Raw genomic sequence first — 230,686 nt, forward strand, 5'->3', positions numbered from 1 at the left:
TGGCAAACGACATATCGACGCAGTCTCCGGCCAGATCCGGCACCGCCTCTCGCAGCTCCTGGACGGTGATCCTGTGCTGGATCACCGTCCTGCTGGAGGGCTACGACCTCGTAGTCCTCGGCGCCATCATCCCCACGCTCCTCAAGACCCGCCATCTCGGCATGACCGCGGGCGACGCGACCACCATCGCGACGCTCTCGCTCGTCGGCGTGGCCATCGGCGCGGTCTGCGTCGGGCCGCTGGCCGACCGTTTTGGCCGGCGTCTCCTGCTGATCGGGTCGGTGGTGCTGTTCTCGGTCTTCACCATCCTCGTCCCGCTGGCCGACTCCGTCGCCATGTTCGCCGGGCTGCGGCTCATCGCCGGCCTCGGCCTCGGCGCCTGCATGCCGGTCTCGCTCACGATGATGTCCGAGCACATGCCCGCGCACCGGCGGGCGCGGGCCTCCACCCTGACGATGACCGGCTACCACACCGGTGCCGTGATCACTTCACTGCTGGCCCTGCAGGTCACCGACAACTGGCAGGTCCTCTTCTACGCCCTGGGCGTCGCCGGCCTCGGCGTCGCCGTGATCCAGTGGTTCCGCCTGCCGGAGTCGGATGTCTTCGTGCAGGCGAAGGAGGCGCCCAAGGCTCAGCGCGTGGCGTTCACCGAACTGCTCAAGCCCAACTTCCTGCGCGCGAGCATCGGGATCTGGGTCGCCTCGTTCATGGGGCTGCTTCTGGTCTACGGCCTCAACACGTGGCTGCCCAAGCTCATGAACGACGCCGGCTACCCGGTGCCCACGGCCGTCACCCAGCTCCTCGTGCTCAACGTCGGCGGAGTCGTCGGCCTGGTCGTCGGCGGATACGTCGCCGACCGGCGCGGTATCAAGGGCACGACGCTCGGCTGGTTCGGAGTCTCCGTGCTCATGCTGGCCTGCCTGAGCATCAAGATCAGCAGCGATCTCCTGCTCAACACCATCATCTTCTTCACCGGTGTGTTCGTCTTCTCGGCGCAGGTGCTCGTCTACGCCTACGTGACGAACTACTACCCGGCGTCCGTCCGCGGCACCGCACTCGGTTCGGCTTCCGGTATCGGCCGCATCGGCTCGATCGTCGGCCCGTCGATCACCGGCGCCCTGGTCACTGCCGGCATCGGCCACCCGTGGGGCTTCTACTTCTTCGCAGCCGTCGCGGTGTTCGGCTTCCTGGCCGTGCTGACGCTGCCACGAGGAACCGCCGACGCGCAGCCGGAAGTCGCCGTTTCCACAGCCTGAGCACACCAGGCGGTACGCATTGGTGCGGCAACTGCGGCAACTGCGGCAACTGCGGCAACTGCGGCAACTGCGGCAACTGCCGCACCCTGCCGAGGGCATGGGTCCGTCCTCCCGGGCGGGCCCATGCCCTTGGTCTGTCCAGGCCGGCCGTTCTCGCGCTCCCACGCTCCCACGCTCCCGCGCCGGGTCCGTCGGCGCGCTGCGGAAGCGATCGGCGGGTAGGTGGGAAGCGATCAGCGGGTTGCTCCTTGACCACCTCGTTCGTCCAGCCGACCGACTTCGCGTGCCCGGCGCGGTCCAGGACGCAGTCGAGGTCCTCGCGGGAGCCGACGTTCATGTCGCCTGCCACGGTGACCTGTTCGGACGCGGGGATGTTCTTGACGTCGAGGAAGGCGTGCCCCGTGCGCCGCGAACCGCACTCCGCAATCCCATTTATAACGATCCGATCTCGGACGTCCGGGGAGGGCTTGTTTTTGGTCATGTAATCGATTCCAATCATCTGTGTAATCGATTCCACGGCTCTGGGCCGCTGGTTTCGAGGCTCACGGAAGCCACAAGGAGGTGGTCCGGGAATGGCGAGCATCAAGGATGTCGCGGCCCAGGCGGGAGTGTCCGTCGCCACGGTCTCCCGCGTACTCAACAGCCATCCCTCCGTCAGCCCCGACGCGCGCGCTCGCGTCCTCGCCGCCGTCGACGTGCTCGGCTACCGGCCCAACGCCGTCGCCCGTTCGCTGCGCACCGATCGGACACGCACCCTCGGCCTGGTCATCAGCGACGTACTCAACCCGTACTTCACCGAACTGGCCCGCTTCGTCGAGGAAGAGGCTCGCGCCCTCGGGTACAGCGTCATCATCGGAAACGCCGACGAGCGGCCGGACCTGCAGGAACACCACGTACGTACGCTCCTCGACCGCCGGATCGACGGACTCCTCGTCTCCCCGGCCGACGGAAGCTCCCCGCTCATGCCGGGTTCCGCGGGCAGCGGCACGCCGATGGTCTTCGTGGACCGCTGGATCCAGGGTGTGGACGTCCCCGTGGTGCGTGCCGACGGCCGTGACGCCATCCGGGACCTGGTCGCCCACCTGCACCGCCTCGGCCACCGCAGGCTCGCGATCATCGCGGGACCGGCGGCCACCACCACGGGCAACGAGCGCGTCGAAGCCTTCCGCGAGGCGCTGCGCGCGTACGGACTCGCCCTGCCCGACGCCTACATCGGCCGGGGCGACTTCCAGGCGGACAGCGGGCGCCGCGTCACCGAGCGCTTCCTGGCCCTTCCCGAACCGCCCGGGATCGTATTCGCCGCCGACAATCTGATGGCGCTCGGCGCGTTGGACGCGATCCGCGCACGCGGGCTTCGCGTGCCGCGGGACATCGGGCTCGCGGCCTTCGACGACATCCCGTGGTTCCTGCACACCGATCCGCCGATCACAGCGATCGCCCAGCCGACGGGAGAACTCGGCCGCGCCGCCGTACGCGCGCTGGTCGACATCGTCGAGGGGCGGTCCCCGCAGTCCGTGACCCTTCCCGCCCGCCTTGTCGCACGCAGTTCCTGCGGCGAGCACGATCCGAACCGCAAGAGCGAACCGTGAGTACCCAGGGCGAGTTGCTGCGCATTGAAGGCGTACGCAAGGCCAAGGCGCGCGAACTGGGCATCGCCCGGCCGCAGATGGCGGAGATCGGCCAGGGCGCTCGGCCTCGACGGGCGCTTCCGATGGTGCCTCCTGCAACTTCGGCCCGCCCGGCGGCGCCACGAAGAAGGACAAGTCGCTGTCCGTGCTCAACGACCCCTTCTTCGTACAGCTGAAGGCGGGCGCCCAGGCGTAGGCGAAGGCGTCCGGAGTCGCAGCCGAAGGGAATGTGCAAGATCACCGTGCGGAAAGCGGTGCGGACAACAGAGGACAAGAAGGTCGATAGCATGGTGAAGGCGCTGGTTCAAGGTAGTTACCGAGAAGAATGTCGCCCACTTCTCCCGAACAGCGCCTGAGCGGCGTCCGACCTCGGAAAGCAGGAACAATGCACGTCAACAACCACTACCAGTACGACCTGCTGGTTGTGGGCTCGGCCAACGCCGACCTGGTCATCGGTGTGGAACGCCGGCCAGCGCCCGGTGAGACCGTGCTCGGTTCCGATCTTGCCGTTCACCCGGGCGGCAAGGGAGGGAACCAGGCGGTGGCCGCCGCCCGCCTCGGGGCCGTCACTGCGCTGCTGGCACGGGTCGGCGACGACGCCCACGGCCGGCTGCTGCTCGAATCGCAGCGGGCGGCCGGGGTGGACACCGAGGGCGTGCTCGTGGGCGGGGCACCGACCGGAGTCGCGCTGATCACCGTGGACCCCTCCGGCGACAACAGCATCGTGGTGTCGCCGGGGGCCAATGGCCGGCTGACCCCGGAGGACATCCGGGCGGCCGGACCCCTCTTCGAGGCGGCGCGGGTCGTGTCCGTACAGCTGGAGATTCCGCTGGAGACGGTTGCCGAGGTGGCCGGTGCCTTGTCACCCGGCACCCGGCTGGTACTGAACCCGTCCCCGCCCGCACCCCTGCCCGATCATGTACTGGCCGCCTGCGACCCCTTGGTCGTCAACGAGCACGAGGCGCGCTACATGCTGGGGGAAGCCGCCGGCGCCACGCCCCAGGAGTGGGCGCGAGCACTGCTGAAGCTCGGCCCGCAGTCCGTCGTGGTCACGCTGGGTGCGGCGGGCGCGCTCGTCGCCGACGGCCGTACGGGTGACGTCGTATCCGTACCGAGCCCCAAGGTCGAGGCTGTGGACACGACGGGGGCGGGCGACGCGTTCACCGCGGCCCTGGCCTGGCGGCTCGGCCTGGGAGAGCAACTCGCCGAGGCCGCCGCGTTCGCCGTCAGGGTCGGTGCGGTGGCCGTCACCCGGCAGGGCGCGCAGGAGTCCTACCCGAGCGCAGAGGAAGTCTCCGCACTGTGAAGAAGGCAGGAATCCTCAACCGTCATTTCGTGGGGCGCCGGCCGAGTCGGGCCATGGTGACGGGGCACTGACCTGCGACGTGGGCATGCCCATCCCGACCCGGCCCCTGTGAAAGTCCGGGGCGGCAACCGGTCACGACGTACGGCCGCCGCCCCGGAGCTCATCCGGAGACTGCGGCGACCAGCGGTGCCAAGAACGGGCTCGGCGTCCCGTGCCAGAAGATGTCCAGGCTGTCACGGGCACGGGTGGTGGCGACGAACGCGACTCGGAGTCCACGACCGTCGGCTTGATCACTTTCACGGCGGCCGGTTCGCCGCCCTGCGATTCGCCGAGGAAGACCTGCCCCATACCTCCGTGGCCGATCCGGCCCAGCAGCTCGAACCCGCCGAGCTCCGTAGGGTCCTCGGGGCTGAGGGGTGTGGTCTGCACGTCGGTCCTCGGTCCTCGTCGTCAGTCGGCCCGTGTCATCGTCATGGCGGGCCTGATCAGGCGGATTGTCCGTATGTCCGCATGGATACGGTAATGGATCAGCGGGCACGGGGAGCCTGATTCCTCAGGATGAAGCTGTTCATAGGCTCTGTGGATCACGGCGTCGATTGTGAACTTAGTCAATCCGTGCGATGCGATTGATTTCAATGTCCGGCAGGGGGCTGTGATCGATGACGCCCGCGATCCTGGTGCTCCAGCTCTTGGCGCAGGGCCCGCTGCCTGGTCTTGTGTACCGCGGGCACCACGGGTGATCCGCAACGAGGTCCGCGGACGGTGCGCGGGTTGGCGGCGCGCAGCCGGGGTGCAGCCGTGGACCAGCGGGGGACCGGGCGGGGAGGTGCGTGGAGTCGGTGACCGGTCATGACGCGCGAGGCACGTTGCCCGAAGGGCTCGGCGACGCGATACGTGCCACCGCTGAGAAGATCGCCGCGCTGTTGCGCGGAGTTGCCGACATGAGCGGTCCCGGTGTCCGGCTCGGAGTGGACCGTAGGGCAGGCGGCAGCGCACCTGGCTCAGGCGAATGTCCGGGGCGGCAACCGGTCAGCCCCGGCCTCCGGCCGCGGTCATGACGCCGGGTTCCCGGCAGGCTCCCGGGCCCGCGCCGGGTCGGCGCCGGGTGCGGCGTCGGCCGGTCCGGTGCAGTCCGTCGTGCTGGAGCCGCGGACGATGAGTTCCGGACCGAGTCGTACCGTGCGGCTCGGGCCTGCCTTCTCTCCGGCCAGTCGCCGGTCCAGCAACCGGGCGGCCTCCGCGGCCAGTTCGGCGACGGGTTGGCGCACGGTGGTCACGCCCGGGTCGGTGAGGCTCGCCATGGGGATGTCGTCGAAGCCGGTGACGGCGATCTCGCCCGGGACGTCCACTCCCAGCTGTCGCAGTCGTTGCAGCACACCGATGGCGATGAGGTCGTTGGCGCAGACAATGGCGTCCGGGCGGTGCGCGCGGACCCGGTCCACCGCGGCCCGCCCCCACTCGACGGAGAATTCACCGAGTTCGACACGTCCGGGCGCCTGCGGATCCAGTGCGCCGGCGCCGGACTCGTACGCGGTGCGGCGTTCGACCGCCGCCGAGGCGGTGCCCGCAGCCCCGACGAAGCATGGACGGCGACGCCCCGTGGCCGCGAGATGGTCCAGCACGAGCTGTATGCCGGCGGCGTTGTCGACGACCACGGAGTCGGCGACGCCGGGGCCGCAGCCTCGGTCCAGCAGTACCAGCGGCACCCGGGCCGCCGCGTCGGTCACCGCGGCCACGCTGCGTTTCTCGTCGACCGGGACGACCAGCAGGGCGTCGACCTGCCGGGCCAGCAGGGCGTCGATCCGGGCCGCTTCGGTCATCGGGTCGTCGTCGCAGTCGGCGAGGATCACGGCACGGTCGTGGACGTGCAGCGCGCGCGTCAACTCCCGCACGAGAGTGGGGTAGAACGGGTTGGTGATCTGCGGCAGGACGAGGCCGATGGTGCCTGTCGAGCGGCTGCGCAGGGCACGGGCCACATGGTTGGGCCGGTAGCCCAGACTGTCGGCAGCCGCGCGTACGCGCCGGGCGGTTTCCGCGCCGACCGGGCGGTTGCCGACGAGCACCCGGGACACCGTCGCGATGGAACAGCCCGCCAGGTGGGCCACGTCTCGCAGTGTTACTTCCGCCACTTCGGATCGCCCGCCCTGTTCGTCTGGTCCAGTCGCGAAGCGGGCGGATGCCCGCGGGGAGTTGGCAAACGTTATCACCGGCCCTTACCCGTGCCCAGACCCCGATCCCCTGTCCCAAACAGGTCACAACGTGAGATATGACTTCACCCATTGACATCATGGGCGACGGTGCGCAAAGTTCTCGGAGAACGATTTCCCGAAACGTTTTCTCAACGTTTCCCCACCGCGTGATCAAGGAAGAGTGCGCGGTACCCGTCTGTCTCGCTGCCCGCTCGCGGGTCGGCGCCGCATGCCGGCGCGGACCGTAACGGCGGTCGGGGACGGTACCGGTGCACTCTGTGCAGTAGCCCTGTTGCGGCGCTGGCCGAGATCCATCTCAAACTGTTCAGCTGAGCGAAGGGGCTCTTCCGATGGCCAGAAAGATCATCCTCGACTGCGACCCCGGGCATGACGACGCCATCGCCATGCTCCTGGCGTACGGGAACCCGGACGTGGATCTGGTCGCCGTGACCACCGTGGTCGGCAACCAGACGCTGGAGAAGGTGACGCGCAACGCGTTGTCCGTGGCGCGTATCGCCGGCATCACCGGGATCCCCTTCGCCGCGGGTTGTCCGCGGCCGCTGGTGCGGACCATCGAGACGGCGCCGGAGATCCACGGCGAGTCGGGACTCGACGGCCCGGTGCTGCCCGAGCCGACCCTGGAGCTGGACCGCCGCCACGCCGTGGACCTCATCATCGACACGGTGATGTCCCATGAGCCGGGCGAGATCACCATCGTCCCCACGGCCGGCCTGACCAACATCGCGCTCGCCGTACGCAAGGAGCCGCGCATCGCCTCCCGCGTCCGCGAGGTCGTGCTGATGGGCGGCGGATACCACGAGGGCAACTGGAGCGCCGTCGCCGAGTTCAACATCATCATCGACCCGGAGGCCGCGCACATCGTCTTCAACGAGAGCTGGCCGGTCACCATGGTGGGTCTCGACCTGACCCACCAGGCGCTCGCGACCCCGGAGGTGCGGGAGAAGATCGCCGCGGTCGGCACGAAGCCGGCCGCGTTCGTGGGCGAGCTGCTCGACTTCTTCGGTGCCACCTACCTGGAGTCGCAGGGCTTCGAGCACCCTCCGGTGCATGACCCGTGCGCGGTCGCCTACGTCATCGATCCGACCGTCATGACGGTGCGTAAGGCCCCGGTGGACATCGAGCTCACCGGCGGGTTGACCCTCGGCATGACCGTGACCGACTTCCGGGCCCCCGCCCCGCCCGACTGCCACACCCAGGTCGCCGTCAAGCTCGACCACGAGCGCTTCTGGGACCTCGTCGTGGATGCCCTGACGCGGATCGGTGACGTCGCGGAATGAACGTCTCCACCGATACCCGAGCCCTCCCGGACGGGCCGCCGCCGGTCACCGACCGGCGTCCGGTCCGGGTGGGCGTGCTGGTCGCCGCGCTCCTCATGGCGTGCTTCGCCTTCCAGCTGAACGCCAGCATGCTCAGCCCGGCCCTGAAGAACATCGAGGACAGCCTGGGCGCTACTTCGGCCGAGATCGGGCTCACCCAGACCGCGTTCTTTACCTCGGCGGCCCTGTTCTCGCTGTTCCTGCCGAGGCTGGGCGACATCATCGGCCGCCGTCGGGTGCTGGCCGCGATGATGGCGCTCATGGTCGTCGGCTGCGTGGTCGCCGCGCTGGCACAGAACGTGCCGATGCTGTTCGTCGGCCGCATCATCCAGGGCGTGTCCGGTCCCACGGTGCCGCTGTGCCTGATCATGCTGCGGGTCGAGGTCCCCGAGCCGAAGAAGTACGGCACCCTGCTGGGCGTGATCACCGCCGTCAACGGTGGCATCGCCGGGGTCGACTCCCTCGCCGGCGGGTTCCTCGCCGACAAGCACGGCTTCGCCTCGGTGTTCTGGGTGATGGCTGTGGTGGCGGCGATCGCCACGGTTCTGGTCGCCACCATGACGCCGGAGTCCAAGGCGGCCGTCGCGTCCCGGATGGACTGGCCCGGCGTCGCACTCCTGGTCGTCTCGGTCGGAGCACTGCTGATCGCGCTGAACGAGGCCGGAAAGCTCGCCGCGGCCAACTGGCCACTCGTCGCCGTCCTTGTCGTCGTCGCCGCTGCCGCCTTCGCCCTGTTCTGGCGGACCGAGGGCAGGAGCGGGCACCCGCTGGTCGCGACCCGGCACCTGCGGCAGCGCTCGACCTGGTCGCTCCTGCTGACCACGGTGCTCACCATGACCGGCGTGTTCGCCGTCATGAACGGGCTGATCCCGGCATTCGCCCAGGACGCGCACGCCGGGCTCGGCATGTCCGCCGAACAGTCCGCGTGGTGGACGCTCACGCCGTACGCGCTGGCCGGGTTGGCCATGGGGCCCATCGCCGGCCGGCTTGCCGCAGGTTTCGGCTACCGCCGCATCCTGCGTCTGGGCCTGATCGGCGCGGCCGCATCCATCGTCCTGATGATCTTCACCCTGGACGGCCAGTCGCGTGCCATGTTGCTCGTGGCCTCGCTGCTGGTCGGCATCACCTACGCGGGTGTGGGCAACATCGTGCTCAACGGCCTCGGCATCGTGCTGTCCCCGCGCGAGAACCCCGGATTCCTGCCCGGGTTGAACGCCGGCGCGTTCAACCTCGGTGCCGGGCTCAGTTTCGCGGCGCTCTACGCGGTCCAGACGGCCGTCCAGCCCGCCGACCCGGCATCAACCGACGGCTACGTCGCCAGCATGATCGCGGGCGTGGTCCTGCTGGGCCTCGCCACCGCGACGTCCTTCCTGATTCCCAAGCCGGTGGCGGCGGAAGACGGAGCCTGACGGCTGCGGCTGCCCCGGCGCGACACTGTCGACGCCGGGGCAGCGGGATCAGCTGGGAACACGTGGGCGACGAACGGCTGGACGTGTTCACGGCAGCACACCGGCGCGTCGGGGTACCCCGACGCGCCGTCTTCTTCGCGTCGTGCGCCCGGCTGATCGGACCGGGAGGACACGGGGCGACGGTTCCCGGCGTCAACAGGCGTACCTCGATTTCTCGCATCCGGCGTAAAAAGGTGGAAAAGAGGGTAACCGCCGCGGCGCGTACGGCATCCTCCCAGGCGTGATGAGCCTGACGGGGACGCCTTTCTTCCTGGCCACGATCGCGCTGGTCGTGGTTACCGTGCTGCTTCCTCTGGTGCTGTGGGGCCGGGTACGGGGCCCTGCCGTGATGCGCGGCGCGGCGCGCCTGGTGATGGTCGTCCTCGCACAGGCGGCGGCCGTGCTGAGCGTCTTCGTCGTGGTCAACAACACCAACGGCCTGTACGACAACTGGGCCGACCTGCTCGGCACCGGACACCACATCGTTGCCGCACCAGACCTCGGTCGTGACGGACTCGGGGGCCACAACTACCGGGCGAACGAGCCGAAGGCCGTCCAGAAATTCAGCCCGGCGCGCGACGCCCGGATGGGCCGGGGCGTCCGCGTCACTCAGCTGAGCGGTCGGGTGTCGGGTGTCCGCGGCGAGGTGTACGTATGGCTGCCGCCCCAGTACAGCCAACCGGCCTTCCGCCACCGGAAGTTCCCCGTGGTCGAGCTCCTCGGCGGCTTCCCCGGGTCGGCGAAGGCGTGGTTCGGCAGCCTGCGGGTGCAGTCGCAGCTGGAGGCCGGGATGCGGAGGGGGAAGATCGCCCCGTTCATCCTCGTGGAGCCGCGGACCAATCTGCTGGCGGCCCAGGACACCGGGTGCGCCAACGTGCCGGGTGTTGTGGACGCCGAGTCCTGGCTGAGTGTGGACGTTCGGCAGATGGTGACCGATACCTTCCGCGCGCAGAGCCGAGCCAGGGGCTGGGCGGTTGCCGGGTACTCCGCCGGGGCACACTGCGCCGTGAAGATGGCACTCGCCCACCCCGACCGGTACCGGGCCGCCGTGGGCCTCTCCGGCTACAACGACCCGGCAGCCGAGCGGCTCTCTCTCACGGGTGTTGACCCGCAGCTACGGCGGGCCAACAACCCGCTGTGGATCCTGCGCCACGCCACTGTCCCGCCGCCGGTCGCGCTCTACCTCTCGGGCGGGCGCAACGACGGCTACCGCGACGGCCTCGCGCTGCGGCGGGCGGCAGCGCCTCCGACGCGTGTGGTGGTGACCGAGGTGAACGGGCCGCACACCATCGGGCTGTGGAAGTACCAGGTGCCGCAGGTCTTCCGCTGGCTCACGATCCAACTGTCGCCCTACATGGGCTGGGTCGCTCACGCGAAGGGCATCTGATCGATCGCCCGGACCCCGCCTACGACATCACCGCGCCGGTAGCGCACCGGATCGGTGGTGCGCCTCAGTCGCGCGCAACATCTTGCCAGTGCACGGGACGCAGTTCCTGTGCCTCGTCCACGACGATGTGCCGGTAGCGGTAGCGGTAACGGAGCCGGCCGCCCGAGCCCGCCTGCAGGTGGATGTTGTCCAGCCCGCCGGCTTCCTCCCGCTGCTGGTCGATCGCCAGGATGCGCTGCTCGCATCCGTACTCCGTGCCCCGTGGCGGACTCGGTCGGTGCAATGTCATCCACTCCGTGGCCGCTCCCGACGGAGATCTGTTTAGATGAGGCAACGCACCATCAGTAACACCCGGTGGCGGTTGCTTTGGGGTGAGCGTGACGTAGCGTTGCCCCTTTAGTGGTGTTCGGAAGAGCACTGCAAGGCACCGTTGTGCCCTCATCAGTCGTGAGGGCACCGAGGGGTATTGGGATGAAGCTCTGCTTCCTCGTCGAAGAGCTGTATCGGCATGACGGCATGCCGCTTGACGTGGTCCGACGACTGTCGTCGTGGGGACACCAGGTGGACGTGGTGCGCCCCGGCGGCTCACTGCTGCGGATCTCGGAAGAGGTGCGGGCGGGGACCCACGACGCGTGGGTGCTCAAGACCGTGTCCGGCGGCCCCGGGCTCACCCTGCTGGAGGCCGCGGCGGCCGTGGGCCTGACCACGGTGAACGATGCGCGGTCGATCCGCGCGGTGCGCGACAAGGTCCTCACATCGGTCATCGCGCGACAGCACGGGCTACCGGTTCCGATGACCTATTCGGCACCGAGGGCCACGCTGTTCGCGGATGTTCCCGACGCGCTCTTCCCCTTGGTGGTCAAGCCCGCCGACGGCAGCTCGGGGCGCGGGGTGCGGCTCGTGCCGGACCCCGGGCGGCTGGCGGAGGCGGAGCAGGCGGGGGAGGGCCAACTCATCGCACAGCCCTACGTGTCCAACTCGGGCTCCGATTTGAAGGTCTACTGTCTCGCGGGCGAGTTCCACGCGACCTTGCGCCGCTCCCCGCTCCACCCGGACGGGCCGGTCGACGAGGGAGCCGTCCCCCTGCCCGCCGAGGTGGCCGCAGTGGCGGCAAAGGTGGGAGCGGTCTTCGGCCTCGATCTGTACGGCATCGACGTGGTGCTCGGCCCCGACGGCCCGGTGATCGTCGACATCAATGACTTCCCGAGTTTCCGTCAGGTCCCCGACGCCGTATGCCGGTTGGCCGGAGCCGTCCTCGACCTGGCGAGGACGGGCGGCGCTGCCAGGACGGGAGTGCTCGCCCCTGCTCCGCGCATTCCCGCGCAGCCGCAGATCCCCCATGGACGGCCTCATCCGCACCCCGTCCCTGGCCTCGAAGCGGACATGCTGGCAGCCGTGCCGGGAGCCGCGCAGATATGAGGGTGTGTCTACTGACCGACAAGCCGGATCATCCGCTGCTCTCCGCAGCCTCTTCCGCGCTGATCGAGGCGCAGCACCGGGTGACGTTCCTGAACCCGGACACCGGAACCGGATCCCCGTCGGAACTGTTGACCCCGGACGATCTCGCCGACGTCTACCTCCTCAAGGCTCATACCCCCCGGGCACTGGTGCTGGCCCGTTTCCTCGAAGCACATGGCGCCCGGGTGGTGAACTCCGCTGCCGCGACTGAGCTGTGCCAGGACAGGAGCCGGATCGCCGCCGTGGCGGAAGGCGCAGGCCTGCCGATGCCCCGGACAAGGACCCTGGACGCGCTGTCCGAAGCCCTCCACGGAGCGGAGCGGCCGGAGAGCGGCTATCCGCTCATGGTCAAGAGCCGCCACAGCCGGCGCGCGGACCTGGTCGCCCGCGTGGACGGTCCGGCCGAGCTCCGGGACCTTGCCGCCAAGTGGTCCGACGAGCCCGTCGTCCTGCAGGAGTTCGTCGCGAACAGTGGTTGGGACCACAAGCTGTGGGTGATCGCGGGGGAGGTGTTCGCGGGGGTGCGCCCCGCACCGGTGGGCGCCCCGCCGGACGGTGCGCAGTCCGCGCCACTGGTCCGTGACCTGCCGCAGGCCTGGACCGGGCTCGCCCTCCACACGGGAGAGGTCTTCGGCCTGGATGTCTACGGTGTCGACCTGCTGGACCGCGAGGGCGCGCCCGTCGTCGTCGACATCAACGCCTTCCCCGGCATCCGCGGGCCGAAGGGCGCCCCTGCCGCGCTGGCGGCCCTGGCACTGCGACGCCCCTGGCCCGGCCCTCCCGCCTACGAGGCCTGACAGACCCCGGCCTCCACCAGGAACTCGCTGGGGGCGCCCGACCACGACACGTGCAGCCCGTCCCGGGCGCGCGTGCACGCGACGAACAACAGGCAGCGTTCCGCCAGCAGGTCCGACTCGTGCTGGAGCCGGTCGATGTCGGCCGGGGTCACCGCACGCGGGTACGGCAGCGCACTGTCGCTCACACCGATGACCGCGACGCACCGGAACTCCAGCCCTTTGAAGGAGTGCATCGTGCCGACCTGTACGGCGTCCGCGTCCGAAGGTGCATCGCCCCGCAGGCGTGTGACAGAGACGCCCGCGGCCTTGAGCCGCTGAACTGCCTTGTCGCAGTTCTTGTTGAACCGGGCGCTGATCCCGATCTCACCCGGGGCGATCCCACTGTCGAGCCAACCACGGACGCGTGCGACGAGCGCGTCCAGCTCGGCTTCCTCCGAGTCCGCCCCGTGCGCCTCGGGCCCGTTGCCGTGCAGGGCCGAGCGGTAGCCCAGCAGGGTCTCGTTCGCCGCGTCGTCCGCAAGCTGCTCGAAGGGCCGGCCGACGAGCAGCGCGGTGGACCAGGAGAGGATCTCGTGCGTTGAACGGTAGTTCTTGCGCATCTTCGCCGATCGGCCGGCCACCTTGATCCCGACGGCCTTCAGCGACACCCTCGAGTCGTAAATACGCTGATGGGGGTCGCCCGCGATGAACAGGTCGTCGGGACGGGCCGGAGCCGCCGCACGCAACAGCCGCCACTGCGCGGGGTGCAGGTCCTGCGCCTCGTCGACGACCACATGCCGGTAACGCGGGCCATCGGCCTCCAGCAGATCCGCGGCCTCCACGCACGTGCCGAGGTAGGTGCGGAGCCCGTCGGCGCCGAGCCGATCGGTGAACTCCTCGATCGTGCGCCACACCAGCGCGCGGGCCGACGCGGGCAGCCCGCTGCCGCGTCCGCGCCGCTCGCAGTCCTCGTACTCCTTCAGGGTCCGCAGATTCTGCGCGACGACGACGTGCTTGTACTCCTGCCCGAGGAACTGCGTCGTGCCGGTGAACCCGGTGGCCTCCGCGGCCTGCGCCCACCGCGTCTCCTCCTCGCCGCCCCGGAGCGGCCGACGCGAGGTGGACACGACGCGGCCCGCGAACGCGTCGACGGTCATGATGTCCACCCGGTCCCGTAGCGTCTCGTCCTCCACCAGGGTGGCGAGCCCGGCCCGCAGGGCGCCCACCAGGGCGTTGGTGTACGTGGTCAGCAGAATGCGGTCGCCGTCACGCAGATACCCCAGCAGATGGCGCACCCGGTGCAGCGCGACGACGGTCTTGCCGGTCCCGGGACCGCCGGTGACCTGTGCGGGCCCGGAGTACGAGGCCCGGTAGGCGACCTTGTGCTGGGAGGGATGCAGAAAGACCCGCCAGGCCGCGAACGGCTTGTCGAGGATGTCGCGCAGTTCCTCGGTCCCGGTGACGAGTGCGATCCGGGTCCTGGTGCGGTGGATGGCGGTCGCGAAGTCGCCGGTGTCCACGGGCGTGGTGTCAGCGGGTGCGGCGGAGAGACTGACGGACACCACGTCCCGCCACACCTCCTCCACGGTGAAGCCCGCGGCGAGATATTCGAGGACTTCACGCTGGTCCTGCGGGAAGTACGGCGCGAAGACCTCCAGCTGTTCGAGGTCGGTGAGGGCACGGGCCTGGCACAGGGTGGTTTCGTCGATGCCGAGCGCCGTCAGGTCCCCGTCGGAAACCTTCGCGAACAGCCGCCGGTCGGGAGCGGGCGCCATGCGCTCATAGGCGGGTGTGAGCTCGTCGAGCATCGCGATGTCGCGGATCTCGACGGCCCGGGTCACCGTGTTGATGCTGGCCTTCTGCTTGACGGCCCAGTCGATCGCCTTGTCGTGCGGCATCACGCGCAGCAGTACATAGGTGTCGCCGCTGTCGGGTGCGAGGACGATACCCCGCGTCCCCTGGTCGATCCGGATGGTCCGGATGTGAGGATCACGGGCGCGCTTCAAGCTCTCCAGCTTCAGCCCGGGATCCTTGAACAGCTGGTCCAGAGTGAGGCGTTCGAACTTCTCCCACGCGTCGAAGACCCCCTGCTTGACGCTGCCCTGGAGCTTGCCGAGCTGGGCGCAGAAACCGATGTCGAACGCGAGGTGGGGCATGGGGCGGACTCTCCGGGAAAGCGGACGAAACGGCGGACGGAACGGCGGACGGAACGGTGGAGACGGGGGTCAGGTGGCCGGACCATCGAGATCGAGGCCGATCAGCGCCAGCGCCTCGCCGACCTCCTGGGTCATCTCGTCGCCGGGACCGAAGACCAGACACAGGTCGTCGTGCAACGGCCGAAGAATCCGATGGGCCTCGACCGCCTGCCCCTGGGCGAGCAGCAGCATCCCGATGTCGCGGCGCAGCTCGACGGCTTCCTCGCTGAGATCGCCGTCGACGGTCCGCACGACGTCGAGGAGGCCACGCAGCGCGGCGAGCGCGTCGGTGACCTGGCCGAGCTCGGCGCGGCAGCGCGCGGCCTGGGCGCGGCAGGCGCGTGCCGGCTCGCCGGTGGGGCCGTCGGTGCGCGCGTACGCGTCCGCCAGCGCGTCGAACTCGGGCAGAGCGGCCCGGTAGTCCCCGCCGAGCAGCTGGATCGCGGCCCGGCGGGTCCGCAGCTCCAGAACCTTCCGGCTCTCCGCGCCGAGCGCACGGCCGGCGGGCTCGATGATCTCACCGAGCACCTCGGCGGCCTGGGCGAACCGCTCCTCGTCGAGGAGCGCGTCGGAGTGCGCGTACGCCTCGTCGATCTCCGCACGCAACTGCGCGGGTACAGGAACAGGGGCGGCCTGTCCGGCAGCCGGATCGGCGGCCACGGGCGCGGACCGGCCCGCACCCGCGCGGGCGCGAGGCGCGTACGGATTGCGGAAGACCCCGGTCGGGTCCGGCGCCCCCGCCGGTCCGGCTTCGCCGGGCCCGGGCATCCGGCCGGGCGGCGGCAGGAAGGGCCGCAGCCGCTCGTACACCTCCTGCACATCGGCGGGCCGTGCCTCGGGCGCCTTGAGCAGCAGATGCAGGACGAGGTCCTCCAGCTCCTGCGGCACCTCGGGACGCAGTACCCGCAGCGGGGTGGGAGCGGCGTTGACGTGCTGGTGCATCACCATGTACTCGCTGTCCGCCGTGAACAGCAGCCGCCCGCTGAGTAGTTCGTGCAGCACACAGCCGAGCGCGTACAGGTCGGTCTGCGGAGTGGTCCGCCCGCCGCGCACCTGCTCGGGCGCCATGTACTGGTAGGTGCCGATGGGGGTGCCGGTCGCGGTCAGCTTGGTGACATCGGTCCGCAGGATCGCCGCGATCCCGAAGTCGAGGACCTTCACCGTCCCGTCGCGGGCGATCAGGACGTTGCTGGGTTTGAGGTCGCGGTGGATGACCGGTACCTCGTGCGCGTACGACAGCACGGTGGTGACCTGCGCCGCGACCGCCACCGCCCAACTGACCGGGAGCAGCCGCTCCGGGCGGATGTACGCGGACAGGGACACACCGTCCACCAGCTCCATGACCAGGAACAGCCGCTCGTACGTGTCGTCGAGCACCGCGTCGTACACCTGCGGCACGCCGGGGTGCTGGATCCGCGCGGTGATACGGGCCTCACGGCGGAATCGCTTGGCGAACTCCTCCGCCAACTGCGCGGAGCCGCCGACGGCCTGCTGCCGGATCAGCTTCACGGCGACGGGCCGGTCGAGCACGGCGTCGTAGCCGCGCCACACGTCCCCCATGCCGCCGTTGTCGAGCGGCTCCAGAAGCTCGTACCGACCCGCGATCGGCTGCTGCTGCGGCACATTGCCCCCGTGTGTGCGTGTGCTGGCCGGTGTGCACGGCTGGACCGGCTGTCGGCATGGTGGAGGGCAAGTGTCCCTGGTGGGGCGATCTTCAGTCCAGTGGCGGCGGTACGGAGGCGCGCGGGGCGCCTCTTTCCGGTCACGGCCGGTTGCTCTGCGCCCGCGATCACCACAAACCTCCATCCACCTTTAAGCTGAGCCCAGTTGTTCAAATTCGTCTCGGGGATGGACAGAGTGACCACTGCTTTAGGCACGAGCACCATTACCCTTGCTCTCGTCGCCGGATATGCCGGTTCGGGCAAGTCCGAGGCCGGCAAGCTGCTGGCGGCGGCGACTGGGTGGGCCATGCTCGACAAGGACACCATCAGCCGTCCGATGACCGAGCGGCTGCTGCAAGCGCTGGGCGGTGACCCGGACGACCGCCACAGCCCCACCTACCTGGAGCACGCCAGGCCGCTGGAGTACGCGTGCCTCATGAAGGCCGTCTGGGAGAACCTCGAGTGCGGTACGTCCGTGGTCGCCGTCGCGCCCTTCCTGGCCGAGGCTTCCGACGCACAGTGGACGTCCCGGGTGGCACGCCGTTGCGGCAGGACGGGGGCGCGCTTCGAGACGCTGTGGGTGGACAGCGACCTGGAGTCGATGCGTGACCGGCTGATCTCGCGGAATGCCTCACGCGACACGTGGAAGCTGACGCACTGGCCGGCGTACACGAGCGGCATCGACGTGGGCCTGAGACCGGTGACATCTCACCACGTGATCGACAACCGCATTGGCGCCTCACGTCCTCTGGCCGAGCAGGTCGAGACCATCGCGCAACGGCTTGTGGGGGACTCGTGAGCGCGGTCGTCCTGTACGGGCCGCCCACCGCCGGTAAGGACACGGTGACGGCAGCCCTCTGCTCCGCCGACCCACGGTTCCAGTTGGTCACCAAGCTCAAGCACGGCACGGGCCGGTCAGCCGGATACCGGTTCGTCACCGCCGAGGAACTCGACGACCTGCGCCGCCGAGACAGAATCGTCGTGGAGACCCCCCGCTACGGCAACATCTACGCCGTCGACCACCTCTCCCTCACCCAGCCGCAAGAGCAGGGGCTGGTTCCGGTCACGCACATCGGCAACGTCACCGACATGCGCACCATGCTGAACCGGACTCGGGCGACCTCATGGCTGCGCGTCCTCCTCTGGGTGCCGAGGAACGTGTGCAAGGAACGGTCCGGCGAGCGGGGAGACACCGACACGCCGAAGCGGCTCGCCGCTTGGGACGAGACAGCACAGGACGTACTCGGCTCTGATGTACGTGATCTGTTCGATGTGGTGGTACGCACGGACCGTACAGATCCGGCGACGGCGGCCAAGCAGATCGCTCATGCGCTCGTCGAGTCACCGGACGTTGTCAGTAGGAAAGACCTGCTCGCGGCTCTTGGACTTGATCCGGGCGGACACGGCTCCCGCCAGAGCGCGAGTGCATGCCGGGGTTGAGTACGTTGGCGCACACGCATAGCAACATCAACGGCCACAAGCAGCAGGGGGATGCCGGTGGGAGTGGTCCGGACACTCGAGGACCTGGCAAGAATTGGTCGCCAGCGCACGGTCAGCGACCGCAGTGTGCATCTGCGCCAGGACGAGGTCACCGCCGACCTTCTGCTTGACACCGTCTCTGCCGACCGCGTCTCGCTCGACCGTGTCAGTATCGACGGGGCGCTGACCGTGCGGTCCTGCCATATCGACGAACTGGTCGTCGACCACGTGGAAGCGGACGCGCTCCTGGTGGTCAATTCCCGGATCGGCCGCCTGACGATCCGTAACGCATCGATGGGCTGCGAGATCACGATTATCGACACCTCGCTGGACTTCCTCGCCCTGCACTCATGCGCCACCGCCCGGCTGGAGCGCCTTCGGGTGGAGGAGCTCGTACAGATCAACGCCCTGCGTGGGTCGGTCCAGATCAGTAACACGCGCGTGTCCTCGCTTGTGGTTCGCAGCCAGGCCACAGGTGGCCGCCGAGGACGGCCGAGCTTGGTGGTCCGGGGGCTGCGCGCCCGTGAGGACATCACGTTCGATGACCTCTGGCTTTCCACACTCGATCTCGACGAGGTCGAGACACCCGAACTCACCCTGCAGCGCGTGCGACTGGATGAACCGTTGCGAGCGAACGGGCTGCGGTGCAGCGAGACGGTGCGAGTGAACGGACTGGTAATTCCTTCCGGGGACAGCACGATCAGCAACAGCAGAGTCCGAGGGCCCGTGGAGGTACGCAACCTCGGTCTGTCCGAGAGCGCGCGCAGCGAGCAGAACGCCCCGACCGCCCGTCTCGCCTTTCACAACACTGATGTGATGTCCTTGAGTTCGGAGTCTCAGGATTCCTCGGTGATCAGCCTGCACGGCTCCTCGGTGACGGGCACACTCGGTATTCCGTCCGGCAGCTCCCGATACAGCCTCGACGAATCCTCCAGCGTCGGTGACATGGAGCTCGCCGGCCAGGTCTTCCGTAACGGCCGCCAGATCACCTTGTTTCTGGAGCGTTCCTTCACCGAAGTGACCGCCGTGGCGCTGGAGTCCGTACGGTCGGCGCTGGTCAGAAGGAACCGGAACAGGGAGGTCGACGAGCTCTACTACCTGGCGCGGCAACGCGAGGCGACCGCTCTGCCGCCTCTGCGGCGGGCCATCGGGTGGGGCATCCTCGGCGGCATCCTCGGCTGGGGAGTGCGTGCGCGGAACCCGGCGCGTGTACTGGCGGTGGGGGTTTTCCTGACGGGTGTCGTGCTCCATCTGGCGGGCGCGGTGCGCGAACCGAGCCGGGGGCTGTTGGATGTGACCGTTGCGGGAAAGTCCTTCGTTCTCGCCCTCGCGCTGTGGCTGAATGTCGGTACCGGCGTGCCATCGGAGCTCAAGTCGGCCGGATGGTCTGCACTGGCGGTTTCGTTCACGGCCGCGGGAATGCTGTTCACCACACTCATCGTAGGCATCGTCATCCGCAAGTTGGTGCGCTGAGCGTCTGTTGGCGACAGGCTGGCACAGTGGCGTCCATGGAAGAGCGTGAAGAGGCCGAAGAACAAGTGACGGCGGCACCGGCTGTTACGTACGGACTGAGGGGCAAGTCGTTCCTGGTGACTGGCGGTAGCAGGGGACTGGGGTACGCGGTCACCCGCCGCCTCGCAGCCGAGGGGGCGTCCATCGCGATGTGCGGCCGCGATGCCGACACCCTTGCCCGGGCTTCGTGCGAACTGCGGAGGGACTTTGATGCCCAAGTCTTCACGGGGGCTGTGGACATCCTGGCCCCGGACGAACTGGAGGACTTCACGCGGCAGGCCGGACGCGAACTCGGCGGTCTCGACGGCCTGGTCGCCAACATCGGCGGCAAGCGTGGCGGCGGGCTCCTCGACTCGACCCGCGAGGACTGGCAGGAGACCTGGGAGCTGAACGGCGGTCACGCCGTGCGTACCGTACGAGCGGCGCTGGACAGCCTGTGTCCCGGAAGCTCGGTGGTGATCGTCGCCTCCATCTCCGGCTGGAAGCCCCGCTTTCCCGCCCAGTACGGGGCGGCCAAGGCGTCCGAGATCTACCTGGCCGGTGCCCTGTGCCAGGAACTCGCCCCCTACGGGATCCGGGTCAACACAGTCAGCCCCGGCTCGATCCTCCTTCCGGGCAAGAGCTGGGACCGCCTGCGTCGGCGAGACCCAGCGACGTACAAGGCCTATGCGGAACGCAACCCCAACGGACGCCTGCTGAATGCCGATGAAGTCGCCCGGGTCATCGCCTTCCTCCTCTCCCCGGCCTCAGTAGCCGTGAACGGCGCCCACATCCCGGTCGACGGCGGCCAGCCACAGGCGGGGCTCGGGAGGGCTTAGCCAAGTGAAGCGGCCAGCTGCCGCGCCGGGCCTATGGCATTCCCACCTCCAGCACGGCCCAGACCGTCTTGCCGGGGCCGTCCGCGCACGGGTACCAGCCCCAGCGGTCCGTGAGTGCGGCCACGAGGAGCAGGCCGCGTCCGTCTTCCTGGTCGGCCGATGCCGGTTCGGCGAGGGTGGGGATCCTCTCGTCTCGGGTGTCGGTGACCTCGACGCGCAGGGTGGTGCCCTCGGCGGACAGGCGCAGGCGGAAGTCGCGGCCGGGCACGAGGCCGTGGCTTACGGCGTTGGCGCTCAGCTCGGCGACGACCAGCGTCACCGTGTCGTGCGTGTCGCTGCCGTACGGGACGCCCCACGCGTCGAGCCGCTCGCCGGCCAGGCGCCGGGCGAGGCGGGCACCACGTGGCGTGGAGCTGAAGCGCATCGAGAAGTGGTGCCAGGGGAGCTGGGGTTGATTGGTGCGGAGGGGCCGCACGGGGAGTGGTGGATTGCTGGTCATGGCTCCACGGTGTCGTTCGGTGGCGTAGCGTGACCAGGGGTGACGCGCCGTCGCGGACTGCTTGTACGCGGAGGCGGTCTGCGTGTACGTACGTGGGTGCGTGAGACAGGCGGTGGCGATGACGGTGACACGGGGCGACGCGGACGAGGATACGGACGTGGAGTCGGGCTCGGGTGTGTCGGGTGCGGAAGCCGGGAAGCGGCCGGAGGGCGAGCCGGGGTCCGGAGTGATGACCGCGTTCGGGCGGCAGCTGAAGCTGCTACGTCTGCGGGCAGGGCTGGACCGGACGGAGTTCGGGAAGCAGGTGGGCTACGCGGCCCAGTCCGTCGCGTCGTTCGAGCAGGGGCGGCGGATTCCGCAGCCCGAGTTCATCGACAAGGCGGACGCGGTGCTGGAGGCCGGGGGCTTGTTGCTGGCGTTGAAGGAGGAGGTTGCGCGGGCGCAGTATCCGCCGTTCTTCCGGGACGCGGCACGGTTGGAGGCCAAGGCGCTGGAGCTGTTTCTGTACGCAGTTAGCGCCGTGCCCGGACTTCTCCAGACTGAGGAGTACACCCGCGCTCTGCTCGCGATGCGGCGGCCACTTCTGGATGAGGACACGATCGAGCAGCGTGTGTCAGCTCGTGTCGCTCGACAGGAGATTCTCAATCGGTGGCCGGCCCCCTTGATGAGCTTCGTGATCGAGGAGGCCGTTCTGCGGCGGCCGTTCGGCGGAAAGTCAGTGCTGCGTGGCGTCCTTGAGCAGATTCTGCTTGTTGGTCATCAGCGCAGCGTCGAGATTCAGGTCATGCCGACCGACCGCGAGGACAACGCCGGACTGGATGGGCCATTCACCCTGATTACTCGCAACGGCGGAGACCAGATTGCGTACCTGGAGGTGCAGGGGCGCAGCATCCTGCTGACCGACAGGGATGAGGTGCGCTCCGTAGCGGCGCGCTATGGGATCATCCGGTCGCAGGCTCTCACTCCGCGGGAGTCGTTGGGATTCATCGAGAAGTTGCTGGGAGAACTATGAACACCATCGATACTCCTGCCATGCGGGAGCTGGCTTGGTTCAAGAGCAGCTACAGCGGGGCCGAAGGCGGCGAGTGCGTAGAGGTCGCCTGGCGCAAGAGCAGCTACAGCAGTGGCGAAGGCGGCGAATGCGTGGAGTTCGCCGCTGCGGCCACGCACGTGCACATCCGCGACTCGAAGCAGCTCAGCGGCCCCATGCTGACCGTTGGGCCGGGCGCGTGGGTCGGATTCATCGGCCTCGTCGCTGGCTGAGGCACACAACGCCAAGAGGGTCCCGCCGCGCGCCGCACAGGCGCAACGGCGGGACCCTCCCGTGTGTGTTGCGGGACTACTCGTCCACGCCCTCCTCGCGGCGGATCATCCGCCACGCCGCCCGGCGCGCGCTGCGGTCAAGGTTGGAGCGGAAGCTCTTGTCGGGGCCGAAGTACTGGCGGCCCATGCCGGCGGTGGCCTCGATGTGGTCGGCCATGTTGTCGGCGAAGGCCCGGTCCCAGACCTTGCCGAAGTTGGCCTCGTCGTTGACGACGGCTGCCGCCCGGACCTTGGGGTCTTCCGTGGTCTTGTTGAACGGCTTGCGGACGTCCTCCTCGGTGAAGTCCGTGCCGAACTTGGCGTTGAACGCCTTGATCAGCTCCGACAGCAGCGACTTCTCCGCCTCCGCCGCGCCGCCTGATCCGTCACCGAAACCCGGGAGCTCGGTCGAGCCCTCGGGGGTGAGTGAGACGTCGTGCTCACCCGTCTTCTCGATGCGCAGGTGACTGAGGTCGATCTCGCCTATGTCGACGCCACCGTCGGCACGGCGGGGGAGCCGGTTGAGGAGGTAACGGCCGTAGAGGTGGAGGCGTTCCAGCTCGGCGTCGCGGTACGGGACGATCTGGGCGAGGAAACCGTACTTACGCACATAGTCGTTGAGGTCCGCACGGAAGGCCTCCGCCGTCTCCACGTCGTCCTCCTCCTCGCTCTCCAGGAGTGGCGTGAAGCGGGCGACGGCGGGGGAGAGGAGCCGGTACAGCTCCGCGTGGAGCTTCTCCCACTTTGCCTGCGAACCGGCCGCCTTCTCCTTCGCCGCGAAGTACGCCGTAGCGAACTCGTCCATCTCCGACTCGGAGATGATCGGCGCCGACATCACCCGACTCTGCGCGGTGTAGAGGAGATTGGGCTCGGACGGGAGGGTGTTGGCCTCCTCGAAATACGGGCGGAACGCCTCCTGGATGTCCTCGGCGTCGTTCACGAAATCCAGGACCGCCAGGTCCGACTGGGTCTTGCGGTCGGCGGTGCGGTTGAGCCGGGAGAGGGTCTGCACGGCGGAGATACCGGTCAGCGTCTTGTTGACGTACATGGTCGTCAACAGCGGCTGGTCGAAGCCGGTCTGGTACTTCTCCGCGACCACCAGGATCTTGTACTCCTGCTGGCCCCGGCCGCCCATGCCGACCGCCTTGTCGTCGGCGCGCGTGTACGCGAATGCCTTCGGCAGCGCGCTCTCCGCGATCCCGCCGTTCTCCTTCGGCTCGGTCGTCTCCTCGCCGTCGATCGTGAGCGAGCCGGAGAACGCCACCAGGACACCCAGGTCCGGGTACTTGGTGTCGTACTCCCGGTCCTTGATGTAGCTCTTGATCGCCCGCGCCATCTGTACGGCGGACTGCCGCGAGGCCGTCACCACCATGGACTTGGCGCGCCCGCCGAGCCGGCCGCGGGAGTGCGTCAGGAAGTGCTCGACGATCACCTGCGCGTGCTGGGAGACGGTGTGCTCGTGGGTGAGGGCGTACCGGGCGAGCAGGCTGTTGGCCTTCGAGGGGTCCACCTCGCGCTCGTCCTGATTCTGGTTCACCAGCTTCCAGTACGTGTTGTACGTGACGTAGTTCCGCAGCGGGTCGAGGATGAAGCCTTCCTCGATGGCCTGATGCATGGAGTAGGTGTGGAAGGGGCGGTAGGCCGCCTTGCCGTCCACGGTGTCTTCCGTGCCGAAGAGTTCGAGGGTCTTCGCCTTCGGGGTGGCGGTGAATGCGAAGTAGGAGAGATTCGCGGCCCGGGAACGCTCCGCGGCCTTCTGCTTCAGCTTCTCGTAGACGGTGACAGCGCTTGCGCCCTGGTCCTCCGAGTCGGCGTCCAGACCGAGGTCACGCAGGGCGGCCTTGACGGCGGTGGAGGCGTCGCCGGACTGGGAGGAGTGCGCCTCGTCGATGACGATGGCGAAATTCGTGCCCTTGATCTCCGTCGGGTTGCGCTCGATGTAGTCGATGAGCGCGGGGAACGAGTGAAGGGTGACGGTCACGATCTTGCCCGTGTCGCGGGAGAGCGCGCGGGCGAGCTGCTCGCTCTTCGAGCCGTGCTTCTCGTCCACCTTCACGACCAGGCCATCGGTCTGCGAGAAACTGCCGACCGTTTCCCGGAGTTGGGCATCGAGGTTTCGGCGGTCCGTGATGACGATGACCTTGTCGAAGACCGGCGCACCCGGCTTGATCCGGCCAGCCGACAACGCCTCCGGGTCGAGCGTGCGGGGGTCGGAGTCGGCGTGGAGGTCGCTCAGGCGGTGAGCCAGCCAGCCGATGGTGTTCGACTTGCCGGAACCGGCCGAGGCCATGACGAGGTAGTTCTGGCCCACGCCGTGGGTCGCGGCATGGGTGGTGAGCTTCTTGACGACGTCCCACTGGTGGAAGCGCGGGAAGATCGTCGACTTGGTGGTCCCACCGCCGGGGGTCCGGGTCTTCTGCTGGTGCACGTAACGCTGAAGCAGTTCCAGCCAGTTGTCCCGCGCCCAGACCTGCTCCCACAGGTAGGAGGTGGAATACGCGCCGTACGCGGTGGGGTCCGGGTTCCCTGCGCCACCGGGCAGGCCCGCGCCGTTGGAACCGGTGTTGAAGGGCAGGAAGCGGGTGTTCTTGCCCCGGAGCTGCGTCGCCACGAAGACGAGATCCGGGTCCACGGCGAAGTTCGCGATGACGCGGCGGGTGAAGATCAGTTCGGTGGGATCACGGTCGGTACGGTACTGCTCCTTGGCCTGCTCGACGCCCTGCCGGGTGAGCGGGTTCTTCAACTCGGCGGTGGCGATGGGGATGCCGTTGAGGAACAAGGTCAGATCGAGCTTGTTGCCCCAGTCGGCCTGCTTGGTGGCGTAGACGAGTTCGCGTACGACGGTGAGGCGGTTGGCGCGGTAGCCGTCGAGGACGGAGTCGTCGGCGACCAAATTCGGCTTGAAGTAGGCCACGCGGAGGCGGACGCCCCGGTCCTTGACGCCGTTGCGGAGGACGTTGAGCAGGCCGTCCTCGCTGATGGCCTTGTCCAGGCGCCGGGCGAAGCCGTGCTGGGTGTCGTTGACGTTGTTGCCGTAGACGGCGAGCAGTTCGTTCCACTCGTTGATCTGTGTCTCGCCGAGGAAGGTGAACAGCTCGTTAGTGTCCAGCCCGAGGTCGGCCTGATAGTCCTCGGGCCGCGCCTCACGCCAGCCGCGCTCGGTCATCGCGGCGACGATGGCGTCCCCGAAGGCGGACTCGTTGTGGATGGGGCTCATGGGTGCACTCCGTCCGTTACGTTGCGGCCACTGGCGGTGGAGACGTCGAACTGGCCGGTTACGGCAGCGGTGATGAGGGCTTGGCGACGTTCGGCGAGCAATTTTTCCTGGCGGCGCACCTTGTCCGCGAGGACATCAATTTCATGGTTCTGGCCTCTGATGGTCTCGACGATTTCTGTCTGTTCGGCCAGAGGCGGCAGAGGGATGCGGAGCATCTGGAGGTCTGGAACGTAGATAGTCTTGTGGGTGGAGCCCATGGCGAGGCGTCCGAGCAAGTCGGGCCGCATCGCGCGCAGGCACCAGAGGAGAAAGTACGGGTTGAGAAGTGGACCGCATGTCCACGTGACAAAGTCCTGGCTAGTGGCCATGTTGTCACCCATAACGCCGGAATACCCTGCCGAGGCAGTGCGGCATAGAAACACTGTGCCCTTGGGGCACAATTCGGCGGAAGAGTTGGCCAAACCGAGGTCGCTGATCTTCTCCCGCGTGAGGTGCAAGTCCTCGATGCGGTCGTCGCGGACTTGTTTGACCTCGCCAGTCGTGATCCAAGGGATGGTGCAATTCACCCACCACTCCGGGTGTGCTCTGCTAGGGGTATGGCCGCTGCCCATCCGGGCGACGAGGCCTACTCGCACTTCCTGCCAGTGCAGAGGGAGTGATTGCAGCCACGGGAGTTTGGCGGTTTGTCGGGCTGAGCAAGCTCCGCCGGACACTGCGGCAACTACGCCAGCTGTTCTTCGTTGAGACAGAAGGCCCAAGAGTCGTTGCTGCGAGCCAAGCAGCCCGTCGATGCGGGCGGTTTCGGCGTCGAGGAAGTCGGCGATGCGGCGCTGCTCTTCCGCTGGAGGTAGCAGTAGAGGAAGCTTACGCAAGGTCTCCCACGGTGTATCAAACTGTGACGGAGGCATCCACTTTGAAATGCGAGTCAGCTCAGCCTGGATCCACCGGCTTGACGTCTGTGGATGACTCTCACGGAAACGAGGAAGTGCCTTGTGACCTGCGATGATGGGGTTTCTCTAGGACCACATCAGGCACGATCGACAAGGCACTTCCGAGATGCAATCTTCCCATGCCGCCGCGATGGTCTCCGCACGGTTCGATGACCCGAATCTCGTCGCGTACGGCGGGCTTGAGCCGGTGGCGCGTCTGGCCGAGCGGTGCGGACTGCCCGCGCTGGTCGAGGGCCTGGTGAAGCTGCCGGTCTCGAGGGACGGCACGGGTTCTTTCCCGGCGGCGAAGGTGATGTCGCTGGTCGGCGGCATGGTCGCGGGTGCGGACAGCTTCGATGACATGGACCGGTTGCGGCACGGCGGACTGTCCCGGCTGTTCACCGGGGTGCGGGCGCCGTCCACGCTGGGCTCGTTCCTGCGTTCCTTCACCCACGGTCATGTGAAGCAACTGCATGCCGTGGCCCGGCGGTTCCTACCCGCCCTGGCCGCGCACACCGGGCTGCTGCCCGGCGCGCAGGCGGTGGCTTATGTGGACATTGACGACACGATCCGCCGTACCTACGGCTATGCCAAGCAGGGTGCCGGTTACGGATACAGCAAGGTCAAGGGCCTGAACGCGCTGCTCGGGATCATCTCCACCCCGCTCGCCGCACCGGTGATCGCTGCCACCCGCCTGCGCAAGGGGCCCACGAACTCGGCACGCGGTGCGGCCGGGTTCGTTGCCGAGACCATCCGCGCCGCCCGCACCTGCGGGGCCGGCGGCCTGCTGATCGTGCGTGCCGACTCCGCGTTCTACGGCGCTGACGTGGTGAACGCCTGCCGGGCCGCGGACGCCCGGTTCTCCGTCACGGCGCGGATGAACGCCTCGGTCAAGACCGCCATCGCGGCCATCGGCGAGAGCGCGTGGACGGCGATCAAGTACCCCAAGGCGGTCTGGGACGAGGAGGGACAGTGCTGGATCTCGGACGCGGAGATAGCCGAGACCACCTACACCGCCTTCACCTCCAAGCCAAAGAAACAGCAGGTCACCGCCCGATTGATCGTGCGCAGGGTGAAGCGGCTCAACCCCGCGGCCCTGCCCGAGGGACAGGGCACGCTCTTCGATACCTGGCGCTACCACGCCGCGTTCACCGACTCCCCGCTCACCCTGATCGACGCCGAGCGTGATCACCGACGGCACGCCGTGGTGGAGCAGGTGATCGCGGACGTCAAGAACAGCGCCTTCGCGCACGCCCCCTCCGGGCACTTCCAGGCGAACGCCGCCTGGCTCACGCTCGCCGCCCTCGCCCACAACCTGACCCGCGCCGCCGGGGCCCTGGCCTGCGCGTTCCATGCCCGCGCGACCACCGCGACGATCCGCGACCACCTGATCAACGTCCCCGCACGTCTGGCCCGCTCAGCACGCCACCTCACCCTCCACCTGCCCCAACACTGGCCCTGGGAAAGCGAGTTCATCCAGCTGTTCACCGCCACGCACGCGCCACCACCAGTCGGCTGACGCTCCCTGAAACGACCCGCCCGAGAGGGCCCGATACCTGCAGACACGTGGAAAAGCTGGGCAGACCAGCGGACACCCGACACCCGAAACCACCGGTCAACTCCGCGAGGACCAAAAATCCGCCGAAACCCTCACCCCGAAATCCACCCGGTGGATCCAGGCTCAGTCAGGTACGGCTGGGAGCGCAGGAGATAGTGGAGGAAGCGTGAATCCGACGTGATGTCAGGTCGGCATACGAAGTAGGCAGGGCTGACGATTCCGTGGTACTTCGAGACCCCTAGGCCACCTTGCCAAGTGCGGAGCTTGTTGAAGACGATGTCATCGGGACGCACGACGAGATATCGTGAGAGGTCTTCGCCGAGCTGATTGTGATTGTCGGCCCGAGAGTCACGTGGAACTACACCGCTATCCAGGTAAACGGACAGGGGGGTGAGGTCTTGCCCGTTGATCTCCTTGATTCGCGGCATGGTGGCCCACAGCGCCTGCCACTTCCAGCCAGCGGGAGCGGCGATTCCTGAGAGTGTGCCAGTAGTCATTCGGTAACCTCTCCCAGCAGTGCCTGGATCTCCGCCTCAAGCGCCTTCAGCTCCGCGTCGATCTCCGCCAACGGCCGCGGCGGCTCGTACACGTAGAAGTGCCGCGTGAACGGGATCTCGTACCCCACCTTCGTCTTCGTGTGGTCGATCCATGCGTCCGGCACGTGCGGGTGCACCTCCCGCTTCAGGTACTCCTCCACGTCCTCGCCGAGCGGCACATTCTCGTAGTCCCGCAGCTCGCTGTCCGGTTCCGTCTCGCCCTTGAGGATCTGCACCTCGCCCTCCGGGCCCCGTACGCCCACCGTGTCCCGCAGTGCCTTCGTGAACGGTGCGCCCGTCGGGCCCTGGACGCCGGCTTCCGCCATGGCGTTCCGTACCGCGACCTGCGCCTCGGACTTGGTCGCCCACTCCGTACCCAGCAGCGGGGCCAGCGCGTCCCCGAGTACCTGCGCCTCGGCCTCCGCCAGCTTCCGGAACTGCGCCTCTTCCTCGTCCGTCAGCTTCCGGCGGGCCTTCACCTTCGCCGCTAGTTTCGGTTCGTGCGGCAGGAAGCGCTCCTCCGCCCACTTCTGCACCGGCTTCGATGCCAGCAGCGCCGCCAGCGTGTCGTCCGTCAGCTCGAAGCGCAGCTTCAGCGGCCGTTCGACCGTGATCCGCTGGTAGCCGAAGGCCGTGTTGTCGAAGACCTTCACCTTGGCGTGCATCGGGTGTTCCGGGTCCGCCGCGGCTGCCACCGCGTCCCCGTACAGGCGGGTGATGTCGCCGATGTGGTTCGGCTTGCCGCCCGTGCCGTCGCCCAGCTCCTTGCGCTTGTCGCCGAGCGACTTGCGCATCTTCACCCACTGGTCGCGGGCGTCCAACAGGACGACCTTGCCCTTGTGTTCGGCGTCCTTACGGTTCGTCAGAATCCAGAAGTAAGTCGAGATCCCTGTGTTGTAGAAGAGCTGGTCCGGCAGGGCGACGATCGCCTCCAGCCAGTCGTTCTCCAGGATCCAGCGGCGGATCTCCGACTCACCCGAGCCGGCCGCGCCCGAGAAGAGCGGGGAGCCGTTGAAGACGACGGCGATGCGTGAACCGCCCCCGCCCTTCACGTCCACCGGCTTCATCTTCGAGACCATGTGCTGGAGGAAGAGCAGCGAGCCGTCGCTGATACGGGGCAGGCCCGCGCCGAAGCGGCCGGAGTCGCCGAGGTTCCTGTGCTCGTACTCGACCTCCTCCTGGACCTTCTTCCACGCCACGCCGAACGGCGGGTTGGCCAGCAGGTAGTCGAACTTCTCCCGCGCGTGGCCGTCGTCGGAGAAGGAGTTGCCGGAGGCGATGTTCTCCGGGTCCTGGCCCTTGATCATCAGGTCGGACCGGCAGATCGCCCAGGACTCCGGGTTGAGCTCCTGGCCGTACACCTCCACCGTGGCGTCCTTGTTGTACGCCCTAATGTGTTCCTCGGCCGCGCTGAGCATGCCGCCCGTGCCGCAGGCCGGGTCCAGGACCGTGCGGACGACGCCGGGGATACTGAGCGCGTCGCCGTCCGGGGCGATCAGCAGGTTGACCATCAGCTTGATGACTTCGCGCGGGGTGAAGTGCTCACCTGCGGTCTCGTTGGACTGCTCGGAGAAGCGGCGGATCAGCTCCTCGAAGATGTAGCCCATGTTGTGGTTGGACACGACCTCGGGGCGCAGGTCCAGGTCCGTGAACCTGCCGATGACCTGGTAGAGCAGGTTCGCGCCGTCGAGCTTGCGGATCTGCTGGGCGAACTCGTACTTCTCCAGGACCTCACGGGCGTTGGGCGAGAAGCCCGCGATGTACACCTGAAGGTTGGCGGCGGCGTTGTCCGGGTCGCCGGCGATCTTCTTCAGGGTCAGGCCGCTCGTGTTGTAGAAGGAGTGGCCCGACGCCCGCGGAAGGAAGTAGTCAGGGTCGAGGTCCTGCTGCTCGCACCGGGCGGCCTCCTCCACGACCTTGTCGCGCGTCGGCTCCAACACGCACTCCAGGCGGCGCAGCACCGTGAACGGAAGGATGACCTTTCCGTAGTCCGACTGCTTGTAATCGCCGCGCAGAAGGTCGGCGACGGACCAGGCGTGGTTCGCCAGCTCCGTGTGCTTGCTGCTGTTCAAGGGATTCCCCGGTTTCCTTTCGGACCCGCCCACCCCAACCGGAGTGGGTTCGGATAAGTGTGATGGATGCGTGAAGGCCGTGGTGTCGTTCAGGCCGAATCGACGGAGGCATGCCCGGGCGACGACGGGACCAGCCCGCCCCCCGTCAGCCCGCCCGCCAACAGCCGTGCCGTCCGCTCGGCCAGCTCCGTCGCGCGCCGCGCCTCCGCCCGTAGCTCGTGGACGCGGCGGAACGCCTCCCCGTACCGGCGCTGGTCCTCCAACGGCAGGAGGGGTACGCGCAGTCGGCCCGGGCTGACGTGCAGGACCGTGCTCCCGGTCGATGCGCCGGCGAGGTTCTCCTCCGCGCCCAGGAAGCCCGCGAGGAACCACGGGTCGAGCCGCGCGGGATCAGGCCGGAAGAGGTGGACCTGCCGACCGAGGAGTGCCCCCTCGTCCGCCTCGCCCGCCACCCGCACCATCGGCCCGCTGCCGCCCGCGACCGACCGGACGAGCACATCGCCCGCAATGATCACCGGGGTGGAGTCCGCTCGCAGTCCGGACGGGTCGCCGGTCGGGCCCGTGCCGCGCGCGATGTCCGCGCCGGTCAGGACGGCGGTGGCTGTTGGTACGGAGGGCGCGTCCTGCGGTTCTTTGGGCTCCTTCGCGTCGGGGGCCGTGCGCAGCAGGGCGAGCGCGCCGCCCCGTGCCAGGTCGGACGCCGTTGCCGTACGCCACTCCCGCGCTGCCGGTCCGGCCGCCTGCCAGTCGACGTGACCCGCGGCCCTGCCCAGGGACTCGGCGGAGGCGATGAGCCGTCGGCGGCTGTCGTCCGTTTCCCGGGCGAGTTCCGCCGGTTCGATGTCGGTACGGGAGACACGTACATACCGGGCGGGGGAGAGGTCGACGAGATCTCCGATGAGGTCGACCACCGGGACCGCACGCGCGATGCCGGGTTCGTCGGTGAACTCGTCCGGGGCGTCCGTGAAGGCTGCCCACGCGGTGAGTACCCGGTCCGTCAGGGCCGTCCAGTCCAGGGAAGCCCGGCCGCCGCCCCGTGTGCCCGACCGAGGCCCGCTCCCGCGAGAGTCGGCCTCCACGCCGCCCCCGGCCCGTACCGTGCCGCGCTCCTCGGACGTATCGACGAAGAGCACGGACTTCCGCTCCGGGCCGCTCGGTTCCGGCCGTTGCAGAACCCAGATCTGCAGCCCCACATGCAGTGGGGCCGCTGCTCCGGCCGGCAGGGCGACGACCGCGCGCAGGGCTCCGCTGCGTACCAGCTCCATCCGTACGCGGCGGCCCGACGCACGGGAAGCGGTGGCGGGCGGAAGGATCAGGACGGCATGGCCGCCGGCTACGAGATGAGCGAGTGCGTGCTGGACCCAGGCCAGTTCGGACTCGGCGCGCGCGGGCACGCCGTATGCCCAGCGGGGGTCGTAGGCCAGCTCGTCGTGGCCCCAGTCCCGGTCGCCGTAGGGCGGGTTGCACAGTACGGCGTCGACGGCGAGCCCGCCGAAGGCGTCGGCGCGGAGGCTGTCGCCGGTGCGGACGGTCACCGTCGCGTCCGGGGCGGCCAGCATCAGGGCCACCGCGCTGCGCCGGGCCTGGACCGGCACGCTGTCCTGGCCGTACAGCTCCGTCGCGCCCCGCCGGGCGGCCGCCGTGAGCAGTGTTCCGCTGCCACAGGCCGGGTCGAGAACGCGGGACAGCGGACCCGGTACCAGCCGGGCCACGAGATCCGCGAGCGGGGCGGGGGTTCGGTAGGTACCGCTGGTGGCACTGTCCTCCAGCTCCCGCTCCGCCAGCGCACTCAGCGCCGCTTCGCCGCCCTCGTCACGCACGCACCGGACCAAAGCCCGCAGCACCGGGGCGTCACCGGACGAGAAGCGGGAGGCCTCCGCACCGGGGACGGTCTCCGCGAGCGTCGAGACCGCGCCGTTCGCGCGGGCGGCGAGATCGGCGTCCGGCAACTCGGTCAGGGCCGTCAGCTCGTCCGGCGTGCGACGGGCGGTGGTGAGGACGAGGGGGAGGAGGCGCGCTGCCGTGCCACTGCCCTGCGGGTGCAGCCGCAGCGAGGTGCGCAATTCCTCCAGCGGGCTGACCGCCGCGGTGTGACCTCGGGTGTCCAGCCAGGCGCGCACGGCCGGCAGGTCGTACAGGGGGCTGCTCTCGGTGCCTCCCGAAGGGGCGGGGAAGTCGTCGTGACGTCGGCGCCAGTTGCTGACAGTGGCGCGTGTGACCCCCGCGATGCGCGAGATCTCGGCGGCTGTCACCTGTGCGGATGGCTGGGGCATGGCGCGAGTCCTGAGCCTCTCGGTAGGGAGCTGTTAACAAACTACACCAGCCGTCAAATCTCGCAAGCTGTTTGACAGTGCTTTCACGGTAGTGCTTATCTGTCGTTGCTTCCGGATGGTGACCGCCATCCGAACGACAAGCGATCCCTGCGGCCTGCCTGTCCGCCGCCTCACCGATCCTTTGGGGGAACTGCCATGCGCCTCACCATGCCGACCGCCGTCGTCGAGGGAACCCAGCTCACCGTCATGCCGTTCCGTGCGGACGCCGTGATCGGGACCATGTCCGTACCGACGCTCGTCCAGCTCGTCCCCTCGCCCCGCCGTGAGGAGGACACGAAGACGCTCAAGGCTGCGTCCGGCGCTGTGCGCCGCCATGCCGAACTGCGATCGCTGGTGCAGCGGGCGCTGAAATCCACACAGAAGGGCAAGAACGTCGGCTCGTACGCCGAGTACATCGCCGACGGAGTAAAAGGCGAGCTGGGCGCCGGCTGGTCCACCCCGCCGATCACCTTCTGGCACGCCGGACCGCTCGCCGCGCTCAGCGACGAGCTGCTGCCCGGCACCGGGCTGCGGACCCTGACCATCACGCCGGGCACGTCCGTGGTCGCCATCGACGGCGAGACACAGGCGACCGCATGGCACGAGCTGTACGACGACCCCGAGCGGTACGGGCTGACGTACGCCGAACTCGCCCAGGTGCGCGTGCCGTTCGAGCTGTATGTGGACCTGACCGTGGCCGACGCGCGGCAGATCTTCTACGACCGCAACGTGCAGGGCGTCGCCGTCGCGAAGAACCTGGCCATGTCCATGGACCAGCGGGACTTCGCCACCCGCCTCGCGCACCGCGTCGCCGAAGCCGTCAAGGTCGACGTCGACGGCAAGGTCGTACCGTTCACCAAGCTCGTCAACGCCAGCAAGCGGCAGGTGGGGAAGACCGACGCCGAAGTCATCACCCTGTCCGCGCTCAGGGCACTCGTGATCACGGCGATCTACGGACGCGGCGGGCTGTCCCGCTCGGCGGAGACGGTCCAAGAGGACGAACTGCCCGCCGGGTCGAGCCCCGCGCAGGTCGAGCAGAGCGTCGTGCCGCTGCTGGCCCGCCTGATCGCCGACCGCAGCGAGCACTTCGTCTCGCGCAGCGCCCTCACCGCACCGGCGGTGCTCGCCGGGCTCGGCATCGCCGTGCACCACACCGCGCCGTGGGCCGACCCGGTGAACGCCCTGGGCGCCGACGAACTGCACCGGCTGCTCTCCGGCATCCGGTGGGAGCGCGAGGCCCGCTACTGGGACGGCGTGGCAGCGAAGTCGGGTGCCTCGGGGCGCCTCAACTTCAGCGGCGGCGTGAAGGACTCCGGCGGCCGAGTCGCCGACGCGATCCTCTACCCCGGTACCGAAGCCGGGCGCCGGATTCGCGGCCAGTAGACGCGGACCGCGCCCGCCCGCTCCCTCCGGGGCCGCCGACTCGCCGTGGTGGCCCCGTACATCGAATCAAACCCTACCCGAACCACTCGCGCCCAGCGCCGACTTGGAGCACAACACCATGAGCACTCCGCAGCACCAGGGTCCCAGCCCCTACCACGCACCCCAGTACACCGTCCCGGTCCCGCCCGCCCTCCCGCCGCGCAAGCCCTCCCGCGGCAAGGCGTGGCTCACGCACGGCGCCGTCGGCCTCGTCGCCCTGCTCATCGGAACGGGGATCGGATCGAGCGGGGAAGCCGACGCGGACGCCAAAGCGAGCGGATCGGCGAAGCCGGGGCCGACCGTGACGGTGACCGAGACCGCGAAGGCCCGTCCTGCGCCGACCGTGACCAAGACGGTGACCGCGAAGCCGAAAGCGCCGAAGAAGACGGCACCGGCCGGCCCGGCCACGAGCTTCAACGGGGACGGGGAGTACCTGGTCGGGGAGGACATCGCAGCAGGGACGTACAGGACCACAGGGCCGGACAGTTCGTTCGGCTGCTACTGGGAGCGTGCCAAGGACGCGAGCGGGGAGTTCGGCTCGATCATCGCCAACAACAATCTGAACGGCCCCGGTCGCGTGACGCTCAACAAGGGCGAGTACTTCAAGACGAACCGCTGCGCGGAATGGAAGAGGGTCGGCTGAGCGGCCGACGCGTGGCGGAACACCTTCCAGCTGCTGACTGTCTTGTGTGTGGCATGTTGCGCCACGTGAATCGAGATCCCCGTGAATGGAGCAGGTCAGGACAATTGTCGGTGCGTACCGTTACTCTGCTCGGGTGTATGACATGACTGACCCTGTGGCGGCCTACCAGGCTGCCGTCGAGGCTGAGAACCGGCGGCTGGCCGAGCAGGAAACACGGCAGCAACTGCGGGACGCCGGATCAAGCCACCGGCCGAATGGTTTCACTCTCCGCAAGTGGCGATGGGTCGGGGTGAACGGCGCCGACGCCGTGATTGCCGTACGAGACGTATTCGAGGAGCTACTCTCATCCACGCGGCTTGGCGAGGGCTGCGAGGGCCTGCATGCGCAGCAACTACGCAAGGCGTTGGACGGGTTCCCCGATGCCGACGGCCTACTCCCGGCAGTTGGTGCCGCACTGAGGCAAAGCACCCCTGACGAGGTCTTGGGTCACCTCCGGACGCTTCACGCCGCCGAAGTGCAGTGGCTCACCCCCGAGGGCACGGATCGTCAGGACATTCTGTGTTCCACGGCACCAAGCCTGCGACTTGCCCAGTTGAGGCGGCGCCCCACAGGCGGCGCCGCCTACACCTTGTTCACGTCGGTGGCAATGGGCGGAGCCGTGGCATTCCCCAAGGACCTGCTGCCCGAGGTACTCCCCTGGATGCCGGAGTCCATCGTCGACGACCTCATCGACCGCTCCACCATCACGGCACATGACGCCCCCTGGAAGCACCGACCGGAGGGCGAGGGCCTCTACCTTCGTGCACGGCTGACACCGGAACGGCTGACTCGTGGTGAGGCCCAGGCACTTGGCTGGACTGCCTACATGCGCCGGGAGGCGTTCGTTGCTGGCGAGGAGTTGGAGATGGCCGGGGCGCAGCCAGATATCTTTGATCTATTGACGGAAGTCGCCGACGGTGACCTCAGCCGGATAGATGAGCTCGACGCTGCCCTGCCCGCGGAGCAACGGACACGGCTGCGCAACATCAAGGCCGGTTCTTACACCGGGAGTTGGTCGCAGTTGTTCCTCGCAGACCCTGGTGTATGGGCGCTGATGGTTGCGCTATGGGACCCCCAAGCCGTCGTCAGTCCTCGGCTCAGCGACTTTCACGCTTGGGTAGCCATCCGGCGGGCGTACGACCTCGTATTGGAGGGGCGCCTCGTAGAAGCGGGAGAACAGGCCGAGGTCTTTGACCGTGTGGCGAAGAACGAGAAGAACGGGACAGTCCTGCCGCCCTTGGGGCGGTCCCTTCTGGCCGAGGCGCTCAACTTCATGGCGTACGCCGCTCTCGCCGAAGACGATCTGAAGAGTGCCGAGGACCTGCTTGCGCGTGCGGAACCAATGGATGGGCTTGTCGCCCACAATCTTCGTCTGGTACGTGGATGGCGAGCCACTCCCAAGAACGACCGTGATCCGCTGATGAATCCGTTCCTGGAGATCTGTTTGCCTCATGGGTTCGATAATTGGGAGGATCGGTATCGCGACTTGGTACGCGAATCACAGGACGATGTCGTCGAATACGCGCGACTGAATCGGATACGAAATCGCATCGAAGAGGCCCGACGGTATGAGGCCGGAGACGACGTGTTCTTTCGGCTGCCTCTCGACTCTGCGAGGTACGAGACGCCGCGAGATGTCCCGCAGTCCATCGTGCCTCCGCTTGTGCCCTTGCCGCGCCGTACGGCAACCACTGGTGGAGCAGAGATTGAGGCAGTTCGGGCCATGGCCGCCGTTGAACTCCTTGAGGATTTCAGGGTCACGCCTCCGCACCTCGACCGGCACCGGTAGTCCAGCCACCTCTGAGTAGAGCCCGTATTTGCACCCCGTCGACGAGGAAAGCCACCTGACCGTGACTGTCAAGCAGAACAAGATCACCATCAAGAAGAGTCAGCAGAAGCGGGTCAAGCCCGAAAAGCGACAGCGGGCATCGCATAAGGTTTGCCATCATTGCGGGCAGGTGCGGACGAATGCCACCACGAAGCGTCCGAAAGTGACCGGTCTGGCGGCCCGTCGGGCAGCGAAGGCCGTTCAGCCGATCGTGATGAAGCCCCTCGATGCTGCTCAGGTGATCAAGGGTATCGTCGCGGCGCTACCTGGTGTGCTGGACGGACTTGAGGTGGACAAGGGATCGGGAGCCTCAAGTTTCATCGCAGGTGCTGTCCGCACAGCAGTTCTCGCGGAGTTCCGAACCCGTGCTCAGTTCGTCGGGCGACTTAGTGAGATCGATGCGCTGCTGCATGCGCAGTCAGTGCCGTCGGAGGTGCGGGGAGCGATGGCCGAGCACCTTTCTGACCTCCAGGTGAGTCGGATTACCGATTGCACACGGGCGGAATTGTTCGTAGTGACGGAGGGGGAGGGCGAGTGCCTCGAGGTGCTTCGACCGGCCTATGTCGATGAAGCCACTGGAAAACTCGCACTTTCCGGGCAAGCGCGGCGATTTGATCGCCCCGCGGCAACGCTGGACGGTACTGAAGGTGGAGGCGCCCAGTGAGCGCGACAGGTATCGACTTCGGCACCACCAACTCCGTAGCAGCGCAGTGGAACGGGGAGTATGTAGAGGTCCTGGAGCTTGGCGGCTATGGGCTCGACGCGGACTGGCGGAGGCCTGGCTTCGAACAGCTCTTTCCGTCAGTCGTGGGAACGAGTTCCACACGCCCCGGAACGCTCTTCGGCTGGGAGGCGAAGCTGCGTTCGGAGAGCGCGGTTGAGGCATGCAAGCGCATGCTCCGCGACGAGCAGCTCGTAATAATCGGCAACCGACGCTTCGCTGCCACAACTGCCGCTGCCGGAGTCTTTCGCTCCTTGGGCAGAGCCGCGCAGGAGGAAGCTGCAACTGACATCGACCGCGCGGTTATCACGGTGCCGGCCAATGCCACGGGAGCTGCGCGGTATCGCACACGTGAGGCCGCCCGGTTCGCGGGCATCACTGTCCAGGCTCTTCTGAACGAGCCCACCGCCGCTGCCATTTCCTACGCCCACGCCATGGAGAAGGACGGCTCGTTCCTCGTCTTCGACTGGGGCGGGGGCACAATGGACGCAACGCTGCTGCTTCACCGGGACGGTTTCTTCGACGAGAAGGCATCGCGCGGTGTCAACAAGCTCGGCGGCATGGAAATCGACGCCCGGCTGCGGCAAATGGTTCTGGACGAGGAGCCCAAGCGGCGCGTCTGGTCGCCTACAGAAGAGCGCGAGTTTAGCCTGGAGATCGAGCGTTCCAAGATCCTCTTGTCGCAGCAGGAGAGTGTCTTTGTGGCCACACCCGACGGGAAAAGGGTCGAGGTCACGCAGCACGATTTCTCAGTGGCGATCCAAGACCTCATCAACCGGGCACTGGACCCGGTGGAAGCGTGTCTGAATGACCTCCGCATGGACCCGGGTGAGTTGACCGCTGTCCTCATGATCGGCGGCAGCAGTCAGATCCCGGCGGTCAGGACAGCAGTTGCTGAAGCCCTCGACGTCGTCCCGGTTGCCCCGGAGCTGTGCGACCCGATGACTGCGGTAGCAAAGGGCGCTGCGATCGCGTCCGCCGCGCTCAATCGTGAGTTGGACAGTATTGTGCAAGTGGTCAACTCCCACGCGCTCGGAACCGTGACGACTCAACCTGGTGGCCGACGTAGTTTCAGCACGGTCATTCCCCGAAATCAGACCCTGCCGCAAATCCGGAAGAAGACGTACACACCCACGAAGGACAATCTCGCGTCGCTCGAGGTGGAGGTTTGGGAGGGTGATCCCGACAAGCGCGTCGACCATCCGGACAATGTGTGTCTGACCGTCCTCACTCTGGAGTACAAGCGGCGCTGTTCAGCGAAGGACGGCATCTTCGAGCTGGACTACACCTACACGCAGGAGGGCCTGCTGGAGGTCAAGGCCACGTTGGTGAAGACTGGCGAGGTTGTTCTGGACGAGCTGGTGACGAACTTCGGCACCGCAGGGGCGTCGTCGGAGATCGAGAGGGAGCTCAATGACCTGCTGACCTTGCGCGACGCACCCGGACACACAATTCCACGGCCTACCCATCCGCAGCGCGTGGAGGCCGAGCCCACAGCTGAACCCGTATCTGCCGTCTCGTTGCCCACGCAGGCCCCGACAATGACCGACGACGGCAAGCGGCCGCTGGTCGTGGATGGATCGAACCTTGCCTGGGTCTCCAGCCCCAGCAGAGGCGCCGGTGGCAGGCCGAGCTTTGCGACGTTGGAGGCCGGAGTGCTGGCACTGCGGCGCCAATTCCCGGAGCGTGACATCCATGTCGTGGTGGACGCGACCCTCCGGCACGATGTCGTCGAATCGGAACGAGGCGCTGTGCAAGCGGCGATCGATGCCCGCCAGGTGGTGCAACCGCCGGCGGGCACGGAGGGGCGTGGTGACGGCCTCGTCGTTGACATTGCCAGCGCGGTCGAGGGCGTCATCGTCTCCAACGACAACTTCGCGCCGCTCCAGGAGGCCAATCCTTGGTTGCGGACCTCCGGCCGCATGCTGGGGGCGACTGTTTCTCGTGGAGTATGGGTGTTCAGGCAGCGGGTTCCGCCTGCTTCCTTGCGTGGGCGCCTTCGACGCTGAGGAATCACCTCCCCCTGACTGTCCATAATGTTCCCAGCGCCTCACAAGCTCCTCGTCCAGTAGTTGTGAAGTACTGCGCAACTCTGATGAGGTACAGCAGGGTTGACAGCTCCTGGCTGTAGGCCGGTTAGGACGCCAGCTGGTCCTCGCGTGTGTACCCAATGAAGCGGCGCAGGGCGTCCGTGCTGTGGAACACGCGGTAGTCGCCGGCTTCCAGCGCAGCCTGCTCCAGGGGCGTGGTGTCAGGGGCGAGGACCACGGGTACGCCGACCTCTCCGTGGAGGCCCTGGGGCCAGTAGGCGGCGGCGACGGTGATGGCGGCTCCCGTACGGGGGTCGCTCACCTCGCTGTCCAGCTCCGGTGCCGCCAGGTCCGCCTCCGCGAGTTCCGACAGCAGGGCGGCCAGGCCCGGGATGTCCTCGTCATCGTCCGAGCCGGCCACCGACACAGCCGTTCGCGTGGTGGCGAGAGCGGTCGGCACCTGGAGCTCCACCGGCGAGGGGCCGTCGTGGAGGGCCTGGAGAAAGTCGTTGGCGGCATCGGCCAGCAGTGCGCGGCGGGCGGCCTGGAAGTCCGGATAGTTCTCGATCTGCCAGAGTGCCCGATCCATGGGGATCCATTGCGTCGCCAGGGCGCCCGGCATGCGGGTCTCGATCTCTTCCAGGTATTCCGCAGGATTCTTCGCCCCGATGCGCAGATTCGTGTCCTGGGTCAGGAAGCAGAAGTTGGCCACGGCGTTCACTTCGGCGCGGCTGTATCCGTGCTCGTACAAGCGGGCCTTGGGGAAGATGTGGTGCACCTGGAGAGAGCTGAGGCGGCCCAGCATGCCGTCCCGCAGAGGCACACCGCTGACGAAGTCCTGGGCCCCGTGCACCCGCGTCAGCAGGTAGAGAAGGGGATAGAAGCGGGAGCCCATGCTGGAGCCGACGAAGTCGTCGGGACGGACCGTGAGCAGACCGCCCCGGCTGCGGCGCAGTACGTCGATCAGCCGATCGACGCCACCGTCGTCGAGCGCCTGCAGGTCCTGGTTGAGAGCGGTCTCGGTGGCTCCGGTGTGACGGCCCCACAGGAAGCTGTGGACGTACCAGTGGAAGAGACGGTCGCGGGTCATGGCATTCGGGAACCGGCCGCCGTGATGGTGGAGCAGACGGCTCATGACGGGAAACGCGGCCCGGCCGTTCAGGACCCGTCCGTGATCGAGCCCGAGACGTCCGCCGAGCGCGTTCAGAAGGTACGAGACGGAGTCGACGGTTTCCTTCAGACCGGTGCGGAACAGCGCCACATCGACATCCGCGAGCTTCGAGAACTGTGCCTCGCCCGTGAGTACGGCGTTGACGTTGCGCAGCAGCCAGTCGAGCTTGAAATCGAAACCGGCGTCCGACCAGTTGTCCAACGCCTCGTTCATGGTGGGCCGCGCGGCCGGCCAGGTCGCACAGATGGCGGCCAGTGCCAAGTCGCCCTTGGAGAGCTTGGTCCCACCCGAGTTCACGCGGTTGAAGATGTCCACGACGACGTCGATGCTCTTATCCGCACCGGTGACCTCGTCCACATGGACGGTGCGGTCCTTGATCTGCGTGATCCGGTTGAGCCGCTCGATGAAAGTCCCTAGCAACGCCGCGTCCTGGCCCGCGAGTTGAGTGACAGCGAGCCACTGGCTGCTCATGCCGCCCTGGAACAGTGCCGACACATCGACCCAGACGGGGTTGCCCTTCATCTTCCCTGGCGCGTAGAACTCGAAGGACTCCGTCTGAAGATTGAAGTGCAGCCCGGTCAGTGTCGAGGAGTTGCCTTCGAAGAAGCGGGGCGGCCGGCCGCGGGTCACGCCGTACAGGGTCGTCACCCGCTGCTGGCCGTCGAGCAGGAGCTGAATGGTGCCGTCCTTGCCGGTCGTTCCGCCGCGTGTGTCGGCCGTCTCGGCCTTGGTGCTCCAGGTGAGGAAGCCGCCGATCGGGTAGCCGCGGTACAACGACTGGAAGAAGCCGCGTACTTGGTCGCGGGTCCACACATAGCCGCGCTGGAACTCCGGCAGAGCGATGTCGCCCGCGTCGACCTTGTCCAGGATCTGGGAGATCTGCATATCCGTAGCCCGTCTTCCGAACCCGGCGGATTCCCCCCACCGAGAACTGCACCTGATCTTTTGGTAAAACTAGCAGTCGGTGGGCTTGCACGGGCCTGCTCCGGGTGTCCTGGGGGACGCCCTGCGCCGATGTGAGGTCATCGCCAGTACGGTTCCTCGACGCCGTCGTCAGCTCCGGTTCGCGTACACGATGAGGTTGTCCACCGGGTGGCCCTGGGCGTCGAAGGCGCCGTCGCAGGTGATGAGACGCAGGGTGCGTGCATTGGTGGTGCCGTAGACCTTCTCGGTCGGGAATGCCTTCTTGCTGACGGTCTCCGTGCCGGTGACCCTGAAGTGGATCTCGGCTCCCTGGTCGTTGCGGATCGCGATGTCCGCCCCCTTGCCGATCTTCCTGAGATCGTGGAAGACGGCCTTGCCGAGGCGGGTGTCGTTGTGACCGATGAGGACCGCGGCGCCACGTTCTCCGGGGACCGCGCCCCCGGTGTACCAGCCGACCGTCATGCCCTTCTCGGCGGGCGGGACCTCGACCGTGCCGTCCTCGTTCAGACCGAGCCGCATCAGCGAGCTGTTCACCCCGATCGACGGGATGCTGACATGGGTGGGGCTCGCGGCAGACTCCGGTGAGCCGGGCTCGTTCGCCGCCCTGGAACCCGATTCCTTCGGGGAGCTGAGAGCGTCCGGGACGCCGGACGAACCGCCACTGCCGTGTGGTGCGGCGGACGAACCGTCCACGGCGTCGGAGGGGGAGGGGGAGGAGCAGCCTGCGAGGGCGAGGCAGGCGAGCGCCGGGAGGAGAGCGCGCCAAGGCGATGGAGGTTTACGGGACATGGTGGGGGCTCCAGGAAGATGCGGAGAAGGGGAGTGGCGCCGCCCGGGCGGGGCGGCGCCACGTGGAAGATCGACTGTTGTGCGCTGTCGACTGCCGTGCTCGGTCACGTGCCGAGTGATATCACTTGCCGAGTGATGTCACGTGTCGTGATGTCACGTGTTCGTGCGATGTCACATGTCGTGCACGGTCACGCACTGTGCAACGTCACATGTCGGACACGGCTACTTCCGTGCGATGTCACATGTTGTGACGTGATGTGACATGTCGTCGACTCAGCTGCCCTGCTGTGCCGCGGAGCGACGGCGCAGCACGACCGTTCCCGCTCCCGCGATCAGCAGAGCGGTGGCGGCCGACCCGGCAAGGGCGGTGGTGCGGTCGCCCGAGGTGCCGGCCGGTCGCTCACCCGCGTCGACTCCGCCACGCGGAGCCGGGGCAGCCGAACCCTTGGTGGTACCCGCTCGCTCTACCGCGGCAGCTCGCTCGGAAAGTACCGGAGCGGGAGTGTCGCCGGCGGCGACCCCGCCCCGGGGCGTCACCGAGGGCTGCGCTCCCCGCGCGGCTGCGGCGGACGGCTCGACGGACGGGGCCGAAGGCGCGGGCGTGGGCGTGCTGTCGGCGAACGCCGCTGCTGACGGGACAAGTACCGCGCCGGCCGCGACAGCGGCAAGGACGGCGGTACGGAGGGACAGACGGAGGGGCATGGACATGGCTCCATTCCAGGTCGGCCTCGCTGGTGCCCGGATGCCGGTTCGCACCGGGCGCAAGGCATGCCGACAGGCTGGCGTGAAGTTATGAAGAAGCTGTCAGATCGCTGTGGTCATCGCATCAGACCCGCCCCGCATCGTGTTCTCCGTTGTCCGCACCGCTCCCGCCGCCGGAACCGTTCCCCGACATGACAGCCGAGGTCCCTCCCGACTCACCCGAGCCATGCCCCTCACCCGGCCTCAGCTGCGGAACCGGCCCCGTCCCCGTCCCCATCCCCGTTCCCGCCGCGTCCATGGGCAGTCGGCAGTCGGAGGGTGAACACCGAGCCCTGCCCCTCGACGCTCGTCACGCTCACCGATCCGCCGTGCGCCTCGACGAGTTTCCGTACGATCGCCAGTCCCAGTCCGCTGCCTCCGGTGCGGCGACTACGGGACTTCTCGGCGCGCCAGAAGCGGTCGAAGACATGCGGCAGATCGTCGGCCGAGATGCCGCTGCCGGTATCGGCGACGTCCACGACCACCTCGTCCGCGGACTCGGAGCCGTCCGCACGCAATGAGCCGTACGCGCGCAAGGTGACATTTCCACCCGCCAGGGTGTGACGCACCGCGTTGGAGACAAGATTGCCGATGGCCTGACGCAGCCGGACCGGGTCGGCCGTCAGCTCGGGAGAGGGGGCGTCGACCGGCGCCGTGAGAACCGCCAGCGTGACTCCCGCAGTCTCGGCCCGCCCCTGGTGGGCCGCGGCGACCTGATCCAGCACCTCTGAGATCCGTACCGGCTCCGGGTGCAGTCGCAACACACCCGCGTCGGCGGCGGCCAGATCCTGAAGGTCGTCGATGATGTGCTGCAGTTGCACGGCCTCCGTGTGGAGCGAGGAGATGAACGCCGGATCGGGCTCCGCGAGACCGTCCTGCGCCGCCTCCAGCCAGCCGCGGATATTGCTCAGCGGGGTGCGCAGTTCATGGGCGACATCGCTGACCATGTCCTTGCGCTGTCCTTCGAGGCGGGCACGGTGGGCGGCCATGTCGTTGAAGGCCGCGGCGAGGCGCCCGATCTCGTTGTCGTCGGTGACCAGTACGGGCGCCGAGTCCTCCCCGTCCCGCATCCGCTGCGCCGCACCGGTGAGGGCGTGCAGCGGACGTACGAGCCGTGCCCCGGCCAGGACCGTGGCGCCGACGGTGAGTGCCAGGACGAGCGCCGCGGCGCCCGCGATCTTCGCGGTGTTCGCCGGGGAGAGAGCGAAGCCGGGAACGGTCGTGCTGCCCTCGTCGCCGATGAACAGCAGTGCGGGCGAGGCGACATAGGCACTGAGCTGCTCGCGCCGGGCCGTACCCACACAGGAGGCGGTGGCCCGGTCGTCGTCGCCGGTGCGGACGCTGGGTACGGGGACGGCCGTCCGGACTCCGGCAACCGCCCTCGGTACCGGTTCCAGACGGCTGCCCCAGGACAGGTCCAGATTGAGCTCCACGCCCGCGCGGCCCTGACGCTTCAGGCACGCATTGGCCAACTGGCTGAGCTCCCCCAGCGCCTTGCGCTCGGTCGCTGTCGGGTAGGACAGGTCGTCGGACGCGCACCGGGTGTCCTCCACCCGGCCGGGATCGTTGCCGACGACCTCTATGTGCGGCCGGCCACTCGGCTCCTGGACCGCGTCCGCCGCGACCCCGGACCGGCTCAGGCAGGCCACACTCCGCTCGGCGGCACGTTGCAGGGCCGCACGTTCGGCTTTCGGGAGCCGGAACGGACCGACCGCGCGCGGGTCCACGCGGTCGGACGTGGCACCCGCCGCCAGGCCCACCGTCCGGGACAGCGCCGTGTCCACGGACAGCGGATCGACGATCGCCGACGCCTGGGGCGGCAGCGCGGGCGGTGACGGCAGGGTGACGGAATCGGCGAGGGGCCGGCGCTGTTCGGTCGTGAGGGTGATCCGCCGGCCGGACTGCTGCGCCAGGTCACGCACGGTGTTCTCGACGCCGTCCCAGGTGGAATGGGCCGCCGCATATCCGAGCAGGGTGTTGTAGATCCGGGCGTCGGCGGTGAGATTCTGCCCCTGCTCCCGCTTGATGGCGCCGGACGTGGTCTGGACGGCGAGCCAGGCGGTTGCGGCCACCGAACACGCCGCCACCAGCGCGGATACCGCGAGCAGGCGGCCGAACAGACTCTTGCGGAGTGGCAGTCGGGCCTGCCGCTCAGGACGAACGGACACGTCACCCACCCCGCTACGACCCGCTCTACGACCCGCGCTACGACGACGCACGCGACGCGTTCCTAACCGGATCCGTCAGCTTGTACCCCACACCGAATACGGTGAGCAGCCGCGCCGGCCGACGCGGTGCGGGCTCGATCTTCTTCCGCAGGTTCATGATGTGCACGTCGACCGTGCGAAAGCTGATGTACCGGTCGAAGCCGTGCAGCTCCTCCAGAAGCCGCTGCCGGGTGAAGACCCGCTCCGGCTCGGTCGCCATGGCGGCGAGAATCCGGAACTCGCCGGGCGTGCACTCCACGAACCGGCCGTCGACCGACACCTCGTGCCGGACCGGATCGACGATCAGTGCACCCACCGTCAGTATCTGGTCCGCGGTGGGGTCGGCATCCGTCGCAACCCGACGGGCGCGACGCAGCAGCGTCCGTACACGCGCCATCAACTCACGTGGGCTGTACGGCTTCGTCACGTAGTCGTCCGCGCCGAGATCCAGGCCCAGCAGCAGATCGTCCTCGGTGCTGCGGGCCGTGAGCATCAGCACCGGCACCTCCCGGCGCTCGGCGCGCAGCACACGTACGACGTCCAGACCGTCGGCCCGCGGCATCATCACGTCGAGCACCAGCAGATCGGGCTCCCGGTGCCGGACCTCGGCGAGGGCCGCGAGGCCGTCCCCGACGACTCTGACCGCGTGCCCCTCGTGTTCGAGGTAGCGGCGTACGAGTTCGGCCTGCTTCTCGTCGTCTTCGGCGACTATGACGTTTGCGCACACGCGTACGATCGTAGATGAGCCCGCGCGGGCACCTGGTGGCACCGCGGACGCCGAGCGGGCCGACCTCCTACCATGGGTCGTCTTTCCCGTTGGGTCTGCGTGTTGAAGCGGACCGTGGGCTGTTATCCGCCAGGAGTACGTCAGTGGGTTCTGCCACCGTGGGGCGGAGCGTTCATCCAGCGGGCAGTGGGAAACCGCTCGACGGATCTGTCCGGCGCGGGGCATGCTCCGCACTCGTGACGACGCCGAAGCAGCTCCTGGTCCAGACCGCCGCCCGCAACAACGCCGACTGGTGCGCGGCGATGAGCCGATCGCACGACGTGGCGGGCGAGTTCGGGACACAGGCCTGGGCGGCCCCGACCCGCACACCCCTGTACTACCCCGACGCGGTGACGCTGGTGCCCGGTGCCGACCCGGCCGCGCTGGCAGAGCGGATCGACATCACCGCGCCCGGCGCCTCGGTCAAGGACAGTTTCGCCGATCTCGACCTGACGGAGGCCGGTTTCCAGGTGCTGTTCGAGGCGCAGTGGATCCACCGCCCGGCGGGTGCGCCTGCCATCTCTTCGGATCTTGCCTGGGACGTGGCGGGTGACCCGGACATGTTGCGTGCCTGGGCGCTCGCCTGGGACGACGGGGAGGGCGACGCGGGCCTCTTCCGGCCCGAGCTGCTCGACGACCCGGCCACCTTCGTGCTCGCCGGACAGTCACCTGACGGCCGGGTGATTGCCGGAGCGGTGGCGAGCCGCAGCGACCATGTGGTCGGAATTTCCAACGTCTTCGCCCTGGAAGGCGGCCCTGACGCGGCCTGGCCGGTCGTGCTGGACGCGGTGCACCGACTGTTTCCCGGCCTGCCCGTGGTCGGCTATGAGCACGGGCAGGATCTGGCGGTCGCCGTCCGCCACGGCTTCCAGCCGGTCGCTCCGCTGCGGATCTGGCTGCAGGGCTGAACCGGGGCGCCGCACGGTCCGTCAGGCGCTTGAATCGGCGGTGCCGCCGCCTTGGAAGGAGCCCGGCCGCGGGTGACAGTGCTGGATCCGGCCAAGAACTGGATCGACACGGTGCTGCGGGAGGACCTGACCGCGCCGCGCAAGCACATGGCCCTCCGGCTGATCGAGGTTCTGCTGTCAGTGGGCCGGCCATCGACTGCCGCCGTTCGCGGGTGCCGTATCCCCGTGGGCTTCGCGTTCGCATCATCACGCCGCATGCCATGCCACAAGATCTTGATCGGCGAATCGTCCGACAAGCTCGCCGGCCGCCCGACATATGCTTGGTGCCATCCCGACTTCAGCACGCTGAACTTGACAGGGAAGCGATCCGTGATGAGGTCCGCGGAGGAGTGCACGGACACGGACGAGCGGGCAGACGCGGGCGAGTACACGGCAGCGGTCGAGGCGGGAAGAACTGTGGAACCAGGAACCGGATACGACGCACACGACGTACCGGGCGTGCTGCCCGAAGGGCTCGGCGAGGCGATACGTGCCACCGCCGAGGAGATCGCCGAAGTGCTGCACGGAGTTGCGGACACGAGTGTCCCGGTGCCCGGCTCGGAGTGGACCGTAGGGCAGGCGGCGGCGCACCTGACGCAGGCCAACGAGCTGATGGCCGGCATCGCCGCAGGCCAGGAACGCACCTACGGGGACGGAACGCCGCAGAGCCTGGCCGCGGCCAACGAGCGCGCGCTCGCCGCCTTCGAGGAACGGGGCGCCGAACCGCTGGCCGGGATGATCGTGGCGCACGCGGAGGCGTACCTCACGGCGGTGGACCGGTACAGGATGGACGAGAACGCGACCGTGGTCACGCCGTTGGGGCCGATGAGCCAGGTGGTGCTGGGCTCGTACCTGCTGACGCACATGCTCGGCCACGGCTACGACCTGGCCCGCGCGCTGGGCCGCCCGCACATGATCGACCGCACCCGCGTCGAACTGTCGCTGCCCTTCCTGACCACGGTGATGCCCCGGGTGACCGACGCCGACGCCACCGCCCGGCTGACGGCCCGCTACACGATCCGCCTGCCGGGCGGCGCCCGCTTCGGCGTCACATTCACCGACGGCGCCGCATCCGTCACCCCGCAGCCGCCCACCCGCCCCGACTGCGTCATCCTCATCGAACCGGTCACTTTCTTCCTCATAGCACTCGGCCGCTGCAACCCATGGGGCGCCATGGCCCGCGGCCGCGTCCTCACCTGGGGCCGCAAACCCTGGCTCGCTCCCCGGTTCCCCAGGCTGTTCACGGCACCCTGAGCGGCGGCGGATCTTCCCGCGTCGAGCCAGGACGATCACCATCGCCATGTCCAAGAGATGCCGCCCCGTCTGACGCTAACGTTGATCCGCACGGTGGCAGCGGCGGTGCCGGGGAGGGCGCATCGCGCGGAACACCGGGAACGAGGAGTGCGCGACATGCTGGATCCCACTTCGGTGGCGGCGATTTCGGCGGTACTCGGCGCGGTTGGATCGGGGATGGCCAACGAGGCCGGCAAATGGGCCTGGGAGTCGACCGGCGGCTTCGTACGCAGAATCGTCGGGCGGGAGGTCCCCGCGCCCGTCGCCCCGGGCGACCGGGACGACGTGGCCCGCATGGTCCACGAACAGATCCGCGCGAACCCACAACTCGCGGCCTCCTGGAGCGCGTTCGCGACAAGGGTGCAGGACAACCCCACTCCCGTCGGAGCAGCAGCGCGGTCACACCTCCCCGCCTCCATCAGGTTCTTCACCGACCGCAAGGAAGCGATGAAGCGACTCCAGCGCGAGGCGTCCCGGCGCGCGGACGGACGGCCCCGCCTCGCCCTGGTGCACGGCCCGGACGGCATGGGGTCCAGCACGCTCGCCGTGCACTTCGGATCCCGGCCGACCCGGCTCTTCCCGGACGGCCAGATCTACGCCGACCTCGGTGGCGGGGGCGCCGGGAGTGCACGCGACGTCGGAACCGTACTGCGCACGCTGCTGCGCCAGTTGGGCGTGCGGGACGAAGAGATGCCACCCGCGACCGGCCGGCTCGGTGAGTTCTTCCGGCACTGTGTGGCGGACCGCAGGCTCCTGGTCGTGCTCGACCACGCGCACTCGGCGGCCCAGGTCCGGCCGTTCCTCACGTCGGCGCCCGGGGTGTTCACGATCGTGGTCGCCCGGACCCCGTTCCCCGGGATCGACGCCGTACGGGTCCCCGTCGGTCCGCTCACCGACCGGGACGCCGTGCGTCTGCTCACCGATATCACCGGCAAATCCGCCGTCGCCGCGGCTCGTGCCACGTTGCCGTCGCTGCTCGACCGGTGCGGCGGATCGCCGTACGCCCTGCGTGCAGCGGCGGACCGGCTCTCCGCCCCCACCCTTCCGCCGCGCAGCGCCGCGGTGAACGGTGACCCGGTCCAAGGGGCGGCAGAGGACAACTACCAGCTCCTGACGCCGGAAGCCGGCACGCTGTACCGGCTGATGGCGCTGCGCGGTTGGCCTGCCTTCGATGCCGCGGCGGCGGGACGGACCACCGGTCTGGACCCGGCGGTCACGGCCGGACTCCTGGAAAATCTTGCCGACAGGATGCTCCTGGAGCGCAGCCGGAGCGGACGCGACAACGGGCGCTACCACTACCGCCCCGGAGTCCGTGCACACGCCGAGGCGACAGCGATCCGCGTGGACGGAATCGCGGCCTGCTCGGCAGCCCTGGCCCGCACGCTCCTCGCCTACGCGGACCTGGCGGCATCGGCGGCCCACCAGGCACTCCCGGAGAGCTGGCGCGTCCCGGCACCCTCCGACGAGCGGTCCGGGCAGGTATACGAGGACCGGGGCGCCGCCCTCGACGTGCTGCTCGCGGAGTCGGGCAATCTGGTCGAGGCCGTTCGCTGCGCCGAGGAGTCCGGCCAACCGGACACCGCCGTACACCTGTGCCGTTCCCTGTGGCCACTGCAGCTCAAGGCCGGGCATCACGAGATGCTGCTGCCCGCGCTGCGCATCGGAGCGCGGCTCGTCGACTCCCATCTCCCGGGAAGCCTCGACGCCGGAGCGCTCCACGCCCAACTGGCGCACAGTCTCACCGAATTGGGACGTTGGGAGGAAGCGGAGGCGGAGTCGCTGGCTGCGGCTCGGGCCGAGGAATCGGCAGGCCACAAGCGAGGCCACGCCTCGGCCGTGGAGTTCTTGGGGCTGCTGAGACTGCGTCAGTGGCGTTACCAGGAGGCGTACGAGTGCTTCGAGGAAGCGGACGGCATCCTGAGCACGCTGGGAGCGCACGATGAAGGAGCAGCTGATCTGCCACGTGCCGAGGCCCTGTTGGAGCGCCACCGCGGACGAGCTCTGCGCGGGCTCGGGCGGGGAGCGGAGGCCCGGGAGAGGCTGGAGTCCGCACTGCGCCGCTTCCGGGTGAGCGGCGATACGTACAACACGGCCCGGACGCTCACCGATCTGGCCGAGACCTGGCTGGACGGAGAGGACACCGAAGCGGCACTGCCCCTGATCGACGAGGCGATCGCCACACTCGACGGCCAGCGCGCGGAGTACCACCTGACACATCTGCGACGCATGCGAGAACGCTGCACGACCGTCACCCCGTAGGCGCTCTTCCCGGCTCCGGCACCTCCGTCATCCCAGAGGTGCCAGAGGCTCGATGCGTACGTGGTGCAGCCGAGCACCTGTCCGCACGGAGAGGCCGTCGGCAGCGGCTCGCGCGAGCCGCTTGTCGGGGGCGCCCGCATCGTGGTCGCTCGTCGCCAGCCAGGCGTACAGGGCTGAGGCGTACACGGCGGGATCCACACCGCGGACGCCCTCCGTGGCGGGCGCGGGCGCCGCCACCACCCACAGCGGCTCTTCGCCACGCATCCGGACCACACACGCGGACGGCCCGGTCACATAGGCCGCGAGTGAACAGCACTGATAGCGGCGGAGCACCTCGGCGGTCCAGATCGACGGGGACCCGAAGCGCGGATCGCCCGGTGCCCCGTCCCGGAAGATGACATCGGCGAGATCCAACTGGTCCACGTCACGGGTGTCTTCGTGCACGGCGACGTGCATTTCACCGTAACCGTAGCCGTCATCGTCGCCATCACCATCGCCGCCGCTGTCCGCACGCGTCCACGGGGGCGGCCCCGCCCAGCGACTGACCGCGATCTCGCCCGTCCCGCGTACCTGCGAGAGAACGCGCAGGGGCACAGTGACCGTTCCGGCCTCGTAATCGGGCAGCGGGAGCGGCTCCAAGGAGGCCGGCCGGGCGGGCTCCGGCGCTCCCATCATCGAGTAGAAGAGCCTGCGCAGGCGCTCCGCGGATTCGCCCGGCACGGAGGTGGTGAATTCGGCGGGCCCCGGCAACGGCCGGTGACGGGCGATGAGTCTCTCGATCTGTGCCGCCAGCGATGCTTCGGGGTCCAGTTGTGGCGCCTCCCGCATGAACGCGGAGATCGGCGCATCGGGATCCAGGGCGTCGAGCGGTGCGGCGCCCAGCAGCACAGGAGTGCCGAGGGCGGCCGCGTAATACGTGACGGAACCGTGGTCCCCGATCACCGCATCGGCGGCCAGCAGAGCCTGCCGCCACCCCTTCAGCGGATCGATCAGCGCCAGCCCGCCGCGCCGCGCGCGATCGAGCCAGGAACGGATCTGACCGGGTCCGTGGCCGTGCCAGACGTTGGGGTGCAGTATGGCCGCGAACCGGTACTCGTCCACGGGAAACTCCGTGGCGACCCGATCCAGCAGCGCAGCGATGACGTCACCACCGCCCTCTTCGCCGTCACCGACCAGTGAATCGGAGTTCCAGGTCGAATTGAGCAGCACGAGCCGCTGCCCAGGCCGCACCCCCAACGCGCGGCGGAAGCGCTCGCGATGGGGCCGGGCGGCGAGCATCCGGTCGAAGCAGGGGTCCCCGGCGAGAACGGCGGTCGGCGCCGCCTCGGGGCAGGCGATGCGCAATCGTTCGTACTGCTCGGGGTGGGAGAGGACGAGCGCGTCAGCGACGGGCACGCCCCGCGACAGAAGCCACTCCGGCGCGAGCCCGAAGACGGGCACGGGCACTGCCCCCGACCCCGACCCGGTGTCCGGTGTCCGGTGTCCGGTGTTGCCAGCCTCTTAGTGTAGCCAACCCCGTGCGAAAGAATGGCCAACTTCCCCGTGACAAAGTCGAGTTGACCGCCAAAACTGGCGGAGATGATCAGATCCGCCTCCGTCTCGGCCGCCTGCTCGTACGGCACGACCGGCACCCCGGTATCGGCTAGCAACTCTGCCGTGCCCGCCGCGAATGCCGAAGAGCCCGTACAGGTCACCAGCAGCTGGACACGCCAGTCGTCGTCGAACAGGGGGAGTACGTCGAGCAGCCGGGTCGCGGCGGTCACGTTGTGTACGACGACGAGCACGCGCAAGCACTTGCCCCGGGTCGTCCACCGCGCCGCGTCGTCACCCACCGGCACCCGCACCCGCTCGGCCCGCCCGTTCTCCATCCGTACGCCCCTCATCCGCCCCGGCCCACCCCGTGGGACCCATGCCGCCCGCGCGACCGGCCACGATAGTCGACCAGCGCGACCACCGCGCCGACCAAGGGGGCGGAGCAGAGCCGACAGGGGGCGACGGAGCGACGCGCATCCGACGGTACGCCCCGGGCGCCACCCCTCACGCAGCCATCGCCACCGCAGCCTTGCTCAACGAGTCATCGCGCGACTGGGTCTGCTTCCGGTCGCCGAAGACGACGACCCGCAGCAGCGCGAACCGTCCGATCCCCGCCAGAGCGGACGCCGACAGATAGACCGTCTGCTCGACCAGAGCCGAGGGCTCGGACCGCACGGCGTACAGACAGAACAGCGCCCCCGTCGTGAACGCATAGCTCACGGCGACCGTCACCCCGGACTGGAGATGGACCCCCCACCCCTTGCGCTCGCTCCGGAAGGAGACCCGCCGGTGCAGCTCGGTCGCGATCACCGTGGAAACGACGGTGACCAGCGCGTTGGCAACAACCATCGGTATCCGGTCGCTGAGCAGGACGAGCGCCCCGCTCGCCGCCAGCCCGACACCACCACCGCACACGACGAACCGCACGAAGGCCGCGACGAGCGGGTGAGAGATGCGCGTCTGCCGACGCGATGGGGCGGTCACTGGTGGGCCTCCGTGGGCTGTGGCGTGGAGCGGTGTGTCGATTCCACCGCAGAACCTACGGAGCCGGCGTCGTCCGGGCGACTGGATCAACCCCCGGCATCCCGTGGGTGAGAACCCCGAGAGATCCCTGGGGCCGACGCCCTGACACCCCGTCACCCGGCACCTCGGAACCCCGATTCGGAGCCGGGCGTCCTGAAGCCCGGGTGCGGCCCCTTGGTTTGTCTGTTGCTTCACGCTTCGTCGCGGTGGGTGAGGTGGCCGTCGGTGAGTCGCCAGTAGTGCTGGTGAGGGGTCAGTTGCCAGGTCTCGTCGGCAGCGATCGCCTGCGTGATCCACTCGTGGAGTTGTGGGAGGGCCTGCGCCCGTAGAACAGCGCGGGTGGCAGCACGCTCGATGGCCTCGACCGGATGGACGTCTATACGTACGCCCACCATGTCGGGGTGGATGCCGCGACCGTAGTTGAAGGGGTGCGGAGCGACCCATTCGGCGCCCAGAACGATGGTCCCGCTGTCATGTCCGGTGAGAAACCGCAGGTCTGTGACGCGGGTCATGCAGGTGCCGAGACACCCGTTGATGTCGGTGGTGGTCAGTGGCCAGGCGCAGTGCCTGGGCAGTCTTCGATTTCGTGCGGACATGGAAAGAAGAATCGCAGGAGATCGCTGCCGATGCTCAGGGGATTTCTCTTCGGCGACGGTTCAAGGGCCTCATCCTTGCCGAGTACGACCGTGTGGCCGTCGGGCTTACCCTGGAAAACCCCTGGTCGACGGCGAGAACTACACCTGCGCCCTCACCCCGCCCCACCGCATCCGCCCGGAGTACGTCATGCTCCTGTCCGTCGATGAAGAGGACACCCGCAAAGTCCAGACGGCAGTATCGGGTTCTCCCGGGGCGGACTCGCCGGTCTATCTGCCGATGGACGTGGTGGAGTACGACAGGTTCATCCGCCTCCATCCGCAGAAGGACTTCTACTGCGGCAGGCTTCTCGGCGGCTGCGGCAAGAAGCTGGCCGCGCGCAAGTACCGCGACAAGAAGTGCCACTTTGCCCACATCGCCTCAGCGCACTGCCGGCGAAGCGCGACGAACGAGGCCAGCGAGGATCACCTCTACATGGGGCGCGCACTCGCCACTTGGCTGAAGCAGCAGAACTTCAAAGGTGTCCAGCCCCGCTACAAGCAGAAGGGCCAAGCGCTGCGTGAGCGGGTCGATGTGTTGTACACCCTTGGCCGACAGCCACGGCTGCTCCGCGTTCAGCTCGCCGTCAAGTCCAAGGCGTTGTGGGAGGCGGACGACTCCCGCCTCCGGAGCGAATGGGCAGGCATCGAGTGGCTCTTCGGTCCGGACAGCATGCTGGCCAACTGGCAGGTGGACCGGCAGGGGCACGCCCTTCGCATCCGATGCCGACCGTCCGGAGCCACACGCATTGTGGAGATCGGAACCCAGTATCCCGACACCCCGGTCGAATGGGTTCCCCTTCCGCCTGCCGTCTGACCTCGTTCGGCATCCAGACTCCGGGTCTCGCTCTCACCCCCGGTGGCCTCGTCCAGCGGGGCAAGGAACCCCGTGGTTCCGCCGCCCCGCGCGGGCGGACCGGCGCCCGCGTGCCGACCGATCCGCTGATACCCGAGAGACAGCAGGCAGGATCCACGGAATCGGCAGGCCGGAGAGGACCGGGGCGCGACCTGCTTCTCGAGCCCGCCCGGGATGGCAGCCAGGACGGAGAATCGCTCTCGGCGTCCAGCCGACGGCACCGCGCTCGAACGGTCTTCGGTGATGGAGCTGCGGCGGCCCCGTGCCAAACCGTGGAGCCGACGGCACCGGTCCTCGCCGCTCCCCACCCCCACCTCACAGCCGTCACGCCGGCGCAGCTGCTTTCCCGGGACGACGAGCGGACCGGCAGGCGGTTGGTGCGGCTCCTCGACCACCTCGATCTCGTGGGCGACCACCTCCACCTGGATCAGCTCCAGTCGGTGCTCTGCGAGGCAGGGACCTGTGTGTCGGCGATGTGGAGCCCACCGACCTCCGACCTCACATCACGTATGGCCCGCTGGCGGGCCCATGCGAATCTGCTCATCGCGCGGCCGAGCTTCCGCGAGATCCAGGCGTGTGCCGACCTGATCAGACCTACCTTTCGCATGGCAGCACGCGTTTCCCGACCGCTCACATGGATGGATCTCGGCAGTCGGCTCGACGACCGTCTGCCCGGGCTCCACCCGGATGACAAAGTGTCCGTCCTGGTCGAGACAGACCGCATGACTCCGCACAGCAGGCCGCCTCTCTCGGCTCTTGTCGCGGCCCGGGCGAATCGTGTCCACCCTCTGTACGCCCACGTCTTGGACCACTTGGACCGCCCGGTGCCGTCCGCGCAGGCGGCCCAGGCCCGGTGGCTCGTTGATGTACGGAGCCACAGGCTTTCCGCGAGCGGCGACTTTCTGGTCACGCGCGTCTGATCCGGGACTTCGCCGTACTGAAGAGCCGTGCACGTGCCTGGGGCCGGAGTCGGGGTACTGACCCCGGCCCGGCCCCGCAGCAACGATCGCGCGGGTCAGTCGTGAGCGACGGAACTCACGAACCTCGCCCATTCGTCATGCCCGACGGAGAAGTGTGGGCGTGCTACATCCTTGGAGTCACGTACGCAGACTGCCTGTTCGGCTACTGCGATCTCGATGCAGTTGTCGCCCTCGGTTCCGCTGTAGCTGGACTTGTACCAGGCCAGCTCGCTGCTGTCAGTCATAGCGCTCCTCTGATCTGCTTCAGCAGGCCCAGGGAGTCCAGTGGGGTCAGGGCCTGTGAGCGGAGTGTTGCATATCGCTGGTGCAGAACGGCGGCCTCGGTCGGGTCCGCGATCAAGCGCCCGTTCTTCTGCCCCTCGGAGTAAGCGAGGCGCCTGCCGTCCGATGTCTCCGCGAGAGCCAACGGACCGTCCAGACCCGCATGGCACACGCTGTTGATCGGCATGATTTGCACCGATACGTTTCGGAGCTCGGCGAAGTCAAGGATGATGTCGAGTTGCCCTTGAGTGACCTCTGTTCCGCCGAGACGACGCCTGACGATGTGCTCCTCCATTACGAAACTGAACGATGTGTTGGGGCGCTCGCGGATGAGTTGCTGACGCTCCATGCGAGCTGTCACTTGGGCTTCCATCTGCTCGTCCGACTGCGGCGGAATGCTGTTGTCGAATGCAGCCCGCGCATACCCCTCCGATTGCAACAATCCCGGCACCAGCCTGCACTCGTACGTGCACAGGCTCACCGCCACCTTCTCCAGCCGCGCCCACCTGCGGAACCACGCAGCCAACCCCGGCTCGCCCCGAGTCAGATGGGTCGACGCCTTCCGCAGCGCGCCCGTGTTCCCCAGTGCCTGTTCCGCGCGCTCCACGAAAGCGTCGTCCGGCATGCGGCGCCCCAACTCCACCGACTCCACGGTGTGTTTGGAGAACCTGACCTGCTCGCCGAAGTCGGACCGGCTGAGTCCCGCGTGTACACGCAGAGCCTGGACGACGGCCCCGAAGGTGCGCAGGCTGTCCGAGGGGTCGGGTTCCCGCTCGTATTCGCCCAGCGTCACGTCTGCTTCGTCGGTCGTCATACGCGGCCACCTCCAGGTGCATGCACGTGATCTCTCCGCGCTCAACTCGCCCATAGTGAGACATCAAGTCGCGCGTCGTCCGCTGAGCGTGTCCGTACGCTCACTGACCGTACGTGCCCCGGCGGCTTGCGTGCAGTCCGGGGCGGACGGCGAACATGCCCAGGATTCGCGGTCTCAGACGATCAGCGAACTCGCTGCCCGGACACCTCCCCGAGCGGGAACCGTCCGGTACCGGCGAAATGGACCCGGCCCGGCCCGACGTGACGTTCGTCCGTACAACGTTCCGCGCTGTGCCCCCGCTCTCCGTACTCCTGTCTGCCGTACGGGAAAAGTGCCTGGTCGGAGTCGCCTTACGGGGAAATCATGACGGGGTGAATCCATCGAACCAACTGGCGGAACCATCCCGTCCGGCAACCGAGTTCACGCTGCGGCTCAGCAGCACCCGCCGCGGTGCACGACTCGCCCGTACACTCGCCGTTCAGCAACTGACCGAGTGGCGCGGAGTCCCACACGATTCGGCCGCCGCGCAGGCCGTCGCTCTTGTCACGGCAGAGCTCGCGTCCAACGCGATCACCCATGGGCGTCTGCAGGGACGCGACTTCCGGCTGACGCTGCGGTTGTTGCCCGAGGCCGTCCGTATCGAGGTGACCGACACCCGTCCCGAACGCCTCCTCCCGGCTACAGCTCCGAAGCCCTGCGATCCGGTTGACGAGACCGGGCGCGGTCTGCTGCTCGTCGAGGCGTACGCGAGCCGCTGGGGATGCGCGGTTCTCGATGCCTGTACCAAGTGCGTGTGGGCCGAAGTGCTCTGCTGAGGGCGCATGCAGGGGGCCGTGCTTGCCCACATCCGGCCGGTTCAGGGGGACTTGAGCATGCCGCGGAGCTCGGCGACGAGACCGCGTACATCACGTTCGGCGACGGGTGTGGTGACGTGGCCGGTCATCGCGGCCGGGGGCGTGTCCGGCCCCGAAGCTGGTCGGCGGCAGGCGCGGCAGAGGCCGTCGGGGAGTGCTTCCGGGCGGCCGGGGACACCGCACTGGGTGCACTCCATCATCACGCGGGGGGTATGAGCGGCGGGGGCGGCAGTGGCGGGCAGGCGAGGTGGCATCTTGTCGCGGAGCCTGCGGCGGACGAAGCCCAGCGGTGAGTTGACCTCGTCAGGCAGTCCGGCGACGAGGGACCGGACGAGGTAGTCCGGGGTCACGCCCCGCGCCAGCCAGTCCGCGGCCAGCTCCTCCAACACCGTGCAGTCGGCTGCGGAGAGGGCCAGGCGCGGTTCTGTGCGGCCGAGTTGGGCCAGTGCCAGATAGGCGGGGGAGGGGCGCTCCGGGCTCAGGGCCGAGGAGGGCGCCGGGGACGGTGTGGGTGTCGGCTGTGTCTGCGGGGGAGTGGCACTCCGTTGCTGCGGTACGACGGCCGGGACGCGGACGGGCTGGAGAGATGCGGCCGGGACGGGCGACGGGGGCGGGGGCGGAGCATCGACGGCGGTCGGCGGTGCGGGCTGCGGCGCGTCGCTTCGTACGGGCTCCGAAGCAGGTTTCGGAGGTGGGGTCTCGTCCGGGGCCCAGGGCGGCGGTGGGGGCGTGGCCGCTGCCTCGGCCGCGAGCTCCTGGATCTCCGCCGGGACGATGTCCTGGCCCGCTTCGGCCGCGAGGTAGGCGGCCCACCACTCGTTGTCGTGTGCGGCGCGGGTCCAGAAGGCCCGGAAGACCCAGCGGACCTGCTTGTTCTTCCCGACCCGGCGCCGTACGCGACGCAGATGACCGGCCACCGACAGGGCGGTCAGGGCGGTGCCGACAGCCTGCTGACCGTAGAGCGGGAGCTGCTTCGCGAGCGTCTTCACGCTCATCGCGGCGCCTTCGGGCAGGCGGTCGATGAATCCGGCGATGTGGCCCTCCCGAGCGGGCAGCAGCGCGAAGTCATCGGCGCAGGGAGGGCGTTGGTCCGGCACGGATCGCTTGCCGTAGCCGAGCTTGGCCATCGGGTACGGGGGCGAGGATGCGGGCGTGGGCAGGGCGGCGCTAAGGTTCTCGGTAGCCACGAGATCGCTTCTTTCGATCTTGGGGTGAGACCCCGGCATGGTGCTTGTTACACCGCGTCGGGGTCGTTTTGTTGTGTCGGCACCGTAAGCAGGTGTGACGACGCGTCGCAAGCTGGTCACGATTAGTCGTACTTGCTCGCCGTTACGGGGCGGGGAGGTCAGGGGGGTTTCCCACCCCCCTATGACCCGCTGGTCAAAGAAGGCGCTCGGATCCCGGCGCCCGGGTCTCGCCGCTCGTGTCCCGGCGCCCGGATCCCGAAGCTCAGGACTCGGCCGAAGACCCTGGTGCGTACCCACGAAAGAGTGAGGAGGGCGGTGCGGTAACTCGGTCTCGACACCCGGGTTTCGAGCCCCGAGTTTCGAGCCCCGGCACATGGCGGCACGACACACCCCTCCGCCCCGTACCTATGGCTGTTCACCCCATGGGAAGGTTCCCCGCGCCGCTCTACCGTGGCGGACTCGAACCACCGAGCCTGCCCAACCCCCGGACGGGAGAGCCGCGATGCGCAGAGCAACGAGCACCTTGCTCGGCATGCTCCTCACACTGCTGAGCCTTGGAGCAGCCACCACACCGGCCCACGCCGCCCCACCCGGCTACCTCACCCTCGAAGCCACCTACACCACCGTCGCCAACGGCTGGGACCGCGTCGACCGCTACCTCGACACCACCAGCGGTTTCCATTCCGAGCAGTACCCCCCGGACGGCCGTGGCGACCAGGACGGTCAGCGACGTACCTTCTTCGGCGGCGTCAAGCAGCCCTATTCCGGCCGCTTCCTCCTCTACTCCGCCCCCGGCTGGAACAGCGGAAGTCACCAGACTCCGGTCCTCCTCGTCCACGGCGCCAACGACAACGCCGACCGCGCCTGGGCCAACCCCGGCGAAGCCGGTGGTTACGGCTGCGGGGCCCTGTCCTGCCCCAGCACCGGACTCATGCAGTACCTCGCCGCCCGCGGCTACCGCGTCTTCGCTGTCAACTTCGCCCACAAGCAGGGCGACAACCTGATGCAGGCCCAGCAGGTCGGCGACGCCATCGCCGTCATCAAGGACCGGCTCGGCGTCAGCCAGGTGGACCTCGTCGGCTGGAGCAAGGGGGAGATGTCCACCCGGGCCTACGTCTCCTCGGTGCGTCCCACCTGGGGACGCCCCTACGCCGGAGACGTACGCCGCCTCCTCACCCTCGGCGGCCCCAACGGCGGCTACGACTACCCCTACGCCCACGGCTGGGCCCACGACTTCAGTATCTGGCCCCAGTGCGGCGGCAGCGTCAACGCCCCCTCGCCCCACCTCTACATGACCTGCTACGGCACCTACACCGCCCATCCCGAATTCGCCTTCGCCCCCACCAACGGCTATGACGTCTATCCCGGACAACGCCAGATGCTCGCCCGCTGGGACGCCACCTACGGCATCGACATGACCCAACAGGACTGGTACACCACCTACCACGGTGGCCAGGGGTTCTACACCTCCGGCAGCGGCATCCAGACCGCAATCGACGCCGGCTCCCTGATCACCCCCCTCCACAAGGCAGGCATCCCCGGCTCCGTCGCCACCTACCTCCTCGCCGGAGGATCCCCCGGTGTCCTCGGCATCTACAACGAGAACCGCGGCCCCAGCGACGGCGTGGTCTTCGTCGACAGTGCCCTCGACCGCACCGGCATCGCCAACGTTGCCGACACCGCCCTCATCACCACCGCCAACCACCTCCAACTCGGCTGGCACTCCTCCGCAAGCGCCCAGATCGCCGCCTGGCTCGGCTGACCCTGCCACTCCCAAGGACGGACCATGACCTCGCCCGCACTCCTCCCCGGCATCCACGCTCGACGGATCACCACCCCCCGGCTGACCCTCAACCTCCTCGAACTCCCCGACCGGACCGGCGAACCCGTCCTCTTCGTCCACGGCAACGTCTCCGCCGCCACCTTCTGGCAGCAGGCCATGCTCGACCTTCCCCACGCCTACCGCCCCCTCGCCGTCGACCTCCGCGGTTTCGGCGACACCGACTCCCTCCCCGTCGACGCCACCCGCGGCGTCCGGGACTACAGCGACGACCTCACCGCCCTTTGCGACACCCTCGCCCTCGACCGCGTCCACCTCGTCGGCTGGAGCATGGGCGGCGGCATCGCCCTCCAGCACCTCCGCGATCACCCCGCTGCCGTCCGCAGCCTCACCCTCGTCAACCCCGTTTCCCCGTACGGCTTCGGTGGCACCCACGGCCCCGACGGCCGACTCAACCACCCCGACGGCGCCGGCTCCGGCGCAGGCACCGTCAACCCCGAATTCGTCCAGCGCCTCAAAGACGGCGACCACAGCGAGGACTCACCACTCTCCCCCCGCGCCGTCCTCGCCTCCAGCTACGTCAAACCGCCGCTCCGCCCCGCACTTGAGGACGCCTTCGTCGACGCGATGCTCTCCACCCGCACGGGAGAAGAGCACTACCCCGGCGACACCCGCCCCAGCGACCACTGGCCCGGCACCGCACCCGGCCCCCGAGGCGTCCTCAACGCCATGGCTCCCACCCACTTCCGCATCGACGACCTGCACCGGATCGACCCCAAACCGCCCATCGGCTGGATCCGCGGCACCGACGACGTCATCGTCTCCGACACCTCGCTCTTCGACCTCGCCCACCTCGGTGCACTCGGCGCCGTCCCCGGCTGGTCCGGCGCCACGCGCTGCCCCGCCCAGCCCATGGTCGCCCAGACCCGTCACGCACTCGATCACTACGCCGCCACGGGCGGCCCCGTCCGCGAAACCGCCATCCCGGACGCCGGCCACGCCGTCCACATCGACAAACCCAAGGAGTTCACCGCGGCCCTCCTCGACACCCTCACCGCGGGTCGGTGAAGCCACAGACCGTGGTTGACGCTCCCCGTCGTCGACCGAACCCACTGACGCCCGCGGCCCCGGCCGGCGACTGACCGCAACCTCACCCTGTCCGAGGACCCGCGACAGGATGTGCAGGGGGACGGTGGTTGTCCCGGCCTCGTGATCGGGCAGTGGGAGCGGCGTCACCGAAGAGCGACTCGGAGTTCCAGGTCGAATTGAGCAGGATCAGTTGCTGACCGGTCCGCACACCCAGTGCACGGCGGAAGCGCTCGCGACAGGGCCGGGCGGCGAGTATCCGGTCGAAGCAGGGGTCCCCGGCGAGTACGGCGGTAGGTGCCGTCCAGGGACAGGCGATGCGCGACCGTTCGTACTGCTCGGGATGGGAGAGGACGAGCGCGTCCGCCGCTGCTGTCGCCGGTGGACCGATTACGGTTCAATAGTGATCGCCCGGTCCCGTGGAACCGCGATCTCCACCGGGCCCGAAGGCCGCCGGCATGCTCCGCGACCGCGGCCGTACGACAGGACAGGCAGGGCCGGTGTGATGCGGATGTTCTTCGCGCCCGAGGAAACCGAGGAATACGAGGCTGCGCGTTCGCTGCTGATCCACCGCATGGGGCAGTGGGCCCGCGAGCGGGGCGAGAGCATGGACCCCTTCGTCGTCGAGACAGCGCTCGATTATCGCCATCGAGGTACCTGCGACGGGCGGCTCGGCCTGTGGGAACCCCGGCACATCGAGGAGTATCTGCTGGACTGGCTGCCGCGCACGGTCACCGTGTTGCCCGGCGAAGAGCCGGCGGATGCGCCCGGCACGCTCGCGGTCCTGCTGCGCTACCTCGACGCGATGGGCCTCAGCGACCCGCGCGGGGCCTCGCAGGCCGAAAACCTTGCTGCGATCGAGAACCTCGTACCGCGGTACGTCCCCGCCATGGCTGACCGCGGTCGCTGGGGAATGGCGAAGTTCTGGGCGGTCACCGCAGCCGAGCAAGGCGTCGACATCCAGGATCCGGCGGCGCTCGAGCACTTCGTGGAGCAAGCTCAGCGAGACAAGGTGCCGTACGACCGGGACGTACTGGACCAGGTGATGCGGAACCATCTGACGCGCGGCCCGGCAGCCGTGACACGCGCCGAACCGCAGCTGCCGGTCCTGCTGCCCGGGGAGAAGGAGCTGCGCGCACGCGCCGACACGTCCCGCGCGCTGCGGTGGATGCGGGGGATCGCCGACTGGGCGGGCCGTGAGGGGCGCGTGCTCACCGCGACGGGCAGCCTGCGCATGGCAGACGCGCGAGCCCTCGTCGCCGAGCTGGGGACAGGCGACGCGGTGGAAACGGTGCGCTCCTCCACGCAGCTGCCGCGCCTGGCGCTTGCGGTCGAGTGGGCGAAGAAGGCGCGGCTGGTACGGGTGGCCAAGGGGCGCCTGTACGCGGTCGCCAAGGCGCAGCCCCTGATGAAAGACCCGCTCGGGCTGTGGCGGCATGCCTTCGAGACCTTCTCCGAGCTGCGCGGGCCGCTCCTGGGCGCCCGTAGCGGCCGACACGTCGAGTCGATGCTCTTCGACAGCTTCGAGGATGCCGTGAAGGATGTCCTCAATGCCCTCTACAGCCTGCCGCACGCCATGCCCTGGCCCCGGCTGCGCGACTCGCTGCACCTGCGCTATCGCGCCGAGTACGACCTGACCGGGCGCTATGCCTGGCAGATGGAGCTCGGACACGCGGACCGTGATCTGCGCACCGTGCTGGACGCGCTGGAGGACCTGGGTGCGATCAGGCGGTACGAGGGCATGGCCGACCCGGTCTTCCTCGACATACCGCTCGAGGAGCACGCGCTGCCGCCCGCCGGGATGCCGCCGGAGCTCGCCGAGCTCTTCGGTGCCGTCGCCGGTGGACAGGGGGAGAGCGAGGAGGCCGAAGAGAGGCGTGAGAAACAGCGGGCGGAACTGGTCGGCGGACCCGTCGAGTTGATCCGTCTCACCGCCCTCGGCCACGACTCCGTACGCCGTCGGCTGCTTGCCGAGGGGCGTGATGCCCCGCTCATCGGTGAACTCGCCCACGCCCCCGCCGCCGGTCTCCTCGGCGTCATCGCCGAGCACTACGACCCGGACGCCGCCCGCACCGAACTCGCTGCCTGGACCGCCGCCCAGGAGAGCCCTGCCGAGGCGCTGGAGAAGCTGACCGACGCGGTGCGCACCTGCCCGTTCCGCACCCGCGCCGAAGCCATGCTCGACGCTCTCGTCGAGGCGTACCCGGATGGCGAGGCCGTGCTGCGCGGCCTGCGCGGCGACCCGCTCCTCGCCCCCACCGTCCTGAGTGTCCTGGTACGCCGGGAGGTCCTCGGTGCCGAGGACCTCACCGAGCCCGAGAGCCTCCTCATGGTCGCCGAGAGTCTGCTCCAGCTTCTGGAGACGGCGGGCCCCGAAGGCTTCCTCAGCATCCTGGGAGGCCAGGAGCTCTCTGTCCATAAGGCTCTTGAGGCCGCTCTCGGATCCGGTCACCCCGACCGGGCGGGCCTGGCAGACCTGAGGACGGTCGCCGAGCAGGCCCGGCGGCAGCCGGTCGTGCGTCTCGGCCGCAGCCATCAGCGGCGCCGGCCGGGCGCCGGCGGCAAGGGCAGGGGCAGGGGCGGCAAGCGGCGGCGGTGACGCCGCACGCGGTCAGGGCCGCCGCGGTCCGGGTGACGCCGCCCTCGGCGAAGCCGCCGAACGCGCCGGCGGACATCGCGCGAGGGGCTTGTCAATGCACCTGGCACCGGGCCGACGGTCTCGAAGAAGCATCGCGGAGGCGGGCAGCGGAAGGGCAGGGTGACGGCTCGCGCCCGCTCGCGGGACCGTCCTGTTCGGGTAATCGGTCTTCGGAGATCGTCCGGCAGTCGCCCTTCTCAAGCGGTAATCCTCAAGTTACTTCGGGTATAGGTGAGTTGGGTGTGCGCCATGTCGCAGCATCACCGCATCGGGGGTTGCAGTGAGGGAACCGAGAACAGTTGAGGTTGTCGGCGTGGGGGCGCTAAACGTGGACTACATCGCCTCCGCGTCCCGGTTGTCGCAGCTCATGGCGGAACAGGTGCAGGAGTCGGTGGCCCGCTTCGAATGGAACACCGAGGGGCCGGTGGACCAGGCGTCCGTCGCCAAGGCCATCGAGCGCCTCGGAGGGACCTCGCTCGATGCCTCGCTCGGCGGCTCCGCATGGCTGACCATCTTCACGCTCGCGCAGCTGCGTCTCGACGTGCGGCTGGGATATATAGGTGTGGTGGGCCGGATCGAGACACCTGGGCTGTCCTTTCTGGGGCAGATGGACCGGCTCGGCATCGACCGCACCATGGTCACCCGTCGCCCTGATCTTCTTTGCGGTGTCTGTCTGTCCTACCTGGACGATGTGGAACGGGTCCTGCTCACACACCCTGGAGCGAACTTTGCGATGGCCGACCATCTGCGCTCCCGGGCCGACGCGATCGCCGCCTACGTTTCGGCTGCCCGCATCGTGCACGTCACCTCGTTCCTGGACGAGGAGACGCCACCGATTCTCTTGGATGTCCTGCGCGACGCGAAAGAACGCAATCCAGCTCTGTTGGTGAGCTTCGACCCGGGCTTCGACTGGGCCAAGCACCCCACCCGCGCCATTGAGGGCATCCTTGCCCTGTCGGACCTCATCTTCGTCAATCACCGTGAGTTCAAGGCACTCGCCGACTACACCGTGGGGGAGCCGGACGAGGTCCTGGCCGCCCGGCTCGTGGAACGGATCGTCCCGACTGCCACGGTGTTCGTGACCAAGCGCTACGACGCGGTGGATGTTTTCCGCGCATCGGCCACCGGGGTACGGGCACGCCGCTTCCAGCTGCGCCGACCGCTCCGCGAGATCAGCGTGGAGGACGCGACCGGAGCCGGTGATGTGTTCTCGGCGTCTGTGCTGGCAGCCCGCGTCTCCCGACCCCTTCAGGTGGAACTGGGGGCCAGGCTCGGCCTCGGAGTCGTGAGACGCCGCACCGGGCGGGAAGCTGCGACCAGCGCGCCCGCGGAGGCGTCCCTGGTCCCGGCCCCGGAAGACCTGACCGGGCCCGGAAGCCGCCCGAGTGCGGTGCTGGTCGCCCATGAGGGCGAGAGCGGATGGACGAAGTTGGACAGGTTCCTGACCGAGGACCTGGATCTTCCCGTACGCGGGATAGATCTGTCCGCGCCTTCCGCGGCAGAACCGGGGGAGACCCGTCCCCGCAGACGTGGCCCCGTGACGGAGGCGCAACTCGCGAGCTGCGGGTTCGCCGTATGCGTACTGGGGGCCACCCGCACCATGGCAGGCGGGTCGCGCCGCGCCGGGGAGACCGTCGTCCATCAGGTGGGAATCTTCCAGGGTTTTTACGGATTCGGCCGGGTCGCGATTCTGGCCGAGGAGGGGTGTGAGGCACCCTCGAACATCGCCGGCCTGATCCGGCTGGACTTTCCTTCCGGACGAATCGAGTCCGTCTTCTGGGAGTTGGAGCGCATGCTGGAGAGGGAAGGGTTTCTGCATGGGAGAAGACCAGGTGAGCAGTGACTCGCACCGTCAGGCCCCGCGCACCGGCTTCGCCCGGGACGTGGTCGGCATCGGCGCCCTCAACCTCGACTACATCATCCCCGCCGACCATCGCCCCCGCGGCGACCGTCAGCGTCTCAGCACCCGCATCGGGGACCTTCTGGATCCCGGACAGGTGGTGCCGGAATGGGGCACCGAGGCCGCGGTGGACGAGCAGACCGTGTACGCCGCCCTCGAAGCCGCCGATGCCGAGGTACTGCAGACGTCACTCGGCGGCTCAGCCTACAATGCGCTCCATACGCTCGCCGGGCTCCAACTCGACCTGCGTCTGGGATACATCGGTGTCGCAGGGCGCGTACCGGGCCCGGGACTCACGGCGGCGCAGCAGCTGAGCGCCGACGCAATCGACAGCCGGTACGTCTTCCAGAATCCGGACCGGCTGTGCGGCGTCTGCTTCTCCTTCACCGAGGACGGCGAACGGACGCTGCTGACCCACCCGGGCGCGAACACGGGCATGGGCGACTACCTGGCACGCCACTTCGATGAGCTGGTGGCGTATTTGGCAGATACCCACGTCGTCCACGTCACCAGCTTCTTCGATCCCGACACTCCGGGCCGGCTGCTCGCCCTGCTTGCCGAGGTGAAGCGCGTCAACCCGGCCACGCTCATCTGCGTCGACCCCGGTCACGTATGGAGTCAGAAGGCCTCAGGGGCCGTAGGTGGCATCATCGCCCTGGCGGACTATCTGCTCCTCAACCACCGCGAGTTCCAGGAACTCGGAGGCGCGCACCGCACCATCGACCCCTCGGGGCCTCCTGGTACCGCCGATTCAGACGATCGGTCCCAATCCGCCCCTGCGGGCGATTTCGACGAGCAGAACGCAGCCCGAGTGCTGGACCTGCTCGCCAACGACCGGTCCCAGCTTGTCGTCAAGCGCCGCTCCGGCATTCATGCATGGCAGCGCGACGGAAGCAAGATTCTCGGCGACTTCTACCCCCAGCTCGTACTGACGGACAATCAGATCGAGGACGACACCGGAGCCGGTGACGTCTTCGCCGCCGGCCTGCTCGCCGTGATGACGGGTGAACGGCTCCAGACCGAGCTCGGCTGTCTGCTGGGCATGACGCTGGCCAGGCACAAGCTCCGCTACGTCGGCAGTCACGGCCACGCCCAACTTGCACAGGTCACCAAGGACTTCATTCGGTCCCTCGACCATGCGCGGCGATCCACGGCAGCACCGGAGGGTGTCTTCATCGCCCACGGCCGCAATCCTGACTGGCTAGCGGTCAAGGCTTTCGTGGAACAGCGCTTCGGCCTGCCCGTCTACTCCTTCGAGTCCAACTCCTGGGGCAGCCGTCCGGTGACCGAGGCCCTTCAGGACTACCTGCAGCGCTGCACCTTCGCGATCTGTGTGCTCACCGCCGAGGACACCACCGATGAAGGCCACCGAGTTGCTCGCCAGAACGTCATTCATGAGATCGGCCTTTTCCAGGGGCGCCACGGATTCGATCGCGTCCTCGTTCTGGCCGAAGACGGCTGCGCCACCCTTCCCGAAACCGCCGACGCACGTACCGCGACCTTTCCACGCCACGCCATCGACAAGGCATTCTGGTCAGTGGACCAGGCCCTGCGCCGCTCCGGATTCTCGCGCCCCTGACGTCCGAACGGTCTCAGGATTCAGTGGGACAGAGAGAATACGGCCGGGCGGGGCGGAATATGGCCGGACCGGGCTTCTGCGTATAGCCGTCGGCGACCTCCAGCGCGTCCAGGGTGTGACGTTCGCCCCGGTTGGCGTTGTGCAGACAGCAGTCGGCGTCGCCGGGTTCGAGGCCGTACACCGGCGGCATGAACGGCTTGCCGACGTAGCAGGGCTGGGAGTTGTTGTAGCCGCCCTCGTTCCAGTCGGTGTTGTTGGCGACGTACACCGCTGTCCTCCTGCCAGGTCCGGCTCCGGATATCGGTTCTGTAGAGGCCGAGGCGCAGCGGCTTCCATCGCTCAGGTGAATGTCAACAGACTGAAGCTCCGAAGGAGTTCACCCCCTCTTGTGATCAAACATGCGCCACTGTCCGCCTCTTGTTGTCATAAAAGTGGCAGGTGAGGTCGTGATTGGCAGCTAAAGCTTCACGGAACATCCCTATAGTGGTCCCGCGTTGACCGTGGGTCCGTAACACCAAACCGCCGCCACAGGAGTCAGTTCGATGACGCGCCCCTCTTCCGCCGTGCCTGCGCCGCCCGAGCCCGACGCAACTCCCGGCGGGGGATGCGCCCTGGGGCACGGCCCGGCCGCAGTGCCGCTCAGCGGTCCCGAGTTCCACACCGACCCCCAGATCCTCTACCGCACCATGCGGCGCGACCACGGACCCGTGGTGCCCGTCGAGCTGCCCGGAGGGTTTCCGGCCTGGCTGGTCATTGGCTACCGGGAACTCCACCAGGTCACCAGCGACGGCCAGTTGTTCCCCCGGGACGTCGGGCTGTGGAACCAATGGGAGCACATTCCCGAGGACTGGCCGCTGCTCCCGATGGTCGGGCGACCCATGCCGTCGATCTACTTCACCGCGGGCGCCGAGCACCGCCGCCATGCCGAGATGGTGGGGCCGGCCCTGGAAGGTGCGGATCCGTTCGAAATCCGCCGCCACTGCGAGGAGTTGGCCGACCGGCTCATCGATGATCTCTGCACACGCGGAAGCGCCGAACTGGTCGCCGAGTTCGCCGAGCCACTGCCCGTGCTGGTCCTCGCCAGGCTCATCGGCTTCCCGGACGCGGAAGGCGCGGACATCGCCCGGGTGCTGAAGGAGCTGGCCGACGGCGGTCCCGGGGCGCAGAGCGCGTATGCGCGGTTCGGGGAGCACATGCAGCGGCTGGTGGCGGCCAAGCGGGCGGTGCCCGGGGACGACGTGACCACGCGGATGATGGCCCATCACGAGCCGTTCACCGATGAGGAGTACGCCCTCGACCTGATGGCCGTCACGGCTGCCGGGCATCTGCCCACAGCCGACTGGATCAGTAACTCCCTGCGGCTGATGCTCACCGACGACCAGTTCGCCGACTCCCTCTTCGGCGGCCGGCACAGCATCGGCGAGGCGATGAACGAGGTTCTCTGGGAGGAGAGTCCGACCTCGATCCTCGCCGGCCGCTGGGCGGCCCGGGACACCCGGCTCGCCGGCCGGGACATCAAGGCCGGAGACATGCTGCTTCTCGGCCTGGGAGCGGCCAACTCCGATCCGCATGTGCGCCAGCATCTCTCCACCGGCTACCCCTCCGGCCAGCGCGGCAACAGTGCGCACCTCGCGTTCAGCCACGGGGAGTACCGCTGCCCGTTCCCCGCTCAGGAAATCGCCGAGATCACCGCCCGTACCGGAATCGAGGTGCTCCTGGACCGGCTGCCCGATCTCGCCCTGGCGGTTCCCGAGGAGACGCTTGTGCGGCGGCAGTCCGCCTTCCTGCGGGGGATGGAATCACTGCCGGTCCTGTTCACCCCCGTACATACGACAGGAGATGTCTCTTGAACTGCCCTCACGCCGCTGCCCCGCAGGCCGATTCCGCCTCGGTCGGCGGGACCGTCGTCATCGACCCCATGGTGCAGGACCTGGACGGTGAGACGGCGCGGCTGCGCGACGCCGGACCGCTCGCCAGGATCGAGCTGCTCGGCGTACCGGCCTGGACCGTCACCCGGCACGCCGAAGCCCGCCAGCTGCTCGTCGACAACCGTCTGGTGAAGGACCTCGACGCCTGGGGGCTCTGGCAGAGCGGAGCGGTGACGCATGCCTGGCCGCTGATCGGCATGATCGACGCCGGGCGTTCGATGTTCACCGTGGACGGCGCGGAGCACCGGCGGCTGCGCACGAAGACCTCCCAGGCCCTCACGCCACGTCGGCTCGAAGCGATACGGCCGGACATCGAGAGGTTCACCGAGGAGCTGCTGGACGCTCTGGCCGAGCAGGGCAAGGACGGTGTGGTCGACCTCAAGTCCGTGTTCGCGCAGCCGCTGCCGATGCGCGTGGTCGGCATGCTGATGGGCGTGGACGAAGCCGAGCACGCCATGCTGACGAAGAGGTACAAGGCCTTCTTCTCGATGCTCACTCCGCACGACGAACGGATGTCGCTGCTGGCCGAGTTGGACGTCTTCTACGCCGCGCTCGTCCGGGAGAGGACGGCACGGCCGAAGGACGATCTCACCAGTGCGCTCATCCTCGCCGAGGAAGGCGGGGACCCGCTCACCGAAGAAGAGGTGATCGGCAATCTCAAGGCGATGGTTGCGGCCGGGCACGAGACCACCATCGGGCTGATCCTCAACGCGGTACGGGCCCTGCTCGCCCACCCCGATCAGCTGCGCAAGGTCCTCGACGGCGAGATCTCGTGGGAGACAGTGATCGAGGAGACGCTGCGCTGGGACACTCCCACCACCCATCTTCTGATGCGGTTCGCCACCGAGGACATCCAGGTCGGCGACGAGGTGATCGCCAAGGGGGAGGGCGTTGTCATCTCCTACCGGGTCATCGGCCGTGACGTCGAGCAGCACGGACCGGACGCCGACGCCTTCGACATCACCCGACCGGCCCCGATCCGGCACATGACCTTCGGGCACGGCCCGCACATCTGCCCCGGGGCAGCCCTATCGCGGGTGGAGGCGGGCATCGCCCTTCCCGCACTGTTCGGGCGCTTTCCCCGGCTGTTGCTCGCCGTGCCGGACAAGGAGCTCCGCAAGCTGCCGGTGATGACGCAGAACGACTTGGAGTGCTTCCCGGTTCTGCTGCACGGCTGACCGCCGACCGGGCCGCCGCCACCCCTGCGGCGGTGGCCCGGTGCCGGGGTGGCTGCGGCCGGCCCTTCGGCCCCGGCCACCGTTACCGCGCCCGGACCGTCGCCATCACCTCGCGGTCCGGTTGCAGCGTCAGTGTCGGTACGGGGTTGACGGTGCCCGGATCCACGTCCAGTTCGAACCGGCGTGCCAGCACGGCCAGGATCAGCACCGCCTCGACCATCGCGAACCGGGTGCCGAGGCAGACCCGGGGACCGCCGCCGAACGGGAACCAGGCGTACTCCTCGATGTCGTCGCCCTCCTCGGGATCCCAGCGCTCGGGGCGGAACTCCTCCGGCTCCGGAAACCACCGTTCGTCACGGTGCGTCGCCCACTGACTGGTCCACACCCTCGTGCCCTGCGGTATCGGGACACCGCCGATCCGCGCCCCCTCCTTGGCGACGCCGGTGACCAGCCAGATCGTCGGGTAGAGACGCAGGGTCTCCTTGACCACCGACTGGGTGTACGTCAGCCGGGCATAGTCCTCGAACTCCGGCTCCCGGTCACCGAGTACCTCGACCAGTTCCTCGGTCAGCGCGGCGCGCACCCGCGGATTGCGGGACAGCAGATACCAGGCCCACACCAGAGTGGAGCTCGTCGTCTCGTGCCCGCCGATGTACAACGTGACGGTCTCGTCGCGGATCTCCTGGTCCGTCAGGTGCGCGCCGGTCTCGTCGACCGCGGTCAGCAGCCGGCTCAGCAGGTCGGGACGATCGTCCCCGCCGTCGCGGTGACGGGCGACGACCCGGCCCACCTCGGCGTCGATGACCGCGGCGGCCCTCCTGATCCTGGCCCGGCCCGGTGTCGGCACCCGGTCCGGCAGCAGCGCGCCGATTCCGGCGAACTCCTTGCCGATCTCCTGCTGCGCCACATCCATGGCCCGGCCCATCGTATCCGCGTCGGCGGGGGTGTCGACGCCGAAGATCGTACGGACCGCGATCCGCTGCGTCAGCGCCGCCATCTCCCGCTTGATGTCGATGCGTTCGCCGCCGGACCAGGTGTCCGCCAGCTCCACCGCACTGCCCGCCATCGTCGCCGCGTACGACCGGACCTGCTTGGGGCGCACGGAAGGCTGCACCAGCGACCGCTTCCGACGCCAGTCCGCGCCCCGGGCGACCACCACGCCGTTGCCCATCACCGTGCGGAACGCGATGCCGAGCGCCGGCTGGTCGAAGGTGCGTTCCGTCTCGGTGAGCAGCTCGCCTATGCACTCCGGATCGGCTATGTACACGCATGAGTGGGGGCCGAATCGCCAGCCGACCATGTCGCCGTGTGCGCGCAGCCGCTCGAAGAAGGCGAGGGGGTTCTTCGCGAACTGGCGCATGTTTCCGAGGAACGGCAGCCCCTTCGGGCCGGGCACGATCCTGTGGCCGCGCGGCTCGGCGTCTACGTCCGCGCCGGTCTCCGTGGACATGAAAGTCTCCGCTCCCTTGTGGCGCACCGCATCGGTGCGCAGCGACCTCACGTCAGCTGTATCGCATGCCGTGGCAGGTGTCATCGGCCTTGTGCGGTACGTGAGTTGTCGAGGGTAGCGGCTGCCGAGCCGTAAGGCGCACGGCACCGCCGGACGGGTCCGGAACCCGTCCGGCGGTGTGGTGGGCCGTGGTCCGGAATCCGTCCGGCGGTGTGGTGGGCCGTGGTCCGGAACCCGCCCCGCGGTGTGCGGGTCAGACGCCGGGCGGGACCCGGGAGGGGCGGCCGGTGCCGCGCGTGAGGGAGTAGCCGAAGACGGCCGCGAATGCCCCCAGGACTCCGCCGCAGACCGTCCACAGCCAGCGGTCGGTCCACCAGCCCGATACCCAGCCGTCCTCGGGCTCGCTGCCGAGCGCCACCTTGGCCGGCGCCGTGTCGTCACTCGTGGCCGGGGCGTCCGAGGCGTCCGAGGCCTGCTCGACCGAGGACGCGCCGGGGACCAGCGGCTGGGCGAGCATGCCGTCGACGTCCGCGGAGCCGCCCTTGTCGACCGACGTGACTTCGACCTCGGTCCGTACCGGCAGACCGAGGTCCGCCGAGGGCAGGTCGACGACCGTGAGACGTACGTAATAGCTGCCCGGCAGCGGGTCGTTGGCCCACGGCTCGGACCAGGCGCGGACGGTCCTCAGTACGCAGGTCAGCTCGACCGCCGACGCGTCGGCGGTCGCCTTCCCGGTCTGGCGGCCGTACATGCAGGCCTGTCGGCGCCGCAGCCCGTCGTACACATCGACCTGCCAGGTCGACGCGCCGTGCCGGGTGGCGCTCTCCGGCAGCGTGATCTGCGCCTTGACGGTGGTGCGTTGGCCCGCGTCGGCGGGGAACACCCAGTACAGGTAGTCACCCGTGGACGCCCCGGCGGTGGCGCGCTGGTTCTGCTGGATCGCCGTCGCCGTACGGAAGGTGGTGCCGGCCTCGGTGGGGCCGGACGCGCCGTCGGAGGCGCTCGGGCTCGGGCTCGCCGACGGGTCGTCGGCCGCGGCGGCGCCCGCCGAGGTCAGCAGGGCGAGGCCGGTCAGCAGCGCACCCGCGAGTACACGTCTCGTACGCGTCATCAGTTGGTCCTCCAGACGGCGATGCGCCAGCGCGAGATCCAGCCGGTCAGCAGTCCCGCGACCAGTCCGGTGAGAACCAGTACGCCGAGCAGCCACCAGCCGCGGCCGAGACCGAACGCGGCGACATCGGCCGCGTCGTCCGGGGCGTCCACGAGGTCCACGGTCAGCTCGACGGGCATGCCCGGCGTGGTCTTCACCGAGGCGGGAGCCGAGAAGGAGTTGCTCACCTGGAGGCATACGGTCTCGGCGGCGGGCTGGTCGCCGTTGTCCGTGCCGTCCTGCTCGGCCTTCGGGTAGCGCAGGCCGGAGGAGATCGCGTCGGTGCGGCCGGTGCCCGACTCCGAGCCCCGGACGATTTCCCGGCCGTGTACGGTCACCGCTCGCAGCAGCACCCCGTAGTCGTTGTTCACGGCACGGTCGGCGAAGACACTGACGGAGGCGCGCAGCTCCTGGCCGGGCAGTACGTCCACCCGGTACCAGCGGTGCTCGCCGAACTTCTCGCGGTCGGTGTACAGGCCCGGCTTGAGCTGGGGAGCCGAGTCGCAGCGGTTCGCGCCCTCGGTCGCCACGGGCGTGACGACGGGCTCGGCGGCCCGGTCGACCAACTGCTTTACCCGGCCGGAGAGTTCATCGGCGTGCTGGATGGCCGTGTAGGTGCCGCCGGTGGCCTCGGCGATGCAGGTCAGCTGCTCGCGGATCTTCGCGTTCGGCACCAGACCCAGCGTGTCGATGACGAGATGGATACCGCGGGCAGCGATGTCACGTGCCACCTCGCACGGATCCAGCGGGCCGCAGGTGTCCTCGCCGTCGCTGATGAGCACGATCCGGCGGGTGGAGTCGCCGCCTTCGAGGTCGTCGGCGGCGCCCAGCAGGGCCGGGCCGATCGGGGTCCAGCCGGTGGGGGCCAGGGTGGCGACGGCGGTCTTCGCCTCGGTGCGGTCCAGCGGGCCGACCGGGTAGAGCTGCTTGGTGTCCTTGCAGCCGACCTTCCGGTCATCGCCCGGGTAGTCGGCGCCGAGCGTCCGGATGCCGAGCTCCACCTGCTCGGGCACCGCGTCCAGGACCTCGTTGAACGCCTGCTTCGCCGCGGTCATCCGGGACTGGCCGTCGATGTCGCGGGTCCGCATGGAACCACTGACGTCGAGCACGAGCTCGACCTTGGGGGAGGCTTTGGTGGGGGTTTCACCGGCTGCGGCGGGGAGCGCCGAGCCGAGCCCGGCGGTCAGGGTGGCGAGCAGAATGCCCACCCCGACCGTCAGCCTTCTTCTTATGATCATCGCCGGATACTAGTGAAGATCGCTTCGCTTCCCCAAACCGGTGAGGGGAGGTCAGGCACCGCCCAACAAGGGGCCCGCGGCCCGCTCCAGCACCGAGCCGACCCGCTCCCAGGTGACCGAGTCCCTTTCGACGGCGTGCAGTTGGACATCCTCCTCGGTCCTCCACCCGGTGGCGATCTCGACCGGATCCCCGCCCGTCGCCGCCGCGGCGGCCAGCGCGGCCGCGCCCAGGGCCACCAGTTCGCCGCCGCCGGGCACGATCACCGGCCGGCCGGAGAGCCGCCGTACCGTCTCCACCCAGGTGCGCCCCTGGGCGCCGCCGCCGACCAGGCGCAGCGGCCGGGCGGCCACCTCGGGGTCGGCCGGGTCGAGTCCGCAGGCCGACAGGAGTTCGTCGAGCGCGCGCAGCACGGTGACGACCGCGCCTTCGTAGGCGGCGCCCAGAAGTTGCTGCGGGGTGGTGTCGTGCCGCAGCCCGGTGAGGAAGCCGGAGGCGTGCGGGAGGTCGGGGGTGCGTTCGCCGTCGAGATAGGGGAGGAGCACCGCCTCGCCGCCGGGGGCCGCGTCGTCGCGGTCCAGGCCGAGCAGTGCGGCGACCTTGTCCACGGCGAGCGTGCAGTTGAGGGTGCAGGCCAGTGGGAGGTACGTACCGTCCGTCGCGGCGAAGCCGGACAGTGCCGTCGACGCAGGCCGGGTCCGGGACGCGGCGAAGACCGTTCCCGAGGTGCCGAGGCTGAGCACGGGGTGGTCCAGCAGTCCGGCGCCGCCCAGCCCGAGGCCGACGGCGGCGCTCATGTTGTCCCCGGTTCCCGCGGCCACGGCGATCGCGGCGTCCAGGCCGAGCGTGTCGGCCGCCTCGTCGGTGAGCCGGCCGATGCGCGTCGCCCCGGTCTCGGCCACCTCGGGCAGCAACGCGGCGTCCAGACCGAGGAGTTCGAGCAGCTCGGGGTCGTACGCACCGGTCGCCGTGGAGTACCAGCCGGTGCCCGAGGCGTCACCGGGGTCGGTCACGGCGGCGCCGGCGAGGCGTTCGGTCAGGAAGTCGTGGGGGAGGCGGACGGCCGCGGCCGCGGCGGTGTTCTCCGGTTCGTGTTCCCGCAGCCACTGCCACTTCGACGCGGTGATGGAGGCCACCGGCACCGACCCGGTCCGCGCGGTCCAGGCCGTGGCCCCGCCCAGTGCCCCGGTGAGGGCGGCGGCCTGCGGCGCGGAGCGGGTGTCGTTCCACAGCATCGCCGGGCGCAGCGGACGCCCCGTCCGGTCGAGGACGACCAGACCGTGCTGCTGCCCGGCGACCGCGATTCCGGCCACCGCGGAGGCGGCGACGCCGGACTCCTTCAGCCCGGCGGCGACGGCGTCGCGCAGCGCCCGCCACCACACGTCCGGGTCGCTCTCGCGGGCGCCCGCCTCGCCGGTGACGACATGCGGTGCGCGGCCGACGGCCAGCAACCGGCCGGTCGTGGTGTCGACGAAGGCGGCTTTGGTGGACTGGGTGGAGCTGTCCACCCCGATGACGACGGTACGCGGCGGCATGGGTGACCTCATTCCTGTGCGCCACATCGTTTTGATCGTACGGTAAACAAATTACGCGATCACGCCCGCCGGGAACAGGGATTGCCGCCAATTCCCCTCGACGGGGGGTTACGTGTCCGGGGTGCCCGCGTGCATGATTAGTCATGACAGTAAACAAATAGGGTTCGGCCACCTCGACCGGTCATGGAACCCCACAGCGCTGAAGGCGGCCAGACGATGACGGAACGCTTCACACCCACCCCCGAGGACAAGTTCACCTTCGGACTGTGGACGGTGGGCTGGCAGGGGCGCGACCCCTTCGGCGACGCGACCCGGACCGCGCTCGACCCTGTCGACTCCGTGCGGCGGCTCGCGGAGCTCGGTGCGTACGGTGTGACCTTCCACGACGACGACCTGATCCCGTTCGGCTCGACGGACACCGAGCGCGAAGGGATCGTGAAGCGGTTCCGGCAGGCGCTGGACGCGGCCGGACTCGTCGTCCCCATGGCGACGACGAACCTCTTCACCCACCCGGTGTTCAAGGACGGCGCGTTCACCGCCAACGACCGGGACGTGCGCCGCTACGCACTGCGCAAGACCCTGCGCAACATCGACCTCGCCGTCGAGCTCGGCGCCACCACCTATGTGGCCTGGGGCGGTCGCGAGGGCTCCGAGTCCGGCGCCGCGAAGGACATCCGGGTCGCCCTCGACCGCATGAAGGAAGCCTTCGACCTGCTGGGCGACTACGTCACGGAGCAGGGGTACGACCTGAAGTTCGCCATCGAGCCCAAGCCGAACGAGCCGCGCGGTGACATCCTGCTGCCGACCATCGGTCACGCCCTCGCCTTCATCGAGCGCCTCGAACGTCCGGAACTGGTCGGCGTCAACCCCGAGACGGGGCACGAGCAGATGGCCGGGCTCAACTTCCCGCACGGCATCGCGCAGGCGCTCTGGGCGGGCAAGCTCTTCCACATCGACCTGAACGGCCAGTCCGGCATCAAGTACGACCAGGACCTGCGCTTCGGCGCGGGTGACCTGCGCCAGGCGTTCTGGCTCGTCGACCTGCTGGAGACGGCCGGTTACGCGGGGCCGCGGCACTTCGACTTCAAGCCGCCGCGCACCGAGGACTACGACGGTGTCTGGGCCTCGGCCGCGGGCTGCATGCGCAACTACCTGATCCTCAAGGAGCGCGCCGCCGCCTTCCGCGCCGACCCCGCAGTGCAGGAGGCACTGCGCACGTCCCGGCTCGACGAGCTGGCCCGCCCGACCGCCGAGGACGGCGTGGCCGGACTGCTGGCCGACCGGTCGGCGTTCGAGGAGTTCGACGTGAACGCGGCGGCGGAACGAGGAATGGCTTTCGAGGTCCTGGACCAGCTGGCGATGGACCACCTGCTCGGGATCCGCTGACCCCGGCCCGCAGCGACGCAAGGCCAGGGACGCGGGCCGGACACCGGATCGGACCGGGCGTCCGGCCCGCACCCGGTCGCGTGGTTCGGCGGGCTTCCTGTCCGCCCGGCCGCCCGGCCGCGTGCGTGTGGGTGAGCAGGCTGCGTGGCCGCCCGCGTGCGTGTGGGTGAGCAGGCTGCGTGGCCGCCCGCGTTCGCGTGGATGAGCAGGCTGCGTGGCCGCCCGCGTGCGTGTGGATCAGTGGGGCGCCCGGTCGCCCGCGTACGCCACCGGGTCGGCCAGTACCGCCGTCATCACCAGCGCCGCGGCGCCCCGCGCGGCGTCACCCGCGACGGAGGAGGCGCGCAGCCGGCCACTCCCCGGGGACCAGAGCCCGGACACCACGCGGCCGGTCAGCTCCTCGTCGGCGGGCGGGGACAGCCACGGCATCAGGTTCCGGTAGATCCCGCCGAGCACCACCGCGTCCGGGTCGAGCAGATTCACCGTCCCGGACAGCACCCGCCCCAGCATTCGGCCGGCCTCCGCGACAGCGGCCACCGCCCGCTCGTCCCCGGCCCGGACGCGCCGCTCGAGCTCGGCCACCCCGGCACCGCTGCCGGGCTCCTCGATCCCGGCGGCCCGCAGGAGCGCCGCCTGTCCCGCGTACTGCTCCAGGCAGCCACGCGAGCCGCACCGGCACTCCCGTCCCTCCGAGTCGACCACCACGTGCCCGATCTCCCCGGCGAACCCGTGCGCTCCGCGCAGCAGTTCACCGTCGATGACCAGGGCGCCGCCGACGCCGATCTCCCCCGTCAGGTAGAGGAAACTGCGGATCGGGCCGAGTCCGCCGAACCAGAGCTCGGCCAGCGCCGCCAGATTGGCCTCGTTCTCCGAACTCACCGGCAGCGCCTTGCGACCGGGGCGTTCGGCGGCGAGTGAAGTGGCGAAGAGCTCCCCGGCGGGAACCTGGTTCCAGCCCAGGTTGGGTGCCTGGCGCACCGCGCCGCCGGAGACCAGACCGGGAAGCGCGAGCGTCACCCCGACCGGGAACAGTTCCTGCTCACGGGCCGATTCCAGGGTGCGCGCCGCGATCCCGGCCGCCCGCGCCAGCACCTCCGCGGGCGGTGCGCCGCGGTTGTCCAGGTGCTCGGTGAGCCGTACCCGGCCGGTGCCCGCCAGATCGACGACGCACACCGACACGTAGTCGATGTTGACCTCCACGCCGAGCCCGGCGGGCCCCGTGCGCGCCACCTTGAGCGCGGTCCCGGGACGGCCCGCCTGCCCGCTGAACGTCTTGCCCGACTCGGTGAGGAATCCGATGTCGAGGAGCTGCTCGACGAGCGAGGACACCGCGGCCCGGGTCAGTCCCACCCGCGCGGCAACCCCGGCCCTGGTCGCTTCGCCCTCTGCCTCGTCACGGACGGCCCGGAGCACGAGGCTGAGGTTGCTCCGGCGCACGGTGTCCTTGTCGGCCTTGGGCCCCAGCGGTGCGAGGTTGCTCTTCATATTGGATCCGAGCCTATGCGATCCCCTGTGTGACTCCCCGTGCGATCCCCGCCGCAATGCCGCCCGCCCGCTCAGCCTGAGAGCGCGCAGCGGAATCCGCCGTGACCTGTCGTGCTGTCGGGGGTGTTGGAGGTGCGGGCGGCGACGCGGTAGCGGGTGCAGTAGGAGCCCGACGGCGTCGTGCTGGAACCGGCGAGCGGCACGCTGAAGGTGCACGGAACCCGGGGCGCGGCCGCCAGGGTGACGGTGCGCGCCACCGCCCGGGCGGCGACCGGTGCGCAGCGGATCACGCTGGACTTCCGGCTGCCGGACGGGACCGCGCTGGTCTCTGCGCAGGTGGAGGTCGCCGTTTCAAGACCGGGGCCGGCCCGTTCGCGGGGGAGGAATCCGCCGCGAACGGGCCGCCTACGCGTCCGCGTAGCTCTGCACGGGCCGCCAACAGATGTCGTACGCGAGCCGGCGCGCCGCCACGTCCGACGTGCGGTCCCGCACGATGAACGACATCTCGACCGCCTGCTGATGGTGGATCGACATGTCGCGGGCGAACCCGGCATCGACCGATGTGTCCGAGGGCGCGCCCGCCGACACGGCGGCAGCCGCGGAGCCCGTCGAGGACGAAGGCCGCAGGACCATCAGCGCGACCGGGCCCGGCGCCGGCAGCCAGCACCACCCCGCCCGTGCAGGCCGCGCCCGGCTCCGGGGATGAGGGGCGGGAGCCACGGATGTACGGAACAGGACCTCCGTTGCCGGAGTGGCGGGATAGTGTGCCCCGGTGACAACGCACTCGAACGTATCTGCGGGCTGGTATCCGGATCCGCACGGCGCGCCCCAGCTGCTGCGCTACTGGGACGGTTCCCAGTGGACCGAGCACACCAACCCGGCCGCCGGGCAGCAGCCCCAGGCCGCGGCCCAGGCGAGCCCCGCGCAGGCCCAGGCACCCGCGCAGGTGCCGCCGCAGCAGGCCGCCCCGCACCATCAGCAGGCCGCCCACCAGCAGGCGGCGGTCCCCTCCCCGCAGGGTGGGGTTCCCGGGCAGGGCGGTGCTCCCGGCGCCGGTTCGCTCTTCACCCAGCAGGTCCTGGTCGTGAACCAGAAGGCCAAGCTGATCGAGGTGACGAACGAGTACAGCGTCTTCGACCAGCACGGCAACACCATCGGCTCGGTCGTCGAGGTCGGCCAGAGCGCCCTGCGCAAGGTGCTGCGTTTCCTCACCAGCATCGACCAGTACCTGACCCACCGCCTGGAGATCCGGGACGCCTACGGCCAGCCGCAGCTCCTGCTGACCCGCCCGGCGAAGTTCATCAAGTCCAAGGTCATCGTGCAGCGTCCCGACGGGCAGCCGGTCGGCGAGATCGTCCAGCAGAACGCCATCGGCAAGATCAACTTCGCGATCATGGCCGACGGCCGGCAGATCGGCGCGATCAAGGCGGAGAACTGGCGTGCCTGGAACTTCGCGATCGTCGACCACAACGACGCCGAGATAGCCCGGATCACCAAGACCTGGGAAGGCCTCGCGAAGACGCTGTTCACCACGGCGGACAACTATGTGCTGCAGATCCACTACCAGTTGCCCGAGCCGCTGCTGAGTCTCGTCGTGGCCACGGCCCTGACGGTGGACACCGCCCTCAAGCAGGACGCCCGCGGCCTCGGCTGACGGACGGGCGCGCGCCTGGTGGGGGCGGGCGGGTACGCGTCTGATGGGGACGGGCGGGTACGCGTCTGACAGGGGACGGGCTTGGGTACCCGACTGATGGGCGGGTGCGCCCGTACCTCGTCATGTGCGCTCTCCCTGGCACGATCTTCCGCGCAAGGGAGGCGGACGGGGCAGGCGGACGGACCTGAAAGGGGTCCGCCACCGTGCGATGATGCGCCCATGCCGTACCTGGTGCCGCCCCTGATCCCGCCGGGACGCCTCGCGGACTCCGCCCAACCGGCTCTTGCCGTCACCGACGACCTGCTTCTGCGGCCATGGCGGTGCGAGGACGCACCGACAATCGTCGCCGCCTTCTCCGATCCGGCGATCCAGCACTGGCATCTGCGCCGGGCCGAAACCGAGGACGAGGCGCGCGACTGGATCGAGCAGTGGCAGGACGCCTGGTACAGCGAGACCGGCGCCCATTGGGCCGTCGTACGTTCCGAGGGAGCGAGCGACGGGACCGGGGAGGTGCTCGGCCGGGTCTCGCTCCGTTCCCTGGTGCCGGCGATCGGCCTGGCGGAATGCTCCTATTGGGTACTGCCGGCCGCCCGCGGACGGGGCGTGGCGCCCCGGGCCGTGTCGGCGCTCACACGCTGGGCCTTCGACGAGATCGGGTTCGAGCGGCTCGAACTCGCGCACTCCGTGCGGAACGAGGCGTCCTGCCGGGTGGCGAGCAAGACGGGCTTCGCCCTGGAGGGCACCCGGCGCCACTCCCATCTGCACGCCGACGGCTGGCACGACATGCATCTGCACGCCAGGCTCCGCGGGGACGACGCGAACGGCTGACCACGACGGAGGCGGTGCCGGCCGTTCGCGTCGTCCCCGCGGAATGGCTTCGTTCAGTCCCGTTCGACGTCCACCTCGGTGGGCCATGAGCGAGCCCGGCACCGCCGAACTCATGGAGCAGGCCCTGTCCGAGGGGGCCGACGTCGTCGGCGGCCTCGACCCGATCGGCATCGACGACGACCTGGACGGCCAGTTGGACTTCGTGTTCGGGCGGCGCCTCCCTGCTCGGTCTGCCCGCCTCCCTGCTCGGTCTGCCCGCCTCCCGGCTGGAGACCAGGGGCCCGGCCGACTTCGTCCTGGCAGCCGCCGGTTCGCTGCCCGAGGCAGTCCTGGACCGCCCGATTCCGTCCATGGCCGTACGGGCCGGCCGCGTCATCGCCCGCGGGGGCCGGCTGATCCAGGGCCTCTCCATTGGATCAGGCCGGGCTCGCATGCCGAGGCACCGCGCCTCGCCGCGTTGTCGTCGGTCTTCCCCAAGCCCTCGGCTCCGCTCGAACAGGGAAGCCCCCCATCGGCGCCGCCATGACAGGGGCTACCGGGCCCGTCAGCCGCGGTCGAGCGCACGGTCGGTGAGGGAGCCTGCGCAGCCGGTGTAGCGGGCGGGATCGGCCAGTTCGGACAGATCGAGACCGGCGAGTTCGGGCTCCTCGTCCAGTACGTCGGCGAGGACGTCGGTCAGATCCGTGGTCTCCGCGCGGGCCCGGGCGGCGGCGTTCACCAGGACCTCCTTGGCACGCTTGCGGCCGATCCGCTCGGCGAACACGACGGCCAGCCGCTCCGCGACGATCAGCCCGTCGGTGAGCTGGAGATTCTCCCGCATGGCGTACGGGACGACCCGCAGCCCGTCGGTGAGTTCGGCCGCCGCGTACGCGGCCCCGCCGACGAGCCGCAGCAGCTCGCGCAGCGGCTCCCATTCCGCGTGCCACGCCCCGGCCGGCCGCTCGTCCTCGGCGACGAGCGAGCCGTACAGCGTCGCCGCCAGGCCCGGAGCGCGACGAGCGGCCGCCACGATGAGGGTGGCACGCACCGGGTTGGCCTTCTGCGGAATGGTGGACGAGCCACCGCCCTGCCCCTCGGTCACCTCGCCGATCTCGGTACGGGACAGGGTGAGCACGTCGGCCGCCAGCTTGCCGAGCGCACCGGCCGTGAAGGCGAGCGCGCCCGCCAGGTCCGCGATCGGGGTCCGCAGGCTGTGCCACGGCAACAGCGGTTCGGCCAGACCGAGTTCGTTCGCGAATGCCTGGAGCAGGGGCAGCCCAGGTCCGTCGTCCTCGGCGGCAACGGTGCCGGACGCGGCGGCGCCGGCATCGGCTGCGCCCACGGGCGTGAAGGCGCCGAAGACGGCCAACGTGCCTGCCGCGCCGCCGAGTTGTGCGGGAAGCGACTCCCGTACGGCGGACAGGCGGTCCCGTGCGTCGAGGATCAGCGCACGCCACCCTGCCGCCTTCAGCCCGAAGGTGGTCGGCACGGCGTGCTGGGTGAGCGTACGGCCGGCCATCGGGGTGTTGCGGTGGGCGACGGCCAGCCGGGCCACCGCGTCCGCGGCCCGCACCAGATCGTCGAGCACCGGGGCCAGGGTCCGCGCGGCGACCAGCATGGCGGCCGTATCGAGGATGTCCTGGCTGGTGGCGCCCCGGTGCACGTACGGGAGGACATCGGGCTCCACCGCGGCGGCCAGGTCGGCGACCAGCGGGATGACCGGATTGCCGTCCGTACGGGCGCGCAGCGCCAGGCTCCGTACCTCGAACCGGCTCGCGTCGGCCGCCGCCGCGGTCACCGCCCGCCCGGCCCCGGCGGGCGCGAGCCCGCAGCCGGCCTGGGCGCGGGTGAGCGCGGCCTCGGCGTCGAGCATCGCCTGCAGAAAGGCGCCGTCGCTGGTGGCCGCCTCGGCGGGGGAGCCGGCCCGCCCGGGGGCGAGCAGTCCGGCATCGCTCTCGTACATCAGCTGAACTCCATTAAGACCGTTCGCCGTTCCCGCCGACAGGCGGATGCCGAACCGATGGATACGCGGGGTCCGTGCGTGCCGGGCGGCGCGACGGGGCAAAGCTTGCCGGGAGGGGCGTAGGAGGGTGCTGAAGATCTCGGCCGGATCAGCGAGCGGCGTCCGGTGCGTGCAGCTGCAAGGCGCCGAAGCGGCCTCAGATGGGGCCTCCCCTGCTCGAACGCAGTTGAGAGCTTGGGGAAGGAGCTGTCAGGTCGTTTTGGCAACGCCGCAGGTGTGCGTGCCGGGCGTCGGGAGCCCGGCCAAGATCTTCAGCCCCCTCCTAGCCTTCGTCGCCCGCCCGGTGGATGCCGAACGCCGCGCCCTGCGGGTCCCGGACCACCGCGATCCGCGGACCGCCCGGAACGTCCGTGGGCGGCATCAGCAGCTCGCCGCCCGCCCCCTGCGCGGTGGCCGCCGCCGCGTCGACGTCCGGCACGGCGAAGTACGGCAGCCAGCTCGACTGTGCCTCCGGCGGGAACCTGTCGTCCATGACCAGCAGGCCGCCGAAGTCCTCGCCGGCCACGCCCCACTGCGGATACCTCCCGGAAGGGGCGTTCACCGTCCATCCGAAGACCGCGGGATAGAAAGCGAGCGCCGGGTCGGCCTGTCGGGTGACGAGTTCGACCCAGCCGAGCGCGCCCGGGGCGTTCAGTAGCTCGGCGCCGGCGAAGGCGCGCCCCTGCCACAACGAGAACACCGCGCCCGACGGATCCGCGACCACCGCGAACCTGCCCTGGTCGAACACGTCCATCGGGCCGACCAGCAGCGAGCCGCCCGCCGACCTCACCTTCTCGACCGTGGAGTCGGTGTCCTCGGTCGCGAACGCAATCGTCCAGGCGGGTGGCTGCCCCGGCTGGTAGAGGGGGCTGAGCGCAGCCACGCGCGCGTCCGCGAGGTGCGCCATGGTGTAGCCGCCCGCCTCCTCGCGCGGGTCGGTCTCGGGGCGCCACCCGAAGAGCGCCGCGTAGAACGACTTGGCCGCGGGGATGTCGGGGGTACTCAGCTCGACCCAGCAGGGACCGCCGGGCACCGGTGCGGTGAGCTTCATTCGGTTTCCTCCATGGACGGGCTGATGCGTGGACGGGCCGATGGGCGGACGGCCGGATACGTGGACGTACCGATGCGTGACTCTCTGTCCTTGTGCCTGAACGCTAGTGCTTCGCGGAGAGGTCAGCCATCGGTGTCGTGCGGCAGGGGCACCGGAAGGAGAAGGATATTTTACAGGTGTAATACCTGCTAAAGTGTTTGGGTGAGTGATACAACCATCCGGTCCCGTCGGCCCTCCGTCCGCAGACTCCCGCTGGCGGCCCCCCTGCGCCTCGCCCGGCCCTCGGACATGTGGTTCAAACCGGCGCTGAGCGTGGTCGTCGCCACCGCCGTACCGGATCTGGTGCTGTTCGCCATGGACCGACTGGACCTCGTGATGTACACGATGGCCGGTTCGCTCTGTGCGCTGTACGGCCACAACCTCCCGTACGCCCGCCGGGCCCGCGCCGTCGCCGGAGTCGTCGTATCCATGGTCATCGGCCTGGCGATATCCCTGGTCGCGGCCTCGCTCACCGGATCGACCGCCGTGCTGATCGCGGTGGGAGCACTCCTCGCGGCCGGACAGAAGGTGCTCTGCGACGCCACCCGCATCGGCCCGCCCGGACCATTGATCTTCACGTTCATCACCTCGGCCGCGCTCTTCGCCCCGCAGCACCTCGGGCAGGTCCCGGGCCACCTCGCGCTGACCCTGGCCGCGGGCGCGGTCTCCTGGCTGGTCGCGGTAGGCCCCGCGGCGATCCGCAGGGAGGGCCCCGAGCGCCGGGCGACCGCCCGCGCACTCGACGCGACCGCGGCATACGTCACTGCACCCGGCCACCGCACCCGGCACGCCGCGGTCGCCGCCGTGCACGCGGCCTGGCAGACCCTGCTCGCCGCCGGACGCCACACCCCCGTACGCCGGGCGCTCGAACGCCTCGTCGTCCACGCCGAAGCCGTCCTCGCCGACGGCGTCCTCGGCGACTTCCCGGGCGGCCCCCTCTCCGCCGCCGCCCCCACCACGGCCGTCGATCCGGACCGGCTGCGCGCCTGGGCCGGGCAGACCCGTGCCCGCGGACCCGTCCCCACCGCACCGGCCGCCCCGGGTGCGGCGGAGGAACTGTCCGGCATTGACGCCGAACGGGCCGCCCGGCGCACCGGAGGCCGCCGCGACGCCCGCCGCGCACTGCTGCGCAGCCTCGCCCCGGGCTCGCCGCTCCTGCCCATCGGCGCCCGCGCGCTCATCGGCTGCGCCCTCGCCGGATACGTCTCCCAGGCGGCCGGTGTCGGCCGCCCCTACTGGGCGATCGTCACCGCGGCCTCCCTCTACCAGGCCAATGTGACCCTGACCTGGAACCGGGCCCTCCAGCGGACCCTCGGAAATCTGCTCGGCGTCCTCGTCTTCGCCGCCGTCCTCCCGGTCAGCCGCACCGGCCCCCTGGCCCTCATCGGCTTCTGCCTGCTCTTCGGCTTCGCGGCCGAGGCCCTGATCACCCGCAACTACTGGCTCGGCTCCATCGCCGTCACCCCGATGGCCCTGTTGGTCCTGGAATTCGGCGGCACCCAACCGGCCGGTGAGCTCATCGGAGACCGGGTCCTGGACACCGTGATCGGCGCCGCGGTGGGCCTCCTTGCCGCCGTGCTGGTGACGAACCGCCGGGCCACCGGGCGCCTGGAGAAGGCCCTCACCGCCACCGATCGGGCGCGCGCCCACGCCGTGCACGCGCTGGCCGCCCCGCAGCCCACGCCCGCCGCCCTCGACGCCGCCCGTCGCAGGCTGACCGGTTCGCTCGTCGAGCTGCGCGAAGCCGATGACACCGCGGCGGGCGAATGGTGGCAGCGCGCCCTTCCCCAGGAGCAGGTCCTTGCGGCCGAGCAGGCCGGACACCGTACGCTCGCGGCGACAGCGAAGCGGCAGGGGCTGATCGCCCCCGCCCAGGAGAACGGAGCGGTGTGACCGACGACATCGTCGCCTCGGTGGTACGGCAGTGGCAGGCCGTCAACCCGGAGCTGGACACCGGACCGATGGAACTCATCGGCCGCATCAACCGCTGCGCGGCCCTGCTCCAGCAGGCGGAGGACGCCCCGTTGCGCGCCGCCGGCCTGACCCGCGCCGAGTTCGACCTGCTCGGCGCGGTACGCCGTACCGACCGCGAGCTCACCCCCGGCGAGCTGGCCAGGGAGACGTTCTCCTCCGGCGCCGCCGTCACCAAGCGCCTGCGGGTTCTTCAGGAACGGGGCCTCGTCGAGCGCCGCAGCGATGTCCGCGACCGGCGCGTCGCCCATGTCCGCCTCACCGAGGAGGGACGCGAGATGGTCGATCGGCTGCTGCCGCGCCAGCTGGCGTACGAACGCACGGTGCTGTCCGGTTTCGACGAGCAGGCCCGCAGCCGACTCAGCGCTCAGCTCAGCGAGCTGCTGGTGCAGTTGGAGGGGCGTATCGGCGGTGCCGGACGCTGAACCGGTGGCCGGCGCCGAACCGGGGGCCGGGCGGCCCCCGGCGAAAAATCCCGCGCGACATCGGTACGTCGCTGCTAACGTCCCCCGCATGAAGCGCGCTGCCATGACGACGACGCCGGAGAGTGTCCCGGCGCGCTGACAGCTGTTCAGTCCGAAGCCCCGGGGCGAGTGCCCCGGGGCTTCGCCCTGCGGTCACCCGCCCGACGACCGCGAGGAGACCGCCATGCACGACCACCGCAAGCTCGGCCGCGAGCTGGACCTGTTCGACACCGATCCGCTGATCGGCGCCGGGCTGCCGTACTGGCTGCCCGACGGCGCTGTCGTACGGCACACCCTGGAGGAGTACATCCGCACCGCCGAGCAGCGGGCGGGCTACCGGCACGTGTACTCACCGGTGGTCGGCAAGCGGGAGCTGTACGAGATCTCCGGGCACTGGTCGCACTACAGCGACGACATGTTCCCGCCGATGGAAGTGGGCGGGGAGCAGGTCGTGCTCCGGCCCAGTCTGTGTCCGCACCACGCGCTCATGTACCGCTCCCGCTCCCACAGCTATCGCGAACTGCCCTTGCGGATGGCCGAGTTGGGAGGCATGTACCGCTCCGAACTCTCCGGGGTGCTCGGCGGTCTGACCCGGGTGAGGGCCATCCAGCTGAATGACGCGCACATCTTCTGCACCCTGGACCAGGCCGCCGAGGAGGCACGGGACGCGCTGGAACTGATCCGCCGGGCGTACGGGGCACTGGGCATCGGCCCGGCCCGCTACCGGCTCTCCCTCCCGGGACCCGGCGGGAAGTATGTCGCCGCCCCCGAGCTGTGGCAGCGGTCCACCGCCCTGCTGACCGATGTCCTCGACCGCTCCGGACTGCCCTACGAGGCGGCCGAGGGGGAAGCCGCGTTCTACGGCCCCAAGATCGATGTCCAGCTCGTCGACAGCGCCGGCCGGGAGTTCACCCTCTCCACCATCCAGGTCGACTTCCACCAGCCGGCCCGGTTCGACCTGCACTACATCGGTGCGGACGGTGCGAAACACCGGCCGGTGATGATCCACCGCAGCGTCATCGGCAGCGTGGAGCGCGCCGTCGCCCACCTCATCGAGGAGCACGGCGGGGCCTTCCCTGCCTGGCTCGCCCCCACCCAGCTGGCGATTCTCCCGGTCTCCGAAGCCGAACTGCCGGACGCCGAGGCGTTCGCCAGGCGCTGCACCGCCCTCGGGCTGCGGGCCGAGATCGCCGGACCGGAACGCGGCACCCTGGGAGCCCGCATCCGGGAAGCCCGCCTGGTGCCCTACCAGGCCGTCATCGGTGCCAGGGAAGCCGCCGACGACCAGGTCGCCCTGCGCCTGCGGGACGGACGCCGACACGACCCGCGGCCCGCCGATGAGGTCCTCGCCCGCATCACCGCCCTCATCGACGCCCACAGCACCGACCTCTGGAACTAGTGCCCCTCCCGGCAAGCTGCGCGCACCGGACGCCGCTCGCTGATCCGGCCGACATCTTCAGCACCCTCTCAGGCCTTCCGTTCGGGCCCGGCCGGCATCAGGCCGGGCCGAACAAGGCGGCCGACCGGCGCAGTTCGCCGACCAGGCGGGCGAGCGCCGCGTCGTCGCCGCGGTCGGCGGGTGCCGAGGCCATCAGGGCGAGCCTGTCCCGGCGGCTCGACACGGCCGGCGCAACGGCCACGGCGTGCAGGCCCGGGACCGACTCCCCGCGGCTGAGGGCGTATCCGCGGGAGCGGATCGCGTCGAGCTCCGCGAACAGCGCGGACCGTGAGGTGAGGGTGTTCGGCGTGACCTCGGGAAGTTCCTCCTGTGGATAGAGGGCGTGGAGTTCTTCCGCTGCCATCCCGGAGAGCAGCATTTTGCCGCCGGCGGTGGCGTGGGCGGGGTGCGTACGGCCTCTCTCCGGCATCACCCGGACCGGGTGCGGCGACTCGCGGCCGTCGGTGACCAGGATCCGGTCGCCGATGAGCGCCGCGCTCTGCACCGTCTCGCCGGTGCGCCGTAGCGCGTCGTCCAGTACGGCTCCGAGCTGTTCGCGGACGGCTGTGCCGAAGCCCGCCGGACGCCCGAGCCGCTCCAGCTCCGGACCTGCCGAGTAGCCGCGCCCGGAGGATTCCCGGACCGCGAAGCCGCGTCCTTCGAGGGTGCTGAGTACCCGGTGGGCGGTGGACCGCCCGATGGAGAGCAGCCCGGCCGCCTCGGAAACGGTCAGCGTGTCATGCGTCAGGAACAGCCGCAGCAGGCGCAGTCCGGTGTCCAGCGACTCGATGGTGTAGCCGCGCGCCGGCCCCGTACCGCTCGCATCCTCCGTGCCTCCTGCACCGGCCCCATCTTCCGCACTGCCCACACCGTCGCCACCGCCCGCACCGCCCGTCGCTGTGGCGACCTTTCCGTACATCCGTCCTTCGGTCATCAATCCGCTCCTTTCGATCCGCTTCGATCACATGTGCGCGCGTCCCTCCTTGTGGGACGGCTGTCATGGCGCAGGGGTCAACTCTCGGAGTGGCCGCGAAAGCGTCCCGCACTGCGGGACGACAGGTGTCCCGGATTGCAGATTTCCCTTGACCGTCACTTTCTGTGCATGCGTGAAGGCGGTGCGTGTAAAAACTCGTGAGTGTATTACCGCGTGAGCGCTCGCGCAGAGGGTTGGGTGAATGTGCCGAAGCCCTGATTCGATCTGACTAAGCTCACGCGCAGCGAAGTCGAGTTGCGACGAATTCGAGCGCTTGTTCCTGGATGTCCTGCAAGCGCGTTTACCTCCCGAATCAACCGCCAGAGGTTCTAGATGGTTCGTGTTGAATCACCGCCGATCGAACGAGAAATCCCGGTCGTCCGCGTCATGTTGCTGCCCGTGCTTCTGATGGGCGGCGCAACGGCCGCCGGGGTGGCGCTGGTTTCCGCGGCCGCGCGGATACCAGTTGTCTGGTGCGGCGCGCTCGCCACCGTCGTGGTCACCGCACTCACCGTTCGACTCGCCCGCCGGGCACGCGATATGCGCGCCCAGCGCGCAGCGTACGAACGACGCTTCGCCGACCTGGAACGGCGCATCGCCACCCACGACGACGAGACCGTGCGGATCAGCAAGGAGCTCCTGCCGGCCGCCATTCACCGGCTACGGGTGGGCAATTCACCCGAAGAGGTGTTCCGGGACGTCCTCGACGCGGACGAGGCGTACCGCGACCTCCCCGACGCCCAACGCACCCTCGTCTACACGGTGCTGAACATCATCGACAACGAAGAGGCGATGCGCGACTCCGCGCAGCGCGCCTTCGTCAACGTCGCCCGGCGCGTCCAGGCGATCGTCCACCGCCAGGCGAGTGAACTGCGGGAGATGGAGGAGCACCACGGGCGCAACCCCGACGTCTTCGACGACCTGCTCCGCATCGACCACGGCACCGCGCTGATCGGCCGTCTCGCCGACTCCATCGCGGTTCTCGGCGGTGCCCGCCCCAGCCGCCAGTGGCCCAAGCCCGTACCGCTGTTCAGCGTGCTGCGCGGCGCCATGTCGCGAATCCTGGAGTACCCGCGGATCGATCTGCACTCGATCGCCAAGGTCGCCATCATCGGCACGGCCGTCGAGCCGCTCATCCACGCCTGTGCCGAACTCCTCGACAACGCCACGCGCTACTCGCCGCCGCAGACCCGGGTGCACGTCACCGCCGTCGAGGTGCAGACCGGCATCGCCATCGAGATCGAGGACGGCGGCGTCTCGCTCAGCGAGGAGGCCCGGTCACGGGCCGAGAACATGCTCGCCCGGGCCCAGGCCGGCTCCAACATGAACGACCTCGGCGAGTCCCCCCGGCTCGGCATGGCCGTCGTCGGACGGCTCGCGCGGATGTACGACCTCCAGGTCTCGCTGCGGCAGTCCGCCTACGGAGGTGTCCGCGCCGTGCTCATCGTGCCCCGCGCGATGATCACCACCGGCCCCGCTCCCGGTATCGCCCACGGCATCGGCGCCACGTCGAGGCCCACCAGCGACATCGACCAGGAGGCGATGAAGCACGTCGTGCCGCCCCGCCGCAAGCCCCGCCCCGTGGCCCAGCGCCCCGCCACCGGACCCGTCGCACCCGTCACCCGGCCTGTGCTCCCCGCGACCACCATGGAGGACGACGTCCCCGTGGTGACCGAGTGGACCGCCGGAGGGCTCCCGCAACGCCGCAGCCGCGGCCGCGCCCCCCTGGGCTCGCACAACCTCCCCGCACAGCCCGTCAATCCCACCGCAGGACAGGGCAACGGCCACGCCAACGGCCACGGCGGGACCGACAGCGGCAAGGAACAGCCCCCCGGACTCTGGCTGGAGGCCTTCACCAACGCCGTCAACGGTGTGCCGCAGGACCCGAAGACCGACGAAGACTCTGACGACGCCTGGGACAAGGGAGACCTGAAGTGATCCAGCAGCGGGGAAATATGGACTGGATGCTCAAGGAACTGGCCGACGACGTGCCGGACATTCACCAGATCGTGGTGCTCTCCGCCGACGGCCTGCGCATCGCCCGGCACGGCGGCGATCCCGATGTCGCCGACCGCCTCGCGGCGGCCTGCGCCGGACTGCAGAGCCTGGCCGCCGCCGTCGCCTCCGAAATCCCTTGCAGCGACGGCCTGATGCGCTTGGTCGTCATCGAAGTCACCGGCGGTTTCTTCTACTTGATGGCCGCCGGAACGGGCGCGTACCTGGCCGTGCTGGCCGGTGAGACGGTCGACGCGGGGCTCGTCGGGGCACGGATGCGCGACATGGTCGTCAGGATCGGCGCCCACCTGACGAGCCCTCCGCGCCATGACGGGCAGGCCGGATGAATTCTCCCCGACGAGAACGCCGAGAGGCCGATCCGGCACTGAGCGATCCGGAACGGCTGTACGTGATCACCGGCGATCCCGACGGCAGCGAGCGGGCGCCGCTCGACCTGGTCACGATGGTCGTCGCGAAGGCCCGGCCGACGCCGACGGTCCAGCCTGAGCAGGCCGTGATCCTGCGGCTCTGCCAGGCGCCCTTGTCCGTTGCCGAGATCTCGGCGTACCTGGGCCTGCCCTTCAGCGTGGTGACATCGCTCCTCACGGAACTCCTCGCGGCCGACCTCATCGAATCGCGCGCGCCCATCGTCCGCGCCACCCTCCCGGACAGGTCCCTTCTCGAAGCGGTGATGCATGGACTTCAGAAGCTCTGACACGATCACCGGCCCCCGGCGCGAGGACGTCCTTCCCACCACGGCGACCGCCGCGGTGAAGGTCGTGATCGTCGGCGGGTTCGGGGTCGGCAAGACGACCATGGTCGGATCCGTCAGCGAGATCCGGCCACTGACCACCGAAGAGACCATGACCCAGGCCGGTGTCGGCGTGGACGACAACTTCGGGGTGGAGAGCAAGACCGCCACCACCGTCGCCATGGACTTCGGCCGGATCTCCATCAGTGAGGAACTGATCCTCTATCTGTTCGGCACCCCGGGCCAGGAAAGGTTCTGGTTCCTGTGGAACGGCCTGTTCGAAGGCGCCCTCGGCGCGGTGGTCCTCATCGACACGCGCCGCCTCGAAGCCAGCTTCGACGTCATCGGACGGCTGGAGGAACGCGGCGTCCCGTTCGTCGTCGCCGTCAACACCTTTCCCAACGCCCCGAAACACCCGGTCGAGGCGCTGCGCAGCGCCCTCGACCTTCCCGAAGAGGTTCCGATGATCGACTGCGACGCCCGGCTGCGCGCCTCCAGCCGCGACGTACTGATGACGCTGATGCGCTATCTGCACAGTCTGGCCCTCCCGTTCGCCTGACCGCAGTACCCACCCCCCCGCGCGTCCCATCCGTCTGGTCCTTGGAATCCTGATCCCTGGAGCGATCGTGACAACCCCCTTCCACTACGAGCCCCGAGCGGCCCGGGGGCCGGTTCCGCCCCCCGAGTGCCCGGCCCACGGCCTCGGCATCGGCCCCGGCGGGCTACGCCGGATCTACGGCCCGGAGGCCGAGCGGGACCCGAACGGGCTGTACGACAAGCTGCGCGCCGAACACGGCAGCGTGGCCCCCGTCCTGCTGCACGGGGACGTGCCGGCCTGGCTGGTCCTCGGCCACAGCGAGAACCTGCACATGACCCGGACCCCCTCGCAGTTCTCCCGCGACTCGCGGCGGTGGCGGGCCCTGCAGGACGGCACCGTCGCCCCGGACCACCCGCTCGCCCCGATCTTCACCTGGCAGCCGATCTGTGCCTTCGCCGACGGCGCCACCCACGAGCGCCAACGCGGCGCGGTCACCGACAGCATCGGCCGCATCGACACCCGCGGGGCGCGCCGCCACGTCAACCGCTACAGCAACCGGCTCGTCAACGACTTCTGCCAGGAAGGCCGCGTCGACCTGGTCAGCCAGTTCGCCGAGCGGCTGCCGATGATGGTGATGTGTGCGATCCTCGGCATGCCCGAGGAGTACAACGACCGGATGGTCCAGGCCGCCCGCGACATGACCCGGGGCACGGCGACCGCTGTCGCGAGCAACGCATACGTCCTCGAAGCGCTGACCCGGCTCGTCCGGCGCCGCCGGCGCGAACCCGCGGACGACTTCGCCACCTGGCTCGTCGACCATCCGGCGGGGATGACCGACCAGGAGGTCAGCGAGCATCTGCGGCTGGTCCTCATCGCCTCGTACGAGGCGACCGTCAACCTGATCGCCAGCGTCCTGCGGATGGTGCTCACCGACCCCCGCTTCCGGGCCCGGCTCAGCGGCGGTCACATGACGGTGCCCGAAGCGGTCGAGCAGACGCTGTGGGACGAGCCGCCGTTCACCGCGGTCCTCGGCCGCTGGGCGGTCGGCGACACGGAACTGGGCGGTCAGCAGATCAAGGCGGGCGACGCCCTGATCGTCGGCATCGCACCGGCCAACACCGATCCCGTCGTACGGCCCGACCTCAAGGCCGACATGGAGGGCAACCGCGCCCACCTCGCGTTCAGCGGCGGCCCCCACGAATGCCCCGGGCAGGACATCGGACGCGCCATCGCCGACGTCGGCGTCGACGCCCTGCTGATGCGCCTCCCCGATCTCGAACTCGCCGTCGAAGAGAGCGAGCTGAGCTGGATCGGGAACTTCATGGGCAGGCATCTGGTGGAGCTCCCGGCGGACTTCGCCGCGCGTGCGCCGCAGGACGACAAGGAACCGCCGTCCATGGGAAGGCCGAACCCGCAGCGCCAGGACGGGGAGGTCCAGCCTACGGTCCGGCACACCGCCCCCACACCCGGCCGCGCCCCCGCTCCGGCCCCTGCCGTCACGGGCACGGGGGCGGGTGCGACGCCCGCGGCGTCGGCTGCCGACGAGCCCGGAGGCACCCCTGTCGGGGAGTCCGCCGGAATGTCCGCCGCGGGGCGCATTCCGCAGCAGCGGGGCGAGACCGCACCGGCGCGGCTGTGGCGTGCCGTTTCGCGCTGGTGGAGCGGCGACTGACCCCGATCCGTCCGCCGCGACGGAGACGGGACCGATCAACGGCCCGGTGGCCGGGAACCCGTGCACCCGCGGGTTCCCGGCCACCGGGCCGGTTGTCGTGCGTGCCGGGTGGCAGCCGCCGTCCGGAGTTGCCCGGGCCCCGTCCGGACCCGGCCCCGTACGATGCGGAAGCGTGAAGCTGACAATTCTGGGCGGCGGCGGATTCCGGGTTCCACTCGTGTACGGGGCGCTGCTCGCCGATCACGCCGAGGGCCGTGTCACCGCGGTCACCCTCTACGACACCGACGCCGGCCGGCTCACCGCCGTGGCCCGGGTGCTCGCCGACCAGGCCGCGACCGTCCCGGACGCCCCCGCCGTCAACGCCACCACCGACCTCGACGAGGCGCTGCGCGGCGCCGACTTCGTCTTCTCGGCGATCCGTGTCGGCGGCCTCGCAGGCCGGGCGGCCGACGAACGGGTCGCCCTCGACGAAGGCGTACTCGGCCAGGAGACGGTCGGCGCGGGCGGCATCGCGTACGGGCTGCGCACCGTGCCCGTCGCCGTCGACCTCGCGCAGCGCGTCGCGCGGCTCGCCCCGAACGCCTGGGTCATCAACTTCACCAACCCGGCGGGCCTGGTGACCGAGGCCATGTCCCGCCACCTGGGTGACCGGGTCATCGGCATCTGCGACTCCCCGGTGGGCCTCGGCCGCCGGATCGCCCGGGTGCTCGGCGCCGACCCCGACCGGGCCCGGATCGACTACGTCGGCCTCAACCATCTGGGCTGGGTCCGCGCACTGCGTGTCGACGGCCGCGACGAACTCCCGCGCCTGCTGGCGGACCCCGAACTTCTCGGCTCCTTCGAGGAGGGCCGGCTGTTCGGCGTCGACTGGCTGCGGTCGCTGGGTGCCGTCCCCAACGAGTATCTCCACTACTACTACTTCAACCGGGAGGCCGTGCGCGCCTACCAGGACGCCGAGCAGACCCGTGGCGCCTTCCTCCGCGAGCAGCAGGAGGGCTTCTACGCCCTGATGAAGGACCCCGCCGTCCCCGCGCTGCGGGCCTGGGACCGCACCCGCGCCGAACGCGAAGCCACCTACATGTCGGAGAACCGGGAGGTCGCCGGGGTCGGTGAGCGGGACGAGAGCGATCTGGAGTCCGGCGGCTACGAGAAGGTGGCGCTCGCCCTCATGCGGGCCGTCGCCCGCAACGAACGGACCTCGCTGATCCTCAACGTCCGCAACCGCACGACGCTTTCCGTGCTCGACGCGGACGCCGTCATCGAGGTGCCGTGCCTCGTCGACGCCAACGGTGCCCGTCCCGTCGCCGTCGACCCGCTTCCGTACCACGCCGTCGGTCTGGTCACCGCGGTCAAGGCCGTCGAACGTGCGGTGTTGGACGCGGCGGAGAGCGGCTCGCGGGCCGCCGCTGTGAAGGCCTTCGCGCTGCACCCGCTGGTCGACTCGGTGACGGTGGCCGGCCGTCTCCTCGACGGGTACCTGAAGGTCCATCCCGGACTGGCCTACCTGAACCGCCCTTAGGGGCCGGTCCGGCGACGAGAGCGGCCGGTCAACCGTTGTGCGCGAGCTCTTCCCTGTGCACGGCGCGAGTGAATCGCAGCCCCGAGACCAGCCGTTCCACCTCGTCCGGCACGCATGACGTCCATCTCGTCGCGGCGGGCGGCAGGTCGCCGCGGTCGACCGGCTGACGTTTCGCAAGTGAGAGAGGGGAGGGGGCGGGGTTTCCTGAAAGAACCCCGCCCCCTCTCTCCCTGACGCGGCCGGGAGCGGACCGGGCCGCGTCAGGGAGCGGAGACCGCGCGGGCACCACCGGACGGTGCCCACGACGGTGTGACGCCAGTGACCTGACAAGCCATCAGGAAAAGTGGGATCGGCGGCGTGTACGGCGTGCGGTTGTCGGGCTGGTGGATCAGCCTGGGCTGTACTGCCGCAACGAACGCCCCTTTCGCGTAGGCGACTTGCGGGGGCCAGCCCAGATCGAGGTCGGAACCCGAGGGCACGATCCACCACCAGCGGTCGGCGTCCGCGAACACGCAGCCGGTGCGCGGCAGATGAGACATCAGCCGGAAGCCGTACCGTGCCGGAACCCCCACCGCGTCGCAGCCCAGGCTCGCCGACAGCGCGGGCGGCAGCGGCAACTGCACCATGTCCGAGTCGATGGCGCGCCGGGGCTCGTGGGAGCGCCGCGCTCCGAGCAGATGGGACATCGCGTTCTTCAGCATGACTGCTCCGTGCCGTGCGGTAGTTCTGCCCAGACGATGCGTCCCGAGCCGTTGCCCGCGCCATGGGAACCCCAGGAACTGCTCATCGCGTCCACGAGCAGCAGGCCGCGTCCGTGCTCGTCGTCGGCGGTGCGGCACAGCTGTGGCCCGCCGGGCTGGTGCCCTTGGTCCTGTACGGCTATCCGCAGCCGTCCGTCCAGGCAGTGCAGCTCGCACACGACGCGCGCGCTCATCGTGTGGACCACAGCGTTGGTGAACAGCTCCGAGACGATCAGGACCGCCGCCTCGTGCGTGTCCTCGTCCAGCCGCCACTCGTCGAGTCTGGCCCGTGTCAACCGCCGTGCGCCGGCCACCGACTCCGGGTGCGCGGGCAGCGCGAAGCAGTACCGGAGCGCCTCCGTGCCGGGTCTGAGATCCATGAGCCGGGGGATGAGCGCACTGCCAGGTGCCACAACCGATTCCTCACAGTGGGGGCTGCGTCACATTCCGCCATCCCATGCGAATAGGGGCGGACGTGACTGCGTGAACTGGTTCACTCACCAACTCTCCCCCTGTCGGGAACACTTGGCAAGGGGCACTCTGAAAAATTCAGAGTGGTTGTGTCGTGGGCGGCCCGCGCATGGCACACTGCTGCCAAACAGCGCATCGGGAGGTCTGAAGTGAGCGAACCGCGGTCCGCCCCGACCGTGGGTCAGGTCGTTCTCGGCAAGCGCCTGCAGGATCTGCGGGAGCGCGCCGGCCTGAACCGTGACCAGGCTGCCAAGGTGCTGCGGGTCGCACCTGCGACGATACGCAGGATGGAGACCGCCGAGGTCGCTCTCAAGATCCCCTACGTCCAGCTCCTGCTGAAGGCGTACGGGATCGCCGACGCCGAGATCGACGCCTTCGTGGAACTTGCCGAGGAGGCCAACAGACCCGGCTGGTGGCAGCGCTACCACGATGTGCTGCCCGACTGGTTCAGCATGTACGTCAGCCTGGAGGGCGCCGCGAGCCTCCTGCGCATGTACGAGCCGCACTTCGTCCCCGGACTGTTGCAGACCGAGGACTACGCGCGCTCGGTGATGCGCACCGGAGCCGTCGGCCAGGCCAGACCCGAGGACATCGAACGCCATGTGGCGCTGCGGATGCAGCGTCAGTCCCTGCTGGCCGGGCCGGACTCCCCGAAGCTGTGGGTGGTGATGGACGAGACGGTGCTGCGCCGTCCCGTCGGCAGCGCCGACACCATGCGCGGACAGATCGACCGGCTGCTCGAAGCGACCGGGATGCCCCATGTGACGCTGCAGATCGCGGAATTCTCCACCGGTCACCACGCCGGCACCTACGGCCCCTTCGTCCTCTTCCGCTTCGGCGTCCCCGAACTCCCCGACATGGTCTACAGCGAGTACCTGACCGGAGCCGTCTACTTCGACGCGCGCCCCGAGGTGGCCTCCTACCTCGAAGTCATGGACCGCATGGCGGCTCAGGCCGCAACTGCACAACGCACGAAGGAAATCCTCCGGGACTTCCGCAAGGAGCTGTGATGGATCCCATATACAACGGCATGCCGGCGGCCGAACTCGGCTCCGAGGGCTGGTACAAGCCGTGGAGCGGTGGGAACGGAGGCAATTGCGTCGAAGCCATGAAGCTGTCCGACGGCAGGGTCGCCGTACGCCAGTCCGCCGATCCCGACGGCCCCGCCCTGATCTACTCCCCGCGTGAGATCGCCGCCTTCATCCAGGGCGCCAAGTCCGGCCAGGCGGACTTCCTGCTGACCTGAACCAGCTGCCCCTCGGCCGAATCCACGGCCTTCCGGCCCGAATCGACGGCTTTCTCACCCGAATCCGCTGCGCCGGAGCCCGTCCCGCCCCACACTCTTGTTGTTCGCCGGCCTATGAACCCATGGAGCGCGCTATGACCGGGCAAGACCCTCAAGCCATCGAGATCGACACCAGCAAGCCGCATCCCGCCCGGATGTACGACTGGTTCCTCGGCGGCAAGGACAACTACCCGGTCGACGAACAGATGGCCCGGCAACTGCTGGCCCTCGACGCCAGGGGAGGCGACATGGCCCGGGTCAACCGGGCCTTCATGCACCGGGCCACCCGGTGGCTGGCCGAGAACGGCATCCGCCAGTTCCTCGACATCGGCACCGGCATACCCACCGAGCCGAACCTCCACCAGATCGCCCAGCGGACCGCCCCGGACTCCCGCATCGTCTACTGCGACAACGACCCGATCGTCCTCGCCCACGCCGCGGCCCTGCTGCGCTCCACCCCACAGGGCGCCACCGAGTACATCCAGGCCGACGCCCGCAAGCCGGAAGCCATCCTGGAACAGGCCGGCAAGGTCCTCGACTTCGACAAGCCGATCGCGCTGTCGCTGCTGGCTCTGCTGCACTTCGTGGACGACGAGGACGGCGCGGCCGAACTCGTCGACCGCCTGGTCGAGCGGCTCGCCTCCGGCAGCTATCTGGTGCTCTCGCACACCACGGGGGACTTCGCGCCGGAGAGCGCGGCGGAGGCGTCCGCCCTGTACAGGTCCCGCGGGATGACGCTACGCCTGCGTTCCCACGCCGAATTCACCACGTTCTTCGACGGACTCGAACTCGTCGAGCCGGGCGTCTCGCTCTCCGCGGACTGGCACCCGGAACTCGGCGAGCCCGTCGACGTCGCCGGCGACGAGCCGATCCCGGGCTACGCCGGCGTGGCCCGCAAGGCCTGACCACCGCCGGCACCGCCACCGCACCCCGGTCCGCCGGGTCGGCCGGACCGCGGGTGACAATGGACGCATGTCACGACGCACCACACGACCGAAGCGCTCAGCCACCGCCGGAGCTCGGCCTTCCGCGATCACCGCGGAATCGCCGTGCCCGTGCGGCCTGCCCGCCGCCTACGCGGACTGCTGCGGCCGCCTGCACGCCGGGGCCCTCGCCGCGCCGACCTGCGAGGCGCTGATGCGCTCCCGGTACGCCGCGTTCGTCGTCCGGAACGAGGCGTACCTGCTCCGCACCTGGCACCCCGACACCCGGCCGCCCGCCGTCGACTTCGATCCCGGGACGCGGTGGGTGCGCCTGGAGATCCTGGAGACGACGGACGGCAGCGCGTTCCACACCACGGGCACGGTCACCTTCCGCGCGCACTGCACGGTCAACGGGCGGCCCGAATCGCTCCACGAGAAGAGCCGCTTCGTCCGGCACGACGGCGCCTGGGTGTATGCGACCGCGGTCTTCGCCGACTGACCCGGTACCTCTCGTGCGGATCGTGCCGGGCTCGCGAGCCCCGGCGCCGCGCCCCCGCTCCCCGATCCGGCCCGATCCGAACGAAAGACCCCAGCCGCGCGGTGGCGCCCGTTTCAGACGGCGGCCCCCGCTCGTGACTTCTCCGGCGAGAGCTCCTGCGCCAGGTCCTCCGCCAGCAGCTGCTTGGCGATCCGGTCCACCGCCGCCCGCAGCTGCCGGTCGTCCGGGCGGGCCCCGTGTTCGTCCAGCCGTTCATTGAGCCACCGCGCCCATGCGTCGTTGATCGCCGCGGCCTCCCGGCTCCCGGCGGCCGTATGCGTGAACATGTGACCGTCGCCGGTGAGATAGCCCTCCTCGATCATCCGGTCGAAGACGGGCACCAGCACCTCCGGCGGGATCCGGTGCCGGGCCGCGATGAGGCCGAGACCCGCATGGCCCACCATGCGGGTGAACAGCTCCACCTGCATCACCGCCCAGGCCCCCGCCATGTCCAGCCGGGTGTCCGAGGCCGCGACGATCCGCCGGGCCGTGTCGGGACCCGCTCCGTGCAGGATCCTGGCCACGGCGAATTCCAGAACGATGGCCGAGTCACCGGCGCCGGGCTGGGCGAAGCCCTCGCCCATGTCCGTCGATCCGGCCCGCGCCGTGTCCCGCAGTTCCACCTGCTTCAGGAAGAGCGCCACGACGAACCCCAGGATCGCGACCGGCACCGTCCACAGGAACACGGTGTGCAGCGTGTCGGCGTACGCCTGGGCCAGCGGCGCGGACTGCGCGGCGGGCAGGGCGTGCAGCCCCGCCGGGCTCTGCGCGGCCTTCGACAGCACCGCGGGGTCGCCGCCCGCGCGCGCCGCCGCGGCGATGCCGTCGGACAGGTTCGGCTTCAGCGCGTTGGCGTAGATCGTGCCGAAGACCGCGGTGCCGAAGGAACTGCCGAGCGTACGGAAGAACGTCACACCCGACGTCGCCGTACCCAGATCCGCGTAGTCGACCGTGTTCTGCACGGCGATCGTCAGCACCTGCATGGCCAGACCGATGCCGACACCGAGTACCAGCATGTAGAGGGACTCCAGCCCCACCCCGCTGTCCGGACCCATCCGGGAAAGCAGGAACAGCCCGACCGCCATGATCAGCGAGCCCACGATGGGGAACATCCGGTACTGCCCGGTCTTGGAGACGACGTTGCCACTGAAGATCGAGGCGACCAGCAGCCCGAAGACCATCGGCAGCGTCCGCACCCCCGACAGGGTCGCCGAGTCCCCGTCCACGTACTGCAGATACGTCGGCAGGAAGATCATCGCGCCGAGCATCGCGAAGCCCACGATGAAGCTCAGGATCGAGCAGACGGTGAACACCGGGTTCCGGAACAGCCGCATCGGCAGCATGGGTTCCGCTGCCCGGAACTCCACCAGGCAGAAGAGGGCCAGTGCCACGGCGCCGCCCGCGAAGAGACCGAGGATGACGGGCGACCCCCACGCGTACTCGTTGCCGCCCCAGCTGGTCGCCAGGATCAGGGCGCTCGCGCCGACCGTGACCATCGCGATGCCCAGGTAGTCGATCACCGGCCGCCCGGCGGCCTTCACCGACGGGATCGTCCGGGCGGCGGCGACGACCACCACGATCGCGATCGGCACGTTGACATAGAACGCCCAGCGCCAGCTCAGGTGGTCGGTGAAGAGCCCGCCGAGCAGTGGCCCGATCACCGTCGACACCCCGAAGACCGCGCCGATCGCACCCTGGTACTTGCCGCGCTCGCGCAACGGGATCACATCGGCGATCAACGCCATCGAGGTGACCATCAGCCCGCCCGCGCCGATGCCCTGCAGTCCGCGCCAGACGATCAGCAGCGTCATGTTGGTCGCGAAGCCGCACAGGAACGAGCCGGTGATGAAGATGACCGCCGACAGCTGGAAGATGATCTTCCGGCCGAACAGGTCGCCGAACTTGCCGACCAGGACCGTCGCCACCGTCTCGGCGAGCAGATACGCGGTGACCACCCACGACATGTGGGCGGCACCGCCGAGGTCCGAGACGATCGTCGGCAGCGCGGTGCCGACGATCGTCTGGTCCAGGGCGGCCAGCAGAATCCCCAGCACGATCGTCGCGAAGACGATGTTCCGGCGGCGCGGATCGAGCACGGGCGGCGCGGCAGCACTCTGCGCGGCGGGGGCGGTCTCGCTGGCAGTGGTCACGCTTGCACCCTCACACCGGCCCCGCGCCGGCGCATGTGGGGGACGGCCGGACGGGGCGTCAGGCCAGCAGATCCCGCACGGACGCCTTCATACGGGCCACGAACGCCTCCCGTACCGGCTCCGCCACGCGGTCCAGCGAGAGATACGGATTGAGGTCCTCCAGCTCCACGAGCAGCAGTTCGCCCCGAGCCGTCCGGCAGGCGTCGACCCGTTGGATGCCGTGGTCGAGGGTGTTCCACTCCACGAACTTCCGGGCGAACTCCAGATCCGCAGCGCTCGGCGCGTACGGCTCCAGCACCCACCGCTCGTCCGGGTGCGGCGCGTACAGCGCGTACTGGAAGTCACGGTCGATGAAGTAGAAGGACACCTCGTGGCGGAAGTCGATCCGGGGCTGGACGAGCAGCGTGCCGTCGGCACCTTCCGGCAGCGCGGGCTCCCGTACGAACCGCAGGCCGACCGAGTCCGCCCCCAGCTTCGGCTTGACCACATACTCCGGGGCCTCGGGCAGCAGCCCCAGGTCCGCGGCCCGGTCCACGGTGGGGATCACCGGAAAACCGGCCCGGCTCAGATCGACCAGATACTGCTTGCCCGCCATGTCGCCGCGGCCGTGCAGCGGGTTGTAGACCCGTGCGCCCAGCTCCCGCGCACGGGCGCGGAAGGCGTCGTACGCCTCCTGGTAGTGCAGCACCGGACCGCTGTTGCGTACGACGACCGCGTCGAACCCGTCAAGCAGCGCGGCGGCGTCCCGGGGGTGACAGAGCGCGACATCGAACTCCTCGCGCAGTCGGGACGTCAGATGGATGTCCTCGTCGCAGTAGCGGCGGCCGCGTGCCTCGTAAGCGAGGTCGGTGACGTAGAGAACGGACGGGCGCGGGCCGGCGGGCATGGTGTTCTCCCAGGGGCTGTGTAGGTGGGCGGCTGGTCAATAACCTTGACGGCGTTGCCCGTTCACGACCCTGGAGCGTCATGAAGTCTGCCCCGCACGAGTCGGCCGCATCGCAAGCGTCGCCACTGCCCGACATTCTCTCGCCCGCCTTCGCGGCCGATCCCTACGGGGCGTACCGGATCATGCGCGAGAGCGCCCCGCTGATCCGGCACGAGGCCACGAACAGTTACATCGTCTCCCGGTACGAGGACGTGGAGCGGATCTTCAAGGACAAGGCGGGGGAGTTCACCACCGACAACTACGACTGGCAGATCGAACCGGTCCACGGCAGGACGATCCTCCAGCTCAGCGGCCGGGAGCACGCCGTGCGCCGGGCGCTGGTCGCCCCCGCCTTCCGCGGCACGGACCTCCAGGAGAAGTTCCTGCCGGTCATCGAGCGCAACGCACGCGAACTGATCGACACCTTCCGGCACACCGGCGAGGCCGATCTCGTCGACGCGTTCGCGACCCGGTTCCCCGTCCTTGTCATCGCCGACATGCTCGGCCTGGACCGGGCCGGCCACGACCGCTTCCACGGCTGGTACACCACCGTCATCGCCTTCCTCGGCAACCTGGCCGGCGACCCCGAGGTGGCGGCGGCCGGTGAGCGGACCCGCCAGGAGTTCGCCGCGTACATGATCCCGATCATCCAGCAGCGCCGGAACGCGCCCGGCGACGACCTGCTCTCCGCGCTCTGCGCCGCCGAGGTCGACGGGGTGCGGATGAGCGACGAGGACATCAAGGCGTTCTGCAGTCTGCTCCTCGCGGCGGGCGGCGAGACCACCGACAAGGCCATCGCCTCCCTCTTCGCCAATCTGCTCACCCATCCCGAGCAGCTCGCGGCGGTGCGGGAGGACCGCGGTCTGATCGACCGGGCCTTCGCGGAGACCCTGCGCCACACTCCGCCGGTCCACATGATCATGCGCCAGACGGCGAACGAGGTGGAGCTCAGCGGCGGTACGGTCCCGGCCGGCGCCACCGTCACCTGCCTGATCGGCGCCGCCAACCGCGACGAATCGCGCTACAGCGAGCCCGACCGGTTCGACATCTTCCGCGCCGACCTGACCGGCACCACCGCGTTCTCGGCGGCGGCCGACCACCTGGCGTTCGCACTCGGCAGGCACTTCTGCGTCGGTGCGCTGCTCGCCAGGGCGGAGGTGGAGACGGGGGTGAACCAGCTGCTCGACGCGATGCCGGACCTGCGGCTCGCGGACGGCTTCACCCCATCGGAGCACGGTGTCTTCACCCGGGGCCCGCGGTCGCTGCCGGTGCGGTTCACCCCGGTCGCCGGCTGACCGGTCCGCTCCGTTCTTGATGGTGCGGCTCGCTTCGAGGCCTCGCTCCCTCGCAGGACGGGCGCCGGAGTCACCAGGAATTGCCGGGGCGCACCGTCAGCCGGGGGTGGTGGGCGGCCAGGATCTTGTTGGCGCGCGCCAGCTCGGAGAGTGCCTGCTCGCGATCGGCCTGGTCCTCGACGCAGAGCCGCGGGCCGCGGAAGCTGCGGACCTCGCGCGCGGCGCACTCGGCGTCGAACTCCGCCTCCATGATGTGCGGCGGGATGCAGGACCCGATCAGCGCGGCGACCCGGTCGGGGATCGGCACGGGGACGAGGAGGTGGGAGGCGGTCATGGGGGAGGGTCCCTCTCGGATGGTTGGCCAGGAGGTGGACGTCGGTACGGCCGCCGGGTGGGCGGCCGACTCCTCCATGTCTACGGGACGCGGTTCAGGGTTTCTCGTTGAGAACGTCTCCGTGTGGCAACCGTTTGGGAGTGATCGGGTATTTCCCCTTACCCGTAGGTAAGTTGACCCATCGTGACGTACGTGCTGTGGCTAGAGGGACGCGTCGGTGCTGCGCTCACGGAGCTGAAGTGCCCGTAGTACGGCCTCGGTCGAGAACCGGCTTTCGGGATCGACCAGTTGTTCACCGAAGATGGTCTCCAGATTGCGCATCCGGTAGCGGACGGTCTGAGGATGCACGTCGAGCAGCTCGCCCATATGGGCCGCGGTCCCTCGGGTTTCGAGCCAGACGCGGAGCGTTTCGGTCAGCCGCTCGCGCCGAGTGGTGCTGAGCCCGGCGATCGGAGCCAGCTCGCGCCGCGCGAGTTGATCGAGGAGGGCCGTATCGGACAGGAGCCACAGCGTGATGAGGTGGTCCTCGCACAGAACGAGCGGCGCGTCCGCGATGATCCCGGCTTCGACGAGTTCGAGGACCCGGCGGGCCCAGCGGATCGAGTCCGAGGCGAGCGCTGTGGGGACGGTCAGCCCGATGGCGGCCCGGGTGCCGAGAAGAGCGCGTTCGAGCATCTGTCTTCGCACCTCGTCGAGCGGGCCCGGAATGAGTAAGTGGGGCTGGGGGTCACTGAGATCGACCAGGACATCGCGGTCCAGGCCGGCCCGGTCCAGTCCGGCCGGGGCTCGGGCGGCGACCAGGGTCACCTCCTCCGGCAGCGCCCAGCCGGTCTGCTCGCAGAGCTCGGCGATGGCGCTGCGCGGCACCGGCCGGCCGGCGAGAACGAGATGCAGCAGACGCCGGCGCATGGCCTCGCTCTGCTCGCCGGACTGCGACTGCACCTCGAGGAAACCCTCACGGGACAGCGATTCCAGCTCGTCGATGTAGGTGAACAGCGCGTCGGCGAAGCTGAGCATCAGGGTGGGCGAGAAGCTGTAGCTCCGGCCGACCTTCTTGGCCCGCCGCAGCGCCACCCGGGCACCGAGCCGATAGGCGCCCTGCAGCGTTTCCATGGTGCGGCCCTCATAGGCCTCGAACCGTCCGAAACGACGGCACATGTCGTCGCGAAGTGTGGTGGACGTGGAGGGCTCGGCGACCAGATCGACGAACGAAGCGAGGCTTTGTTCCACGCCGACGCGAATGGCCTGACCGTTCGGTCCGTTGAGCAGACGCGCGTATTCCGGATAGGCCCGGGTGACCTCGACGCCGATTTCCTTGATCAGGCTCGGCAGTTCGGGCCGCATGATTGCGGCGAATTCCTGCGGTAGCGGGCCCAGCGGGTCTCCGGTGTCCGACGGCTGTATAAGTCCCTGCATGTCTGTCCCCTTGCTCTCCGGCGCCCGGTGGGGGTGAGTCGGTGGGGGGAAAGCGCTCCCATCAACCGGCAGATGCGTACCCAAGTTCGCGATGAAGATAGACCAAGTGAGCTGCGCTGCCCACCACTTGTACAAGATCGAAGTGTAGGGGGCATACATCTCGGCCGCATTGTGGACTTCGACGCAGGTGGGCGGCAGTGCTCACTTTCGGACAATGTATTTCGGCCGTTTGTTCCTCGACGACAAAAGGCCGACGCCGGTGAACCCGGGGCGGCGGACGGCTCTCGGTGAGCGGTGGACGGTGGGATCGGTGGTCGACAGGAGCCGTGGTCGACGGCTCCGCGTGTGTTCACGCCGTCCCGGGCCCGCCTCCCCGGTTCCCCGCGACCGGGCGCCGCCGCCGGTCGGGCTTCCCTCTGCGAGATGCCGTACCCCGCGAGCACACCCTTCGCGCCCCTGCATGCGCATTCGTTGACAAGCCCCCGGCATCCGTCTGCTCATTTCTGGATCAAAAACCGGGTATCGCAAAAGATCTTAACCGGCAGGATTGTGTCGCCGTGTTTCTCGCAAGTAACATCACGGCTCGGCCAATTAAGGCATGCAATTCGCCGGTAAATCACTGCTCGGTCTTCCGGCTTCGGATCCACCCGCGACGTACTACTGAAACCGGGCCGTCAGCGTTCAACCGACGCAGCCGTGCCCCAGAAAGTCCCGCACACAACGCATGCAGTCACTCTTGGCGCCGATGCCGCCTGCGTTGAAACCGGCCAACTTCATGTACGACGCCGCCCAGCGGGGCGGCAGTCAAGAGGGGACGACATGAGAATCGCTTCGACCGGAGCGCGCGTGGGGCTGCTGGCAGCCTGTACCGCGTTCGTCGCCGTGCTCTCCACCGGAACAGCCACCGCAGCCACTCAACTGAACGGGCACTGGGCGCCGTTCGACCGGTGCCCGGTGGACGCGCCCGCCATGCTGGCGGCCGACGGCGTGACGAACATCGCGACCTGCATCTCCTCGCACTCGGCCGGCGGGTCGATCAAACTCGGCAATACGCAGGTGTCGACCGGCAACACCGACCTGCAACTCGGAGTGATCCAGCACAGCGACGGCACCACGTCGCTGGTCGCCCCCGCGGAGGGTGCGCTCGTCGCCGACTCCGCGGATCTGCCGGGTGGTCTGCTCGGCCTCATGTGCCCGAGCGGAATCCCCGTCGTCTCGGGAATCTGCAACCAGATCACCAACAGCACTCTCAACAAGGTGACCGCTACGATCGAACCGGCCGGTGCCCCGAGGGACTTCAATATGGCCGCGAGCTTCGGCGTCGGCCAGCCGATCCTGTCGATTCCGGTCCGCGTCCATCTGCGGAATCCGTTCCTCGGCGACAAGTGCTACATCGGGACCACCTCGAACCCGATCGTGCTGAAGCCGCAGAACACGACGGTCCCCTCCCTCTCGCTCCAGCAGTTCGCCGGCGACGGGACGCCCAGTGACAGCGGTGAGATGGGGCGTTACACCTTCGGCGGCGCCGACCAGGGCGACTCCGGCTACGCGGTGCCGGGTGCCAGCGGTTGTGGCGCCGGCCTGCTGGACTGGGCGGTCAACCTGAAGACCAGCCTGCCTTCGGCGGCGGGCAAGAACAGCGTCGTGCTGAACGACACCGCGACGTACTTCGCGAGCCCGTACGACCCGGCGGGCCTGGCCCCGGACGAGGGCAAGGCGTTCTCGAGGTACTGGCACTCGGCCGCGCGGTAGAGCCCGGTTCTCCGCAGCCACGGCAGGCGCCGCGCTACCGGAATGAAGAGCGAAAGGAAGGGCGGAGCGAAAGAAAGGAGGGGGCGTATCTGATTTCCGGCGAATCAGCAACCCGCTCGCTACATCGGCGGGAGCACCTCGCCAAGAAAATTCTACGGTGGGTCGTGACTGTCCTTTCCTTCTGCGTCGCACCCCCACTGATTCAGCAACGGGACAGGAAAAGGGAGAAGTTCTATGCGTAAGAAGACGAGCATCCTGACAGCGGCTGCCGCCGCTGCAGCCGCGGTCGCCCTGACCGCCCCTTCGGCGATGGCCGGGCCCACCGCGGCCTGGAACATCACGCCGACGGGCAACTTCACGGGCGCCGCCGGCCAGACCATCCTCACCGACAATGTCGGCAACCAGATCAAGTGCGAAACCGCCTCGGCGAACGGCAACGCCCCTGCCTCGCCCGTCGCCGGTCCCGTGCTCGCCCAGATCACCACGGCCTCGTTCAACGCGCCGTGCACCGGTCCGTTCAGCAGTACGTGGACCGTCACCAGCGAGACCTCCGGAGCCAACGGTCCGTGGCGGATCAACGGCAATACGCCGGGCGGCTACACGGCGGGCGTCGGTGCCAACAAGACCGGTCTGACCAAGGGATACATCGACAACATCAAGGCCACGGTCTCCGGTTCCAGCGTTCTCGGCCCCTGCACCTTCGTGGTGAAGGGCTCGGTGGACAGTGAGTACAACAACCCGACCGCCGGGGGCGCCAACGGCACCCTCGTCGTCGCGCCCGCCGCGACCGGCCCGCGCACCCTGACCATCAGCAACAAGGTGGGCGGCGGCTGCGGGATCGTCGGTGCGACGGCGACCTTCAAGGGCACCTACACCGTCAAGAGCGGCAGCGTCTCGCCCGTCATCACCTACAGCTGACCGGCCCGCGCTCGATCTCCCGCTCGGAGCGGATGGCCCGGCCGCAGCAGTGACGGCCGGGCCATCCGGTGTGGCGCCGGTGCCCCGGGACGCGAGCGCGACACTCAAGAACTGACAGTTTCCCACTCATCGATTGTCACGGATCGCCAAGAAGGACAGCGGTCGTCGTGCCGCATGAATCGTTCAAGATTCACTGCTTCCCCTCGGTTGCGACGGCGCGTACCGTACCGTCCAGTAAGTCGGGCGGTGCTGCCGGTGGATCAAAAGTCCACGCGATGTTCTGAACGTGAGCCCCGGAGGTATCGAGACATGGCAAGCAGCGTGCGCTGGACAACTCGCCAGCCCGCACGAATTGTCGCAGGTGGCCTCCTGGTCGTCGCGGCCACCTTTCTTCCGGGCGCGGATTCGGCGGCCGATGCGCAACGGGCGGAGACATCCCTCGACTACAACTGCCAATTCCCGGAAGGTTCGTATGCGGTGACGGCCGTCGTCGCGGGACGATTTCCGGCAGGCGGCAGAGTGGGCCGACCGGTGGAGCCCCGCGATGTGACGGTCGAGGTCGACCTGCCGAAGGCCGCGCTGGACGAGCTGACGGGGCTCGATGCCACAGCGGTGTCTGCCGCCGTGCGACTGAAGGTCCTGCACGCCATGTCGAAGGAGTCCGCCACCGCCGACTGGTCCGGGCTCACGGCTCCCGCGCAGGACATCGCCGGGCAGGACGGTCTCAAGCTCGAAGCCGCGGGCGCGGTCCCGACGGCCACGTTCGGCTCGCCCGGCACCGCCATCCTGTCCGCCTCGGACCTGACGCTGGCCCTGAGCCCGTTGAAAGAGGACGGCTCGGCCGCCGTACCGGACGGCATCGACGTCGCCTGCCGGCTCGTGGACGGAGCGGACGGCACGCTCGCCTCCTTGACCATTGGCGGTTCAGCGGAGGAGAAACCCGCCGAGCCCACCCCCGACCTCCCCGACCTTCCCGACCTTGCCGGGAAACTCCCGCCCAGCCAGCGGGAGAAGCTGAACGACGCCCGCCACGCGGCCAGGGCGGAGGGGGACACCGACCCCGAACCGTGCCCGTTCCCGCCGTTTTCCCTTGCCACGCCGGCCGAGACCTATGTGGCGGGGTTCACGAACGTCAAGAAGCTCAACTCGGCGGCGCTGCTCGGGCCCGCACGTCTGAACGTCGTTCTGATGAAGACGTACATCGCCGATCCGTGCACGGACACCTTCACGGTGCTCAGCGAGGCGGACTTCGACTACAACGGGCGTCGGCAGCTGCCTCCGTCGCAGGGGACGTTCCTCACCTACGGATTCATGCCGACCACCGCGACCATGGTGTTGTCCCAGGTCGGCCCGCCCGCCCTCATCACGTCCGTCAGTCACAACTCCGACCCCAGGATCCCGGAGGACACGACTGTCACCGCCGATTTCGAACTCACCATCAGTGATGTCCGTGTCAATGGCGAACCCCTCGACGTGGGCCCCAACTGCCGGACGGTCAAACCGATCAAGCAGACCCTTTACGCGTTCGGTACGGGTAATCCGCCCTCGGGGTACACGGTCAATCGCGGCGGCACGATGAGTGGTGAGACCTATATCCCGGCATTCACCGGCTGCGGTGTCGACGAGGACCTGTCACCACTGATGACGGCGTCCATCTCCGGCGGCGCAAACTTCATCAAGATGACGCAGGCCCCGCTGTGCGTGGTCAGCAACCCCGACAGCCCGGACTGCCCCGCGAAGAAGCCCATTCCGGAACGCTGATCCCGTCCGACGGCCGCCGGCCCCGACCCTGCAAAGGGCCGGGGCCGGCGGCCGTTCTGTTATGCGGCCGGGCGTGCGCTTCTCCGTGGAAACCGCACCGTGCGGCAGGTGCCAATCCCCGAGCGGACGACCTCCCACGCCCTTCGGAATTCATCACTCCCGGACAACTTTCTCCTGTCGACCACTCACTCGATTACAAGTGATCGCCGCCCCTCGAGTACCGCGGAGAAAGTTCGGCGTCCAGTATTGCGAAGTCAGGTTACTCGGTCGTAGCGTCCCGTATGGCCAGCACGGAAATGCGTCAGTATCCGCTTGTCGGGGGCCCCGCGGCCCCGGCGCGTCGGGCCGTGGGCCCCAACCTCTCCACCCGAGTACTTGCGCATGTTTCGACAAAGCCGGGCGGCTGATTTGTCAACGAGTGACAAGTGATCCACTCCCCGCCCATGGTTCGTTGATTTCCGCTGTTCAACGGCTTGTCCTGGCGGTTTCGACGGACATACCGTGCGCCTCCTGGTGCACGGGTGACGAGCCGCCATTGGATTTCTCAGAGCCGGAGCGCTGACAGATGACTACGTTCACCACAACGTCGAGGGAGGGCCGATGGGAATCGAAGTAGTCGTCGAGGGCCTGACGAAGTCTTTCGGCAAACAGAACATCTGGCAGGACGTCAGCCTCACACTGCCCGCCGGTGAGGTGAGCGTGATGCTCGGCCCGTCCGGCACCGGAAAGACCGTCTTCCTGAAATCCATCATCGGCCTGCTCAAGCCCGAGCAGGGCCGCGTCCTCATCAACGGCGTCGACATGGTCAACAGCCCCGAGCGCGACATCATGGAGACCCGCAAACTCTTCGGCCTCATGTTCCAGGACGGCGCGCTCTTCGGCTCGATGTCGCTGTTCGACAACATCGCCTTTCCTCTGCGTGAGCACACCCGCAAGAAGGAATCGGAAATCCGCCGGATCGTCATGGAGCGGATCGACATCGTCGGTCTCCTCGGTGCCGAGGGCAAACTGCCCGGCGAGATATCCGGCGGCATGCGCAAGCGCGCCGGCCTGGCCCGAGCCCTCGTCCTGGACCCTCAGATCATTCTCTGTGACGAACCGGACTCCGGACTCGACCCGGTCCGCACCGCCTACATCTCCCAGCTGCTCATCGATCTCAACGCGCAGATCGACGCGACGATGCTCATCGTCACCCACAACCTCGACATCGCGGCCACCGTCCCCGACAACATGGGCATGCTGTTCTGCCGCAACCTCGTCACCTTCGGGCCGCGCGAGGTGTTGCTCACCAGCGATGTGCCGGTCGTCGCCCAATTCCTCGCGGGGCGCCGCGAGGGCCCCATCGGGATGGCCGAGGAGAAGGACGCCGCCACCCTCGCCGCCGAGGAGACGAACGGCTATGGCGCCGGCATCAGTTCCGCCAACGGCCCGCGCACCGTCGTACCGCAGCTGGAGCCGTCGCCCGGCATGCCCGTACGGCAGGCAGCGCTGCGCCGCCGGGAACGGGTCCTCTCGATGATGGGCCAGCTGCCGGAGGCCGCCCGTACCGCCATCATGAAGAGCTACACCCCGGCCGCGGGCGGTGGACGCCCGTGACGGCCCCCATGCCGGTGCGGCCCCCCGAGCCGCCCGCGGCCGGCGCGGCCGACGCCACCGGACCGAAGGCACCGGAGCAGCGGCCTCCCGCGCGGCTGCTCGCCCCGCTGCGCGAGACCGGGAAGCTGTTCTCCCTCGCCGGGACCGTGAGCCGCGACATCTTCCGCAGGCCTTTCCAGGTACGGGAGTTCATCGAACAGTTCTGGTTCGTCGCCAGCGTCACCATCCTGCCCGCCGCCCTCGTCTCCATCCCGTTCGGCGCGGTCATCGCCCTCCAGGTCGGCTCGCTGACCCAGCAGCTCGGCGCCCAGTCGTTCACCGGCGGCGCCAGTGTCCTCGCCGTGATCCAGCAGGCCAGCCCCATCATCGTGGCGTTGCTGATCTCCGGTGCGGCGGGCTCGGCAATCTGCGCGGACCTCGGCTCGCGGAAGATCCGCGAGGAACTCGACGCGATGGCGGTCATGGGCGTTTCGCCCATCCAGCGCCTCGTCGTCCCGCGCGTCCTCGCCACCATGCTCGTGGCCGTCCTGCTCAACGGGCTGGTCTCCGTCGTCGGCACGCTCGGCGGCTACTTCTTCAACGTGATCCTGCAACACGGCACCCCCGGGGCCTACCTCGCCAGCTTCTCCGCCCTCGCCCAGCTCCCCGACCTGTACATCAGCGAGGTCAAGGCGCTGATCTTCGGCTTCATCGCGGGCGTCGTCGCCGCCTACCGCGGACTCAACCCGCGCGGCGGCCCCAAGGGCGTCGGCGACGCGGTCAACCAGTCGGTCGTCATCACCTTCATGCTGCTGTTCTTCGTGAACATGATCCTCACGGCGATCTACCTCCAGATCGTCCCCGCGAAGGGGAGCTGACCGATGTCGATGCTCAGCTGGCTGGATCGATCCGGCGAACAACTCACCTTTTATGTAAGGGCGTTGATCTGGATCCCGCGGACTCTGCGCCGCTACCTGCGCGAGGTCCAGCGACTGCTGGCCGAAGTGGCGTTCGGCAGCGGAGGTCTCGGGGTCATCGGCGGCACCATCGGCGTGATGATCGCGATGACCCTCTTCACCGGCACGGTCGTCGGCCTCCAGGGGTACGCCGCCCTCAACCAGATCGGCACCTCCGCCTTCACCGGTTTCATCTCCGCCTACTTCAACACCCGGGAGATCGCCCCGCTCGTCGCCGGACTCGCGCTCTCCGCGACCGTCGGCGCCGGCTTCACCGCCCAGCTCGGCGCGATGCGGATCAACGAGGAGGTCGACGCCCTGGAGGCGATGGGCGTGCGGTCCATGCCGTACCTCGTCACCACCCGGATCATCGCCGGAGTCGTCGCGATCATCCCGCTGTACGCGATCGGGCTGCTCTCCTCGTACCTGGCGTCCCGCTACATCACGATCCTGTTCAACGGACAGTCCGCGGGCACCTACGACCACTACTTCAATCTCTTCCTCTCCCCGGACGACGTGCTGCTGTCGGTGCTCAAGGTGCTGATCTTCAGCGTGATGGTGATCCTCGCCCACTGCTACTACGGCTTCCACGCCACCGGCGGGCCCGCCGGAGTGGGAGTGGCCGTCGGCCGGTCGGTGCGCAACGCCATCGTGCTCATCAGCGTCACCGACTTCTTCCTCTCGCTCGCCATCTGGGGCGCCACGACGACGGTGAAGGTGGCCGGCTGATGAATGCCCACCGGGCGCAGACCGTGCGCCGCAGACTCGCCGGAATCACCTTCCTCCTCGTGCCCGCCGTGCTCGTATGGGTATCGGTCTCCGTGTACAACAAGGACTTCACCGACGACGCCACCGTGACCGTACGCACCGGCAGCGTCGGCAACGAGATGCACGACAACGCGGATGTGAAGTTGCGCGGCGTCGTCGTCGGCCAGGTCCGCACCATCTCGGCCGACGGGAACGGGGCCCGGCTCACCCTCGCGATCCAGCCCGACAAGCTCTCCCGCATCCCCGCCGACGTGACCGCGCAGATGCTGCCCACCACCCTCTTCGGGGAACGGTTCGTGGCGCTCGTACCGCCCGAGGTGCCGTCCGCGCAGTCCCTGCGGGCCGGGGCCGTCATCCCGCAGGACCGCTCCAGCAACGCCATCGAGCTGGAGGAGGTCCTCGGCAATGTCCTGCCGCTGCTGACCGCCGTCAAGCCGGAGAAGCTCGCCGCCACCCTCGGCGCGGTCTCCCAGGCACTCGAAGGACGGGGCGAGAAGCTCGGCGACACCCTCCTCACGCTCGACGCCCACCTGAAGAAGTTCAACCCGCAACTCCCCACGCTCAACGCCGACATCAAGGAACTCGTCAAGGTGAGCAAGGTGTACGAGGATGCCGCCCCCGATGTTCTGGACGCACTCACCGACTTCACCACCACCAGCGGCACCATCGCCGAACAACAGGCGGAACTCGCCGGCCTGTACGGGTCCACGACCGCCTCCGCGCAGGACATCACGTCCTTCCTCCGGGAGAACAAGGACAACCTGATCCGGCTCTCCGCCACGGGCCGGCCGACGCTCGAACTACTGGCACGGTACTCGGACGAATTCCCCTGCACCCTGCGGACCATGGCCGGCTTCGTCCCGGCCATGGACAAGGCGCTGGGCAAGGGCACGGACCGGCCCGGACTCCACGTCACCGTCAAGGCCGTGAAGTCCAAGGGCAAGTACGTGCCTGGCAAGGACACCCCGGTCTACGACGCGACCGGCGGCCCGCACTGCTATTCCGTGCCGTACGTCGGCCGGACCGTACCGACCGCGGACGCCCGTACGGCCGAGGCGGTCGCACCGGCCGGCCGGCCACGCGCCGACGAGCCGGCCGGCACCGCGCCCCGGGACACGAAATCCGCCCTCGGCATGCCCAATTCCCCGCAGGAGAGCCGGCTCGTCAACGAACTGGTCGCTCCCTCACTGAAAGTCCAGCCGCAGACCCTGCCCGACTGGAGCAGCGTGCTCATCGGTCCGGCCTTCCGCGGTGCGGAGGTGAAGCTCAAGTGAAGCGCCGCTCTCTCGCCGGGCCGCTCGCGAAGTCGGTCGTCTTCATCCTGGTGACCGTTCTCGCCACCACCGTCCTGGCCCTGTCCATCGCCAATACGGGCGTCGGCGACACCACCTCGTACAAGGCCAGGTTCACCGACGTCACCGGACTGGTCGTCGGTGACAGCGTCCGGATCGCCGGGGTGAAGGTCGGGCAGGTCGAGTCCATCGAGGTGGCCGACAAGCGGCTCGCCGAGGTCGGCTTCGCCGTCCGCAAGGGGCGCAAGCTGCCCGCCTCGGTGACCGCCTCGGTCAAATACCTCAACATGGTCGGCCAGCGGTACATCGACCTCGGCCAGGGCGCCGGACCGGTCGGCCGCAGCTTCGCCGCCGGGGCGACCATCCCGCTCTCCCGCACCACTCCGGCGCTCGATCTCACCCAGCTCTTCAACGGCTTCCAGCCGCTCTTCGAAGGGCTCTCCCCGCCGGACGTGAACCAGCTCGCGGGCTCCATCGTCCAGGTGCTCCAGGGTGAGGGCGGCACCGTCGACAGCATCCTCCAGCACGTCGGCTCACTGACCGGAACGGTCGCCGCGAAGGACAAGGTGATCGGCGAGGTGATCAAGAACCTCAATACGGTCCTGAAGACCGTCAACGACCGCGAGGCCGGCTTCAACGACCTCGTCGTCACCCTCCAGGAACTCGTCACCGGCTTCTCCGGCGACCGCAAACCGCTCGGCCGGGCGGTCACCGCGATGGGCGCGCTCACCACCGTCACCGCGGACCTCCTCGACGACGGCCGTAAACCCCTCAAGGACGACATCCGACAACTCGGCCGTCTCTCGGACCAGCTGGGCAAGGGCACCCCGCAGATCGAGAACTTCCTGCACAAGACCCCGGCCAAGATGGAAGCGATCAGCCGCCTCGCCTCGTACGGCTCATGGCTCAACCTCTACCTCTGCGAGGCCAAGGTCAGCGGTGTGACCAACGACGACGGCAGCGCACCGCCCACCGGCATCGTCGTCGCGAAGCCGAGGTGCCAGGCATGAGAATCAAACCCGTACGGGAACGCAACCCCGTCGCCGTGGCCCTCGTCGGACTGATCGTCCTCGCCCTCGTCGGCCTGTCCGCCTACCGCGCCGACTCGCTGCCCTTCATCGGCGGCGGCACCACCTACAACGCCGACTTCACCGAATCCGCCGGACTCGACGAGGGCGACGAGGTACGGGTGGCCGGAGTGAAGGTCGGCGAGGTCACCGGCGTCTCGCTCGACGGCTCCAAGGTGAAGGTCCGCTTCAAGGTCAAGGACGTCTGGATCGGCAACTCCTCCACCGTCGGCATCGCCATCAAGACCCTGCTGGGCGAGAAGTACCTCGCCGTCGACCCGCTCGGCGACGCCCCGCAGGACCCGCACGAGCGGATCACGGTCAGCCGCACCACCTCCCCGTACGACGTCACCCAGGCGTTCAACGGGCTCGGCGAGACCATCGGGGAGATCGACACCCAGCAGCTCGCCAAGAGCTTCGAGACGATCTCCGCCACCTTCAAGGACTCCCCGCCGGACGTGAAGAGCGCCGCCGACGGGCTCTCCGCCCTCTCCAGAACGGTCTCCGAACGCGACGCCCAGCTCGCCACCCTCCTCAAGGGCAGCAAGCAGCTCACCAAGACGCTCGCCGGCAAGAAGAGCAGCTTCGAAACCCTGCTGGAGGACGGCAATCTGCTCCTCGGCGAGATCCAGGCGCGCCGCGACTCCATCCATCTGCTGCTCACCGGCACCCGGAACCTGAGCACCCAGCTCACCGGCCTCATCGAGGACAACAACAAACAGCTGAAGCCCACCCTGGACTCGCTCGGCCGGGTCACCGCGGTGCTGGTGAAGAACCGCAAGAGCCTCGACAAGGTGCTGTCGCTCGCCGGTTCGTACAACCGGCTCGTCGGCAACACCCTCGGCAGCGGCCGGTGGTTCGACAACTACGTCTGCGGGGTCGTCCCGAAGAACTACCTGCCCGCCGGGACACCCGCAGGAGCCGAATGCAAGCCACCCAAGCAGCAAGGCGGCCGATGAGATGAGAATGACGCGCATCGTCGGCTTCGGCGCCGGACTCGCCGTCGTGGCCGTCGCGGCCACCACCGGTGTGATGGCCATGGACGACGAAGGAACGACGACCATCACCGCCTACTTCGACCAGGTCACCGGGGTGTACGCCGGATCGGACCTGCGGATCCTCGGCGTCAGGGTCGGCAGGGTCGAATCGGTCACACCGCGCGGCGGCGAGGTCCGGGTCACCCTGCGGGTCGACAAGGGCGTCAAGGTCCCCAAGGAGGCGCACGCCGTGGTCGTCGCCCCCAGCCTCGTCGCCGACCGCTACGTCCAGCTCGCCCCCGCGTACAACGGCGGACCACAGATCGCGGACAACGCCGTACTGCCCGCCGCGAGCAACGCCACCCCCGTCGAGGTCGACCAGCTGTACGAGTCCATCACCAAGCTCTCCACGGCCCTCGGCCCCGACGGAGCCAACGCGGAGGGCGCGCTCGCCGGACTCCTCGACACCGGCGCCAAGAACCTCGACGGCAACGGAAAAGCCATCGGGAACTCCATCGAACAGTTCGGCAAGGCGACCAAGACGCTCGACAAGAGCAGCGGGAACCTCTTCGACACGCTGTCCTACCTGCAGACCTTCACCACCATGCTGAAGGACAACGACGGCAATGTGCGCGCCGCCGAACAGCAACTGAACTCCGTCACCGGCTTCCTCGCCGACGACAAGGAGAACCTCAGCGCGGCACTGAAGGAGCTGGGCACCGCCCTGGGCCAGGTCAAGAGCTTCATCCAGAAGAACCGCGACGCCCTGAAGTCGAACGTGGACGCACTGGTGCCGCTCACCCAGACCCTGGTCGACCAGCGTGCCTCGCTCGCCGAGTCGATGGACACGCTGCCGCTCGCCGCGGACAACGTGGTCAACGCCTACGACCCGGTGAACCGCACCCTCAACGGCCGCACGAACCTCAACGAGCTCTCCATGGGCGGGCCGCTCACCGAGACCCCCGCCCTCGCGGGCCTCGCACCGGTGGACACCGCGCGCCAGAAGGCGCTGCCCGTCCTGCCGCTCCCGACCGTCGGCACCGTCTACGGCACCCCGGCGAAGACCGCCACGGAGAAGAAGGGGGCGAACCGATGAGCCGCGCCCTGCGCAGACCCGGAGCCCGTACGACCGGCGTCGTCGCGGTGCTGGCCGTGGGCGTCGGCCTGGCCCTGGTCGTCACCGGCACCGGCCTGCCGTCGTTCACCGGCATCGACCAGGTGCCGCTGCCCGGCGGAGCCGACCTCGGCGACCACCCGTACGAGATCACCGCGGAATTCGCGGACGTCCTCAGTCTCGCCCCGCAGTCCTCGGTGAAGGTCAACGACGTCGCCGTCGGCCGTGTCACCAAGATCTCCCTGAACTCGGGCAGCTGGAACGCCAAGGTCACGATGCGGGTCAACGGCAAGGTCGAACTGCCCGAGAACGCCTACGCCCACCTCGAACAGTCCAGCCTCCTCGGCGAGAAGTACATCCAGCTCTCGCCGCCCGCGAGCGGCGCCGCCCGGGGCAGGCTCGCCGACGGAGACCGCATCCCGCTGACCCGGACCAACCGCAACCCCGAGGTCGAAGAGGTCTTCGGCGCCCTGTCGATGCTCCTCAACGGCGGTGGCGTCAACCAGCTCAAGACCATCACGACCGAACTCAACAAGGCGCTGGCCGGCCAGGAACCCCAGGTCCGTTCCATGCTCAACCGGGTCGACACCCTCGTCACGAACCTGGACGGCCACAAGGGGGACATCACCGACGCACTCGACGGCGTCAACCGGCTCTCCGCCACCCTCGCCACCCGCAAACAGGACGTCGGTACGGTCCTCACCGGACTCAGCCCCGGCCTGAAGGTCCTGGAGAAGCAGCGCGGCTCGCTCCTCACCATGCTCCGCTCGCTCGACACCCTCTCCACCGTCGCCGTCGACACGGTCAACAAGAGCAAGGCCGACATGATCGCCGACCTCAAGGCCCTCGCCCCCACCCTCAAGGCGCTCGCCGACTCCGGGAGCGACCTGCCCGACTCCCTCCAGGTACTGCTCACCTACCCGTTCACGGACGAGGTGCTCCGCGGGGTCAAGGGCGACTACCTCAACGTCTACCTGGATGTGACGGCCATGCCCGGCACGCAGCTCATCCCGCCGCTGGACCCGGACACCGCCCAGCCCACCGCGAGCGGCACGGGTGCGGAATCCGGCTCGGCTCCGCCCCTGCCACTGCCCGCGGTCTCCACGGCGGTCACGGACGGGAGCGGCCGGTGATCACCCTCGCCATCCGGCTGAAGAACATCGCCTTCCTCGTCATCGCGGTGCTCGTCCTCGGCTACCTCGGGGTGCGGTACGCCGACCTCGGCCACTACATCGGCCTGCGCGGCTACTACACCGTCACGGTCCAACTCCCGCGCACCGGCGGCCTGTACACCCACTCCGACGTCACCTACCGAGGCGTGTCCGTGGGCCGGGTCGGACCGATCGAGCTCACCGACGACGGAGTCGAGGCCGAACTGCGCATCGAGAAGGACGCCCCGAAGATCCCGGACAGCCTCACGGCGGTCGTCGCCAACCTCTCCGCGGTCGGCGAGCAGTACGTCGATCTGCGGCCCACCCGCACCAACGGCCCGTACCTGGCGAACGGCGCGGTCATCGACCAGGCCGACACCACCGTCCCGGCCCCCGTCACCAACGTCCTCACCAGCGTCAACGACCTGGCGGGTTCCGTCGACCTGGAATCCCTGCGCACGGTCGTCGACGAGTTCGCCGCCGCGTTCGAGGGGCGCGGCGACGATCTCCAGGTCCTCCTGGACACCGGGAGCGATTTCGTCCGGGCGGCCGACGACGCACTCCCCGTCAACACCCGGCTGATGGCCGACGCCGAGACCGTGCTGCGCACCCAGGCCGAACAGGGCGAAGCACTCAAGGGCTTCGCCTCCGGTGCCGAGCAACTGGCCGCCGAACTCAAGGGATCGGACACCGACCTGCGCAGGCTGATCGCGGTCACCCCGGACGCGACCAGTCAGATCAGCGGACTGCTGCGGGACCTCGACCCGAGCTTCGGCGTCGTCGTCGCCAACCTCCTCACCACCTCCGAGGTCGCCGTCACCCGGCAGCGCGGACTGGAGGAACTCCTGGTGAAGCTGCCCGCGGTGGCAGCCGCGGGATCGAGCGCGGTGGACGAGAACGGCGCCCGGTTCGGCATGTCGGTCACCTTCTTCGAACCCCTGCCCTGCACCGCTGGATACGGCTCCACGGTCTACCGCAGCGGTCTCGACACGTCGGCCGGACCGCCCGTCAACACCAAGGCCCGCTGCACCTCGTCGCCCGGCACCGGCATCAACGTCCGGGGCAGCGCCAATGCGCCGAAGGGCGGCGCCGTGCCCGCGCCCGCCAAACCCGGATCGATGCTCCTCGGATCCGGCTCGGCGCACCGGCTCCCCGGCACCCTCGGCGTCACGGGGGCCACCACGCCGGCCGCCGACGGCATGGCCGGCCTGCTGGGACTCGGACAGGGAGGCGGCGCATGACGCCCCGTACGAAGACCCTGAGCGCCTCGGCGGCGCTGCTCGCCGCCGCGGTGATCTGCGCACTCGGCGGGTGGTCGTACGCCGACGCGCGCGGCGACGAAGACCTGTCGTACGCGAAGAGCCGCGATGTCGCGCTGGCCGACGGAAAGCGCCACCTCGCCCGGCTGAACAGCCTCGACGGGAAGGACGCCAGGAGTGTCGGTGCCGGCCTCGACGCCTGGCTCGACTCCTCCACCGGGCCGCTGCACGACCAGCTGGGGCGCACCCGGAGCACGGACGCGAGCGAACTGACGAAGTCCGGCTCCACCGCGCGCGGCAAGGTCACCGACGCGGCGCTCACCGCACTCGACGAGCGCACCGGCACGGCACAACTGATCGCGACGGTCGACGTCGCCGTCACCCCGCGCACCGGCAAGGGCGGCACCGAACGCAAACGCTTCGAAGCCACGCTCGCCCGGACCGCGGACGGCTGGAAGGTCAAGGCCCTCACGGCGATTCCGGTCGGGGGCGGCGCATGAAGAAGCGGGGAGGGGCGGCGGTCATGAGTACGGACGTGGACGCGGAGGCCGTCGTGGACACGGAGAAGGCCGACGTGCCGGCCGGTGAGGACACCGTCGTGGACACGGAGAAGGCCGACGTGCCGGCCGGTGAGAACACCGTCGAGGACACGGAGAAGGCCGACGTGCCGGCCGGTGAGGACACCGTCGTGGACACGGAGAAGGCCGACGTGCCGGCCGGTGAGAACACCGTCGAGGACACGGAGAAGGCCGACGAGGCTTCCGGTGAGGACGGCACGGTCCCGCCCGGCGCGGGCCGCCGGTGGCCGCGCGTCGTGGCAGCGGTTCTGGTCGTGGCCCTCCTCGCGACCGGTGGCGGACTCTTCGCCAAGGGCAGGCAGTTGCGCGACACCCCCGCCACCTCGAACCGGGCGCTGACCGACAGCGCGGCGACCAGCCGGGTCGCCGGCGACGTCAGCGACGCGCTCGGCAAGGTCTTCTCGTACAGCCCACAGGCCACCGGCGTCACCAAGGAGTCGGCGAAACAACTCCTGGCGGGGACGGCGCTCAAGCAGTACGCGGCCCTGTTCGGCCAGGTCGAGAAGCAGGCAGCCGACCAGAAACTGACCCTCACCACCCACGTCGTACGCGCCGGAGTGACCCGGCTGACGGACAGCAGCGCCCACCTGCTCGTCTTCCTCGACCAGGTCTACGAACGCGAAGGCAAGCCGGCCACCACGGCGGCTGCACAGCTCTCCGTCACGGCCGAACTGCGGGACGGCCACTGGACCGTCGTCGAGATCACCTCCAGATAGCAGAGCCCACACTCGTCCAGTTCAGCACGGATCGGCCGCAGGGGAGAGACAGCAATGGCACGGGTACGGATGACGAGGAACCCGCTGGTGGCGGTGGCGATCGGGCTGACGGTCGCGGCGGCCGTCGCGGCCGGCTGGGGCGGGGTGTCCCGGTACGACGCCGCGCACGACGATTCGGCGGCGTACGCACAGGCCCGCGACGACGCCCTGGCCGCGGGCGAGCAGGCCGTGCAGAACATGAACACCCTGGACCACCGGAAGCTGGCGACGGGCCTCGACGGCTGGGAGGAATCCACCACCGGCGATCTGCACCGGCAACTCGTCGACGGACGCGACGCGTTCGTGAAGCAGATCCAGCAGGCGAAGACCGTCAGCACGGCCCAGATCCTGTCCGGGGCGGTGACCGAACTCGACGACCGGGCCGGCAAGGCCGGGGTCATGGTGGCGCTGCGGGTGACGGTGACCGCACCCAAGGGCAAGCCCGCGGTCAAGGAGAGCCGGATGCTCGGGCAGCTCACCCGTACCTCCGAAGGGTGGAAGCTCAGCGCCCTCGGCCAGGCGCCCGTCGGCAACACGGCCGGCTGACGCCACCGACTACCACCCCGCCACCCGAGAGGACCCCGGACATGTCGACGACCCGTCACCTCGTCAACCGTCAACGCCGTCTGGCCACCGTCGCCGCGGAACGCGCCACCACTGCCGCCCCACCCAGCAGGCCCGCGCCCCCCGGCGCCTCACGCGACGAGCCCGCGGGGGCCACGGCCGGGGAGGACACCACCGTCGAGGACGAGGCCACCGTCGAGGACGAGGCCACCGACGAGGACGACAAGGCGGAGGAGGCGCCACCGGGACGCAAGCGGCTACCCCGCCTCCGTCTCCGGCTGCCCGCCGTCTTCTGCGTCTTCACGGTGCTCCTCGGCGCCTTCGCCGCCTGGGCGTTCGGCTCGGCCGCGAACCTGCGCGACGACCCGGCCCGCCGGAACACGGCCCTCACCGACATCGGCCGCACCAGCGAGCTGAAGGGGCAGATCTCCGAGGCGGTGGGTGCGGTGTTCTCGTACAACTACGCCTCGCCCGCCAAGTCCGAGCGTGCGGTGAAGAGTTACCTGGTCGGCAAGGCGGTCCAGCAGCACGCGGACATGCTCGCGCAGGTACGGGCGCAGGGGCAGAAGCAGAAGCTCGTGCTGACCACGACTGTCACGGACAGCGGTGTGGAACTCCTCGACGGCGACCGGGCCCGGCTGCTGATCTTCGCCGACCAGAGCAACACCCGTACCGGCACGTCGGACGAGACGACCTACGCGGCGGCGATGTTCGCCGTGGACGCTGTTCGCCGTGGCGACACCTGGCGGATCTCAGGCATCGATACGTTCGCCCGGTGACCCGGGGGAGAGGGGAGCACGCATGAGGTTCAACGGCACCATGCGCCGCGGAATCGGAGGCACAGCAGCCGCGGTCGCCGCGATGGCCGCGCTCACCGGGTCCCAGGCACCGGGACTCGTCCGCCATGAACAGACCGCGACGGAGCGACAGGAGTCCGACGAGGTCACGTGGTCGCACGTGCCCAACGACGACTCCTATCACACCGAACTGCCGCCGCTGCAGTCGCCGAGGCCGCCGAAGGCCGGTGTGAAGCAGAGCCCGGCCGTCGCGCAGTCGTGGGCCGAGGCGGGCATCCCGGCCACGGTGCTCGCCGCCTACCGCAAGGCGGAGAGCGCGCTCGCGCGTACCGATCCCGGATGCCATCTGCCGTGGCAGTTACTCGCGGCGATCGGCAAGGTCGAGTCGGGCCAGGCGGGCGGGGGACGGGTCGATGCCCACGGCACGACGCTCGACCCGATCCTCGGACCGGTCCTCAACGGCGCCGGATTCGCCAACATTCCGGACACCGACGGCGGCGTGTACGACGGCGACAGCACTTATGACCGGGCCGTCGGCCCGATGCAGTTCATCCCGTCCACCTGGGCCCACTGGGGCAAGGACGGCAACGGCGACGGCCGCCGCGATCCGAACAACGTCTTCGACGCCGCCCTCGCCGCCGGGTACTACCTCTGTGCCGGACCGCGCGATCTGTCGGTGAAGGCCGACCTGGACCGGGCGATCCTCAGCTACAACCACTCGGACACCTACCTGCGCACCGTGCTGTCCTGGCTGGAGTTCTACCGCAAGGGCGTTCACCCGGTGGCCGACGGCAAGGGCACCGTCCCGAAGAGCCCCGGCGCGGGCGGACCGAACAAGCCGAAGCACCCGGTGGGCGGTCCCGGCGCCCCGGGCGGCGGCATCGTCATCGGCCCGCAGCCCGGCGGTTCGCACAGCCCCTCGCCCTCCACGTCCCCGAAGCCCTCCGGCTCACCGACAAGTTCCCCGGACCCCACCGGCTCCCCGGACCCCACCGATCCGGGCACCGCCTCACCGGGCCCGACCGACAGCGGACCGGCTTCCCCGGACCCCGGCACCAGCCCCGACCCCAGCACCTCGGCCCCCGGCCCCGGCACGGACCCCGGCTGCCCGAGCGGCTCGCCGTCACCGGACCCCACCGGCTCGACCGGAACCACCGAGTCCCCGACACCCGACCCGGGCACGACCGAGGAACCCTGCGCCACGCCCTCGGGCTCAGCGCCCGCCGGCTGACAGCACCTCGGCCAGGTCGTACCGCACCACCTCTTCCAGCTGCGCGTACGTACAGCCGTCCGGGGTGCGGTCCGGCCGCCACCGGCGAAACTGCGCGGTGTGCCGGAACCGGTCGCCCTCCATGTGGTCGTACGCCACCTCACAGACCCGCTCCGGGCTGAGCGCCACCCAGGACAGGTCCTTCTTGCCCGACCAGCGACTCGGCGCCCCGGGCAGCCGCGACCCCTCGTGCGCCGCCGCGTCCGTCCAGGCCGCCCACGGGTGATCGGCCGGCTCCACGCGCAGTGGTTCCAGCTCCTCCAGGAGCTCGGCGCGCCGCTTCATCGAGAAGGCCGCACAGACCCCGACATGCTGCAGGACGCCCTCGGCGTCGTACAGGCCGAGCAGCAGCGAGCCGACGACCGGGCCGCTCTTGTGGAGGCGGTAGCCCGCCACCACGCAGTCGGCGGTCCGCTCGTGCTTGATCTTGTACATCACCCGGGTGTCGGGGCGGTACGGCAGATCGGGCGGTTTGGCGACCACACCGTCGAGCCCCGCGCCCTCGTACCGGTCGAACCACTCCTGGGCGAGTGCCGGGTCCGTGGTCGCCGGCGCGAGGTGGACGGGCGGCGACGCGGCGGACAGGGCCGCCTCCAGTACGGCGCGCCGGTCCGACTGCCGTACGGAGAGCAGCGAATCGTCGCCCACGGCCAGGATGTCGAAGGCGACCAGACTGGCCGGGGTCCGCTCGGCGAGCAGCCGCACCCGGGAATCGGCGGGGTGGATGCGCTCGCTGAGCCGGTCGAAGTCCAGTCGGCCCCCGTACGCGACGACGATCTCGCCGTCGATCACACAGCGCGGCGGCAGATTGTCGCGGACGGCGGTGACCAGTTCGGGGAAGTACCGGGTGAGCGGCTTTCCGGTGCGGCTGCCGATCACCACCTCGTCGCCGTCGCGGTGCACGATCGCGCGGAAACCGTCCCACTTGGCCTCGTACTGCATACCGGGCGGGATCTTCGCGACGGACTTGGCGAGCATCGGCTTCACAGGCGGCATCACCGGCAGATCCATGACCCCGATTCTTGCCGATGGACGCGCACCCGTCTCCCGATATGCGGCATATGTGGACCCGGCCTACCGTGACCGTCATGGGTGCAGCGGGCAAGGCGGTGGAGCTCGAAGCCGGCGGACGGGCCGTACGGCTGTCCAGTCCGGACAAGGTCTACTTCCCGGCGAAGGGTTATACGAAGAGGGACGTGGCCGAGTACTTCCTGGCCGTGGGCCCCGGCATCACCCGCGCCCTGCGCGACCGGCCGACCACCCTCCAGCGCTTCGTCGACGGCGTCGAGGGCGAGTTCTTCTACCAGAAGAGGGCCCCGAAGAACCTTCCCGACTGGATCCCCACTGCCAGGATCGACTTCCCCAGCGGCCGCTTTGCCGACGAGATCTGCCCCACCGAACTCGCCGCCGTCATCTGGGCGGCCAACCTCGGCACGCTCACCTTCCACCCGTGGCCCGTCCGCAGGGCCGACACCGACCACCCGGACGAACTGCGCATCGACCTCGACCCACAGCCCGGAACGGACTACGCGGACGCGGTGCGGGCCGCCCACGAGCTGCGGTCCGTCCTCGACGAGCACGGTCTGCGCGGCTGGCCCAAGACCTCCGGCGGCCGGGGCATCCACGTCTTCGTCCCCATCGAGCCGAAGTGGACCTTCACCGCCGTCCGGCGCGCAGCCATCGCCACCGGACGGGAACTGGAACGCCGGATGCCGGACCGGGTGACCACCGCCTGGTGGAAGGAGGAGCGCGGCGAGCGGATCTTCGTCGACTACAACCAGACCGCCCGCGACCGCACGATCGCCTCCGCCTACTCCGTACGCCCCTTCCCGCACGCCCCGGTCTCCGCCCCGCTGCGCTGGGAGGAGATCGACGACGCCGAACCGCGCGACTTCGACATCAGGACCATGCCCGGGCGTTACGCCGAGGCCGGCGACGTGCACGCGGACATGGACGAGCACGCGTTCCGGCTCGACGGCCTGCTGGAGCTGGCCGACCGGGACGAGCGGGAGCATGGGCTCGGCGAACTGCCGTACCCGCCGGAGTACCCGAAGATGCCCGGCGAACCGAAACGGGTCCAGCCGAGCCGGGCCCGGCACGACGGGGACGGCGCTGCATGAGCGCACCCGGTCTGGAGCCCGTCACCCCGCGCGGGGAACATGCCAGGCCCCCGGCCCGCGGTGACCGGTGGGCGGCGTTCAAGGCGTCCCCGTATCTGCCCGCCGTCGTGCTCCTGTTCATCATCGCCGCCGCGGCCGGTCTCTTCGCGGGCTCCTACACGTACGCAATGGCCAACCCGACCCCGCACAACATCCCGGCGGCCGTGGTCGGTCCGCTGGACACCCCGCGCGACAAGGTCTTCCTCGACCGGCTGGAGGGCGCGCTCGACACCTCGCTGGTGCTGCACGAGTACGCCACCGGGGCCCGGGCCCGCACCGCGCTGGAGGAGCAGAAGGTCTTCGCCATCCTGCGGTCCGAGAACGGCGGGGTCGCCGTGGACGTCGCGAGCGCGTCCGGAGCGTCGGTCGCCCAGCTGCTCACGGAGTCCACGCTGGAGGCGGGGCAAGCGGCCCATGTGCCGGTGAAGGTCACGGATGTGAAGCCCCTGCAGCGGGGCGACCCGCGCGGCCTGGCTCTCTTCTACATCTCGCTCGCCGCGGTGATCGTCGGATTCGTCGGCGCGATCCAGCTGAGTGTGCACGCCAAGGGGCTGGAGCCCCTGGAACGGATCGGGTTCACCGTCGCCTACGCCCTGCTCGGCGGGTTCTCCATCGCCGCCGTGGTCGACTGGCTGCTCGGCTCCGTCGACCTGCCCTTCGTCCAGTCGTGGTTGATCCTCGCCTTCACCATGTTCACGACGGGCATGGTCTTCACCATGTTCAACACCCTGATCGGGCGCTGGGCCATGCTCCCCACCTGGGGACTGATGGTGATGCTGGGAAACCCGTCCTCCGGTGGTGCGGTGTCCTGGCCTCTGCTGCCGTCGGTGCTCGGCTTCATCGGACGCTGGCTCCCCCCGGGCGCCTCGGTCAACGCCCAGCACGCCGCCGTCTACTACCAGGGGCACCAGCGGGTCTTCCCGTATCTGGTGCTCGCCGGATGGGCGCTGGTCTCCTGCACGGTGTTCTGGTTGTGGCGCCACCGGCACCCGGGAGGCCGTGACCACATGCCTCGGCACGCGGCCACGGCCACCTGACCCCGGTCCCGGTTACAGCTCCTTGATCCGGATGTCGCGGTACGAGACCACGTCCGTGGTGCTGTGGACCTGGAGCCCGATGTAGCCGGAGGCGTACCGCCGGCCGTCGGTGCCCGGGTCGTCGCCCCGCGGCGGCTCGAAGACCTGACCGCGATCGTTGTCGAACTCGTTCAGAAGGACACCGTTGCGGTAGACCGAGTAGTGCTGGTCCACCACCCGGATCTCGTAGTCGTTCCAGGTGCCCTTGGGGGTGACCCCGGCGCCGGCCAGCCCGATCCGGTCGAAGCCGTAGATCGAGCCGGTCTTGTACATGTCGCCGTCCGGCCGGTCGAGGATCTGCACCTCATGGCCGTACTTGATGGCGACCCACTCCGGACGCGACTCCTCGGGGTTGTCGTGGACGTTCGGGAAGCGGACAAACACACCGCTGTTGGCGTTGCCCGCGCCGGGGGCGTCGTCGCGCCATTGGAGCTTCAGTGAGAAGTCGCCGTACTGCCGGCCCGGGAACCACAGCATGCCCATGCCGTCCACCGTGGTGGAGCTGGTGATCGTGCCGTCGGCGTTGAGCCCGAACCTGCCGCCACCGACCTGCTGCCACTTGGCGAACGACGCCGCCGTGCCGTCGAAGAGCTTCTTGTAGCCCTCGTCCTGGCCCGGCTTGCCGATCCCCGACTGCTTGGCCGCTTGGTAGATCTTCTTGTGCTCGCGGGCGTCGATCACACCGGCGGCGAGCAGTTTGTCGAGGACGGTGTCGACGTGCTTGAGGAACAGCGCGTGCGACGACCAGTCCTTCTCGTCCTCGATCAGCTCGTTGATGGTGCAGCGGTTGCCGGTGATGCGGTTGGGAACCCCGGTGTCGACGGTGCCGACGATGACGGTGAGCCGCTCGTCGAACTCCGGGCAGTTCGGCGCCGGTACGCCTCCGCTCTCCGCGACGGTGAACGACACCTGCTTCGCCACCGAGGTGTTGCCCGCCTTGTCCGTCGCCCGGTGGGCGACGGTGTGGTAGCCGACCCGGTCGATGATGACGGTGGTGGTGTACGCGAGGTACGGGCCGCCGTCCAGCGAGTACTCGATCCTGTCCACGCCCGACTCGGTGTCCGTCGCGGTGACGGTCACCTTGGCGCTGGTGATGTAGGCGTTGTCCGAGTTCTTGTCGCCCTCCACCCTGGCCGAGGTCTCCGGCGGCGTCCTGTCCTGCGTCGGCGGCGCCACAATGGTGAAGTCGACCGACTTCTCGGCCGCCGCGTTGCCCGCCTTGTCGGTGGCCCGGTAGCGGACCTGGTGCGTGCCTGTCTCGTGCACCATCACGGGCCCGGTGTACGGCTGCCAGGCGCCGTCCGCGCCGATCGCGTACTCGATGGTGTTGACGCCGGAGCCGGTGTCGGAGGCGGTCACGGTGACCGTCGCCATCCCCAGGTACCGTCCCTGGTCGTCCTTCTCGCCGGACACCGTCGCCGAGGTCTCCGGCGGAGTCCGGTCGTCCGTCGGCGGCGCGGCGACCGCGAAGGCTACGGACTTCTCCGCCGCGGTGTTGCCCGCCTTGTCGGTGGCCCGGTACCGGATCGTGTGCTCCCCGACCTCGTTCACCACGATCGGCGTGGTGTACGGCTGCCAGGCGCCGTCCGCCCCGACCGCGTACTCGACGGTGTCGACACCCGAGCTGTCGTCGGTCGCCGAGAGGGTGACCGTCGCCTGGCCGACGTACGCGCCGTCGGCGTTCTTGTCACCGTCGACCTTCGCCGAGGTCTCGGGCGCGGTGGTGTCCGTACCGCCGTCGTCCGTGACGGTGAGGATGCCCTGCATCGCCTCGTGTCCCGGCATGGTGCAGTGGTAGAAGTACCGGCCCGGGGAGAGCGTGACCTCGGCAGTGTGCCTGCCGCCCTGGTCGTCGGCCGGGTTGGCCAGGATGTTCAGCGTGACGTCGTTGTTGAACTCCGGGTCCGAGACGCTGAACGTCAGGGTGTGCGGCATCCCCGTGGTGTTGCCGGTCGCCGCGCTGTTCTCGAAGACGATGGTCGCCTTGCCGGCCACCGCCGTCTTCGGGGCGGACAGGTAATGGTCGATGGGGTCGCCCGCCGTCCAGGTGAGGACCTGGTCGGCCGCCGCGCCCGCCGGAGCCGCCGTACGGCCGTACGCCGCCGTCGAGGTCAGCCCCAGCACCATGAGGAACGAACCCAGCAGCGCAAGCCACAACCGGACGGGCCGGTACCGCTGTCGCGAGAAGATCGATCGGTGTCTCACCGCACGGCCGCCTTCCTGGCGAGATCCGCGGCGGCCGGGGTCGGACCGCCGCCCTTGTACGTCACACGCCACAGCGCGGACTTGGAGTCGGAGGTGAAGAAGCCGCGCCCGTAGTCCAGGACGTAGAGCGAACCGTCCGGGGCGAACTTCCAGTCCATCAGGTTGCGGATGCCGTCCGCCCCGACCGGAATGATCTTCTTCAGGGACTCGGCGTGCGTGGGCAGACCGCCCTTGCCGGCCGTCTTCGGGTCGGTGAGCACGGCGTGCCGCGGCTGGGTGTCGTCGTAGAAGTCACCGACGAACCACTTGCCGTCCCAGTAGGAGGGCCACTTGTCGGCGCTGGTGCTCGCCGCGTCGTAGCGGTAGACCGGGCCGTTCATGGTGGCCTGACCGCCGCCCTTGAGCCACGGCAGCAGCTGCTTCTGCTCCTCGGCCTTGTAGCTCGGGATGCCGTTGGCGTCGCGCGGGTAGTCCACACCACCGCCCTGCGGCGAGTACCAGATGGTGTTGGAGGTGATCGGCGGCAGGTTCACCAGACCGTCGTTGTTCGGCGACTCGTTCTTGGGGTGATCGCAGTCGTACCAGCCGAGCGGCTTGCTCGGGTCCGGCAGATTGCGGTCCCGGTAGGGCTGCTTGTTGCCCATGCAGTACGGCCAGCCGTGATTGCCCGCCTTGGTGATCGCCGCGAACGTGTCGTACTTGGCCGGACCCCAGGTGGTGGACGGCGCGCCCGCGTCGGGGCCGACCCAGCCCGCGTAGAGCGTGTCGGTCGACTTGTCGATGGAGATGCGGGCCGGGTTGCGGACCCCCATCACATAGATCTCGCCGCGGGTCCTGCCGCCGCCCTCGTCCGGCTCCTTGCCGGTGAAGAGATTGCCCTCGGGCAGCGTGTACGTGCCGTCGTCCTCGGGGTGGATCCGCAGGATCTTCCCGTTGAGGTTGTTCGTGTTGCCCGCGGTGCGCCGGGCATCGGCGAAGGAGACGCCCTTGTAGTTCGGCTGCGGGTTGTTGCCGGAGTAACCGTCGCTGAAACCGGAGGAGTTGTTGTCACCGGTCGCGATGTACAGGTTGCCCTTGGAGTCCCAGGCCATCCCGCCACCCGCGTGGCAGCAGCTGTGGACCTGGACCGGCCAGTGCAGCAGCACCTTCTCGGAGGACAGATCCAGCTTGTTGGTGGCCATGTCCAGTGTGAACCGCGAGACCTGACGGACCGCCATCTGCTTGTCACGGTCGATCTTCGAGTGCGGTGTGTAGTGCAGATACACCCAGCCGTTCTTCTCGAAGTCCGGGTCCAGCTCGATCCCGAGCAGCCCCTCCTCGACCTTGATCAGTTCGTCGCCGCCGCCCTTGTTGCCGAAGATCGTCAGCTCACCGGCAAGGGTGACCTTCTTGGTCTTCGGGTCGTAGACGTGGATCTGCCCGAGACCCTTGCCGATGTCGGGGTTGTTCCAGTCGGTGACGACCGGCTTGCTGCTGTCGGCGCCGCCGCGCCCGATGTACAGCACCCGCCCGTCGGGAGCGACGGCCAGGCCGTGCGGTTCGCCGATCTGGTCGCTCAGGCCCGGCTGATTGGGCTGGGTGACGCGCTCCGCCTGGTAGTTGGAGGTGATCGTCGCCCGGCAGTCTGCCTGCGAGATCCGTGTCGTCCAGTTCAGCGCGCCGCGCAGATGGTCGCGGAAGTCGGTCTCCGCGAAGCTGTCGACCGTACCGCCCATCGCCGTGTAGAAGGAGCGGCCGCCGTCGTAGTCACGGCACCAGGAGACCGGGTGGTCCCAGCCGTTGGCACTGGCGCCCGGCTGGTACGTGATCTCCCGGACGCGCGCCACGGTGTGCACGTCGCCGGACGGATTCTTCGTCCAGTTCAGCCACTTGTCCGGGCGCTTCCACTCCAGCGGCAGGTTTTTCGTCGCCGGATGCTGCCGGTCGCCGATCTCAACCGTCGCTCGCTGTACGTTCGTTGGACTGTCGGCCGCCGGACGGGCCCCGATCAGACCGGTGAACCAGTCCGAGTACGGCTCGGTGCGCGCCGCGGCATGGATGCCGAGGAAGCCGCCGCCCGCCTCCATGTACGCCTCCAGGCCGGCCTCCTGCTCCGGGTCGAGCACATCGCCGCCACCGGTCAGAAAGACGACGGCGTTGTACTTGCCGAGCTGTTTGCCGTTGGTGAAGACGGCGGGGTCGTCGGTGGCGACGGTCTGGAACCGGCCGGCCTCCGGCCCGGTGAGCCCGATCTTCTCGATCGCCGCGATTCCGGCGTCTACGGTCGGGGACTCCTCGGTGGCGGAGGCGTGGAACACCAGCACCTTGACGTTGGCGCCGCCCGGTGGCGATGGGAGGGATAACGTTGTCGCCAGGTTTTGCGGGCCCGGTTCCGGATAGGGCCTGGCACTGGCGGCGTTGCCGCCGAGCAGGGAAGCGGTCAGTGCGCCGGCCGCCAGGGCCGCCGCAAGTCCGCGTCGCGATCTGGACCTGTGATGTGGTGTGCGCTGCATGTGGTCACCAACCCCTCTTTGGTCACTGCAACAGCCGACGAAGCTAGACCTCTTTTCGCGACCCGCCAATAGCTATGGCAGTAAAAGGCACGAACTTTGTCCTGGGTGTGGATAAACAGAGATCCCCCGGCTACGGTGTGGGCCGTCCGGGGGGCACCGCGCGCCTCGCCAACCCCGGTAACGTCCGAAGCCGCCGCGATCGCCGTAACCTCCGTAACTCCGCAGTCCCGCAGTCTCCGCGACCTGGCAGTCTCCGTGATCCGGGCAGTCCCCGCGATCCGGGTGCGTGCGTAAAACTCCGTAAATTCCTTAGTGCAGTGGGGAGTTCGTCATGGACAGAAGGAGCTTCAACCGGCGGTTCCTGGTGGGCGGCGGGGTGGTGGCCGCGACCGGGGTGACATCGTTATCGCTCGGTGCGGTCGAGGCCAGCTCGGCGGAACCCCCGCCGAGGACCGCCCCGGCAGGGGGTGTCGTCCGTCATCTCAAGCTGTACGTGGAGAAGCTGGCGGACGATCAGATGGGATATGGCCTGGAGAAGGGCAAGGCATCGATCCCGGGTCCCCTCATCGAGATCAATGAGGGCGACACCCTGCACATCGAGTTCGAGAACACGATGGATGTGCCGGTCGGCCTGCACCCGCACGGCGTCGACTACGACATCGCGAGCGACGGCACCCGGATGAACAAGAGCATCGTCGAGCCGGGTGACACCCGCACCTACACCTGGCGCACTCATGCGGCGGGCCGCCGCAAGGACGGCACCTGGCAGCCGGGCAGCGCCGGATACTGGCACTACCACGACCACGTGGTCGGTACGGATCACGGCACCGGCGGCATCCGGAAGGGCCTCTACGGTCCGTTGATCGTCCGTCGCAAGGGCGACATCCTGCCGGACAAGACGATCACGATCGTCTTCAACGACATGACGATCAACAACAAGGCCGCCCACGAGGCCCCCGACTTCCGGGCCACGGTGGGGGACCGGCTCGAAGTGGTCATGATCACGCACGGCGATTACTACCACACGTTCCACGTCCACGGTCATCGCTGGGCGGACAACCGGACCGGGCTGCTCACCGGCCCGGACGACCCGAGCCGCGTCGTCGACACGAAGATCGTCGGCCCGGCGGACTCCTTCGGCTTCCAGGTCATCGCGGGCGAACGCGTGGGAGCGGGTGCCTGGATGTACCACTGCCATGTGCAGAGCCACTCCGACATGGGCATGGCCGGGCTGCTCCTGGTCGCCAAGGCCGACGGCACCGTGCCGGGCTACGACCCGCACGCCCAGATGAACCACGACACGCCCGCCCCCGGCAAGACGGCTCCGGGCGACACAGTGACCGGCAAGACGGCTCCGGACAAGACGGCTCCGGACAAGACGGCTCCGGACAAGACGGCTCCGGACAAGACGGCTTCGAGCGGGGCCGCTTCCGGCGACGTGGCGAAGGACACGGGCTCGCCCGCCCATGACCCCGCGGCACACGGGTCCTGACCGGTCAGCGCTCCGAAAGCGCACCGGCCGCTCCCGTGGCGAGACGCAGCTGTTCCTCCTCGACGATGCGCCGGGCGAGAGCCCCGTCCGACACATCCACGGCGTCCGGCGTCGTCTCGGCGATGTCGCTGCGCCGTGCGTACAGGTCGAACAGCCGCTCCTTGCGGGCCAGGATGCCGAGCATCCGCTCGTCGACGCTGTCGGCCGCGAGAAGGCGGTGCACCCGGACGGTCCGTATCTGACCCATCCGATGGGCGCGGGCCACCGCCTGATGCTCCATCGTCGGCTTGATCTGCGGTTCGCAGATGATCACGACGGAGGCTGCCTGCATGTTCAGTCCGACACCTCCCGCCTGGATCTGGCTCAGCAGGACCGCGTGGCCGGCGACGGCAGCGAAGCCGTCGATCAACTGCTGGCGCCGGGCAGCCGGGAGGCTCCCCGAGAGCGGACCGAACACGCCCGGCCCCAGGGCCTGTTCGACCGTGCGAAGCACCTCGCGGAAGTACGAGAACACGACGACCTTGAGGCCGTTCTCCGCAGCCTCGGCGACCAGCTCGCGCAGCCGGTTGAGCTTCGCGGACGTGGCGGGCCGGGCGTACGCGGCCCGGCGCATCCGCATGAACTCCCCGGCGCCCACCGCCTCGCGGTAGGCGTCGAGATCGGCCGCGCTGAACTCCTCCCACTCGTCGACCTGCACCAGCGCCGGGAGTTCGGTCAGCACGTCCTCCTGATTGCGCCGCAGATAGGCCGGGGCGACGGCCCTGCGGAACGCGTGCGAACCGGCGGCCCCGTGGGTGGTGTGGATCGAGGGGGCCAGTTCGGGCTGGAGGTGGCGGACGAGGCTACGGAACTCCTCGACCCGGTTCTCCATCGGCGTACCGGTCAGGAACAGCACCCGCTCGGTGCGTTGTGTCCAGCCGGACACTGCTTGGGAGCGGCGCGTCTCGGGGTTCTTGACGTAGTGGGCCTCGTCGACGACCAGCATGCCGGGCCTCATGCCGCAGTCCCGCGCGGCCGGCAGGGTGTGCAGGGCGTCGAACGTGGTGAGCGCGACCCCGCCGCTCTCGCGCCACTGGGCGAAGGCGCCCTGCCGCTCGGGGCCGTGCACCGGCAGCGCGCGCAGGGTCGAGCGGGCGCGGACCTCGCGCGCCCAGTTGATCAGCACGCTCGCCGGGCAGACCACCAGGAAGTGCGTCTCGCCCCGCGCCGCGAGGTGCGCGAGCGCGGCGATGGCCTGGACGGTCTTGCCGAGCCCCATCTCGTCACCGAGGATGACCCGCTTCTGCGCGAGCGCGAACCGGGCGCCGAACGACTGGTAGCCGCGCAGCGAAACGCGCAGATGGGCGTCGTCCAGCCGCAGACCGCGCACCCGGTCCGCGATCCCGGACGGCAGGAACCCCTCGGCCGCGTCCCGGTCGGGGCCGGTGCCCGACATCTCGGCGAGCAGGCTGTAGTACTCGGTGGACCGCAGCTCGAAGTCGACCCACGCCGCGACGTCCGAATCAGCGGCCCGCAGCAGGTCGACGGAGACCTGACCGAACAGCAGCGCGAGCTCGCGCGCGCTCGCCTCGTCGACCGCGGCCCGTACCGAGGCGACGGCCTCCAGCACCTGGGCACGGGTCCGGCGCCGGGTGAACCACATGCGCAGTCGCCGCCGCGCCGGTCCCGCCGCGGCCAGCAACGGATCGAGACGCCCGACGAGCCGGCCCGCCGCGTCCACCGCCCGGCGGACGTCCGGACCGGCCTCGACCAGCCGGTGCAGAGCGATGACCAGCGCGGTCGTGGAGTCGTCCGGGGTGTCCACATCTATCCGGACCGCGACAGTGTCCCGTACCGCGTGGGCGATCTGGCCGGCCGCGGCCAGCGCCTGGTCGGCCGTCTGCGCGCCGACGCCGGGGATCTGGCGGAGCTCGTAACGGTTCGCCTCATGCACCTGGCCGACGGTCGTGAAGCCGGCCTGCTCGACCGCGCCCAGCCGCAGCCGTCCCTCGGTGACGTCCTTGAGCCGGGCGACCGGGATGGCCGACAGTTCGCGACGGATGAGGGAGTCGAGCATCGGCTTCAGCGCCGCGTGCACGGCATCGATGGCGCGGGCGTGATCGGTCAGCACCGCGCGCGCCATGTCCAGCAGCCGCTCGGCCTGCGCCAGCAGCTCCCGGGCGGCCCTTCCCGTGCTCGCCCCGGCCTCCGTCGGTCCGGCCTCTGTCATGTACGTCCCTCTGTCCGCGCAGCCCCGCTGCCGTCCTGCCCGGCACCTGCCCCGGGCGATTCATATCGTGCCACGCGGCGCCGACAGCGCCTTCGGCTCAGGGCGTTGGCGGTCGGCGTTCCGCCGGGGGAGAGCAGCAGCCGCGTAGCCGTGTGCAGGAGCACGTAGCGTTGATCAAGAGCGCGCAGCCGTCATGAAGAGTGCGCAGCCGGCGCGGGCGCAGCCTCCGGACAGCTGACCGGAAGCCATCGGCGCGCCGCATTGATGGAGCGTTGATCAGTCGTTTATCGCGACCGGGCACTGTGGGTGCCATGCTGATCAACACCGCGGCCGCCCCCGCGCTCGCCTGGCAGGAGACAGCGCTGTGCGCCCAGGCGGGGCCCGAATTCTTCTTTCCTGCCCCTGGCAGTTCCACGCGTGAGGCCAAGCAGCTCTGCAACGCCTGTGAGGGGCGCGAAGCCTGCCTGGAGTACGCCCTTGCCAATGACGAGCGGTTCGGCGTGTGGGGTGGCCTCTCGGAGAAGGAGCGGGACCGGCTGCGCAGAACCGGTCGCGAGCGGGCCTGAGCACGCCCTGTCCGTGCCACGCCGAGACCCGTCCGGTACAGGGCCGCACCTCCGCCGTGCGGGCGGCGCCGAGGCAGCCACACGGGACCGCTGACCAGGGATGATCTCCGTATGAATGATCACGTGAATGATCACGACAGAGACACCCTGCTCGCTGCGGCCGTGCGGCTGCGCACCGGAGGCCGCCCCGAGGAGGCCCGACAGCGACTGCTCGCCCTCTGCGCCGCCTTCCCCGCGGACGCGGAAGTCGCCTACCAGACCGCGTGGGTCCATGATGTGCTCGGGCTGGAAGCCGAGGCCGTGCCGTTCTACGAACGCTGCCTCGACGGGACGGGGTTGTCGGAGGAGGACCGCCGGGGCGCGCTGCTCGGTCTCGGGAGCACCTGCCGGGTGCTCGGGCAGTACGAGAGAGCCGTCGAGGTGCTGCGCGGCGGCGTCGAGCGGTTCCCCGACGACGGGGCGCTGCGAACGTTCCTCGCCATGGCCCTCTTCAACACCGGCGATCACCATGAGTCGACGCAGTTGCTGCTGGGACTGCTCGCCGCCACCAGCGAGGACCCGCACGTCCGGCAGTACCGCTCGGCGATCGAGCACTACGCCGGGGACCTGCACGAAACGATATGACCCGGGTGCGTGGCTGCCGGGGAAACACCCACGGCTGCGGAACGGGCCCCGGGCCGCCGGACAGGCCCGCGGAGCGGTGGGCCTGTCCGGCGGCCCGGCGACGAACGTCAGGCCCGGGCGCGCGCGGCCATCCGCGCCTTGCGGGCGGCGAGCTTCTCGTCGAACTTCGACGCCTCGCTGTCCAGGCCGCCCATGTACAGGCCCAGTTCCTCCTGGGCCTTCAGACCGTCGGGGCCCAGGCCGTCGATGTCGAGAACCTTGAGGTAGCGCAGCACGGGCTGGATCACGTCGTCGTGGTGGATGCGCATGTTGTAGATCTCGCCGATCGCCATCTGCGCGGCGGCCCGCTCGAAGCCCGGCATGCCGTGACCGGGCATCCGGAAGTTGACGACGACATCGCGCACGGCCTGCATCGTCAGGTCCGGGGCGAGCTCGAAGGCCGCACCGAGAAGATTGCGGTAGAAGACCATGTGCAGGTTCTCGTCGGTCGCGATGCGCGCCAGCATGCGGTCGCAGACCGGGTCGCCCGACTGGTGGCCCGTGTTGCGGTGCGAGACGCGGGTGGCCAGCTCCTGGAAGGCGACGTACGCCACGGAGTGCAGCATCGAGTGTCGGTTGTCGGACTCGAAGCCCTCCGCCATGTGCGCCATCCGGAACTGCTCCAGCTTATCCGGGTCGACGGCGCGCGAGGTGAGCAGGTAGTCCCGCATCACGATGCCGTGCCGGCCCTCCTCCGCGGTCCAGCGGTGCACCCAGGTGCCCCAGGCGCCGTCACGGCCGAAGAGGGAGGCGATCTCGTGGTGGTAGCTGGGGAGGTTGTCCTCCGTCAGCAGATTCACGACCAGCGCGACCTTGCCGATGTCGGTGACCTTGGACTGGTCGGCCTGCCAGGCCTCACCGTCCTCGAAGACCCCCGGGAAGTTCCGCCCGTCGGAGAACGGCACGTACTCGTGGGGCATCCAGTCCTTGGCGACCTTGAGATGGCGGTTGAGCTCCTTCTCCACCACCTCTTCCAGGGAGTACAGCAGCTGGGCGTCGGTCCACGCCTTCGGACTGCCAAGGTGGGGAGCGGTGATCGTCACGGGGGACTCCTGGGGACGGGAGAAGTACCTACGGATACGTAGGTTACGAGACCGTAGGTTAAAGCGGCGGTAAGGCCACCGCCAAGCCAGCCCTCCCGATGTCCGATTACGTAACGTTATGTACATAGGTTGAGAGGGTGTGGAGGTGGGGAGTCCGCCCGACTGCCGGGGTGTTCGCAAATTCCTCGGATCCACCGATACGGGGGCCGGAGGCGCTGTCTGGCCGCTCCGCGGGCCGGGCCCCGCCCGCGGAGTGCTCGCGGTGGTCGGTGTACTCGACCGGCAGCGCGAGGAGGAATGCCGTGAACGCCGCAGCGAGAGCGTGTGGTTGCCGGCAGCCGCGGTCCCCCCGGCGTTCACGCGCCCGGACACCCCTCTCCGGCGGCGATGCCGCCACGAAAGCCGCCCCTGCCGGAAGCCCCGTCAGCAGGTTCCGTCGAACAGCTCGGTCAGGCTCCGGTCGAGATCCAGGAACCGGTGCTCTTCGCCGGCCGGTACCAGTGCCTGCGCCCGCGCCAGAAAGCGGCGCAGCTCCGCGGTGCGGACATGCACCATCGCGATCCCCTCGGCGGCATGGAACTCCAGGACCGTACGGTCGTATCCGAACGGCCTGATGCGTACGTCGCCGACACCGGCGGCTTCGTCCACTCCCGCCGCGAGCAGCTCGCGGGAGAACTCCCAGGACACGTCGGTGCCCTCCAAGGTCGCCGTCGCGGGGAACGCCATGCGTACGGCGAACGGATCTCTCCGGTCGTACATCAGGGTGGCAGGAAGGGTCTCCATCCGCGGTGCGGACGCGACCATGCGGGCTTGCACGGACTGCTCGATAACGGTGGACAAGACCTGCTCCCTTTCTCGGCCGGGCGAACGGTTCGCAGCACTGATGGAGACGACGGAATTCCCTCATCCGTGCACTGGTTAGTGGCGTGAGCTGTATCACCGCACGCCACCGCACCGATCGTGTGCCCGCTGTGCGCCGGTGCACCCTGGACGGAGTGCAACGCGTGGGCCGGCTTCCAGCGCCATGAGGGCCAAGGGGAAGACGAGACGACTGATGTCATGGGGGCTCTGTGCGGCGGCGCTGACCGCGACACCGGCCGCACGGGCAACCGCGGCGACACCGGAGGAGCGGCACCGACCGGGCGAACGGCCGGCCTGGACGCCCACCGCGACGGGAACCGACGCCCGCTTCCGCGGCCTCGCCGCCGTCAGCCGTCGTACCGCCTGGGCCGCGGGTTCCGGGGGCACGGGTGCTGCACTCCGCCGACCGCGGGCTGACCTGGACCGCGACCGAATCGAAGCTCCCGGCCGGAGACCCGGCGCGCGGCGTCTTCGGCCCGGCCTTCCGCGACCGCCCGCACGGCATCGCCGCCGGCGGCGACTACCGGACCGGCCGGCCGTCGCCGAACGCCGCGGCGGCGACGGGCGACGCGGGCCGCAGCCGGCAACAGTCCACAACAGTCCGCCAATCCGCCGGCCGCCTACCGCTCGGGCGTCGCCTGGCTGCCGCACAGCAGGTCGGGCGCGCTGCCGGTCGGCCCGACCGGCACGGACCAGCGGCCCTAGACACGCGGCCGGTATCCCAGCGCCCTGGCGATCTCTCCGGCGTTCGCATACCGGTCGTCCGCGGGAAGTTCTCGCACCGCGTCCACCAGCGTGTCCGGAGCGTACGCGCCGGAGAGGGTCCGCACAAGGGACGTGCGGTCCGCGGGGAAGGCCGTGCGGCTCAGGCGACGTGCGAGTTCAGCTCTGACTTCCTCGGCCGCGGCCTCGGCGCGCGCCCGTTCCCGTGCTGCACCGGGTGGCGGGACGGGGCCGCCCGGGTCCACACGAACGTCGTCGTCGGCGGGTGGCTCGGGGTCGTACGCCTCGGTCGTGCGGGTGGTGTGGCCGGACCGGAGGAAGCCCAGCAGTTCGTGTTTCCGCTGGTCGTCCTCATGGGGACTGACACGGCTGCTTCCTCGCTCCATGGTGGGAACACCTCCTTGTCGGGCGAGTGCGCACTCGTCCGGAGCTGCCGCGGGAGCCCCACGCACCGACGCGCGACCAGGAACCCCGGCCGCCCCTCTTTGCAGGGCCGCTCAACGAATACGGCAGATATCCATCGAAACCCGAACGGATACGTCTGTCCAGCGGCGAAGACCCGGGCTGCGCAGGTATTCCCGGAGGCGGACTCCGCCGGGACCCGGGACAGTTGCAGCAGGTGGCCGACGGTGAGCCCAGGAGGAATCCGTACCGGGTGGCTGCCTCGGGAGTACCGCGACATCGAGGGAGAGGACATGGCGCGGGTGGTGGTGCAGGGCACCGATATCGTCGTGCGCCTGACCTGGCGCGAGAAGGTGGTGGCACGCCACCGCGATGTGCGGGTTCCGGTGTCGGCGCTGCGCCGGCTCTATGTCGAGCCCGACTGGTGGCGGGCGCTTCGCGGTGGGCGCGGTCGGGGCACCTGGATTCCCGCACGGCTGTGCGCGGGCATTCGCCTGCTTCAGGAGGGACAGGACTTCGAGTGGGTACGGGCCGGCAGGCCGGTGCTGTGCGTGGAACTGCGCAGGGGCGCACCGTTCAGCCGGCTGGCGATCTCCGTCCCCGACCCCGAGGAGACGATGCGGGCGCTGCTGCCGCTGGTCCCTCGGGATCGTCCGGGACGAACGTGAGCGGGCCCGGCTGTTCGCTACAGCTGTCCGGGCAACTGCTGGCGGTACGGGGCGAGTTCGTCCGAGGTCTTCGTCGCGATGAACTCCGTGATCCGGTATGCGCACACGCCCCGCTCCGTGAACGGATCCTGCGCCACGATCCGCTCGATCCGCCCGCGGTCGTCCCCGACGGCAAGGATCAAGCCGCCGTCGCGCGGGATTTTGCGGCCCGACGCGATGAACACCCCGGCCGCGTACTGCGCGTCCAGCCAGGCGACATGGTCCGGCAGCAGCGCGTCGACGCGCTCGACGGGGGCGGTGTAGGTCAATTCGAGTACGAACATGATCGCCAGGCTACGGGATGAGGGCGAACCGGCCCCGGGCGGATTCCGGCAGGCCCGCAGCCGTCGACGCGACCGTCCCCCAACCTTCCCCGCAATCGTCCTCTCCCTCGTCCTCGTCATCGCCGAGTCGGCCGTCGGACCCGTTGCCTGGTGCCGCGACCGGCAAAGCTTGCCGGGAGGGGCACTAGACTTGACGGCGCTATGACAACGCTCCCGATGCCTGCCGACGAGGCCGAAGCCCGAGCTGTTCAGGACGCCCTGCGCTCCCGCGTGGTGCTCGACGAGCCCGGCCCGCCGCCCGGCACCGGCCGGGTCACCGGGGTCGATGTCGCCTACGACGACGAGCGCGATGTCGTCGTGGCGGCAGCCGTCGTCCTGGACGAGGTGACGCTCGACGTGGTCGCGCAGACAACCGCCGTCGGCCGGATCAGCTTCCCGTACGTCCCCGGCCTCCTCGCCTTCCGGGAGATCCCGACCGTGCTGGCCGCGCTGGAGTCGCTGCCAATCGACCCCGGACTGGTGATCTGCGACGGATACGGCCTGGCGCACCCGCGCCGCTTCGGGCTCGCCAGCCACCTCGGAGTGCTCACCGGACGCCCGGTGATCGGCGTCGCCAAGAACCCGTTCACCTTCTCGTACGAGCAACCGGGCCCCCGCCGGGGCGACTGGTCGCCGCTGCTCGACGGCGAGGAGGAGGTGGGCCGGGCACTGCGTACCCAGGACGGCGTCAAGCCGGTCTTCGTCTCCGTCGGACACCGGACCGGCCTGGACAACGCCTGCGCCCACACCCTGCTGCTGGCCCGCGACTTCCGTCAGCCGGAGACCACCCGCAGGGCCGACGCACTCTGCCGCCAGGCCCTGCGGGAAGCGACCGCCTGAGTCACCTGAGTATGTGTACGGATAACGTCTGTCGATCACGACCGGCAGACTGGTACGCATGAACGAACACCGAACGTCTACGCGACCTGGAACTGTCTATCTCGCCCAGCGCCGGGTCGCGGTGGGAATGACGCTCGGCATTCTCGCGGGAGCGGCCTGGGTCGTCTCGATGATCTGCACGCTGGTGGCCTGGTCGTTCTGACCCGTCGGGCCCCCTTCGCCCCAAGAGCATGCGCCGCGCAGCCGCCGACGCTACTTGTACCGGTCCGGGCCCTGGGCGTTGAGCAGCGCGCGCCAGGTGTCCTCGTCCCCGATGCCTGTCACGGGCAGTTTCCGGGACGCCTGGAACTCCTTCAGTGACCGCATGGTCGAAAGGGTGTACGTGCCGGAGCTGTCGGTCGGCACCCCCGCGTGGTGAAGCAGGTACTGCACGGCCCTGATGGCCTCGGACTTCGGCGTACGCGAGTCGATCATCGTGATCAGCAGCGGCCAGGTGTCCTTTCCGACCTTGCCGTCGGGCGTCAGGCCGTGAGCCGCCTGGAACTTCTTCACCGCCTCCGCCGTGGCCGGTCCGTAGTCCGCGTCGACCTTCACGTCGAAGCCGTTCGCCCGGAGCAGATACTGCACGGTACGGGCCTTCCAGAGCACATGGCCCTGGCGGGCCAACGGCCATTCCGTGCCCTCCGACCGACGGTCCGACACTTTCGCGGCGGCCTTGGCATCGCCCTCTCCCGCGGTCGGAACCACCCACCACGCAAGGCAGCCGAGGACGAGGAGGAGAAACGCCGAGACGGCCAGGGTCGGGAACGCGATGGGGGAGCGGTCCCGCCAACGGGCCCTCGAATTCCGCTCGCCGTTCCGCTCCGAGGCTCGTGCGGCGGGCACGGCGGGCACGGCGGGCGCGGCGGGTGCGCCGGATCCGGCGGGTTCTGTGGACCCGACACGTTCTGCGGTTACGGGTGGTGGCGTGGCTGCCGGGCGTTTCCGGGCCGTCGAGGCCCCCGCCGCGGCGTCGGCCAGGGCACACGCCCGGACCAGGTCGTCGGCCGGTGCCCGCAGCACCGCATGCAAGTGCTCGACGATCCGGCGCGGCGCGGTGGAGGCGTGAGCGGGATTCAGATAGCGCGACAGGGTGGTCTGGTCGACCCCCAGCCGCTTGGCGAGAGACTGCTGAGTGGGCTTCTCGCGGCCGCCGCGCGCGGACGACTCCCACCAGTTCCTCAGTAACTTGGCGAGCGCTCGCCCCGGATGCTCCTCGTGGCCTGCCACGGTGCTTCCCGTCATCGTTCCTCCCGGACTCGCTGAGTGCATATCCGCAGGTCAGAACCGCGCATCGTGGAGGTGCACAGGTGCATCGACCTGCGGGACGCAGAGCGTAGTGAAAGTCCCTTTCCGTTCTGCACAGTTGAGGAGCGGCAGACCCGTCGGGTCACGCGAACCCACCCCGCTCCCACCCCTTCGAAGGGGGCGCTCCTGCCTGCGCATTCGCGGGGGGCGGGGATGCCCGCGGTCCTCTCAGCCGAGGAACAAGGAGATCTGAATATGCCTCAGACATCACCCGTACGAGTGCGCGTCGCCCTGAACGGCACCGTCGTGGGAGCCTCCCTGGTCGTGCTGGGGGTGATCGCTCCTGCCGTCGTGGCCGCGCCGCCCTCGTCGTACGGGGTCAGCGGTGTGGACACCAGTCACTACAACCACGAGACGGGGGAGGGGAAGGAGGAGGACACGGCGATCGACTGGAACCGTGCTGGTCCCGCTGACCGGAGCCGCAGGAGAAATGACAGAGAAATGACAAGTGCCGGCCACCCCACCCGGGGCGGCCGGCACCGCCACCCCGACAGCACCGCCCCGTCACGCCGTCGGCACCGCACGCCGTACGCCTTACCGCACGCCCAACCCGTCCGGGCGTCCGAACGCCCGGCGGCCCGCCCGCTCAGCGCGTCGCCGCGACCCGGAAGCGCAGTCCCGCCGCGCGCAGCCGCCCCAGGAGCGCGTCGCCCATCGCGACGGCCGTGGTGACCTGACCCGATGTCGCCGGCAGCTCGTCCAGGGCGAGGCAGAGCGCGGACTCGGCCAGCATCTTCGCCGATTCGTCGTAACCGGGGTCGCCGCCCGACACCTCGGTGAAGACCCGTCGCCCGCCGCCCTCGCCGACGAAACGCACGGCGAACCAGCTGCGCCCCCGGCGCTCGGCGTCCGGGCCCTCGCCCGGCTCGTACCGGTCCATCAGCCAGGACCGCGCGGCCGGTACCTGCGCGGCACCCAGAAGAGCGCCCATCGCGGCCGTTCCGCCCAGCGCCACGGGCAGATGCCGCACCGAGGCGAAGTGGCGGTAGCGGAAGTCGGGGCCGTACCGGGCGAGCGCCCGCGCCGAACGCTCGACGATCCGCGGGTCCAGCGTGGGCAGCGGCAGCGCCCAGGTGCCGGTCTGCGTACTGAAGTGCGGAGCGCCGAGAGGGGCGCGGGCGCGGCGGGCCACCAGACGGGGCTCGTGCAGGCGGCGTTCCCGCGCGGCGCGCAGCATCCGGGGGCCGCGGCCCATCGCGATGAGCGCGGAGGCGAACGTACCGCCGGAGAAGGCGGCGTTGCTGCGGACGAACCCGTCAATGCTCAGCGGCACGTCCGGCGGCAGCTGCCGGACGGTGAAGTACACCCCGAGGTCGTGCGGTACGGAATCGAATCCGCAGGCGTGCACGAGCCGTGCCCCGGTCTCGCGGGCCCGTGCGTCGTGCTCCAGATACATCCGGTCCACGAACTCCGCCTCGCCGGTGAGGTCCGCGTAGTCCGTTCCGGCCTCGGCGCAGGCCGCGACCAGCTGTTCGCCGTACCAGACGTAGGGGCCCACCGTCGTCGCCACCACATGGGCGGATTCAGCGAGTTCGCGCAGCGCGTGCGCGTCGTCGGCGTCGGCACGCAGCAGCGGGAGATCCGCGCAGCGCGGCTCGATCGCGGTGAGGCGTTCGCGCAGCTGTTCAAGTTTGGTCCGGTTGCGTCCGGCCACGGCCCAGCGGAAGCCGGCGGGTGCGTGGGCGGCGAGATATTCGGCGGTGAGGGTGCCCACGAAGCCGGTGGCACCGAAGAGGACCACGTCATAGGGGCGTTGTGCCCCGTTCTGCCTGTTCACGAGAGCCTCCGCAGGGGCCGGCGCCGACATAGCAGGCAGAGGTTAGCGGAGGGGTCGTGGCGGTATGCGGCCGGGCGGCGATCGTGAGGGAGGATCCGGGAGAACGCGCTAAGCGCTTGCTCGGCCAAAGGGGTTGCGGAGCGCGGTGCATTCTTAGCATCATCACTGTTACATCAGTTGTGTCATACCGCTGGGGGCTTGATGGCAACGACAGAGCACGGCCCGCTGGCAGGCGTGCGCGTGGTCGAACTGGCAGGCATCGGACCCGGCCCGTTCGCCGCGATGCTCCTCGCGGACCTCGGCGCCGATGTCGTCAGGGTCGACCGGCCCGGCGGCTCCGGGCTCGGCATCGACCCCGCGTACGACCTCACCAACCGCAACAAACGTTCCGTGCTCATCGACCTCAAGGCCGAGGACGGGCCCGCCAAGGCGCTCGATCTGGCCGAGCGCGCCGACATCCTGATCGAGGGCTACCGGCCGGGCGTCGCCGAACGCCTCGGCGTCGGCCCCGACGCCGCCCTCGCCCGTAACCCGCGACTCGTCTACGGACGGATGACCGGCTGGGGCCAGGACGGACCGCTCGCGGAACGAGCCGGCCACGACATCGCCTACATCGCCGTCACCGGCACCCTTTCCGTGATTGGCCGGCCCGGGGAGCCGCCCACCGTCCCGGCCAATCTGGTCGGTGACTACGCGGGCGGCTCGCTCTATCTGGTCGTCGGCGTCCTCGCCGCCCTCCAGCACGCCCGCACCCCCGGCGGCCGGGGCCAGGTCGTGGACGCGGCGATCGTCGACGGAGCCGCCCACCTCGCCACGATGATTCACGGAATGCTGGCGGCGGGCGGCTGGCAGGACCGGCGCGGCTCCAACCTCCTGGACGGTGGCTGCCCGTTCTACGGTTCGTACGAGACCGCCGACGGCCAGTACATGGCGGTCGGCCCGCTGGAGCAGCGGTTCTACGACGAGTTCAGCACGCTCCTCGGCATCGGGGAAGGGGCCCCGGACCGGCGCGACATCACCCGCTGGGAGGAGTTGCGCGCGCTCGTCGCCGACCGGTTCAGGACCCGTACGCGCGCGGAATGGACCGAGGTGTTCGAGGGCACGGACGCCTGCGTGGCCCCCGTCCTCTCGCTCCGTGAGGCGCCTCACCATCCGCACATCGCCGCCCGTTCCACCTTCGTCGAGCACGGCGGACTCACCCAGCCCGCCCCCGCACCGCGCTTCTCCGCCACTCCCGTCTCCGTGCGCAGCGGGCCCGCGCGGCCCGGCGCGGACACCGAGGCCGTTGCCGCAGACTGGGACGTACCCGGCATCATCAGGTCCCGGAAGGATGCCACCGGCTGATGGGACTTTCCCTGCCTCGCCCCCGTCCTGCGCCGTCCCGGCCGGCTCCGAACCGGGCGGACCCGAACCGGGCCGGTCCCCACTGTCAAGAACCGGCTCCAGGAGGCCCCGCGCACCGTCTCCCGCACCTTCATCGACCGCTGCATCGTCGACCACTCCGACGGAACCCTCGACGCCGTACACGCCTCGACGGCCAAGTGGTGGGCCACCGAACTGCAGAAGCGCGTCGCCGACCGCTGCCTCCAACTTCACCGCGACTACGGCTACATGACGGAGTATCCGGTCACCGAGGCGTTCACCGACGGCCGTATCCAGACCATCTACGGCGGCACGACCGAGATCATGAAGGAGATCATCGGCCGCTCGCTGCCCGCCTGACCCCTGACGCACCACCACCCTCGAAAGGCTGCTGACTTGAGTACCGAAGCGTTCGTCTACGACGCGATCCGCACCCCGCGCGGCCGCGGTAAGGCCAACGGCGCCCTGCACGGCACCAAGCCGATCGACCTCGTCGTCGGCCTCATCCACGAAATCCGCAGCCGCTTCCCCGGCCTGGACCCGGCGGCCATCGACGACATCGTCCTCGGCGTGGTCAGCCCGCTCGGCGACCAGGGCTCCGACATCGCCCGGATCGCCGCCATCGCCGCCGGTCTCCCCGACTCCGTAGCGGGCGTCCAGGAGAACCGCTTCTGCGCGTCGGGCCTGGAAGCCGTCAACCTTGCCGCCGCCAAGGTCCGTTCGGGCTGGGAGGACCTCGTCCTCGCGGGCGGCGTCGAGTCGATGTCCCGTGTCCCGATGGGCTCCGACGGCGGCGCCTGGGCGATGGACCCGATGACCAACTTCGACACCGGATTCGCCCCGCAGGGCGTCGGAGCCGACCTCATCGCCACCATCGAGGGCTTCTCCCGCCGCGACGTCGACGAATTCGCCGCACTCTCCCAGGAACGCGCCGCCGAAGCGTGGAAGGACGGCCGCTTCGCGCGCTCCGTCGTCCCCGTCAAGGACCGCAACGGCCTCGTCGTCCTCGACCACGACGAACACCTGCGGCCCGGCACCACCGCCGACTCGCTCGCCGCGCTCAAGCCGTCCTTCGCCACGATCGGCGAAATGGGCGGCTTCGACGCCGTCGCGCTGCAGAAGTACCACTGGGTCGAGAAGATCGACCACGTCCACCACGCGGGCAACTCCTCCGGCATCGTCGACGGGGCCGCGCTCGTCGCGATCGGCAACAAGGAGACCGGCGAGCGGTACGGACTCACGCCGCGCGCCCGGATCGTCTCCGCCGCCGTCTCCGGCTCCGAGCCCACCATCATGCTCACCGGTCCCGCGCCCGCCACCCGCAAGGCCCTCGCCAAGGCCGGGCTGACCATCGACGACATCGACCTCGTCGAGATCAACGAGGCGTTCGCCGGCGTCGTGCTGCGGTTCGCCAGGGACATGGGGCTCTCCCTCGACAAGATCAACGTCAACGGCGGCGCCATCGCGCTCGGCCACCCGCTCGGCGCCACCGGCGCGATGATCCTCGGCACCCTCATCGACGAACTGGAGCGGCGCGACAAGCGGTACGGCCTCGCCACCCTCTGCGTCGGCGGCGGCATGGGCATCGCCACCGTCATCGAGCGTCTCTGACCGTTCCCCGGCCACCCCTGCTTACGGAGAAGAAGAGCAATGACCGAGAGCACGACCATCCGCTGGGAACAGGACGAGACCGGCGTCGTCACCCTCGTACTCGACGACCCCGACCAGTCCGCCAACACGATGAACCAGGCATTCAAGGACTCCATCGCGGCCATCGCCGACCGCGCCGAGGCCGAGAAGGAATCCATCCGCGGCATCATCTACACCTCCGCGAAGAAGACCTTCTTCGCGGGCGGCGACCTCAAGGACATGATCAAGGTCGGTCCCGAGAACGCCCAGCAGGCCTTCGACACCGGCACCGCCATCAAGAACTCGCTGCGTCGCATCGAGACCCTCGGCATCCCCGTCGTCGCCGCCATCAACGGCGCGGCGCTCGGCGGCGGTTACGAGATCGCCCTCGCCTCGCACCACCGCGTCGCCCTCGACGCACCCGGCTCCCGGATCGGCCTGCCCGAGGTCACCCTCGGTCTGCTGCCCGCGGGCGGCGGCGTCACCCGCACCGTACGCCTCATGGGCATCGCCGACGCGCTGCTGAAGGTCCTCCTCCAGGGCACCCAGTACACCCCGCGGCGCGCCGTGGAGAACGGCCTGGTCCACGAGGTCGCCGCCACCCGGGAGGAGATGCTCGACAAGGCCCGCGCCTTCATCGACGCCAACCCGGAGTCCCAGCAGCCCTGGGACGTCAAGGGATACCGGATCCCAGGGGGCACCCCGTCGAACCCGAAGTTCGCCGCGAATCTGCCCGCCTTCCCGGCCAATCTGAAGAAGCAGATCGCCGGCGCCCCGATGCCCGCGCCCCGCAACATCCTGGCCGCCGCCGTCGAGGGCTCGCAGGTCGACTTCGAGACCGCGTTGACCATCGAAGCCCGCTACTTCACCGAACTGGTCACCGGCCAGGTCGCGAAGAACATGATCCAGGCGTTCTTCTTCGACCTCCAGGCCGTCAACTCCGGCGCCGGCCGCCCCAAGGGCATCGAGGAGCGCCAGGTCCGCAAGGTCGCCGTGCTCGGCGCCGGGATGATGGGCGCGGGCATCGCGTACTCCTGCGCCCGCGCCGGCATCGACGTCGTCCTCAAGGACGTCTCTCAGGAGGCCGCAGCCAAGGGCAAGGCGTACAGCGAGAAACTCCTCGACAAGGCGCTCTCCCGGGGCCGTACCACCGAGGCCGAGCGCGACGCGCTGCTGGCCCGCATCACCCCGACCGGCGATCCGGCAGACCTGGCGGGCTGCGACGCCGTCATCGAGGCCGTTTTCGAGGACACCGCGCTCAAGCACAAGGTGTTCCAGGAGGTCCAGGACATCATCGAGCCGGAGGCGCTGCTCTGCTCCAACACCTCGACCCTGCCCATCACGGTCCTCGCCGAGGGCGTCTCGCGTCCGGTCGACTTCATCGGGCTGCACTTCTTCTCGCCCGTGGACAAGATGCCGCTCGTCGAGATCATCAAGGGCGAGAAGACCGGCGACGAGGCCCTGGCCCGCGCCTTCGACCTGGTGCGCCGGATCAAGAAGACCCCGATCGTCGTCAACGACTCCCGTGGCTTCTTCACCTCGCGCGTCATCGGCCAGTTCATCAACGAGGGCGTCGCCATGGTCGGCGAGGGCGTCGAGTCCGCATCGGTCGAGCAGGCCGCGGCGCAGTCCGGCTACCCGGCCAAGGTGCTCTCCCTGATGGACGAGCTGACCCTCACCCTGCCCCGCAAGATCCGCAACGAGACCAGGCGTGCCGTGGAAGCCGCCGGCGGCACCTGGGCCGAACACCCGGCGGACGCGGTCATCGACCGGATGGTCGACGAGTTCGACCGCCCGGGACGCAGCGGCGGCGCGGGCTTCTACGAGTACGACGAGGCGGGCAAGCGCACCCGTCTCTGGCCGGGGCTGCGGGAGCACTTCACGAAGCCGGACACGGACATCTCCTTCATCGACATGAAGGAGCGGATGCTGTTCTCCGAGGCGCTGGACAGTGTCCGCTGCCTGGAGGAGAACGTCCTCGTCTCCGTCGCCGACGCCAACATCGGCTCCATCATGGGCATCGGCTTCCCGCCGTGGACCGGCGGCGTGCTCCAGTACATCAACGGGTACGAGGGCGGTCTGCCCGGCTTCGTCGCCCGCGCCCGGGAGCTCGCCGAGCGCTACGGCGACCGGTTCCTGCCGCCCGCGCTGCTCGTGGAGAAGGCCGAGAAGGGCGAGACCTTCCACGACTGACGGCAAGCCCCGCGGGCCGCGTTCACTCCGCCGTGAACGCGGCCCGCAGCTCCTCCTTCAACGACCGCTGGAACGCGGTCACCAGCGCCTGCAGCACCATCGGCTGCATATGGGCCGACAGCGACTTCATCGCCGCCACGTGCTCCGGGTCCGACTCCCGTTCCCGGTACGGACCCCACACCTCGTCCCGGAACAGCCGGGTCAGCTCCTGCGCGGCCGACCGGGAGTGGTCCAGCAAAACCGTGCGCGCGGCCAGAATCGTCTCGTGCGCGATCGGTACGTCGAGCAGTTCGACCCCGAGCCGCAGCAGCCCCGGGTCCACCCGGTAGGTGCCGTCGACCGGCTCCGCGCGCTCCAGCACACCCATCGCGGCCAGCCGCGCCATGTCCTGCCCGGTCAGCGCCCGGCCCGCCCGCCGTTCCAGTTCCGCCCGCGTCGCGTCCTCCGCCGCATCGGGCGCCCAGGACGCCACCAGCGCCCGGTGGATCGCCAGGTCGTGGGCGCTCAGGTCCGGCGGCAGCTGTACCAGATAGCGTTCGATCGCGGCCAGCGTCATGCCCTGGTGCTGAAGCTCCTCGATGAGCGCGAGCCGGGACAGATGCTCATGCCCGTAGTGCCCGACACGACGGGGACCGATCACCGGCGGCGGCAGCAGACCCCGGGTGCTGTAGAAACGCACGGTGCGTACGGTGACACCGGCGCGCGCCGCCAGCTCGTCGACGGTGAGCGTCGGGTCCGCGGTCCCGGTCGTCATGTCTGCTCCTCGCGTTCCGACCCAGCGGTGAACTGCTGCGTCTGCATCAGTCAGGTGCACCAGTATTGCTGTCTCACCAAAGCTGTGAAAGCTCCCGGCGGCATCCCGGCGCGGTCCCGCTGTCAGTGGTGGCTCCTACGCTGGTGTCATGTCGGAGATCACGTACGTACGGGGCGACGCGACCACCCCACAGGGCAAGGGCGTCAAGCTGATCGCGCATGTCTGCAACGACCTGGGCGGCTGGGGCAAGGGCTTCGTCCTGGCCGTTTCGCGTCGCTGGCCCGAACCGGAGAAGGCCTACCGTCACTGGCACCGGGAGCGCGCGGACAACGACTTCGGCCTCGGCGCGGCCCAGTTCGTCCAGGTGGGTCCGTACCTCTGGGTGGCGAACATGGTGGGCCAGCGGGGGATGCGTACGGGCAGCAAGGGGGTCCCGGTGCGCTACGAGGCGATCGACACGGCCCTGGGCTCCGTGGCCGACCGGGCCGTCGAACTGGGGGCTTCGGTCCACATGCCGCGGATCGGCTGCGGACTGGCGGGCGGCACCTGGTCCCGAATCGAGCCGCTGATAGCGAAGCGGCTGCTGAGCCGGGGCATATCGGTGACGGTGTACGACTACGACTAGGCCCAGGGCACGGAGCCCGGCCCGGCACGGACCCCGGATCGGCATGGACCCACGCTCCCGCTCCAACCCCCGATAGGCCGGGGCTATCTGGGGCATGCGCCAACCGCGCGTTGTGACAGCCCTTCCCCTGCGTCGGCCCGACCTGGTCCGGCATGTGCGGCCGGTCGGCCCCGACTGCGCCACGGTCAGGGCGCCCCGGAACGTGGAGGCCGGACTCCGCACGGAACTCGCCGGATAGTCTGACTCCCGTCAACGACGTACCAGGAAGGGGTGGGCCCGGTGGCGGGTGTCCAGGCAGCGCGCAAGGTGTGCGAACGCTACGGCGCGGACGGCGGCTGGACGGCGGTGACCGCGCCGGTCAACGGTGCCCGGGACTGCGGCAACGTCCGGCCCGCGTCGTCCGACGCGTTCGCACCCCACCTGAACAGGGCTTGAGCCCTGCACCCCGACGACCGGACGCACGACCCGATGGGCGCGTCCCTGCTCACTCTGCTCGGTCTCGGACCGGACGAGGACGCGGTCTACCGGCTGCTCGTGGACCGTCCCGACAGTGAACCGGCCGCGCTCGCGGGCCCATTGAGCGACCACACGGTGGCCAGCGCCCTCGACGCGCTCGTCGAACGCGGGCTCGCCAGCGCCGACCGGCCGGATGCCGACGGCGCCTTCCGCTACCGTGCCGCCTCGCCCGTCCTCGCACTCGGGCCGCTCCTGGAATCCCGGCGGGCCGCCCTGCACCGGGTCGAGTCGCTCGTCGGCGACCTCACCGAGCGGCACCGCTCCGCGCAGGCGCACGCGTCGGGAGCACCCGTGGAGGTGCTGTCCGGTCCGGCGGCGATCCGGCGACGCCTGCTGACCATGCAGCGTCAGGCCAGGAGCGAGGTGTGCACCCTGGTGCCGGCCAGGCACGCGCCCGCGGTGCTCTCCTTCGCGGACAACCACGAGCAGGCGGACTCCGAACTGATGCGCCGCGGTGTGACGGTGCGCAGTGTCGTCGAACGCACCTGGCTGGAGCAACGGGAGGCCGCGACCCTGCTGGCCTCCTGTGTCGCCCAGGGTCAGCACATCTCCGTCACGGACCGGCTGCCGATCAAGCTCGTCATCGTGGACCGCCGTATCGCGCTGCTGCCCCTGGACCCGGAGCGCGAGAACGAACCCGTGGCGCTCGTGGTGCACCGTACCGGCCTGCTCACCGCTCTCGGGTCGCTCTTCGACGAGCACTTCGACAAGGGATGGCGGCTGAGTGTCTCCGGCGTCGCCGTCGAGGAGGAGCACCCCGTCGCGGCGGTCGACCGGGAGATCGTCGCCCTCCTCCACGTCGGGCTGACCGATGCCGCCATCGCCCGTCAACTGGGCATGGGCCATCGCACCGTTCAGCGACGCCTGCACGCCCTGATGGACGAGGTCGGCGCCGCGACCCGATTCCAACTCGGCTGGTACGCGGCCCGCGCGGGCTGGCTGGACGACGAAACCGGCAACTCGGTTCCGTCGCAGGTTCCTTGAGGCGTATTTACGCCGCGGCATGTTCGCGCCAGGTCCATCTCTTGTTAGCGGAACCCCGCATACCGAAACATCGACCCCGTCAACCGGATGGGACGCGCGCGTCCCCCGGAGAGGTGCGCGATGGGGAGGGTTCTGTGAAGAGAACGAGGATACGGCGGATGCTGGCGACCGGTGTGGTCGTCGCCGCCACCGGATCGGCACTGCTGACCGCGCCGGCCTGGGCGGACGACACCACCGCCGCGGCCACGACGGCGACGAGCCCGGTGCCGGTCGCTCCCGCGATGACCCAGGGGCTGGACAAGTCCGCCCGCGCGGGCACGCCCGCCGAGGCCGCCCGGGCCCACCTGAAGGCCCACAAGGACACGTACAAGGTGCCCGTCTCCGACCTGAAGACGGTGCAGACGACCAAGGACGGCAAGCAGTCCTCGGTCCGCTTCCAGCAGAAGCGCGACGGTGTCCCGGTCTTCGGCGCCGAGTACGCGGTGCAGACGGAGGCGGCCGACGGCGGCCAGCAGGTCACCTCCGCGACCGGCACCCTCTACACGGACCTCACGGTCTCCACCACACCGAAGGTGGCCGAAGCCACCGCGAAGCAGCGGATGTTCACGCTCGACCGCGGCCTGCGCGGCGTGCAGGGCGCGAAGACCGAGGCGCACGGCCTGTCCGTGCTGCCCGACGCCCACGGCGGCAGGCTGGCCTGGCACTTCACCGTCACCGGCGGCAAGGCGGACGGCAGCCCGGTGCGCCAGGAGGTGTATGTCGACGCGCGCGTGGGCGGCATCGCGCTCTCGTACAACAACGTCGACGCGGCCGACGCGTCGCCCGCGGAGGGGACGGGCGTACGCGTCGACGGCGGCGAGTCGAAGCTGAACGTCAACAAGGAGGCGGACGGCTCGTACACGCTCGTCGACTCCACGCGCGCCATGTACCCGCAGACCGGCGGCCAGATCCGCACGTACGACGCCGACCGCAAGCAATACACGGCCGTAGCGGGAGGTCCGGTCACCGACGACATCCGGCTGGGCACGTCGGCGAGCGACCGCTTCGACGGCGCGAATACCTCGTCGGGCGCGGTCGACGCGCACCTGAACGCGGCGAAGGTCTACGAGTACTACAAGGACCAGATCGGCCGCGACGGTGTCGACGGCAAGGGCGGCACGATCTACTCCGTCGTCAACGTCGCCGCCAACGGCAAGGACTACGCCAACGCCTTCTGGGACGGTTCCAAGATGGTCTACGGCCACATGGACGGCGTGCCGCTGTCCGTGGGCCTGGACGTCGTCGGCCACGAGATGACACACGGCGTCACCGAGCACTCCGCCGGGCTCGTCTACCTCAATCAGTCGGGTGCGCTCAACGAGGCGATATCCGACTACTTCGGCAACGCCATGGAGACCGCCGACAAGGGCATCGCGATGAGCGACCCGACGTCCGGCCTCATCGGGGAGTACCTCTGCAACGGCACGAAGCCGCTGGAGGACTGCGCCCTGCGCGACCTGAACGACGGACGCAACGCGCAGCAGGACTACCAGCCCATCACGCTCGACATCGACAACGGCGGAGTGCACTACAACTCCACCATCGTCGGCGGTGCGCTGTGGGACATGCGCAAGAACATCGACAGCAAGCTCGCCGACCGGATCATCTACCGGTCCGCGCAGAACTACCTCACACCGCTGTCCGGCTTCACCGACATGCGTAACGCGGTCACCCTGGCGGCCAAGTCCCTGAACGTCTCGAAGGCCGATCTCGCCGTCATCGACAAGGCCTTCGACGACCACGGCATCGAGACCGGCTGGGAGCAGAAGGGCGGCACGCACGACGGCACCACCATCGGCGCCGACATCCTGCCCGCGTACGAGGTCTACGGCGGGATCGACGAGCAGGCCGCCCAGATCAACGGCGACGTCTACGCGATCAGCCACGGCGACGCCATCGCCTGGGACCAGGGCAGCGCCGCCTTCGGCATCACCGTGGGCCGCTTCGACAAGAAGCCGACGCACGAACTGGCCCAGAAGGACGCCTACCTGCTCGACCCCTCCCTGGACGACGACCGCATCGTCTTCACCCGGATCGCCGCCGACGGCATCGGGATCTACCAGGCCGGTGACAAGGGCCAGGGCGCGATCAAGAAGCTGGTCGACCGGCCGGACGCCGACGAGACCGAGCCGGTGACCGACCACGGCGCGCTCGCCTACATCAGCACCACCGCCGACGGCGAGCAGGACGTCATGCTCCGCAAGGCCGACGGCACGACGGTCAACGTCACCCCGGAGGCAGGCACCAAGGCAGCCCGCCTCGCGATGAAGAACGGCACGATCGCCTGGGCCGGTGGCGACGGCACGTACGTCTACGTCCACGACATCGCGAAGGGCACCACGCAGACCAAGCGGATCACCGGCTTCCTCTTCAACTGGGTCTCCGACATCCAGATCACCTCGGACCGCGTCTTCTGGCGCGAGACGGGCGGCTTCCTGATCCCGAGCACGACGTTCATGTCGGCGCCGCTCGACGACCTGTCCAAAGCCGCGAAGCTGCGCTACCCGTCGAGCGCCTACGTCGCCCAGTTCTCGGTGAACGACGACTACTTCGCCTACTCCACCTACGACCTCTGGGGCGCGCTCGGCGCCTGGAACGGTCCGGTGAAGGCGATGGTCTCCAAGACCGCCGACGTGCTCGACGGTCTCAACAACTACACCCGCGTCTCCTGCTCCTCCGGCTCCCAGCTGGCCCCGTCCCTCGGTGACGGCCAGCGCGTCGCGTGGCTCGACACGAGCGCCGCGGCCACCGATGTGGTGACCCGCGAGACGTTCGCCGGAACCTGCGAGTAGTCCCGGGCCGTCCCGCACAGCCGGGCGGGGTGCCCACCGGAGTCCGCGGACTCCGGTGGGCACCCCGCCCGCGCCCGTGCCGGGGCACACGAGCCCGGCGTGATCCAGAAGCGAAATCCCGGTCCTCCCAAGAACCCTCCGCACCGGCCCGGCAGCGATCGCATACTGGATCACACAAGGGTCGGGCACCGAGCCGCATGCCCGCCGACCGCCGGGAGCGTCATGAGTACCGAAGCAGTCAGAGGCGACACCCCCGTCCCGCCGCCGCCGCCCGGCGGCGTGCTCTGGAGCATCTCCGGCGACATCCGGGCCCTGCTGATGCTGCCCGCCGCCCTCACCCTCCAGGTCGCCCACCCGGCGGTCGGTGCGGGCGTCGACGAACACTCCGTGTTCCGTACGGACCCGTGGGGGCGCGGCGAGAGGTCCCTGCGCTCGCTCCAGCTCTGGGTGTACGGGGGTGACGCGGCCACCGAGGAGGGGCGCAGGCTCCGCAGGCTGCACCGCACCATCCAGGGCACCGACACCCGGGGGCGCAGCTACCATGCGCTGTCGCCCGCCAACTACGCGTGGGTGCACGCCACGGGCTTCCCCGTCTATCAGCACGCGGCGCGGTATCTCATCCGGCCGCTCACCGACGCGCAGGAACGGGCCCTGTACCGGGAGTGGCTCCAGGTCGGCCGGGTTCTCGGCATCCGCGACCGGGACATGCCGCAGACGATCGAGGAGTTCTGGCCGTACTTCCGCAAGGTGCTCGCCGACGAGATCGAGCTGACCGTCGTCGTCGAGGAGCTGATCGCCACTGACCGCCCGGTACCGCCCCCGGACCGGGGACCGCTGCCGGTACGGCTGCTGCTGAAGGCGCTCTGGCCGGTGTTGTTCCCGCCGCTGGCCCGGTTCCGCCGCTTCGTCACCATCGGCCTGATGCCGCCGGAGGCGCGGGAGGCGATCGGGCTGGAGTGGACGGACGCGCAGGAGCGGAAGCTGCGCCGGTTCTGCGCAGTGGTGCGGCGCGTCGTTCCCGTGCTCCCGGAGCGGCTGCGCTACCTGCCGTACGCGCGCCGGGCGCGGGCGGCGCGTCGCGAGGCCGTCCGGGGCGACGCGAGGCCCGGGCGGACGGGCGGCGCGCCGGCGCGGCCGGCGTGATCACCGATCCGACGTGACCGCCGACGTTGCGGACGCGGCGCCCGGCCGTCCACCGGGCACCGTCGCCCCGCCGAGGAGAGGGGCGACGGCACCGGGAGCCGATCCGCGGACCCGTCAGCGGTGGTCGTGAATCGCGTTCGTCGCCGCGATCTGCTTCCACGACGCGGGCTGCGCGGGCCGAGCGGGAGCGCGCAACGCGTGCGCGTCGGCCGCTGCCGGGGCCTGGGGCCGCGTCGGTTGGTACAGCCAGGTGTCGAAGAAGCCGGCGAGCGGCTTGTGCGAGACCCGTTCCGCGTACGTCACGAAGTCCGCCACGCTCGCGTTCCCGTACGCGTGCTCGGCCGGCCAGCCCTTCAGCAATGCGAAGAACGTCTCGTCACCCACCTCGTTGCGCAGCGCCTGGAGCGCCAGCGCACCCCGGTCGTAGACGGCCGCGTCGAACTGGTTGTCCGGGCCGGGGTCGCCCGGCTTCACCGTCCAGAAGGCGTCGTCCGCCGGGTGCTGGGCGTATGTGTAGTCCGCCAGCTCCTGCGCGGTGCCCTCGCCCTCCTTCTCCGACCACAGCCACTGGCTGTACCTGGCGAAGCCCTCGTTGATCCAGATGTCCTTCCAGCCCTTGAGGGACACGCTGTCGCCGTACCACTGGTGCGCCAGCTCATGGACGACGACGGAGACGTTCGCACCGTTCGCGAACTGCTTCGGGCTGTAGAACGGCCTGGTCTGGGTCTCCAGCGCGAACCCGCTCGTCACATTGGGGGAGTACCCGCCGAGCGCGTCGAAGGGATACGGTCCGAAGACCTCCGTCAGCCACTCGGCGACCTCGGTGGTCCGCTCGATGCTGGCGCGTGCCGCACCGCCGTTGGCGCCGAGATCCCTGCTGTACGCGTTGACGACCGGCAGCCCGTCCGACGTGGTGTCGGTGGTGATGTCGAACTTGCCGATGGCCAGCGTCGTCAGATACGTCGCCTGCGGCTTCGTTGAGCGCCAGTTGTAGCGGGTCCAGCCGAGCTTCGAACTCTGCGACTGGAGCGTGCCGTTGCTGATCGCCTGGGTGCCGTCCGGCACGGACACCGAGATGTCGTACGTCGCCTTGTCGAGCGGGTGGTCGTTGCTGGGGAACCACCACGCGGCCGACTCCGGCTCCTGCGCGGCCACCGCGCCGTCCGGCGTACGGACCCAGGAGGTCCAGCCGTTGATCTTCACCTCCGACGGCTTTCCGGCGTACCGCACGACCACCGAGACAGCCTTGCCCTTGGCCAGCGCCGCCGCCGGGGTGATTTCGAGTTCCTGCTCGCCGCTCCTGGCGTAACCGGCCTTCTTGCCGTTCACCCGCACCTCGGAGACGTCCAGCCCGAAGTCGAGGTTGAAACGGGTGAGTTGCTGGGTGGTCGTGGCGAGGATCGTCGCCGTGCCCTCCAGCAGGTCGGTGGCGGGCTGGTACGTCAGCCGCAGGTCGTAGTGGGACACGTCGTAGCCGCCGTTGCCGCTGGCCGGGTAATAGGGATCGCCGATGCCCGGGGCGCCCGCGGTGCCTTCGGCGGCCGAGGCCGGGATCGCCAGCAGCAGGGAGGCCGCGAGTGCGCTCGGGACGATGAATCTGCGGTGCACGAATGCTCCAATTCGTCGGGGCGAAGGATCTTTCGAACCGTCACGTAGAGACTATTCAGCGACCCCCGCATCAGTCGTGTCCATGACGGCTCCTGTCACGCGATCGCCATTCGGCCGACATGACACAGGACAGTCCTTCCCGCATGGACACGTCATATGCGTCGCTGATCGCCCCCTGTTGCACAGGAGTTGACCGGGGTACCTTCCGCCCATGCCGACACGTACGCGGGGCACCCGCTTGACGTACAGATCGCTGGTGGTGGCGGCCGTCGCCGCCCTGATGGCAGTCCTGCTCCTACCAGCAGGTGCGCAGGGCGCGAGCCCTCGGAAGAGCGGGCCCGTGGCGAGCGGGCCCCTGGAGAGCAGCCCGGTCTATTCGTACGAGAACGCCGTGCGCGAATCCGTCTGGGTCGACACCGGACTGGACGGCGACGGGGACGGCAGGAGCGATCGCGTCGCCGTCGACATCGTCCGGCCGGGCGAACCCGCCCGGCAGGGCCGGAAGATCCCCGTGATCATGGACGCCAGCCCGTACTACTCCTGCTGCGGCCGCGGCAACGAGAGCCAGCTGAAGACGTACGACGCCGACGGCCGGCCGGTCGGGTTCCCCCTGTACTACGACAACTACTTCGTGCCGCGCGGCTACGCGTTCGTCGCCGTCGATCTGGCCGGAACCAATCGCTCCGACGGCTGCGTCGATGTCGGCGGCCGCTCCGACGTGCAATCCGCCAAGGCCGTCATCGACTGGCTGAACGGCCGCGCCCGCGGATACACCACCCGCACCGGCGGCGAACGCGCCACGGCCGGCTGGTCCGACGGGCGCACCGGAATGATCGGCAAGAGCTACGACGGCACCATCGCCAACGGTGTGGCCGCGACCGGCGTGGACGGGCTGCGGACCATCGTGCCGATCGGCGCCATCTCCTCCTGGTACGACTACTACTTCGCCCAGGGCGCACCCCTCTACGACAGCGGCCCCGACTGGCTCTCCGGCTATGTGGAGAGCCCCGAGGCGCGCGACCGCTGCGCAGCCGTGCAGCAGCAACTCGTCGACCAGGCGCCGCGCACCGGCGACCTCACGAAGCTGTGGAGCGACCGCGACTACGTGAAGGATGCCCGCAAGGTGCGGGCCAGCGTCTTCGCCGTACACGGCATGCAGGACCTCAACGTCCGCACCAAGCACCTCGGCCAGTGGTGGGACGCCCTCGCGGACCAGGGCGTGGAGCGCAAGATCTGGCTCTCGCAGACCGGACACGTCGACCCGTTCGACTACCGGCGCGCCGAGTGGGTGAAGACGCTGCACCGCTGGTTCGACCACTATCTCCTCGGCTACGACAACGGCATCGACCGCGAACCGATGGCCGACATCGAGCGGCACCCCGATCAGTGGTCCACCGACAGGGTCTGGCCGCCCCGCACCACGCACACCACCACCGTGCGCCCCGGCCCCGGCCCCGGCGACGCGCCCGGCGTCGGCGGTCTCGGCCTGAAGCCCGCCCGCCCCGGCGCCACCGAGACGTTCACCGACGACCCGGCGCAGAGCGAGACGGAGTGGGCCGCAGACCTGGACCGGACCACGAGCGCCAAGACGGGATTCCGCACCGCGCCGCTCACCCAGGACCTGCGGCTGGCCGGATCGTCCACGGTGACCGTCACCGCCACCCCGACCACATCGACCGCCCATCTCTCGGCGGTCCTCGTGGACATCGGCCCCGACACCATCCGCGACTACGGCTCGTCCGGCGAAGGCATCACCACCCTCACCGACCGCACCTGCTGGGGCGCGAGCACCGCCGGGGACAGCTCCTGCTTCAAGGAGACCCGGGCCAGGACGGCCACCGTCGACCGGACCGTCCTCAGCCGCGGCTGGGCCGACCTCGGTACCTACGCCTCCGCCGGACACGGCCGCCCCCTCACGCCGGGCAGGGCCTACACGATCACCATCGACCTCGCGGCCACCGACCACGTCGTCCCGGCCGGACACCGCCTCGCCCTGATCGTCGCCGGTACCGACCGGGACCTCATCGACCCGCCGGACTCCACGCCGACGCTCACCCTCGACCTGGCCCGTACGTCCGCGAAGCTGCCGTTCACCGGTGGCACCGGAGCCTTCGTACGAGCCACCGCGGGTTCCGCACCCGCGACAGCCACCCCCCGCGCAGTCCACTCCGAGGGCGTGACGCCACCGCGTCCCGCCCACCGCATCCCGGGAGGCAGCCGCTCATGACACCCCGTATCCCGACCGCCCGCGGGCCGGTCCGCCGCAACCTCGTCCTGACGGCAGCCGCCGCCGTCCTGGCCGTACCCCTGATCACCGTGCCCGCCCAGGCCGCGCACACCGAGCCCCGGCCCCGTACCGGCTTCGAGACCAGCAACGGGGCCCGGTGGACCGGCCAGCCGGAGGAACAGTCCTTCCTGGCCGCCGTCGACCGGGGCAGCGACCGGGTCACCGTCGACCGGATCGGCACGACGAAACAGGGCCGCCCGCTCCAGGTCGTCCGGATCGGAAACCAACGCGCCGACGCGAACACGATGCTGCTGATCTGCAGTCAGCACGGCAACGAACCGTCGGGCCGCGAAGCGTGCCTGACGACCATTCGCGATCTGGCCTACGCCCAGGACCCCTCGACCCGCGCCTTCCTCTCCCGTACGAACGTCCTCGTCGTGCCCACCGCCAACCCCGACGGACGCGCCGCCAACACCCGCGGCAACTCCGACGGCGTCGACATCAACCGCGACCACATCGCGCTGCAGACCGCCGAGGGCCGCGCGATGGCGGCGGTCGTCCGCGACCGGAAGCCCGATGTGATCTACGACCTGCATGAGTACGGCGCCACCCCGCCGTACTACGACAAGGACCTCTTCGTCCTGTGGCCCCGTAACCTCAACGTCTCCGACCGGGTACACGGCGAATCGCAGACCCTCGCCCAGAGCTATGTGCGGCCCACCGCCGCGGACGCCGGCTACAGCAGTGGCCTCTACGGCATCTGGACCGACCCCGTCACCGGCGACCCGATCAAGCAGACCGCGGGCGACGGACAGGAACGCATCCTGCGCAACACCTCCGGCATCAAGCATGCCATCGGCCTGCTCATCGAATCCCGCGTCGACGCACTCACTGCCGCCGAGAAGGCCGACCCGGCACTCAACAGTCGACGCCGAGTCAACTCCCAACTCGCGGCACTCGACGGCCTGTTCGCCTTCACCGACGAACGCCGCGGCGCGATCGTCGCAGCCACCGCCGCATCCCGGGCCGCGGGATTCAAGGACCGCGGCCCGGTCTTTCTCGGCGGCGCCGACAACGAGGCACCCGAAGCCGGCCAGGTCCTTCAGGACCCGCCGTGCGGATACCGGCTCACCAAGGACCAGTTCGACGACGTCAAGGACGAACTCGCCCTGCACGGCGTCACCTCCCGGCGCGACGGTGACGGAGCGTACGTACCGCTGCGGCAGTCGGCCCGCAATCTGATCCCGCTCCTCCTGGACGAGCGGGCGACCTATCACCTCACAAGCGGGCAGGCCGATACCTCTTGCTGATCCCATGACGTGAGCGTCACGTGCGGCACTGGCTACGGAGGGTGATGCATCGGTTCCGTGGAAGGTGCCGTCCGTGCCGCTGGGCGGACAGGGAACGGGCGGCCGGGGAGCTCTTCCGGTGACGGCGGACCTCCCCGGCCACCCGACGCGGTACCGGTACCCGCGTCGGGCCCGGTACCGGCGCTGGGCCCGGTACCCGCGCCGGTGCTGATACCAGTACCGGGCTGATCCCGGGCCGGTCCCGGCGGCCGATTAGGATCGGCACCCTGATGACTGCCACTCTCGTTGCCAAGGACCTCGCCGCCGGACACGGCGACCGCACACTCTTCGCCGGACTCGACCTCGTCGTCGCGCCCGGTGACGTGATCGGTCTCGTCGGAGTCAACGGGGCCGGTAAATCGTCCCTGCTCCGGCTGCTCGCCGGGCTCGACCGGCCGGAGGAGGGCGAGCTGCGGCTCTCCCCGCCCACCGCCACCGTCGGCCACCTCCCGCAGGAGCCGGAGCGGCGTCCGCTGGAGACCGTGCGTGAGTTCCTGGCCCGCCGTACCGGCGTCGCCGACGCCCAGTCGGCGATGGACACCGCCACACAGGCCCTCGTCGACGGGGCGCCGGGCGCGGACGACGCGTACTCCGAGACGCTGGAGCGCTGGCTGGCGCTCGGCGGCGCGGACCTGGACGAGCGCGCCGAGGAGGTCGCCGCCGACCTCGGCCTGACCGTCGGCCTCGACCTGCCGATGACCGCGCTCTCCGGCGGCCAGGCGGCCCGCGCGGGCCTGGCCTCCCTCCTGCTCTCCCGCTACGACGTCTTCCTGCTCGACGAGCCCACCAACGACCTCGACCTGGACGGCCTGGAGCGGCTGGAGCGCTACGTCTCCGGACTGCGCGCGGGCACGGTCGTCATCAGCCACGACCGCGAATTCCTGATGCGTACGGTCACCAAGGTCCTCGAACTGGACCTGGCCCAGCAGCAGATCAACCTCTACGGCGGTGGGTACGCCGCCTACCTGGAGGAGCGAGACAGGGCGCGCAGGCACGCCCGCGAGGAGTACGACGAGTACGCCGACAAGCGCGCCGCCCTCGAAGGGCGCGCCCACATGCAGCGCTCCTGGATGGACAAGGGCGTCAAGAACGCCCGCCGCAAGGCGACCGACAACGACAAGGTCGGCCGCAAGCTCCGCAGCGAGTCCAGCGAGAAACAGGCCGCGAAGGCCAGGCAGACCCAGCGCATGATCGAGCGGCTCGATGTCGTCGACGAGCCGCGCAAGGAGTGGGAACTGCGGATGGAGATCGCCACCGCACCCCGCTCCGGCTCGGTAGTCGCCACCCTGCGCGAAGCCCGCGTCACACGTGGCGACTTCGGCTTCGGCCCGGCCTCGCTGCAGATCGACTGGGCGGACCGGGTCGCCATCACCGGCGCCAACGGTGCGGGCAAGTCCACCCTCCTCGCCGCACTCCTGGGCCGCCTCCCGCTGGACGCCGGGCAGGCGACGCTCGGCTCGGGCGTCGTAGTCGGAGAGGTGGACCAGGCGCGCAAGCTGTTCCACGGCTCCGAATCGCTCCTGGAGGCGTTCTGCGCGGCCGTCCCCGACACCGAACCGGCCGAAGTGCGCACGCTGCTCGCCAAGTTCGGCCTGCGCGCGGACCATGTGATGCGTCCCGCGACCACGCTCTCGCCCGGCGAACGCACCAGGGCCGCGCTCGCGCTGCTCCAGGGCCGGGGCGTCAACCTCCTCGTCCTCGACGAGCCGACGAACCACCTCGATCTGCCCGCGATCGAGCAGCTGGAATCGGCGCTGGACTCGTACACGGGGACGCTGCTGCTGGTCACGCACGACCGGCGCATGCTGGAGGCGGTACGGACGACACGACGCGTCGAGGTGGCGGACGGCAGGGTGACGGAGCTCTGACCTCCAGCCCGACACTCTCCCGCGATTCAAGATCCCATTGAGCTGTTGCGGAAAGTGGGCGACAAGCGGTTGCCGTCCGCTGTCGCGCCCGACAGAGGACGGAGCAGCGGAAACCGCCGAACCATCCCCGCCCGCGGGGCGGCGTCCGCCGACGGTCCACGATGTCGCACGGGCCACGGGGGTGGCGTTCCAGAAGGTCCGGCTTGAGCCGGGGGAGAAGCAGCGGGCCGAGCTGACCATCGGCCCCGCCGCGTCGAACCACCCGCTCTCCGCGTGGTACACCGGGCCGGCCGGTGGAAGACCGCCGACGGCGTCTGTCGCGTCCAGGTCGGCGACTTCCTCGTCGAACCTGCCGCTCACCGGGACGGTCACGTTCCGCACCCCCAGGGGCCATCAGGGGCAGAGCCCCGACGGGGGACCAGGAGCAGGGTCCCGACGGGGATCCGTCGGCGTCTCCGGCCCCGGCCGATGCCGAGCACTCGACGCTCGGGGGCCGGGGCCTCGCGGGCGTGGTCACGTCGGCGCAGGCGGGCCCGGGGCGGCCGAGGGAAGGGAGCGCCGCCCGACCGCAGGACGCCATGGCGCTCCTCGCCGGTCCCCACAGCCTGCGGCCCGAGACCCTCGCGCTCGGCTACCGCGTCGCGATGTGCCCTTCCCGCCGCGCGCCCTTCACCCCGCCCACCCGAGGTCAGACCCTCTTGCCGCCCTGCTTCGGATCCGTCAGCCCGGCCCGCCGCAACGCATCCGCCATCGCACTGTTCACCGGTGCGGGCGCCGGACGAGCGGATCCGCCCCCACCGCCGCCACCGCGCCGGTCACGCTCCTGACCACCCTGGCCCTGCCCCTGGCGCTGCCGCGGCGGCCGGCCGCCCTTGCCATTTCCTTGGCCGCCCCGCTCGCCCCGCTCGCCCCGCTCGGACCGCTCGGACCGCTCCCGCCTTGGCCCGCCGCCCTGGGACGTGCCCCCCGTCGATGCCTCGTCGTCCAGCCGCAGCGTGAGCGAGATCCGCTTCCGCGGAATGTCGACGTCCATGACCTTGACTTTCACGATGTCGCCCGGCTTCACGACATCCCTCGGGTCCTTCACGAACGTGCGCGACATCGCCGACACGTGCACCAGACCGTCCTGGTGCACACCGATGTCCACGAACGCGCCGAACGCCGCGACATTGGTGACGACACCCTCCAGGACCATCCCGGACGCCAGATCACCGATCTTCTCGACGCCCTCCTTGAAGGTGGCCGTCTTGAACGCGGGACGCGGGTCGCGTCCCGGCTTCTCCAGCTCCTTCAGGATGTCGGTGACCGTCGGCAGACCGAACTTCTCGTCCACGAAGTCGTCGGCCCGCAGCGACCGCAGCACGTTCGTGTTGCCGATCAGTGAGGCGACGTCACCGCCCGTCCGCTTCACCATCGCCCGCACCACCGGGTACGCCTCAGGGTGCACGCTCGACGCGTCCAGCGGGTCGTCGCCCCGGATGCGCAGAAAGCCCGCGCACTGCTCGTACGCCTTCGGGCCCAGCCGCGCCACGTCCTTGAGCGACTTCCGCGAACGGAAGGGCCCGTTCGCGTCACGGTGCGCCACGATGTTCTCGGCGAGCCCCGAGCCGATCCCCGAAACCCGCGAAAGCAGCGGCGCCGACGCGGTGTTGACGTCCACGCCGACACCGTTCACGCAGTCCTCGACGACCGCGTCCAGCGAGCGCGACAGCTTCACCTCGGACAGGTCGTGCTGGTACTGACCCACACCGATCGACTTCGGGTCGATCTTCACCAGCTCGGCGAGAGGGTCCTGAAGGCGTCGCGCGATCGAGACGGCGCCGCGCAACGACACGTCCATGTCGGGGAGTTCCTGCGACGCGAACGCCGAAGCCGAGTACACCGACGCGCCGGCCTCCGAAACCATCACCTTGGTGAGCTTCAACTCGGGGTGTTTGTCGACGAGTTCACCGGCGAGCTTGTCGGTCTCGCGGGAGGCCGTGCCATTGCCGATCGCGATCAGGTCGACGTCGTGGGCCTTCGCCAGTTGCTCCAGCCTGGCCAGCGCCTGGTCCCATTTGTTCGCCGGGACGTGCGGGTGGATGACATCCGTCGCGACGACCTTGCCGGTCGCGTCGACGACGGCGACCTTCACACCCGTACGGAAACCGGGGTCGAGCCCCAGCGTGGCCCGCGTCCCGGCCGGCGCGGCCAGCAGCAGATCGCGCAGGTTCGACGCGAAGACCCGTACCGCCTCGTCCTCCGCCGCCGTGCGCAGCCGCAGCCGCAGATCGATGCCGAGATGCACCAGGATCCGGGTCCGCCAGGCCCAGCGCACCGTGTCGGCGAGCCACTTGTCGCCGGGGCGGCCTCGGTCGTTCACCCCGAAGCGCCGGGCGACCATGTTCTCGTACGCCGACGGGCCGGGAGTCTCGGACGGCTCCTCCGGCTCCAGGACCAGGTCGAGGACGTCCTCCTTCTCGCCCCGCAGCATCGCGAGCACCCGGTGCGAGGGCAGCGCGGTGAACGGCTCGGCGAAGTCGAAGTAGTCGGCGAACTTCGCCCCCGCCTCCTCCTTGCCGTCCCGTACCTTGGCGGCCAGCCGCCCGCGCGACCACATGCGTTCACGCAGCTCACCGATCAGATCGGCGTCCTCCGAGAACCGCTCGGTGAGGATGGCGCGGGCCCCCTCCAGCGCCGCCGCACCGTCCGCGATGCCCTTGTCGGCGCCGACGAAGGCGGCGGCAGCGGCCAGCGGTTCCATCGAGGGGTCGCCGAGCAGACCGTCCGCAAGCGGTTCGAGCCCCGCCTCCCTGGCGATCTGCGCCTTCGTGCGCCGCTTGGGCTTGAACGGCAGATAGATGTCCTCAAGGCGAGCCTTCGTGTCGGCGGCCCGGATCTGCGCCTCCAGCGCCTCGTCGAGCTTGCCCTGCTCGCGTACCGAGTCGAGGATCGCCGTACGACGGTCCTCCAGCTCCCGCAGATACCGCAGCCGCTCCTCGAGCGTGCGCAGCTGCGCGTCGTCGAGCATCTCGGTCGCTTCCTTGCGGTAGCGGGCGATGAACGGCACGGTCGACCCGCCGTCGAGCAGCTCGACGGCCGCCTTCACCTGCCGCTCGCGTACGCCGAGCTCCTCGGCGATCCTGCCTTCGATGGACGTCGTCACGGTTCTACCGACTCGCCTTCTCGTACTGGCTGTACTGGCTCTACTGGCTGTGCTTGCCGGGGCGGGGCCCCTTCGCCTGCATTGTGCCGGGTGGTCGGGCGCCGTGTCGCCCGACCCCACCCGACGGCGAACCGGTGTCGCTCAGCCCTTGCCGATCAGATCGGCCGGGAACGCGCCCGCCGAGGCGGCCGTGAACAGGAATCCGCGCGCCAGTTCGGTCAGCCGTTCCACGTCCTCCGCACCCAGATGCTCGTACGGGGCACTGTCCATCCGGTCCGTGGCCTCCTCCAGATCCGCCCGCAGCGCGACGCCCGTCTCGGTCAACTCGCCCTCGCCGTCGAGGAGTCCACGCCCGCGCAGCCGCTCGGAGGCCTCCTCCCAGTCGCCGCGGAGCCAGCCCCGGGTGGCGAGGACCCAGCGCGGGTTCATCCCCTTGCCGGTCGCGGTGTGGCTGACCAGGGCCTCCACCGGATCGAGACCGGCCGCGAGGAGCGCCGCGAGATGGCCGTCGCCGCGGTGCTCGCGCAGCAGCGTCCCTGCGTGCCAGTACGCCAGGTGCGGCTGCTCGGGCACCGGCAGATCGGCGTGGGCGGCGTAGAGCGGCCGGGCGTGTCGGGTGCACGCCTCGGCGGCGTGCAGCGCCAGCCCGGCCGCCTCGGCCATTTCCGGGGAGGTGATGATCTCCTCGCCCAGGAGCCGGCGCAACGTGGCGTCGGCGGCGCGCAGCCGGGCGTCCAGGACCGCCTGCGGCGAGGCGACGGACCACACGGCGGGCAGATGCCGGGCGACGAGATCGTGGTTGAAGTTGTAGAAGGCCGCGGTGACCGTGCCGGGGCCGACGGCGCCCAGCGCCGCCGCGCGCGCGACGAGGTAGGCGGCGTTCGTGTCGTCGATGCCGAGTTTCCCGAGCTCCTCGCCGAGATCGGGGGAGAAGTAGACCGTCGAGTGCAACGGGTTGATGGCGTTGTGGCAGCGGCGTCCGGCGCGCGGCGGCAGAGTACTCATGCAGGCACGTTACCGACTGGTTGGTACGTTCCGTAACCCCGGGATGGCATCCATTCCGCGCGGACCCCGGCGTGGCGGAAAAGGTGGGTTCTTCGTCATTGCGGCCATGCTCCCGGCTGCCGAGGACGGAAGTCATGACGCAGCGATCCTTACTCGTCCTCTTCGACGGCGTTCAGAGCCTCGATGCGACCGGCCCCGCGGAGGTCTTCGCCGGGGCCTCCCACTTCCCCGGGGCCGCGTACGGACTGCGCACCGCCTCCCTCGACGGCGCGCCGGTCCGTACGAGCAGCGGTCTGACGCTCGTCCCCGACGGGAGTCTCGCCGACGCCGCGCCGCCGCACACTCTCCTCGTTCCCGCCGGGTCAGGGCACCCGCGCCCCCGACCCGGCGCTGATCGACTGACTGCGCGGCCACGCCCCGCACGCCGAGCGGCTCGTCTCCGTCCGCACCGGGTCCCTGCTGCTCCCCGCGGCCGGCCTGCTGACGGGCCGACGCGCCACCTCGCACTGGCTCGCGCTGGACTGCTTGGAGGACTTCGGCGCCGAGCCGACCGGTGAACGCGTCGTCGTCGACGGCAAGTACGTCACGGCGGCCGGCGTCTCCTCCGGCATCGACATGGGACTCACCCTGCTCGGCCGCATCGCGGACGACGAGCACGCCATGTCCGTACAGCTGCTGTCCGAGTACGACCCGCAGCCGCCGTACGACGCGGACTCACCCGCGAAGGCCCCGGCGGCGCTGGTCGAGAAGCTCCGCGCCGGGAGCCGCTTCATCCTCCAGTAGCCGCAGGGGCGTTCAGGAGCCGCAGGGGCGTTACGGCCCGGTCGTCCAGGTGAAGCGCGGCGCGCGCCGCTCCAGGAAGGCGGCGACCCCCTCCGCGGTGTCGCCGCTGCGGCGCGCCTGCTCCGCCCAGTGGGCGTCCCGGTCCGCACGCCCGGCGGCGAACTCCTTCGCCGCCGCCTGCGTCAGCTGCGAGCGCGCCGCCAGCGTGCGTGCGTACGCGTCGACCCGCTTGTCCAGCTCACCGGCCGGCAGCACTTCGTCCACCAGACCGGTCCGCAGCGCCCGCGCGGTGTCGATCAGCTCGCCGGAGAACAGCAGATGCTTCGCCGTGGCCGGGCCGGTCAGCGCCACCAGCCGCCGGGTCGACGACGCCGGGTACACGATCCCGAGCTTGGCAGGCGTGACGCCGAACGACGCGCCCTCCTCGGCGAACCGCAGATCGCAGGCGGCCGCGAGCTGGCTGCCGCCGCCCACGCAGTAGCCGCGGATCGCCGCGAGTGTCGGCCGGGGGAATGCCGCGAGGGACTCCTCGGCGGCCACGGAGAGCGCCTGCGGATCGCCCGCCGGGTCCAGGAGCGAGGAGATGTCCGCCCCGGCGCAGAAGGTGTTCCCGGCGCCCGTCAGCACCAGCATCCGGACCGCGGGGTCGACGGCCAGCCGCTCCAGCAGACCGGGCAGCACGCTCCACATCGGGGCCGTCATCGCATTGCGCTTGGCGGGATTGCTGATGACGACCGTCGCCACACCGTCCGCGACGGTGTGCTCCAGCCGGGGTTCCGTACGGTCCATGCGCCGGATGCTATCCGTACGGTTCGAACCTATGATCAAGAAGGGGTCGCCGAACAGGCACGCACCGTGAGGAGCTTCCCGTGGCCGTTCCCGCAGCCGAGGGCAAGAAGCTGAGCCGCAGTTTCGGCTGGCTGGCACTGCTCGGCACCCTTCTCGTCGTGGCCGGTCTGGTCGGCCTCGTGTACACCGGTGTCGCGACGCTCACCTCGATGCTCCTGTTCGGCTGGCTGCTGCTCATCGGCGGCATCGTCGGGCTGCTCCACGCCGTCGAGTCCCGCGGTACCAACTTCTTCTGGCTGGGCGTCGTGGTAGCCGCGCTGAACATCGCCGCCGGAGTCGTCGTCATCCACCATCCGCACGGCACGGCCGAGGCGCTGACCATGTTCGCCGCGCTGCTCTTCCTGACCGGTGGGTTGTTCCGGCTGGTCGGCAGCGTCGTGGTGCGTGGCCCGCAGTTCGGCTGGACGCTCCTGCAAGGAGCCTTCGGCCTGCTCCTTGGGCTGCTGGTGCTCTTCGACTGGCCGCACAGCAGCCTCTACGTACTCGGCCTGTTCTTCTCGCTGGCGCTGCTCTTCGACGGGCTCGGCCTGATCGCGATCGGGGTCGGCGGCCGCCATGTGGTCTCCATGGTCTCGGACCAGCAGGCGAGCGGCTCTCCGCCGGGCACACTCGGCGGAGAGCACCCGAAACGCTCTAGGAGCTGACGCATTCGTGCGTGTCCGGTCAAATCCTGTCGATAGAAGTCGATAGAAGTCGACTTCTGTTCAGTACCACGAGCCGGACCGACTACGCCGCGCACTCTGTACTCGACGTGCAGTCACCACCGAGTGGAGAGCGGGTACCGGACTATGGAGAGCCGCGGGAGTGTCCCCGCCCGGCCCGTGTCGTACGAGGGAGTCTGGCGGTTCACCGCCCCGGCCGTGGACGTCTCCGTACCGCAGGCCAGGCATGCCGTACGCGACCTGCTGAACCGCCAGGGCGTGCCGCTGGACGAGGACGTCGCAGAGGGCCTGCTGCTCATCGTCTCGGAGCTGGTCACCAATGCCGTGAAGCATGCCGCGCTGCTCTCGCCGGAGCTCGCCGTCGAGGTGGCCGTCGGAGCGGAATGGGTCAGAGTGTCCGTCGAGGACAACCACCCCTACCGGCCGACGGCCCTGGAGACGGACTACGCGCAGACCGGCGGCCGCGGCCTGCTGCTGGTCCGGGAGATCACCCGGGAAGCGGGCGGCGCCTGCGATGTGGAACACACCGCAGGCGGCGGAAAGATCATCTGGGCGGCGCTGCCGCTGAGCCGGCGGCTCTGAGCACCCGTAACCGCTGCGGCATCCGCTGCCGCCCGCCCGCTACCAGCCGGCGGACGCTCCCGTCAGCTCCCTGATCGCCGGCCGCGCGGCGTCCAGCACCGTCATGAACCAGGCCGAGAACGGCGCCTGTGCGTGCCGCTCGGCCAGTTCGTCGGCCGTCACGAACGCGGTCTCGCCGACCTCCTCCGGGTCCGGGTGCGGCCGGTCCTGTGCCATGCCCACGAAGAGGTGGTTGAACTCCTGCTCCACCAGGCCGGAGGCCGGGTCGGGGTGGTTGTAGCGGACCGTGCCCGCCTCGGCCATCAGTGAGGGCGAGATCCCCAGCTCCTCGTGCGTACGCCGGGCGGCGGCGGCGAAGGGCGCCTCGCCCGGGTAGGGGTGGCCGCAGCAGGTGTTCGACCAGACGCCGGGGGAGTGGTACTTGCCGAGCGCCCGTCGCTGCAGGAGCAGCCTGCCCTGCTCGTCGAAGAGGAACACCGAGAAGGCCCGGTGCAGTTGACCGGGCGGCTGATGGGCGGCGAGCTTCTCCGCCGTACCGATGGTGGCGCCGTTCTCATCGACCAGTTCGAGCATGATCGCTTCTGCTGTGCCGTTCGACGAGCTGTTCGCCGCGGTGGCTGGTGTGGTCGGCATACCCATCCTTCGCTATGGTCCCGGCCCCGTGCGCCGGTCCCGTCGAGTCCGTCAAGTCTGCCGTACAAAAGCCGCTTGTCCGCACCTCGGGTCCTGCATGTCCGGTCCCGCCGTGCCTCGTGGCGCGAAGGGACCGGATGGCACGTCAGACGCCGAAGGCCGCCGGGTAGCGGATCGTGCCGTGCGGCACCGGCACGGAGTCGTCGAGCACCAGGGCCATCATCGCCTCGTCCGGAACCTCGAAGCCCGGCCGGATCCCGTAGCGGGACGCCGGTACGAACCCGAACTCCGGGTAGTACTCGGGATGACCGAGTACCAGGACGAGTGACTCCCCCCGCAGCCTGGCCGCGTCGAGCGCGGCCCGCACCACGGCCCGGCCGGCGCCCCGTCGCTGATGCTCCGGGGCCGTCGCCACCGGGGCCAGCGCGAGCGCCGACGCGTCCCCGACCCGGCACCGGGTCAGCAGCGCGTACGCCGCCACGGCGCCGTCCGGACCGGCCGCGACGTGACCGAGGCCCGGCAGCCAGGCCTCCGGATCGGTGCGCAACGCGTCGACGAGAGCGGCTTCGTCCGGCGTCGGGAACGCGGCGGTGTTGACCGCGCGCACCGCCGCCACGTCCGCCGCCGTCTCCGGCCGGGTCGGCCAGCGGGGGTCGGCGGGGCGCAGTACATAGCCGGCGCAGCCGTACTCCGTACCGTGATCGCGCCGCATGGCCAACTCCTCGCGGGCCGCCGCGAGCGCCCACTCCATGCCGGGAGCCGACGCGTCGGCGGCCTCGACGCGCTCGGCGAGCGGGACGCAGTACTCGTCCGGGTCGACGCGCGGACGGCGCGGCAGCGGGCCGGCGAGCTCCAGCAGCTGCCGGGTGGTGGCATCGGAACCGGGACTCTGCCGGGGAAGATCGTGGTAAAGGGAGAAGAACGCCTCGGAACGGACGGCGTGATCGTTGTCGGTCACCGTGGGAAACCCTTGGGTACGAGGGCTCCGGCCAACGTGTCGGCCCGGTGTGAGCCGGCGTGCTAGCCGAGGGCCCGGAAGCTGAGGACGGACCGGATGCTGCGCCGGATGGGCGCCGTCGCGACGGTCACCGGCCTCAGCTCCTCTCTCGCGCACGGGGAGGCCCTCGCCTCGCCGGACACCCTACACGGCGGTGCTGAACCTTGGTTCAGTGGCAGAGCCTGGCCTCGTGCTCGGCATGGCCGCTCGGCTCCAGCTGGAAGGTGCAGTGCTCCACGTCGAAGTGGACGCCGAGGCAGCCCTGCAGCTCATGGAGCAGCTTTTCGTGGCCGATCGAGTCCAGCATGTCCTGGCGCACCACCACATGGGCGGAGAGCACCGGCATCCCCGACGTGATCGTCCAGGCGTGCAGGTCATGGACGTCCAGCACCCCGGGCAGGGCGGTGATGTGGGCCCGTACCTCACCCATGTCGACGCCCTTGGGCGCCGCCTCCAGCAGCACATTGAGCGTCTCCCGGAGCAGCTTCACCGTACGGGGGACGATCATCAGGCCGATCACCAGCGAGGCGATCGGGTCGGCGGCCTGCCAGCCCGTGGCCAGGATGATCCCCGCCGAGATCAGCACGGCGAAGGAGCCGAGTGTGTCCGCGAGCACCTCCAGATAGGCGCCGCGCACATTGATGCTGTCCTTCTGCCCGCGGAGCAGCAGCGACAGGGAGACCATGTTGGCCACCAGGCCGACCAGGGCGAAGACGATCGTCAGCCCGCCCCTCGTCTCGGCCGGGGTGATGAAGCGCTGGACCGCCTCGAAGAGCAGATAGCCGCCCACCCCGAGCAGCAGCAGACAGTTGGCCAGCGCGGCGAGGATCTCGGCGCGGGCGAAGCCGAAGGTGCGGTTGAGCCCGGCCGGCCGGTTGGCGAAGTGGATCGCCAGCAGCGCCATGCCCAGGCCCAGGGCGTCGGTCGCCATGTGGGCCGCGTCGGCGATGAGGGCGAGGGAGCCGGAGAGCAGTCCGCCGACGGCCTCCAGGAGCGTCACGGTGAGCGTGATGCACAGCGCGATCCGCAGCCGTCCCTTGTACGCGGCGGCTGCCGTGCCGGTGGGCGGCGGTCCGCCGTGTGTGTGCCCGTGGTCGTGCCCTGCCCCCATGGGGACGCCTCCCGGTCGTCGCGCGGGCTCGGACGCGATCCGCCCGAGCACTGTCAGTCAACTACGGGTGGGGGGTATCGGGCAACACGGCACTGAACACCGTTGTCATATGCTCTGACCTGCGGAAATGATCGCAGGTCAGAGCTGTGGGGCACTCACTGACGGCGCAGTCGCCGGGTGTCGGGACGGTGCGGGCACCAGCCCCCGCAGGCCGGTTCGACCCTTTCCCGCCTCCTGCGCCGGGCCGGCCGTCCCTACCCCTGGAACACCGCAGTCCTCCGGTCCCGATCCGGCCGGAAGGCCCGGACCCGCGCCTCGCGTTTTGTCAGGTGAGGCCGGGATCGACGATGATGACCGCGGGCGGCGCCGCATGATGCCGGTCCACCCCGAACGGAGCGCAAACGGGCAGTGAACTCCCACTTCCGTTCATCCGATAGCCTCTGCCGACGTGCCGCCGGCCCGCTTCCGGGCCGCACTGTCGCGCGCCAGTCCGTCAGCACCAAGGAGTGAGTTCGTCTGTCGACCGCCATCCTCACCGGTGCACCGGTACCCGGATCGTCGCTCGCGGACGATCTGCGGTCGCTGGGCTTCGACGTACAGATCGCCGCCGACGCGACCGAGGCCGCACGGCTGCTCGCCGACGTCCCCGCCGACCGCCGCATCGCACTGGTCGACCCCCGTTTCGTCGGCCACGTCCACGCCCTGCGGCTCGGACTCACCGACCCGCGCTTCCCCGCCGCCACCGTGCCCGGCGCGCTCACCGCGCAGCCGGAGGCGCGCCCCGCGCTCGTCCGGGCCCTGAGCACCACCGCTGCGGCCGTCGGCGCGCGCGTCCCGGCCGGTCCGGGCGCCACGGCGACGGTCACCGACCGCACCGTCCCGGGCCGCCTCGCCGTCACCATGGACGCCGAAGGCACCCCCGTGCAACGCCCCGAGCTCGGCTCGCTGGTCGCCGCCGTCCCGGCCGACGAGTCCGCGCGCGCCGCCGCGCAGAGCGCTGTCGCCGCGGTCGACGACGAGGCGGTACGACTGCGCAGCGCCGTGAAGGCCCGCGACGGATTCTTCACCACGTTCTTCATCAGCCCGTACTCCCGCTACATCGCCCGCTGGTGCGCCCGCCGCGGCCTCACCCCGAACCAGGTCACCACCGCGTCCCTGCTCACCGCGCTGATCGCGGCGGGCAGCGCGGCGACCGGCACCCGCGACGGCTACATCGCCGCCGGACTGCTGCTGCTCTTCTCGTTCGTCCTGGACTGCACCGACGGGCAGCTCGCCCGCTATTCGCTGCAGTACTCGACGATGGGCGCCTGGCTGGACGCCACCTTCGACCGGGCCAAGGAGTACGCGTACTACGCGGGCCTCGCACTCGGCGCCGCCCGCGGCGGCGACGACGTCTGGGCACTGGCCCTCGGCGCGATGGTGCTCCAGGCCTGCCGCCATGTCATCGACTTCTCGTTCAACGAGGCCAACCACGACGCGGTGGCCAGTTCGAGCCCCACGGCAGCCCTCTCCGACCGGCTCGACAGCGTCGGCTGGACGGTGTGGCTGCGCCGGATGATAGTGCTGCCGATCGGCGAGCGCTGGGTCATGATCGCCGTACTGACCGCGGTGACCACGCCCCGGATCGTCTTCTACGCCCTGCTCATCGGCTGCGCCTTCGCCGCCTGCTACACCACGGCGGGCCGTCTGCTGCGCTCGCTGACCCGCAAGGCGGAGCGCACCGACCGAGCGACCCGCGCACTCGCGGACCTGACCGACTCCGGTCCCCTCGCACGGTTCGTGGCGGCACGGGGCCCCCGGATCGGGGGTGCCTGGAGCGCACCCGTGATCGCGTTCGTCGGCGCGGGGGCCCTGATCGCCGCCGCGTTGCAGCAGCCGTTCGGCAGCAAGCAGATGATCTTCGCCGCGGTCTTCTACGCGATCTGCTCGGGCATGGCGGTCGCTCACCCCCTCAAGGGCGCCCTCGACTGGCTCGTATCCCCGATATTCAGGGCGGCGGAGTACTGCACCATCCTCGTCCTCGCCGCCCGCAGCGATGTCCCGGGAGCCCTTCCGGCAGCCTTCGGCCTCGTCTCGGCCGTCGCCTACCATCACTACGACACCGTGTACCGCATCCGCGGCGGCACCGGCGCGCCGCCCCAGTGGCTGGTACGCACGATCGGTGGGCACGAGGGCCGCACCCTGGTGGTGGCCGTACTCGCCGCCGTATTCACCCGGCATTCAGCATTCACCGTGGCACTGACCGCGCTCGCAGCGGCTGTGGCACTGGTGGTCCTCGTGGAGTCCATCCGCTTCTGGGTGTCCTCCGGAGCACCCGCCGTTCACGACGAAGGAGAACCCGCATGATCGGCCTCGTACTGGCAGCCGGTGCAGGACGGCGTCTGCGCCCCTACACCGACACGCTCCCGAAGGCCCTCGTGCCGGTCGACGGCGAGAAGACAGTGCTGGACCTCACGCTGGCGAACTTCGCGGAGATCGGTCTCACCGAGGTCGCCGTCGTCGTCGGGTACCGCAAGGAAGCCGTGTACGACCGCAAGGCCGAACTGGAGGCCAAGTACGGCGTCACCCTCACCCTGATCGACAACGACAAGGCCGAGGAGTGGAACAACGCCTACTCCCTGTGGTGCGCCCGTGACGTCCTGACGCGCGGTGTGATCCTGGCCAACGGCGACACCGTCCACCCGGTCTCCGTCGAGAAGACCCTGCTCGCCGCCCGCGGCGACGGCCGGAAGATAATCCTCGCCCTCGACACGGTGAAGCACCTCGCCGACGAGGAGATGAAGGTCATCACCGAGGGCGACAAGGGTGTGCGGCGCATCACGAAGCTGATGGACCCGGCCACCGCGACCGGTGAGTACATCGGTGTCACCCTCATCGAGCCGGAGGCCGCCGCCGAGCTCGCCGACGCGCTGAAGACCACGTATCTGCGCGACCCCGACCTCTACTACGAGGACGGCTACCAGGAGCTCGTGAACCGCGGCTTCACCGTCGACGTGGCCCCCATCGGCGACGTGACGTGGGTGGAGATCGACAACCACGACGACCTCGCGAAGGGCCGTGAGATCGCGTGCCAGTACTGACCCGGCTCATTCCGTCCCCGGTCGTCGTCGACATCCGTCGCGGCGCCCTGGACGATCTGGCCGGCCTCCTTGCCGACCAGCGGATCTCCGCCTCCGGCAAGCTCGCCCTCGCGATCAGCGACGGTTCGGGTCGGGCGCTGCGCGAGCGGCTGGCCCCCGCGCTGCCCGGCGCCCACTGGTACCCGGTCACCGACGGCACCCTCGACTCGGCCGTCAAGCTCGCCGACGACATCAGGGGCAACCGTTACGACGCGGTGGTCGGCCTCGGTGGCGGCAAGATCGTCGACGTGGCGAAGTACGCCGCGGCACGCGTCGGCCTGCCCATGGTCGCGGTGGCGACGAACCTCGCGCACGACGGTCTCTGCTCGCCCGTCGCGACCCTGGACAACGACAACGGCCGGGGCTCCTACGGGGTCCCCACTCCGATCGCCGTCGTCATCGACCTCGACGTCGTCCGCGACGCACCGGCCCGTTTCGTGCGCTCCGGCATCGGCGACGCGGTGTCCAACATTTCCTGCGTGGCCGACTGGGAACTCGCCCACGAGGTCAAGGGCGAGGAGATCGACGGACTCGCCGCGGCCATGGCCCGGCAGGCCGGCGAGGCCGTGCTGCGCCACCCCGGCGGGATCGGTGACGACGCCTTCCTCAAGGTACTGGCCGAGGGCCTCGTGCTGACCGGCATCTCGATGTCGGTCGCCGGGGATTCCCGGCCCGCCTCGGGCGCCTGCCACGAGATCAACCATGCCTTCGACCTGCTGTACCCCAGGCGTGCGGCGAGCCACGGCGAGCAGGTCGGCCTCGGTGCCTGCTTCGCCATGCATCTGCGCGGTGCGCGCGAGGAGTCGCTGCTCATGGTGGCCACCCTGCGCCGCCATGGTCTGCCCGTCCTGCCCGAAGAGATCGGCTTCACCGCCGACGAGTTCGTCCAGGCCGTCGACTACGCCCCGCAGACCCGCCCGGGCCGCTTCACGATCCTGGAACACCTCAACCTGTCCACCGACCAGATCAGGGACGCGTACGCCGACTATGCAAAAGCCATCCATAGCTGAACTCCGTCCGGTCGTGCACCCTCCGGGCGTGAAGGACCGGCGCAGCGGCGAACACTGGGCGGGTCGGCTCTACATGCGCGAGATCTCCCTGCGCGTGGACCGGCACCTGGTGAACACCAAGGTCACGCCCAACCAGCTGACCTACGTGATGACCGTCGCGGGCGTGCTAGCCGCTCCGGCGCTGCTCGTTCCCGGCATTCCCGGAGCGCTGCTCGGCGTCCTCATGGTCCAGCTCTACCTACTGCTCGACTGCGTCGACGGCGAGGTGGCCCGCTGGAAGAAGCAGTTCTCCCTGGGCGGGGTCTACCTGGACCGGGTCGGCGCGTATCTCTGCGACGCGGCCGTACTGGTCGGTTTCGGCCTGCGCGCCGCCGATCCGTGGGGCTCCGGACGGATCGACTGGCTGTGGGCCTTCCTGGGAACTCTCGCGGCCCTCGGCGCCATCCTGATCAAGGCCGAGACCGACCTCGTCGGCGTCGCACGCCACCAGGGCGGTCTGCCGCCGGTCAAGGAGGCCGCCTCCGAGCCGCGCTCGTCCGGCATGGCGCTCGCCCGCCGGGCCGCCGGCGCGCTCAAGTTCCACCGGCTGATCCTCGGCGTCGAGGCGTCACTGGTGATCCTGGTGGCGGCCGTCCTCGACGCGGTCAGGGACGATCTGTTCTTCACCCGTCTCATGGTCGCGGTGCTGGCCGGCATCGCCCTGCTGCAGACCCTGCTGCACCTCGTGTCGATCCTGGCGTCGAGCAGGCTGAAGTGAGCAATCCGATGAAGCTCGGCGCGGTCGTCATCACGATGGGAAACCGCCCCGCGGAGCTGCGTGCCCTCCTCGATTCGGTCGCCAAGCAGGACGGCGACCGGATCGAAGTGGTGGTCGTCGGCAACGGCGCCCCCGTACCGGACGTCCCCGCGGGCGTACGCACCGTCGAGCTGCCCGAGAACCTGGGCATCCCCGGCGGCCGCAACGTCGGGATCGAGGCTTTCGGCCCGTCCGGTGCCGATGTGGACGCCCTGCTCTTCCTCGACGACGACGGACTGCTGCCGCTCACCGACACCGCCGAGCTGTGCCGACAGGCCTTCGACGCCGATCCCGAGCTGGGCATCATCAGTTTCCGCATCGCCGACCCCGACACCGGTGTCACGCAGCGCCGCCACGTGCCACGGCTGCGGGCCTCCGACCCGATGCGCTCCTCGCGGGTGACGACTTTCCTCGGCGGCGCCAACGCCGTACGCACCAAGGTCATCGCCGACGTCGGGCCGCTGCCGGGCCAGTTCTTCTACGCGCACGAGGAGACCGACCTCGCCTGGCGGGCACTGGACGCCGGCTGGATGATCGACTACCGCGCGGACATGGTCCTCGACCACCCGACCACCGCCCCGTCACGGCACGCGGTGTACCACCGCATGGTGGCCCGCAACCGGGTGTGGCTGGCCCGGCGCAACCTGCCCGCCCCGCTGGTCCCCGTCTACCTCGGCGTGTGGCTGTTGCTGACCCTGCTTCGCAAGCCCTCCGGCCCGGCCCTGAAGGCGTGGTTCGGGGGCTTCCGGGAAGGCTGGTCCACGTCCTGCGGCACCCGCCGTCCGATGCGATGGCGCACTGTATGGCGGCTGACCAGACTGGGTCGGCCTCCCGTGATCTGAGAGGCTCTCCTCTGAGAGCATGAGAGGTACATCTTCTCCACGGGACCTGTCCGCTCCGACATCTTCTCCACGGGACCTGTCCGCTCCGAGCCGCGCCCGCGACTGGCTGCGCATCTTGAATACGAGAGTTTTATCTGGTGAGTGACACAACCCATGATGGTGCGGTCGCACTGAGCACCCCACCATCCGCCGACGACGGCCTGAGCGCGGCCGAGAGGGCCGCCAAGTACGGCCTGACGGTGAGCGGCGCCCGGCCAGGGCTCTTCGAGTACATCCGGCGGCTCTGGGGCCGGCGCCACTTCATCCTGGCGTTCTCCCGAGCGAAGCTGACCGCCCAGTACAGCCAGGCGAAGCTCGGCCAGCTGTGGCAGGTGGCCACGCCGCTGCTCAACGCTCTCGTCTACTACCTGATCTTCGGGCTGATCCTGGGAACCCGGAAGGGAATGACCCAGGAGGTCTTCATCCCTTTCCTGGTGACCGGCGTCTTCGTCTTCACCTTCACCCAGAGCTCGGTGATGGCGGGTGTGCGGGCCATCTCCGGCAACCTGGGGCTGGTCCGTGCGCTGCACTTCCCGCGCGCCTCGCTGCCGATCTCGTTCTCGTTGCAGCAGCTCCAGCAACTGCTGTACTCGATGGTCGTGCTCGCGGTCGTGGCCGTCGCCTTCGGCAGCTACCCGAGTCTCTCCTGGCTGCTGATCATTCCGGCGCTGACCCTGCAGTTCTTCTTCAACACCGGACTGGCGCTGATCATGGCCAGGCTGGGCAGCAAGACCCCCGACCTCGCCCAGCTCATGCCCTTCATCATGCGGACCTGGATGTACGCGTCGGGCGTCATGTTCTCCATCCCGGTGATGCTCAAGGACAAGCCGGCCTGGATCGCCGATGTGCTGCAGTACAACCCGGCGGCCATCTACATGGACCTGATTCGCTTCGCGCTGATCGACGGCTACGGCTCGGGCAACCTGCCGGCGCACGTCTGGATCGTGGCGCTGGCCTGGGCGGTCCTCATCGGCCTGGTGGGCTTCGTGTACTTCTGGAAGGCAGAGGAACGGTACGGCCGTGGCTGACGACAACACTTCGGGACGCGTCCCCACCGTCATCGCCGACGACGTGCACATCGTGTACCGGGTCAACGGTGCCGGCGGAGGCAAGGGCAGCGCCACCGCGGCGCTGAGCCGGATACTGCGCCGCGGCAAGGGCGAGGCGCGCGGTGTACGGAAGGTGCACGCCGTCCGCGGCGTCTCCTTCACCGCCTACCGCGGCGAGGCCATCGGCCTCATCGGGACGAACGGCTCCGGCAAGTCGACCCTGCTACGGGCCATCGCCGGACTGCTGCCGACCGAGCAGGGCAAGGTGTACACGGACGGCCAGCCGTCGCTGCTCGGGGTCAACGCGGCGTTGATGAGCGATCTGACCGGCGAGCGCAACGTCGTGCTCGGCGGCCTCGCGATGGGCATGTCGCGCGAGGAGATCCGCGAGCGCTACCAGGGGATCGTCGACTTCTCCGGCATCAACGAGAAGGGTGACTTCATCACCCTGCCGATGCGGACGTACTCCTCCGGCATGGCCGCCCGGCTGCGTTTCTCCATCGCGGCCGCGAAGAACCACGACGTCCTCATGATCGACGAGGCGCTGGCCACCGGTGACCGCAAGTTCCAGATCCGCTCCGAGAAGCGCATCAGGGAACTCCGCAAGGAGGCGGGCACCGTCTTCCTGGTCAGCCACAGCAACAAGTCCATCAGGGACACCTGCGACCGGGTGCTCTGGCTGGAAAAGGGTGAGTTGCTGATGGACGGCCCGACGGACGAGGTCCTCAAGGCGTACGAGCGCGAGACCGGCAAGTAGCGCGTCCTTCGGTCCCGTGGCACGGACGCGGCCCCCGCCGGAGAGTTCCGGTGGAGGCCGCGTCCGTGCCCGGACCACGGACCCCGCCGGGCGGCCTGCACGCGCGGCGGTACGCCCCGGACACGATCTCCTCCCGGCGGATGACGTCAATTTCCTTGCGCACGGGGAAGGTTGGCGGGGCAGGACGCGTTGCTCCTGTGCGCGCAACACCCCGACGTATCGATGAGCGTTGTACAACGTAAGCTGTAGTGGTGCTGATTCGTTGCAAGTGGGGCGATACCGCCTGGCCACACGGCCTGACGGCGTGCTCCGCACTCGGTAGAGCGGGCGGCGTGTCCGGAATGGGATGTTTTGGGTCAGCAGTGTAGAACGGGAGATGTGACGGCTATGACGGAAAATCTCCAGCTCCGAGGTGCTCACGCCGTCCCAGCGCCGGGCGGTCGGTGGTGACCCCTACCCGGCAGGCGCACCACGATGCCGCCGCGCCCAGCACCCTCGACAAGGCCGCTGACGAGAATTTTCCGGTAGCTCCCTTCTTTCTGCCGCGCGCCTGGCGCGACGACCTGATGGCCGTCTACGGCTACGCCCGTCTCGTCGACGACATCGGCGACGGAGACCTCACGCCCGGCGGCGCGGATGCCCGCCACCTCGGCCTCGATCCCGAGCAGACCGACGACCGGCTCGTCATGCTCGATGCCTTCGAGGCCGATCTGCACCGGGTCTTCAACACCGTGGGCGAGGGGCCGCAGCACCCCCTGCTGCGCGCGCTGCGCCCCACCGTGCGGCGCTGCTCGCTCACCCCCGAACCCTTCCTCGGCCTCATCGAGGCGAACCGGCAGGACCAGAAGATCCGCCGCTACGGAACGTACGAGGAGCTCGCCGCCTACTGCGAGCTCTCCGCCAATCCCGTGGGCCGGCTGGTCCTGCAGATCACCGGAACCGCCAGCCCCGAACGCATCCGCCGCTCCGACGCCGTCTGCACGGCCCTGCAGATCGTCGAGCACCTCCAGGACGTCGCCGAGGACCTCGCCGCCGACCGGATCTACCTGCCCGCGGACGACATGGCCCGGTTCCACGTCCGCGAAACCGATCTGACCGCCCCCTCCGGGGGCGCATCGGTGCGTTCGCTGGTTGCGTACGAAGCAGAACGCGCTCGGGAACTGCTGAATGAAGGCACCCCCCTGGTGGGTAGCGTCCACGGCAGGCTCAAGCTGCTTCTCGCCGGATTCGTGGGAGGGGGACGTGCCGCCCTCACCGCGATCGCGGCCGCCGGGTTCGACGTACTGCCCGGACCGCCCAAGCCCACCAAGCCCAGCCTGCTGCGCGAGGTGGGAGTTGTCTTGCGAAGAGCGCGTAGAGAGGGGTGAGCCGGACCGTGGAGGGACAGACGACGTACATGTCGGCACCGGTACAGGCCGCATACAGTTACTGCGAGGCGGTCACCGGACAGCAGGCGCGTAACTTCGCGTACGGCATCAGACTGCTGCCGGCCGAGAAGCGACAGGCCATGTCGGCGCTGTACGCCTTCTCCCGTCGCGTCGACGACATCGGTGACGGCGAGTTGGAGCCGGAGACCAAGCGGACCCGGCTGGAGAGCACCCGCACCGTCCTGGACCGGATCCGTGACGGCGCGATCGACGAGGACGACACCGACCCGGTGGCCGTCGCGCTCGCCGACGCCGCGCGCAGATTCCCACTCCCGCTCAGCGGGCTCGACGAACTCATCGACGGCGTGCTGATGGATGTGCGCGGCGCGACGTACGAGACCTGGGACGACCTCAAGGCCTACTGCCGCTGTGTCGCGGGCGCCATCGGCCGCCTCAGCCTGGGCGTCTTCGGTACGGAATCGGGCGCTCCGGGCGCCGACCGGGCAGCGGAGTACGCCGACACGCTCGGCCTCGCGCTCCAGCTGACCAACATCCTGCGCGACGTCCGCGAGGACGCCGGTAACGGGCGTACGTATCTGCCCGCCGACGACCTCGCCAAGTTCGGCTGCTCGGCCGGGTTCCACCGGGCCACTCCGCCGCCCGGAGCGGACTTCGCGGGCCTGGTCCACTTCGAGGTACGGCGTGCCCGCACCCTGTTCGCCGAGGGGTACCGGCTGCTGCCGATGCTGGACCGGCGCAGCGGTGCCTGTGTCGCGGCCATGGCGGGCATCTACCGCCGGCTGCTGGACCGGATCGAGCGCGACCCCGAGGCGGTGCTGCGCGGCCGGGTCTCGCTGCCGGGCCACGAGAAGGCGTACGTCGCGGTGCGCGGACTCTCGGGTCTCGACGCGCGCTATGTCTCCCGCCGGACGGCCAGGGGGCGTGTCTGATGCGCCGTTGGGATATCTCACGCATCATGTGCGGCACGGAAACGCGCTTCCATCGGTGGTCAACCCTCTGGTGTACTGACGCGTCCCTGACTGAAGTGACCCGTCGAAAGGAGGGCGCATGACGAACGACGCCCCGCGTCCCTCCCACGCGGTCGTGATCGGCGGCGGACTCGCCGGCATCACCGCGGCCCTGCGGCTCGCCGACGCCAGGCTTGACGTGACCCTGCTCGAAGGGCGGCCCCGGCTCGGCGGACTCGTTTTCTCCTTCCGGCGCGGCGAACTGACGGTCGACAACGGACAGCACGTCTACCTGCGCTGCTGCACCGCCTACCGCTGGTTCCTCGACCGCGTCGACGGAACGCGCCTGGCGCCCCTGCAAAACCGTTTGGACGTGCCCGTTCTCGATGTCGGACGCCCCGCGGGCCCCCGGCTGGGAAGGCTGCGCCGCAACGCGCTGCCGGTGCCTTTCCACCTCGCCGCCGGACTCGTGGGCTACCCGCATCTCTCGCTCAGCGAGCGGGCGAGCGTCGGACGCGCCGCACTGGCGCTGGGCCGCCTGGACCCGGACGACCCCGCGCTCGACGCCGTCGACTTCGGCAGCTGGCTCACCCGGCACGGCCAGTCGCCGCGCACCATCGAGGCCCTCTGGGACCTGGTCGGCGTCGCCACGCTCAACGCCACCGCGCCGAACTCCTCGCTGGCCCTCGCGGCGAAGGTGTTCAAGACCGGACTCCTGTCCGAGCCCGGCGCCGCCGACATCGGCTGGGCGAGCGTGCCGCTCGGCGACATCCACGACACGCTGGCCCGCAAGGCACTCGACTCCGCCGGAGTACGCACCGAGCTGCGCACCAGAGCGTCCTCCGTCACCCGCACGGAGGACGGCCGCTGGGCCGTCGAGGCCGGCGGCGAACGGATCGAGGCGGACACCGTCGTCCTCGCCGTCCCGCAGCGCGAGACCCACGACCTGCTGCCCACGGGCGCGCTCGACGCGCCGGAGCGGCTGCTCGACATCGGCACCTCGCCGATCCTCAACGTGCACGTCGTCTACGACCGCAAGGTGCTGCGCCGCCCGTTCTTCACCGCGCTCGGCTCCCCGGTCCAGTGGGTCTTCGACCGTACGGACGCCTCGGGCCTCACCGGCCCCGGGCAGTACCTCGCGGTGTCCCAGTCCGCCGCGGACGAGGAGATCGACCTCCCCGTCGCCGAGCTGCGAAGGCGCTACCTGCCCGAGCTGGAGCGGCTCCTTCCGGCCGCCCGCGGGGCCGGGATCAGAGACTTCTTCGTCACCCGGGAGCGCACGGCGACCTTCGCCCCCGCCCCCGGCGTCGGCCGACTGCGGCCCGGAGCCGGCACCCGTGCCCCCGGCCTCAGCCTGGCCGGAGCGTGGACGGCCACCGGCTGGCCCGCGACGATGGAAGGTGCCGTCCGCAGCGGGTTCAGCGCGGCGGACGCCGCGCTCCGGGCGCTCGGCCGCTCCCATGAACATCCGCTGCAGGAGGCGGCATGAGCAGTACCACCGGAACAAGAGGAGAGTCAGTGACCCCGGCGAATCCGGCTTTCGACACCGTGGCCGACACGGACGTCACCGCGCTTCTGGAGCGCGGACGGGCCCTTTCCACGCCGGTGCTACGGGCCGCCGTTGACCGGCTCGCACCGCCCATGGATACCGTCGCCGCCTACCACTTCGGCTGGATCGACGCCCAGGGACGGCCCTCCGACGGCGACGGCGGCAAGGCCGTCCGCCCGGCGCTCGCCCTGCTGTCCGCGGAGGCGGCCGGCGCCACCGCCGAGGCAGGCGTCCCCGGCGCCGTGGCCGTCGAACTCGTGCACAACTTCTCGCTGCTGCACGACGACCTGATGGACGGCGACGAACAGCGCCGCCACCGCGACACCGTCTGGAAGGTGCACGGCCCCGCCCAGGCGATCCTCGTCGGCGACGCGCTCTTCGCGCTCGCCAACGAGATCCTGCTGGAGCTCGGCACCGTCGAGGCGGGCCGGGCGGCCCGCCGACTGACCGTCGCCACCCGCAAGCTCATCGACGGTCAGGCCCAGGACATCTCCTACGAGCACCGCGAGCGGGTCACCGTCGAGGAGTGCCTGGAGATGGAGGGCAACAAGACCGGAGCCCTGCTCGCCTGCGCCTGCTCCATCGGCGCGGTCCTCGGCGGCGCCGACGACCGTACCGCCGACACCCTGGAGGCGTACGGTCACCACCTCGGCCTCGCCTTCCAGGCCGTCGATGATCTGCTCGGCATCTGGGGCGACCCCGAGTCCACCGGCAAGCAGACCTGGAGCGATCTGCGCCAGCGCAAGAAGTCGCTGCCGGTCGTCGCCGCGCTCGCCGCGGGCGGACCGGCCTCGGAGCGTCTCGGTGAACTGCTCGCCGCCGACGCCAAGAGCAGTGATTTCGACAGCTTCTCCGAAGAGGAGTTCGCCGCCCGCGCGGCGCTCATCGAGGAGGCGGGCGGCCGTGAATGGACCGCCCAGGAGGCCCGCCGACAGCATGCGGTCGCCATCGAGGCACTGCACCGCGTCGACATGCCGCCCACCGTGCGGGCGCAGCTCACAGCGCTCGCTGACTTCGTCGTCGTACGAAAGAGATGATCACTATCTCCTCCATATGACTCGCAGTCGCCAGCGGCGCCCGTCCGGGCGCCGGCCGACGGAGACCCCAGCACAGCAGAGGACCAAACTGCACGAAGGGGAAGCCATGACAGCGACGACCGACGGAAGCACCGGGGCTGTGAACCCCCGCGCAGCCTCGGCCAGCAATCCGACCGAAACAACCATCGCCGCGGACGACGTACAGGCCGCCGCGCGGCAGGCCGCGGAACGCTCGGTGGAGCATCTCCTCGGCAGGCAGGACGAGCAGGGCTGGTGGAAGGGCGACCTCGCCACCAACGTCACCATGGACGCCGAAGACCTGATGCTCCGGCAATTCCTGGGCATCCAGGACCAGACCGTCGTCCAGGCGGCGGGCCGCTTCATCCGCGGCGAACAGCTCGGCGACGGCACCTGGGCAACTTTCCACGGCGGCCCCGGCGAGCTCTCCACCACCATCGAGGCGTACGTGGCGCTGCGGCTGGCCGGGGACCGACCGGACGAACCGCACATGGCCCGGGCCTCGGGATGGATCAGGGAACAGGGCGGAATCGCGGCGAGCCGCGTCTTCACCCGGATCTGGCTCGCCCTCTTCGGCTGGTGGAAGTGGGACGACCTGCCTCAGATGCCGCCCGAGCTGATGTTCTTTCCCAAATGGGCCCCCCTCAACATCTATGACTTCGGCTGCTGGGCCCGCCAGACCATCGTGCCGCTCACCATCGTCTCGGCGAAGCGGCCGGTGCGCCCGGCCCCCTTCGCACTCGACGAACTGCACACCGATCCACATCATCCGAACCCGCCCGGACGTACTGCTTCGGCGGTGAGCTGGGACGGTGTCTTCCAGCGCCTCGACAAGGCGCTGCACCTCTACCACCGGATCGCACCGCGCAAACTGCGCAGGTCCGCCATGAACGCCGCGGCCCGCTGGATCATCGAACGCCAGGAGAACGACGGCTGCTGGGGCGGCATCCAGCCGCCCGCCGTGTACTCCGTCATCGCGCTGCACCTGCTCGGCTACGACCTGGACCACCCGGTGATGCGGGCCGGACTCGAATCGCTCGACCGGTTCGCCGTCTGGCGCGAGGACGGCGCCCGGATGATCGAGGCCTGCCAGTCCCCGGTCTGGGACACCTGCCTCGCCACCATCGCCCTCGCCGACGCCGGGGTCCGCCCCGACCACCCGGCGCTCGTGAAGGCCGCGGACTGGATGCTCGGCGAGGAGATCGTCCGGCCCGGCGACTGGTCCGTACGCCGCCCCCGACTCGCCCCGGGCGGCTGGGCGTTCGAGTTCCACAACGACAACTACCCCGACATCGACGACACCGCGGAAGTGGTCCTCGCGCTGCGCCGGGTCCACCACCCCGACATGGCACGGGTCGAGGCCGCCATCAAGCGCGGAGTGCGCTGGAACCTCGGCATGCAGTCCCGCAACGGGGCCTGGGGAGCCTTCGACGCGGACAACACCAGTCCGTTCCCCAACCGGCTGCCCTTCTCCGACTTCGGTGAGGTCATCGACCCGCCGTCCGCTGACGTCACCGGGCACGTGGTGGAGATGCTCGCCGTCGAGGGGCGGTCCGCGCACCCCGCCACCCGACGCGGCATCGAGTGGCTGCTGGCCGAACAGGACCCGAACGGCGGATGGTTCGGCCGCTGGGGCGTCAACTACGTGTACGGGACAGGGTCGGTGGTGCCCGCGCTGGTGGCCGCCGGGCTGCCCGGCACCCATCCGGCGATCCGCCGGGCGGTCGGCTGGCTGGAGTCCGTACAGAACGACGACGGCGGCTGGGGCGAGGACCTGCGTTCGTACCACGAGGAGAAGTGGATCGGGCACGGCACCTCGACCCCCTCCCAGACCGCGTGGGCACTGCTCGCGCTGCTCGCCGCGGGGCGGCGGGACAGCGTGGCCGTGCAACGGGGAGTGCGCTGGCTCACCAAGACCCAGCAGGCCGACGGCTCCTGGGACGAGCCGTACTTCACCGGCACCGGCTTCCCCTGGGACTTCTCCATCAACTACCACCTCTACCGGCAAGTCTTCCCGCTCACCGCACTCGGGCGGTACGTGTACGGCGAACCCTTCGCCGATCGCACGGCCACCCGCAAGGGGGCCTGATGGGCGATGGTCCGGGGCCGGCCGGCCCCGCAGCGCCGCTGCTGATCGCCTGTGCGCTCGGCATCGAGCAATTCGCCCTGCGCAGCGGCAAAGGCACGGCCGGCGCGGCTCCGGGCCCGGTGACCGTACTGCGTACGGGCATGGGCCCCAAGGCCGCCGAGGCGGCCGTGTCACAGGCGCTCGGTCGGGACCGGGCACCCGCCATGGCCGTCCTTGCCTCGGGTTTCTGCGCCGGACTGTCACCCGGTATGCACCCCGGGGATCTGGTGGTCGCCGACGAGACCCGGGGAGCCGGGGATCCGACGGCCTGCACCGGCACGGACCTGCTCGCCGAGGCCCTTGCCCGGACGGTGCCCGGCCGCACCGTCCACACCGGTCCGCTGACCGGCTCAGCCCATGTCGTACGCGGACATGAGCGGGCCGAGCTGCGGGCCACCGGAGCGATCGCGGTGGATATGGAGTCCGCCGCCACCCTTCGCGCCGCCCTGTGGTCCGGGCCGCGCCCGGTTGCCGCCGTACGGGTGGTCGTGGACGCTCCGGAGCACGAGCTCGTCCGCATCGGGACGATACGCGGTGGAATATCAGCTTTCCGTGTTCTCCGTGCCGTCCTACCGGCTTTCTACGAATGGCACCGATCTCTGCTGCTCCCCAGGAGGTGAGCTAGATGGCCATGCCGCTCCGTCAGACCATCAAGGTTGCGACGTACCTCATTGAACAGAAGCTCCGCAAGCGGGACAAGTTCCCGCTCATTGTCGAGCTGGAGCCTTTGTTCGCCTGCAATCTGGCGTGCGAGGGCTGCGGGAAGATCCAGCATCCGGCCGGAGTTCTGAAGCAGCGCATGCCGGTTGCCCAGGCTGTGGGCGCGGTACTGGAATCGGGCGCCCCGATGGTTTCCATCGCGGGTGGAGAACCCCTGATGCACCCGCAGATCGACGAAATCGTACGGCAGTTGGTGGCGAGGAAGAAGTTCGTCTTCCTCTGCACCAACGCGATGCTGCTGCGGAAGAAAATCGAGAAATTCGCGCCTTCGCCGTACTTCGCCTTTGCCGTGCACATCGACGGGCTGCGGGAGCGGCACGATGAATCCGTTGCCAAGGAAGGAGTGTTCGACGAGGCGGTGGCGGCGATCAAGGAGGCCAAGCGACGCGGCTTCCGGGTCACTACGAACTCCACCTTCTTCAACACCGACACCCCGCAGACCGTCATCGAGGTCCTCAACTACCTCAACGACGACCTGAAGGTCGACGAGATGATGATCTCGCCCGCCTACGCGTACGAGAAGGCACCCGACCAGGAGCACTTCCTCGGCGTCGAGCAGACCCGGGAACTCTTCAAGAAGTCGTTCGCGGGCGGCAACCGGTCCCGCTGGCGGCTGAACCACTCGCCGCTCTTCCTGGACTTCCTGGAGGGCAAGGCGGACTTCCCGTGCACCGCGTGGGCGATCCCGAACTACTCGCTCTTCGGCTGGCAGCGTCCCTGCTACCTGATGAGCGACGGGTACGTCCCCACGTACCGGGAACTCATCGAGGAGACCGACTGGGACAAGTACGGCCGCGGCAAGGACCCGCGCTGCGCCAACTGCATGGCGCACTGCGGCTACGAGCCCACCGCCGTCCTCGCCACCATGGGATCGCTGAAGGAATCCTTGCGCGCCGCACGCGAGACCGTCTCCGGGACCCGGTGACGTCATGACCGCTGGAGAGCCGGTCGCACTGGGTCTCCCCGAGCTGCCGGCCCGGCCGCTAGCGATGCGCCGCCACTCGCGGCGCATCCAGGTCGGGTCGGTTGCGGTGGGCGGGGATGCGCCGGTGTCGGTGCAGTCGATGACGACGACGCGTACGTCGGACATCCGTGCGACGTTGCAGCAGATCGCGGAGTTGACGGCGTCGGGCTGTCAGATCGTGCGGGTGGCGTGTCCGACGCAGGATGACGCGGACGCGTTGGCGACGATTGCGAAGAAGTCGCAGATTCCGGTGATCGCGGATATTCATTTCCAGCCGAAGTATGTGTTCGCGGCGATCGATGCGGGTTGTGCCGCGGTGCGGGTGAATCCGGGGAACATCAAGCAGTTCGACGACAAGGTGAAGGAGATCGCGCGGGCGGCGAAGGATGCGGGTACGCCGATCCGGATCGGTGTGAACGCGGGTTCGCTGGATGCGCGGTTGCTGAAGAAGTACGGGAAGGCGACTCCGGAGGCGTTGGTGGAGTCGGCGCTGTGGGAGGCGTCGCTCTTCGAGGAGCATGACTTCCGGGAGATCAAGATCTCGGTGAAGCACAACGATCCGGTGGTGATGGTCAATGCGTACCGTCAGCTGGCTGCGCGGTGTGACTACCCGTTGCATCTGGGGGTGACGGAGGCGGGTCCGGCGTTCCAGGGGACGATCAAGTCGGCTGTGGCGTTCGGTGCGTTGCTGTCGGAGGGGATCGGCGACACGATCCGGGTGTCGTTGTCGGCGCCGCCGGCGGAGGAGGTCAAGGTCGGTCTGCAGATTCTGGAGTCGTTGAATCTGAAGCAGCGTCGGCTGGAGATCGTGTCGTGTCCGTCGTGCGGGCGGGCGCAGGTGGATGTGTACAAGCTGGCGGATCAGGTCAGTGCGGGGCTTGAGGGCATGGAAGTGCCGTTGCGGGTGGCCGTGATGGGCTGTGTCGTCAATGGTCCGGGTGAGGCCCGTGAGGCGGATCTGGGTGTCGCGTCCGGCAATGGCAAGGGGCAGATCTTCGTGAAGGGCGAGGTCATCAAGACCGTGCCCGAGTCGAAGATCGTCGAGACGCTGATCGAAGAAGCCCAGAAGATCGCCGAGGGCATGGACGGCGCGGGGACACCATCGGGGGTTCCCGCCGTCACCGTGAGCTGAAACAGAACCAGAGAGGGGGCCCGAACGTGACGATTCTGGAGAGCATCCGGGGGCCGCACGATCTCAAGGCGCTGAGCGGCGCGCAACTCGACGAACTGACCGAGGACATCAGGCAGTTCCTCGTCCGGGCAGTGGCGAGGACCGGCGGTCATCTGGGCCCGAACCTGGGGGTGGTGGAGCTCTCCATCGCTCTGCACCGGGCCTTCGACTCACCGGTGGACCGCATCCTGTGGGACACCGGGCACCAGAGCTATGTGCACAAGCTGCTCACCGGGCGGCAGGACTTCTCCAAGCTCCGCCGCAAGGGGGGCCTGTCCGGCTACCCCTCCCGGGAGGAGTCCGAGCACGACGTCATCGAGAACTCGCATGCCTCGACCGTTCTCGGCTGGGCCGACGGCCTCGCCAAGGCCCACCAGGTGCTGGGGCGGAGCGACCATGTGGTGGCCGTCATCGGCGACGGTGCCCTCACCGGCGGCATGGCCTGGGAGGCACTCAACAACATCGCGGCCGCACGGGACCGGCCGCTGATCATCGTCGTCAACGACAACGAGCGTTCGTACGGCCCGACGATCGGCGGCCTCGCCAACCACCTCGCCACCCTCCGTACCACCGACGGATACGAACGCTTCCTCTCCTGGGGCAAGGGGGTGCTCCAGCAGACGCCCGTCATCGGGCAGCCGTTGTACGAGTCGCTGCACGGCGCGAAGAAGGGGTTCAAGGACGCCTTCGCCCCGCAGGGCATGTTCGAGGACCTCGGGCTCAAGTACGTCGGGCCGATCGACGGGCACGACATCGCGGCCGTCGAGTCCGCACTGCACCGGGCGAAGCGCTTCCACGGCCCGGTGCTGGTGCACTGCCTCACCGAGAAGGGCCGCGGCTACCCGCCCGCGCTCCGGGACGAGGCCGACCGCTTCCACACCGTGGGCGCGATGGACCCGCTGACCTGCGCACCGCTCGTCCCGACGGAAGCGCCCTCCTGGACCTCGGTGTTCGGGGACGAGATCGCCGAGATCGGCGCGGAGCGGCCGGATGTCGTGGCCATCACCGCGGCGATGCTGCACCCCGTCGGACTGACCAGGTTCGCCGAATTGTTCCCCGGCCGGGTCTGGGACGTCGGGATCGCCGAGCAGCACGCCGCGGTCTGCGCGGCGGGACTCGCCACCGCAGGACTGCATCCGGTCGTCGCCGTGTACGCCACCTTCCTCAACCGGGCCTTCGACCAGTTGCTGATGGACGTCGCGCTGCACAAGTGCGGGGTGACGTTCGTCCTCGACCGGGCCGGGATCACCGGACCCGACGGGCCCTCGCACAACGGCATGTGGGACATGTCCCTGCTACAGGTCGTCCCCGGACTGCGGATCGCAGCCCCGCGCGACGCCGACGAATTCCGGGCCGAACTCCGCGAGGCCGTCGACATCGACGACGCCCCTACCGTGATCCGGTTCCCCAAGGAGTCGGTGGGGGAGTCGATCCCGGCCATCGACCGGATCGGCGGCATGGACGTACTGCACCGGGCGGACGACCCCGATGTGCTGCTCGTGGCCGTCGGGGTGCTCGCCCCGGTCTGTCTGAAGGCCGCAGACCTGCTGGCGGGCGGCGGCATCCGCTGCACGGTCGTCGACCCTCGCTGGGTCAAGCCCGTCGACGAACAACTGGCCCCACTTGCCGAACGGCACCGGCTCGTCGCCGTCGTCGAGGACAACAGCCGTGCCGGGGGCGTCGGTTCGGCGGTTGGACAGGCGCTGCGGGATGTCGGGGTCGACGTACCACTGCGTACCTTCGGCATCCCCGAGCAGTTCCTCGCCCACGGCAAGCGCGCCGAGGTGCTGGCCGACATCGGGCTCACCCCGGTCGAGATCGCCGGGCGGATCAGCGCCGCACTGGCCGGCAAGGAAGCAGCGAGAAGGACCGAGGAGAGCGGGGCATGAAGGACGACGGGCCCAAGGGCTTCGATCTGGCGCAGCTCCTCGCGGAGCGCGGCGCGGAACGCTACGAGCTGCACGCGAAACACCTCAATCACCAGCTGCCGCGCATGCTGCACACCATTGGCTTCGACAAGGCCTACGAACGGGCCGAGGGCGCGCACTTCTGGGACGCGGAAGGCAACGACTACCTCGACATGCTCGCCGGATTCGGCGTGATGGGTCTCGGCCGGCACCACCCCGTCGTACGCAAGGCCCTGCACGACGTCCTCGACGCCTCGCTCGCCGACCTCACCCGCTTCGACTGCCAGCCGCTGCCCGGGCTGCTGGCCGAGAAGCTGCTTGTCCACAGCCCGCATCTGGACCGGGTGTTCTTCGGCAACAGCGGTACGGAGGCCGTCGAGACCGCGCTGAAGTTCGCCCGGTACGCCACCGGAAGGCCGAGGATCCTGTACTGCACCCACGCCTTCCACGGGCTGACGACCGGCTCGCTCTCCGTCAACGGGGAGAGCGGCTTCCGGGACGGCTTCGCCCCGCTGCTGCCGGACACCGCCATCGAACTCGGTGATCTCGACGCACTGAGGCGTGAGCTGAAGCGCGGCGATGTGGCGGCACTGGTCGTCGAGCCGATCCAGGGCAAGGGCGTCCACGCCGCGCCGCCCGGCTTCCTTCGGGCCGCGCAGGAGCTGCTGCACAAGCACAAGGCGCTCCTCATCGCCGACGAGGTGCAGACCGGCCTCGGCAGGACCGGGGACTTCTACGCGTACCAGCACGAGGAGGATGTCGAACCCGATCTGGTCTGCGTCGCCAAGGCCCTCTCCGGCGGCTATGTGCCGGTCGGGGCGACCCTCGGCAAGGACTGGATCTTCAGACGCGTCTACTCGTCGATGGACCGGGTCCTGGTCCACTCCGCGAGCTTCGGCTCCAACGCCCAGGCGATGGCTGCCGGGCTCGCGGTCCTCGCCGTGATGGAGGACGAGGAGATCGTCGCGAACGCGCGCCGCACCGGCGATCTGCTGCGCGGGCGGCTGGCCGCACTGGTCGACCGCTACGAACTCCTCCACGAGGTGCGCGGGCGCGGGCTGATGATCGGCATCGAGTTCGGCCGGCCGTCGTCACTGAAGCTGCGCAGCCGCTGGGCCATGCTGCAGGCGGCCCGTAAGGGGCTCTTCGCGCAGATGGTGGTGGTGCCCCTGCTTCAGAAGCACCGCATCCTCACGCAGGTCTCGGGCGACCACCTCGAAGTGATCAAGCTGATTCCGCCACTGATGATCGGGGAGCCGGAGGTCGACCGGTTCGTCACGGCGTTCACCGCCGTGATGGACGACGCACACAGCGGGGGTGGACTGGTGTGGGACTTCGGCAGGACCCTGGTGAAACAGGCCGTCGCCAACCGCTGATCCCCGGGGCGTGAGGTTTTCCTCTGAGGCAAGAAATTTGCCTCAGAGGAAAACTTCTGGCCCAATGGGTACATGAACACTCCAGACGGAGGGGCGGCCGACGAGCTGCCCGGGGTCGCGCCGCGTCTGCGCGATCTGCGCCGCAGCCGTGGTCTCACCCTGGAGACCGCCGCTCAACGGGCGGAGCTGTCGCCCGCCCATCTCTCCCGGCTCGAAACGGGCCGTCGGCAGCCCTCGCTGCCGATGCTCCTCGGTCTGGCCAGGATCTACGGTACGACGGTTTCCGAACTGCTCGGCGAGACGCCCCCGGAACGGGAGGCGATCATCCGCGGCGGGAAGTTCGAGGGGGCCGAGGCCGACGGCTGGATGTACCAGCAGGCCGGCGGTTCCGGCCGGGCGATGCAGGCGCTGCGCGTCCGCGTTCCGTACGGCGCACAGGGCGATCTCGTACGGGTCCATCCCGGCGAGGAGTGGCTGTACGTGCTCCTCGGACACCTCCGGGTCACGCTCGGGGACACCGTGCACGATCTCGCGCCCGGTGACAGCGCGCACTTCGACTCGCTCACCCCGCACCGGATCGCGGCCGTCGACCGCGACGGCGCCGAGCTGCTCTTCGTCCACACCCTGCTGCAGAGCCCCGCCGCCGAGCTGTGTCTCGGCAGCGGCATCCACCGTCGCTGACCGGCCCGTCCGGTCGCCAGAGAGAGGCCTGTCATGTCCGATTCCGAGAACTACGACCCGCTCGGGTCCAACAAGAAGTACGAGGCCCAGGAGCGGAAGTTTCCGCGCGGCGTGGTGATCAGGTTGTTCGCCTACCTCATCGCCGGACACATCCTCGCGGGCTTCCTCTACCTGCTCTTCGAGGTGGCCGGCAAGGGCTGACCACCGCGACCGAGCGGTTCGCGCTACGCCTCGTCGAGGAGCCGGCCGCGCAGCCGCTCACGGGTCTCGGGAGCGAGCTTCAGCCCCTCGGAGAAATAGCGGTCCGTGTCGCCCCAGGTCTCGTCGATGGTGGCGAAGGCAGCCGCCAGATAGTCGGCATGGGCGCCGAAGAGCGGATTGAGCAGCTCCTTCACCTCGGCCGACATGCCGTCCGCCGAGGTGTCGCTGCGGCGCACCTTGTAGCGGCGGTGGGCGTCGTTGGACTTCAGGTAGTCGGCCTCGATGGCGTCGCGCTCGACGCCGACCGCGAGCAGCGACACCGCGATCGACAGACCGGCCCGGTCCTTGCCCGCGGCGCAGTGCATCAACGCCGGAACGCTGTCCTCGGCCAGGGCGTGCAGGACCCGGCTGTGCTCGGCGGTACGGTCCAGGATGATCGAGCGGTACGAGGCGATCATCCGGTTCGTACCCTTGCCGTCGGCCAGGATCGAGCGCAGCTGGTCGAGGTCGCCGTCGCGGACGAGGCGCCAGAACTCGGCGCCTTCGGCGGGGTCGGAGAGCGGGATGCCGACATTCCGCACGCCGGGCAGCTCGATGTCCGCGCCGTCGAGCCGGTGGTCGGCCTCATTGCGGAAGTCGAAGACCGTGTGCAGACCGAGACCGCTGAGAAAGGCGGAGTCCTCGGCGGTGGCGTGCGCGAGGTGACCACTGCGGAAGAGCCGCCCGTACCGCACCCGCCGGCCGTCGACGGTGGGCAGGCCGCCCACATCGCGGAAGTTCCGGACGCCCGCCAGTTCGGGTTCCGTCGACGGGATCTGCGGCAACTGCTGCGTCACAGTGTCTCCTGGAGTGTCTGGCGTCGACGCGAGTCGCCGACTGGGCCACTTCCGCGACGACACGACATGGGTTCCCCAGGCAATCATCTCGGTCATTCCTTGTCGATACCCCGGCGAACCGCCTTGCTCCGGCGGCGAATCCATCCGGTGAATTCTTCGTCCGGACCGTTGCCCGCCTGGCCGGCAACGGTCGATGATGCGCGGAACTGTTGGAATGCGGGGGCCGCAATGATCGAGACTTGCGACAAGGGCCGGACCTGGCTGCTCACCGGGGCGGGCAGCTGCTACGCGCTGCGGCTCACGGAGCGGGACGAGCTGGTCCATCTGCACTGGGGTCCGTGGATCTCCCTTGCCGCGGTACAGGCGCTGGCCGCGGCGCCGGAGCAGTCCGTCCGGAGCTTCGAGTCCCCGCTCGACGGCCGTGAGGAGTACCCGGTGGAGGGCGGCCCTCGGTTCGTCCGCCCGGCGCTCTCGGTACGGACCCCGGAGGTCCGTGGTACCGAGTGGGCCTTCGCCGACGCCGCGGTGGACGGGGACGAACTCCGGATCGGCTTCACCGACTCCCTGCACCGGCTCGCCCTGACCCTGCACTACCGGATGCGGGACTCTTCCGACGTCATCGAGCGGTGGGCCACCGTCGCCCACGCCGGGCCGGACGGTGCGCCGCTGGAGCTGCTGCGCGCCGACGCGGCCGCCTGGGCGCTGCCCGCCCGCGACGGCTGGCGGCTGAGCCGGCTGCACGGCCGCTGGGCGGCGGAGTCGCAGCTCGCCCGGGCGGAGCTGATGTACGGCGAGAGCGTCATCTCCAGCAGGCGTGGTCACACCGGGCACCAGTCCCTGCCGTGGGTCGCTCTCGACGCCGACGGCGCGGCGACCGAGGAGAGCGGCGAGGTGTACGGCTGTGCGCTCGGCTGGTCCGGGTCGTGGCGGATCTCCGTGCAGCGGCTGCCCGACGGGCTCGTGCAGATCACCGGCGGTGCCGGGCACGACGACTCGGGGCTGCTGCTGCTCGCACCGGGAGAGTCGTACGTCACACCCGTCTTCGCCGGTCTGTGGAGCGCGGAGGGGTTCGGCGGGGCGAGCCGGGCCTGGCACGCCTGGCAGCTGGCCCAGGTGATTCCGGACGCGGGGAGTCTGCGGCCGGTGCTCTACAACTCCTGGGAGGCGACGGGCTTCGACATCGCGCAGGAGCAGCAGCGCGCCCTCGCCGGGCGCGCCGCCGCGATGGGCGTCGAGCTGTTCGTCGTGGACGACGCGTGGTTCGGGCAACGCACCAGCGACCGGGCGGGGCTCGGTGACTGGACGCCGAATCCGGACCGCTTTCCCGGCGGGCTGGGGCCGCTCGCCGACGAAGTGCACGGTCTCGGCATGCAATTCGGTATCTGGGTCGAGCCGGAAATGGTCAATGCCGACAGTGATCTCTATCGTGCGCACCCCGACTGGGTACAGCACTTCCCCGGGCGGACACGGACCGAGTTCCGTAATCAACTGGTGCTCAATCTGGCCCGCGCCGATGTGCGGGAATATCTCTGGGAACAGCTGGACGCACTGCTCTCCAGTGCGCGCATCGACTATGTGAAATGGGACTTCAACCGCTCCTTCACCGACGCGGGCTGGCCGGGCGAGGAGTATCCGCAGAAGCTCTGGACCGAGCATGTCGACGCCCTGTACGCGCTGATCGACCGGCTCCGGGCCGCGCACCCCTCGGTCGCCTTCGAGTCCTGCTCGGGCGGCGGCGGCCGGATCGATCTGGGGATTCTGTCCCGTACGGATCAGGTGTGGACCTCGGACACCACCGACCCGCTCGACCGCCTCGCCATCCAGGAGGGCTTCGGCCAGATCCATCCGGCCCGGGTGATGGCCGCCTGGGTCACCGACAGCCCCAACGTCCAGCTCAACGGCAGGGTCAGCTCACTGCGCTTCCGATTCGTGAGCGCGATGGCCGGTGTGCTCGGGGTCGGTGGTGACCTCACCGAGTGGAGCGAGGAGGAACTGGCCGAGGCGCGGACCTGGGTGGATCTCTACAAGGAGATCCGGCCGGTGGTGCAGCAGGGCTCGCTGTACCGGCTGCGCGCCCCGCGCGGCGGGCTCAGCGCGGTCCAGTACGTCCACGGGGACGAGGCCGTGGTCCTGATGTGGCTGGAGGCGCAGCGGTACGGGGAGCGGCCCCCGGCCCTGCGGCTGCGCGGACTCGACCCCGCGGCGACGTACGCCTGCCTGGATACGGGGGCGGTGCACCACGGTTCGGTACTGCTTCATCAGGGGCTGCACACCGGGCTTCGGGGGGACCTCGACGCAGGGGTGCTGAGGCTCCGACGCGAACGATGAGCGTGACAAGTCCGGAATGGTGCGATTTGGAATAACTTGCCCCTTATGTAAGGCAGATGGTCGCCCGTTCGTGAGCGGGATCATATCCGTGACGGTGCGTACCGGCGGGGCGGTCGGGCATTCCGTGCGCGGCGCGGAAAGCCAAGATCCTTAATCCACGGAGTGTGACGGGAATTCCGTACTGAATTCCTGGCGGGGATTCCGGTACGGAACCCGTGGCTTGTTCTCGCCGTCCCGACTCGCTTACGGTCGCCGTCAATCCGGACGGACCGCCTAATCCTGCCGCCGCCCGGAATTCGCATCCACTCATCGTGTGGCAGGAGCGGGGGAACCAGGTAGGCCGCCGATCGGAGAAATCCGGCCGGCTCGGGGTGAAGTCGCGCTCAGCGCGGCCGGGCATCTCCAGCCCGAACCCGACAGCTCACCTCGTAGGCGCCGGAGAGGAAGCACTTCATGCCCATATCGGGTAAGAACCGTCGTACGAAGACCCGCACCATCGCCCGTGGCGTCGCCGCCGCAGGCGCCGGTGGCGCCGTCATCGCGCTGCCGCTGCTCGGCGCCACCGGTGCCAACGCGGCCCCGGCCGCCGCCCCGCAGTCGGTCTCCGCCGCCACCACGCACGCCGCTCCGGCCAAGCCGGTCGCGCAGAAGCAGGCCGCCACCACGACGTACTCCGTCGTCTCCGGCGACTGGCTGTCGAAGATCGCCGCCGAGCACAAGATCGAGGGTGGCTGGCAGAAGCTGTACCAGGACAACCGCGAGGTCGTCGGCGACGACCCCAGCCTGATCCTCCCGGGCGTGAAGCTGACCCTCGGCGGCAAGGCCTCGGGTGACTCCGCGCCCGCCGGCGCCGGTACGGGCGCGGCCCTCCCGTCGAAGGCCCCCGAGATTCCCTCGATCGCGAAGAAGTCCGCCCCGGCCAAGTCCGCCCCGGCCAAGGTGTCGACCGTGGCGGAGTCCAAGACCTCCGCCCCGGCCGCTCAGAGCAATAGCTCCGGCTACGCTCATCCGGTCCCCGGCAACCACACCACCGGCTACCGCGCCTCCGGCTCCAACTGGTCCAGCGGCAGCCACACCGGGATCGACTTCCCCGTCTTCACCGGCACCAGCGTGAAGTCCATCACCTCCGGCACCGTCGTCGCCGCCGGCTGGGGTGGCGCGTACGGCAACCAGGTCGTCATCAAGCACGCCGACGGCCGCTACTCGCAGTACGGCCACCTGTCCTCGATCTCCGTCTCGGCGGGTCAGTTCGTGAGCACTGGTCAGCAGATCGGTCTCTCCGGCGCCACCGGCAACGCCACCGGACCGCACCTGCACTTCGAGGTCCGCACGGGCCCGGCGTACGGCTCGGACATCGACCCGATCGCCTTCCTGGCTTCGCACGGCGTCTACGTCTGAGCCGAGCGAACGGGCAGTTGAGCAACACGGTGTGACCTGAGTCACACAGTAGGGGCGGTGCGCGGCGGCGCACCGCCCCTACTGCTTATTCCTCCCTTACCAAAACCTGACCGGGTGGTCTATCTCACCACCCGTCAACCCCTTATTACGGTCGCGTAGGTCACATTCGGCAATGCAGGATAAGCGTTTGTGGCAGACGATTCGAGAAAAAATCAACGTGGCGTCATCAACCGACACGGCGTCATCGGGTCGTACGCAGCGATCGGCGACAGCTTCACCGAGGGAGTGGGCGACCCCGGTCCGGACGGGACCTTCGTCGGCTGGGCGGACCGGTTCGCGGTACTTCTGGCGGACCAGCTCCCGGACCCCGGTGCGGAATCGAACACGGACGGCTCCGCGCACGGGAATTTCAGGTACGCCAATCTCGCCGTACGCGGACGCCTCCTCGACCAGATCGTCGAGGAGCAGGTGCCGCGCGCCAAGGAGCTCGCACCCGACCTGGTGAGCTTCTGCGCGGGCGGCAACGACATCATCAGGCCCGGCACCGACCCCGACGACGTGGCCGAGCGCTTCGAGCGCGCGGTCGCCGAGCTGACCGAATCGGTCGGCGCCGTGATGGTCACCACCGGCTTCGACACCCGTGGCGTTCCCGTGCTGCGCCATCTGCGCGGCAAGATCGCCACCTACACCGCCCATGTGCGGTCCATCGCCGACCGCTACGACTGTCCGGTCCTCGACCTGTGGTCGCTGCGGTCCGTCCAGGACAGGCGCGCCTGGGACGACGACCGGCTCCATCTGTCGCCCGAGGGACACACCAGGGTCGCGTTGCGCGCCGCCCAGGTCCTCGGCCTCGATGTGCCGGCCGACCCCGACCAGGAATGGCCCCCACAGGCACAGCGCGGCACGCTCGAAGTACGGCGCGACGACATCCACTGGGCGCGCGAGTACCTGGTGCCGTGGATCGGCCGACGGCTGCGTGGTGAGTCCTCCGGCGACCATGTCGAGGCCAAGCGGCCCGACCTGCTGCCGCTCCAGTGCCCCGGTCGCGGCACTAGCCCTGCCGCCCCGCCAGGGCCTGTCCGGTGGCCCACGACCGGAGCCGCGACCGTTGCGTCCTCGCCGCCGGACGGGCCCTAGTGTCAGGCCCGTCCGGCGGATCGGGGCCGTTCGGCGGAAGCGGCTTGTGCAGCGGATCCGGCTTGTCCGGCGAGCGACGACAGCGGCGGCGCCGGTATCCGCTCCAGCACGCCGCCCGCGAAGACGTCGTACAGCGGCAGCGTCTCCAGATGCACATAGCCGATGTGGCAGTCGCAGACGGCCAGCGGGCAGGCGCGCGGGCCCAGCGAGCGCCGGTAACTGCCGTCGTAGAGGTTGCCGAGCTCCGCCGGGACGAAATGGCAGCGCCGCACCGTGCCGTCACCGTCCACCGAGACGACCGACTCGCCCGTCCGGCACGGCAGTCCGGCCGAGCGGTGCGGATGCCGGCTGTACGGGAAGAGTGGGTCCAGGGCCGTCCAGCGGTCCGCCTCCTCGTCCGTGTAGGTGTGCCCCTCCGCGGCGTTCACCCAGAGATAGACCTCGTCGGACAGTGCTGCCCGCAGCCGCCGGGCCTCTTCGAGATGGTCGTCGAGCCCGACGACACCGACGCTGTGGCGAATGCCGAGCGCGGTGAGCTCTCCGCACTTGGCGAGGAACCGCTCGTACGGCGTCTGCCCCGGGTGGTACGTGCACCACAGCGCGATCTTCTCGCGGCCGGCCTCACCCGCCTCCGCCAGCCAGCCCGTTCGGCCGCTGAGGTTGGTCTGGATCGCGACCCGGCCGATGTGCGGCAGTCGCGCCAGCTCGACCAGCGCGCGCCGGTACCAGGAGCGGACCAGACCCTCGCCCCAGGGCGTGAACAGGACCGAGATCCGGTCACCGGTCTGTGCCGCGGCCCACGCGGTGAACCGCTCCAGCGCGGCGCGGTCGGCACGCAACTGCTCCCGGCTGTCGCGCCGCTTCGCGAACGGGCAGTACGGGCAGTCGTAGTCGCAGGAAGCGAGCGGGCCGCGGTAGAGGATGGTCAGGTCCATGAGCGCGCTCACTTCAGTTCGTACGCGGCCATCGCGGCCCGCACACCGGGGGAGAAGAGTTCCGGGCCGATCGCGTCGGAGTGGGCCAGGCCCTCGGGGGAGAGCCGCAGCAGTCCGGACGCCCCGGCCGTCGCGTCGAGCCAGCCGCGCGCCTCGAACCGGGCCAGTTCGACGGGGAAGTCATCGGCCGGGGAGGTACCGAAGCGCTCCCGGTAGTCGGCCTGTCGCAGCCCCTCGGCCTGGAGGACGGACTGCAGGAGGTGGCGCCGGCGCGCCTCGTCGCCGTCCACGTACCGCCCGACCTGGGCGCGCGAGAAGTCCTCGGTGGCGGTGTAGCCGTCGATGATGGCCCGAACCTCCCGCATCTCCACCGCGTAGTCGAAGGAGTAGTGCAGCTTCGTCGTGTACGAGCGGGCGCCGCAGCCCAGGCCGATCATGCCGTCGGTCTGGCAGGCGTAGTCGTCCGGGCCGTCCGTCCGCGGGGCGTCAGCGCGGCGGAACATCCGCATGGAAACCTGCTCGTAGCCGTGGGCGAGGAGATGGTCGCGGCCCGCGCGGTACAGCCGCAGCCGCTGCTCGTCCCAGGCGGCGTCCGCCGCGGCCTCGCCGTCGGCGCCGAGCCGGCCGAGACCGGTCAACGGGCGGACGTACAGCGGGTAGAGGTACAGCTCCTCCGGCCGCCAGCCGAGCGCCGCGTCCAGCGAGGCGCGCCAGCTCTCCTCGGTCTGCCCGTCGATGCCGTAGATCAGGTCGATGTTGAGGACCGGGATGCGGGCATCGCGTATCCGGTCCAGGGCCGCCTCCACGTCGGCGCGCCGCTGCGGTCGCACCGCCGCACGCGCCTCGGCCTCGACGAAACTCTGCACCCCGATGCTGATCCTGGTCGTACCGCGGTCGGCGAGGACGGCCAGCCGGTCGGCCGTCGCGGTCGACGGCGACGTCTCGACCGACAGCGCAACGGCCCGCAGATCGGCGCCCATCCGCTTCTCCGCGATGTCGCAGAGCCGTTCCAGCTCCGCCGCGGTCAGGAACGTGGGAGTGCCTCCGCCGAACGCCGCCGCGGCGAACCTCACCGGCTCCGCGTCGCCCAGCGCGTCGCGGACGGCGGTGGCCTGCCGGTCCAGCGCGTCGAGATAGCGGGTCGTCAGCTCGTCGGGAGCGCCGATCCGGGTGAAGAGATTGCAGAAGCCGCAGCGGACCTCGCAGAACGGTATGTGGAGATAGAGGGAGAGCGCGTCCTTGCGCTCGGCCGCCCACAACTCGCGCAGCACCGGCCGCTCGGCGAGCGGCCGGTAGGCCGTCTTGTGCGGATAGGCGTACACATAGCTCTGGTACGGGCGGGTGGACCGCGCGACGGTCGTGGTGCGGCTCATGATGCGGTTGCCCCCGGTTCCAGGAAGAAGTGCGCGTACGGAACGGTCCAGACGGACTCGTGGCCGAGCCGGTGACCGGTGTAGCCGTCGTCCCCGTACGCCGTTCCGTGGTCGGAGCAGACGATGGCGAAACAACGGCGACGGCTGCTCGCGGCGGCGAAGAGCCGGCCGATGTGCGCGTCGACGTACTCCAGGGCGGCGGCATGGGTGGCGCGGGAATCGCCCGCCTCGCGGGTGGCACCCGGTTGGTGGAACCAGTTCGGCTGGTGCAGGGCGGACACATTGACGAAGAGGAACAGCCGCTGCTCGGCGGAGAGTTCGGCGACGACCTGCTCGGCGCGGGCCACCTGCGCCTCGAACGAGGTGGGCGACGCGACACCGAACTCCGGTTCCCAGTGGCTCTCCTGGAACAAGCCGGGCAGTACCGAGCCCAGCGGGCCCTGCCGGTTGAAGAAGCCGACACCGCCGACGCACACCGTGCGGTACCCCGCACCGGCCAGTGCGGACAGCAGATCGGGGGTGTCGAAGACGAAGGTCCCCGAAGCGGTGGACTCGCTGCCCGCGAAACGTGCCGCGAACAGCCGGGGGTGCGGCCCCGGGCCGGCCGGGGTGGGCAGGAACCCCGCGAAGATCGCCTGGTGCGAGGCGTACGTGAAGCTGCCGGGCGCATGCCGCTTCTCCCAGACACCACCCGGCAGATGGCGTGCCAGATGCGGAATGCGACCGGCGGCGGCGAGCTCCGCCGCCACGTCGTAGCGCAGCGTGTCGAGGGTGACGAGCAGCAGGTCGTGGGTGCCCACGATCTCGCTCATGTCCGGGTTCCGGGCCCCCGCGAGGGCGGGCGCGGTGTCAGGGAGTGACGGTTGCACGGTGGTTCCTTGCTCTGTTCAGTACGGCGGCGACCTGCGCCGCGTAGGTGTCCTGGCCCTCGGCGCCGCTGCCGGGGAGTCCGGTCAGTCGCGGAAGCAGATCGCCGAAGGCGTTGACCTCGCCGACGGCGAAGCGCCGCCAGCCGGTCGCGGGCAGCAGATCGACGCCCACGCACAGCGTGTCCGGGAAGCACGCCGCGGCCCGTTCGCACAGGGCCAGGGCCTCGGTCCAGTTGCCGCCCGCTGCCTCGACGGCCGCACGGACGTCGTCGAGATCTCCGCGCGTGCCGCCGAGGTGAAGATTGGTCATGGGGGAGTGGCTGGTGCGCACGACGGCATGGGTGGCCCGGCCCGCCACCACCACGACCCGCAGATCCGCCGCCCGGCCGCACTGGGTGGCCTTGGGCAGCCAGCGCTCGATGTGCAGCCCGTCCGGCGCGAGGGCGTCGACGATCGCCGCGACCTCCCGCTCCGTCGTGCAGCGGCGCACCCGCAATGAGTTGAAGAGCCGGCCGGCCGTGTCCCGCTCCACCGATGTGGTGGCCCTGACCCGGCCGGGCCCGGCCGTCTCGACGGCCAGGACCCCCGAGGCGGACGATCCGTGCGCGAGCTTCACGAAGGCCCTGGGCATGTTGTGGGCCGTCATCCGCTCGCGTACGTCCGCCCAGTCGCGCACCTCGGGCGCCGCGGCGCCCGAGGTCGGCGAGGCAGGTACACGCACTCCGGCGTCGTCCAGCACGGCATGGCAGAGCCGTTTGTCGAAGAGCACCGCGACATCGCCCGGGTCGTCCAGCAACGCGGCACCGGAAGCGGCGGCCGCCCGAGCCACCGCCCGTACGGCCTTCGTGAACCGGGCGTACCACAGGGCGGTCCCCTCGACCCTGGTCGGATCGCCGACCGCCCTCAGCAGCCGCTCCACCTCGGCGTCCTCACCGGGCGATTCCATCCGTACGGTCTCGCCCGGCCGGAAGGCGGCCTCGCCGCGCAGGACGTCCAGCCAGGACACCACACGCGCCGCGGGCAGCCCGGCGGCGCGCACGGCGTCCTGGAAGAGCGCGACCCGGCGGTTCCCGGGCACCCCCACGACGGCGAAGCGCGGCGCCGGGCCGGCCGTACTACTCGCTGACGGCGACATAGCGCTCGTCGTCCTCTTCCGGATCCCAGTACTCGACCTCGTCGATCTCACTGTTCACCCGGTCGGAACCGAGCAGGTCCCCAAGACGCTCCACCAGCGCGTCGCTGATGTAGTGGTGGTGCAGATCCAGCGAGGTGAGATGGGTGAGCGGCTGGCCCGAGAGCAGCGCTTCGGCGCCCGCGTCGCTCAGGGTCCCCATCGCGAGGGAGAGCGACTCCAACTGGGCGACGACCGGTGCGGAGGCCACGGCGGCCGCGATCTCGTCCTGGATCTCGCTGTTCTGCAGCCCCAGATGGCGCAGCGCGGGGAACGCCGCACCGGACAGCAGCGGCGCGAGGTCGTCGACCGTCGCTTCCCCGCCGTACTCGGTGACGCCGAGCCAGAGTTCCAGGTGTTCCAGCGCGGGCAGCTCCGAAGCCCCGACCGCCCGTACGACGCTGGACGGCAGACCGCCGGACTCGAACCGCAGCCTCTTCAACGACGTGTGCCGAACCGGCCGCAGATCGAGTGTCGTCCGGCCCTCGATCCGCTCGCCGCCCCCGCGTACCGTCAGCTCCTCCAGCTGACCGAACGCCTCGATCACCGGGGTGATATCGGACATGATCAGCCACGACACCTCGCACTCCTCGCTGACCACATCGGCGAGGAAGAGTGCCCGCAGGGCCGGGAAGCGGTCCGCATGACCGGTCAGCAGATCAATGACCGGAGCGACGGACTCGTATTCCCCCTGCCACCAGGGACCGATCAGCAGGGCCCGGACACGTGAAGTGTCGACCGTGTCCAGGAAGTGCTGCCAGAGCGTGGCGAAAGTCGGATCGCCCTCCCAGTCGCTCTCCAGCCGCCACGCGACCGCGTCGGCGGCCGGGAGGGGCTCGGCGCGGGCACCGTCGGGTCCCGGCAGGGTCAGGACCGGAAGACCATGAAACGTCTCGGGGTGTTCGATGCCGGTCATCGCCCATCACTCCGAAACCGCGGTGTAGCGTCCTTCGACGCCGCGGTTGCCCCAGGGCTCCTCGCGTTCCGACACATCGACCCGCACGCCGTGCGGCTCCAGCGCCTGAGCGATCCGGCGCTCCATCTGCTCGGTCATGAAGTGGTGGTGCAGATCGAGCCGTTCGAGATGGGTGAGCGGCTGGCCGTCCAGCAACGCCGCCCCGCCCTCGTCGCCCAGCGTGCCGTTCGACAGGTCGAGGACGCGCAGCTGGGCCACGACCGGGGCGCCCGCGACGGCACTCGCGATCTCGTTCTGCAGCTCGCTGTTGCGTAGACCGAGGTGGGTGAGTCTGGGGAAACGGGAGCCGGAGAGGAGCGGCGCCAGGTCCGCCACATCGGAGTCGCCCCCGTACGCGGAGACGCCGAGCCAGAGATCGAGCCGCTCCAGCGCTGGCAGCTCGCTGTCCAGAATGCCGCGGATCACACCGACCGGCAGACCACCGGTCTCGATGGTCAGCGAACGCAGCCTCTCGTGCTTCGAGGGTGGGAAGACCAGCTCCGAGCCGCCGCGCACACCCAGTTCCAGCAGTCCTGGGAAGGCCGTCAACAGCGCCGTGACGTCCGACTGCTCGATCCAGGAGATCTCGTTCTGCTCCAGGACCATGTCGCCGACGAACACGGCCTCCAGCGACGTGAGCCGGTCGGCCGCGCCGATGACCAGATCGATCGGGTAGGACGAGGTCTTCTCGTACGACTCGCCCCACTGACCGATGATCAGCGCACGGACTCCGGCAGGGTCGACCGCCGTGAGGAACACCTGGAACGCCTCTTCCCAGGTCATCTCGGACTCGTCGTCGTACGGATCGACCGAGATGCGCCAGGCCGCCGCATCGGCGGTCTGGGCGGGCACTTCACCCGTCGCGTGCTGGAAGTCGACCGCGGGAAGGCCGAGCAACTCGTGCAGATGGTCCACACCGGACATGACCCTGAGCTCCTGGTACTGGGGGACGGCTGATGTCTGCAAGGTGTATCAAGCCGCACTGACAACGGCGCCACCGGGACGGCTCGCACGTGCCCGCCGACTTCAGCGGGAGCCGGTCGCCGGGAGCCCGCGACGGTCCATTGTCAGACCCTTCCCTTAGCGTTTTTCTCGTGGCCGGCACATCGGGTGCGGTCATCGAGGGGAGACGTCTGTGTACCGGCAGGGCGATGTATTGATCGTGTCGTTGGAGGAGTCGGCGGTGCCCGCGCATCTTGTGGACGCGCCGGGCGAACCGAGGGACGGCCGGGGGTGCATGATCCTCGCGCTGGGCGAGGTCACCGGACATGCGCACGCGGTTCAGGGACCTGGCCGGCTGATGAGCGAGGCGGGAGCCTTCGGGCCGATGCTGCTTCACCTTCCCGACGGCGGGCGGGTGGTGCACGAGGAGCACGCGGCGATACCCCTGTCGAAGGGCTGGTACCGCGTGGTGCGCCAGCGGGAGTACGCGCCGGGGGCGGTCCGCATCGTGGCGGACTGAGGCGGGCCGAGGCGGGCTGAGTGGGCCTCGGTGAGCCGGAGCGCGCCGGATCGGCGACGCACGGGAACGCTCCGGATCGCTGAAGGGCACAACGCGCGACGCGCGAACGCAGGACGCGCGCGCACCACACCGAAACGCAGAACGCGCGAGCGCAGACCACCGAACACCGAACACCGAACACCGAACACTGAATTCAGGGACGGGGAAGACCGATGCAGTACGTGGACTCATGGCGGGGCGTGGCAGCGGCGACCGGCGCGGCGGACCGGGCCGCGGCCGAGGACGGGCTCCGGCTCGCCTACCGCAGCGCAGGACTTGCCGAGCCGGAGCGAATCCTCTGGGTCGACTCACCCAGGGCCGCCGTGGAGGCCGTGGAGAAACTCGTCGACGCCGGACGCTCGGTGCGTGACGAGGTACGGACCCGGCCCTGGGCGGAGGAGCGGCGCAGGATGTACGACGAGCTGGGCCCGGCGGGCTGGTCCGCCCTGTGGTCCGCCACGGGGGCGCAGCTCTGGGAGACCACGGCGGCGCTCGCCGAGCGGATCAGGGCCGGCGTCGTCGCGGAACTCGCGGAGCGCCCCGAGGACGAGTCAGATGTCCGGCTGGTGCTGCTCGACGCGGTCCTCGGCCAGCACGACGCGGCCTGGCTCGCCGCGTTCGACGGCCGGGGTGACCGGCTGGACGGCCTGGCCGAGGTGGCCAGGCACGCGGGCTGGTGGTGGCCCTACGAGCGCGTCGTGGTGATCAGTGAGCGACCGGAAGCGCTGCACCGGGACGAGGCGGGCCGGCTGGACCGCGGGGACGGCCCGGCGCTCGCCTACCGCGACGGCTTCGCGCTCCACGCCTGGCGTGGCATGCCCGTGCCCGCCGAATTCCTCGCAGAACTGAACTCCCTGACTCCCGAACGGATACGTGAGGAGGAGAACGCGGAACTGCGCCGCGTCATGCTGGAGTTCTACGGCTACGACCGCTACCTCACCGAGGTGGGCGCCGAGCCGGTACACCGGGACGAGACGGGAGTCCTGTGGCGGATCGCGCTGGACGGCGACGAGGACGTGGTCATGGTCGAGGTGGTCAACTCCACCCCGGAGCCGGACGGAACCCACCGCACCTACTGGCTGCGGGTCCCGCCGGCCACAAGGACCGCGAAGGAGGGTGTGGCCTGGACGTTCGGACTCCAGGAAGAGGTGTACGCGCCCCTGCGCCAGACCTGACCGTCGTCGGCCGGCCGGGCGGAGCGGCCCTTCGGCCGCCACCTCCCGGACGGCACCCGAAGAGGAGGCGTTTCAGGCCGTCAGCGTCGCATGATCGATGCCGAGTTCGCGGGCGAGAGCCTCATCGGTCCAGCCCAGCATTGTGGCCCGGGAGAGCGGGCCCGCGTACGACGTCATCTGCACGGCCAGGCCGTCCAGCAGGGCAGTCAGCCGCCAGGCCACGGACATCGGGTCGTCGCAGTGGAATTCACCGGCGGCGGCGCCCTCCTCGATGACCTCGGCCAGCTCCGCCTTCCACTGCTGGTCGAGATCGCCGGCCACGTTGCGCAGTGCCGGGTCGCGCAGCGAGGCCGCCCAGCCCTCGATCCACAGCCGCCAGCCCTTGGCCTGGCCCGTCGGCGCGTACCAGCGGACGGCGGTGCGCAGCCGCCGTACCGCACTCGTGCGGCGGCTCAGCAGCTTGCGCAGGTGGGTGAGGTCGGCTTCGGCGGCATACGCGAAGGCGGCCGCGACCAGCTTCTCCTTGGTCGAGAAGTGGTAGAGGACAAGCGCGTTGCTCACGCCGAGCACGGAGGCCACGTCCGCGATCCGTACCGCTGCGACCCCGCGCACCTCGATCTGCTCGACGGCAGCCCGCAGAAGTTCCTCGCGTCGTTCCGCCACGCTCAGCCGTACTCTCGCCACGGCGTCACCCTAACGAATGCGCGGGGTCCGGACAGGTTCGGGGCGGAGGTTCCTGGGGCCCCTGGCCGCCGCCGTCCCCGGCGAAGACCTGTGCGGCGACCGCGGCACTCTTCGGGGCGGGGGCCCGGTGGTGACCGGTGTCGGGAGCGACGGCGGTGCGGAAGCGGGTGAAGCCGCACGCGGCAGAGGCGAGTGTCGGCTGTCGGCCGGAAATGCCGTGATCCGGTGCGCGGTCGGGATCAGCGGTACCAGCCGAAGCGTTCCGCCATCACCGGCAGCCGGTCCGCGACGATGGCATGCGCGGCGGCCCGCGGCGTGCAGTCGTCGGCCTCGGCGCGGGCCAGCATCAGATCGATCAGGGACCGCATCGAGCGGCGAGTGCGGCCGAACGCCTCGTCGGCGTCCGCGCCGATGTCACCGAACAGGGTCCACCACCACCAGGCGTTCGTACCGGAGTTGACCACCACATCCGGCAACACCGTGATCCCGCGCGCCGCGAGCAGCGCCTCCGCCCCGGGGAGCACCGGCATGTTGGCCGCCTCCACGATCCAACGAGCCCGTATCCGGGCCTGGTTGGTGGCATCGATCGCGTACGAGACGGCCGCCGGTACCAGTATCTCGGCGTCCTGCGCCAGCCAGGCTTCGGCGGGCAGTTCCCGGTCCGCGTCCCGGAGCGCGCGGCGGTCCACCGTTCCGTACCCGTCCCTGGCGGCCAGCAGCGCCTCGATGTCCAGGCCGGCCGGATTGGCGATCGTGCCCTTGATGTCGGCCACGGCCACCACCTTCAGCCCGGCCCGTGCCAGGAAGCGCGCGGTCGCCCCGCCCATGGTGCCGAGCCCCTGTACGGAGGCCCTCGCCTCCCGGTACGGAACGCCCGCCCGGTCCAGTGCCGCGAGCGCCGACTCGGCGACCCCGCAGCCGCCCACCAGTTCGTCGAGCCCGATGCCGTCCACCTCGACGGCGAACGCGTCGGCGAGCCGACGCCGGGCCGCCGTCTCGTCGTCGAGCAGCGGATAGACGGCTTGGACCGTGGAGATCAGCCCGGCCTCGGCCGCCGCCCGGTCCACGAGGTCCTGGGTGAGCCCCAGGTCCTCGCCCGTCGTCCACACGTTTTCGATGTACGGGCGCACGGCTCGCAGATAGCGCACGAGAATGGCGTACGCCTCCGGGTCGCGCGGGTCGCAGTCGATGCCGCCCTTGGCGCCGCCCAGCGGTATGCAGCGGGCGTCCGTGTCGTCGGCGTCGAAGTGGAGGGCCTCCTTCATCGTCATGCCGCGGGCCAGTCCCGCCACCTCGTCCAGCGTGCAGCCCGCCCGCATCCGCAGCCCGCCGCTGGCCACCCCGCGCACCAGCCGGTCCACGACCAGATGCCCCTGACGGCCGGTGACGTGATCGGTCCAGGTAAGCGATATCAGCGGCGCCGTGGGTGCGGCGGAGGGGGACACCGGAGGTGTCGTCATCGGGGGCTCTCCTCGGTCACGGTGATCATGGTGGGCCCGGGGTGGGGGCGGGGCAATGCCTCCCGTTACGGACGGGTCGACACCAACGGATCGGTCTACTGAATCGCCGGTCAGTATCGGGAGGCGGAGCCACTCATGTCAATGCGGCCGCTGCTGAATCGTCGTTCAATGGCTGGGCCGCATCGGTCAGGGGCTGGCGGGGCGCTCCACCTCGCACCGGTCCTTGAAGCCCTGGCTGGTCAGGCCGAGGGCGGAATTGGTGCGGGAACGCATGTTCTCCACCGCGACCATGGCTGTCAGTTCGACGAGCGCCGCCTCGCCGAGTGCGGTGCGCAGCCGCTCCACCAGCTCGTCCCCGACTTCGGGCGGGGTGAGGCTCATCGCCTCCGCGTACGCCATGACGTCACGCTCCAGCGGGCTGTACGTCTCGCTCTCGCGCCACACCGGTACGTCACGCAGCTTGCGCGGGTCCATGCCGTGACGGTGGTTCTCCCAGTAGCCGAAGTCCACGCACCAGCTGCAGCCGATGGTGGTCGCGGACGCCATGACGGCCAGCGCCTTGAGCTGCGGGTCCAGCTTCTTCCAGCGGCCCACCGCCAGTTCGAAGCGGCTCCCGGCCCACAGCACTCCAGGGTGGTGGGCGGTGGCCCGCAGGGGATCGATGACCTTGCCGTATGTACGGTTCGAGTACCACGAAACGGCGCGGAAGAGGAGGCTGCGGGGCGGGTCGAGCGAGATGCGGGCGGTCATGGCCGGTCTCCTTCGTTACGGCTCGGATGCCGTCCGGCGGTGTTGTGGGACGCCGTCGGCGGGCTGCGTTCACGGGTGTGACGGACGGGGACCTCTCGGATGTGACACGGGAGTACGGCGGATCCGGAATCCTGCGGCGGGTACGGACGTTGGATCCGGCATGACGGGATTCGACGCACAGCAGGAAGCGTTGCTCGGGCTGCTCGGCGAGGAGAGCGGTGGCGTGCTCGTGACGCTCAAGCGCGACGGCAGGCCCCAGCTGTCCAATGTCAACCACTTCTACTATCCCGGGGAGCGCGTCGTCCGCGTCTCGATCACAGAGGACCGCGCGAAGACGAAGAACCTCCGCCGCGACCCCCGGGCGAGCTACCACGTCACCAGCGCGGACCGCTGGGCGTGGACGGTCGTGGACGGCACGGCCGAGCTGTCCCCGGTCGCCGCCGATCCGCACGACGCGACGGTGGAGGAGCTGATCACGCTCTACCGCGACGTCCACGGCGAACACCCCGACTGGGACGACTACCGCAGAGCCATGGTCCGTGACCGCCGGGTCGTGCTGCGACTGCGCATCGAGCACGCGTACGGGCAGCCGCGTGGCTGAGGAGAGCGGTCCGGCGGTCGCTCCGCTCGCACTGTCGTACCCCCCACCCATAATGAGACGACACCGACTCCCTTTGGAGATCCTGTGAACGGCGCTGACTCCTTGCCTCCGCTCCGCACCCGGCTGCGTTCGCTGCGCCCCGCCGCATTCGGCGCCGATCCGGGCGGTGCCCGCATGGAGCGCATCCGCCGCTCACCCAACTTCGCCGACGGCGTCTTTCAGAACCCCGTGGGGGCACGGACCAGACCGTCCGGATCCACCCTGGAGTTCGCGAAGGTCTACTTCCGCAAGGACGAGCGGGCGCGCCGGGCCCCGGCCGGCACCGTGCCCGTGCACGCCACCACCTACGCCGACCTCGCCGAACCGCCCGCCACCGGGCTGCGGCTCACCTGGATGGGTCATTCCAGTGTGCTCGCCGAGATCGACGGCCGGCGGGTGCTCTTCGACCCGGTGTGGGGCGAGCGCTGTTCGCCCTTCGCCTTCGCCGGTCCCAAGCGGTTGCACCCCGTGCCGCTGCCGCTGGCCGCGCTCGGCCCCGTCGACGCGGTGGTGATCTCCCACGATCATTACGACCACCTCGATCTGCCGACGATCAAGGCCCTCGCGGGCACGGACACGGTTTTCGCCGTCCCGCTCGGCGTCGGCGCCCACCTGGAGCGGTGGGGCGTGCCCACCGACCGGATGCGTGAACTGGACTGGAACGAGACGGCGAAGATCGCCGGGATCAGTCTCACCGCCACCCCGGCCCGGCACTTCTGCGGCCGCGGCCTGCGCAACCAGCAGCACACGCTCTGGGCGTCCTGGGCCGTCGCGGGACCCGAACACCGGATCTACCACAGCGGCGACACCGGCTATTTCCCCGGCTTCAAGGACATCGGCGCCGAACACGGCCCGTTCGACGCGACGATGATCCAGATCGGGGCTTATTCCGAGTACTGGCCCAAGAACCACACGGACTGTACCCCACTCCCCGGTGGCTGGCCCGACATACATATGACGCCCGCTCAGGGGATCCAGGCACACCTTGACCTGCAAGGTGGCAAGCCGCACGGGGTCATGATGCCCATCCACTGGGGCACCTTCACCCTCTCCATGCACCCGTGGGCAGAGCCCGGCGAGTGGACCAAGGATGCCGCCGAGGAGGCCGAGCAGCCGGCCGCATTTCCCCGGCCGGGCGAGCCCTTCGAACCCGCGGGAACGCTTCCTCTCGATCCCTGGTGGCGGTCCGTGGCTGCCCCGATTGCACACCCCTGGCGCCGCAGCGAGGCAACGGACGTTGCTCAGGGCCAGGACAACCGCGATCTTGATCTTGCGGGTGAGCGGTGACTCGGGGAAGGGATGAAAGTCTGAACGCAATGACGCGTTAGTTCGCCAAGTTGACGGAGGCCGAACAGCAGCAGGCGATCCAGGCGCTCGACGGTCCCCCTCGATGGGGGAGGGCTACTGAGGCACCGACGTCCGGCCTGGACGCCGACGCCGAACTGCTGGTGATCGGCGCTCTGCGGCGGCTGGTCGCAAGCCGGACGGTGGTCATGACCACGCCACCGCCCAGCGCTGCTGGGCATGGCGACCCGCACGGTCCGGCTCACTGCGACGCCCCCCACGTCAGGAGACCGGAACGAAGTCCCGTGCCGGACGGCCGTCCGCGTCGTCGGCCAGGGGCGCGGCATCGGCGGCACCGCCCCCACCAGTCGCTCCACCAACGACCTCCCCGAGCCGCGGAGACCGGCCGGGGAGCCCCCGTAGCTCCGCTCGGCAACCGCTTCCTGCGCCGACAGCCGGGAGGGTGGCACTCCGGGGCTTCCTCGGCGTCGCGGTCGATCGACGCAGTGGATTCGAGTTCGATCGCGTAGTTGCGCGCTACTGGTTCGCTCAGCGGCACCACCCGGCCCCATACCCGATGTGAGCCGCCGAGTCCTCGGATCACATGACCGGGGGTGCGTCGGACCGACAGGCGATCGCGGCTCCGACGCGCATGACGCCACCGGTGCGGGTGTCGGCTGACGGTGCAGCAGGTCTTTGGCCGGGTCGAAGTGCAGTGCTTGTCCGCCTTCGCCTGCGGTCCATTACGGACACCGCAGAAACTTTTTGATTCCAGGCGTACTGCCCGGACTCAATCGGTTGTCGCAACACCGGCTTCTTGAGTCAAGAGTAGGTGTTCGTTGAGGGCTTCAGCGGGTGTCTTCCATCCGAGGGTTTTGCGGGGGCGGCTGTTGAGGGCGAGTGCAACGGCTGCGAGGTCGTCTGTCTGCCATCGGGACAAGTCCGTGCCCTTCGGAAAGTACTGCCGCAGCAACCCATTCGTATTCTCGTTCGTGCCGCGTTGCCACGGGCTGTGCGGGTCCGCGAAGTAGATCTCGAGGCCGGTGTCGACGCGGAGCCGGGCATGCTGCGCCAGTTCTTTGCCGCGGTCCCAGGTCAACGAGCGACGCAGCTGCTCGGGCAGCGTGGTGATCGTGGAGGCGATCGCGTCCCTGACGGCCTCGGCACCCAGACCGGCCAGCGCCGGCCCGTTCTTCACCCTCGGCTCGGTGCCAAAGCCTTCCATCCGGGGCAGGTACAGCAGCATGGTAAACCGGGTCGTGCGCTCGACCAGAGTACCGATCGCGGACTTGCCGGTGCCGATGATGAGTCGGGTAGCGGGGACGCATTACTGCGTCCCCGCCCCCTCAGAACCGTGCAAGCAGCTATTCACCGCACACGGCTCAAGCAAGCCCCAGAGGCTCGCTGGCAGGCAAAAGTACTGGCCTCGTTGTCGCAGTGGCTCCATTCCGCCGCTGACAATGGGTGTGGAGGAGACGGAGTCGTTGACCGTCCAGCGTGCTCCCGTCCGGGAAGGCAATGTATTGCTTGGAGATCGCCTTCCGGATGACAACCCGCCACGCTTCCCATTCTCCTGGGCTTTGTGGCGGGTGGTCGGCGTGCAGTAGGAGCCCTCCGCAGATCGAACAACGGCCGTGCTGTGTCTGTAGGAGACGCACGGTCATGGCGTCGACTGGCATAGGAATTCCCTTGCGTCGCCGCTGAGCCCAATATGACTCCAGGGCTGGGTCGTCCGGGGACGCCTTCCCCTTGACCAACTGGTGCCGGACTATCTTCGTCCAAGAGAACTTGAGCAGGTAGGCGCCGCTGTCGCGGTCACCGAACACCCACCGGTCGTTCCTGGACTTGTTGAACCGGCCGAAGTACTTGTCGGATATCCAGTGCTTCGGCTTGTTCGGGTGACTGTGCTTGGCCCACTTGTAAGCGAGCTTCCACATGTGATTGTCCAGCGCCGTGAAGATCTCGCTGGACACCACCGTCCGGTAGTAGGCCGACCAACCCCGCACGATCGGGTTGATCTTCTTGAGTACCGCACCGGCGTTAGCTCCTCGCAGGGCCACCATTTCGGTACTGAGCCGTTCCCGTATCCGTCTCTGAGCCGCTATGCTCGGTTTGATCAGCAGTTTGCCGTGATAGCGGCGGATGTTGAACCCCAGGAAGTCGAATCCGCTCTCCGCGTGGACGATGCGTGTCTTGTCCTCGTGGAAGGCGAGTCCCCTGGGCGTCAGCCATGCAGCCAGCCGTTCCTTGACCTGCTCGGCCTGTTCACGGCTGGTGCACATCGCGACAAAATCATCTGCGTACCGCACCAGCACGGGGCTGCCGCTCTGCGCACTCCCGGCATCTCTGCCGGTGGTGTAATAGCGGACCCTTGCGGCTTCCTCCATTCCGTGCAGGGCCACGTTGAAGAGCAACGGGCTAATCACCCCTCCTTGCGGAGTTCCCTCCTCGGTCGGGGCGAACCGGCCGCGATCCACGACCCCGGCCTTCAGCCACTGACGGACCAGTCCCCGGGCGGGGAAGGTGCCGAGAGCGGCCATGAGCCGGGCGTGGTCGATGCGGTCGAACGCCGCCGTCAGGTCTGCGTCGAGCACCCACGCACGCTGCGGGTTCTTCCCGTTGAGCGTGGAGTAGATGGCCCCGATCGCGTCGTGACAGCCTCGTCCGGGCCGGAAGCCGTACGACTTCGGCTCGAACCGTGCTTCCCACTCGGGCTCCAATGCTCCCAATGCCACAGCTTGCAGGCACCGGTCAACAATCACGGGAATCCCGAGTCCGCGCTTCTTCGTGGTCCCCGGTTTGGGGATGAACACCCGCTTGACGGGCTTGGGAATCCACGGTCGGGCGCGATGCTGGACCCATTTGGCCAATGCGGCCTTGGACTGGGAAAGCAACACGACTTTTCCGTCGACTCCCGCCGTCGCGCGTCCAGCGTTGATCTCCGTGACCCGTCGCACGCTCAGGAGCGTGTTCGCACGGGACCGGAGTATCAGATTCTGCAAATTGCGGACCTTCTTCAGATCCCCTGCCTGCGATGCCGTGAAGATTCTCTGCCGCAGACGCCGTACGTCCTCCTCGACCCGCCGCCAGTCAATCGACGCCCAGTCCAAGTCTTCGCCCTCGGGTCCGTTCACCGGCGCAGACGCAGCCGGAAGGGCCGAAGCCGCCCCGTCCGCTATCAGCATGGTGTCCAACTTGCCCCTCGGTTCCGTCGTCTTTATCCAGCGATTCTGCACAGGCTCACCCGGCCCACGTCAGCACCCTTTCGGGTCAGGGCAGTGTCCGTATCCGGACGGTTATGCGGGGCGACCGGCGGAGAGTCCGATCGTCTGCCTCGGGTTCCCGTTTCCTTTCGGCTTCCGGCGTTGGCTTCTTGGGCCGTCCTGTTCCCGCTGGGGAGTTGAGCCTTCCTTACGATCGGCTGACCGGGCCAAAGCGGCCCGGACCCCAACGGGGTTTCCACGTTCCACACGAATGAGATACGACCGGGGTGGGTGCTCCCTTTACCCCGAGGCGGCGGTGTCCACCTGGCCGGAGTGACCTCTGCCGGCCAGCGCCTGCCGCTTCTCAGCGGCCAGCCATGCACCCCACTGGAACCTTCCATCGGCGGGGCTTGGGATCACGAGGCATCATCGGGAGTTCACTTACGTTCACCCGTCCGGTCTTCCCCTTGCCGGTAACTCCCGGATGGAACGGGAGCCCTTGGGCTTTCCCCCGAGCTTCGCACCACGCCGTTACCGACATCGCACGTCAAGGGCGGGGACGGGTCATACGGACACGGACCCGTGACTGCACCTACAGCTTCATCAACTGCCTCTCCAAACGGTCAGTCCACTCGTATTCGTGCGGCTTCGTGTCGCACGGTCGCCTTCCCAGTGTCCCGGGACTGCCCGGTCCTCGGCCTCGGCCGGCCGTTGGCTGATCATCACCTCGGGGGTGACGTGCCCGTTCGCCCGCCGTCGGGCTCGGGCGCGGGGAACCCGCAGCGCACGCCCGGTACGCAGACAACCGACCAGCTCACGCTTGAGGGCTCCGCGTCCTTGGATGTAAAGCGCCTGGTAAATCGCCTCGTGCGAGATGCGCATGGACTCATCATCGGGGAAATCCGTCCTGAGCCGGCCCGCGATCTGCTCGGGACTCCAGGCCGTCGCCCACCGCCGGTCCTGACGGCGGGGCTTGTTCCGTCCCTTCCACCGAGGCGTCTTCGGCCCGGTGACCTGTGTTCCGTCCGGACGGCGTACGTCCCCGGCGAGCCGGTCCTGCACATACTCACGCAGCCGTTCATCGGCCACGAGCTTCGGCGTCTTCGGACGCCGTGCCGCCAGTTCCGCCTTCCACTGGGCGATCGAAGCCCGGTAGGCGAGCTGCCCGCCGCGGGTCGCCGCGTTGCGTCGCAGCTCCCGCGAGATGGTCGACGGATCCCTGCCCAGGCGGCGTGCGATCTCGCGGACTCCCAGGCCCTGGGCATTGAGCAGCGCGATTTCTTCGCGTTCCGTGAAGGACAGGTATCTGCCCGAGGGCGTGCTGAGCTGGATCGACGGCATGCCGCCACGTTCACGGAACCAGCGGGACCCCACCACTGGGGATACGCCGCACGTGACCGCCGCCGCCTCGCTGGTCATCCCCTCGGCGATCTTCATCCAGAAAGCCCGCTCCACCTCCCGACGGATTGGGGGCCGCCCCGGCGACCGCATCGCCGGACGCCCCGTCAGCCGTGTGGCCCATCCCGCTGGCCGACCCATCCAACACCTCCAGGGTCGAGGTGTTGCGACGATCAGTTGAATCCACCCTGCTACCCGCCGTCACAGTGAAACAACGAAAGCTTCGCTGTGGGATTCGTTTTGCTGAATGGAATCCACTGCCCACCCACTTAAAGTAACCCACCGGGTTACGCCCCTTCAAATACCTCCCACGGGCGGCGTAAACCCGGTTGCCCATCTGCCTGAAGCAGGCCGATCCCGGATCGGTCTTGGATCACACCTGCCCGTGCGGCGGGGAACGCGTAGAAGGAACGATGGCCATGAATGCGAATTCCTCTGTGCTGGTCCGGCGGTCGCGCACGTGCCTGGCCGCTGTCGCCGTTGCCGGAGCACTGGGACTGCTCAGTGCGTGCGGCGGATCGTCACAGCCCAAACCATCGGGCGCACTGAGTCCCGGCACTGGCCAGACCCTGCCTGGAACGCCCGGTGTCTCCGGAACGGGCGGTACGGTCACCCCACCACCAAGCACGTCCTCGACCTCACCCACCGCCGGCCAATCGTCCGCTCCGGCGGCCGCCAACGCGGTGACGATCAAGAACTTTGCGTTCTCCCCGGCCAAACTGACGGTCAAGGCGGGCACGAAGGTGACCTGGACCAACACCGACCCCGACACGCACACCGTCACCAGCAAGCAAGGATCGGGCGGGCCGCTGAAGTCGGCAGGCCTGGCCACCAACGCCACCTACAGCTACACCTTCACCAAACCCGGCACCTACGCCTACTACTGCACCATCCACCCGTTCATGACCGCCACCGTGGAGGTGACCCCATGACCGAACCCACACACGACTCCAACGGCGACGGCGAGCACGGCATGAACCGCCGTCAGCTCATGCGGCACTCCGCCTGGTTCGGTGGCGCCGTCATCCTGACAGTCACCGGGGGGGAGGTGATCAGCCATATCCCCGGTTCGTCGGACCCCACTCCGGCAGGCAGCGCAGACCTGCGATTCGTGCAGGTCTCCGACAGCCACATCGGCTTCCATGGCCCGCCCAACATGAATGTCACCGGAACGTTCACCGCAGCGCTCAACCAGGTCAACTCACTCGGATTCCGCCCCGACTTCGTCATGCACAGCGGTGACCTTACACACCTTTCCACCCCCGCCCAGTTCGACCAGGTCAAGCAGATGCTGTCGCAGCTGCGCACGGACCGGATCTTCACCGTGCCGGGCGAGCACGACTCGATCGGGGACAACGGACGCGCGTATCGACAGACTTTCGCCAAAAACACTCTCGGCGACGGCTGGTACAGCTTCGACACCCATGGTGTGCACTTCATCGCCCTGGTCAATACCCTGCACCTTGAGCGACTCGGCCACCTGGGCAGCGATCAGATCGACTTCGTCCGCAAGGACATCGCCGGCCTGTCATCGGACACCCCGATCGTCGTCTTCAGCCACATCCCGTTGTTCGCGATGTATCCGAAGTGGGGCTGGGGCACCGACGATGCGGTGCAGGTGCTGTCGATGCTGCGCCGTTTCTCCTCAGTCACGTGCCTCAACGGGCACGTCCATCAGCTGTTCACCAAGACCGAGGGAAACATCACCTTCCACTCGGCTGCCCCCACCTGCTACCCGTTTCCCAAACCCGGCCAGGGCCCCGGCCCCATTCCACAGGTGCTGCCCGCCGGACGCCTCAAGGACGCACTTGGCATCCGCACCGTCAACTACCGGCAGGGCAGCCACGCACTGGCGGTCAAGGACGAGAAGCTCACCTGAACCCCTGAAGTCTTCCCGCCCTCCCCTTGCGCTTGGTATTCGCCACCACGCTCGCGGCAAGCGGATACATCCACGCCCAGCTCTACATCGACGGATACCGCATCATCCACGTCAACGGCCCGTTGTTCCTGCTGCAGGCCGGCGTCGCCTTCGCAGTTGCCACCGCCGTACCACGACGAGACCAGCCGAGTGCGACCCGACCTCTGCACCTCTGCACCTCTGCACCGGACAGATGAACCAGACGCCGACGCGCCTCCCACAGGGCGGACACCACCCGGCGCGGCGGCACACCCGCGGGCCGACAAGTGGCGGGCCGGCTACGAAGAGGGATGATGGACAGGGATCGTGCGCTTCATGCGCTGGCCGCGTGTCCGTGCGAACGGTAAAATTTTTCAGGAAAGCACACCTGGCTGAATTACTGGGCTCGAAATTTCTTGCACGGGCCACGGGATGCGCGCAGTTTCGGGCTTGCGTGATTTTGTTACCCCGAGACGCGCCTTGACGGTTCGCGACGCCCACACCATGGGTGGTCACGAGCGAGACCGTGCGTGTCGGTCTAAAACCTGAGCGGTTATCGAGGTTTTGTTTTCGATCGAAGGGCGGACACGTCGATCCCAGGGCACCCCTCGAGGTTTAAGTGCGGGCTGCCGCGCTTCGCCACTCCGCCTGTAGGGATAGCCGGGACATTCGATCAGAAACGGGGCCTGCGCATGGGATGGCTCACCTTCGGTTACTTCATATCGTATGTTCCGTACGCCATGCTGGTGAAGGCACTGGCCAGCGGAGTGACTCCGCTGTCGGGGAAGCCGGTCAACGGCTTTGAATTGCTGCCCGCAGCCGTCCTCGGACAGCTCCTGGTGATGCCTGTGTTCGTAGCCCTGTCGGGTTGGTGGCGGCACATGCGACGGGGTGGGATCGGGGGGCGTCGGATTCCAGTGGCGGGTCGGGAGACGTTGGCATCCGGCTTCTTTGCTTCGCTTATTATCGGCGCTACCACGATGAACTACACCTTTTCCGGCGTCTCGATCCTCTTCATGCTGTTGTTGATGCGCGGGGGAGTTCTGGTTGTTTCCCCGTTGGTCGACAAGGCGCGCAAACGGCGGGTGACGGCAACTTCCTGGGTGGGGTTGTGCCTCAGCCTGATCGCGGTTTCAGTGGCACTCGGTGATGTGAACAGCTACCACCTCACGCTGGCTGCCGTGCTGAGCGTCCTGATCTATCTCGTCGGCTACATGGGCCGGTTCGAAATCATGAGCCGGGTGGCCAAGTCGGGAGTTCTCGCAACAGACCGCCGCTTCTTCGTGGAGGAGCATGTCGCCGCACCGGTTTGGCTGGCTCTGCTGCTGGCGGCAGGGGCACTGGCCGGGCAAGCGCAGTTGCGTGCGGGCTTCACCACATTCCTCGGTACCCCTGTCGCGTTGGCGGCGGCGGGCATAGGCGTGGCGTACGAGGTGCTGTTCGTCTTCGCTTCGCTGATCTACCTGGACCGGCGCGAGTACACCTGGGGCGTGCCGGCATGGGCGTTCGCCAGCCTGATGTCCGGTCTGGCCGCCTCCTTCTCGCTGGCGTGGGTGGCCGGGCTCCAAGCTCCGGGGGACGCTCAGCTCCTCGCGCTCGTCTTCGGCGTCGGCGCGGCGGCGGCGCTGTCCTACCCGTCGGCCGTTACCTGGTGGCGGGCACGCGCCACCGGGGCGGCGGTGTGCCGCGTGCTGTTCGTCTGCGGCGGGAACACCTCCCGTTCGCCCATGGCAGAGGTCATCGCGTGGGCCCAGGCCGCAGAGGCGGGAGTCGCGTATGCCTTCCGGTTCTCCAGCGCGGGTGTCGCGACGACGCGGCCTGGGGACTCGATGGCTCCCGGCGCCCTGTCCGCGCTCGCTGAGCTCGGACTGGACCGAGTGCCGGGCCGGGGGAATCCCCAGCTTCACCGAGCACGCCCGGTCACCCCTGAGCTCTGCCGGGACAGCTCCGTCATCTACTGCATGACCCGGGCCCATCGCCATGGGGTGATCGCCGTGGCACCCGAGGCCGAGGGCCGCACCCTGTGTCTGGATCCGCACGGTGACATCCCTAATCCGGAGGGGCAGTCCTCGGAGGTGTACGGCCGGTGCGCCAGGCACATCCAGCGGTCCGTCCGCGTGCGCCTGGGCGAACTCCTTCGCTCCGACCTCTTCGCGGCGCACCGTCGAGCCGCAATACCCGGATGTGGCAGGTGAACGCGGTGATCGGCAGATTCCCGGAGGCGTTGGTGGACGCCGTGTGCGAGGCGTTCGACCGCGGTGATCGGCCCACGCCTGATTACGGCAACCGGCCGCCGTCGCTCGACGACGTCGTCGAACGCCGTGCCCGCGCCGCCAGGTCGGGAGCGCTGTCGGCCAAGGGGGAAGCCGCCGCGGACACCGCCGCCGCACGGGCCCGCTTCCGCGACAACCTGCGCCTCTACGGGCCGCCGACCGCCGGCTACGCGGACGTCCTGCGCCTGTGGCTGGGCATCGACTCCGACCGTCCCATCGCATGCACCCCGGCTGTCATTCGGTTCGTCCTGCCGCGGGCCCCTCTGGAGGAGTACGTCCAATGGAGCGGCTGACGAGCGGGTGCGATGACGCCGTCACGCGGCGGGCTCACATAGTCGCAGTGGTCGCCCGACCTGAGGATCTCACCACGTCCTGCCTGCGCAGCCTCGCAGGGGTGGCCGACGCGCTGGAGGTGCGTGCCGACCTGGTCGGCGACCCCGATCCCCACCGGCTGCGCCGACACTTCACCGGGCCGGTGACCTACAGCCTGCGCTCCCCGCGCCACGGCGGTCGCTCGGCTGCCGGCCCGGTCGAACGCCGCACCCGGCTTCTGCGCGCGGCGGGCCACTATGACGTAGTCGATCTGGAGGCCGTGGACGACCTGGTCCCGGAACTGCTGGCGGGCATCCCCGCCCGGCAGCGGCGCGTCTCCTGGCACCAGCCCGAATCCGTCCGCCCCGAGCGGAGCGCCGACCGCGGGGCCGGCGTGCTGGAGGCAGCCGCTGAGCTGCAGGAGCGGTTCGCCGCGATGGCCACCACTCCTGCGCTGCTGTACCTCCTCGTGCCGCAGTCGGGAACCCAGTACGGGTCGGCCGCGCCGCTGCTGCTCACCGGGCTCGGGCGCTCCGATGTGACGGCGTTCGCGTCCGGTCCGGCCGGCACCTGGACCCGGGTGCTGGCGCCGTGGCTGGGCGCGCCCCTCGCCTTCGGCCGGGCCGGTGGCCCGGGGGCGGACGGAATGCCGAGCGTGGGCCAACTCCTGACTGACTACGGACTGCCCGCGCTGCCACCGATCAGCGCCCTGTTCGGCATTGCCGGCCATGCCCCGGGACGCTCGCCGTCACCCCGGCTGCACAATGCGGCGTTGCGTGAGCTGCAGCTGCCCGCGCTCTACCTGCCCTTCCAGGTGGACACGTTCCCCTGCTTCTGGCACTGGGCCAACGGCTTCGGGGCGCTGGCCCGGCTGCCACTACGCGGGCTGACCGTGACCGCTCCCCACAAGCAGAGCGCGGTCGAAGTGGCCGACATCGTCGGCCCGCAGGCGCTGCGGTGCGGCGCGGCCAACGTTCTGTGGCTCGACGGCGGGCGCTGGCGGGCGGCCACCACCGACTCCGCCGCTGTCCTGCACATCCTTGCCCGGGCCGGGGTCGATCCCAGCGGCCGCAGGGCCGCCGTCATCGGTTGCGGCAGCACCGGGCAGGCCGTCGCGCTGGCCCTGCTCCAGGCCGGAGCCCGGGTGACCCTGGTCAACCGGGGGCATGCGCGCGGCCGGGAAGCCTCCTCACGCCTCGGGGCTCCCTACGTACCGCTCTCCCGGTTCTCCCCGGCAGGACACGCTGTGCTCGTCCACGCCACACCCCTGGCGGAAAGGCAACCGTTTCCGGTTGCCGCCGTCGACCCGGACGCGGCGGTGTTGGAAATGGTCTACCGCGATCCTCCGACCGCGCTCATGAGCGCCACCCGCGCCCGCGGACTGATCGGCATCGACGGCTGGGACATCCTGCTCGTCGAAGTGAGCGAACAATTCCGGCTCTTGACAGGCCATCCGTTCCCCGATGCGCTGCCCCTGCGCTCCCTCTGCTTCAGCCAGGCCGAGCGCGCCGACGTCCACGACCTCACCGAGTCGGGGGAACCGCCCCCGGCGCAACCCACGAGCGGAGAGGGACCATGACGCCCCGGCCGGCCTCCCCCACCGGACCGGCCGCGCCGCGGCCGCCGGACGCCCCCGACGTCTCGGCGCTGCTGGGCGACTGGGTCAACACCGACCAGGGCACTTCGAAGGGCGCCCTACGGCTGAACGTGACGTGGCACGAGAAGGGCCTGTTCGTCAGAGCTTTCGGCACCGGCGGCCCGCAGCCATGCGACTGGGGTGAGGTGTCAGCGGTCGTGTACACCGCGCCAGGAACCCCATCGACCGCCTGGTCGTTCTCGGCGATCTACAACTTCGGCTCGCTGCGCACTGTCCTGTGCGCCTACCACAAGACGGGCATCCTGGTGGCCACCACGAGCAGCATCTTCAGCGATGACGGCGGGGGAGCCGACCACTGGGCCCGCTCGTTCTTCCACAGGGCGGAGGGGCGGGCATGACGGCACGGACGGTCGATCCGACGCCACTGGCCGGTGGCTGGGTCAACTTCGACGCCACCGCCACGGGCATCCACCTGGTCGAAGCCGCGGTCGACGGCAGCCGGCTCATGCTGCGGATCACCGAGCGCGGCGACCCGGACCCGTCACAAGAGGCGCTCGTACCGACCGCAACGCCCGTCACCGGCGTCACCCTGCCCGCCGTCCCGCTGGCCGATGACATGGACGCCCCCGAGGCCGTTGCCTTTCTCGCCGAAGGTCCGCTCGGCTCCCGCCAGGTCGTCCTCTGCGGCTACCTCAATCGCGGCCTGCTGACCATCGATGTCCACACCGTCCATACCGTCGATCCGCAGATACCGAACGTGATGTACCGCGCCCACTTCTACCGTTCGGAAGGGGCCGTCCTCCTATGACCGACGACCTGGGCCACGGTCCGGCCCGCGATCCGGGGGCCGGGGGCGACCGGGCCGTTCTCGACGCCTTGGCGAAGCTGGCCGCGGACAACTTCGCCCCCCGCGCCGAGGAATACGACCGCAGGGCCGCGTTCCCCGCCGAGGACTTCGACGATCTGTTCTCCGGCGGGTTCCTGGCCGCCCCTGTGCCGCGGGAGCACGGCGGCCTGGGTTACGGCCCCCAGCAGCGCAATACCCTGCCCCTGTGGGAGATGACCACCACGCTGGCCAAGGCCGATCTGTCACTGGCCCGCTGCTGGGAGGGGCACGCCAACGCACTCGTCCTCATCGACGCCCTGGCCAGGCCTGAGCAGAAGCGACACTGGTTCGCCGGCGTGGTCGAACACGGAGAGAAATGGGCCGCCTGGAGCGGCGAACCCCAGACCCCCAAGCCGGGCGAGAGCAGTCGCTTCGGCACCATGCTGACACCCGTCCGCAGCGGCTGGACCCTCCGCGGCAGCAAGGCGTTCGCCACCAGCGCCACCGGAGCCCAGTGGGCGATCCTGCTCGTCGATCCGGCCGGCCCCGGCGGAGCCCGGCACAGCCGAGAGGCCCACGGAGAACTCCTGCTGCTCGCCTGCGACCTGTCCGACCCGACGGTGACTGTGGACAGTTCGTGGTGGGACCCGATCGGCATGCGCGCGACGGTCAGCCATGTGGTGCGGTTCCACGACACCTTCGTGCCGCGCGAGCATCTCATCGGCCGCCCCGGCGGCTACTTCGAAGGGCACTGGCAGACCGCTTTCATCCCGCACTACGCTGCCAGCTTCCTCGGCGGCGCTCTGGCCGCGAACGAATACGGGCTCGCGTATCTGATGCGGCAGGGCAAGGGCGATGATCCCCATGTGCAGCAGCGGGTGGGCAGCATGGCGGTCAACATCGACACCGCCCGCCTCTGGTTGCGCTACGTCGCCGGTCTGTGGGACGAAGGCAGGGTCGAGGAGGCGCGGATCGCCGGCAGCCGGGCCTGGCATGTGATCGAGCATCTGGCGGAAGAGACAGTGCACCACGTCATCCGCGCGTGCGGTGCCCGCAGCCTGATCCGCCCGAGCCCCGTGGAGCGGATCCTGCGCGACCTGACCTTCTACGAGCTCCATGACAACGACGACCACGTCCTGGCGACCATCGGGCGGGCCGTACTCGGCGAGCAGCACGACCCGTCGTTCCACAGACCATGACTCCGAACCCTCAAGCCAGGTAAGGGAACACGTCATCGCAGGGTATCCATCGGTGACGATGCATGGACATGCGAGACCAGCGACCTACGAGTGCTTGGGCGCGCAGCCGTCGCGGCTGAGGCCGGGTCGGCGCGCGGGGCACGTATGGCTCGCGACGGCCTGCGCGCCGGTCACCAGGCTGCGGGCGGCGAGCATGGCCGTGTCGGCAGGGGCGAACGGCGGCGCACCTGAAGGTGCACGATCGTCCGCGCCGGGGGCCCGCTTCGAACGCAGCTGCTTCCCCACCCCTCCTTCAGCTGGGTCGGCATGTCGCTCTCATCGGCCGTCCGGCCCAACCGCTCTCCTCGATTCGCGTACCCGCTGGCGCGCCGACTGGACCCGGCAGGGAATCTTCGGACGTACTGGCGAGATCGGCCCGCAATGCCTGGAGAACCTGTTGAGAAACCCTGGCCTCGCGACCGTCTGGGTCGCCGTTGACGCCATGCGTGCCATGGTGCACAACGGTTGCTCCGGCGGCAGAAGGACGACGATCGCCGTGAGCCCGCAGCCCGCACCGGCGGCGGTCGCATCCGCCCGCACCTGTCCTCGCTTTGTCTCGGGGCCGTCGGCGCGAACCGCCGGCACCCCCAGCGCCGCGCTCGGCACCACGTGGTATGCCGTCCAGCTCCAGGGCGGCAAGATCGAGAGCGGGGGCGGCTGATCAGGTGGACAGCCTCGCTCCCCCTGCCAACCACCGACGGCTCCGCGGCGTCCTGTGGATGCTTCTGCCCGTGGCGGTCACGGTCGGCCTCTACTGGTACGGCCGGGTACACACCCCCGCCTACGAGAACAGCCTCTTCGGGCAGCGCGGCGACGACGCCAGAATGCTCAAAGCCCAACTCGGCTCCGCACTGCTGGGTCTGGCGCTGATTCAGCTACTTCTCGCCCTCTGGATGTACGGCCGCCTGCCCGCACTGCGAACCGCACCGCACCGGGTCAACACGACGCACCGCCTCATCGGTCTGACCGCCTTCCTCCTCTCCCTCCCCATCGCTCAGCACTGCATCACCACCTACGGCGTCCAGCTGACCGACACCCGCCTGGCGCTGCACTCGCTCACCGGCTGCTTCCTCTACGGGGCCTTTGTCGCCAAGGTCATCGTGGTCCGCCACCGCCGCTGGCCCAGTTGGGCACTCCCTGTGGCTGGAGGCACCCTCGTCACCGCGATCGCCCTGGTCTGGTACGCCGCCCCCTTCTGGTACCTGAACGGCTTCCAGGCACCCGGCCTGTGAGCAGAGCGCGAAGACGTCTCTCCCGACGGCCAACGGCGGCCCCGTCCGGACCGACAACTGCGGTGTTGGGCGACGCTCTCGCGCAGATCCCCGAAGCTCACCGGCATGGCACCGCAATTCGGGTAGCGGTGAGGTGTCCAGCGGTCTGTGTCAATCGCTGAATCGTTCGAGCGAAGCGTCCGGGTCAGGGACGGCATGTGACGTGCAGGCGAGCCGCGGCGTTGTTGGCGTACCCCCGGGGGTTCCAGACGGTCGCCGGGGACTCGGGCTGTACAGCCGCCGTGGAGTCCCAGGCACGGGCGATGATCTCGGCCTCGCCCGGGGGCAGGGTAAGCGTGGCGCGCCAGTGCTGCCACGTCCAGGGGTTCTCCGGCGGGTCCAGGTCGGCGTGGGCCCAGGTGACGCCGTGGTCGGCGGAGACATCCACGCGTTCCACGGTTCTGTCGTCCCCGGCGAAGGCGAAGCCGGCGACCTCGGTCGGCCCGGACGGCAGCTGGGCGTCCTTGCCGGGCTGCAGGATGGCGCAGTGGATGGCGATCGGGCCGAGGGTGATGCCGTCTGCCTGCCTGGCCTGGTGAGGGTCGGCTTCGGCGGGCAGGATGCTGTATTCGATCTGGAAGTAGTTGTCGGACGGCTCGGCCTGAGCGGTGATGCGCTTGAGCCACTTGACGCTGCGGGCGCCGATCCACCCGGGGACGACCACGCGCAGCGGCGCGCCGTGCGCGGTGGGCAGTGCCTGGTCGTTCATGGCCCAGGCCAGCAACACCTCGCTGGAGGTCGCCTTCGCCACCGGTATCGAGCCGCCGAAGGGCTGCGGTGGCTCGGCCTGCTGTGACACGTCGGCACCGGTGAAGGCGATGTGCGCCGCCTCCGGCTGCACTCCGGCCTCGGCCAGCACATCCGCGAGGCTTGCCCCGCTCCAGCACGCGGTGGAGATGGCTCCGGGGCCCCAGGAGACCTGGCCGGGTATGTCGCGGACCTCGATGAGGTCCGCGCGGCGGTTGCCCGCGCATTGCAGTGTTGCCACCACGCTCCGCTCGGGGAAGCGGCGCCGCAGTTCGTCCATCGACAGCTCAAGTGGGCAATCGACCAGACCGTCTACTCGCAGCCGCCAGCTCTCCGGGTCGATGCGGGGGATGGGCGCGTGGTTGCGGCTGTAGAAGCTGTCCAGGGGAGTGATCTGACTTGCGAGGGCGCCGGGAGGCGTTTCGGCGTTGTACGGCTCCGTCTCGTGTACCAGCATATTGTTCCATTTGCCCGATATGGCCATATAACTACTGTTCATCATGCCGGGCGCTTACGCCAAGCCGCTCACGAGGAACGCAGGCTGGTGGCGGATGGCTGGTTGTTCTGTCCGCAGAGGTTGGTGACAGTGGTCGCGGCTGGGTGATCTTGAATGGGTAAGGGCCTTCCGGGTCCGGCGTGGATTGCGACGTCTCCACCGGACGATCGGACGAGATCGCCGAGGTCGTCGCCTTCCTCGTCCCGCCGAAGGCCGGCTGCGTCACCGGCGCGACCGCCGCCGTCGATGGAGGGCGGAACATTCTGACGGCCCGGCCCGGACCGGCCCGTTCGGTACGACCGGACGGGTCGAGCCGCTCGCTGTGTCGAGGGGTCGCTTCCGTAGGCCGTTCGGGTGTCCGTCGACCAGGTATCAATGCGGCGTAATCGGCCTCTAGTGCGATAGTTCATGCCAGAGCGGGACGGATGGCGGGCAAGTTCGACAACTGCCCATCGCGCCTGCGTGATGGGCGACTACCGTGTGTGCGCGGCGATCAACGGTGGGCTCATGTCTTGTGAGCCTGCCGGACCGATGAACCGAGCCTGACCAGAACCGTAGGTGCCACCGCGGGAACGCCGATTCCTGGTGCGCCACGTACCGAGGACACTGATGTCTCAACTTCGCGCACCCGAAGCGCGACCGGAACGCCGAGAGGGCGGACGGCACGGCCGGCCGGGTGCCCGTTCCCACTCGGCCACGGCCAGGCCGCGCGCTGCCCAACCGTCCCCCGAGGCGCGTATCCGCCCCCAACTTCTGCGCACCGCGGTGCTGCCGGCCGTCGCCGCGGTGCTGAGCGGAGCCGCAGCGGTCATCTTCACCGTCCGCTCCACCGGAGCCCGGCCGTCCAGTGAACTGTGGATC

The 230,686-nt window shown here is 69.6% G+C and carries 191 protein-coding genes, 13 pseudogenes and 1 riboswitch (2 of these 205 cut by a window edge); of the genes and pseudogenes, 130 read left to right on the top strand and 74 right to left on the bottom strand.

Annotation, left to right across the window (positions count from 1 at the left end; translation table 11 throughout):
* On the top strand, positions 1-1,256 hold the 3' portion of the coding sequence (locus OG936_RS30870) for an MFS transporter (protein WP_406499160.1). It extends 1 nt beyond the left edge of the window; only the last 1,256 of its 1,257 coding nucleotides appear in the window; its start codon straddles the left edge of the window (only 2 of its three bases are visible, at positions 1-2); the stop codon is at positions 1,254-1,256.
* Positions 1,257-1,491: 235 nt separating this feature from the next.
* On the opposite strand, the pseudogene OG936_RS30875 reads toward OG936_RS30870, so the two are convergent.
* A pseudogene (locus OG936_RS30875) lies at positions 1,492-1,650 on the bottom strand (sphingomyelin phosphodiesterase); the annotation flags it as partial.
* 178 nt (positions 1,651-1,828) lie between these two features.
* On the opposite strand from OG936_RS30875, the gene OG936_RS30880 reads away from it, so the two are divergent.
* Positions 1,829-2,845: a LacI family DNA-binding transcriptional regulator gene (locus tag OG936_RS30880; RefSeq protein WP_406499162.1), complete on the top strand. Its 1,017-nt coding sequence runs from the start codon at positions 1,829-1,831 to the stop codon at positions 2,843-2,845.
* A gap of 424 nt (positions 2,846-3,269) precedes the next feature.
* On the top strand, positions 3,270-4,190 hold the full coding sequence (locus tag OG936_RS30885; RefSeq protein ID WP_406499164.1) for a ribokinase: 921 nt from the start codon (positions 3,270-3,272) through the stop codon (positions 4,188-4,190).
* A gap of 132 nt (positions 4,191-4,322) precedes the next feature.
* Here the strand turns inward: OG936_RS30885 and OG936_RS30890 are convergent, their stop codons facing one another.
* Both OG936_RS30890 and OG936_RS30895 read right to left on the bottom strand, forming a co-directional pair.
* Complete coding sequence (locus tag OG936_RS30890) at positions 4,323-4,619, bottom strand: hypothetical protein (RefSeq protein WP_406499166.1); 297 nt, start codon at positions 4,617-4,619, stop codon at positions 4,323-4,325.
* 623 nt (positions 4,620-5,242) lie between these two features.
* Positions 5,243-6,295 (bottom strand): LacI family DNA-binding transcriptional regulator, encoded by a 1,053-nt coding sequence (locus OG936_RS30895; RefSeq protein ID WP_406499168.1) that lies wholly within the window; start codon positions 6,293-6,295, stop codon positions 5,243-5,245.
* Between the two features lie 434 nt (positions 6,296-6,729).
* Here OG936_RS30895 and OG936_RS30900 point away from each other — a divergent pair, with 434 nt between their 5' ends.
* From OG936_RS30900 to OG936_RS30910, 3 genes are all read left to right on the top strand, one after another.
* On the top strand, positions 6,730-7,677 hold the full coding sequence (locus tag OG936_RS30900) for a nucleoside hydrolase (protein ID WP_266750137.1): 948 nt from the start codon (positions 6,730-6,732) through the stop codon (positions 7,675-7,677).
* Positions 7,674-9,125, top strand: coding sequence for an MFS transporter (locus tag OG936_RS30905; RefSeq protein ID WP_406499170.1), 1,452 nt, complete (start codon positions 7,674-7,676; stop codon positions 9,123-9,125). Before OG936_RS30900 ends, OG936_RS30905 begins: the two co-directional genes overlap by 4 nt.
* Before the next feature lie 283 nt (positions 9,126-9,408).
* Entirely contained in the window at positions 9,409-10,551 is a 1,143-nt protein-coding gene (locus OG936_RS30910) for an alpha/beta hydrolase (protein ID WP_371666048.1), read from the top strand.
* Between the two features lie 64 nt (positions 10,552-10,615).
* Here OG936_RS30910 and OG936_RS30915 read toward each other — a convergent pair whose 3' ends face one another.
* Positions 10,616-10,840, bottom strand: a complete 225-nt coding sequence (locus OG936_RS30915) for a hypothetical protein (protein ID WP_406499172.1) — start codon at positions 10,838-10,840, stop codon at positions 10,616-10,618.
* A 182-nt stretch (positions 10,841-11,022) separates the two neighbouring features.
* Here OG936_RS30915 and OG936_RS30920 point away from each other — a divergent pair, with 182 nt between their 5' ends.
* Both OG936_RS30920 and OG936_RS30925 read left to right on the top strand, forming a co-directional pair.
* Positions 11,023-11,970 (top strand): RimK family alpha-L-glutamate ligase, encoded by a 948-nt coding sequence (locus OG936_RS30920; RefSeq protein WP_406499173.1) that lies wholly within the window; start codon positions 11,023-11,025, stop codon positions 11,968-11,970.
* Complete coding sequence (locus OG936_RS30925) at positions 11,967-12,806, top strand: RimK family alpha-L-glutamate ligase (RefSeq protein ID WP_406499175.1); 840 nt, start codon at positions 11,967-11,969, stop codon at positions 12,804-12,806. The genes OG936_RS30920 and OG936_RS30925 overlap by 4 nt, the downstream gene beginning before the upstream one ends.
* Here OG936_RS30925 and OG936_RS30930 read toward each other — a convergent pair.
* Positions 12,794-14,941, bottom strand: coding sequence for a UvrD-helicase domain-containing protein (locus OG936_RS30930; protein WP_406499177.1), 2,148 nt, complete (start codon positions 14,939-14,941; stop codon positions 12,794-12,796). The genes OG936_RS30925 and OG936_RS30930 overlap by 13 nt on opposite strands.
* 69 nt (positions 14,942-15,010) lie before the next feature.
* Positions 15,011-16,603, bottom strand: a complete 1,593-nt coding sequence (locus tag OG936_RS30935; RefSeq protein ID WP_406499179.1) for a serine/threonine-protein kinase — start codon at positions 16,601-16,603, stop codon at positions 15,011-15,013.
* Positions 16,604-16,828: 225 nt separating this feature from the next.
* Between OG936_RS30935 and OG936_RS30940 the strand changes: the two genes are divergently transcribed.
* The 4 genes from OG936_RS30940 to OG936_RS30955 all read left to right on the top strand — a co-directional run bounded on the left by OG936_RS30940 (position 16,829) and on the right by OG936_RS30955 (position 20,450).
* Positions 16,829-17,440: an AAA family ATPase gene (locus tag OG936_RS30940; protein WP_406500676.1), complete on the top strand. Its 612-nt coding sequence runs from the start codon at positions 16,829-16,831 to the stop codon at positions 17,438-17,440.
* Complete coding sequence (locus tag OG936_RS30945; RefSeq protein ID WP_406499180.1) at positions 17,437-18,081, top strand: guanylate kinase; 645 nt, start codon at positions 17,437-17,439, stop codon at positions 18,079-18,081. Before OG936_RS30940 ends, OG936_RS30945 begins: the two co-directional genes overlap by 4 nt.
* Before the next feature lie 63 nt (positions 18,082-18,144).
* A complete protein-coding gene (locus OG936_RS30950; protein WP_406499182.1) occupies positions 18,145-19,593 on the top strand; it encodes a hypothetical protein in 1,449 nt (482 codons plus the stop codon).
* 35 nt (positions 19,594-19,628) lie between these two features.
* Positions 19,629-20,450: an SDR family NAD(P)-dependent oxidoreductase gene (locus tag OG936_RS30955; RefSeq protein WP_406499184.1), complete on the top strand. Its 822-nt coding sequence runs from the start codon at positions 19,629-19,631 to the stop codon at positions 20,448-20,450.
* Positions 20,451-20,481: 31 nt separating this feature from the next.
* Here the strand turns inward: OG936_RS30955 and OG936_RS30960 are convergent, their stop codons facing one another.
* Entirely contained in the window at positions 20,482-20,949 is a 468-nt protein-coding gene (locus tag OG936_RS30960) for an ATP-binding protein (RefSeq protein WP_406499186.1), read from the bottom strand.
* A gap of 118 nt (positions 20,950-21,067) precedes the next feature.
* Between OG936_RS30960 and OG936_RS30965 the strand changes: the two genes are divergently transcribed.
* Complete coding sequence (locus OG936_RS30965; RefSeq protein ID WP_406499188.1) at positions 21,068-21,961, top strand: helix-turn-helix domain-containing protein; 894 nt, start codon at positions 21,068-21,070, stop codon at positions 21,959-21,961.
* Positions 21,962-21,981: 20 nt separating this feature from the next.
* On the top strand, positions 21,982-22,212 hold the full coding sequence (locus OG936_RS30970; RefSeq protein ID WP_406499190.1) for a DUF397 domain-containing protein: 231 nt from the start codon (positions 21,982-21,984) through the stop codon (positions 22,210-22,212).
* 76 nt (positions 22,213-22,288) lie between these two features.
* Here the strand turns inward: OG936_RS30970 and OG936_RS30975 are convergent, their stop codons facing one another.
* Together OG936_RS30975 and OG936_RS30980 are read right to left on the bottom strand one after the other, a co-directional pair.
* On the bottom strand, positions 22,289-25,468 hold the full coding sequence (locus OG936_RS30975) for a type I restriction endonuclease subunit R (protein WP_406499191.1): 3,180 nt from the start codon (positions 25,466-25,468) through the stop codon (positions 22,289-22,291).
* The gene (locus tag OG936_RS30980; RefSeq protein WP_406499193.1) at positions 25,465-26,376 is read right to left on the bottom strand and encodes a restriction endonuclease subunit S; all 912 of its coding nucleotides are present in this window, start codon (positions 26,374-26,376) and stop codon (positions 25,465-25,467) included. The genes OG936_RS30975 and OG936_RS30980 overlap by 4 nt, the downstream gene beginning before the upstream one ends.
* A 148-nt stretch (positions 26,377-26,524) precedes the next feature.
* Here OG936_RS30980 and OG936_RS30985 point away from each other — a divergent pair, with 148 nt between their 5' ends.
* On the top strand, positions 26,525-27,916 hold the full coding sequence (locus OG936_RS30985; RefSeq protein ID WP_331746122.1) for an IS1380 family transposase: 1,392 nt from the start codon (positions 26,525-26,527) through the stop codon (positions 27,914-27,916).
* A gap of 532 nt (positions 27,917-28,448) precedes the next feature.
* Here the strand turns inward: OG936_RS30985 and OG936_RS30990 are convergent.
* Both OG936_RS30990 and OG936_RS30995 read right to left on the bottom strand, forming a co-directional pair.
* Positions 28,449-30,563: an N-6 DNA methylase gene (locus tag OG936_RS30990; RefSeq protein ID WP_406499195.1), complete on the bottom strand. Its 2,115-nt coding sequence runs from the start codon at positions 30,561-30,563 to the stop codon at positions 28,449-28,451.
* 89 nt (positions 30,564-30,652) lie between these two features.
* Complete coding sequence (locus tag OG936_RS30995; protein ID WP_406499196.1) at positions 30,653-32,836, bottom strand: N-6 DNA methylase; 2,184 nt, start codon at positions 32,834-32,836, stop codon at positions 30,653-30,655.
* 195 nt (positions 32,837-33,031) lie between these two features.
* On the opposite strand from OG936_RS30995, the gene OG936_RS31000 reads away from it, so the two are divergent.
* The 5 genes from OG936_RS31000 to OG936_RS31020 all read left to right on the top strand — a co-directional run bounded on the left by OG936_RS31000 (position 33,032) and on the right by OG936_RS31020 (position 39,537).
* Positions 33,032-34,258 carry a DNA sulfur modification protein DndB gene (locus tag OG936_RS31000; protein ID WP_406499198.1) on the top strand — a complete coding sequence of 409 codons (1,227 nt, stop codon included), beginning with the start codon at positions 33,032-33,034 and terminating at the stop codon, positions 34,256-34,258.
* 118 nt (positions 34,259-34,376) lie between these two features.
* Entirely contained in the window at positions 34,377-34,940 is a 564-nt protein-coding gene (locus OG936_RS31005; RefSeq protein ID WP_406499200.1) for a hypothetical protein, read from the top strand.
* A gap of 133 nt (positions 34,941-35,073) precedes the next feature.
* Positions 35,074-36,768 (top strand): hypothetical protein, encoded by a 1,695-nt coding sequence (locus OG936_RS31010; protein WP_406499202.1) that lies wholly within the window; start codon positions 35,074-35,076, stop codon positions 36,766-36,768.
* Positions 36,769-36,829: 61 nt separating this feature from the next.
* The gene (locus OG936_RS31015) at positions 36,830-37,471 is read left to right on the top strand and encodes a hypothetical protein (RefSeq protein ID WP_406499203.1); all 642 of its coding nucleotides are present in this window, start codon (positions 36,830-36,832) and stop codon (positions 37,469-37,471) included.
* Positions 37,468-39,537: an Hsp70 family protein gene (locus OG936_RS31020; protein WP_406499205.1), complete on the top strand. Its 2,070-nt coding sequence runs from the start codon at positions 37,468-37,470 to the stop codon at positions 39,535-39,537. Before OG936_RS31015 ends, OG936_RS31020 begins: the two co-directional genes overlap by 4 nt.
* Before the next feature lie 127 nt (positions 39,538-39,664).
* On the opposite strand, the gene OG936_RS31025 is transcribed toward OG936_RS31020, so the two are convergent.
* From OG936_RS31025 to OG936_RS31045, 5 genes are all read right to left on the bottom strand, one after another.
* Positions 39,665-41,614: a DUF262 domain-containing protein gene (locus OG936_RS31025; RefSeq protein WP_406499207.1), complete on the bottom strand. Its 1,950-nt coding sequence runs from the start codon at positions 41,612-41,614 to the stop codon at positions 39,665-39,667.
* 168 nt (positions 41,615-41,782) lie between these two features.
* Positions 41,783-42,442: a class F sortase gene (locus OG936_RS31030; RefSeq protein ID WP_406499209.1), complete on the bottom strand. Its 660-nt coding sequence runs from the start codon at positions 42,440-42,442 to the stop codon at positions 41,783-41,785.
* Between the two features lie 273 nt (positions 42,443-42,715).
* Entirely contained in the window at positions 42,716-43,144 is a 429-nt protein-coding gene (locus OG936_RS31035; protein ID WP_406499211.1) for a hypothetical protein, read from the bottom strand.
* 233 nt (positions 43,145-43,377) lie between these two features.
* A complete protein-coding gene (locus tag OG936_RS31040) occupies positions 43,378-45,351 on the bottom strand; it encodes a sensor histidine kinase (RefSeq protein ID WP_406499213.1) in 1,974 nt (657 codons plus the stop codon).
* A gap of 37 nt (positions 45,352-45,388) precedes the next feature.
* Positions 45,389-46,117 carry a response regulator transcription factor gene (locus tag OG936_RS31045; RefSeq protein ID WP_406499215.1) on the bottom strand — a complete coding sequence of 243 codons (729 nt, stop codon included), beginning with the start codon at positions 46,115-46,117 and terminating at the stop codon, positions 45,389-45,391.
* Between the two features lie 236 nt (positions 46,118-46,353).
* Here OG936_RS31045 and OG936_RS31050 point away from each other — a divergent pair, with 236 nt between their 5' ends.
* From OG936_RS31050 to OG936_RS31060, 3 genes are all read left to right on the top strand, one after another.
* A complete protein-coding gene (locus OG936_RS31050; protein ID WP_406499217.1) occupies positions 46,354-47,064 on the top strand; it encodes a hypothetical protein in 711 nt (236 codons plus the stop codon).
* Positions 47,065-47,436: 372 nt separating this feature from the next.
* The gene (locus tag OG936_RS31055; RefSeq protein ID WP_406500677.1) at positions 47,437-48,357 is read left to right on the top strand and encodes a maleylpyruvate isomerase family mycothiol-dependent enzyme; all 921 of its coding nucleotides are present in this window, start codon (positions 47,437-47,439) and stop codon (positions 48,355-48,357) included.
* 156 nt (positions 48,358-48,513) lie between these two features.
* Positions 48,514-50,655 carry a tetratricopeptide repeat protein gene (locus tag OG936_RS31060; RefSeq protein ID WP_406499219.1) on the top strand — a complete coding sequence of 714 codons (2,142 nt, stop codon included), beginning with the start codon at positions 48,514-48,516 and terminating at the stop codon, positions 50,653-50,655.
* 27 nt (positions 50,656-50,682) lie between these two features.
* Here the strand turns inward: OG936_RS31060 and OG936_RS31065 are convergent, their stop codons facing one another.
* The 3 genes from OG936_RS31065 to OG936_RS31075 all read right to left on the bottom strand — a co-directional run bounded on the left by OG936_RS31065 (position 50,683) and on the right by OG936_RS31075 (position 53,807).
* A complete protein-coding gene (locus OG936_RS31065; protein WP_406499221.1) occupies positions 50,683-52,050 on the bottom strand; it encodes a hypothetical protein in 1,368 nt (455 codons plus the stop codon).
* Between the two features lie 642 nt (positions 52,051-52,692).
* Positions 52,693-53,172 carry a hypothetical protein gene (locus tag OG936_RS31070; protein ID WP_406499222.1) on the bottom strand — a complete coding sequence of 160 codons (480 nt, stop codon included), beginning with the start codon at positions 53,170-53,172 and terminating at the stop codon, positions 52,693-52,695.
* 230 nt (positions 53,173-53,402) lie between these two features.
* The gene (locus tag OG936_RS31075; RefSeq protein WP_406499224.1) at positions 53,403-53,807 is read right to left on the bottom strand and encodes a hypothetical protein; all 405 of its coding nucleotides are present in this window, start codon (positions 53,805-53,807) and stop codon (positions 53,403-53,405) included.
* A gap of 187 nt (positions 53,808-53,994) precedes the next feature.
* Here OG936_RS31075 and OG936_RS31080 point away from each other — a divergent pair, with 187 nt between their 5' ends.
* Positions 53,995-54,660, top strand: a complete 666-nt coding sequence (locus OG936_RS31080; protein ID WP_406499226.1) for a competence protein CoiA family protein — start codon at positions 53,995-53,997, stop codon at positions 54,658-54,660.
* A gap of 311 nt (positions 54,661-54,971) precedes the next feature.
* The gene (locus OG936_RS31085; protein WP_406499227.1) at positions 54,972-55,619 is read left to right on the top strand and encodes a hypothetical protein; all 648 of its coding nucleotides are present in this window, start codon (positions 54,972-54,974) and stop codon (positions 55,617-55,619) included.
* 95 nt (positions 55,620-55,714) lie between these two features.
* Here OG936_RS31085 and OG936_RS31090 read toward each other — a convergent pair whose 3' ends face one another.
* Both OG936_RS31090 and OG936_RS31095 read right to left on the bottom strand, forming a co-directional pair.
* Complete coding sequence (locus OG936_RS31090; protein WP_406499229.1) at positions 55,715-55,903, bottom strand: DUF397 domain-containing protein; 189 nt, start codon at positions 55,901-55,903, stop codon at positions 55,715-55,717.
* Positions 55,900-56,754, bottom strand: coding sequence for a Scr1 family TA system antitoxin-like transcriptional regulator (locus OG936_RS31095; protein WP_406499231.1), 855 nt, complete (start codon positions 56,752-56,754; stop codon positions 55,900-55,902). Before OG936_RS31095 ends, OG936_RS31090 begins: the two co-directional genes overlap by 4 nt.
* Positions 56,755-57,125: 371 nt before the next feature.
* Between OG936_RS31095 and OG936_RS31100 the strand changes: the two genes are divergently transcribed.
* Positions 57,126-57,569 carry an ATP-binding protein gene (locus tag OG936_RS31100; RefSeq protein ID WP_406499233.1) on the top strand — a complete coding sequence of 148 codons (444 nt, stop codon included), beginning with the start codon at positions 57,126-57,128 and terminating at the stop codon, positions 57,567-57,569.
* 41 nt (positions 57,570-57,610) lie between these two features.
* Here OG936_RS31100 and OG936_RS31105 read toward each other — a convergent pair whose 3' ends face one another.
* Positions 57,611-58,795, bottom strand: coding sequence for a MarR family transcriptional regulator (locus tag OG936_RS31105; RefSeq protein WP_406499235.1), 1,185 nt, complete (start codon positions 58,793-58,795; stop codon positions 57,611-57,613).
* Positions 58,796-59,297: 502 nt separating this feature from the next.
* Between OG936_RS31105 and OG936_RS31110 the strand changes: the two genes are divergently transcribed.
* Together OG936_RS31110 and OG936_RS31115 are read left to right on the top strand one after the other, a co-directional pair.
* On the top strand, positions 59,298-60,557 hold the full coding sequence (locus OG936_RS31110) for an esterase/lipase family protein (RefSeq protein ID WP_406499237.1): 1,260 nt from the start codon (positions 59,298-59,300) through the stop codon (positions 60,555-60,557).
* 24 nt (positions 60,558-60,581) lie between these two features.
* Entirely contained in the window at positions 60,582-61,643 is a 1,062-nt protein-coding gene (locus OG936_RS31115) for an alpha/beta fold hydrolase (RefSeq protein WP_406499239.1), read from the top strand.
* A gap of 163 nt (positions 61,644-61,806) precedes the next feature.
* Here OG936_RS31115 and OG936_RS31120 read toward each other — a convergent pair.
* Positions 61,807-62,052 (bottom strand): annotated as a pseudogene (locus OG936_RS31120) (hypothetical protein); the annotation flags it as partial.
* 114 nt (positions 62,053-62,166) lie between these two features.
* Between OG936_RS31120 and OG936_RS31125 the strand changes: the two are divergent.
* The 3 genes from OG936_RS31125 to OG936_RS31135 all read left to right on the top strand — a co-directional run bounded on the left by OG936_RS31125 (position 62,167) and on the right by OG936_RS31135 (position 67,778).
* Positions 62,167-64,260, top strand: coding sequence for a hypothetical protein (locus OG936_RS31125; protein WP_406499241.1), 2,094 nt, complete (start codon positions 62,167-62,169; stop codon positions 64,258-64,260).
* Between the two features lie 352 nt (positions 64,261-64,612).
* Entirely contained in the window at positions 64,613-66,142 is a 1,530-nt protein-coding gene (locus tag OG936_RS31130; RefSeq protein WP_406499243.1) for a PfkB family carbohydrate kinase, read from the top strand.
* The gene (locus OG936_RS31135) at positions 66,117-67,778 is read left to right on the top strand and encodes a PfkB family carbohydrate kinase (protein WP_406499244.1); all 1,662 of its coding nucleotides are present in this window, start codon (positions 66,117-66,119) and stop codon (positions 67,776-67,778) included. Before OG936_RS31130 ends, OG936_RS31135 begins: the two co-directional genes overlap by 26 nt.
* A gap of 13 nt (positions 67,779-67,791) precedes the next feature.
* Here OG936_RS31135 and OG936_RS31140 read toward each other — a convergent pair whose 3' ends face one another.
* Positions 67,792-68,046 (bottom strand): hypothetical protein, encoded by a 255-nt coding sequence (locus OG936_RS31140; RefSeq protein ID WP_406499246.1) that lies wholly within the window; start codon positions 68,044-68,046, stop codon positions 67,792-67,794.
* 274 nt (positions 68,047-68,320) lie between these two features.
* On the opposite strand from OG936_RS31140, the gene OG936_RS31145 reads away from it, so the two are divergent.
* On the top strand, positions 68,321-69,628 hold the full coding sequence (locus OG936_RS31145) for a cytochrome P450 (RefSeq protein WP_406499248.1): 1,308 nt from the start codon (positions 68,321-68,323) through the stop codon (positions 69,626-69,628).
* Complete coding sequence (locus tag OG936_RS31150; RefSeq protein ID WP_406499250.1) at positions 69,625-70,884, top strand: cytochrome P450; 1,260 nt, start codon at positions 69,625-69,627, stop codon at positions 70,882-70,884. Before OG936_RS31145 ends, OG936_RS31150 begins: the two co-directional genes overlap by 4 nt.
* An 82-nt stretch (positions 70,885-70,966) precedes the next feature.
* Here the strand turns inward: OG936_RS31150 and OG936_RS31155 are convergent, their stop codons facing one another.
* From OG936_RS31155 to xylB, 4 genes are all read right to left on the bottom strand, one after another.
* Positions 70,967-72,334: a cytochrome P450 gene (locus OG936_RS31155; RefSeq protein ID WP_406499252.1), complete on the bottom strand. Its 1,368-nt coding sequence runs from the start codon at positions 72,332-72,334 to the stop codon at positions 70,967-70,969.
* Between the two features lie 253 nt (positions 72,335-72,587).
* Positions 72,588-73,445: a hypothetical protein gene (locus tag OG936_RS31160; RefSeq protein ID WP_406499254.1), complete on the bottom strand. Its 858-nt coding sequence runs from the start codon at positions 73,443-73,445 to the stop codon at positions 72,588-72,590.
* On the bottom strand, positions 73,445-74,722 hold the full coding sequence (locus tag OG936_RS31165; protein WP_406499255.1) for a VWA domain-containing protein: 1,278 nt from the start codon (positions 74,720-74,722) through the stop codon (positions 73,445-73,447). The genes OG936_RS31160 and OG936_RS31165 overlap by 1 nt, the downstream gene beginning before the upstream one ends.
* Positions 74,723-74,773: 51 nt before the next feature.
* A complete protein-coding gene (xylB, locus tag OG936_RS31170) occupies positions 74,774-76,255 on the bottom strand; it encodes a xylulokinase (RefSeq protein ID WP_406499257.1) in 1,482 nt (493 codons plus the stop codon).
* Between the two features lie 216 nt (positions 76,256-76,471).
* Between xylB and xylA the strand changes: the two genes are divergently transcribed.
* Positions 76,472-77,641 carry a xylose isomerase gene (gene xylA, locus OG936_RS31175; protein WP_406499258.1) on the top strand — a complete coding sequence of 390 codons (1,170 nt, stop codon included), beginning with the start codon at positions 76,472-76,474 and terminating at the stop codon, positions 77,639-77,641.
* 237 nt (positions 77,642-77,878) lie between these two features.
* On the opposite strand, the gene OG936_RS31180 is transcribed toward xylA, so the two are convergent.
* The 3 genes and pseudogenes from OG936_RS31180 to OG936_RS31190 all read right to left on the bottom strand — a co-directional run.
* A complete protein-coding gene (locus OG936_RS31180) occupies positions 77,879-79,126 on the bottom strand; it encodes an ROK family protein (protein ID WP_406499260.1) in 1,248 nt (415 codons plus the stop codon).
* Positions 79,127-79,197: 71 nt separating this feature from the next.
* Positions 79,198-79,296 (bottom strand): annotated as a pseudogene (locus OG936_RS31185) (formylglycine-generating enzyme family protein); the annotation flags it as partial.
* A 271-nt stretch (positions 79,297-79,567) separates the two neighbouring features.
* Positions 79,568-79,759: pseudogene (locus OG936_RS31190) on the bottom strand (DUF305 domain-containing protein); the annotation flags it as partial.
* A 139-nt stretch (positions 79,760-79,898) separates the two neighbouring features.
* Between OG936_RS31190 and OG936_RS31195 the strand changes: the two are divergent.
* Positions 79,899-80,780 carry a phospholipid scramblase-related protein gene (locus OG936_RS31195; RefSeq protein WP_406499262.1) on the top strand — a complete coding sequence of 294 codons (882 nt, stop codon included), beginning with the start codon at positions 79,899-79,901 and terminating at the stop codon, positions 80,778-80,780.
* A gap of 219 nt (positions 80,781-80,999) precedes the next feature.
* Positions 81,000-81,608, top strand: a complete 609-nt coding sequence (locus OG936_RS31200) for a GNAT family N-acetyltransferase (RefSeq protein WP_406499263.1) — start codon at positions 81,000-81,002, stop codon at positions 81,606-81,608.
* A 544-nt stretch (positions 81,609-82,152) separates the two neighbouring features.
* On the opposite strand, the gene pcaB is transcribed toward OG936_RS31200, so the two are convergent.
* Both pcaB and OG936_RS31210 read right to left on the bottom strand, forming a co-directional pair.
* Positions 82,153-83,550 carry a 3-carboxy-cis,cis-muconate cycloisomerase gene (gene pcaB, locus OG936_RS31205; RefSeq protein WP_406499265.1) on the bottom strand — a complete coding sequence of 466 codons (1,398 nt, stop codon included), beginning with the start codon at positions 83,548-83,550 and terminating at the stop codon, positions 82,153-82,155.
* Between the two features lie 322 nt (positions 83,551-83,872).
* On the bottom strand, positions 83,873-84,640 hold the full coding sequence (locus tag OG936_RS31210) for a VOC family protein (protein WP_406499267.1): 768 nt from the start codon (positions 84,638-84,640) through the stop codon (positions 83,873-83,875).
* A 201-nt stretch (positions 84,641-84,841) separates the two neighbouring features.
* Between OG936_RS31210 and OG936_RS31215 the strand changes: the two genes are divergently transcribed.
* The 3 genes from OG936_RS31215 to thrS all read left to right on the top strand — a co-directional run bounded on the left by OG936_RS31215 (position 84,842) and on the right by thrS (position 88,513).
* Entirely contained in the window at positions 84,842-86,572 is a 1,731-nt protein-coding gene (locus OG936_RS31215) for an FUSC family protein (protein WP_406499269.1), read from the top strand.
* The gene (locus OG936_RS31220) at positions 86,569-87,075 is read left to right on the top strand and encodes a MarR family winged helix-turn-helix transcriptional regulator (RefSeq protein WP_406499271.1); all 507 of its coding nucleotides are present in this window, start codon (positions 86,569-86,571) and stop codon (positions 87,073-87,075) included. Before OG936_RS31215 ends, OG936_RS31220 begins: the two co-directional genes overlap by 4 nt.
* Before the next feature lie 223 nt (positions 87,076-87,298).
* On the top strand, positions 87,299-88,513 hold the full coding sequence (thrS, locus tag OG936_RS31225; RefSeq protein WP_406499273.1) for a threonine--tRNA ligase: 1,215 nt from the start codon (positions 87,299-87,301) through the stop codon (positions 88,511-88,513).
* A gap of 97 nt (positions 88,514-88,610) precedes the next feature.
* On the opposite strand, the gene OG936_RS31230 is transcribed toward thrS, so the two are convergent.
* The gene (locus OG936_RS31230; protein WP_406499275.1) at positions 88,611-89,486 is read right to left on the bottom strand and encodes an IclR family transcriptional regulator; all 876 of its coding nucleotides are present in this window, start codon (positions 89,484-89,486) and stop codon (positions 88,611-88,613) included.
* Positions 89,487-89,858: 372 nt separating this feature from the next.
* Here OG936_RS31230 and OG936_RS31235 point away from each other — a divergent pair, with 372 nt between their 5' ends.
* The 6 genes from OG936_RS31235 (at position 89,859) to OG936_RS31260 (ending at position 96,000) form a co-directional block, all read left to right on the top strand.
* A complete protein-coding gene (locus OG936_RS31235; RefSeq protein WP_406499276.1) occupies positions 89,859-91,463 on the top strand; it encodes a sensor histidine kinase in 1,605 nt (534 codons plus the stop codon).
* Complete coding sequence (locus OG936_RS31240) at positions 91,460-91,867, top strand: roadblock/LC7 domain-containing protein (protein ID WP_406499278.1); 408 nt, start codon at positions 91,460-91,462, stop codon at positions 91,865-91,867. The genes OG936_RS31235 and OG936_RS31240 overlap by 4 nt, the downstream gene beginning before the upstream one ends.
* Positions 91,864-92,235: a DUF742 domain-containing protein gene (locus OG936_RS31245; protein WP_266750233.1), complete on the top strand. Its 372-nt coding sequence runs from the start codon at positions 91,864-91,866 to the stop codon at positions 92,233-92,235. The genes OG936_RS31240 and OG936_RS31245 overlap by 4 nt, the downstream gene beginning before the upstream one ends.
* Positions 92,216-92,830 carry a GTP-binding protein gene (locus OG936_RS31250; protein WP_406499280.1) on the top strand — a complete coding sequence of 205 codons (615 nt, stop codon included), beginning with the start codon at positions 92,216-92,218 and terminating at the stop codon, positions 92,828-92,830. Before OG936_RS31245 ends, OG936_RS31250 begins: the two co-directional genes overlap by 20 nt.
* Positions 92,831-92,897: 67 nt before the next feature.
* Positions 92,898-94,481, top strand: a complete 1,584-nt coding sequence (locus OG936_RS31255) for a cytochrome P450 (RefSeq protein WP_406499282.1) — start codon at positions 92,898-92,900, stop codon at positions 94,479-94,481.
* A gap of 172 nt (positions 94,482-94,653) precedes the next feature.
* Entirely contained in the window at positions 94,654-96,000 is a 1,347-nt protein-coding gene (locus OG936_RS31260) for a 6-phospho-beta-glucosidase (protein WP_406499284.1), read from the top strand.
* Between the two features lie 260 nt (positions 96,001-96,260).
* Here OG936_RS31260 and OG936_RS31265 read toward each other — a convergent pair whose 3' ends face one another.
* Together OG936_RS31265 and OG936_RS31270 are read right to left on the bottom strand one after the other, a co-directional pair.
* Positions 96,261-96,701 carry a hypothetical protein gene (locus OG936_RS31265; protein ID WP_406499286.1) on the bottom strand — a complete coding sequence of 147 codons (441 nt, stop codon included), beginning with the start codon at positions 96,699-96,701 and terminating at the stop codon, positions 96,261-96,263.
* Positions 96,695-97,153, bottom strand: coding sequence for an ATP-binding protein (locus OG936_RS31270; RefSeq protein ID WP_406499288.1), 459 nt, complete (start codon positions 97,151-97,153; stop codon positions 96,695-96,697). The genes OG936_RS31265 and OG936_RS31270 overlap by 7 nt, the downstream gene beginning before the upstream one ends.
* A 207-nt stretch (positions 97,154-97,360) precedes the next feature.
* Between OG936_RS31270 and OG936_RS31275 the strand changes: the two genes are divergently transcribed.
* From OG936_RS31275 to OG936_RS31290, 4 genes are all read left to right on the top strand, one after another.
* Entirely contained in the window at positions 97,361-98,221 is an 861-nt protein-coding gene (locus OG936_RS31275; protein WP_406499290.1) for a helix-turn-helix domain-containing protein, read from the top strand.
* A complete protein-coding gene (locus OG936_RS31280; protein ID WP_266750243.1) occupies positions 98,221-98,457 on the top strand; it encodes a DUF397 domain-containing protein in 237 nt (78 codons plus the stop codon). Before OG936_RS31275 ends, OG936_RS31280 begins: the two co-directional genes overlap by 1 nt.
* Positions 98,458-98,591: 134 nt before the next feature.
* A complete protein-coding gene (locus tag OG936_RS31285; protein WP_406499292.1) occupies positions 98,592-99,401 on the top strand; it encodes an SAM-dependent methyltransferase in 810 nt (269 codons plus the stop codon).
* A gap of 67 nt (positions 99,402-99,468) precedes the next feature.
* Entirely contained in the window at positions 99,469-99,918 is a 450-nt protein-coding gene (locus tag OG936_RS31290) for a YchJ family protein (RefSeq protein ID WP_406499294.1), read from the top strand.
* A 113-nt stretch (positions 99,919-100,031) separates the two neighbouring features.
* Here the strand turns inward: OG936_RS31290 and OG936_RS31295 are convergent, their stop codons facing one another.
* The gene (locus tag OG936_RS31295) at positions 100,032-102,107 is read right to left on the bottom strand and encodes an MDR family MFS transporter (protein WP_406499296.1); all 2,076 of its coding nucleotides are present in this window, start codon (positions 102,105-102,107) and stop codon (positions 100,032-100,034) included.
* A 58-nt stretch (positions 102,108-102,165) separates the two neighbouring features.
* A complete protein-coding gene (locus tag OG936_RS31300) occupies positions 102,166-102,993 on the bottom strand; it encodes a hypothetical protein (protein ID WP_406499298.1) in 828 nt (275 codons plus the stop codon).
* Between the two features lie 80 nt (positions 102,994-103,073).
* Here OG936_RS31300 and OG936_RS31305 point away from each other — a divergent pair, with 80 nt between their 5' ends.
* Entirely contained in the window at positions 103,074-104,327 is a 1,254-nt protein-coding gene (locus tag OG936_RS31305; protein WP_406499300.1) for a cytochrome P450, read from the top strand.
* A 70-nt stretch (positions 104,328-104,397) separates the two neighbouring features.
* Here OG936_RS31305 and OG936_RS31310 read toward each other — a convergent pair whose 3' ends face one another.
* On the bottom strand, positions 104,398-104,661 hold the full coding sequence (locus tag OG936_RS31310) for a hypothetical protein (RefSeq protein ID WP_406499302.1): 264 nt from the start codon (positions 104,659-104,661) through the stop codon (positions 104,398-104,400).
* A 201-nt stretch (positions 104,662-104,862) separates the two neighbouring features.
* Positions 104,863-106,077: a helix-turn-helix domain-containing protein gene (locus OG936_RS31315; RefSeq protein WP_406499304.1), complete on the bottom strand. Its 1,215-nt coding sequence runs from the start codon at positions 106,075-106,077 to the stop codon at positions 104,863-104,865.
* 819 nt (positions 106,078-106,896) lie between these two features.
* On the opposite strand from OG936_RS31315, the gene OG936_RS31320 reads away from it, so the two are divergent.
* From OG936_RS31320 to OG936_RS31400, 17 genes are all read left to right on the top strand, one after another.
* Complete coding sequence (locus OG936_RS31320; RefSeq protein ID WP_406499306.1) at positions 106,897-107,829, top strand: hypothetical protein; 933 nt, start codon at positions 106,897-106,899, stop codon at positions 107,827-107,829.
* 234 nt (positions 107,830-108,063) lie between these two features.
* A complete protein-coding gene (locus OG936_RS31325; protein WP_406499308.1) occupies positions 108,064-108,747 on the top strand; it encodes a hypothetical protein in 684 nt (227 codons plus the stop codon).
* A gap of 309 nt (positions 108,748-109,056) precedes the next feature.
* Positions 109,057-110,508, top strand: coding sequence for a DUF6801 domain-containing protein (locus tag OG936_RS31330; RefSeq protein WP_406499309.1), 1,452 nt, complete (start codon positions 109,057-109,059; stop codon positions 110,506-110,508).
* Positions 110,509-111,108: 600 nt separating this feature from the next.
* Complete coding sequence (locus tag OG936_RS31335) at positions 111,109-112,104, top strand: ABC transporter ATP-binding protein (protein ID WP_406499311.1); 996 nt, start codon at positions 111,109-111,111, stop codon at positions 112,102-112,104.
* Positions 112,101-112,961 carry an ABC transporter permease gene (locus OG936_RS31340; RefSeq protein WP_266750260.1) on the top strand — a complete coding sequence of 287 codons (861 nt, stop codon included), beginning with the start codon at positions 112,101-112,103 and terminating at the stop codon, positions 112,959-112,961. Before OG936_RS31335 ends, OG936_RS31340 begins: the two co-directional genes overlap by 4 nt.
* A gap of 3 nt (positions 112,962-112,964) precedes the next feature.
* Entirely contained in the window at positions 112,965-113,768 is an 804-nt protein-coding gene (locus OG936_RS31345) for an ABC transporter permease (protein WP_266750262.1), read from the top strand.
* Entirely contained in the window at positions 113,768-115,081 is a 1,314-nt protein-coding gene (locus tag OG936_RS31350) for an MCE family protein (protein WP_406499313.1), read from the top strand. The genes OG936_RS31345 and OG936_RS31350 overlap by 1 nt, the downstream gene beginning before the upstream one ends.
* On the top strand, positions 115,078-116,109 hold the full coding sequence (locus OG936_RS31355; protein WP_406499315.1) for an MCE family protein: 1,032 nt from the start codon (positions 115,078-115,080) through the stop codon (positions 116,107-116,109). The genes OG936_RS31350 and OG936_RS31355 overlap by 4 nt, the downstream gene beginning before the upstream one ends.
* Positions 116,106-117,125 (top strand): MCE family protein, encoded by a 1,020-nt coding sequence (locus OG936_RS31360; protein ID WP_406499317.1) that lies wholly within the window; start codon positions 116,106-116,108, stop codon positions 117,123-117,125. The genes OG936_RS31355 and OG936_RS31360 overlap by 4 nt, the downstream gene beginning before the upstream one ends.
* 1 nt (position 117,126) lies before the next feature.
* The gene (locus OG936_RS31365; protein WP_406499319.1) at positions 117,127-118,239 is read left to right on the top strand and encodes an MCE family protein; all 1,113 of its coding nucleotides are present in this window, start codon (positions 117,127-117,129) and stop codon (positions 118,237-118,239) included.
* Complete coding sequence (locus tag OG936_RS31370; protein ID WP_406499321.1) at positions 118,236-119,390, top strand: MCE family protein; 1,155 nt, start codon at positions 118,236-118,238, stop codon at positions 119,388-119,390. The genes OG936_RS31365 and OG936_RS31370 overlap by 4 nt, the downstream gene beginning before the upstream one ends.
* The gene (locus tag OG936_RS31375) at positions 119,387-120,649 is read left to right on the top strand and encodes an MCE family protein (RefSeq protein ID WP_406499323.1); all 1,263 of its coding nucleotides are present in this window, start codon (positions 119,387-119,389) and stop codon (positions 120,647-120,649) included. The genes OG936_RS31370 and OG936_RS31375 overlap by 4 nt, the downstream gene beginning before the upstream one ends.
* On the top strand, positions 120,646-121,167 hold the full coding sequence (locus OG936_RS31380) for a hypothetical protein (protein ID WP_406499324.1): 522 nt from the start codon (positions 120,646-120,648) through the stop codon (positions 121,165-121,167). The genes OG936_RS31375 and OG936_RS31380 overlap by 4 nt, the downstream gene beginning before the upstream one ends.
* Positions 121,168-121,376: 209 nt before the next feature.
* On the top strand, positions 121,377-121,961 hold the full coding sequence (locus tag OG936_RS31385) for a hypothetical protein (protein ID WP_406500678.1): 585 nt from the start codon (positions 121,377-121,379) through the stop codon (positions 121,959-121,961).
* A 54-nt stretch (positions 121,962-122,015) separates the two neighbouring features.
* Positions 122,016-122,546: a hypothetical protein gene (locus tag OG936_RS31390; protein WP_406499326.1), complete on the top strand. Its 531-nt coding sequence runs from the start codon at positions 122,016-122,018 to the stop codon at positions 122,544-122,546.
* Positions 122,547-122,587: 41 nt separating this feature from the next.
* Complete coding sequence (locus tag OG936_RS31395) at positions 122,588-123,343, top strand: hypothetical protein (RefSeq protein ID WP_406499327.1); 756 nt, start codon at positions 122,588-122,590, stop codon at positions 123,341-123,343.
* A 22-nt stretch (positions 123,344-123,365) separates the two neighbouring features.
* Positions 123,366-124,592, top strand: a complete 1,227-nt coding sequence (locus OG936_RS31400; protein WP_406499329.1) for a lytic murein transglycosylase — start codon at positions 123,366-123,368, stop codon at positions 124,590-124,592.
* On the opposite strand, the gene OG936_RS31405 is transcribed toward OG936_RS31400, so the two are convergent.
* A complete protein-coding gene (locus OG936_RS31405) occupies positions 124,575-125,642 on the bottom strand; it encodes an ATP-dependent DNA ligase (protein ID WP_406499331.1) in 1,068 nt (355 codons plus the stop codon). The genes OG936_RS31400 and OG936_RS31405 overlap by 18 nt on opposite strands.
* A gap of 98 nt (positions 125,643-125,740) precedes the next feature.
* Between OG936_RS31405 and ligD the strand changes: the two genes are divergently transcribed.
* A complete protein-coding gene (ligD, locus tag OG936_RS31410) occupies positions 125,741-126,751 on the top strand; it encodes a non-homologous end-joining DNA ligase (RefSeq protein WP_406500679.1) in 1,011 nt (336 codons plus the stop codon).
* On the top strand, positions 126,748-127,827 hold the full coding sequence (locus OG936_RS31415; protein WP_383758953.1) for an ABC transporter permease: 1,080 nt from the start codon (positions 126,748-126,750) through the stop codon (positions 127,825-127,827). Before ligD ends, OG936_RS31415 begins: the two co-directional genes overlap by 4 nt.
* A 12-nt stretch (positions 127,828-127,839) precedes the next feature.
* Here the strand turns inward: OG936_RS31415 and OG936_RS31420 are convergent, their stop codons facing one another.
* Positions 127,840-129,993 (bottom strand): OmpL47-type beta-barrel domain-containing protein, encoded by a 2,154-nt coding sequence (locus OG936_RS31420; protein ID WP_406500680.1) that lies wholly within the window; start codon positions 129,991-129,993, stop codon positions 127,840-127,842.
* 74 nt (positions 129,994-130,067) lie between these two features.
* Positions 130,068-132,563, bottom strand: a complete 2,496-nt coding sequence (locus OG936_RS31425) for a ThuA domain-containing protein (protein WP_406499333.1) — start codon at positions 132,561-132,563, stop codon at positions 130,068-130,070.
* Between the two features lie 331 nt (positions 132,564-132,894).
* Between OG936_RS31425 and OG936_RS31430 the strand changes: the two genes are divergently transcribed.
* The gene (locus OG936_RS31430; protein ID WP_406499335.1) at positions 132,895-134,055 is read left to right on the top strand and encodes a multicopper oxidase domain-containing protein; all 1,161 of its coding nucleotides are present in this window, start codon (positions 132,895-132,897) and stop codon (positions 134,053-134,055) included.
* Here OG936_RS31430 and OG936_RS31435 read toward each other — a convergent pair.
* Positions 133,941-134,360 (bottom strand): annotated as a pseudogene (locus tag OG936_RS31435) (hypothetical protein); the annotation flags it as partial. The gene OG936_RS31430 and the pseudogene OG936_RS31435 sit on opposite strands and share 115 nt — an antisense overlap.
* Positions 134,309-136,264 (bottom strand): annotated as a pseudogene (locus OG936_RS31440) (DEAD/DEAH box helicase); the annotation flags it as partial. The pseudogenes OG936_RS31440 and OG936_RS31435, both read right to left, overlap by 52 nt.
* A gap of 311 nt (positions 136,265-136,575) precedes the next feature.
* Between OG936_RS31440 and OG936_RS31445 the strand changes: the two are divergent.
* Both OG936_RS31445 and OG936_RS31450 read left to right on the top strand, forming a co-directional pair.
* Entirely contained in the window at positions 136,576-136,830 is a 255-nt protein-coding gene (locus tag OG936_RS31445; protein ID WP_406385317.1) for a WhiB family transcriptional regulator, read from the top strand.
* Between the two features lie 111 nt (positions 136,831-136,941).
* Positions 136,942-137,454, top strand: coding sequence for a tetratricopeptide repeat protein (locus OG936_RS31450; protein WP_406499337.1), 513 nt, complete (start codon positions 136,942-136,944; stop codon positions 137,452-137,454).
* 107 nt (positions 137,455-137,561) lie between these two features.
* Here OG936_RS31450 and OG936_RS31455 read toward each other — a convergent pair whose 3' ends face one another.
* Positions 137,562-138,536 (bottom strand): acyl-ACP desaturase, encoded by a 975-nt coding sequence (locus tag OG936_RS31455; protein ID WP_383758947.1) that lies wholly within the window; start codon positions 138,534-138,536, stop codon positions 137,562-137,564.
* Between the two features lie 423 nt (positions 138,537-138,959).
* On the bottom strand, positions 138,960-139,376 hold the full coding sequence (locus tag OG936_RS31460; RefSeq protein WP_406499339.1) for an SsgA family sporulation/cell division regulator: 417 nt from the start codon (positions 139,374-139,376) through the stop codon (positions 138,960-138,962).
* 404 nt (positions 139,377-139,780) lie between these two features.
* On the opposite strand from OG936_RS31460, the pseudogene OG936_RS31465 reads away from it, so the two are divergent.
* Positions 139,781-140,090: pseudogene (locus OG936_RS31465) on the top strand (oxidoreductase); the annotation flags it as partial.
* An 8-nt stretch (positions 140,091-140,098) separates the two neighbouring features.
* On the opposite strand, the gene OG936_RS31470 reads toward OG936_RS31465, so the two are convergent.
* Complete coding sequence (locus OG936_RS31470; RefSeq protein WP_383758945.1) at positions 140,099-140,506, bottom strand: DUF2795 domain-containing protein; 408 nt, start codon at positions 140,504-140,506, stop codon at positions 140,099-140,101.
* 243 nt (positions 140,507-140,749) lie between these two features.
* On the opposite strand from OG936_RS31470, the gene OG936_RS31475 reads away from it, so the two are divergent.
* On the top strand, positions 140,750-141,190 hold the full coding sequence (locus tag OG936_RS31475; protein ID WP_406499341.1) for a hypothetical protein: 441 nt from the start codon (positions 140,750-140,752) through the stop codon (positions 141,188-141,190).
* A gap of 17 nt (positions 141,191-141,207) precedes the next feature.
* Here the strand turns inward: OG936_RS31475 and OG936_RS31480 are convergent, their stop codons facing one another.
* Positions 141,208-141,513 carry a YciI family protein gene (locus tag OG936_RS31480; protein WP_406499343.1) on the bottom strand — a complete coding sequence of 102 codons (306 nt, stop codon included), beginning with the start codon at positions 141,511-141,513 and terminating at the stop codon, positions 141,208-141,210.
* A gap of 201 nt (positions 141,514-141,714) precedes the next feature.
* On the opposite strand from OG936_RS31480, the gene OG936_RS31485 reads away from it, so the two are divergent.
* Together OG936_RS31485 and mmpA are read left to right on the top strand one after the other, a co-directional pair.
* On the top strand, positions 141,715-142,392 hold the full coding sequence (locus OG936_RS31485; protein WP_406499345.1) for an endonuclease V: 678 nt from the start codon (positions 141,715-141,717) through the stop codon (positions 142,390-142,392).
* Between the two features lie 58 nt (positions 142,393-142,450).
* A complete protein-coding gene (gene mmpA, locus OG936_RS31490) occupies positions 142,451-142,594 on the top strand; it encodes a morphogenic membrane protein MmpA (RefSeq protein ID WP_406499347.1) in 144 nt (47 codons plus the stop codon).
* 50 nt (positions 142,595-142,644) lie between these two features.
* On the opposite strand, the gene OG936_RS31495 is transcribed toward mmpA, so the two are convergent.
* Both OG936_RS31495 and OG936_RS31500 read right to left on the bottom strand, forming a co-directional pair.
* The gene (locus OG936_RS31495) at positions 142,645-143,676 is read right to left on the bottom strand and encodes a peptidoglycan-binding protein (protein ID WP_406499348.1); all 1,032 of its coding nucleotides are present in this window, start codon (positions 143,674-143,676) and stop codon (positions 142,645-142,647) included.
* A 649-nt stretch (positions 143,677-144,325) separates the two neighbouring features.
* Positions 144,326-145,516 carry a saccharopine dehydrogenase family protein gene (locus OG936_RS31500; RefSeq protein ID WP_406499349.1) on the bottom strand — a complete coding sequence of 397 codons (1,191 nt, stop codon included), beginning with the start codon at positions 145,514-145,516 and terminating at the stop codon, positions 144,326-144,328.
* Positions 145,517-145,717: 201 nt separating this feature from the next.
* Here OG936_RS31500 and OG936_RS31505 point away from each other — a divergent pair, with 201 nt between their 5' ends.
* From OG936_RS31505 to OG936_RS31520, 4 genes and pseudogenes are all read left to right on the top strand, one after another.
* Entirely contained in the window at positions 145,718-146,860 is a 1,143-nt protein-coding gene (locus OG936_RS31505) for a CaiB/BaiF CoA transferase family protein (RefSeq protein ID WP_406500682.1), read from the top strand.
* Between the two features lie 117 nt (positions 146,861-146,977).
* Positions 146,978-147,238: pseudogene (locus OG936_RS31510) on the top strand (acyl-CoA dehydrogenase family protein); the annotation flags it as partial.
* A gap of 36 nt (positions 147,239-147,274) precedes the next feature.
* On the top strand, positions 147,275-148,489 hold the full coding sequence (locus tag OG936_RS31515; RefSeq protein ID WP_266750308.1) for an acetyl-CoA C-acetyltransferase: 1,215 nt from the start codon (positions 147,275-147,277) through the stop codon (positions 148,487-148,489).
* Between the two features lie 39 nt (positions 148,490-148,528).
* Positions 148,529-150,700 carry a 3-hydroxyacyl-CoA dehydrogenase NAD-binding domain-containing protein gene (locus OG936_RS31520; RefSeq protein WP_406499350.1) on the top strand — a complete coding sequence of 724 codons (2,172 nt, stop codon included), beginning with the start codon at positions 148,529-148,531 and terminating at the stop codon, positions 150,698-150,700.
* A gap of 22 nt (positions 150,701-150,722) precedes the next feature.
* Here OG936_RS31520 and OG936_RS31525 read toward each other — a convergent pair whose 3' ends face one another.
* The gene (locus OG936_RS31525) at positions 150,723-151,454 is read right to left on the bottom strand and encodes a MerR family transcriptional regulator (protein WP_406499351.1); all 732 of its coding nucleotides are present in this window, start codon (positions 151,452-151,454) and stop codon (positions 150,723-150,725) included.
* Between the two features lie 148 nt (positions 151,455-151,602).
* On the opposite strand from OG936_RS31525, the gene OG936_RS31530 reads away from it, so the two are divergent.
* The 6 genes from OG936_RS31530 (at position 151,603) to OG936_RS31555 (ending at position 157,553) form a co-directional block, all read left to right on the top strand.
* Positions 151,603-152,079, top strand: coding sequence for a macro domain-containing protein (locus OG936_RS31530; RefSeq protein ID WP_406499352.1), 477 nt, complete (start codon positions 151,603-151,605; stop codon positions 152,077-152,079).
* Positions 152,080-152,191: 112 nt separating this feature from the next.
* Positions 152,192-152,317, top strand: a complete 126-nt coding sequence (locus OG936_RS31535) for a hypothetical protein (RefSeq protein ID WP_406499353.1) — start codon at positions 152,192-152,194, stop codon at positions 152,315-152,317.
* A gap of 41 nt (positions 152,318-152,358) precedes the next feature.
* Positions 152,359-152,514, top strand: coding sequence for a hypothetical protein (locus OG936_RS31540; protein WP_406499354.1), 156 nt, complete (start codon positions 152,359-152,361; stop codon positions 152,512-152,514).
* A 33-nt stretch (positions 152,515-152,547) separates the two neighbouring features.
* On the top strand, positions 152,548-153,579 hold the full coding sequence (locus OG936_RS31545; RefSeq protein ID WP_406499355.1) for a helix-turn-helix transcriptional regulator: 1,032 nt from the start codon (positions 152,548-152,550) through the stop codon (positions 153,577-153,579).
* Between the two features lie 158 nt (positions 153,580-153,737).
* Positions 153,738-156,410 carry a M4 family metallopeptidase gene (locus OG936_RS31550; RefSeq protein ID WP_406499356.1) on the top strand — a complete coding sequence of 891 codons (2,673 nt, stop codon included), beginning with the start codon at positions 153,738-153,740 and terminating at the stop codon, positions 156,408-156,410.
* Between the two features lie 222 nt (positions 156,411-156,632).
* Entirely contained in the window at positions 156,633-157,553 is a 921-nt protein-coding gene (locus OG936_RS31555; RefSeq protein ID WP_406499357.1) for an oxygenase MpaB family protein, read from the top strand.
* A gap of 114 nt (positions 157,554-157,667) precedes the next feature.
* On the opposite strand, the gene OG936_RS31560 is transcribed toward OG936_RS31555, so the two are convergent.
* On the bottom strand, positions 157,668-159,161 hold the full coding sequence (locus OG936_RS31560) for a M1 family metallopeptidase (RefSeq protein ID WP_406499358.1): 1,494 nt from the start codon (positions 159,159-159,161) through the stop codon (positions 157,668-157,670).
* A gap of 211 nt (positions 159,162-159,372) precedes the next feature.
* Here OG936_RS31560 and OG936_RS31565 point away from each other — a divergent pair, with 211 nt between their 5' ends.
* The 3 genes from OG936_RS31565 to OG936_RS31575 all read left to right on the top strand — a co-directional run bounded on the left by OG936_RS31565 (position 159,373) and on the right by OG936_RS31575 (position 164,605).
* Positions 159,373-161,388: a Xaa-Pro dipeptidyl-peptidase gene (locus tag OG936_RS31565; RefSeq protein ID WP_406499359.1), complete on the top strand. Its 2,016-nt coding sequence runs from the start codon at positions 159,373-159,375 to the stop codon at positions 161,386-161,388.
* Complete coding sequence (locus tag OG936_RS31570) at positions 161,385-162,698, top strand: M14 family metallocarboxypeptidase (RefSeq protein ID WP_406499360.1); 1,314 nt, start codon at positions 161,385-161,387, stop codon at positions 162,696-162,698. Before OG936_RS31565 ends, OG936_RS31570 begins: the two co-directional genes overlap by 4 nt.
* A gap of 269 nt (positions 162,699-162,967) precedes the next feature.
* Positions 162,968-164,605 (top strand): ABC-F family ATP-binding cassette domain-containing protein, encoded by a 1,638-nt coding sequence (locus OG936_RS31575; RefSeq protein ID WP_406499361.1) that lies wholly within the window; start codon positions 162,968-162,970, stop codon positions 164,603-164,605.
* 688 nt (positions 164,606-165,293) lie between these two features.
* Here the strand turns inward: OG936_RS31575 and OG936_RS31580 are convergent.
* Together OG936_RS31580 and OG936_RS31585 are read right to left on the bottom strand one after the other, a co-directional pair.
* The gene (locus OG936_RS31580; RefSeq protein WP_406499362.1) at positions 165,294-167,750 is read right to left on the bottom strand and encodes a Tex family protein; all 2,457 of its coding nucleotides are present in this window, start codon (positions 167,748-167,750) and stop codon (positions 165,294-165,296) included.
* Between the two features lie 141 nt (positions 167,751-167,891).
* On the bottom strand, positions 167,892-168,755 hold the full coding sequence (locus OG936_RS31585; RefSeq protein WP_406499363.1) for an SCO6745 family protein: 864 nt from the start codon (positions 168,753-168,755) through the stop codon (positions 167,892-167,894).
* 134 nt (positions 168,756-168,889) lie between these two features.
* Between OG936_RS31585 and OG936_RS31590 the strand changes: the two are divergent.
* Positions 168,890-169,538, top strand: a pseudogene (locus tag OG936_RS31590) (DJ-1/PfpI family protein).
* 30 nt (positions 169,539-169,568) lie between these two features.
* Here OG936_RS31590 and OG936_RS31595 read toward each other — a convergent pair.
* Positions 169,569-170,327, bottom strand: a complete 759-nt coding sequence (locus tag OG936_RS31595) for an enoyl-CoA hydratase/isomerase family protein (RefSeq protein ID WP_406499364.1) — start codon at positions 170,325-170,327, stop codon at positions 169,569-169,571.
* 80 nt (positions 170,328-170,407) lie between these two features.
* Between OG936_RS31595 and OG936_RS31600 the strand changes: the two genes are divergently transcribed.
* On the top strand, positions 170,408-171,031 hold the full coding sequence (locus tag OG936_RS31600) for an HdeD family acid-resistance protein (protein ID WP_406499365.1): 624 nt from the start codon (positions 170,408-170,410) through the stop codon (positions 171,029-171,031).
* 144 nt (positions 171,032-171,175) lie between these two features.
* Positions 171,176-171,631 (top strand): ATP-binding protein, encoded by a 456-nt coding sequence (locus tag OG936_RS31605; RefSeq protein WP_383763534.1) that lies wholly within the window; start codon positions 171,176-171,178, stop codon positions 171,629-171,631.
* Between the two features lie 39 nt (positions 171,632-171,670).
* Here the strand turns inward: OG936_RS31605 and idi are convergent, their stop codons facing one another.
* The 4 genes and pseudogenes from idi to OG936_RS31625 all read right to left on the bottom strand — a co-directional run bounded on the left by idi (position 171,671) and on the right by OG936_RS31625 (position 175,065).
* The gene (idi, locus tag OG936_RS31610) at positions 171,671-172,264 is read right to left on the bottom strand and encodes an isopentenyl-diphosphate Delta-isomerase (RefSeq protein ID WP_406499366.1); all 594 of its coding nucleotides are present in this window, start codon (positions 172,262-172,264) and stop codon (positions 171,671-171,673) included.
* A 145-nt stretch (positions 172,265-172,409) separates the two neighbouring features.
* Positions 172,410-173,093, bottom strand: a pseudogene (locus tag OG936_RS31615) (GNAT family N-acetyltransferase); the annotation flags it as partial.
* A gap of 337 nt (positions 173,094-173,430) precedes the next feature.
* Positions 173,431-174,372, bottom strand: coding sequence for a cation diffusion facilitator family transporter (locus OG936_RS31620; protein WP_406499367.1), 942 nt, complete (start codon positions 174,370-174,372; stop codon positions 173,431-173,433).
* Positions 174,373-174,798: 426 nt separating this feature from the next.
* Positions 174,799-175,065 carry a hypothetical protein gene (locus OG936_RS31625; protein ID WP_406499368.1) on the bottom strand — a complete coding sequence of 89 codons (267 nt, stop codon included), beginning with the start codon at positions 175,063-175,065 and terminating at the stop codon, positions 174,799-174,801.
* Between OG936_RS31625 and OG936_RS31630 the strand changes: the two genes are divergently transcribed.
* From OG936_RS31630 to OG936_RS31720, 19 genes are all read left to right on the top strand, one after another.
* Complete coding sequence (locus OG936_RS31630; protein ID WP_406500683.1) at positions 174,946-176,718, top strand: DUF5941 domain-containing protein; 1,773 nt, start codon at positions 174,946-174,948, stop codon at positions 176,716-176,718. The genes OG936_RS31625 and OG936_RS31630 overlap by 120 nt on opposite strands.
* Positions 176,715-177,452 (top strand): phosphocholine cytidylyltransferase family protein, encoded by a 738-nt coding sequence (locus OG936_RS31635; RefSeq protein ID WP_266750340.1) that lies wholly within the window; start codon positions 176,715-176,717, stop codon positions 177,450-177,452. Before OG936_RS31630 ends, OG936_RS31635 begins: the two co-directional genes overlap by 4 nt.
* A complete protein-coding gene (locus OG936_RS31640) occupies positions 177,440-178,501 on the top strand; it encodes an iron-containing alcohol dehydrogenase family protein (protein ID WP_406499369.1) in 1,062 nt (353 codons plus the stop codon). The genes OG936_RS31635 and OG936_RS31640 overlap by 13 nt, the downstream gene beginning before the upstream one ends.
* Positions 178,479-179,258, top strand: coding sequence for a CDP-alcohol phosphatidyltransferase family protein (locus OG936_RS31645; RefSeq protein WP_406499370.1), 780 nt, complete (start codon positions 178,479-178,481; stop codon positions 179,256-179,258). Before OG936_RS31640 ends, OG936_RS31645 begins: the two co-directional genes overlap by 23 nt.
* A gap of 8 nt (positions 179,259-179,266) precedes the next feature.
* Complete coding sequence (locus OG936_RS31650) at positions 179,267-180,139, top strand: glycosyltransferase family 2 protein (RefSeq protein WP_406500684.1); 873 nt, start codon at positions 179,267-179,269, stop codon at positions 180,137-180,139.
* 137 nt (positions 180,140-180,276) lie between these two features.
* The gene (locus OG936_RS31655) at positions 180,277-181,206 is read left to right on the top strand and encodes an ABC transporter permease (RefSeq protein ID WP_406499371.1); all 930 of its coding nucleotides are present in this window, start codon (positions 180,277-180,279) and stop codon (positions 181,204-181,206) included.
* Positions 181,199-181,984, top strand: a complete 786-nt coding sequence (locus OG936_RS31660; protein ID WP_406499372.1) for an ABC transporter ATP-binding protein — start codon at positions 181,199-181,201, stop codon at positions 181,982-181,984. The genes OG936_RS31655 and OG936_RS31660 overlap by 8 nt, the downstream gene beginning before the upstream one ends.
* 446 nt (positions 181,985-182,430) lie before the next feature.
* Positions 182,431-183,351 (top strand): squalene synthase HpnC, encoded by a 921-nt coding sequence (gene hpnC / locus OG936_RS31665; protein ID WP_406499373.1) that lies wholly within the window; start codon positions 182,431-182,433, stop codon positions 183,349-183,351.
* A 29-nt stretch (positions 183,352-183,380) separates the two neighbouring features.
* Positions 183,381-184,301, top strand: a complete 921-nt coding sequence (gene hpnD, locus OG936_RS31670; RefSeq protein WP_406499374.1) for a presqualene diphosphate synthase HpnD — start codon at positions 183,381-183,383, stop codon at positions 184,299-184,301.
* A 118-nt stretch (positions 184,302-184,419) separates the two neighbouring features.
* Positions 184,420-185,808 carry a hydroxysqualene dehydroxylase HpnE gene (gene hpnE, locus OG936_RS31675; RefSeq protein WP_406499375.1) on the top strand — a complete coding sequence of 463 codons (1,389 nt, stop codon included), beginning with the start codon at positions 184,420-184,422 and terminating at the stop codon, positions 185,806-185,808.
* Positions 185,805-186,905 (top strand): polyprenyl synthetase family protein, encoded by a 1,101-nt coding sequence (locus OG936_RS31680; RefSeq protein ID WP_383763509.1) that lies wholly within the window; start codon positions 185,805-185,807, stop codon positions 186,903-186,905. Before hpnE ends, OG936_RS31680 begins: the two co-directional genes overlap by 4 nt.
* 106 nt (positions 186,906-187,011) lie before the next feature.
* Entirely contained in the window at positions 187,012-189,012 is a 2,001-nt protein-coding gene (gene shc / locus OG936_RS31685; RefSeq protein ID WP_406499376.1) for a squalene--hopene cyclase, read from the top strand.
* Positions 189,012-189,671, top strand: a complete 660-nt coding sequence (locus OG936_RS31690; RefSeq protein ID WP_406499377.1) for a 1-hydroxy-2-methyl-2-butenyl 4-diphosphate reductase — start codon at positions 189,012-189,014, stop codon at positions 189,669-189,671. The genes shc and OG936_RS31690 overlap by 1 nt, the downstream gene beginning before the upstream one ends.
* 5 nt (positions 189,672-189,676) lie before the next feature.
* A complete protein-coding gene (hpnH, locus tag OG936_RS31695) occupies positions 189,677-190,696 on the top strand; it encodes an adenosyl-hopene transferase HpnH (protein ID WP_383764862.1) in 1,020 nt (339 codons plus the stop codon).
* A 4-nt stretch (positions 190,697-190,700) separates the two neighbouring features.
* Positions 190,701-191,867, top strand: coding sequence for a flavodoxin-dependent (E)-4-hydroxy-3-methylbut-2-enyl-diphosphate synthase (ispG, locus tag OG936_RS31700; RefSeq protein WP_406499378.1), 1,167 nt, complete (start codon positions 190,701-190,703; stop codon positions 191,865-191,867).
* Positions 191,868-191,893: 26 nt separating this feature from the next.
* Entirely contained in the window at positions 191,894-193,795 is a 1,902-nt protein-coding gene (gene dxs, locus OG936_RS31705) for a 1-deoxy-D-xylulose-5-phosphate synthase (protein ID WP_406499379.1), read from the top strand.
* The gene (locus OG936_RS31710) at positions 193,792-195,189 is read left to right on the top strand and encodes an aspartate aminotransferase family protein (protein ID WP_406499380.1); all 1,398 of its coding nucleotides are present in this window, start codon (positions 193,792-193,794) and stop codon (positions 195,187-195,189) included. Before dxs ends, OG936_RS31710 begins: the two co-directional genes overlap by 4 nt.
* 72 nt (positions 195,190-195,261) lie before the next feature.
* Positions 195,262-195,870 (top strand): helix-turn-helix domain-containing protein, encoded by a 609-nt coding sequence (locus OG936_RS31715; RefSeq protein WP_406499381.1) that lies wholly within the window; start codon positions 195,262-195,264, stop codon positions 195,868-195,870.
* A 33-nt stretch (positions 195,871-195,903) separates the two neighbouring features.
* A complete protein-coding gene (locus OG936_RS31720) occupies positions 195,904-196,071 on the top strand; it encodes a DUF6126 family protein (RefSeq protein WP_406499382.1) in 168 nt (55 codons plus the stop codon).
* A gap of 23 nt (positions 196,072-196,094) precedes the next feature.
* Here OG936_RS31720 and OG936_RS31725 read toward each other — a convergent pair whose 3' ends face one another.
* Entirely contained in the window at positions 196,095-196,907 is an 813-nt protein-coding gene (locus tag OG936_RS31725) for a tyrosine-protein phosphatase (protein WP_406499383.1), read from the bottom strand.
* 228 nt (positions 196,908-197,135) lie between these two features.
* Here OG936_RS31725 and OG936_RS31730 point away from each other — a divergent pair, with 228 nt between their 5' ends.
* The 3 genes and pseudogenes from OG936_RS31730 to OG936_RS31740 all read left to right on the top strand — a co-directional run.
* Positions 197,136-199,235 (top strand): alpha-galactosidase, encoded by a 2,100-nt coding sequence (locus OG936_RS31730; protein ID WP_406499384.1) that lies wholly within the window; start codon positions 197,136-197,138, stop codon positions 199,233-199,235.
* Between the two features lie 293 nt (positions 199,236-199,528).
* Positions 199,529-199,683: riboswitch (cyclic di-AMP (ydaO/yuaA leader) on the top strand.
* Between the two features lie 5 nt (positions 199,684-199,688).
* Positions 199,689-200,633 (top strand): peptidoglycan DD-metalloendopeptidase family protein, encoded by a 945-nt coding sequence (locus OG936_RS31735; RefSeq protein WP_406499385.1) that lies wholly within the window; start codon positions 199,689-199,691, stop codon positions 200,631-200,633.
* Positions 200,634-200,822: 189 nt separating this feature from the next.
* Positions 200,823-201,665 (top strand): annotated as a pseudogene (locus tag OG936_RS31740) (SGNH/GDSL hydrolase family protein); the annotation flags it as partial.
* 107 nt (positions 201,666-201,772) lie between these two features.
* Here OG936_RS31740 and OG936_RS31745 read toward each other — a convergent pair.
* Genes OG936_RS31745 through OG936_RS31770 form a run of 6 tightly spaced genes read right to left on the bottom strand, consistent with a single transcriptional unit; the run spans position 201,773 to position 207,997 of the window.
* The gene (locus OG936_RS31745; protein ID WP_406499386.1) at positions 201,773-202,705 is read right to left on the bottom strand and encodes an STM4011 family radical SAM protein; all 933 of its coding nucleotides are present in this window, start codon (positions 202,703-202,705) and stop codon (positions 201,773-201,775) included.
* Between the two features lie 8 nt (positions 202,706-202,713).
* Positions 202,714-204,078, bottom strand: a complete 1,365-nt coding sequence (locus tag OG936_RS31750; RefSeq protein WP_406499387.1) for an STM4012 family radical SAM protein — start codon at positions 204,076-204,078, stop codon at positions 202,714-202,716.
* Positions 204,075-204,890, bottom strand: coding sequence for an STM4013/SEN3800 family hydrolase (locus OG936_RS31755; protein ID WP_406500685.1), 816 nt, complete (start codon positions 204,888-204,890; stop codon positions 204,075-204,077). Before OG936_RS31755 ends, OG936_RS31750 begins: the two co-directional genes overlap by 4 nt.
* A gap of 37 nt (positions 204,891-204,927) precedes the next feature.
* Entirely contained in the window at positions 204,928-206,082 is a 1,155-nt protein-coding gene (locus tag OG936_RS31760) for an STM4014 family protein (protein ID WP_406499388.1), read from the bottom strand.
* Positions 206,063-207,034 carry an STM4015 family protein gene (locus OG936_RS31765; protein WP_406499389.1) on the bottom strand — a complete coding sequence of 324 codons (972 nt, stop codon included), beginning with the start codon at positions 207,032-207,034 and terminating at the stop codon, positions 206,063-206,065. The genes OG936_RS31760 and OG936_RS31765 overlap by 20 nt, the downstream gene beginning before the upstream one ends.
* Before the next feature lie 6 nt (positions 207,035-207,040).
* Entirely contained in the window at positions 207,041-207,997 is a 957-nt protein-coding gene (locus OG936_RS31770) for an STM4015 family protein (protein WP_406499390.1), read from the bottom strand.
* A 211-nt stretch (positions 207,998-208,208) separates the two neighbouring features.
* On the opposite strand from OG936_RS31770, the gene OG936_RS31775 reads away from it, so the two are divergent.
* Together OG936_RS31775 and OG936_RS31780 are read left to right on the top strand one after the other, a co-directional pair.
* Positions 208,209-208,535 (top strand): hypothetical protein, encoded by a 327-nt coding sequence (locus OG936_RS31775; RefSeq protein ID WP_406499391.1) that lies wholly within the window; start codon positions 208,209-208,211, stop codon positions 208,533-208,535.
* Positions 208,536-208,747: 212 nt separating this feature from the next.
* Positions 208,748-209,749, top strand: a complete 1,002-nt coding sequence (locus tag OG936_RS31780; RefSeq protein ID WP_406499392.1) for a DUF6745 domain-containing protein — start codon at positions 208,748-208,750, stop codon at positions 209,747-209,749.
* 72 nt (positions 209,750-209,821) lie between these two features.
* Here OG936_RS31780 and OG936_RS31785 read toward each other — a convergent pair whose 3' ends face one another.
* From OG936_RS31785 to OG936_RS31795, 3 genes are all read right to left on the bottom strand, one after another.
* Positions 209,822-210,433 carry a TetR/AcrR family transcriptional regulator gene (locus tag OG936_RS31785; protein ID WP_406499393.1) on the bottom strand — a complete coding sequence of 204 codons (612 nt, stop codon included), beginning with the start codon at positions 210,431-210,433 and terminating at the stop codon, positions 209,822-209,824.
* 239 nt (positions 210,434-210,672) lie between these two features.
* Complete coding sequence (locus OG936_RS31790) at positions 210,673-211,893, bottom strand: Glu/Leu/Phe/Val dehydrogenase dimerization domain-containing protein (RefSeq protein WP_406499394.1); 1,221 nt, start codon at positions 211,891-211,893, stop codon at positions 210,673-210,675.
* A gap of 186 nt (positions 211,894-212,079) precedes the next feature.
* Complete coding sequence (locus tag OG936_RS31795; RefSeq protein WP_406499395.1) at positions 212,080-212,643, bottom strand: carboxymuconolactone decarboxylase family protein; 564 nt, start codon at positions 212,641-212,643, stop codon at positions 212,080-212,082.
* 160 nt (positions 212,644-212,803) lie between these two features.
* On the opposite strand from OG936_RS31795, the gene OG936_RS31800 reads away from it, so the two are divergent.
* Both OG936_RS31800 and OG936_RS31805 read left to right on the top strand, forming a co-directional pair.
* Positions 212,804-213,244, top strand: coding sequence for a PPOX class F420-dependent oxidoreductase (locus OG936_RS31800; RefSeq protein ID WP_406499396.1), 441 nt, complete (start codon positions 212,804-212,806; stop codon positions 213,242-213,244).
* 84 nt (positions 213,245-213,328) lie between these two features.
* Complete coding sequence (locus OG936_RS31805; RefSeq protein WP_266750395.1) at positions 213,329-214,570, top strand: MBL fold metallo-hydrolase; 1,242 nt, start codon at positions 213,329-213,331, stop codon at positions 214,568-214,570.
* Between the two features lie 787 nt (positions 214,571-215,357).
* Here the strand turns inward: OG936_RS31805 and OG936_RS31810 are convergent.
* The 3 genes and pseudogenes from OG936_RS31810 to OG936_RS31820 all read right to left on the bottom strand — a co-directional run.
* Positions 215,358-215,876, bottom strand: a pseudogene (locus OG936_RS31810) (IS30 family transposase); the annotation flags it as partial.
* Between the two features lie 73 nt (positions 215,877-215,949).
* Positions 215,950-217,752 carry a group II intron reverse transcriptase/maturase gene (gene ltrA, locus OG936_RS31815; protein ID WP_406500687.1) on the bottom strand — a complete coding sequence of 601 codons (1,803 nt, stop codon included), beginning with the start codon at positions 217,750-217,752 and terminating at the stop codon, positions 215,950-215,952.
* Positions 217,753-218,376: 624 nt separating this feature from the next.
* Positions 218,377-219,309: pseudogene (locus tag OG936_RS31820) on the bottom strand (transposase); the annotation flags it as partial.
* 278 nt (positions 219,310-219,587) lie between these two features.
* On the opposite strand from OG936_RS31820, the gene OG936_RS31825 reads away from it, so the two are divergent.
* The 11 genes from OG936_RS31825 to OG936_RS31875 all read left to right on the top strand — a co-directional run bounded on the left by OG936_RS31825 (position 219,588) and on the right by OG936_RS31875 (position 228,543).
* Positions 219,588-220,100 carry a cupredoxin family copper-binding protein gene (locus OG936_RS31825; protein WP_406499397.1) on the top strand — a complete coding sequence of 171 codons (513 nt, stop codon included), beginning with the start codon at positions 219,588-219,590 and terminating at the stop codon, positions 220,098-220,100.
* Positions 220,097-221,047: a metallophosphoesterase family protein gene (locus OG936_RS31830; RefSeq protein WP_406499398.1), complete on the top strand. Its 951-nt coding sequence runs from the start codon at positions 220,097-220,099 to the stop codon at positions 221,045-221,047. The genes OG936_RS31825 and OG936_RS31830 overlap by 4 nt, the downstream gene beginning before the upstream one ends.
* A gap of 26 nt (positions 221,048-221,073) precedes the next feature.
* A complete protein-coding gene (locus OG936_RS31835) occupies positions 221,074-221,283 on the top strand; it encodes a hypothetical protein (protein WP_406499399.1) in 210 nt (69 codons plus the stop codon).
* Between the two features lie 762 nt (positions 221,284-222,045).
* Positions 222,046-223,260, top strand: coding sequence for a hypothetical protein (locus OG936_RS31840; RefSeq protein WP_406499400.1), 1,215 nt, complete (start codon positions 222,046-222,048; stop codon positions 223,258-223,260).
* A gap of 5 nt (positions 223,261-223,265) precedes the next feature.
* A complete protein-coding gene (locus OG936_RS31845) occupies positions 223,266-223,631 on the top strand; it encodes a hypothetical protein (RefSeq protein WP_406499401.1) in 366 nt (121 codons plus the stop codon).
* A gap of 47 nt (positions 223,632-223,678) precedes the next feature.
* Positions 223,679-225,229 (top strand): type I 3-dehydroquinate dehydratase, encoded by a 1,551-nt coding sequence (locus OG936_RS31850; protein WP_406499402.1) that lies wholly within the window; start codon positions 223,679-223,681, stop codon positions 225,227-225,229.
* Positions 225,226-225,645, top strand: a complete 420-nt coding sequence (locus tag OG936_RS31855) for a hypothetical protein (protein ID WP_406499403.1) — start codon at positions 225,226-225,228, stop codon at positions 225,643-225,645. Before OG936_RS31850 ends, OG936_RS31855 begins: the two co-directional genes overlap by 4 nt.
* On the top strand, positions 225,642-226,055 hold the full coding sequence (locus OG936_RS31860) for a hypothetical protein (protein WP_406499404.1): 414 nt from the start codon (positions 225,642-225,644) through the stop codon (positions 226,053-226,055). The genes OG936_RS31855 and OG936_RS31860 overlap by 4 nt, the downstream gene beginning before the upstream one ends.
* Positions 226,052-227,272 carry an acyl-CoA dehydrogenase family protein gene (locus tag OG936_RS31865; protein ID WP_406499405.1) on the top strand — a complete coding sequence of 407 codons (1,221 nt, stop codon included), beginning with the start codon at positions 226,052-226,054 and terminating at the stop codon, positions 227,270-227,272. Before OG936_RS31860 ends, OG936_RS31865 begins: the two co-directional genes overlap by 4 nt.
* Before the next feature lie 436 nt (positions 227,273-227,708).
* Positions 227,709-227,972, top strand: a complete 264-nt coding sequence (locus OG936_RS31870; RefSeq protein ID WP_406499406.1) for a hypothetical protein — start codon at positions 227,709-227,711, stop codon at positions 227,970-227,972.
* Positions 227,973-228,030: 58 nt separating this feature from the next.
* Positions 228,031-228,543 carry a DUF6529 family protein gene (locus OG936_RS31875; RefSeq protein ID WP_406499407.1) on the top strand — a complete coding sequence of 171 codons (513 nt, stop codon included), beginning with the start codon at positions 228,031-228,033 and terminating at the stop codon, positions 228,541-228,543.
* Between the two features lie 184 nt (positions 228,544-228,727).
* Here the strand turns inward: OG936_RS31875 and OG936_RS31880 are convergent, their stop codons facing one another.
* A complete protein-coding gene (locus OG936_RS31880; protein WP_406499408.1) occupies positions 228,728-229,786 on the bottom strand; it encodes a sulfite oxidase in 1,059 nt (352 codons plus the stop codon).
* A gap of 648 nt (positions 229,787-230,434) precedes the next feature.
* Here OG936_RS31880 and OG936_RS31885 point away from each other — a divergent pair.
* Positions 230,435-230,686 carry the start of an ATP-binding protein gene (locus tag OG936_RS31885; protein WP_406499409.1) on the top strand. 1,731 nt of this gene lie beyond the right edge of the window, so 252 of the gene's 1,983 nt are visible here — the first part of the coding sequence; it begins with the start codon at positions 230,435-230,437; its stop codon lies beyond the right edge, outside the window.

This window comes from Streptomyces sp. NBC_00846 (assembly GCF_045207325.1).
In the GTDB taxonomy this organism is placed as follows: domain Bacteria; phylum Actinomycetota; class Actinomycetes; order Streptomycetales; family Streptomycetaceae; genus Streptomyces.

What these genes read in the sequence shown, in the direction of transcription:
- OG936_RS31245 (WP_266750233.1), top strand. Translation starts at nt 91,864, where the DNA reads ATGAATTCTCCCCGACGAGAACGCCGAGAGGCCGATCCGGCACTGAGC.
- OG936_RS31030 (WP_406499209.1), bottom strand. Translation starts at nt 42,442, where the DNA reads ATGTCCCGTAAACCTCCATCGCCTTGGCGCGCTCTCCTCCCGGCGCTC.
- OG936_RS31485 (WP_406499345.1), top strand. Translation starts at nt 141,715, where the DNA reads ATGACAACGCTCCCGATGCCTGCCGACGAGGCCGAAGCCCGAGCTGTT.
- OG936_RS31755 (WP_406500685.1), bottom strand. Translation starts at nt 204,890, where the DNA reads ATGAGCGAGATCGTGGGCACCCACGACCTGCTGCTCGTCACCCTCGAC.
- OG936_RS31390 (WP_406499326.1), top strand. Translation starts at nt 122,016, where the DNA reads ATGGCACGGGTACGGATGACGAGGAACCCGCTGGTGGCGGTGGCGATC.
- hpnH (WP_383764862.1), top strand. Translation starts at nt 189,677, where the DNA reads ATGGCCATGCCGCTCCGTCAGACCATCAAGGTTGCGACGTACCTCATT.
- OG936_RS31005 (WP_406499200.1), top strand. Translation starts at nt 34,377, where the DNA reads ATGAGCACTCCGCAGCACCAGGGTCCCAGCCCCTACCACGCACCCCAG.
- OG936_RS30975 (WP_406499191.1), bottom strand. Translation starts at nt 25,468, where the DNA reads ATGAGCCCCATCCACAACGAGTCCGCCTTCGGGGACGCCATCGTCGCC.
- OG936_RS31795 (WP_406499395.1), bottom strand. Translation starts at nt 212,643, where the DNA reads ATGACCGCCCGCATCTCGCTCGACCCGCCCCGCAGCCTCCTCTTCCGC.
- OG936_RS31860 (WP_406499404.1), top strand. Translation starts at nt 225,642, where the DNA reads ATGACGGCACGGACGGTCGATCCGACGCCACTGGCCGGTGGCTGGGTC.
- shc (WP_406499376.1), top strand. Translation starts at nt 187,012, where the DNA reads ATGACAGCGACGACCGACGGAAGCACCGGGGCTGTGAACCCCCGCGCA.
- OG936_RS31495 (WP_406499348.1), bottom strand. Translation starts at nt 143,676, where the DNA reads ATGACGGGAAGCACCGTGGCAGGCCACGAGGAGCATCCGGGGCGAGCG.
- OG936_RS31380 (WP_406499324.1), top strand. Translation starts at nt 120,646, where the DNA reads ATGACGCCCCGTACGAAGACCCTGAGCGCCTCGGCGGCGCTGCTCGCC.
- OG936_RS31865 (WP_406499405.1), top strand. Translation starts at nt 226,052, where the DNA reads ATGACCGACGACCTGGGCCACGGTCCGGCCCGCGATCCGGGGGCCGGG.
- OG936_RS31430 (WP_406499335.1), top strand. Translation starts at nt 132,895, where the DNA reads ATGGACAGAAGGAGCTTCAACCGGCGGTTCCTGGTGGGCGGCGGGGTG.
- OG936_RS31770 (WP_406499390.1), bottom strand. Translation starts at nt 207,997, where the DNA reads ATGTCCGGTGTGGACCATCTGCACGAGTTGCTCGGCCTTCCCGCGGTC.
- OG936_RS30955 (WP_406499184.1), top strand. Translation starts at nt 19,629, where the DNA reads ATGGAAGAGCGTGAAGAGGCCGAAGAACAAGTGACGGCGGCACCGGCT.
- OG936_RS31025 (WP_406499207.1), bottom strand. Translation starts at nt 41,614, where the DNA reads ATGCAGATCTCCCAGATCCTGGACAAGGTCGACGCGGGCGACATCGCT.
- OG936_RS31425 (WP_406499333.1), bottom strand. Translation starts at nt 132,563, where the DNA reads ATGCAGCGCACACCACATCACAGGTCCAGATCGCGACGCGGACTTGCG.
- OG936_RS31555 (WP_406499357.1), top strand. Translation starts at nt 156,633, where the DNA reads ATGAGTACCGAAGCAGTCAGAGGCGACACCCCCGTCCCGCCGCCGCCG.
- OG936_RS31320 (WP_406499306.1), top strand. Translation starts at nt 106,897, where the DNA reads ATGAGAATCGCTTCGACCGGAGCGCGCGTGGGGCTGCTGGCAGCCTGT.
- OG936_RS31765 (WP_406499389.1), bottom strand. Translation starts at nt 207,034, where the DNA reads ATGACCGGCATCGAACACCCCGAGACGTTTCATGGTCTTCCGGTCCTG.
- OG936_RS31760 (WP_406499388.1), bottom strand. Translation starts at nt 206,082, where the DNA reads ATGTCGCCGTCAGCGAGTAGTACGGCCGGCCCGGCGCCGCGCTTCGCC.
- OG936_RS31830 (WP_406499398.1), top strand. Translation starts at nt 220,097, where the DNA reads ATGACCGAACCCACACACGACTCCAACGGCGACGGCGAGCACGGCATG.
- OG936_RS31415 (WP_383758953.1), top strand. Translation starts at nt 126,748, where the DNA reads ATGAGCGCACCCGGTCTGGAGCCCGTCACCCCGCGCGGGGAACATGCC.
- OG936_RS31090 (WP_406499229.1), bottom strand. Translation starts at nt 55,903, where the DNA reads ATGACTGACAGCAGCGAGCTGGCCTGGTACAAGTCCAGCTACAGCGGA.
- OG936_RS31135 (WP_406499244.1), top strand. Translation starts at nt 66,117, where the DNA reads ATGGGAGAAGACCAGGTGAGCAGTGACTCGCACCGTCAGGCCCCGCGC.
- OG936_RS31400 (WP_406499329.1), top strand. Translation starts at nt 123,366, where the DNA reads ATGAGGTTCAACGGCACCATGCGCCGCGGAATCGGAGGCACAGCAGCC.
- OG936_RS30920 (WP_406499173.1), top strand. Translation starts at nt 11,023, where the DNA reads ATGAAGCTCTGCTTCCTCGTCGAAGAGCTGTATCGGCATGACGGCATG.
- OG936_RS30995 (WP_406499196.1), bottom strand. Translation starts at nt 32,836, where the DNA reads ATGCCCCAGCCATCCGCACAGGTGACAGCCGCCGAGATCTCGCGCATC.
- xylB (WP_406499257.1), bottom strand. Translation starts at nt 76,255, where the DNA reads ATGCCGCCGCGTACCGTCGTCATCGGGGTGGACAGCTCCACCCAGTCC.
- OG936_RS31250 (WP_406499280.1), top strand. Translation starts at nt 92,216, where the DNA reads ATGGACTTCAGAAGCTCTGACACGATCACCGGCCCCCGGCGCGAGGAC.
- OG936_RS31570 (WP_406499360.1), top strand. Translation starts at nt 161,385, where the DNA reads ATGACACCCCGTATCCCGACCGCCCGCGGGCCGGTCCGCCGCAACCTC.
- OG936_RS31055 (WP_406500677.1), top strand. Translation starts at nt 47,437, where the DNA reads ATGAGGTCCGCGGAGGAGTGCACGGACACGGACGAGCGGGCAGACGCG.
- OG936_RS31165 (WP_406499255.1), bottom strand. Translation starts at nt 74,722, where the DNA reads ATGATCATAAGAAGAAGGCTGACGGTCGGGGTGGGCATTCTGCTCGCC.
- OG936_RS31000 (WP_406499198.1), top strand. Translation starts at nt 33,032, where the DNA reads ATGCGCCTCACCATGCCGACCGCCGTCGTCGAGGGAACCCAGCTCACC.
- OG936_RS31370 (WP_406499321.1), top strand. Translation starts at nt 118,236, where the DNA reads ATGAGCCGCGCCCTGCGCAGACCCGGAGCCCGTACGACCGGCGTCGTC.
- OG936_RS31115 (WP_406499239.1), top strand. Translation starts at nt 60,582, where the DNA reads ATGACCTCGCCCGCACTCCTCCCCGGCATCCACGCTCGACGGATCACC.
- OG936_RS31180 (WP_406499260.1), bottom strand. Translation starts at nt 79,126, where the DNA reads ATGAAGAGCAACCTCGCACCGCTGGGGCCCAAGGCCGACAAGGACACC.
- ispG (WP_406499378.1), top strand. Translation starts at nt 190,701, where the DNA reads ATGACCGCTGGAGAGCCGGTCGCACTGGGTCTCCCCGAGCTGCCGGCC.
- OG936_RS30985 (WP_331746122.1), top strand. Translation starts at nt 26,525, where the DNA reads ATGCAATCTTCCCATGCCGCCGCGATGGTCTCCGCACGGTTCGATGAC.
- OG936_RS31210 (WP_406499267.1), bottom strand. Translation starts at nt 84,640, where the DNA reads ATGAAGCTCACCGCACCGGTGCCCGGCGGTCCCTGCTGGGTCGAGCTG.
- OG936_RS31325 (WP_406499308.1), top strand. Translation starts at nt 108,064, where the DNA reads ATGCGTAAGAAGACGAGCATCCTGACAGCGGCTGCCGCCGCTGCAGCC.
- OG936_RS31060 (WP_406499219.1), top strand. Translation starts at nt 48,514, where the DNA reads ATGCTGGATCCCACTTCGGTGGCGGCGATTTCGGCGGTACTCGGCGCG.
- OG936_RS31530 (WP_406499352.1), top strand. Translation starts at nt 151,603, where the DNA reads ATGTCGGAGATCACGTACGTACGGGGCGACGCGACCACCCCACAGGGC.
- OG936_RS31710 (WP_406499380.1), top strand. Translation starts at nt 193,792, where the DNA reads ATGAAGGACGACGGGCCCAAGGGCTTCGATCTGGCGCAGCTCCTCGCG.
- OG936_RS31310 (WP_406499302.1), bottom strand. Translation starts at nt 104,661, where the DNA reads ATGACCGCCTCCCACCTCCTCGTCCCCGTGCCGATCCCCGACCGGGTC.
- ltrA (WP_406500687.1), bottom strand. Translation starts at nt 217,752, where the DNA reads ATGCTGATAGCGGACGGGGCGGCTTCGGCCCTTCCGGCTGCGTCTGCG.
- OG936_RS31745 (WP_406499386.1), bottom strand. Translation starts at nt 202,705, where the DNA reads ATGGACCTGACCATCCTCTACCGCGGCCCGCTCGCTTCCTGCGACTAC.
- OG936_RS30970 (WP_406499190.1), top strand. Translation starts at nt 21,982, where the DNA reads ATGCGGGAGCTGGCTTGGTTCAAGAGCAGCTACAGCGGGGCCGAAGGC.
- OG936_RS31125 (WP_406499241.1), top strand. Translation starts at nt 62,167, where the DNA reads ATGCGGATGTTCTTCGCGCCCGAGGAAACCGAGGAATACGAGGCTGCG.
- OG936_RS31300 (WP_406499298.1), bottom strand. Translation starts at nt 102,993, where the DNA reads ATGCCCGCCGGCCCGCGCCCGTCCGTTCTCTACGTCACCGACCTCGCT.
- thrS (WP_406499273.1), top strand. Translation starts at nt 87,299, where the DNA reads ATGCACGACCACCGCAAGCTCGGCCGCGAGCTGGACCTGTTCGACACC.
- OG936_RS30900 (WP_266750137.1), top strand. Translation starts at nt 6,730, where the DNA reads ATGGCCAGAAAGATCATCCTCGACTGCGACCCCGGGCATGACGACGCC.
- OG936_RS31620 (WP_406499367.1), bottom strand. Translation starts at nt 174,372, where the DNA reads ATGGGGGCAGGGCACGACCACGGGCACACACACGGCGGACCGCCGCCC.
- OG936_RS31680 (WP_383763509.1), top strand. Translation starts at nt 185,805, where the DNA reads ATGAGCAGTACCACCGGAACAAGAGGAGAGTCAGTGACCCCGGCGAAT.
- hpnE (WP_406499375.1), top strand. Translation starts at nt 184,420, where the DNA reads ATGACGAACGACGCCCCGCGTCCCTCCCACGCGGTCGTGATCGGCGGC.
- OG936_RS31840 (WP_406499400.1), top strand. Translation starts at nt 222,046, where the DNA reads ATGAACTACACCTTTTCCGGCGTCTCGATCCTCTTCATGCTGTTGTTG.
- OG936_RS31360 (WP_406499317.1), top strand. Translation starts at nt 116,106, where the DNA reads ATGAGAATCAAACCCGTACGGGAACGCAACCCCGTCGCCGTGGCCCTC.
- OG936_RS31450 (WP_406499337.1), top strand. Translation starts at nt 136,942, where the DNA reads ATGAATGATCACGTGAATGATCACGACAGAGACACCCTGCTCGCTGCG.
- OG936_RS31525 (WP_406499351.1), bottom strand. Translation starts at nt 151,454, where the DNA reads ATGACGACCGGGACCGCGGACCCGACGCTCACCGTCGACGAGCTGGCG.
- OG936_RS31585 (WP_406499363.1), bottom strand. Translation starts at nt 168,755, where the DNA reads ATGAGTACTCTGCCGCCGCGCGCCGGACGCCGCTGCCACAACGCCATC.
- OG936_RS31575 (WP_406499361.1), top strand. Translation starts at nt 162,968, where the DNA reads ATGACTGCCACTCTCGTTGCCAAGGACCTCGCCGCCGGACACGGCGAC.
- OG936_RS31155 (WP_406499252.1), bottom strand. Translation starts at nt 72,334, where the DNA reads ATGTCCACGGAGACCGGCGCGGACGTAGACGCCGAGCCGCGCGGCCAC.
- OG936_RS31650 (WP_406500684.1), top strand. Translation starts at nt 179,267, where the DNA reads ATGAAGCTCGGCGCGGTCGTCATCACGATGGGAAACCGCCCCGCGGAG.
- OG936_RS31690 (WP_406499377.1), top strand. Translation starts at nt 189,012, where the DNA reads ATGGGCGATGGTCCGGGGCCGGCCGGCCCCGCAGCGCCGCTGCTGATC.
- OG936_RS31080 (WP_406499226.1), top strand. Translation starts at nt 53,995, where the DNA reads ATGCTCCTGTCCGTCGATGAAGAGGACACCCGCAAAGTCCAGACGGCA.
- OG936_RS31330 (WP_406499309.1), top strand. Translation starts at nt 109,057, where the DNA reads ATGGCAAGCAGCGTGCGCTGGACAACTCGCCAGCCCGCACGAATTGTC.
- OG936_RS31395 (WP_406499327.1), top strand. Translation starts at nt 122,588, where the DNA reads ATGTCGACGACCCGTCACCTCGTCAACCGTCAACGCCGTCTGGCCACC.
- OG936_RS30980 (WP_406499193.1), bottom strand. Translation starts at nt 26,376, where the DNA reads ATGCCTCCGTCACAGTTTGATACACCGTGGGAGACCTTGCGTAAGCTT.
- OG936_RS31235 (WP_406499276.1), top strand. Translation starts at nt 89,859, where the DNA reads ATGGTTCGTGTTGAATCACCGCCGATCGAACGAGAAATCCCGGTCGTC.
- OG936_RS31470 (WP_383758945.1), bottom strand. Translation starts at nt 140,506, where the DNA reads ATGGAGCGAGGAAGCAGCCGTGTCAGTCCCCATGAGGACGACCAGCGG.
- OG936_RS30940 (WP_406500676.1), top strand. Translation starts at nt 16,829, where the DNA reads ATGGACAGAGTGACCACTGCTTTAGGCACGAGCACCATTACCCTTGCT.
- OG936_RS31335 (WP_406499311.1), top strand. Translation starts at nt 111,109, where the DNA reads ATGGGAATCGAAGTAGTCGTCGAGGGCCTGACGAAGTCTTTCGGCAAA.
- xylA (WP_406499258.1), top strand. Translation starts at nt 76,472, where the DNA reads ATGACGGAACGCTTCACACCCACCCCCGAGGACAAGTTCACCTTCGGA.
- OG936_RS31230 (WP_406499275.1), bottom strand. Translation starts at nt 89,486, where the DNA reads ATGACCGAAGGACGGATGTACGGAAAGGTCGCCACAGCGACGGGCGGT.
- OG936_RS31550 (WP_406499356.1), top strand. Translation starts at nt 153,738, where the DNA reads ATGCTGGCGACCGGTGTGGTCGTCGCCGCCACCGGATCGGCACTGCTG.
- OG936_RS31750 (WP_406499387.1), bottom strand. Translation starts at nt 204,078, where the DNA reads ATGAGCCGCACCACGACCGTCGCGCGGTCCACCCGCCCGTACCAGAGC.
- OG936_RS31200 (WP_406499263.1), top strand. Translation starts at nt 81,000, where the DNA reads ATGCCGTACCTGGTGCCGCCCCTGATCCCGCCGGGACGCCTCGCGGAC.
- OG936_RS31825 (WP_406499397.1), top strand. Translation starts at nt 219,588, where the DNA reads ATGAATGCGAATTCCTCTGTGCTGGTCCGGCGGTCGCGCACGTGCCTG.
- OG936_RS31480 (WP_406499343.1), bottom strand. Translation starts at nt 141,513, where the DNA reads ATGTTCGTACTCGAATTGACCTACACCGCCCCCGTCGAGCGCGTCGAC.
- OG936_RS31145 (WP_406499248.1), top strand. Translation starts at nt 68,321, where the DNA reads ATGACGCGCCCCTCTTCCGCCGTGCCTGCGCCGCCCGAGCCCGACGCA.
- OG936_RS30910 (WP_371666048.1), top strand. Translation starts at nt 9,409, where the DNA reads ATGAGCCTGACGGGGACGCCTTTCTTCCTGGCCACGATCGCGCTGGTC.
- OG936_RS31075 (WP_406499224.1), bottom strand. Translation starts at nt 53,807, where the DNA reads ATGTCCGCACGAAATCGAAGACTGCCCAGGCACTGCGCCTGGCCACTG.
- OG936_RS31315 (WP_406499304.1), bottom strand. Translation starts at nt 106,077, where the DNA reads ATGCAGGGACTTATACAGCCGTCGGACACCGGAGACCCGCTGGGCCCG.
- OG936_RS31350 (WP_406499313.1), top strand. Translation starts at nt 113,768, where the DNA reads ATGAATGCCCACCGGGCGCAGACCGTGCGCCGCAGACTCGCCGGAATC.
- OG936_RS30905 (WP_406499170.1), top strand. Translation starts at nt 7,674, where the DNA reads ATGAACGTCTCCACCGATACCCGAGCCCTCCCGGACGGGCCGCCGCCG.
- OG936_RS31035 (WP_406499211.1), bottom strand. Translation starts at nt 43,144, where the DNA reads ATGCCCCTCCGTCTGTCCCTCCGTACCGCCGTCCTTGCCGCTGTCGCG.
- OG936_RS31265 (WP_406499286.1), bottom strand. Translation starts at nt 96,701, where the DNA reads ATGCTGAAGAACGCGATGTCCCATCTGCTCGGAGCGCGGCGCTCCCAC.
- OG936_RS31605 (WP_383763534.1), top strand. Translation starts at nt 171,176, where the DNA reads ATGGAGAGCCGCGGGAGTGTCCCCGCCCGGCCCGTGTCGTACGAGGGA.
- OG936_RS30885 (WP_406499164.1), top strand. Translation starts at nt 3,270, where the DNA reads ATGCACGTCAACAACCACTACCAGTACGACCTGCTGGTTGTGGGCTCG.
- OG936_RS31280 (WP_266750243.1), top strand. Translation starts at nt 98,221, where the DNA reads ATGGATCCCATATACAACGGCATGCCGGCGGCCGAACTCGGCTCCGAG.
- OG936_RS31720 (WP_406499382.1), top strand. Translation starts at nt 195,904, where the DNA reads ATGTCCGATTCCGAGAACTACGACCCGCTCGGGTCCAACAAGAAGTAC.
- OG936_RS31715 (WP_406499381.1), top strand. Translation starts at nt 195,262, where the DNA reads ATGAACACTCCAGACGGAGGGGCGGCCGACGAGCTGCCCGGGGTCGCG.
- idi (WP_406499366.1), bottom strand. Translation starts at nt 172,264, where the DNA reads ATGCCGACCACACCAGCCACCGCGGCGAACAGCTCGTCGAACGGCACA.
- OG936_RS31505 (WP_406500682.1), top strand. Translation starts at nt 145,718, where the DNA reads ATGGCAACGACAGAGCACGGCCCGCTGGCAGGCGTGCGCGTGGTCGAA.
- OG936_RS31855 (WP_406499403.1), top strand. Translation starts at nt 225,226, where the DNA reads ATGACGCCCCGGCCGGCCTCCCCCACCGGACCGGCCGCGCCGCGGCCG.
- OG936_RS31635 (WP_266750340.1), top strand. Translation starts at nt 176,715, where the DNA reads ATGATCGGCCTCGTACTGGCAGCCGGTGCAGGACGGCGTCTGCGCCCC.
- OG936_RS30915 (WP_406499172.1), bottom strand. Translation starts at nt 10,840, where the DNA reads ATGACATTGCACCGACCGAGTCCGCCACGGGGCACGGAGTACGGATGC.
- OG936_RS31730 (WP_406499384.1), top strand. Translation starts at nt 197,136, where the DNA reads ATGATCGAGACTTGCGACAAGGGCCGGACCTGGCTGCTCACCGGGGCG.
- OG936_RS30925 (WP_406499175.1), top strand. Translation starts at nt 11,967, where the DNA reads ATGAGGGTGTGTCTACTGACCGACAAGCCGGATCATCCGCTGCTCTCC.
- OG936_RS31365 (WP_406499319.1), top strand. Translation starts at nt 117,127, where the DNA reads ATGAGAATGACGCGCATCGTCGGCTTCGGCGCCGGACTCGCCGTCGTG.
- OG936_RS31875 (WP_406499407.1), top strand. Translation starts at nt 228,031, where the DNA reads ATGCTTCTGCCCGTGGCGGTCACGGTCGGCCTCTACTGGTACGGCCGG.
- OG936_RS31735 (WP_406499385.1), top strand. Translation starts at nt 199,689, where the DNA reads ATGCCCATATCGGGTAAGAACCGTCGTACGAAGACCCGCACCATCGCC.
- OG936_RS31595 (WP_406499364.1), bottom strand. Translation starts at nt 170,327, where the DNA reads ATGGACCGTACGGAACCCCGGCTGGAGCACACCGTCGCGGACGGTGTG.
- OG936_RS31095 (WP_406499231.1), bottom strand. Translation starts at nt 56,754, where the DNA reads ATGACGACCGACGAAGCAGACGTGACGCTGGGCGAATACGAGCGGGAA.
- OG936_RS31160 (WP_406499254.1), bottom strand. Translation starts at nt 73,445, where the DNA reads ATGACGCGTACGAGACGTGTACTCGCGGGTGCGCTGCTGACCGGCCTC.
- OG936_RS31305 (WP_406499300.1), top strand. Translation starts at nt 103,074, where the DNA reads ATGAAGTCTGCCCCGCACGAGTCGGCCGCATCGCAAGCGTCGCCACTG.
- OG936_RS30960 (WP_406499186.1), bottom strand. Translation starts at nt 20,949, where the DNA reads ATGACCAGCAATCCACCACTCCCCGTGCGGCCCCTCCGCACCAATCAA.
- OG936_RS30880 (WP_406499162.1), top strand. Translation starts at nt 1,829, where the DNA reads ATGGCGAGCATCAAGGATGTCGCGGCCCAGGCGGGAGTGTCCGTCGCC.
- OG936_RS31345 (WP_266750262.1), top strand. Translation starts at nt 112,965, where the DNA reads ATGTCGATGCTCAGCTGGCTGGATCGATCCGGCGAACAACTCACCTTT.
- OG936_RS31880 (WP_406499408.1), bottom strand. Translation starts at nt 229,786, where the DNA reads ATGCTGGTACACGAGACGGAGCCGTACAACGCCGAAACGCCTCCCGGC.
- OG936_RS31545 (WP_406499355.1), top strand. Translation starts at nt 152,548, where the DNA reads ATGGGCGCGTCCCTGCTCACTCTGCTCGGTCTCGGACCGGACGAGGAC.
- OG936_RS30965 (WP_406499188.1), top strand. Translation starts at nt 21,068, where the DNA reads ATGACGGTGACACGGGGCGACGCGGACGAGGATACGGACGTGGAGTCG.
- OG936_RS31790 (WP_406499394.1), bottom strand. Translation starts at nt 211,893, where the DNA reads ATGACGACACCTCCGGTGTCCCCCTCCGCCGCACCCACGGCGCCGCTG.
- pcaB (WP_406499265.1), bottom strand. Translation starts at nt 83,550, where the DNA reads ATGTACGAGAGCGATGCCGGACTGCTCGCCCCCGGGCGGGCCGGCTCC.
- hpnD (WP_406499374.1), top strand. Translation starts at nt 183,381, where the DNA reads ATGTCGGCACCGGTACAGGCCGCATACAGTTACTGCGAGGCGGTCACC.
- OG936_RS31565 (WP_406499359.1), top strand. Translation starts at nt 159,373, where the DNA reads ATGCCGACACGTACGCGGGGCACCCGCTTGACGTACAGATCGCTGGTG.
- OG936_RS31445 (WP_406385317.1), top strand. Translation starts at nt 136,576, where the DNA reads ATGCTGATCAACACCGCGGCCGCCCCCGCGCTCGCCTGGCAGGAGACA.
- OG936_RS31405 (WP_406499331.1), bottom strand. Translation starts at nt 125,642, where the DNA reads ATGGATCTGCCGGTGATGCCGCCTGTGAAGCCGATGCTCGCCAAGTCC.
- OG936_RS31110 (WP_406499237.1), top strand. Translation starts at nt 59,298, where the DNA reads ATGCGCAGAGCAACGAGCACCTTGCTCGGCATGCTCCTCACACTGCTG.
- OG936_RS31420 (WP_406500680.1), bottom strand. Translation starts at nt 129,993, where the DNA reads ATGGTGCTGGGGCTGACCTCGACGGCGGCGTACGGCCGTACGGCGGCT.
- OG936_RS31800 (WP_406499396.1), top strand. Translation starts at nt 212,804, where the DNA reads ATGACGGGATTCGACGCACAGCAGGAAGCGTTGCTCGGGCTGCTCGGC.
- OG936_RS31645 (WP_406499370.1), top strand. Translation starts at nt 178,479, where the DNA reads ATGCAAAAGCCATCCATAGCTGAACTCCGTCCGGTCGTGCACCCTCCG.
- mmpA (WP_406499347.1), top strand. Translation starts at nt 142,451, where the DNA reads ATGAACGAACACCGAACGTCTACGCGACCTGGAACTGTCTATCTCGCC.
- OG936_RS31520 (WP_406499350.1), top strand. Translation starts at nt 148,529, where the DNA reads ATGACCGAGAGCACGACCATCCGCTGGGAACAGGACGAGACCGGCGTC.
- OG936_RS31285 (WP_406499292.1), top strand. Translation starts at nt 98,592, where the DNA reads ATGACCGGGCAAGACCCTCAAGCCATCGAGATCGACACCAGCAAGCCG.
- OG936_RS31780 (WP_406499392.1), top strand. Translation starts at nt 208,748, where the DNA reads ATGCAGTACGTGGACTCATGGCGGGGCGTGGCAGCGGCGACCGGCGCG.
- OG936_RS31290 (WP_406499294.1), top strand. Translation starts at nt 99,469, where the DNA reads ATGTCACGACGCACCACACGACCGAAGCGCTCAGCCACCGCCGGAGCT.
- OG936_RS30930 (WP_406499177.1), bottom strand. Translation starts at nt 14,941, where the DNA reads ATGCCCCACCTCGCGTTCGACATCGGTTTCTGCGCCCAGCTCGGCAAG.